Source organism: Allobosea sp. GW821-FHT09G06 (genome assembly GCF_059416005.1).
Genome location: NZ_JBWKOI010000001.1, coordinates 278,468 through 499,320, shown reverse-complemented (window position 1 = coordinate 499,320; position 220,853 = coordinate 278,468). Strand labels below are relative to the sequence as shown.

The window sequence follows — 220,853 nt, the reverse complement described above, 5'->3', positions numbered from 1 at the left end:
AAGCCCTGCGCAACGGCCCTGCCGGCGCCTGGCTGCGTTTCCATTGCGCTGCCGCCCTCGTCGACGATCCCACTGAGGCCGCCTTCGCGGTCATCGACGGCACAGCGGGCGAGCCTAACCTCTCGGCCTTCAATCTCGGCACGGACCAGTTCCCGGACCGTTCCACCACCGTGATCGTGCAGGTTTCAGGCCTCGAAGGCGGCCCTGCCCTAACGCTCTCCGGCCCCGGCATTTCCGGCTCGCGCAACATCGCCCCGCAGGGCCTGCGCCCCGGTTTCACCGAGGAACTGCGTGAGAACAATGCGCTCTACCCGCTCGGCGTCGATGTCGTTCTCGCTTGCGGCGACAGCATGATCGGCCTGCCGCGCTCGACGCAAATTCAGGAGGCCCGCTGATGTACGTTGCCGTCAAAGGCGGCGAGGCCGCCATCCTCGCCACGCATGATCTCGTCGCCGAGGCGCGCCGCGGCGACCCCGCCGTGCCGGAGATCAGCGTCGCCCAAATCCGCGAACAGCAGGCTTTGGCTTGCGCCCGCGTGATGAACGAGGGCTCGCTCTACGATCAGGACCTCGCCGCGCTCGCGCTGAAGCAGTCGCAGGGCGACGTCATCGAGGCCGCCTTCCTGATGCGCGCCTATCGCACCACGCTGCCGCGTTTCGGTTCCTCCGAACCGCTCGACACCGCCGCGATGGCGATCCGCCGCCGCGTCTCCGCGACCTACAAGGATCTGCCCGGCGGGCAGGTACTCGGCCCGACCTATGACTACACGCATCGGCTCTTCGATTTCGCTCTGATGGACTCTCCGGCCATCTCAGGACAAGAAGGCGAGCCCTCTTCGGCAGGAGATGCTCGGGTCAAGCCCGAGCATGACGGCCTGAAAGCCCCGCTCGACGCCCGCATGCCGCGCGTGCCCGATATCCTCGGCGCCGAAGGCCTGATGGAAGCGGAGGAACCGCCGGAAGGAGATCCGCGCCCCTTCGACCTGACCCGCGATCCCGTCTCCTTCCCGGCCGATCGCGATGTCCGCCTGCAATCGATGGCGCGTGGCGACGAGGGCTTCTTGCTCGGCCTCGGCTATTCCGTACAGCGCGGTTTCGGCGGCACGCACCCCTTCGTCGGCGAGGTCCGCGTCGGCGAGGTCTCGGTCGAATTCGTACCGGAGGAACTCGGCTTCGCCGTCGATCTCGGCGACGTCACCCTGACCGAATGCCAGATGGTCAACCAGTTCCAGGGCTCGAAAGAGGTGCCACCGCAGTTCACCCGCGGCTACGGCCTCGTCTTCGGCCATAGCGAGCGCAAGGCGATGTCGATGTCGCTGGTCGACCGGGCGCTGAAGGCGCGCGATTTCGGCGAGGCCACCAACTATCCCGCCCAGCAGGACGAATTCGTCCTCTACCACGCCGACAATGTCGAGGCGGCCGGCTTCGTCGAGCATCTCAAGCTGCCGCATTATGTCGATTTCCAGGGCGAGCTCGAACTGATCCGCCGCATCCGCAGGGAGCGCGAGGAGCGGCTGGCGCAAGAGCAGAACGCCCAAGGGGCTGATACGATGCCGGAGGCTGCGGAATGACCATCCATCAAATGCCGGCGGACGATACCAAGCCGGCTTACAACTATGCCTATCTCGACGAGCAGACCAAGCGGATGATCCGCCGCGCCTTGCTCAAGGCCGTCGCGGTGCCCGGTTATCAGGTGCCGTTCGGCTCGCGCGAAATGCCCTTGGCGCGTGGCTGGGGCACCGGCGGTATCCAGATCACCGCCGCGATCATCGGCCCGGCCGATACGCTGAAAGTGATCGACCAGGGCGCCGACGATACCACCAATGCCGTCTCGATCCGCAAATTCTTCGAGCGCACGGCCTATGCCCGCACCTGCGAGGCGACGGATGAGGCGACGATCATCCAGACCCGCCACCGCATTCCGGAGGCGCCGCTGCAAAGCGGGCAGATCATGGTCTATCAGGTGCCGACGCCCGAACCCCTGCGCCGTCTGGAGCCGCGCGAGGCCGAGACCCGCAAGATGCATGCCTGGGCCGAGTATGGGCTGATGCAGGTCAAGCTCTACGAGGACATCGCCCGCTATGGCGAGATCACCAAGACCTACGACTACCCGGTCATGGTCAACGATCGCTACGTGATGGCGCCCTCGCCCATCCCGAAATTCGACAATCCGAAGATGCACATGTCGCCCGCGCTCCAGCTCTTCGGCGCTGGACGCGAAAAGCGCATTTATGCGCTGCCGCCCTATACCAGCGTGCGCAGCCTAGATTTCGAGGATCACCCCTTCCGCATCCAGAGCTGGACGCAGCCCTGCGGCCTCTGCGGCGCGGACGACAGCTATCTCGACGAGGTCGTGATCGACGACCGGGGCGGGCGCATGTTCGTCTGCTCCGACAGCCATTATTGCGAGACCCGCCGGGCGGAAGGCCATCGCGGCACGATGCTGGGCGATGCCGCCGCGAGCGGCCTGGTCGAGGAGACCACCCCATGACGCTCCATGTCGCAGCGGCCGAGCTCGCGCTCGAACCCGCTCCCCTGCTCTCCGTCGAGGGCGTCAGCCGCTTCTATGGCGAGCGCATCGGCTGCGCCGATGTCTCCTTCGACCTTTGGCCGGGCGAAGTGCTCGGCATCGTCGGCGAATCCGGCTCCGGCAAGTCGACCTTGCTGCGCTGCCTTGCGGGCATCGACAAGCCCGACGAGGGCGAGGTGCTGTTCCGGGGCGGCACGGAGCCGCTCGACATCTACTCGGTCTCCGAGCAGGAGCGCCGCCGCCTGATGCGCACCGCCTGGGGCATCGTCCACCAGAACCCGCGCGACGGCCTGCGTATGGACGTCACCGCCGGCGGCAATGTCGGTGAGCGCCTGATGGATCGCGGCGACCGGCATTACGGCCAGATCCGCGAGCGCGCGCTCGATTGGCTGAGCAGGGTCGAGATCGCGGGCGCCCGCATCGACGACCGGCCCCGCCAGTTCTCCGGCGGCATGCAGCAGCGCCTCCAGATCGCCCGCGTGCTGGTCTCGGAACCCCGCCTCGTCTTCATGGACGAGCCGACCGGCGGCCTCGACGTCTCCGTGCAGGCCCGCCTGCTCGACCTCTTGCGCGTGCTGGTCCGCGATCTCGGCCTCGCCGCGATCATCGTCACCCACGACCTCGCCGTCGCCCGGCTCCTGACGGACCGCTTGATGGTGATGAAGGACGGCCGCGTCGTCGAGCAAGGCCTGACCGACCAGGTGCTCGACGATCCGCATCACGCCTATACGCAACTCCTGACCTCGGCGGTGCTGAGTGTGTGACCTACCCCCTTGTCATTCCGGGGCTTCGCGCAGCGAAGAACCCGGAACCCACGACCGGGTGAGGCCTTTGCCCATGGCGATCACGCTCGCTCGCCCAGTCGTGGGTTCCGGGTTCGCGCCTGCGGCACGCCCCGGAATGACAACGGAGAATGCGTCACACCCTCGTCACCTCGCCGGCACAAGGCACTGACCCCATGACCACGATGATTCAGGTCGAGAACGTCGCCAAGACCTTCACCCTGCACAACCAGGGCGGAGCGCGTCTGCCCGTCTTCGACAACGTCAATTTCCATGTCGATTCCGGCGAGGCGCTGGTGCTTGCCGGAGCCTCCGGCGCCGGCAAGTCGAGCTTGCTGCGCATCCTCTACGGCAATTACAGACCGACGGCCGGCGCGATCCGCATCACCCATGCCGGCCGGCCCGTCGATATCGTCGCAGCCGTGCCCCGTACCGTGCTCGACATCCGCCGCCGCACGCTCGGCTTCGTCTCGCAGTTCCTGCGCGTGATCCCGCGTGTCTCGACCCTCGACATCGTGCGCGACCCGTTGCTGGCCCGGGGTGCAACGCCGGAAACCGCGACCGAGCGCGCCAAGGCCATGCTGGCCCGGCTCAACTTGCCTGAGCGGCTCTGGAACCTCGCGCCCGCCACCTTCTCCGGCGGCGAGCAGCAGCGCGTCAACATCGCCCGCTCCTTCGTCGATCCCTCGGCGATCATGCTGATCGACGAGCCGACCGCTTCGCTCGACGCCGCCAACCGCGACGTCGTCGTCGAACTCATCGCCGAGGCGCGCGCCGCCGGCTCTGCCATCGTCGGAATTTTCCATGACGAGGCGGTTCGCGAACGCGTCGCGACGCGCTATCTCGACATCACCGCTTTCCGGAAGGCCTGACGATGCAGACCGTTCTCACCAATGCCAGGTTGATCCTCGAGAACGAGGTCGTCACCGGCACGATCGCCTTCGACGCGAATGGCATCGCTGCGGTCGACCAGGGCAAATCCTCGCTGCCTGGCGCGATCGATGTCGGCGGCGACTATGTCGCGCCCGGCCTGGTCGAGATGCACACCGACAACATGGAAAAGCATTTCATGCCGCGCCCGAAGGTCTTCTGGCCGAACGGACTGGCAGCGGCGCTCGTCCATGACGCGCAGATGGCCGCGGCCGGCGTCACCACCGTCTATGACGCGGTCTGCGCCGGCACGCCCTTCTCGGCCAAGGATTATCGCAAGGACATCTTCGCCGACGTGATGAAGTCGCTCGCCTATGGCCAGAGCGAGAACGTCTTCCGCATCGACCACCGCATCCACATGCGCTGCGAGCTGACGAGCCCGCAGCTGTTGGAGGACATCGCGCCCTATCAGGACGACGCGCTCGTCCAGCTCGTCTCGCTGATGGACCACACGCCCGGCCAGCGCCAGTGGCGCGATCTCCAGCATCTCAAGACCTATGCCGTCGGCAACGGCAAGACGGTGGCGGAGTTCGAGGAGGACGTCGAGGTCCGCCAGCGCGAAGGCGCCGCCAATGTGGCGAAGAACTGGCAGGCCGTGGTCGACATCTTCCGCGCGCGCGGCATCCCGCTCGCGACCCATGACGACACGATTCCCGAACATGTCGAGGAAGGCGTCGCCTCCGGCGCCGTGATCTCGGAATTTCCGACCACGGTCGAGGCCGCCGCCGCCGCCAAGCAGCACGGCCTCGCGACGGTCGCCGGTGCGCCGAACGTCGTGCGCGGCGGCTCGCATTCGGGCGGCGTCTCGGTCTCCGAGCTCGCCGAGAAGGGCCTGCTCGACGGGCTCTCCTCCGACTACGTGCCGGCGAGCCTGCTCCAGGCCGTGGTCAAGCTCAATGCCGACCATGGCATCGCGTTGCCGGAGGCGATGGGCATGGTCACCTGGAAGGTCGCCGACATCCTCGGCCTCGGCGACCGCGGCCATCTCAAGACGGGGCTACGCGCCGATCTCGTGCGCTTCAAGGTGCTGGGTGCGACACCCGTCATCGCCGCCGTCTGGTCGCAGGGCGAGCGCGCATTTTGAGCAAGCCGCGCTACGCCGTCTATTACGCCCCCGCTGCCGAGAGCGCGCTCTGGCGCTTCGGCAGCGCGACGCTCGGCTATGACGCGCTCACGGCTGAGGATTTGCCTTTCGCGGTTCCGCCGGGATGCGATCCGGCCCTTTGGCCTGCCTTCACCGAGGAGCCGCGCCGCTACGGCTTCCACGCCACGCTGAAGGCGCCCTTCGAGCTCGCCGACGGCCGCAGCGAGGAGCAGTTGCGCGCCTTCGCCCGCAATCATGCCGCCGGGCTCGACGCCGTGGAACTGGCGGGCTTGAGCGTCACGGCTCTCGGCTCCTTCGTGGCGTTGACCCCCTCCGAGCCGAGCGAGGCTCTGCAGCGCTTCGCCTTCGCGGCCGTGCAGGCTTTCGAACTCTTCCGCGCGCCGCTCTCGGACGCGGATAAGGCACGGCGCCTCAAGAGCCCGCTGACCCCGGCGCAGCACGCCTATCTCGAAGCCTATGGCTACCCCTATGTCGGCGACGCCTTCCGCTTCCACATGACGCTGACCGGTTCCCTGCCCGGCGAGCAGATGGGCCCCGTGAAGCAGGCACTCGACACGGCCTATACGGCGGCGCTTCCAGCCGGCCCGGTCAGGATCGACCGCTTCGCGCTGTTCAGGCAGGACGACCGCGCCGGCCGCTTCCGCCTGCTCGATTCCTATTCCTTCGGTTAGGAACCATGCCTGCCGAGCGCGCGCAGGACGGCCAGAAGCTCGCCGGCTGCCTCGGCAACACTGCGATCATTCAGGATCGTGACGATCTCGGCGCGCTCGGCCCTCAGGGGTGCCTCGCGCGCCAGTCGCGCGGCGATATCGACCTCGCTCTCGCGCCCGCGCGCTGCCAGCCGCTGCGCCAGGACCGCGACCGGCGCCGTGATGTTGAGCACCACGACACGCTCCGCCAGTCGCTCGGCCACAGCGATCGCAGCACGCGAGACATTGACGATCACCACGCCGCCCGCACCGATGCCGGCAAGCTCAGCCGCCGGGATGCCATAGCGCAGCCCATGCGCCTGCCAGCTCAGCGCCAACCCGCCATTCGCTTCGATCGCGCGAAAGCCCGCCTCGTCGCAGGAATCATGGTCCTCGGCCCCCGCCATGGCCGGCCGGGTGATCAGGCGGCGGGCGAAGCGATAGCGCGGAGCGGTCGCGAGCTCGGCCCGCGCCGCGTCCATCAGCGTGTCCTTCCCCGCTCCGGAGGGACCGACCACGAGAACGAGCACGCCCGTCTGCACGGCAGGGATCGCGATATCAGGAGAGGATGAGGACATGGCCGCGAAGAAACTGGGACTCGAACCGCTGATCGACCCGACCGCCCAGGTGAGGCAGGCGACGCTCGGCCGCTACACCGCGATCGGGGCGCGCACCAACTTCGCCGAGTCGACGATGGGTGACTACTCCTATGTCGTGAACGACGCGAATGTCATTTACACGACAATCGGCAAGTTCTGCTCGATCGCTGCGATGACCCGGATCAATCCCGGCAACCACCCGATGCATCGCGCCAGCCAGTCGCATTTCACCTATCGCGCCGCCGCCTATTTCGACGATGCCGATGATGACGAGGCTTTCTTCGACTGGCGCCGCGCTCATGCGGTGACGATCGGCCACGATGTCTGGATCGGCCATGGCGCGATCGTCCTCGCCGGCCGCTCGATCGGCACCGGTGCGGTGGTCGCGGGCGGCGCCGTCGTCACCAAGGATGTCGCGCCCTACACCATCGTCGCCGGCAATCCCGCCAGGCCAGTACGCCGCCGATTCGCCGAGAATATCGCGGAAAGATTGCAGGACCTCGCCTGGTGGGACTGGGACCATGCCCGGCTGCGGGCCGCCCTGGACGATTTCCGGCACCTCTCCGTGGAGGATTTCCTGGAGCGGCATGAAGCCAGCTAGAATCCGGCTTATTTCACTATAATCGCAGGGCTTTTCTTACCCCGCGACGGCATCGCCTCGACCTTACCATAGGATAGCACGCGCCGCTTATGTAGAAATTGACCCAGATCAAGACATGCGCTCATAGGTTGTTAACCTTGCTGGGCCATGGTCGGCCTCCGGCGGGAACGGTTCCGCCCGAGGCTGGGGACCTCCTGATGACGGCAATGGATCATCTCGGCAAGCGGCTTGCCTTCATGCAGCTCGGCCCGGAGGCGCAGGCGCGCATCCGCGACGTCGGCGACGCCCTGGGTTCGTCCATTCCGGGCGCACTCGACGCCTTCTACGCGCAATTGCGCGCCTTCCCGGAAACGAAGGCGTTCTTCAGCAACGAACAGCACATCGAAGGCGCCAAGCAGCGCCAGGCCAGACATTGGGGCGGTATCGCCACCGGCAAATTCGACGAGAACTACATCGGCGCCGTCACCCAGGTCGGCAAGGTCCATGCCCGCATCGGCCTGGAGCCGCGCTGGTATATCGGCGGCTATGCCCTGATCATTGAGAAGCTGCTCGCCGGCGTGCTGGAAGCCCGCTGGCCGAAGAACGCGCTCGGCAAGCGCATGCCCGGCTGCGCCGAGCGCTCGGCCGAGATCGCGGCCATCGTCAAGGCGGCGATGCTCGACATGGACTACGCCATCACCGTCTATCTCGAAGCCTCCGAGGAAGCCCGGCTGAAGGCCCAGGCCGAGGCCCGCGCCATCGAGCAGGCCAAGGCGGCCGAGCGCGACCAGGCCATCGCCTGCGTCAGCCAGAGCATGGCCGCGCTCGCCGACGGCGACCTGACCTATCGCATGAGCGCCGAGATCCCGGCCGAATATTCCGAGATCCGCGACCATTTCAACGGCGCGATGGCGCGTCTCCAGGAGATGGTCGGCACGATCAAGGCGACCTCGGCCGCGATCGCCTCCTCCTCGCAGGAGATCAGCACCGGTGCGCAGGACCTGTCGATGCGCACCGAGCAACAGGCCTCGGCCCTTGAGGAGAGCGCGGCGACGACCGAGCAGCTCGCGGCCTCGGTCAAGACCTCGACCCAGGCGTCTCGCGAATCCGTCACACTGGCCGACGAAGCCCGCAATGTCGCACGCACCGGCGGCGATATCGTCCGGGAGGCCGTCGAGGCGATGGCCCGCATCGAAGGCGCTTCGAAGCGCATCTCGGAGATCACCGACGTGATCGACGGCATCGCCTTCCAGACCAACCTGCTGGCGCTCAATGCCGCCGTCGAGGCGGCCCGTGCCGGCGACGCCGGCCGCGGCTTCGCCGTCGTCGCAGCCGAGGTCCGGGCGCTGGCCCAGCGCTCGGCCGGTGCCGCCAAGGACATCACCGGCTTGATCTCGTCCTCCGATATAGAGGTCGCCGAAGGCGTCAAGCTCGTCCGTCAGGCCGGCGAGACGCTGGACCAGATCGTTGCGGCCTCCGCAAAGGTCTCCAGCACGGTCGAGGAGATCGCCTCAGCCTCCAGCGAACAGGCCAATGGCATCGATGAGATGAGCCAGACCGTCAGCCATATGGACGAGATCACCCAGCAGAACGCGGCGCTGGCCGAGGAAAGCGCCGCTTCGGCGAAGGTCCTGCTCGACCAGATCGATCAGCTCAACCGGCTGGTCTCGGCCTTCCGGACCGAACAGGGCGGAGCGATCAGCAGCGTTGCCGCGGCCCGGCGGCGCGCGGCCTGAGGCCTTTCCTTCTCCCCTTGCGGGAGAAGGCGGCCCGAAGGGCCGGATGAGGGGTCGCGCAGGACTTGGGAAATTGGCGACCGACTTACGATCAGCGTCGCGCGACCCCTCACCCCAACCCTCTCCCGCAGGGGGAGAGGGGGCAGGTCCCGGTTCGCAAACCTACCCGGTGAGCCGCCAGACCGAGCTGCGCTTGATCTCGGCATCCTCCAGCGCGCGCGTCACCGGCACCTCGTAGGTCGCGAGCGCTTCCAGCCTTTCGCGCGGCAGATAGCTGCGGCCGGGGTCGCCGATCAGCACCGTCGCCCCGCGCGCCGACAAACCTGACAGCCAAGCGATCACGCGCTCCGCCATCTCGCGCTCGTAGCAGACATCCCCGGCGCAGATGACATCCCAGCCTTCGTCCCGGCCGATCAGGTCATCGCAGCGCGGCGTCACAGCGACACCATTGGCGGCCGCATTGATGGCGATTGCCGCGGCCGCGAAAGCATCGATATCGCAGGCCTCGACCGGCCCGGCTCCCACCTTGGCCGCCGCGATCGCGACGAGGCCCGAGCCCGAGGCGAAATCCAGCATCCGCCGCCCGGCGACGATCTGGGGATTGTCCAGCAGATAGCGCGCCAGGGCCTGCCCACCGGCCCAGGCAAAGGCCCAGAACGGCGGCGGCAGGCCGATCACGGCGAGTTCGTCCTCGGTCTTCTGCCAGAGCTCCGTCGCCTCCTCGGCGACATGCAGCGCGACCTCCGGCGCATGCGGCACCGGCAATAACCTCGTATGGGCGCGGATGAAGGCTTCGCGATCGAGCACGGCCTCGCCGCTCATGCCACGGTCTCCGGCGCAGCACGGCCGAGCAGGCCAAGATAGAGCGCCTTCACGCCATTCATCACGTCGCGTTCGGTATGTCCGTCGAGCAGGCGGGCGCGGGCGCTCTCGCCCATGCGCTCCGCGAGGCGCGGGGCGCCCGCCAAGGCAACCAGCGCCCTGGCCAGTGCCGCGGCATCGTCGGCCGGAACCACCATGCCGTCCTGTCCATCGCGGACGAAGCTGCGGCAACCCGGCACGTCGGTCGTCAGGATCGCCCGGCCGCAGGACGCCGCCTCCAGGATCGTCCGCGGCAGCCCCTCGCCGCCCCGCGAGGGCAGGATGCAGAGATGATGCGCCTTCCAGACACCCTCGATATCACGCGTCGGCCCGGCCCATTCAATCCCTGGCCGCGCCGCCCATTCCTTCAGTGTCGCCTCCGGTATCGCTTTCGGATTGGACGGATCGGGCGCGCCATGGATGGTGAGCGTGACCTTCGCCCCCTCGGCCCGCGCCAATCTTACCGCCTCGACCGCAAGATCGACGCCCTTCGACCAGAGCATGCGCGCGACCAGCGCGACCTTGAGCGGCGGGGCCGGCGGCGTCGGCGAGGGCATCAGGATCAGCGGGTCGATGCCCGCACCGCCGACGATCGCGACCTTGCTCGCATCCTGCGGATCGAGCCCGAGCGTCACCGGATCGTCCGGGTTCTCGAACAGGAAGCGCACCTGGGGCCCATCGATGGCGCCGCGCAGCCAAGTGATCGCCGCGAAGCGGGCCATCGCCGCGAGTGCGCCCTGCTTCGCACCGAGGAAGCCGAGCCCGGTCAGGGCATAGACCCGCCGGTCGACACCAGCGAGCTTGCCGGCAAGCCCGGCGAGCGCGATCGGCTTCAGCGCGATGCAATGCAGGATATCGGGCTTTTCCGCCGCGATCAGGCGCTTCAGCGCCGTAACCTGCTTGAACAGCGCGCGTGGATCGAGGCTGCGCCGCTCCGCCTCTAGCCCGATCAGCCGGGCGCCGGTCGCCTCGATCACGCGCCGATGGTTGCGTTCGCGCGCGATCACCGCGACGTCGAAACCGAGTTCGCGCGCAGCCCGCGCCATCGGCAGGAAATGCGAGGCGAAGAACCAGTCCTCGGTGGCGACGAAAAGGAGTTTCGGGCGCGGCATCGCGCCATCAGGCCGATGCGGCAAAGAAGGTCAAGCCCGCTTGCGCCTCAGGGCCGCGCGGTCGCGACCGGCAGCACGCGGGCGAGCGCCGTCGGCGGATCGATCCGGCCGGCGCCATAGACCGGGTCGCGCCCCCGCGAACCGAGATCGGTCGCACTCTCGGCAAGCACCCGGCGGGCGCTGTCCGTATCGAGTTCCGGCTGCTTCTCGAGCAGGAGCGCGACCAGCGCCGTGACATGGGCCGCGGCGATCGAGGTGCCGGAGGTGAAGGCGTAGCGTCCGCCCGGTTCCGCCGTCAGCACGTCGACGCCCGGCGCGGCGATCGCGACGTAAGCACCGCGATTGGCGTCGCCGAAGACCTTGTCATCGGCATCGGTCGCCGTCACCGCGATCACGCTCGGGTCGGCGCCGGGATAGAGCGGGGCCGACCGGGCGCCGCCATTGCCGGCGGCGGCGACGGTGATCACGCCGCGCTCCTTCGCGCCGGCCAGCGCTTTCGACAGCAGACGATCCTGCGGGCCGGCGAAGCTGAGATTGACCACCTTGGCGCGCTGCTGGACGATCCATTCGAGCGCGGTCAGGATCTGGAACGACTTGCCGTTGGCCGAGGCCGCCTGCGGGCCGCCGAAGGCACGGGCCACGATGAGGCGCGCCGCAGGCGCAACGCCTTGCAACTCGCCATGGGCGACGATGGCCGTCGCCATCGAGGTGCCATGGGCATGCGGCGTCGCCAGCCCGTCGATCGCGTCGAGATAGCCGAGCACGGAGCCCCGGATTTCCGGGTGCTCCATGTCGACGCCGGAATCGATCAGGCCGACCCGGACATTGCGTCCCTGCGCGAGCTTGCGCGCTTCGCTCAGGCGCAGCTTGTCGACCACATATTGCGGCGGCAGGATGCGCCGCACCGCCGCGTTGCCCCGCGCCGCGGTCGTGGGATCGGCCAAGCGCAGGCCTTGCGTTGGCGCAAGCGTGCTCGCGTCCGAGGAGGCAGTGGCCGCGCCCGGTGGCGTGCCGACTCCGGAGAGCGAATCCTGCTGCAATTCGAACAGGAAGTTCGGCTGCGCCCCGGCGATATTGGTGTCGTCGCCCATCTCGGTGAGCACGGCGCGCAGGTCGCGCCCTGCCTCGAGCTTGGCCCGGATGATGGTGACGCCGGCGAGATCGAAGCGCTGGCGCGCGATCAGCGTCGCGCCATAGCGGCGCAGCACGGCTTCAGCCTCGACATTGGGCGCGAGCTCGAACAGCACCTCGTCGGGCACGAAGCGGTTCTCGCTGGGCGCCGGAACGATGCTGCGCTGGGCCCGCGGCTGCAGCCAGGAGCCCGGCGGCACCTGCACCCCACGGGTCCCCGACTGGCCCATGCCCGGCTGCTGCGGGCTCGTCGTCGGCGCGATGCGCTTGCCGTCGCCCGTCCCGCCCGCAGGTTGGGCGAAGGCCGGCCCTGGCACGAGCGCCAGCACGCATGCGAGGAAGCCGGCGCCAGCGAGGCACCGAACCGATGAATTCCGGCGAGCGAACGGGGACGGCAGCATGGCCTGACCCTCCTGCGACGACGACATCATGCCATGGCGCCCTGCAACCGCGCCAGCCGGATCACGGCGCCGGCGCGACGAAGCTGACGATGGCGCTCTCGCCCTTCATCCGCGCCGCGATCGCATCGACCTGGGCGGAGGAGAGCGAGGCGTCGCCGACACGCACCTTGAAGAAGCCGTTGGCGCGCGGGCCGTCGACCACCGAAGCGTCGAAGCGCTTGAAGAAGGAGGCGATCTCGCCGGCCCGCGCCTCGGGCGAGAAGCTCAGCAGCACATAGCTTTCCGACGGCCGCGCGCCGGGAGCCGAAGCGGTCTGGAAGCCGGGGCCACCATCGCGCAGCGCAAGCCCGGTGATCGCGACGCCCTGCAATGCGATGAGCGCGATCGCCGCCGCGCTGGCATAGGCGAGACGGCGCGGCGACTGCGCGGCCAGCAGCCCGCCGAGCCAACCGAGAAAGCCACGGCTGCTCTCCTGGGCACGGGCTAGAAGAGGCACCGGGCGGGCCTCGGCCTCGATCCCGGCCATCAGCTTTTCGAGCGCGTTGTGGGAGGGAGCACCGAGGCTCTCGTTGAGCAGGACCGTCTCGGCCATGTCGTCGCGGATGAGGTCGAGCCGGGCCGCAAGCTCGGCATCGGCAGCGAGGGCGGTCTCGATGCGGCGCTTGTCGGCGTCGGAGATCCGGCCGTTGGCGTAGAAGGGCAGCAGCTCCTCGAGCTCGCGGCGCTTCGGATCGCTGGCGATGCTGTCGTTCATCACGCCACTCCCTGGGCGGCGGGGCCGCACTTCATGAAAACGGAAACCCTACGGCCAGCCGCGGTCGATGCCGGCTGCCTTGAGCATTTCGCCCAGCTTCTTGCGGGCGTGGAAAAGCCGGGTCTTGACGGTATTCTCGGGAATACCGACGATCCGCGCGACCTCCTCGACGGAGGTCTCGTGGTAATAGACGAGGTCGATGACCTCGCGATGCTCGGCCGAAAGGCGTTCGAGACAGGCGCGAATGGCGAGACCCTTGTCCTGCTTCTGCAGCACGATCTCGGGGCCGTCTGCATCGTCCTCGAGGCTTTCGGCATAATCCTCGTCCAGCTCGGCATCGCGGCGCTTGCGCAGCAGCGACCAGGCCTTGTTCCGGGCAATGGCGAGCAGCCAGGTCGAGACCGAGGCGCGCGCCTCGAACCGGTCCGCCTGTCGCCACAGATCCATGAACACGTCACTGATCACATCCTCGGCAAGCGTCTCGTCGCGGACGAGCCGCAGCACGAAACGGTAGACCCGCACCTGGTGCCGCGAAAACAGCACCTTCATCGCGAGCCGGTCACCAGAGGCGATCCGTTTGACGAGATCCTCGTCCGATTCCGTATGCATTGCCCCTCGAAGGCCAGGCATCCCGGCTCGCATTCGGTTGTCGCGGCGAGCGGGGAAAAGGTTCAACCCGGCGCGCACATTAATCTGCATGCGCGGATTTGCCGATAGGCCGGCGCGGATCGGATAGGAGTTTTTTGCCCGAAAAGCAGACATTGCGCGGGGCGGGCGTTGCCAACGCGGTTAAGCAGATATGAAAAGGGGCGCTCGCGGCGCCCCAAATCGCATTCATCGCTATGCGGGAATTCCCGGCGTCAGCGGCGCTTGCCGGCCGTGCGCATCTGCATGTACTGCACGGCTTCCAGCAGCACCTTGCGCGGACGCTCGGCATCGCGCTTGGCCTGCTCGGCCTTGCGGGCGGCTTCGCGGGCGATCTCTTCCTGGCGCTTCTCTTCCTCGATGCGCGCACGCTCGATCGCTTCCAGGCGCTCCTTCTCGGCCCGGATCTTCGCCTTCTCGGCTTCGCGCTCGGCGCGAGCCTGGGCGATGGCTTCCCGCTCCTCGCGTCGCTGCACCATTACCGGGTCGTCGGCCTTCGGCCGGGCCTGGAAACGCTCGAGCAGCGCCTTCTTGGCATTGGCGGAATTGGACTGGCGGTCGGTAAAGCTGCGGTCGTTCGGGTTCTTCAAGGGTGATCTTCTCTCGGGTTGTTACGGGCGTTCATCGGCCTGCGCGGGCGAGATAATCCAGATCCGGTCGGATTGGTATCGAAATCGACGCGCGGCAGCCCCGCTTCCAGCGCTTATCGGGCGGCAGGTCCTGCATACTGCACGCTAAAAATGCATGAGAACGGCAGGATCGGCACCCATCAGGCGGGCGGGCCGGGTCCTGCATATGGGCGGCCCACCCTCCCCTGTCAATGCAAACGGCCCATGGCGGACGGCTTTGGCGCCAGAAAAGCAGCTCTATGCTTTACAAGCGCGGCATTTTCCCCAACAGGCAGGGCGACTGCAGCAACAACGTCGTGCTCCCGTGAAGACGCCTCAGCTCTCCGATTTCCGCCGCATCGTCGTCAAGGTCGGCTCCAGCCTGCTGGTCGACCGCAGCCGCGGCCGCCTGCGCCATGCCTGGCTCGCGGCGCTGGCCGAGGATCTCGCTGACCTCCACCAGCGTGGTGCCGACGTGCTCGTCGTCTCCTCCGGCGCGATCGCGCTCGGGCGCACCGTGCTCGGCCTGCCCTCCGGCCCCTTGCGGCTGGAGGAGAGTCAGGCCGCCGCCGCCGTCGGCCAGATCGCGCTCGCCCGCAACTGGGCCGAGGCGCTCGGCGCCCATGGCCTCACTGCCGGGCAGGTGCTGCTGACCCTGGCCGATACCGAGCAGCGCCGCCGCTATCTCAACGCGCGCGCGACGCTCGGCCGCCTGCTCGACCTGCGCGCCATCCCCGTCATCAACGAGAACGACACCGTCGCCACCACCGAGATCCGCTATGGCGACAATGACAGGCTCGCGGCGCGGGTCGCGACCATGGCCGGCGCCGACCTCCTGGTGCTGTTCTCCGATATCGACGGGCTCTATACGGCACCGCCCGCAAAGGACCCGAGCGCGCGGCATATCCCCGTCGTCGAGCGCATCACGCCCGAGATCGACGCCATGGCCGGCGGCGCGGCTTCCGAGCTCTCGCGCGGCGGCATGCGCACCAAGATCGAGGCCGGCAAGATCGCGGCAGCCGGCGGCACCCATATGCTGATCGCCGACGGACGCGCCAAGAACCCGCTCGCCAGCGTCGCCGAGGGCGGACGCTGCACCTGGTTCCTCACCGCATCGACGCCCGCCACCGCCCGCAAGACCTGGATCGCCGGCTCGCTGGAGCCGCGCGGCACGCTGCATCTCGATGCCGGCGCGGCCCGCGCGCTACGTGGCGGCGCGAGCCTGCTGCCGGTCGGCGTCACCCGGATCGAGGGCGAGTTCGCGCGCGGCGATGCCGTGCTGATCCGCGATCCCGAGGGGCAATTGCTCGGCCGCGGCCTCGTCGCCTATGACGCCTCGGAGGCCGCGTTGGTGCTCGGCAAGGCCTCGCGCGATATCGAGACCGTGCTCGGCTATCCCGGCCGCGCCGAGATGATCCACCGGGACGACATGGCGCTCGGGCTGGGCTAAGCTTCCTCACGGGCCGGCCTTCGCCGGCAAACCTTGGGCTTGAACGAGATGACCGGCGACAGCGCATTGCGCATCATCGCGACGAACGAGGCCGCCGATATCGGTGGCGTCATGGAGGATGTCGGCAAGCGCGCCCGCGCCGCCGCGCGCAAGGTCGCGCTCAGCCCAACCGCGCAGCGCAACGCCGCCCTCCTCGCCATGGCCGAAGCGTTGCGCGCCCGCAGCACCAAAATCCTCGCCGCCAATGCGCAGGACCTCGCGGACGGCAAGGCAGCAGGCCTGAGCGGTTCCTTCATGGACCGCCTCGCGCTCGACGAGACGCGCCTTGCCGCCATCGCGGATGCCGTTGCCGAGGTCGCCGACCTGCCCGATCCGCTCGGCCGCGTGATCGCCGAATGGACGCGGCCGAACGGCCTGCGCTTCGAGCGCGTCGCGACGCCGCTCGGCGTCATCGCCGTGATCTTCGAGAGCCGGCCGAATGTCACCGCCGATGCCGGCGCGCTCTGCCTGAAGAGCGGCAACGCCGCGATCCTGCGGGCCGGCTCCGATTCCTTCCGCTCCTCGACCGAGATCGCCGCCGCGATGCGCGAGGGTCTGGAAGCCGCCGGCCTGCCCAGCGACGCGATTCAGCTCGTGCCGACGCGCGACCGCGCCGCGGTCGGTGAAATCCTCTCGGGGCTGAACGGCAATATCGACGTCGTCGTGCCGCGCGGCGGCAAGAGCCTCGTCGCCCGCGTCCAGAGCGAGGCGCGCGTGCCGGTCTTCGCCCATCTCGACGGCAACTGCCATGTCTATGTCGATGCGAAGGCCGATTTCGCCATGGCCCGCGACATCCTGCTCAACGCCAAGCTCCGCCGCACCGGCGTCTGCGGCGCCGCCGAGACGCTGCTCGTCGATGAGGCCTGTGCCGGCACGCATCTCGCCCTGCTCGTCACTGCCCTGCTCGAAGCCGGCTGCGCCGTGCGCGGCGATGAAGCGGCCCGCGCCGTCGATGCACGTGTGAGCACCGCCACCGAAGAGGACTGGGCGACCGAATATCTCGACCGGATCATCGCGGTGAGGACCGTGCCGGGCCTCGATGCCGCGATCGACCATATCGAGCGCTACGGCTCGCATCACACCGATGCGATCGTCACCGCCGACGAGGCCGCCGCCGCCCGCTTCCTGGCGGAAGTCGATTCCGCGATCGTCGTCCACAATGCCTCGACCCAGTTCGCCGATGGCGGCGAGTTCGGCTTCGGTGCCGAGATCGGCATCGCCACCGGCCGCATGCATGCGCGCGGGCCGGTCGGCGTCGAGCAGCTCTGCTCCTTCAAGTACCGCGTCCATGGCGCGGGCCAGACCCGGCCCTGAAGCGAAGCCCCGCCTATGACGAGCGAGCTTCCGCGCCTGCCGTCCCGGCTGCCCTCCTTCGCGCCGGGCCTGCGCGTCGGGCTGTTCGGCGGCAGCTTCAACCCGGCCCATGACGGCCATCGGCTGGCGAGCCTCACCGCACTGCGCCGTCTCCAGCTCGACCGTGTCTGGTGGCTGGTCACGCCCGGCAATCCGCTGAAGGACAATGCGAAGCTGCCCTCGCTCGCCGAGCGCATCCGGCAGGCGCGCGCCCTCGCCGGCCATGCCCGCATCGACGTCACCGGCGTCGAGGCGATGCTGCGGACCCGCTACACGGCCGACACGCTGCGCGCGCTCAAGCGGCGCTGCCCCGGCGTGAGTTTCGTCTGGATCATGGGCTCCGACAATCTCGCCAGCTTCCACCGCTGGAACGAGTGGCGCGCGATCGCCCGGATGATGCCGATCGCGATCATCGACCGACCGGGCTCGACCCATAGCGCCATGGCCTCGCCGGCCGCCAACTGGCTCTCGCGCTGGCGCCTGCCCGAAAGCCGGGCCGCGAGCCTGCCGCGCATGCAGCCTCCGGCCTGGGTCTTCCTGCATGGGAAGCGCTCGACGTTATCCTCCACGATGCTACGCAAACAGGCCGGGCGCGATTGAACTCCGGCGCCTTCCGGCTTATTTTGGATCCATCGCGCCAAACGCGCATCAGGATCGAGAGGATACGTCACTGACCCGTCAAACCCTTGGTGAAGCCGAGCCGAAGCCGCTTCCCCAGGCCGCTATCGCGGACAATCCCTCTGCCGATAGCATCGCCCTTGCCCAGCGTGTCCTGGAGGACATGAAGGCCGAGGACATCACGGTGATCGACCTCGTTGGCAAGACGTCGCTGGCCGACGCGATGATCATCGCCTCGGGCAACGTCAACCGCCATGTCGCGGCCATCTCGGATGCCCTGGTGGAAGCCCTGAAGGCGTCGGGACTTCCGACGCCCAACGTCGAAGGCGTGCCTGCCTGCGACTGGGTGTTGATCGATACCGGCGACATCATCATCCACGTCTTCCGGCCCGAAGTGCGCCAGTTCTACAATCTCGAGAAGATGTGGGGCACCGATCGGCCGAACGAACGCCTCGACAGCTGAAACTGTTTTCGGATGCGGCTCGCGGTCATCGCCGTAGGCCGGCTCAAGGACGGGCCGGAACGGGAGCTCTGCGAGCGCTATCGTGAGCGCGGCGTCGCGCTCGGGCGCGGCATCGGCCTCGGTGGTCCCGACATCGTCGAGATCGCCGAGGGCCGCGGCCGGCGCCCCGAGGAGCGCAAGCGCGAGGAGGCTCAAGCCATCCTCGCGAAGGCGCAGCCCGGCTTGATCATCGCGCTGGACGAGCGCGGCCGCCAGCTCGGCAGCGAAGCCTTCGCCAGCCGCCTCGCCACCGCCCGCGATTCCGGCACCGGCCATGCCAGCCTGATCATCGGGGGCGCCGACGGCCTGAGCGAGGAGATCCGCGACAGGGCCGATATCACGCTCGCCTTCGGCGCCCTCACCATCCCGCACCAGATCGTGCGCGCGCTCGTGCTCGAACAGCTCTATCGCGCGATGACGATCATCTCCGGCCACCCCTATCATCGCGTATGAACTCACTGATTCGCCCCGGACTGCGCGGCCTGTGCCTTGCCGCCCTGCTGGCGACATCAGCTGCCGCGCTCGCCCAGACGCCCCAGCCCGATCCGGAAGCCCTCCAGCGCGAGGCGATGCAGAAGCTCGTCGAGAAGCAGGCGCGCGAAAGTGAGCTCAAGGCGATCGAACAGCGGCTCGCCGGCAATACCGAGGCCCGGGCCGCGCTTGAGAAGGAAATGGCCGCGATCCGGGCCGACCGCGCCGCGCTGAACAAGGCCTTGCTCGACACCACCGCGCGGACCCAGGCCGCCGAGGAGCGGTTGGGCGCGCTGGAGACCCGGCTCGGTCTGCTGCAATCCAGCGAGACCGCGATCCGCCGCTCGCTCGACGGCCGGCGCAACCTGATCGCCGAGGTGCTGGCCGCGCTGCAGCGCATTGGCCGGCGCCCGCCGCCCGCCGTGCTGGTCCGCCCGGAGGATATCCTGGAAGCCGTGCGCGCCTCGATGCTGCTCGGCGCCGTCGTGCCGGACCTGCGGCAGGAGGTCGAGATCCTCGGCACCGACCTCGCCGAACTCGTCCGCCTGCGCAACGGCATCGCCACCGAAAAGAGCCGGATCGGCACCGAGATGGAGCAGATCGCAAGCGAGCGCCAGCGCTTGGCTTCCCTGATCGAGGCGCGGCGCGAGCGCGAGACCACCGCCGCCCGGGATGTCGAGCAGCAGGCCACGCTCGGCAAGGAGCTCGCCGGCCAGGCCCGCTCGATGCGCGATTTCGTCGAAAAGATCGAGAAGGAGATCTCGGTCGCAAACAAGGCGGCCGACGCCGCCCGCCAGGCGATCGAGCAGGAGACCCGCGAGCAGCGCGAACGCATGACGGCACTCGCCTTCAAGGACCCGGCGCGGCTCGCCCCCAAGATCGCTTTCGCCGAGGCGAAGGGCCTGTTGTCCCTGCCGGCGGCAGGATCACGATTACGTGGTTTCGGCGATCCTGACGGCGCCGGCGGCACGATCCGGGGGATTTCTCTGGAAACCCGCGCGAACGCCCTAGTTTCGGCGCCTTCCGACGCTTGGGTAGTGTATGCGGGACCGTTCCGCTCGTTCGGGCAACTCTTGATCCTGAACGCGGGCGGAGGGTACTACATCCTGCTGGCCGGCATGCAGCGCATCGACGTTGCGCTCAATCAGTTCGTGCTGGCGGGAGAGCCGGTTGCGACAATGGGCGAAACGTCGGAAGCTGCGGCGACGACAGTAGGGGTGGGAACCGGGCAGCCGGTTCTGTATATCGAATTCAGGAAAGACGGCGTCTCGATCGATCCGACGCCGTGGTGGACGAAATCGCAAGGCGAAAAGGTTCGCGGATGATGCGCAAGGTTTCCCTCGTTCTCGCCGGCGCCATCATGGGCGCGGGCCTGACCGGTCTCGCCACCCAGACCAGGCTGCTGAGCTCGACCAGCGCGGTCGCGGCCTCGGCCGAGGTCTACCGCAGCCTCAATCTCTTCGGTGACATCTTCGAGAAGATCCGCACCGACTATGTCGACAAGCCGGACGAGCAGAAGCTGATCGAGGCCGCCATCAACGGCATGGTCTCCTCGCTCGACCCGCATTCGTCCTATCTCGACTCCAAGTCCTTCCGCGACATGGACACCGACATGCGCGGCCAGTTCGGCGGCCTCGGCATCGAGGTGACGATGGAGGACGGCGTCCTGAAGGTCGCCAAGCCCATCAAGGACACGCCCGCCTCCAAGGCTGGTATCCTCGCCAACGACATCATCCGCCAGATCGACGGCGCCGAGGTGAAGGGCCTGTCCCTGACCCAGGCGGTCGAGAAGATGCGCGGGCTGATCAACACCCAGGTCACGCTCAAGATCGACCGCCCGGGCAAGACCGAGCCGCTCGAATTCACCCTGACCCGCTCGACCATCGTCGTCCCGGCCGTCGAGGAGCGGGTCGAGGGCGATGTCGGCTATATCCGCATCGGCACCTTCTCCGAGCAGACCTATGACGGCCTGCGCAAGGCGATCGAGAAGACCACGAACGAGATCGGCGCCGACAAGCTCAAGGGCTTCGTCATCGACCTCCGCAACAACCGCGGCGGGCGCCTCGACCAGTCCGTGCTGGTCTCCGATGCCTTCCTCGATCGCGGCAAGATCGTCTCGACCCGCGGCCGCAACGCCGAGGAGACCCAGGTCTTCAACGCCAAGTCGGGCGACCTGACCAAGGGCAAGCCGGTCGTGGTGCTGATCAACGGCTCGTCCGCCTCGGCCGCCGAGATCGTCGCCGGCGCCCTGCAGGACCACAAGCGCGCGACCGTGATGGGCACGCGCTCCTTCGGCAAGGGTTCGGTCCAGACCGTGATCCCGCTTGGCTCGAATGGCGGCCTGCGCCTAACCACGGCGCGCTATTACACGCCGTCGGGCAACTCGATCCAGGCCAAGGGCATCACGCCGGACATCGAGGTCCAGCAGGAGATCCCGCAGGAGATCAAGGACAAGCTCGTCGAGAACAAGGGCGAAGCCGCGCTCAAGGGCCATCTCAAGGCCGGCGAGGGCGAAGAGCAGTCCGGCTCCAGCTCCTATGTCCCCTCCGATGCCACCAAGGACACCCAGCTCATCGCGGCGCTGAACCAGCTGCGCGGCGTCAAGACGGGTGCCGCAGCTCCCGCCGAAAAGCCCGCCGCTCCGGCTGCGCCCGCGACGACCGAGGCGCCCAAGCAGCCGAACTGAGCCGCAGCGCGCTCCAGGCACCCTGGCGAGAGCCACCCCGGCTCTCGATCCCGAACCAGAATCGCGTGCCCGGTCAGATTGCGATGCGATCTGATCGGCGCGTACTCTGGCGCGCGGACTGCTGATTCGGGTCCGTATCACAATTTCGAGGACGGCCTCTCTCGGCCGGAACGCCGCTGACGGAGCTCAATCGACCGCTCGGCCAGGATCGCCCGGTGGCCTCTGGCAGGCCCTGGGGACGCTGGCTCGCGACGGCGGCGGCCGGTTGCATCGGCGCGGCCATCCTCGCTCTCGCGCTGACGGTCGCGCTGCGCCGTGATCCCGATGGCGGCGAGCCGATGGCCGTGGCCTCGATCGAGAAGCGGGCCGCCCCCGTCCCGGCCGTTCCCGTCAATCCCGGCCCGGTCGCGGCGACACCGCAGGGGCCGGCCAGTGCGGCCCAGCTCGAACATAGCGCCGGGGTGACCGTGACACGCGCCGGCGAGGATGCGCCGGAAGCCATCGTCATCACCATTCCCGACGAGGCCCGTACGCAGAAGCTCGCGGCCGCGCCCGACAATCGCCTGGTCGAGCGCTCGCGCTACGGCCTGCTCCCGAAGGTCGGCCCCGAGGGCGCGACCCCGGCCAAGATCTATGCCCGCCCGCTCGGTCCCGAGCCCGCGACCAAACCGGCCGGACGCATCGCTTTGCTCGTCGGCGGCCTCGGCATCAGCCAGAGCGGCACGGCCGACGCGATCGCGAAGTTGCCCCCGGCGGTGTCGCTCGCCTTCGCGCCCTATGGCACCGAACTCGAACGCACCGTCCAGCGCGCCCGCAGCGAAGGCCACGAGGTCTTCCTGCAGCTCCCGATGGAGCCTTTCGACTATCCCGACAACGATCCCGGCCCGCATACCCTGCTGACCGGCCCGAAGGCGCCGGACAATATCGACAAGCTGCATTGGGCGCTCGGCCGCTTCACCGGCTATGTCGGCATCGTCAATTTTCTCGGGGGCCGCTTCACCTCGGACGATGGCGCCCTCTCCCCGGTCCTGCGCGAACTCGCCGGACGCGGGCTGATGGTCGTCGATGACGGCTCCTCCGCGCGCAGCCTGCTCGCTGGCTCGGCCGATCGTGCCCGCGCCCCGGCGCTGAAGGTCGACCGCGTCATCGACAGCGTGACCCGCCCCGACGCGATCGACAAGGAACTGGCCGCCCTCGAAAACATCGCCCGCGAACAGGGCATCGCGGTCGCCGCCGCCAGCGCGCTGCCGGTCTCGATCGAGCGCATCAACCGCTGGGCGCAATCGCTGGAAGCCAAGAAGATCGTGATCGTGCCGGTCAGCGCCGCTCGCGGCTTCCGCTCGCCCAAGAGCACCGGATCGATCCCGACCGGGTCGATCAAATCCACCGGATCGCAACAATGACCGACAAGGCCCCCGAAGGCTATCGCCCCTGCGTGGGCCTGGCCCTGTTCAATGCCGAGGGGCTCGTCTTCGTTGGCCGGCGCGCCGACAAGACCAAGCGCGAGCATGTCGCGCCGGGCCATGCCTGGCAGATGCCGCAGGGCGGCATCGATGAGGGCGAGACGCCGCTGGAGGCCGCCCGCCGCGAGCTCGCGGAGGAGACCGGCGTCACCTCGGTCGAGCTTCTCGGTGAGGCACCGGGCTGGCTCGCCTATGACCTCCCGGTCGATATCGGCAAGGAAGCCTGGAAAGGCCGCTGGCGCGGCCAGGCGCAGAAATGGTTCGCCTTCCGCCTCACCGGCCCCGAGGACGAGATCAACATCCTGACCCCGGCCGGCGGGCATAAGCCCGAGTTCGACGCCTGGCGCTGGGCGCAGCTCGACGAGACCCCGGAGCTGATCATCCCCTTCAAGCGCGACGTCTACCGGCAGATCGCCCGGCATTTCGCACCCTTCACGGGCGGGAGCGGCAAGAGGGGCTGAGCCCCGCTTCAGCTCATCGTGTAGACGATGCGGCCGATCCAGTAGCTCTGGTAGAGGATATGCGTGCTGGCGAGCGCGATATGGACCCAGCGTCGCGCGGAAATATAGGCGACGAGGCAAAGCGCCAGCCCGATCGGGACCTGCACGAGATAGTCGCCGCTGAGCTGGTTCCAGTATTCCGTGCCCTTGATCAGGGTATCGACGGCATCGAGCACGAAGGCCGCCGCCAGCAGGCCGAAGAACCAGCGCCGGCGCCGGATGAAGAAATCCTCGTAGCCGGCATATTCGGCGATGTTGTCCGGGAAGAGCAGCGCCGAGATCAGGTAGAGCACGATGGCATAGCCGATCAGGAAGAGATAAACGCCGAAATTCCAGGCCGGGAGGCGCGACAGCCCGAACTCCCACCACCAGAACAGCACGAGTTCCAGCAGGATCGAGCCGACCCAGAGCATGTGGAGCAGTGAGACGCGATGATGGCCGGGGTGCTGGATGAAGCCCGCGATCCCCGCCAGCATCCGGGTGATGGCGAGGCCGATGACCATGCCCATGACGATACGGACATGGGGGAAGAGTTCATGCGGCGAGACGGTCTCCATGCCCTCTGCTTAGAGCAACAATCGCAGCGGTGGCCATCGATTTCGGGAGATTTGCGCAGCGACCGCGCTTCTCCTCTAACGACAGGAAGACCAGCGCATATGCCGTCAAACCACTGCCATCGCTTCGGGGCGCAAGCTTGCCAGTCCCGCTTGCGAAAGCTAAAGCGCTTGTCGCGAGGTAACGTCCTTGATCCCGTCACGGGATACAGAATGTCCGGGAACGGCCCGGCCCCTTCCTTTCGGGCCGGTTTATGACGACATCCTCGACCAGCACGATCAACGCAGCGCCACTGATCCGGTGGTTCATATCCTCTGCGACGATGACGGTTCCGCAGGCGGCGGGGCCGGTCGCCTTCGCGCTCGTCGCCCTGGCGCTCACCGGCGACACCAGCGCCGGCGCGGCCATGATCTTGTCGATGACGCTCGCCCAGGTGATCGGCGCCATCCCGATCACGCGCCTGGGCCTAGGTTTCGCGCCCACGACGTTCCTGCGGCTTCTGGTGGTGTTCAGGACGATCGCGCTCGGCACGCTCGCCCTGCTTGCGCACCATGCAATCCCCGTCGTCTGGCTGGTTGCGGCATCGGCATTGGCCGGGCTGGTGAATGGCGCGGCCGCCGGATATCTGCGAACGATCCTCAACGAGCTTGCGCCAGCGTCGAAGCTTCCGCGCGCGCTCGGGATCTCAGCCACGCTGAACGAGACCACATTCGTTCTGGCGCCGGTGGCGGCTTCCGGGCTGGGCACCATCTCGCCGGTCTTCGCGGTCGTGGCCATCGCCGTGCTCGGGGCAATCCCCGCGCTCTTGCTTCCGACCGTCAGGCCCGAGGCCTCTCCCGACGAGGTGCATGCCCCGGACGCGTCGATCATCAGCCCGTCGATCCTGATTTGGCTCATGTGTGCTGCGGCAGGCGGAGCGACGGTGGCCGCGCTGGAGATCGGCGCCGTCGCACTGGCGCTGCATTTCGGCTATGCGCCGTCGCTGGCGATCCTGTTCACCGTCCCGCTTTGCCTGGCTTCGGTCGCAGGCGGCATCTGGGTCAGCATCCGGAACCGCATGGCGAGCCGTCGGGCGGTCCTGATCCAGTTGGCGATCATGACGTCCGGGGCAATCCTGGCGGCGCTTCAGATTTCCATGCTCGTGACCGTCATCGGTGCCGTCCTGATCGGCGCCGTCCTCGCGCCGCTGGGCACCTATTACTCCCTCGTCCTCGATACGCTCGCGCCGCCGAAGAGACGTGCGGAGGTCTTCGCCTTGCTGCGGACGGCAAACGCGGTCGGCGTGATCGTGGTGAGCGCGGTGATGACCGCGGTTTCCCTTTCGACGTCGCTGATCACGGTCAGCTGCATGATGGCGTCCGTCGTGATCGTCGTCGGCATCGTGTCGCGCCGGTCTTGAGCGCAGCGATCGCGGGCAGCCCGAACATCGACTGCTATCCGCTGCCTTGGAAATGGCGTCCCGGAAGGGATTCGAACCCCTGACCTACGGTTTAGGAAACCGTTGCTCTATCCTGCTGAGCTACCGGGACAAACCTTAAATCTCAATGCGTCTCAGTTACTTAGGCGTATACGGCACAAATTAAACCGTTGGCCGTGTGCCGGAAATCGTGACACCCATCTTCCGGGCCGCTTTCAGGCCCAAGCTGCGAAGCCAGGTTGAAGCCGATTGGCTATCCTGCTTCGATGCCTGCTCAAGCGCAGACTTCTCAGCCTTCGAGACGAGCACCTGAATCCGTTCGGTACGTTCGCTTGACATACACATAACCTACACAACCGCCGCAGCATTTGCAAGCGCTGTTTCGGCCGGGCGCTTCACCTTTTCCTGCTCTTCCTTGGTCAGGAACTGCAGATAAATCTCGGTCGTGCTGACGCTCTTGTGGCCAAGATGCTGCTGCAAATCATAGATGGACCGCCCTGCCCTCAGCCAATCGACGGCGAACCAATGGCGCAGATCGTGGAAGCGGAACCCGGTGAAATCCCGCTTGATTTTCTGTGCCTTCTTTTGTGCCGCCTTGGTCGCCTTGCTAAAGATGAAGCTGGCGTTCTTCGCCTCCTCCCCATCGAAGTGGAACAGGTGCTTCGTCTTGATCGACGCGGGGAGCGACGAGAGCACCCGAACGGCCTCGGCATCGATGGCGACGGTGCGCCGCTTGTTGCCCTTGCCGATCACGGTCAGGGTCGAGGCCTTGACGTTCAGGTCCGTCCGGTTGATGCCAGTTATCTCGCTGATGCGGGCGCCGGTCGCCCTGCCCGCCACCATGAGAGCTCCCATGGTTGGCGAGAGCCTTGACCGCATGAACTCGTAATCGGCCTCGGTCGGGAGCAGGATCGGGTCGCGGCGCTCCTTCGTGCGCTTAAGCACCAGCGCTGCCGGGTTGCCCTGCCGCCATCCATTGAACTCCGCGAACTCCAGCAGGGACGAGAGCGCTTGTAAATCCCGACGAACGGTCGCATTGCTGACGGCCGTCTGCCTCTCCTTGCGCATGTCCATGATGTGGCTGCGCTCGATCTCGTCGACATAGAGATGCGCGAAAAACGTCTCGACCTGGCGGATTGAGCAGTCGTACCGGATTCCTGTCGCTGGACCGACATGCGTCGCGATATGCTTTTGCCATTCGAGCTTGGCCGCGAGCCATGATCTCCGGTCTTCCCCATAGCGGGCGGCGCCGGTCGCCTTCTCGATCATCTTCGCGACGCGCGTTCGCGCAGTCTTTGGGTCATCTGTTCGCAGGCTCTCGCGATGTTCTCGTCCTGCAACGGTAAACCGCGACCATAGCTTGTCGCCCCGCCAGTACGTGTGTTTAGGCGCCTTCGGTCTTGAGGGCATTGCGTGCGCTCCCTTATCCAGTTGCGAAGCGCGGCTTCGTCAAAGGTCCATGAGCCGCCAAGCTTGGCCGCCCCTGGTATCTCACCGCGCAGCGCTAAGGCTTGCACGGTGCGGAGGCTCAGGCCAGTGATGGCAACTGCGTCTTGTGGCCGGACGCGCTCAGCCTGTCTCGCCTCCCTACTCATGGTGAAGCCGGGGGATTGGGGGTGGCATCCGCGAGACCTGAAGAGCGGTTCTCCAGAGCCTTGCGCGCCCTGCGAAAGTCGCCTGTCGTGATCTCGACGCGGTTGACCCCGTAGACAGCGCGGTCGTCGGGGTCGTTCTCATGAGACTCGCGCCATTCGCCCGGCCTCGTCTCGTATCGGTAGAAGTACGCTTCCGCGAGCCGAGCAAATGGCTCTAGGGCCGCGTATGCCTCGTCGAGTTTCGGCTGAAGCTGGCGAGCGCTATAGAGCGGCCCAGCCAGAGCGAGCTTGATTTGCAGGTCGTCGATCATCGCTACAAGCGATTGGACCAGCGCTCCATCGTTCAGCACGTTATAGGGCCGGTAAGCGCGCGCCTTCTCAAGCAACGCAGCCGCCGTCAGGGCTTGAGGGTCAAGCGTCATGGCGGGCCTCCATCACGATAATGGTGCTGTCATCGACATTGTCTTGCTGGCGCGTCCATCCCCCTTGGCAAGCGTAGAACGACCCCTTGCGCAGCCAGAACTCGCGCGACCCGTCGTGCAGCTTCGCCAGAATGGCCTTCTCTGCGTCGGTCTGAGGCGTCAAGACGATCTGCTCGCGTCCGTCTTCAATGTAGAGCGCAATCTTCACGACCGCTTCTCCCAATCAGCCGTCAGCATCTCGTGCTGATCGGGCTCCACAGTCTTCCGAGGCCAGAAGATCCAGACCGCAAAGCGGAGGATGCAGGCGATGATCGTGATGGCGATCGAAGCCGCGATAATGAGGAGAGCCAGGGTCACGCTTCCACCTCCGTCTTGGAGGGGTTCAGCATCGCCTTGGCTACCAACGGTTCGCCCTTCGCTCGATAGCGCCGGTTCAGGATGTTTTTGATGGTGCTAGCCGAGACGCGGTAATAGCCGGCCAGATACTGTGTGTGCCACCCGCGCGCCTTATGAGCCCGGATCTCCTCGTGCTGCTCAGCCGTCAGCTTAGGTTCAACTCCGGTGATGAGCCCCAGCGCGACGCCGTGCAGCGTATTCTCACGAGGCGTGCACCATTCCAGATTGACGACCGAGTTATCGGTCTTGATGCCATTGATGTGATTGATCGAGTTCTTCTGCTCGGGGTTAGGGATGAAGGTGCGAGCAATAAGCCGGTGTACGGCGATCGTTTTTCCCCGGTCACCGCCCTTGTAGAGCGCGACGAGCAGATACCCAGCAGGGCTTGGGCTGCCCTTCAGAAGCTGCCCGCTGCGGTGGCTGAGAATTCGCCCGTCTAGGGTCGCGGCATAGAGGCCTTCGTACCCGGCGATATCGCGCTGCCCAACGTAGAACGCCATGGGTCACACCCCCCAAATCGAGATGAAGGCGCCGACAGAGCCCATGAAGAAGCTGAAGGCGGCGAGCTTGAGAGCTGACACTCCGAGCGGGTCTCGCTCCCACGCGGGCGGGATGTAGACGGTGTTCATGGGGTCATCCTTCGTGCAGGAAGGGGCTTGGCGAGGGCTGAGGATGCGCGGCGCTGCGGAGTTGCCTTCCGAAAGCCAGCGCTCTGAATTTTCGTGCGGATGCCGAGATGCCCGGCTTCCTGACGCTTGGCCTTGGCGATCGTCGCCACGTCCTGAGCGGTCTTGCCGCCCGGTGCTCGGTGGCAGCAGTCGCGTCCGAGAGCCTTCCCGTCCTCGATCGTCAGCGGCTTCGTCTTGTCGACGATCAGCGCTTCGGGAATGGTGTGATCGAACTCGACGACCTTGCCGGTAATGTTGAGGCCGCAGCCTTCGCACCAGATATTGCCCTGCGCATCGGAAGCGCGCTTGAGCATCTGGGCTTTCTGGGACCGGGAAAACTCACGCCGCATGGCTGGCCTCCCGGTCGTCAGCGAAGACGACGCCGTGCTGTGCCCCGAAGGCGAAGATTAGCTCGATGAGGTCCGTCATCTCCTGCTTCGTCAGATCCGAAGACGAGCGGCCGATGTTGACGAAGCCAGTGCCGTCCAAGTTCGGGACAGCGCGCAGCTCACGCTTGAGCGCGTCGAGGAAGATCAGCTTCCAGTCGTCGGGCTTGAGCGTCAGGCCGTGCCACGGCAGTTGACGGGCGATGTCCGTGAGCATGGCCCACATGCGATCGTTCTGAGGCAGGCTGCGCTTGCTGGCCTTGAACTCGCAGCGGGTGCCGTGTGGCGCCTTCATCACCCACGACGAGGCGCGCTGGCGAGCCATAGGGCTATCGAGGATGACGAGGGCGCGGCTCATTCTGCCGCCTCCGCAGGCCGCCCCTCGGGCAGCACGCGATATCGGGCCAGAGCCATCGTCCGAATGATGGACGCCTCTTCATCGCCAAGCTTTTCCTTCAGCTCAGCGGTGTTGTCGGTCATCCACTTGCCAAGATCGTCCTTGGTCTTGGCGACCATCATGACGGACTTGTACGTCTCGCCAAGCTTCGAAAGGGGCGCGACCGTTCCGCTGGAAGTGCGAGGAACAGCGGGGGTCGCGTTCCGGCCGGACGGCGCGGAATGTGTTTCGACGTTCTCCTGCGTCTTGTCGTAGAGAGCGAGGCCGAACGGGTTGCCGAAGGTCATCAGGGCGCGCTTCATCGCGTCCGTCTCGGCTTCCTTGATCGCGCTTTCGTGGGCAAGGCCGAGGTCGGCATCCACGCCATGGCCCGCGCCGATACCTTCACGCGCCACGCCATCGACGATCACGCGGACCTTCGCGATGTAGGACACGCCGAAGCCGTCGCGCTGGTTCGGGGGGCGACCGATCTTCCGAGCGCCTTCCGCGACCATGCGGATTTCGAGCGTCTCGCGCGTCCAGGCATCATAGCCGAAGATGCGGTTGGCTTCCGCGATGGCATGCCAGCCTTCGATGTACGAGAGCTTGCGGCCTGCCTGTTCTCGCGACTTGACGTGCGAGGAGTCGAGCTTCGCGGAGAGCTGTTCGATCTGTTCTGGGCTGAAGGTCATTTCACCCTCACGGTGAGGCGCGATCCGCCATTACTGACGACGACGCCGGGGATTTCCTCGCCAGCCTTCACGGCGGCGTTGATGGCGGTCTTGTCGATCTCGCGCTTGATGCGGATGAAGCGCTCGGGGATCGAAGCTTCGTCCTCGATGACGACAGACGGAGCCGCTTGGCTTACCGAGATGGTGGCGCTCGGCAGCGTGACCTTCGACAAGCCGGCTGCCGCCATGACGCGCTCAATCGCCTCGCCATAGCCATCGCCACGACGCTCAAGGCGGGCTTTGCGCTCCCTCAGGTCGTTGACGGGGACCTTGACGCCTTCGGCCATCGCATAGGCCGCCTCGCGCTCCTGAACGAGTTTGGCGAGGACGTTGTTGATGTCCGTCTCTCCTTCGAGAACGTCGGCACGAAGCGTCTCGTCCTCTTCCAGTTCGGGATAGACGGCGATGAGGTCGCTGATCTCTCGGACGACGCGGAACACAAGCTGCGGGTTCATCGCGCACCCCTCAGAGCCGAGGTGATGAACTCTCCCGCCAGTGCGGCAGCCTTGGCCGGTGACGTGATGCGGGCGTACTCCTCAAGAGCCTGACGGGCAGACCACTCGATGACCTCGGCGGACACGTCGTTGCCCTGATCGTCGATCAGGCCGGACAGGACAGCGCGAACGCCAGCTTCGTTGCCGCCATCGGCATCCCAGAAGCGTTCCATGGCGCTCGGCAGCAGGGCTTCGATTTGGGTGCTCATTGCTTGATCCCCATTTCCATGCGCAGTTGAGCGCAGCGTGCGTCACGAAGGCGGCGGAGGAGATGAGAGCGGGGCTTGTGGGCCTTGCGGGCTCTCTCGATTGCTTGGCGCAAAGCCTCGATCTGAGGACCGATTACCTTGCGAGCGCGCCATGCTCGCCAGAGGATGAGGGCGCGGCGGATGAGGGGGTTCATGCCGCCACCCCCTTCGCGTAGGTCTCTAAGTGGATCTCTTCGACGCGAACGGGCTCTGTCTGATAAGCCTCGACCGCCTCAAGCACAGCGAACGCGCGCCCTTGATGGGCGACTGCAAGCCGCTTCGCTTCGTCTCGCGCCTCTTCCACGTTGTCGTAGCGAGAATAGTGAAGGTGATCGAAATCACCTTTGGTCGGGATCGACTGGACGATCCAAAAACGGTAATCGCTAGCCATCACACCACCGCCTGCCAGATCGACCGATACTCTCGAGGCGCCGTGTAGGCGTAGCTCTTGCCATCGTCGGGGAGAGAGGCTTCGTAGGCCTTCCGAACGCGGGAGGTGGCCGAGGCCAGATCGCCGTCAACCCAGCGCTTGGCGAGGGAGGTTTCCCACTCGTCAGCGCGCTTGCCCTCAACCCAGACGTGGGTGATCTCGAACGAGCCGCCGTCGCCTTCGAGGGCGATGCACCAAGCCGCGCAGAGAGCGACCGGGCCGACGTTCAGCTCGCTATCCTCGATCTCGAATGCGGCGAAGGTCATCGTCAGGCCCTCGCTTCGGCGAGGGCGATGGCGGCTCGGATTTCAGCAAGCGTCACCCAGCACTGGTTGTCGGGGTGCTGGCCGGCGCAGAACTGCTCGACCACAACTTCCGCGGACTTCAGAGCTTCGAGCATCGTCTGATTGGTGGTGGCCATTGCCGCCGTCTCCTCTGTTCGTGAGGAGAAGATAGGATAAGTCCTATTCCTATGTCAATAGGATGCGAGAGGATTTTTCCTGCTCATTCCTATCGTGTCACATACGGGAGAATTTGGCGGCGATGCGGCCGATGATATGCGCGTTCTCGTCGAGAATCAGCTCGAACGGCTCATAGCGCGAGTTGAGAGACTTGCAGATGATGCGGAGTGGATCGGAGCCTCGGATCGGCTCTACCTGCTTCACAATGACGCCGCTGCCGTCCCAAACGGCAAAGATGGCACCCTGGCTTGGGTCGCGGTCCGCTCGGTCAACAATGACGCGGTCGCCTGAGCTGAGGCCGAACTTCGACCCGTCGTCCATGGAGTCGCCGCGAACCGAGATGATATCGGCGGTATCGAAGGAGAGGTTCAACTCATTGCGAACGTAGGACGGCGGGAGCGCCCATTGCGCAATGACTTCCTGTGCGGGCTCGCCGCCCTCTTGCCAATCTCCATCCGCGACCAGGCCGCCGCCGTAAGAGCCGCCGCCTTTAACCGCATACTCCTTGAGATAGGGCGGGTTGGCGACAACGAGCGTTTGCGACTGCGACTGCACCTGACGTAGCGGGGCGCCAAGCAGGCGGTCATCAATGCCGAGCATCTCGGCCAGTTTTGAGCGCACATCCTCCGGGAGCTTCTCCGGGATGCCGCGCTTAATGAACTGCTGCATGTAGGCGTGGTTCTTGCCCAAATCCTTGGACACGTCCGAGAGCTTTAGCCCTCGTTCGTCGAAAAGCCCCAGCAGAAGTTTGCGGACCGAATCCATGCGGTTCGGCATAGCGCGCGGCGCATAGGAATCGCCAATAGGAAATATCTTGCGCAAAGAGGAATAGTCCTATAGATAGGAGTGCATGGACGCACAGCACGCATTCCGCGCCGAGGTTGAGCGGTATCTCTCGATCACGGGCATGAAACCCACCCGGTTCGGCATGATGGCTGCGGGTGACCCCCGTTTTGTCTTCGACCTTCGCCGGACTCCTCGGGAACTCCGCAGCTCCACGATGAAGCGTGTGACGGCTTTCATGTCGCGGCCGGTCGATATGAAGAGGACAGGCTGATGACGATCCGCGACGAACAACACGCGATGATCGAGACTAGGCTCCGTGATCTGGCCCAGAGGGGCGCCACCAGCCATGAGGCAGCAGAGGCCACGGGCTGGGGATATCCGGCGATCCGCCGGTACGCAAAGCGCTACGGCATTGAATTCAAGCGCGTCTACCGCGTCTTCGACGAGGAGGCGGCACGGTCCAGAGAAGCCCGGGCTCAGGAATTCGCCGCGCGCTACGTTGCGGGCGAGACTTTGGAGGTAATCGGGCAGTCCCACGGGATTACGCGAGAGCGTGTTCGCCAAGTTTTGGCTCTTCAAGGGATCAGCGCCTCTGACGGCGGGCAAGCGGTGACGGCGGCTGCCCGAGCGGTCTCTAAGCGCGACCGAAAAGAGGCGATCTGTCTGGCTAAATGGGGGTGCACCCGCGCCGATTATGCGGAACTTCTCACCATCGGGCGCACCCTCACCGCGCTTGGTGTCAAGCGCGAACGTCAGCCGGTCGGTGCGTTTGTGCGCCAGAAGGTCAATGCTCGAATTCGGGGCATTGGATGGGACCTGACGCTTTGGCAGTGGTGGACGATCTGGAAGGAATCCGGCCGCTGGGATGAGCGTGGACGCGGCCATGGCTATGTGATGTGTCGCAAGGGCGACGTTGGGCCGTACTCGGTCGACAACGTCGTGATAGCGCCCCAGCATTTCAATTCGTCGTTTCAAATTCGCAAGAAATCGGGCTTGCCAACTGGTGTCTCCGAGTGGCGGAAGGGCCGGTTTGTCGCGAAGATCGGCGTCAATGGGAAGAATATTTATCTCGGAATTTTCCCGAACGCTGATCTCGCGCATGCTGCTTACCTCAAGGCGCTAGGTGAGGTCGCCGGCCCCTCGAAAGAGGTTGCCTGACATGCCCACGTTCCTCATCCCTCCGACCCTCATCACTGCGATCATCTTCGTAGGCTTCGCTCTGACGAGGCTGTCATGAAGGTGCGCCTCGACGCTCTTCTCTCGATTGTGGTCGGCTCGGCTTGCGTGTTGTTGAGCTTCGCTCCGCCATTCGACGCGAGGTCGATTTTCGCCCTCGGCGTAGGCATCGCCAATCTCTGCATGGCCGTTGTCATTATCCACGAGGCCCGGTCATGACGATGGCCGAGCGCATTTACGGCGCTGCCGTCTCTCTCTTCGCGCTCGTCATCGCGGCTCGTTTCGCCATGCTCCTGCTGGAGCTTCGCGGATGAGCATCAACCTTCCTCGCGCGGTCCTTACTCCCCAGCCGCTGCGCGAGTGGCGAGGCGGCGTCCTCCCCCGCCGCCTCGCCAGCCATTTCTCCATCCATCGTAGCGCGCACGTTCGCCAAAACCCGCGCAACGATGTCTCCAAGCCGCTCCATGGCTGTCTCCTTCTGACGTTCTCAGGATCGTCAGAACGGAACCCAAGGTCATGGAAACCTCAGCTCACATCGCGGAAATCTCACGCCCTCGCGTGGGTTTCGTACCCAAGGCTACCGATATGCGTGCAGTAGAATTCAAGGCGCGGGTTGGCGCCGTTCTCGCGTTCATCTCGCCAAACAGCACGATCAAGGACGCTTATCCGAAGGCTGCCCGGTTCCTTGGGCTCGGCCCTCGTCGCGTCCGCGCTCTTCATGCCGGCGAAGCCCGTTCGATCCAGGTCGATGACGAAGAAGCTCTCTTCGAGGCCGAGGTCAAAATCTCCGAACACATTCTCACGAAGGAAATGCAGCGTCATGCCGACAGGCTGGAATACGCGGCGCTCCGGTACGCCGCCAAGTGTCCCGATGCGTATGGCGATCGCATTGCTCGATGGCGCGATCTGGCTCGTCGAGTGCGTGCTGTCTTTGGTCGAGAGGTTGCGTAAATGAGCCTCGCATCCCCCATCGAATACACCGACGCAGCCCAGATGCTGGCAGACTATGCCGAGCGTCGGAAGGCCTTCTATCCCGTAACACCGCAGGTCAAGGCCGAGCCTCGCGCGCCCCTCATCATCGACAGCCCACCTGTCGCTGGCTCGCGGTGGACCGCCGAGGAAGTGGACACTCTGCGGTCGCTTGTAGGCGATGGCCTGTCGAAAAAGGCCATCGCACGGCGCATGGGCCGTAGCCCCGGCGGCGTCGGGGACTATGCAGGGAAGCTCGGCCTCAGATTCACCCGGTCCACGGCCCAGCGGGTTTACTCCATGGCGAAGGAGGCGAAGAACTGCCGCCTCGTCTTCGAACGCGTCCCTGATAGCGTCCGCCGTCATGAGCAGGGGCGATACATCCTTGGACAGGTGGCGGCTGATTGCGGGCTTCTGGCTTCGGATCTCGTTGGCGATTCCCGCACCGCTCCCATCGTCGCAGCTCGTCAGCAAGCCATGTGGCTTTGTGCCCGCGACACGCATCTTTCCCTCCCCGCGATCGGGAAGCTTTTCAAGCGGGACCACACGACGGTGCTTCACGCCGTTCGTCGAGAGAACGACCGACGCGGGGAGAATGTGCGTCGGATGGGGGGCTTCAAGCGATGAGCGTCGTAGTCCCGGCCATCCGCCTCAAAGCCGCCCGCGCCCGCAAGGCTCTCCGCGATGAGCAAGCCTTTATCGAGGCTTGTGAGCGAGCTTTGGAGGCACGACCGAAGGACATGGGCGAACTGATCCAGCGCGCCAAGGCGACGGTCCAGCAGGAGCGTCGCCCGTGAAGGTGCTCGTCCTCAACCTGCCGCTGCCCCCCAGCGTGAACGCTTTGTTCGCTAACGCCCCCGGTCGTGGTCGGGTGAGGACGAAGCTCTACCGCGCATGGTCCAAGACGGCCTTGGATTTCGCATGGCTGAGCAAGCCTCAGGGCGGCTTCCCCTATTTCGATGGCTGTTTCGACGTACAGATCACCGTGCCTCTGAAGATGCGCGGCGATGTCGATAATCGACTGAAGCCTATCCTGGATTGGCTGAAAGCCCCCGGCGAGATCATCGCGGACGATGTGCGAGCGCAGCGCGCGACCATCGCGCGCGGTCGTGATGTGGAGCCCGGCTTCTGCCGCGTGTTCGTCTACGAGACGAAGGAGGCAGCATGAGAAAACTCAGCGATTCCGTTCGGCAAGTTCTCGGCTTCTCCGGTGGCCTGTCCAATGTCGAGCCCGGCCTGAACGCTGAGCGCGACTATGCGGAGGAGGCTTTCGCCCGCCGCTGCAAGGCCACGGCCTGCGACAAGGCCTATCTCATGGCGCAAGCCAAGATCGGTCGCCAGACCATCGAGAGCGTTCGCGTCATATGCGACAGCCCGATTGAGAAGCTTATCGTCCCGTGGCTCGTCTATCAGGACTACGGTTTGCCGTGGCCAGAGAAGCCTCGTGCGGCGCTGTTCTGTTCTTCTTCCGAGGGCGTGAAGGAAAGCAATGAGGGCGATATCTACGTCTGCCCTCAAGCGGATTTTGAGGCGTATCGTCTCGATTTCCTTATCTGCGCGAACATCGGCGGCCTGCATCGGCTCGTTGCTGTTGAGTGTGATGGCAAGGAATTCCACAGCACCGATAGCGACTTTGTCCGCGACAGCATTTTCAAGAGTGTGGGCATCCCGACCGTTCGGTTGACGGGGTCGCAGATCCACCAGTCTCCACAGGCCGCCGCTCTTAAGGTTGCCCATGTCGTTTGCGACGGCCCCAATGGAAGGGGTTGGCTCTAATGGCCCGCATCCGCTCAATTCACCCCGGCCTGTTTACCGACGAGGCGTTCATGTCTGCGTCGGCTCATGCTCGCTTGCTCATCATCGGAATTTGGACTGAGGCATGGGACGACGGCGTGTTCGAGTGGAAGCCTCTCACGCTCAAGGCGAAGCTGTTCCCTGTCGATGCGGTCGATGTACCGGTCCTCTTGGAAGAGCTGGTCTCGTTGGACTTCATCCGGGCCTTTGAGGCGGGGAAGAAGTACGGAGCAATCCGGAACTTCCAGAAATACCAGAAGCCAAAAAAGCCCAACAGTTCCGAAGTCCTCCCGGCCTCTCTCTCCTCTTATGTCAAGCCAGTTACGAACCAGTCCGGAACTGGTGGGGAAAAAGACGATCTGATGGAGGATGGAGAGGGAGAAGGAGAGAAGACAGAAGGTGCTACCGCACCTTCTTTGGCTGGGGCCGCCGAAAATTCTAAGATCGATTACGACGCTATCGAAAATCGTTGTCGCGAAGCTGCTGGCTTGGAAGACAGCCCAGCGGCGGGTCTTCTGGTCATCGGCCCGATTATCCGCCTTGTCGAAGGCGGGGCTCTGTTGGAGCGGGATATCCTGCCTGTCCTCCGCGCCGCCAAGGCGAAGGGGCAGCGCGGGGCGACCTGGGATTATTACCTGCCTGCGATTGAGCGGTCCATGAAGCCGCCTGAGGCTCTGAAACACATCCCATCGCCAAGCCAAGGCCCCCCGAAGGTCTTCATCGTCAGGGACAGTCCCGAATGGGCTGAGCGCGTCGCTGCCGGTCACAGGCCCGGCATGGTCACCCAGGACCCGAAGACGAAGGCTGAAGGCTGGTACTTCACGGCCAAATCCCCCCACAACAAGGGAGAGCGCGCGGCATGAGTGGGCCACTGGACAGTCTGACGCTCAGAAACATTGTCGACGAGGCTGAAGCTCTCATTCGGCGGCTGTTCCCCGACAAGCGCAAAGAGCCCGCCGGCCTCAAGCTCGAACTAGTCCGGGCTCTCCGCAAAGCGGAGTCACGCGGCATGCAAGCAGTCGTCGAGCATTTCGGCATCTGTGACGACTGTTCGCCCGTCCCGAACTCTGGCCGGAACCTAGCGGATGCCACAAAGAAAGACACCCCATGAACGCTGAAACAAGGGCGAAGGAGATCGTGGTCGAGATCATCGGCGGCGTTCTCGCTGATGGCGCAGTCACGCAAGGCTCAGGCGAACGATGGACTAACCTGATCACCCAAGCCATCCGCCAGGCAGAGAACGACAAGCTGGAGGAGGCGGCGCAGAGGCTCATCCACCGCGCCTATAGGCTCCTGCCACCTGACACGCAGCTGGTAGCCAAGTGCGCGGCCGAAATCCGCTCCCTCAAATCCAAGGACTGAACCATGGGCCTCAAGACTGGACCTCGTCCTCGTGAGGGCGTGCAGCGGTACCCGAACACGGGCCGCATCGTGAACAGGGAACGAGGGGAGAAGCCGGAAGCTATCGTTGCTACGGCGAAAGCCCAGCGGGTCAAATTCTTCGGCGCGAAGGAGGCCGATTGGCATCTGCCGTTGATGGGCTACGCAGTTGGTCGCCTGTTCATGCAGGACAGGATCGATGCTCGCCAAATGGCAGCGGCGCGCGCGTTCACGATTCGAGCGGTCCGCTACTACCAGAAGGTAGGCGTTGGCCTGCCCACGTTCCCGAGCATCGCGGCAGAGTTTGTTGCTGGGGGCGGGGGAGCTTCCGCAGACCCAGACGAAGAGACTGTTGCCGGCATCAGGTCGGCGTTCGGAGAAATCCAGGACGCATTGGCTGAAGCGGGCATCCATTTTTCTGGGAACAGGGTGCTAATGTCTGTGTGTATCTCCGACAAAGAGCCGCGCAATGATGTAGAATTTGGAGAATTCCGGAGCGCTCTGAATGTCATCGCTCATCGACTGAGGGTCTAGAATGGCGAAGAACTTCAGGCTCGCGGGCCGCGCCAAGGCCCAAGATTTTGAATGGCTGAAGTGGGGCTACAAGAGGCCAGAACTCGAAGAGGGTCTTTGGCTGGTCGATTGGCGCTCAATCGGCAGCCCGAAGTATTGCGTCTACGTAATTGCGCCAGACGGTCAGTGGCCGGTCAAGATCGGCATCTCGCATAGCCCACGCTCCCGGCTTGGAAACTTGCAGGTTGGGAACTGGAAGAGGCTGGAAGTCGCGCATTGCTTCTGGACTGAGACGCAGGCTGATGCGCTCGCCATCGAGAAGGAGGTTCATCGAGACTATTCCGAGCAGAAGAAGTGGTTGCTTGGAGAGTGGGTGGACACCCGACCGAATGAGGCACGGGAGCGCATCGAATGGGCCGCTCTCATTCTTGGCGTGAACATCGGGAATGACGTTCCTTCAGAAGCAGCAGAATCGATCAAGGCCAAGATCGAGACGCTGTGGCCTTGGACGACATATTATCAGGCAATGGCTGAGCGCGGGGAAATGGCGCATCGCGGGACGATCAACGCAGACTATTGACGTCTGCCCGAACCGCATGGTATGCCGATTTGCAAGATCGGACCTTGCATCTCTGCAAGATTTCTTCCCGCCCGGAGCCCCAAAGGCTGCCGGGCTTTTTCATTTCAGGCCCGATGGCTCAAACCCACGGGGAGCAACCATGGCTGAGAAGCCTAAACTAGGGCTGGACAGGTCCAAAACCGGTCGCGCCAAGGGCACCCCGAACAAGACCACAGCCCTCCTCAAAGACGCGATCCTTCAGGCCGCTGAGAAGGCCGGCGATAAGGAAGGCCTCATTGGCTACCTGACCGTACAGGCCAAGGCCAACCCCGGCCCGTTCATGGCGCTGTTGGGCAAGGTGTTGCCCATGCAGGTGACGGGCGAAAGCGGCGGCCCTGTCAAACTGACGGTCGAATGGTCGAGCGGAGAATAACGCTCCCCTACGCGCCGCGTGGGGTGTTCCTGCCATTCCATGAGCGCAAGCAACGGTGGGCCGTTCTGGTAGCGCACAGGCGCGCGGGCAAAACCGTTTCGACCATCAACGACAAGATCCGGCGAGCGATCACGACGCCAAAGGCGAATTACCGGGCCGCCTATGTCGCGCCGTTCTTCGTCCAGGCTAAAGACATCGCGTGGGATTATCTGAAGCGTTACGCGGCCCCCATCATCGCGGACAAGAACGAAAGCGATTTGTGGGTTGAGCTTATCAACGGCGCGCGCATCAGGCTTTACGGCGCGGACAACGCCGACAGATTGCGCGGCGGCTACCTGGACGATGTGACGATTGATGAGCCGGCAGACATGCGGCTCTTAACAGTCTGGGGCGAGATCATCCGCCCCATGCTGGCGGATCGTCAGGGGACGGCAACGTTCATTGGCACGCCGAAGGGGAAGAACGAGTTCCACCGCATTTACGAGCGGGCCAAGGCTGACCCAGATGGGTGGTTCAGCGCTATTCTGAAGGCCAGCGAGACGGGGCTTCTGGCCGAGGGCGAATTGGTTGATGCCCGCGCGGAAATGACGCCAGAGCAATACGAGCAAGAGTTCGAGTGCTCGTTTGATGCAGCTATCGTCGGCGCTTACTACGCGCGGGAGATCGCGCAGGCCGAGGCACAGGGGCGCGTCGCGCTCCAGCCGGCTGACCCCGCCTTGCCTGTACATGCGGCCTGGGACCTTGGCATCGGAGACAGTACGGCGATCTGGCTATGGCAGGCAGCCCCCGGCGGCCTTGCCGTGGTGGACTTCATCGAGGACCACGGCAAGGCACTGCCTCACTACGTCGCCACGCTTAACGCGCTGCCCTATCGCTATGGCATCGACTTCCTGCCGCATGACGCCAGAGCCCGAGAGCTTGGCACGGGCAAGACGCGGGTAGAAACACTGACGGCGCTAGGGCGCAATGCCCAGATCGTCGCTAACGTTTCGATCGAGGACGGTATCAACGCGGTTCGGCAGGTTCTGCCCATCGCAAGGATCGACGCCACGCGCTGCGCCGCAGGGGTCGAGGCGCTTCGCCAATACCGCACGGAATACGACGAGAAGACCAAAGCCTTCCGCGACAAGCCGCGGCACGACTGGACCAGCCACGCGGCTGACGCCGCCCGCTACATGGCGTTGGCCTATCGCTCGCTGTCTCAGACGATCGCCAAGCCCAAGCCAAAGGCGAGCCTTGGCCAGGTCTATCTGCCCGGCCCGCCGCGCCCGCCTAGCGGCGTGAGAATCAGGATCTAGCCCGCCATGTCAGAGGCCGAAATGGAAAGCGAGGAGCCGAAAGGCCCCGCGCCTGCCGGCCCATGGCTGGACAGGATCAAGGACTACCAGACCGCTTTCCAGAAGTGGGCTGACCAGTGCAAGAACGTGGACAAGCTCTATTCACGCAAGGAACGCTCGGACGCGGCCGATCGTGAGTATGCGATCTTCTGGGCTAACATCGAGGTTCTGAAGCCTGCGGTTTATGCCCGGCCGTCCGTTCCCGTGGTAGCGCCGCGGTTCAAGGACAATAACGCCGTTGCTCTGGCCGCTTCCGAGATGCTGGAGCGGACATGCGTCGTCAACTCCGAGCAGCAGGACATGCACGGCGTCATGCAGGAGGTCCGCGACGACTTCCTGATGTATGCGCGCGGCACGGCATGGGCTCGCTTTGCCATGGAGGATGGCAAGCAGGTTGTCGCCTATGACCATGTGGCGGGCTGCGACTTCGCACACGACATGCAGCGCTCATGGCGCATTGCCGGGTGGGTTGCCCGCCGTGCTTGGCTGACGCGCGACGAGGGCGTGAGCCGCTTTGGTGAAGCGTTCAACAGCGTCCCATTGAAGAAGCAGGATGAGAATGCTGCCGTTCCGCAGAAGACCGACAAGGCTGCTGTTTGGGAAATTTGGAACAAGCCCAAGGGCGAAGTGATTTGGGTTGCCGAGGACCACGCCGACCAGCTCGACGCGCATCCTGCCTATCTTTCGCTCGCCGGCTTCTTCCCGTGCCCGCCGCCGGCCTATGGCACACGCATCCCCGGTGGGCTGACCCCCGTTCCTGAGATCCTGCAGTACAAGGACCAGATCGAGGAGATCAACGAATACACCGCCCGCATCGCTGCGCTATCGCAGTCGCTGCGGATGAAAGGCTTCTACGCCGCCGGTCAGGGCGACATCTCGGAAGCCATTGAGACGGCGATCAAGAGCATCGACGACCGCGCCACGATGATCCCGATCTCCTCGATGGCCGCGCTGGGGCCGGGAGGTTTCAAGGACAGCATCGTCTGGTTCCCGGTTGGCGAGGTCATCACGCTCATTCAGTCGCTGGTCGAGCTTCGCCGCGTCGTGATCGAAGATGTCTACCAGATCACCGGCATCAGCGACATCGTCCGCGGCTCCACGGACGCAGGCGAGACGGCCACGGCCCAGCAAATCAAGTCGCAGTGGGGATCGCTCCGCATTCGGGAGCGGCAGAATGAGCTAGTCCGCTTCGCCCGCGACCTTACGCGCATCACCGCCGAGATCATGGCTGAAAACTTCGCGCCTGAAACCCTGGTGCAGATGTCGCAGAGCGATTTGCCGACGCAAGCCCAGAAGCAACAGGCCCAGATCGCCGTGCAGCAGGCCCAGGCATTGGCTCAGCAGGCGCAAGCGATGCAGCAGCAGGGGCAGCAGGTTCCTACGCCGCCCGAGCCCCCGAAGGAGATGCTCGCTGCGCTCAAGAAGCCGTCGCTGGAAGAGGTCATTGCGTTTCTGCGAAATGACAAGGCGCGCGGCTTCACCATCGAGATTGAGACGGATTCGACAATCCAACCGGATGAGGATGCCGAGAAGCAGCGTCGGGTTGAGTTTGTCACCGCGGTTGGCGGGCTTTTCCAGCAGGCGGCACCTATCGTCATGCAGGCCCCGCAGCTCGGGCCGTTCATGGGCTCCGTGCTGAAGTTCGCCGCTGACGGATTCCGTGCCGGGCGCCCGCTTGGCGGCGCCATCGACAACCTGACAGAGATGCTTGAGGGGATGGCCGAAAAGGCTCAGCAGCCGCAGGAGCCAGATCCTGCCATGCAGATCGAGCTTGAAGGCAAGAAGGCAGACACCGCCGGCAAGGTCGCCAACGCGAAGAAGTCGGAGATTGAGCTTCAGCGGGCTCAGGTTGAGGCGCAGGCCGCCGTCAGTGGCGCGCCAGACCCGAAAGCGCAGACCGAGGCGATCAAACTCCAGAGCGCGCAGGTCAAGGGCGAGGCCGATATGATGAAGGCCCAAGCCACCATGCAGCAGACCGTCATGGATGGGCAGGTAGCAGCTGCCGAGCACCAGATGACCATGGAGCAGCTCGCGGCGAAAGCAGCCGCCGATGCCATGAATCCCAATCCTGCCAAGGATGCTGACTGATGGCATACTGGCAGAAGGGGACGATTGTCAGTGGTCAACCGGGCGGGCGGGTGAACGTCGATGCCGGCGGCTCGGATGACCTGAAGTTTCTGTCACCCAAGTTTGTGCTCAACGACGGCAGCGACTACGGCATCGTTGGGTATGGACTCGACCTTGGCACGGGTGGTGGGTCTGCGCCTGTCGGGCCGAGTGCGGTGGTTCTGCCGACGCCTTCGTTCGGGTCGTCCAACCTCCGCGCCTGGTTCGATGTCGGGAAGACCTTCAAGAACGCGGCCGGGGTCGATACGCCGTCGATCTATTACGACACCCTTGGCTACGACAGCGTCGCGGCTTGGGAGGATATCAGCGGCAACGGCTACCTGCTGAACACGCCGGACAAGACATTCCAGCCCACGAAAGGCCCGCTCGGTGGCCCGCTCTTCGACAGCGCGGCGGTCTATCTCGATTTCTACCGGAAGAACCTGTTCAACGGGCTCCCGGCGCTCAGCGTCTTCGCCTCGGTACGGCCGATCCTGAATGGTGGCGCGGCCAAACGCACGCTGATCTACGGTTCGGAGGGGAATACCTCAGCCGTCGCCCTGGGTGTCGCAATCGCAGCGGGCGGTTCTGGCTATGCGGTCGGTGACAAGGTCGTTCTGACGGGCGGCACGTTCTCGACGGCGGTAACGATCGTCGTCCAGGCAGTGAGCGGAGGGGCTATCACACAGGCGGCCATCGCCAACCCCGGTGCCTATACAGTCATCCCGTCCAATCCCGTCGCGCAGGGCAGCACGACGCTCTACGGCTCAAGCTCGGCCGGCGCCGGCACCGGCGCGACCTTCAACATGACGTTCTCGACGATCGGCAGCGGTTCGGCCGCCGAGCGGATGAGCTTCTACATGTCGCAGGGCTCGACAGGTCGGAAGCCGTACATCACGCTTTCGCCGCTGGATGGTACGAGCGCTTCGACTTCCACATCGGTCAGCCAGTCAGTTGGCCCTGCCAATGGCGGCGCGCTGTCAGACACGACCACACGGCGCCGCGTCGGCTATGTGATCGACACCACGGCCGGCACGCTTCAGCAGTATTACGAGGGGTCGGCAGACGGGGCGGCTCAGTCGATCGCAACCGGCGCATTCGGCACCGGGGACAGCATCCTTCTTCGTGTCGGCAACAACAATACGCCGAACAGCCCGCTCTATATGGAGCTTGTGCGCCTGGTCGTCCTTGCGGAGGTGCCTGACGCATCTCGCCTCGCGGCCATCGATAGCTACCTCGCGAGCGCGCTATGACCCAGTATTATCGCCCCGCGCAGGCTTATGGCGCCACCGCTTCGTACACCGTCAACAACGCTTCCAGCGAAGCGACGAACATCCGCAACTGGCACAAGCGCATCGCTGATTTTCGGGGCGTCGTCCCGCAGGGCACGCTGCAATACGGCACCATGCGCGCCCTGACCGGCACGCTGGCGCAGAAGACCTTGGCCATGCCGGATGCGGTCTATGCTGCGCTGTCCGGCATCAACGTCGCGGATGCGCAGTACAACAGTTCGACGCCGGACCCGGCCGGTTACAGCAACACCTCGGAAATCCCGACGCTGCCGAACCTTGGGCTGCACGCTCAGATCATCCTGTGCGTGGGGTCGAGCCTCACCAACTGCCAGATCGGCGCAGGCACCACGTTCCCGCAGTTCAGCTTCCCGGAGAACCGTTTCTGGGCCATGGGCCTGACGCGCGGCGGCACGATGCCGTGCCTGTTCTCGAACAACAGCCAGAACACGCAGCTTCCGGCATCCGCGCCGCAACCACCCGAGTGGGGCATGACGATGCGGACGGCCTACGAGAAGTCGCGCATCAAGTTCAACTTCGGTCGGGATAGCTGGCGCCTCGCGAACCAGGCGGGCATGAACTACCAGTCCCCGACGCCTTTGAATGGCTCGCCGCATATCGAGACGATCCAGCAGTTGGCGGGCATCACGGTTCATTCCAGTCAGCAGCTCGTGGTTCAGATCGAGAGCCTGACCAATGACTTCAACTACGCCGATCAGAACAGCAACGGCGGCCTGTCAGCTGTCCCGGCCGGAACGCCGGGCTACACCTATGCGGGATCGCCGAACGCGATCGACAACTGCCTGATCCCGTACATCGCGGCGATCAAGGCGCTTTACCCAAACGCCAAGATCAGGGTCGTCTGCCCTTGGGCTCGCGGCAACAGCACGGCGCTCAACGGCAAGTTCGTCGAGTTCGCCGCTTATGTCGTAGCGAACAAGGCGGCGCTGGGTATCGACCAGATCATTGACCCCACGCAGATCCCGCTCATCACGCCGACGAGCACGACGACGGCGGATAACCAGCAAATCTTCAACTCGGACAAGACGCACCTTGCTCCGGGCGGCGTTGCCTATCTCGACCCCTGGTACATGAACGCCGATGACGCGCTGCTCGGGTTCACGCCCGATCCTGCGTACGCGGCGGCGATCCTCTGAACCCGTCACCCGTTGCAGGGCAGATAACCACATGCCGCGCGAAACATACGTCTTCGACCCCGTCACCTGCGAGTTGGTTGACCGCGATACCTATTACGCCCGCAAGCCAGCCCCGAAGCGCTCAAGCCTCGCCGCTCCGATGATCATGTCGGACAATATCGAGGTCAAAAGCATGGTTGACGGCAATATCTACACCTCGAAAGCCGCACTGCGGGCGTCCTACCGGGCGCGCGGCTATGCCGAGGTCGGCAACGAAGAACTGAAGCCCCCGCCGAAGCCCAAACCTGACCGGAAAGCCATCAGCGAAAGCGTCGGCAAAGCCTTCGCCCGCGCCGGTATCTCGCTCTAACAGGAACCCCATCTCATGGAAGACGTGCAGACCGCCTCAAACGCGGTGAGCGATACCGCTATGCCTGAAGCTAGCGCCGTCCCGAGCATTTCGGACGCGCTTTCCAAGGCATTCGATACCGTCAACCAGACCAGCGACACGCAGACCGCAGCCCCGGCGCCCGAAGGTCCCGCCCGGTCCCCCGATGGCAAGTTCGCCCCGAAAGCCGCGGAGGCGCCCGCAGAAGGACAAGAACAGGTAGCCACACCCGAGGCGGCGCCCGTCACGGCAAGCCCGCCAGCGCGCTTCGTCAAGGCCGCGCAAGAGGCGTGGGCACAGGCGCCGGAGATCATCCGGACCGAAGTCGCCCGCATGGAGCAGGAGCTGACGCAGGGCCTCCAGAAATACAAGGAAAGCCACGAGGCCTTTGAGCCGCTGCGCCAGTTCGACGCGATGGCGCGGCAGGGTGGCACGACGCTCCCGCAGGCCCTGACGAACTACACCAACATGGAGAACATGCTGCGCCGCGACTTCACCCGTGGCGTGGTCGAGATCTGCAACAACATGGGCGTTGACCCCGCCGCTCTTGCGCAGGCCCTCTCCGGCCAGCAGGGCAACGGCGGCGCGGCGCCTGAGGTTGCCTCGCTGAAAGCCGAGATCGCCGCGCTCAAGCAAGAGATTTCCGGCGTCGCCGGCAAATACCAGGAGATCGAGCTTCGTCCCGTCCAACAGCAGGTTGAGGAGTTCGCCTCGCAAAACCCGCTGTTCAACTACGTCGCGGACGATATCGCGAAACACATTGCAGAGCAGAAGGCCGCGGGCCAGCAGCCCAACCTTCAGGAGGCCTACCAGGCCGCCATCGCTCTTCACCCCCATCTGGCGGCACTCGCTGCCCAGACAGCCGCTCCGGCGGCACCCACCACGCCCGCAGCGCCCGATCCGGCTCAAACCCGGAAAGCGTCGCTGTCTATCACCGGCAGCCCGTCCGTCTCAAACACGTCCACGCGGAAACCCGCCGGTTCCACTCGTGAAGCGCTCGACAGCGCCTTTGCGTCAGTCGGTCTTTCTTGACCCTCAAAGGAACCTAAGACATGGCAATCGTCTCCAACGACAAGCTCACTGAAGCTTTCTCGTTGGCGCTCGAAGACCGGTCCCGTGGATATGCGGACCTCGTCTCGAACGCCAACGCCATCCTCTCTGTGATGAAGCAGAAGGGTGGAATGAAGACCTTCTCGGGTCCCACGATCCGCGAACGTCTGCTCTACGCCGAGTCCGGCACCTACGTCCGGTATTCGGGCTACGACTTCCTGAACCCGGCTCCGTCCGAACTCTTCAACGATGCCGAGTTCACCCCCAAGCTGGCGGCTGTGTCCGTCACGCTGTCGGGTGAGGACATCCTGAAGAACTCCGGTCCGAACCAGCTCAAGGACGTGATGGAAGAGCACATCTCGGCCGCTGAGCGCGAGCTGACAGACCGTTTCGTGGAAGACCTCCACTCGGCCGGCACGCTCACCAACCAGATCGGTGGCCTTCAGCTCGCCGTTCCGACCGTCAAGAATTCCGGCATCTATGGCGGTATCGATCGCTCGCTGGTCACACTCTGGCAGACTGGGTCTTACGACGCCACCACCGACTTCTCGGCGGCGACCTCGGCGGCCAACATCCACGACCAGTATACCCGCGTGCTCATCAATCACTCGCGCGGCAAGAACGGACCGAACCTCATCGCGGCTGACGCGACGCATTTCCGTCTGTTCCAGGCGGGCCTCGTCGCGATCCAGCGCGTCACCAAGGAAGGCAAGATGGCGACCCTCGGGTTCCCGTCGCTGGCTTTCGCGGGTGCCGGCTATGAGCTGGATGTGGTTCTGGAAGGCGGCATCGGTTCGGCCATGCCGTCGAATACGACCTACTTCCTGAAGCTTGGCGAGGATGGTCTTCGCTTCCGCTATCACCCCGACCGCAACTTCGTCGCGTTCGGCGGAAAGCAGCGTCCGGTCAACCAGGATGCCGTTGTCCAGCACATCGGCTTCTACGGCAACCTGACGATGGCGAACCCGCTGTTCCAGGCGAAGCTCACCGACTGAGGAGGTCACATCATGGCTTATGTCATCACTCAGAACCGCCTCGGCCAGTCCCTGATCGGCGGCGTCGATTCCGCTGCGGCGGTGCCGGTCGGCACCATCGTGACGGCCACTGACCCCGTCTATGGGGCCGGTGAGTTCATCTACCTCAAGGGGCTCGATGCCACTGCTGTCGGCACCTGGGTCACCTACAACATGGACGACGGTTCCACCACGCTGCTGGCTGCCAACGCCATCGGCCAGGTGGCCGTCGCCATGGGTGCGACCGTCACCGGCAAGTGGGGATGGTATCAGATCAGCGGCAAGGCGGTCGGCAAGGCGCTCACTGCCTATGCCGACAACGGTCTGGTCTATGCGACCTCCACGGCAGGCAGCGTTGACGACGCTGTTGTGGCTGGCGATCGCGTGAAGCTCGCCATCGGCGCTTCGGCTGTGGGCACGCCCTCGGCCGGTCTTGCCGAGTTCGAAATCGCGCGTCCGTTCATGGATGACGCGACCGCCGCCTAATCGGCGTTCACCGACTGCATCACCAACGACCCCGTCGCGAGCAATTGCGGCGGGTTTTTTCATATCCCTCAAACGGAAAGTTACCCTCATGGCCTCAAACGCCACTGAACAGGACACCGCCCGCCCGCGCTTCTACATGCAGGCCGTCGAGAACAAGGCCAGGAGCCTCGCAGAGGGCCGCCCGGTCTTCGACGAGCGCGAGATGGTCGAAATCCGCATTCCCGGCGATCGCCTCGCCACCCATGTCAATTACGTGCTCGATGAGCACCGCCAGCGTTGGCCGGACCATTACGCCGCGTTCAAGCGTGGCGAGGCCCGCGCCGCCAGTGGCACCCCTTTGGAGCAGTGGCCGCCGATGACCACCGGCCGCGTTGCGTCGCTGAAGGCTCTCGGCATTCTTTCGGTCGAGGAGCTGTCCAACCTCCCTGACAACATGCTGCCGAGCCTCGGCATGGGCGCCCGCGAGCTTCGCGACCAAGCCCGTGCCTATCTGGAGGCCGCATCCGATGGCGCCGCCGCCGGCCGCGCTGCTGCGGAGAACGCCGAGCTGCGCGCGCAGATGGAGCGCATGCAGAAGCAGATGGAAGCCCTTTTGGCCGGGGCTCCGTCAACTGTCGCCGTCGATGTCTCTGACCGGGCGATCGAGGATCTGAGCGACGACGAGCTGAAAGCCTACATCAAGCGCGAGACGGGCGAGGCGCCGCGTGGCACTCCGTCCCGCCAGACGCTTCTCGACAAGGCTACGGCGCTCGCTACGCGCGAGAGTGAGGCGGCTTGACATGACCGTATTGTCAGCCTGTCAGTCAGCGGCAACCAAGCTCAACCAACCGCGCCCGGCTACCGTCTTCGGTAGCACGAGCCCGTTTGCGCAGGAGCTTGGCGACCTCGCCAACGAGGCGGCTACGGCCATCGCGAAGGCGCACGACTGGCGCAGACTGACGACGCTTCACACCATCACGGGCGACGGGAGCGACACCAGTTTCCCGTTGCCGTCCGACTATGACCGCATGCCACTCGACAGCAATATTTACGGCTCTCTGGCTCGCCTGCCGTTCCTGAAAGCGCGTGATCTGGACCAGTGGCTGGAGTTCGATATTACCCCGGTCGTCGGCGCACCCGGCTATTGGATCAACCTGGGTGGGGAGGTCCAGATCAAGCCGGCCATGGCTTCGACGCAGACGGCCCGCTACTACTACCAGTCGAACATCATCGTTTCCGGCAGCAAGACGGCCTTCACGGTCGATACGGATACGTTCTTGCTGCCTGAGCGGCTTTTGACGCTTGGCATCGTCTGGCGATGGAAGGCTCAAAAGGGCCTCGAATATGCCGAGCACCTGAAGAATTACGAGATTGCGTTTGGTGAAGAGGCGGGGCGCGATAAGGGCTCGCGCATCCTCTACATGGGGCAGCCGCGCATTCCTGACGGCGCTTCCATTGCCTATCCCGGATACATCTCCTGATGCGTACCCCTGCGCCCCAGACCAAGCGCAGAACGTCGCGTTCGAAGTCTTTCCCGGCGCCGCGCCGGGGCTGGATCGCAAACGAAAACCTTGCCAGTTCCACACCTGAGGGAGCGCGCGTGCTGCGCGACTGGTTTCCGACGCCGACAGGTTGCCGGATGCGGTCGGGCTCGCAGAAATACGGGACTGCGGAGGTTGATGAACCGGTCACCTCTGCCGCGACCTACAAGGCTGGCAACAACAGCCAGTTCTTCGCGACGACCGAGACGGACCTTTACTCCTTCACCACCGTTGCCGATCCCGATGTACCTCCTGCTCCAGCAGTGACCGGTCTGACGGGTGGAGCGTGGTCGTGGCTGCAATTCGAGACGGCGGGCGGGACCTTCCTGATCGGCGTGAACGGACAGGATGACGGCCTGCTTTTCGATGGCCAGACGTGGTATCCGGTCAACGACAAGGCGATCTATCGACTCGATTACGACGGGCAAACGGTCAATTTCACCACAGGCACGGTCACGGGCGGCACGTCCGGGGCGACGGGGACAATCCTGCGCGTGTTCGATAGTGGCGCGACCGGCTATCTCTGGCTGGTCGATGTCGTCGGCACTTTCCAGAACAACGAGGCGTTGACCGGAGTGCCGGGCGCCGCGGTGGTGAATGGCCTCGCCGTGCAACTTACCAGCGCCATCACCGGCGTCGATGTTTCGCGGCTTTCCTATCTCGCCTCGCACAACAGCCGGATCTGGGCTGTCGAGAAAGAGACGCTGAACGCCTGGTATCTCGATGTCGAGAGCATCGGCGGCGCGGCAACCAAGTTCCCGCTCGGAGGTGTTTTCAAGCGCGGCGGCTCGCTCATGTTCGTGGCCGAGTGGTCGCTTGACGAGGGCAACGGCCTATCCGCTTCGCTGGCGTTCTTCACGGACGAGGGCGAGGTAGCTGTCTACACCGGGACCGACCCTTCCACAGCGGCGACGTGGCAGCTCAAGGGCGTTTATCGCCTCGGAAAACCGCTGGGCAAGGATGCGTGGTTCAAGGCTGGCGGCGACGTGGCCGTCTGTACCGATATCGGGCTCATCGCTCTGTCTCAGGCCGTAAGCCGCGACTTCAAGGCTCTGACGGCTACGGCTATCTCCAACCCGATCGAGGAAGAGTGGTCACAGGCGGTTGCAGAGCGGACTTCCCGGCCTTGGGTCTGTGAGGCTTGGCCAACCAAACAGATGCTGCTGGTAGCCGTTCCGCCCGGCGATACGGCCCCACCAGGAATGTTTGTCGCCAATATCCTGACGGGGGCTTGGACCTTTTATTCGTCGTGGGACGGGACGACGCTTCAGCTTTTCGGGGACCGCATGTTCTGGGGGACAGATGTCGGCACCATCGTGGAGGCAGAAGTCTCCGGTTCCGACCAAGGCGCGCCTTACGTCCCGGTCTGCGTTCCGCTGTTCGATGACATGAAGAGCCCGGCTGCTCTGAAAACGCAGACTCTTGCTCGTATCGTGTATCGTGCGCCAGTTGAGGCAAGCCCGCAGCTCTCCGGGCAGTACGATTTTGAGGTGGCATTGCCGGCCTCCCCGGACGCGACTAGCGCAATGGCAGGGGCCGTCTGGGGCTCAGCGATCTGGGGAACTTCGGTCTGGGGGCAGCCTTCGGAGAAGAAGACGTTCCAGAGGTGGCAGTCGGTCAACGGCTCTGGCTACGCCTGCTCGATCGCGTCGCAATTCACGATCGGCGGTATCGCACCGCCTGAGATCGAGATGATCCGCACCGATGTCCAGTACGATATCGGGGATGCAGTCTCATGATCGTATCGGATGATCGGGTCGCGGCCTTCGTTGGTGAGCGGCTGGGGGCTGCGATCTATCCGCCATTCACTGCTCTTGGTGTCGAGCGCCGCGGCAAGATCGTCGCCGGCATCGTCTTCAACTGCTGGACCGGCCCGGATGCGCAACTGAGCATCGCGGCCGATCAGGGCTGCATCACGAAGCCCTTTCTGCGTCGCGTTGGAAAGTACCTCACTGACGAGCTTGGCTGCATCCGCGCCACCATCGAGACCGAACAGCCCCACGTCATCGACATGGCCATCCGCATGGGCGGCAAGATCGAAGGCGTCAAACGCGATCTCTACGGCGAAGGCCGTGACGGGGTGGTGATCGGCGTATTGAAGAAGGATTGGTTCCTTTAGGCATCGCGCCACGTCAGGCCGCGTTTGATATCGGATACTGATCCGAAATGGAGACCGTAGCGCGCAGCGATCGAGCGCCCTGTTTCGCCCGCTGCGAAAGCCGCTTTGATTTCGCGAGCTACCTCAGGCGTGATCTTGGCAGCGGGTCTTTCATTGCCCTTGACTGCGTCGAGTTCTGGAAGGGTAGGATTTCCGTCTACGCCTAGGCGGTGGCCCCAATGGGTGCCGCGAATGATGTCGAGTACAGTTGACGGGTCCAGGCCCATCTTTTTTGCGATTGTTGTGTTGCCCGCCCCAGCAAGCCGCATCCGGTAGATTTCGGCCACTCCCTCGTTGGTGAGCTTTGAGCTGGGGTTAGCTTCGCCCTTCGGCATGTTGCGATGCGGGGCGGGGCCATAATGGATGGGGGGCGGTGACGCCCTGCCACGGGTTTTGGCGTCGCCCATGTTCTCCTTCTGCGTGCCCCACCGAAGGTGACGGGGGTTGCAGCAACCGGGGTTGTCGCAGGAGTGAAGGGCGAACGCTTTCGGCATAAGGCCGGTGGCCAAGGCCAGTGAAAGACGATGGGCTAGAACGGCCTTCCTGCCTTTCCGCTGCTTCACGTACATGACCCCGTATCCCACTCCGTTATTGCCGGCCAACCAAGGCCAGCAATCGGATTCACCCCGCTTGTCGATGCGGGACCAGAATTTCTCGATGTCAACGTCAGAGATTTTTTCCATGTGGTTATTTACCACATAACCGCTTGGAAAGGAAGGTGAAACTTGAAGGCACCCAAGGCACCGCTTCCGCCCGATCCTGTCGCTACGGCTTCAGCTCAGGGCGGCGCGAACCGCGACACGGCGGCAACGCAGCAGGTTATGAACTTCACGGATCAGGTTGGACCTGATGGGAGCTTGACCTATGAGCGGCTGAACGATGTCCAGATGACCGACAGCCTGACCGGGAACCTCTATAACGTTCCTCGGTACAAGGCCATCACGACGCTCTCTCCCGAAGGCCAGCGCCTGAAGAGCGTCAGCGACGAAACCGAGTATAATCTCGCCACGATTGGCCGTGATCAGTCAGCGAAGATCGGCGGCATTCTCGGAACCAACATAGACTTGTCGAATGAGGCGACCGAAAAGCGCCTGATGGAGCTTGGGTCGAAGCGGCTTGATCCCCGGTTCGCGCAGGAGGAGAGCGCCCTTCGCGCTCGCCTCATCAATCAGGGCGTCCGCCCCGGCTCGGCGGCCTATGACGCCGAGATGAACAACTTCGCACAGGGCAAGAACGATGCATATAACTCGTTGTTGTTGAGCGGTCGCGGTCAGGCGGTGCAGGAAGCGCTGACAGAGCGCAACCAGCCTCTGAACGAGATTTCGGCCCTGATGAACGGCTCGCAGGTCAGCATGCCAAACTTCATCAACACGCCGCAGACGCAGGTTGCCGGTACGGATTATCAGGGCGCGGTCTATAGCTCGTATGCGGGTCAAATGGATGCGTACAAGCAGAAGGTCGCCAGCCAGAATGCGATGCTTGGAGGGCTATTCGGCATGGCGGGGGCCCTTGGTGGCGGCTACCTGGGGATGAAGCGATGACCGAAGGCTTTACTTGGGGTTCCGGCGGTCAGCGCCTTACGCCTTCTGAGCGCCGTCGTCGTGTAGCCGAGGCGATGCTGAAGGCCGGCAGCGACACGTCTCCCGTCCAGCACTGGACGCAAGGAGCGGCTCGCGTTGCGCAGGCCCTTATGGGTGGCTTGCAGATGCGGCGCGAGAACGAGGCTGAAGCTGCCGCTGAAGCCAGCCTTGCTGCGGATCGTAGCGCCATGGGCACGTCATTGGCGGCGGCTGCCTCACCCGTTGCCGTCGCCAGCAATGACGCGCAGCCCGGAACCGGTGATCCGCAGAACGCGCTCGATGCGATCATGAAGTACGAGTCTGCCGGGAGGAACGTGCATCAGAACGTCGTCCCGGCCGGCGGTGGATTTAACCCCTCGACCGGCACTGTCACAGGCCCTTCGTCGGCATCTGGCTACTTCCAGATGATCAACCCGACGTGGCGGTCTGCTGCCAAGCTCGCGGGCGTCGATACATCGCAGTATCCAACCGCGATGAGCGCGCCATATGAGGCGCAGCGCAAGGTCGCCGCTGCCCTGTTCGCGAAGGAGGGCTTCGCGCCATGGGCGCCATATAACGCCGCCCTGCGCTCTCACATCGCCAAGCGCGGCGGCGCGGGCGCGTTCATCAATGACGGCGCGCCGGCACAAGTCGCGGACCTGCCGGCCACTGGCGGGGCTCCTGCGTCCATGGAAACCGGCCAGCCTGGCTTTGCAGTTCCCGGTGAAGCGCCGATCATGGACGCGAACACCTTCAACGCCATCCATGAAGGTCAGCCCTTGCAGCCGGTCTTCCAAAGCGAGGGCGCGTCGCAACCGTGGATGGGCTCAGCGCTTGGGGCTCCCGCTACCCCACAGGTCGCGCAAGCACCTATGCCGCCGCCTCGACCAGCCGGTCTTGTGGCGCCTCAGGCCGATCTCCCGGCCCCCGGCGCCGTCCCTGCCATGGGGCAGATGCCCGCAGCTGCGCCGCCCCCGGTCATCGATCCTAATAGCCCCGATGCGGGCATGCGTGCACAGATCGCGGCCGATGCGCAGGCTCCGTCACAGTCTCCGCTGGCTCGCGTCGCCGCGGCGTTTACCGCGCAAGCTGCGCCTGCTCCCAGCCCTGCCGTCCAGACCGTCGCGCAGGCCGCAGCGGCTGCCCCCGCTGCCGCTGCACCATCAGCGGGCGTCGATCGAGTTTCAGCGGCTATGCGTGTCCTGAACTCGCCATATGCCCAGCCTGGGGACCGTGCGATTGCGCAGATAATCGTGCAGCAGGCTTATCGCGACCCGGCCAAGGCAGAAGCGGATAAGCTCGACCTCGATCTCAAGCGCAAGCAGCTTGGCCGCTCTGATGAGCCCGCCGCGATCCAAGAATACAACCTCGCGGTCAAACAGGGCGAAAAGCGCAGCTTCACCGACTGGAGCACGGCCAAGGCAAAGGCCGGGGCGACCAGCGTGAATGTCAACGGTGGCGGGTCCGACAAGCAGATCTTCGACACGTTCGCTGAGAATGCCAAGGAGGCGCGGTCTGCTGCCAACGGCCTCATTGCGTTGCGTGAAGCTCGTGGCGCGCTGGCCGGCGGGATTATCTCGGGAGCTGGCGCCGATGCGAAACTCGGCCTCCAGAAGATCGGCGCGGCCTTTGGCCTAGGCGATGTCAGCAAGATCGAGAACACGGAAACTTTCCGTGCAGCCATCGCCCCGCAGGTCGCCTCGATGCTGAAGGCAACTGTCGGCAGCGCCAATATCTCCAACTCGGACCGCGAGTTTGCCGAGAAGGCTGCCGGTGGCTCCATCCAGCTGGACGAACGCTCCATCAACCGCCTGCTGGACATCATGGAGAAGGCGGGCGTGGCCCGGCTTGAGCAGCACCAAAAGCAGCTTGACGCCGTCTATCCTGATCCTGATGGCAACAAGCGCGAGCGGGCTTTGTTCGGCGTGGCGATGCCTCCGGCCCCCGCGGCCAACCCCAATACCCCAGTCCGGGTGAAGACCCCGGAGGAAGCCCGCAAGTTGCCGAGCGGGACCAGGATCATTCTTCCTGATGGTTCGGAGGGCCGCGTCCCATGAGTGATCCGTGGGCTGAATTCCGAGCTGCCCCTGCTGCCCCCGCAGTTCCCTCGGTTGCGCCTTCGGCGGATGCGTGGAGCGATTTTAGACCCGCACCCGCTCCCGCGCCGACTTGGTCGGGGGGCGTCTTGCCCATCAGCCAAGGGCCGGACGGGAAGCCCCAGTTCGATAGCAACGCCGGCATTATTGGGTCGCTGAAGCGCGCCTTCACGCTTCCGGGCGATGTTTACGCGGGCAAGGTGGACCCGAATTCACGCGAAGCGGTAGAGCGCTCGTTCGATCTCGCCGGTATCGTGAACCCCGTGAACCCCGCGGTTAGGGCTGGTGGGTATGGGGTGCCGGGTGTTCGCCCCGGCGTTGTCCCTGGGAAGAAGCCCGTCCCGTCTTCCGAAGCCTTGAAGGAAGCAGCCTCGGCAGGTTATGATCGCGCCCGCGATATGGGCGTCGAGTACTCGTCAGATGCCGTCGCCAAGGTTGCGCAGGCCATACAGGCTAAGATGGAGCAGGACGGCATCATTGGCGAACTTGCCCCAAAAACCTTTGCCGTCCTCAACAAGCTCACCAACCCTCCGCCGGAATCCGTCATCACCCTTGGCGGCGTCGAAGCCGCCCGGCGAGCGGCCGGCCATGCCCGCAAAGACTTCAACAACCCGACAGACCAGTTGGGGGGTCGTCGATTGGTGGAAGGACTTGATCGGTGGGTTGAAGCTCCTCCTCAGTCCGACGTGGTGGCTGGACCCTTTCTTGAGGCCGGAAAAGTACTCAGAGAAGCCCGCGGAAACGCCGCCGCCGCCGCCCGATCCGAGCGCCTCGCTGGACTCGAAGATAGCGCCGAGCTTAGAGCGCTCGCCGTCAATTCCGGCCGTAACCTTGATAACACCCTCCGGTCTAGAGCTGCCGATATCCTCCTCCGCCCCAGAGAGGCTGCCGGTTTCGTCCCCACAGAACGAGAAGCCATCGAAGCTATCGTGAGGGGGACCCCTGTTCGCAATCGGCTTCGCGATGCTGGGAATGCTTTTGGGGGCGGTGGCGGCCTAGGCAGCATTGTTGCCGGCGGTGGCGCTGGAGCGATGGCAGGCACATTAGCGGACCCCCTAACCGGGACTGTTGTCGGCGTTGGGGTTCCGGCGGTGGGTATGATTGCCAAGACCCTTGCCAACCGGGGGACGAAGAAAGCTTGGGAAGGCGTCGATGAAATGACGCGCAAGCGCTCCCCTATGTATGAAGACGCTGTTCCTGAGATGGTCAGGCCGAAGGAGATGACGGCTTATGACGCGGTCGCGCGGGCTTTGCTCGAATCTCGCCCCACCGAAGCCACCAAGCCCGGCCCAATCAAGGACAAGGCGCTTCAGGACAGGCTGGTGAAGCTATTGATGGAGGGTGGAGCGTAAGATGGCGCAAACCTATCGCTACAACCGATCGACCGGGAAGCTTGACCCTGTGGAGGCTAGTGCGCGCTCCGGCCGTGTGGGAATCTTTCTTTCGTTGCCTCCATGGCTCGCAAGAATTCTGCCCAAGCGCTTTCTGGAAAATCGAGGACCAGCCTCTGCCCGTTCCCGGTAGTCACGTAGAGCGAAACAGCCGGCTCCGCGCTCGATACCTTTATCTCGAACTGGTCCAGGCTCTCGATCGCCACTGAATCGTAGTTTGAGCCGCTCATTTCTTGCTCCCGTTTCCGCGATCCTGACCGTAGCGCGAGAGGGAGTCGAGTCAGGGTTTCGGCTTCTTGTTGGCGCGGATGCGCTCAGCGGCGTTTCGCCAATGCTGGCGCACCTCGGCTGGGTCTTTGCCCTCCATAATCATGAAGGCTGTCAGGTCCGCCTGCATCTCCAGAATTTTCTCTCGCAGGTCGTCTTCCCTGTCCATCGTCCGCTCCAGGCGGTCGAAAAGGCTAAATGACGATTCGAGCCGGGTAACCAGCTCCGCTGTCAACGTTCGCTTATTTTCGGCGGCGGACTCCTCCAGCTTAGCCTTTAGCTCGGCTGGCATGCGGAAATTCACTTGGACATCATCTCGGGCCATCGGCGGTCCATATAGCAGCGTGCTATTGCGGTCCATAAAGCGCGGTGCTATAAAGCAGCGTGCTTTATGAAAGGAGCCGCAATGATTGTAGGGCGTAACGGGGAGCAGGTGCATTTCCGCCTCCCCGAAGGAATGCGAGCGGCTATCGTCGCGCGTGCGGCGAAGAATGGTCGCTCAATGAATTCCGAGGTGATCAAAATTTTGGAACGCGCTCTCGCGAGCGCCGCAGCGACGACGGAGGGCAGCTTGGACGCCCGTACCTCCGCCGTCGCTCTCGACGAAACCGCCCTGGCAGGCGGTTCCATCCACCAAAGGTCATGAAGGGACCCCTGATGGGACAGATCATAACAGTCAACTTCCGTGGCGACCAACTCTACGGGTTCGAGAACGACGATGGCACCTACATGGCCATTAAGCCGATGGTCGAGAGCATGGGTTTGAACTGGGAAGGCCAGCGGCAACGCCTCACCCGGGACCCCATTCTCTCCGAAGGAACCTGTGTCATGCAGGCTCCTTTGTCTGGAGCGAAGGGCCAGGAGGTGACTTGCCTTAAGCTCGAACTGGTCAATGGCTGGCTCTTCACCATCGACACGGCCCGCATCAAGGACGAGACGGTGCGCGAGCGCGTCGTCCTCTACCAGCGCGAATGCTACGGGGTTCTGCATCGCCATTTTTATGGGCGAGGCTCTGGAGAGAAGCGGGATTCGATTGAAGGCGCGCCCAACACGGACGAGCCTATGCAGTTGAAGAAGTCGCTGGTGACGGAAGCCCGGCACACGTTCAACTGCCAAGCGGCTCGCGAACTGTGGTTCAAGCTGGGCATGCCCACGACGCCTTCCATGTACGCCGACGACCGGCAGGGCGAGTTCTTCACCTACACCGCGATCAAGCGCGATCCCTCGGCCGAAGCGGCCTGATAAGCGGCCCGAGGTTGAGCTTGCACCTCTTCCTCGGGCCTAACCATCAACCCGATAGTGAGGATCGAGCCGATGACTGCTCTCCTAGATACCATCGACCATCAGCCAAGGTCTCAGACATTTCGTGCCGAGACCGCGGATTTTCCACCCAAGCCCGCGCTGGATGGCGACGCGTTTTACAAGGCGCTGAACTCTGCCGTGAACGACGCGGCCACCATGAAGCAGCTTCTGGACGTGACGGAATCTTTGGTCAGCGGGATGGATTTCGGCACGGGGGTGACACGGAACACCGCACTCGATCAGGTCGCGGCTCTCATCGATGTTTGCCGGGGGCTGGCTGAGAAAATCTGTGATGCGACTTGGCCTGAGAGGCCGCTGGCCCACTAGCCGACCACCACATCCAACCACCCAAAGCCGCTCCTCACCGGGCGGCTTTTTCTATTGGAGAAGCCTATGCCCCGTGACGGTTCAGGCGTTCACACGCTTCCGAGCGGCTACCTGGCCGTTACTGGCGAGACGGTCTTGCCCAGCAACCACAATCCTCCGCTGGAAGACCTGTCTGCTGCGATCACCGAGAGCATCGCCCGAACGGGCGTGACTGCGATCACGGCGAACATCCCCTTCAACGACAAAAAGATTACGGGGCTAGGGGATGCGACCGCAGATACCGATGCGCTGAACAGGCGGACGGGCGATGCCCGTTATCTAACCTATGCGGCGGAGTGCCGGTTGATCAAGGACGGCACCGACATCCGCCTGATCCGCATGAATGGGTCGCGGGTTGTCATCAACGGCGCGAGTCAGGTCATTCCGAGTGCGGGTGTTTCACTGGCGCCAACTGGCCTCACGCCATCGACGCTCTATTATATCTACGCCTACATGGTTTCGACGACGATGACGCTGGAGGCTTCTGCCACCGGTCATTCGACCGACACCAGCACGGGTGTTGAGATCAAGACGGGAGACGCCACCAGAACGCTCGTCGGCATGGTCTACCCGATCACCGGCCCGGCATTTGCGGAAACCTCGGCGCAGCGCTTGGTGATCTCGTGGTTCAACCGGCGCCCAATCTACGGGACGGGGCGATTCTCGACAATCCGCACCTCGACATCGACGAGCTATGCAGAGATCAATTCGGAGATCCGGGTCCAGTTCCTATGCTGGGCCGATCAGGCGCTCCAGTTCGCAGCGTCGGGCGGCGCCTACAACTCGGGCGTCAACCAGACCCTGACATCGATCGGTATCGACAGCGCGACAGTCCCGCAGGATGTGGCTGCTTTCGGTTCTGGCGTAAATGCCCAGCCGGTCGGGCTGGTCCATTCGGTGACTCTTGCCGAAGGTTACCACTACGCGACAGTGCTAGGCCGCGTCAGCGCGGGGACCGGCAACTGGTATACCAACACCGACAATGCAGGCGAGCGGTTCACGTTGAAAGTCGTCACCTACGGTTGAGCCGGGGTCTGCGTCAGTATAGGTTCATCTCGGGTGTCAGAACCCATCAGAGAAAGGCGATCGTCGGGCCGGCTGGCTTGGCGGTCGCTGCTGTGCATCGGCTCTTGGCCGGGGTCGGGCGTGCTGTCCAAGGCGAAAGCCTAAAAGCGCTCGACACGTCTCTGCGTGTTCTGACCCCCCGGCTGCCAGGTCCGATGCCTGGCGCGGCTGTCAGAAGCCGTTACCAGAGAAAACATCATGACATCACTGACCCGCAGGCGCTTGCTCGCTGGCGTTGGCGCAGTTGCGTCCGCTGGCTTGGCGAAGGCCCAGAGCTTGCCGTCGCCCGCTCTGATCTCTCAGGATATCGTCATAGGTCGTGGGCGCTATGCCAGCCCCTGCGATGGAATGACCAGCGACAGCGCTGCCTTCAATCTGGCCGTGCAGGATATCATTGATGCCGGCCCAAACCCCGGCAATGTCCGCATCCACCTCCCGACGCAAATATGCCTGACAGAGCCCGTCCCGCCGCTGGACGTGCATCAGATCGTTGGCCTCGGCTCGACCTCGACTAAGGTCTGGGTTCGAGGCCCGGTCACCAATCAGCTCTTTCGCTTCGATGGCCGAAACGGCTTCTATGGCGGCGGGTGCCGGGGCTTCGGGGTCGAACTGACCGAGCACACGGCCGGCATCTACTTCATCCGCATGGCGATCCCCCCGACAGGAACGGCGCCATCCAACAACCGCTTTGAGGACTTGCGCCTTGGCGGCGGCTCGAACCCGGCTTGGGCTCCATTCCGCTGTTTCGAGATGGCGGGAAGCCCTGACACAGTGCCTGCCGGCCTGCGCGAACTGACCTTCGACCGCATCACCTGCTTTGGCAGCTCGTCCGGCGTGTCAATCTACATGAGCCACCTGATCGCCTGCGACGTGAACAATATCGCTGCGTTTCCTACTGCCGCAGGGGCGGCATTCTATGCCGTGAACTGCTGGAAAACCCGGTTCCAGGGGCTCAACCTGCAAGGCGGCATTGTCCGCAGCGGCAACACGCAGTGCATCTTCATCGACAAGAGCGGCTCGGTCATCTGAAGGCCTCCGCATCGCCAAGCCTTTCAGCCCGCCTCTGGCGGGTTTTTCTTTGCCCGGAGCATTCATGTTCACCACTGACGACCTGACGCGGCTCGCCAAGGCGTGCGGCGCGAAGCCCAATGCCGCCGTCGTCCAAGGCATCGTCGATAATCAGGAGTGGCTTGAGGCGGGCGGCATCGACACGCCAGCGCGCGAGTCCGAGTTTCTGGCGCAGGCATGCCTTGAGACGGACTATTTCAAGACGCTGCGCGAGTACTGGGGACCGACGAAAGCTCAGGCGGGATACGAGGGCCGGAAGGATCTCGGGAACGTCGTTGCCGGCGACGGCAAGCGTTTCATGGGCCGGGGCATATTCCAGCTAACCGGCCGGGCGAACTACGCCTCCTATGGCAAGCGGCTAGGGATTGATCTCCTGAAGGAACCGCAGCTTGCCGAGCGGCCTGACATCAGCCTGCGCATCGCGGCCATGTACTGGAACGACAAGGGCCTGAACGCCTACGCGGACAAGGGCGACACGGCGGCCATTTCGCGGGCGATCAACCGGGGCAACGCGAAGGCCAAGAGTCCGGCGAACCACGAGGACGATCGCATCAGGATCGCCAAGCTGGCGCGGGAGATCATCGCTCCCGCTCCTCTCACGGACATCTTGCTTGAGCCGGCCAAGCCTCCCGCGCCCACCCTTGCCGAAGAGCTGCCGACCGTGCAGCCCGGCATTCTCTCACGCTTCTTCTCCGCATTCTTCCGTCGCCTGAAAGGTGCTGCATGAACGATCTCGTCCAAGCTCTCATCAAGGCGGGCGCGCCTTTGCTCGGCACTGTCATAGGCGGCCCTGTTGGGACGGTGGCGGGGGCCGCTATCGGTGCTCTGGCGGAAGCCCTTGGGACCGCGCCGACGCCGGAAGCGGTGAAGACCGCTATCGAGACGAAGCCGAACGCTGGCGCCATTGTTCAGAAGATCGAGGCCGATAAGGGCCTGGATCTGAAAGCCGATCTCGACGCCATCCTCCGCGACCGTCAGGCAGCTCGCGACCAGACCTTGGCTTTGGTGGAGAAGGGCTCGTCGCTCCAGTGGGGCGCGCCTCTCGTCAGCCTGGTCGTCATCGTCGGATTCGTGGGGCTCTCCTATCTGGCGATGAAGCCTGAGAGCGCTGGCATCCGCAGCGATGTGGCCCTGTACTTGCTGGGGGCTTGGCAGTCCCTGGCTACCGCTGTCGTAGGCTACTGGATCGGCTCCAGCGCCGGCAGCGCGACGAAGGATGCCGCCCTCAAGCAAATCGCAGCCTCGAAATAACCTCCTGTGAAGGAGCGTGAGATGCCTGGGACGAACCGCCTAATGTCAGACGAAGCTTCGGTGAACATTGGCGCGCTCCAGCAGCGCGTTTTCGGGCTTGAGCAAGCCGTCAACAATATCTCGCAGCAGCTCACCTCAATCTCTCAGCAGATCGCGTCAGGGGCGAAACCGAACTGGAGTGTCCTCGTCAGCACGGCGGGTTTCTGTCTGCTGTTCGCGGGCGCCATCGGCGGACTGGCCTATGCGCCGATCCGAGAGAACCAGTCTGATCTCAAGGCTGCGCTGATCGAAATGACCAAGGCCCAGAGCGGGCTAGGAGAGCGCTTCGTTTCAATCCGAGAGCTTGAGGGGCGGAGCGGTCGGACCCGCGAGGAGATGGCCCGGATCAATTCCGACCTCAACGCTCAAGAGATAGGGCAGCGCCGGGAGCTTGAGCAGGCCGCCGCCAATCTCCAGCGGCAGATCGACGATGTGAAGCGGTTCAATTCCGGCCTCGTCTCAGCCCCCGATTTTCTCAAGAACCTTGATGAACGGATGCGGAATCTGGAGCAGCGTCGCCCCTGATCGCCTAGCCGGCGTAACCAGCTACGAGAGGGCTCCTGCCTTCTCGGTTTGTTGCCTCCCTGTTGACTAGCCGGCCGGTCCTTCGGGGCTGGTCGGCGTCCTTTTTTCGTTTCAGCGCTCCCAACTCTTGCGGATCACGCGCATGCGGTTGCGGAACAGGATGCGGTCGTGAGGCATGGCGATGAGGGCCGCTTCATAGGCCGCCTCTGCCGCGAAGAAGAAGTTCGTGTAGGCGATCTTCTCCATGACCTCGTCGTTCTTGCCGATCTGCTCGACCTGCCAATGGCTATCGTAGATCGTCCAGCCCATGGGCGGCTGACGCTCAGGCAGCTGACCCGCGTTCGCCAGCTGCTCGGCTAGCGTGGGGATTTTCCGCTTTGGGTAGGGGTATTTCATCCCTCACGATTCACGATCCGTTCTTGTTTGTCGAGTCGGGATCGGGTAGGTTGTTGGGAGATGGCGTCGGATCATCGCCGGGTATCCCGAGAACGCCAGAACTGCCACCATCTAGGCTGCGTCCAGCCATCCACCGCGAGCAGATCGAAACTAGCTTGGCGAGACTTTTCCATCTGCTCGTAAGTCGGGAAGCCGTTGGCCCCGAGTTCCAGCGAACCCCAGCGGATGACGTAGCCCCAGCTCTCGGCTCCCATCTACTCCCCCTCCGCCCGTATGGCTGCGTCCACGCGGCTCTGAGCAATTCGGATATCATTCTCGCCTTCGTCCCGCATGCTCTCAAGAGCGACGAAGGCGGCCTTAGCGCACCGTTCCCTCTCCGCAGCGAGCGCGTCTCGGTGCTGGCTTTCATCGGCAAGCATCTGCTTCCTGAGTTCGCGGTTCTCGGCTTCTGCGGCTAGGGCGCGGGCTTCGGGGACAAGTGCGACGACCTTCAGTCCAAGGCCTCGCCACATCTCCGCGCGCCATTCTTCCTCAGAGACGGACACCGAACCATCCGCGTGCCTGGCGCACCAGACCGGCGGCATCTCGGCATGTGCGTCCTTCTCACCGGTCATGGGTGGCCTCGTCGAGGGCGCGGCGGGATGCCTTGAATGCCGATTTCAGTTCCCAGCAAGGGCACGTCCATTTTGTGCGTCGGTTCTTCGCATATGTGCAGTCGTCTTGGCCGCCATAGTCCAGAACGCAGCCGTCCGGTTCTTCATCAGGCGCTAAGTCTACCGTGCAGCCGTAGAGGTGTTCGCGCTCCTGCCGCTGAGCCTTCGTCATCTTCTCAGCCATGCTCTGCCTCCGGGGGATTTTTAGAGCGCGCATCCGCGAGGTTGGCGTCACTGTCCTCCAGAGCCTGGAGAGCGGAGCGCGCGGCTTCATACTTGTCGCGCAGCCGGCGCCGCGTGGCAGGGTCAAGTCGGTCGAGGCGGCGCGGATCAAGGTTGTCGCCGATGTCGAGTAGCTTAACGCAGCGGGCAACGGCGCCAGCCTGTCGGCAACGCGTGATGAACGCCGTATAGGGCTCGCCGTCTCGCCTTGTCAGGGCATCGACTGCCAACACGACCCGCTCTGAGAACCCGCATTCGCGCAGATCGTCCAGAGTGAGCACGCTGTCTTCGACGATGTCATGAAGCGCCGCCACGATCGGCACGTCAGGAGCACAGCCCCGCGTCAGCGCAGCCTCTACCATCCGCAGGATATGCGTGATGTAGGGCAGGCCGGACTTGTCGAACTGGTCCGCATGCGCGGTCGCAGCGAGGTGCAGAGCGTCCGCTAGATCGGCTCCGTCGATGATCGAGGTCTCGCGGATGCCACCTATCATTCCCCAACCCTCCCGGCAGAGGTGGACTGAGACAGCGCACGTCGGGCAGCTTCGAATTCTTTCGCGCCAACAAATTCAGTTGGTGGGCGACCGCTAATCACTGCGTTGTCATAAGCGATGGCAAACGGCTCTAACGCCTCACGCATCGCGTCCGCAGGTTCTGGGGTTATCAGCCAAATGCGCTCGGTCTTCCCGTTGACCCTCCGGCTTCCGACCATGGTGGCGCAATCGCACGTCTTGATCCTATCCTTTGCAATAGCGCCGCATTTGGCGCACCTGAACGGGGTGTCGCTCATCGAACCTCTCCATTCGTGACGAAGCCGTGGAAGTTGCAGGCTTGGCAGTCGATGGATGGCGTCAGCGTCGGGGCATCAGGTGAGCCCGAAAGCGTCCACGTCTTGGCGCCATGAACATCTGCGACCGCCACACGGCAGACACGGTCAGGATGCGCCTTACGCCCATCACTAGAGAGCGACTGGCACGGATACTCGCACCATTTGCCGCTCTCGCTGATTTTAGCGTGGTCGCTCATGGTTCCGCCCCGCCCGCATGTTCGTGTTCCACGCGAACGAATCCTTCCTTCGGGAAGTAGACTGCGTTGACCCATTCCAGCACCGCCCTGACGCCGCCTTGCGTGCCTCCGGGCGCGTTCCAGAATTCGTTCATCGCGATATCCAGATTGTCTTCGATCCGGATCGGGGTCGGAATGTCGTCATCCCCGCCCGCAGGCGAGGAGGCGGGCTTGGCGAGGGCGAGGGCCTGCTTGGTAACTTCGCGCCCTTTCGATTGCTTGATGTAGAAATCGGCATCCGCCTCGGTGTCGCAATAGCTCCACAGGTTTTGCGCGCCGATGCGATAGCGCCAAGCCACCGGTTCAGCCTCAGACACGGGCGTCGCGGCCGGGGAGAGGGCCGGGTGCGTGTAGAGCGGTTCTCCTGCCTCCACCGGGTTGTGGTAGAGTTCATAGCCGGCCGTCTCATTGTCCATCGCCTCGTACCGCCGCCAAGCGACAGGCACCGCATCCACCCCGCCGCTCGCAGGGGCTGGGGCGAGCCGATATTCGACTGCGCCGAATTGATCGCGATTGCACAGCATCATGCGGCCCCATTCGGGCTCATAGCGCGCGTATAGCACCGCCTCATCGCGCGTGGGGGTGGCGGATGAATCAAGACCTAGCGAATTCACCATGCAAATCCTCCATCACTCGGTTATAAGCTTCACTCGCGGCTTGCGCGGTATCGTATAGGCCGATTTCGTAACGACGCCTGTCTTTGTGTATTGTAGCTCTGTATTTGTTTTCGCGTCGAACAAAGCTGACGCCCTTGAACCCGGATGTATTATTCGATGGAGCGCGTCGGTTGCAGCCATTTTCGGACGCGTTGCAGAGTCGCAAATTGGATATACTGTTATTGCATTTATCCATATCGATGTGATCCACAAGGCGGTCAGGCCATGATCCATAGTGGATCGCCCAACAAACGCGGTGTGCGGGCATCTTATGGTTATCAACGCTGACGCAGCGGTAGCCTTCATGGTGCAGCCAACCAGCGATAGACCCTGGAAGGCGTCCCCCTTGCGGCTGATTGAGGGTTAGTGCGCCCGTCTCGGCATCATACGAGAACATCTCCCGAAGGCGGTCAGGCTTAGGCAGCGTCCTAGGGAGATGTTTTCGTTCCTTCGTTTGAGCGCGACGGAGAGCATTGAGCCTGTCGCGGTTACGCTCGTAATAGCGGCGCTGGCTCTCCCGCTGGGCGTCTTTCGTCCAAGTCACAGCTCCGCCCCTTTCCGCAGTGAGGAGAGGTCGGATAAGGGGGGATTTGTGTTGGCATCCGCGAGTAGTCCGAGCCCTTCGGCTTTGGCGATGGCGGCGTTGATGATGGCAAGCTGCGGTTCGGCGCTAACCCAACCCTCAAGCCAGTCGCGGGCCTGAAGCAGCGCCTCGAACATATCGGGGGCCGCGTCCCTCAATGCCTGCCGCTTGGCATCCCTCTCAAGCGCGGCGTCGATCTCAGCGGAAGACGTCGGCATGGGGCGGCCGGCATCATAGGCGTCCTTAGCCTCGCGCAGAGTGCAGCCCGCGATAGCGCGGTACTTCTTGATCCAATCGATCGGGAAAAGGTCATCCCGCCCCTTCGTGCTTGCCCGCTCACCCACGGCTGGACTCCTGCGAAGGAGAGGCCGTCAGCACAGACAAGCCGGAGATGAACCCAAGGTCGGGGGTCACCGACGCGACTACCGAGGCATCCCAGATGCAGCCGCTCGCGCAGTCCCATGTGTAGTACCACCGCGCCGGACCTTCGAGCCGCCGCGCCCACTGGTAGGGCGTGATGACGAGGCCGCCATATAGCTTCGCGACACGGTCCCAACGGATCGTTGAATACCGCCACGTCGGCGGCTCGGAGAACTCGCGATTGAACTCGTCGATAGCCGCGACTGAGCGAAGCCAAAGGAGCCGTTCCGGTGCAGCAAGCTTGATGACGTGGCGGTGTACCAGCCGGTCTAGCCCGAAGCTTTCAGCCTCACACCAGTGCGGCCAGCCCATCGCCTCCCCGTCGTAGGGGGCGTCATCGGACACCCAGAGCCCTCGCGGCTTGCTATCCGGCTCGCTCGTCTGCCGCGTCGAGTTGACCTTGCCGAGGGGCTTCCGCGAATAGTGCGTCAGTTCGATCTCGCGCTCACCCACGGCCAGCACTCCGGGGAGAGGGGTTAGAGCCGGAGGCGATAGCCAAAACTTCCATCGGCTGCGCACCCATCAGGATGGCGTAGTTGTCAGCCATCTCTTGGGTAATGTCGGGGTCCGCGACATGGCTGTTGATAAATGCCATCGCGGCGCTCAGCGCCTCATAGAGCTGGGGAGCGGCGGCGATTAGCCGAGCATTGGCTTCACGGTTCCGCCAATTGATGCTCGCGACCCAAGCCGTTTCGGTGCGGATAGTGCCTTTGCCTGCGACACGCCAAGGCCCAGGCGTGAACCCAGAACCATCCGAGAACAGCGCCTTATCGGGCTGTGCCGCCTCTTGTGACTTCGCGAAACCGTTGACGTTGCGTTCAGAGCGCATCTTGCGTCCTCCATTTCGGGAGAGACGCGTTGAGATTGTTGGGGTTTTGCTCGGGAAGCTCGCTCTAGGGCTGGGCAGACAACCGGTTTAGGAAACCGTTGCTCTATCCTGCTGAGCTACCGGGACGCACGAAACTCCGTGTAGCATAATCGCGATGCGGGTGAAGTCCCTTCTTGCCATCGTCCTGTTCGCCGCCCTTGCCGTCACGCCGGCATGGGCCGCGTCCGACTGCGTGCCCGGCGCCGATGCGACCATGAGCGTGCAATTGACTGGACTCGATCCCGCAGGAGACCTGCTTCTGGGCGATGGCAGGAAGCTCCGCCTCGTCGGCCTCGCACCGCGCCAGAGCCCCGAGGAGATGTCGCGCTTCGATGCCGGCCTGCGTGGCTTCCTGGGCCGTCCGTTCGGCCTTGCCGTTCTCGGCGAGCCCGATCGCTGGGGGCGACTGCCGGCGCGGCTGTCGGTGCCGCCAGCATCATCGGGCGAACCGGCACAGGACCTCGCGCAATCGCTGCTGCGGCAGGGCGCGGCGCTGCCCATGCCCGAGCCCGGCTTATCCCCGTGCGAAGCGCCGCAGAAGGCGCCTGTTCAGAAAACGGTAACATCTCGGACGCAAGTTTCGCCGCTGACGGCGGTCGATGGCCATGATCTCGCCGCGGTAAAGGCGCAGGAGGGGCGTTACGTCATGCTGGAAGGCCGGATCGCCTCGGTTGGCGAGCGCTCCCAGCGGACCTATCTGAACTTCTCCCGCCGCCCGAAGGAGGCTGCCTCGATCGTCCTGTCGCGCAGCCTTTGGCGCGAACTCAAGAGCGCCGGCTGGACCGCGAGCGATCTCGGCGGTAAACGGCTGCGCGCCTATGGTGTCCTGTCCGGGCGCGATGGCCTCCTGCTGGAGGTCGCATCCCGGACCGCGCTGGAACTGATCGACTGAGGACATGCAGCAGACCGGGCGAGCATCGCTTTCGCGACTTTCGAAGCGGCTGGCAGCCATCGTGCTGCCGGGCTTCCTGCTTGTCGGCTGCCTCGGCGACCAGAGTCCGCTGCTGCCGGCGAGCGCGACCTCCGATAGCGAGATCGCGCCGCGCATCAGCACGATCCAGCGCGCCTCCGACCAGGAGCACCAGCGCCTGCTCGCGGCCTTCGGCGGCGAATATCGCGCCCCACGCGCCCGCGCCGCCCTCGACGAGGTCGTCCAGCGCCTCGCCAAGGCCGGCGAGGGCCAGATCGGCCACTACGACATCACCATCCTGAATTCGCCGGTGGTCAACGCCTTCGCCCTGCCCAATGGCCGGCTCTATGTCACGCGCGGCCTGCTGGCGCTCGCCAACGATACCTCCGAGATCGCCTCCGTGCTGGCGCATGAGATCGCCCATGTCACGGCGCAGCACGCCGTCGAGCGGGCCGAGAAGGAAGCGGAATCGGCGCTGGTGAACCAGGTCGTCTCGCAGGTCCTGAAGGACCCCGCGCGCGGCGCAGCGGTCAGCGCCGGTTCGAAGCTCTCGCTCGCCAAGTTCTCGCGCCAGCAGGAACTCACCGCCGACCAGATCAGCGTCCGTAACATCTCGCGCGCCGGCTACGACCCCTATGGCGCCGGCCGCTTCCTCGCCACGCTCGGCCGCAACACCGCCTTCCGCAGCAGCGGCCAGAACCAGAGCCCCGACGACAAGCGGCTCGACATCCTCTCCAGCCACCCGCAGACGCCGGAGCGGATCGCCGCCGTCACCGCCGCCGCCCGCCAGATCGGTGCGCCCGGCATCGGCGAGCGCGACGCCAATCGCTGGCTGGGTGCGATCGAGGGCCTGGCCTATGGCGACGACCCGCGTGACGGCGTGGTCCGCGGACGGCGCTATCTCAACAGCGCGCTGCGCATCGGCTTCAGCGCGCCCGAGGGCTTCAGCCTGGAATCCGCGCAGGACATGGTGATCGGCGTCAGCGCCAACGGCGCGCAGGCCCTGCGCTTCGATTCCGTCACGCTGAAGAGCGGCCAGACGCTGGAATCCTATATCGCCGCAGGCTGGATCGAGGGCGTCGAGACCACTGGCATCGAGAAGATCGAGATCGCCGGCCAGCCCGCCATCCGCGCCCATGGTCGCGGCACCGACTGGACCTTCAGGCTCGCCGCCGTGCAGATCGGTGACCGGGTCTATCGCTTCATCCTGGCGGCACGCGGCGGCAGCGACCCGGAGCGGCAGATGCGCAGCATCGTCGACAGCTTCAAGCTGATGACGCCGGCGGAAGCGCAGGCCGTCCGCCCGATGCAGATCCGGCTGGTCGCAGCCGAAGCCGGCGACACCATCGCGAGCATGGCCGAGCGCATGCCCGAGCAGGACCGGCCGGGCGAGCTCTTCCAGCTCCTCAACGGGCTGGACCGCAATGCGGCGCTGACACCTGGCCAGCGCTACAAGGTCGTCGCCGAGTAGCGCGCCCCCTTCACAAGGCCGCGAGTCCGTCCAACGCCCTCCTGCATCGCGCCCGCCTGGCGCTATGATCGGCGCAAGGCCATGATCAAGGGAGGCAAAGATGGCGCTCGATCGCCGGATCGTCGAACTCTACGACGAATACACGCATAAGCCGCTCGACCGCCGCGTCTTCATGAACCGGCTGCTCGCCATCGCCGGCACCGCGGCGGCGGCTGAAGCCGCGCTTGCCCTGCTGGAGCCGAACTACGCGCATGCGCAGCAGGTCGCGCCGGACGATGCCCGCATCACCGCCAGCCGTTTCGACCAGACCGTCGATGGCGTGGCGTTGAAGGGCTATCTCGTCACGCCCAAGGCGGAGGCCAAGCGCGGCGGTGTGCTCGTCATCCATGAGAACCGCGGCCTCAACCCCCATATCGAGGACATCACCCGCCGCATGGCGCTGGAAGGCTTCACCGCGCTCGGACTCGATTTCCTTAACCCGCTCGGCGGCACGCCGAGCGACCCCGACGCGGCTCGCGCACTCTTCCCGCAGCTCCCCGCCGAGGCGGTCGTCGCCCAGGGCCGCGCCGCACTGAAATACCTGGCCTCGCGCCCGGATGCGACCGGACGAACCGGCGCCGTCGGCTTCTGCTGGGGTGGCGGCTCGGTCAACGACCTCGCCGTCTCTGTCCCGGAACTCTCGGCCGGCGTCGTCTTCTACGGCCGCTCGCCCGACCTCGCCAAGGTGCCGCAGATCAAGGCCCGGCTCCTGATCCAGCAAGCCTCGCGCGACACCCGTCTCGTCCAGATGCTGCCGGATTACGAGAAGGCGCTGAAGGCCGCCGACATCCAGTACGAGGCCATCGTCTATCCCGATGTCGACCACGCCTTCATGAACGACACCAGCGCCGAGCGTTACAATGCCGCGGCCGCCAAGCAGGCCTGGGCACGGACGGTAGCCTTCCTCAAGGCAGGAACGGGAACGGCCTGAGGAGAAAGCCGTCATTCTCGGGCTTGACCCGAGAATCTCAGGACGAGAGGGCTGCTGCGCCTCCTCCGACAGGAGATGCTCGGGTCAAGCCCGAGCATGACGGCCTGTTAGCCCATGATCGCGAATTGGCCTCAGGCATCCGACCAACAAAAAACCCGGCGGTCGCCCGCCGGGTTCTTCGAAACGATAGAGAATAGACCGCTCAGGCGGCTTCTTCCGCCATATCGTCGTTGTCGCCTTCCATATCCGCCTCGGCTTCAGCCTCGGCCTTGCCGGCGCGGCGCGGCGACTTGGCGAGCTGGCCTTCGATCTTCTTGAGGGCCTCGGTCTCGGTGACGTCGTCGACGACAGCGATCTCGCGGGTCATGCGGTCGAGAGCGGCCTCATAGAGCTGACGCTCGGAATAGGACTGCTCGGGCTGGGCCTCGGAACGATAGAGGTCGCGCACCACTTCGGCGATGGCGACGAGGTCGCCCGAATTGATCTTCGCTTCGTATTCCTGCGCGCGGCGCGACCACATGGTGCGCTTGACGCGGGCGCGGCCGGTGAGCGTGGTCAGCGCCTTGGCGACGGACTCGGCATCGGCGAGCTTGCGCAGGCCGACGCTGGCAGCCTTGGCGGTGGGGACGCGCAGCGTCATCTTGTCCTTGGCGAAGCTGACGACAAACAGTTCCAGCTTGAAACCCGCGACTTCCTGCTCTTCGATCGCCGTGATCTGACCGACACCATGGGACGGATAGACGACGTACTCGCCCGTCTTGAAACCCTGGCGCACAACAGCTTTCTTCGCAGTGGACATGCCGTTACGACTCCTGACCGGCCCGCTCGACGCGAGCACGTGATGATCTGGTCCCCGGCCGGGTGGCAGGAGACTTTCCGCCTGACGCGACGCTTGGAAAACGCACCGCTTCACGCTCCCTAGTCGATTCTTTCATTGGGCCCCTGACGAGAACGACGACCGAAGCCCCGGCGCCGTGGCCGGCTCTTCCATCGTCTGTGATCTCTTGGGGGCGCCCCGATTGCTGAATCTCGCAGGGGCATGCGGAACGACTTCGACTGGGACTAGCTTGTAACACAAAAAACACGCCGAATCAAAGGTAAACGCCGGACGGCGCTCCCCTGCAATGGCATGGCGAGGTCGTGGTTAATGCAGCGCGGGCGGCGAAAGGCCGCCGGATCAGTCGCCTTCGCCCGGTTCCGGCGAGAGCATCTCGAGCTTGCCGGGCACGCCGTCGAACGCCTTGGCGTCGGCCGGCGGGTCCTTCTTCTGGGTGACGTTCGGCCAGCTCGCCGCGAACTTGCCGTTGAGCTGCAGCCAGCTTTCGAGGCCCGGCTCCGTGTCGGGCTTGATCGCCTCGGCCGGGCATTCGGGCTCGCAGACGCCGCAATCGATGCATTCGTCGGGGTGGATGACGAGAAAATTCTCGCCCTCATAGAAGCAGTCGACCGGGCACACCTCGACGCAGTCCATGTACTTGCACTTGATGCAGTTCTCGGTGACCACATAGGTCATGGGTCGGCCCTTCCAACGCTTCTAAACAGCCTCATAAACCCTTGCCCGGCGCAGGTTTCAAGGTCGTTTTCGTGATCTTTTGCAGAACGATCTGTCATTGCAGAGGCGCTGCGGGGAAGATTTCCCTCCCTGGCCCGATTTCAGCGCTGCTGCAGGCAGGGCGCGGATTTAATCCTCGTCCCCGGCCTCCGCAAGCGACGCATCGCCGCTGCCGCCGTCGAGCCGTTCATAGAGCTGCTGGGCTACCGTGAAGGACCCGCGCCGCTCCGCGAAAGCCAGGACCCTGACCACCACCGTGGCATGAGGCAGGGCGAGCGTCAGCACCGCCCCGATCCGGATGCCCTGCGCCGGGTTGTCGCAGCGGCGCCCCTCGATGCGGACATGACCGTCCTCCACCAGGCGCACGGCCGCCGGGCGGTTGCGGGCGAAGCGCGCGAACCAGAGCCATTTGTCGAGACGCTGACGATCGTCCTGCAAACCGCCCGCGCCTCCCTGGAGCATTTTCGAGCGAAGTGGGCACCGGTTCGCGTGAAGAAAATGCGATGAGACAAAAAGCCGAAGCCATTCCGTGGTTTGGAGAAACGCGGAATGGCTCCGGCTCTAGTTCTTGCTGCCTTCGAGCTGGGCCTTGAGGGCCGCGAGCTTGGCGAAGGGCGAATCCGGATCCGGCTCGCGATTGGCCGGGCGCGGACGCGGCGTCTGCTGGAAGCGCTCGGCGCCGCCACCCCGCTCCTCGCGACGCGGGCCGCCGGGGCGGCCGTCGCGCTTGAAGTCCGGGCGCGGGCCACGATTGCCCTCGGGACGGTCCTGCCGCTGTGGCCTGTCGTCGCGGCGCGGACGCTCATCCTGACGCGGACGCTCCTGACGCTCTTGGCGCTGCGCCGGAGCGCTCTCGCCTGCGGCAGCTGCCGGCCGGTTGTCGGGGCGCCCGTCGCGGCGCGGACCACCGGGGCGGCCCTCGCGCTGCGGCCGGTCGCCGCCACGGCGCTCGCCACCCTCGCGGCGCTCACCGCCTTCGCGGCGACCGCGCGGATTGCCATGCTCCGGCCGGCGCCCGCCCTGATGGCGATGCGGCCGCCAGACCTCGATAAGCTCGGGCTCGGCCGGCGCGGCTTCAGTGGCGGGAGCTTCGTCAGCAACGGCTTCAGCCGAGGCGGTCTCCTCGGCCACGGCGGCCGGAAGCGCGACCATCGCGTCGGCCGGCACCGGCTCGCGCGCCGCGTCCAGCTCCGCCTCGGTCAGGATCGGCGTATCAGCCGTCTCGACGGCGGGCGCTTCGACGACAGGCGTCTCGTCCTCGGCCAGCCCGTCTTCGTTCAGCACGGTCGCCGGCTCGCTCGGGCCCTCGGTGTCGGCGGTCGCCTCGACGGCATCGCCCTCAGCGGAAGCCGCTTCCGTTTCAGCAGCGGCGACAGGCTGAGCCGGCGCGGTCGCGGCCGGGGGCACCGCCAGCGGCACGGTGATCGCCGGTCCCGGGCGCTTGACCGAGACATAGCCGAGCGAACGCAGGATCGAGGCGAAATCCTCGCCCGCACAGCCGACGAGCGAGGTCATCGCACCGGTGGCGACGAAGCCGTCCTGATCGGCGGCGCCGACGGGCGGCGTACCTTGCGTGACACCGGGACGATAGGCGATCGCCGGGCGGATGAGGTCCGCAAGGCGCTCGAGGATGTCGACGCGCACCGCCCGCTCGCCGCAGACGCGGTAGCCGGCAGCACGGTAGAGCCCCTTCGGCACGGCCTTGTCGACCGGGAAGGAGGTGCGGCCCGAGGCCGCGAGATGGGCGATATCGTCGAGCCCGGCCGTCTCCGGCCCGCCATGCTTCAGCGCCCAGAGCTGGGCGGCGAGCGCGCGTGGCGCAGGCTTCAGCAGCGCGGGCATATAGATGTGGAAAGCGCCGAAGCGGATGCCGAGCTGGCGCAAGGCCGCCCGGCCTTCCTGGTCGAGCGCCTTCATCTCCTCGCCAACCTTGGAACGCTCCAGCACGCCGAGCGCCTCGGCCGCCTGATAGGCGATGCCGCGCGCGATACCGGTGACGTTCTCGGCCGCCTCCAGAACCTGCACGGCGCCGAGCAGCTTGGTGACATGATTCTTCAGCCAGAGATTGAGCCGGCCCTCGACCTGCTCGCGCGCGGGACCGCCGAGATGCTCTTCCACCAGCAGGCGCAAGCGCGGCTCCAGAACCTTCTCACCGGCGGTGAGACGCGCGACAGGCTCACCGGTCCAGCGCACCAGACCGTCATGCGACAGCACGAAGGCATCGTCGCCCGCCAGCACGACGCGCGCCGCCCGGGCCTCGATCTCCGAACCGAGCGCCTTCATCGCCGCCAGGTTCAGGGCCTTGACCTCCGACCCACCGGCCTTCGGGTCCGCCGTGAAGCGGAAGCCCTGCAGCATTCCCACATGCTGGCCCTCGACGAGCACGTCGCCCGTCGCGGTGACCTCAGCCTCCAACATCGCATTCTCCCGCAAGCGGCGCATCAACACGCTGGTGCGCCGATCGACAAATCTATGGGTCAGCCGCTCGTGCAGAGCGTCCGACAGCTTGTCCTCTACAAGACGCGCCATGCCCTGCCAATGCTCTGGATCAGGCAACCAGTCAGGACGGTTCGCAACATAGGTCCAAGTCCGCACCTGTGCGATCCGCGCGGACAGCGTATCGATCTCGCCATCGGTGCGGTCGAGCGAGGCCAGTTGAGCGGCGTACCAGTCGGCATCGAGCCGGCCATGGCGCATCAGCCTGAGATAGAGCGTGGACGCGAGATCGGCATGCTGCATCGGGGATATCTTGCGATAATCCGGCAGCCCGCAGACCTCCCAGAGCCGTTCGACCGCGGCGCGGCCCTGCGCCAGCCTCGCGATCTCCGGGTCGCGCGCCAGCACCTCCAGCGTCGTCATGTCCTCGGCGATCAGCGCCCGCGTCAGCCCCTGCTCGGACGGCTGAAGATTCAGCGTGTTCAGCAGGCCACCGACCGAGCGCAGGTCGAGATCGGAATTGCGCCATTGCATCTGGCGGATCGGCTCGAAGCGGTGATTCTCGATCGCCTCGACCAGTTCGGCGTCGAAAGGCGGGCAGCGTCCGCTGGTGCCGAAGGTGCCGTCCCGCAGATGCCGTCCGGCGCGCCCGGCGATCTGGCCGAACTCGGCGGGATTGAGCTTGCGGTAATGATGCCCGTCGAATTTCTTGTCCGCCGCGAAGGCGATGTGGTTGACGTCGAGATTGAGCCCCATGCCGATCGCATCGGTGGCGACGAGATAATCGACATCGCCGGACTGATAGAGCTCGACCTGGGCATTGCGGGTCCGGGGCGAGAGCGCGCCCAGCACCACGGCCGCCCCGCCCTTCTGCCGGCGGATCAGCTCCGCGATCGCATAGACCTCCTCGACCGAGAAGGCGACGATGGCCGAGCGAGGCGCCAGCCGCGTGATCTTGCGGTCGCCGGCGAAGGTGAGCTGCGACAGGCGCGGACGCGTCACGACGTTCACGCCGGGCATGAGCTGCTCGATCAGCGGGCGCATCGTCGCGGCGCCGATCAGCATGGTTTCGGCCCGGCCGCGCCGGTTCAGCAGGCGGTCGGTGAAGACATGGCCGCGGTCGAGATCGGAGGCGAGCTGGATCTCGTCGATGGCGACGAAATCGACCGCGAGATCGCGCGGCATCGCCTCGACCGTGCAGATCCAGAAGCGCGGCCGCTCCGGCTTGATCTTCTCCTCGCCGGTGACGAGGGCGACGGCCTCGGGGCCGACTTTGTCGACCACGCGCTGATAGACCTCGCGCGCCAGCAGGCGCAGCGGCAGGCCGATCATCCCGGTGGGGTGGGCGACCATGCGCTCGATGGCGAGATGGGTCTTGCCGGTATTGGTCGGGCCCAGCACGGCCGTGACGCTATAGGCGCGGGCAGCGGGCGGCAGCGAACGGAAAGGAAGCAAGGCGAAGGAGCCGATCTTCTCGCCCGCCCATGCGGGCGGGAGCGTGGACGGGGTTGATGCAGATCCTAGAAGCGGACCCGACAAGAACGAGTCTGGAACGAAGCGGGGCCGAATCGCTGACTCCGGCAGAATCGGGTTTTGTTCCCTTTTCGGAATCCGTCCCCCGGCGGCATGGGCCATGTCGTCATCGCGCCCTCCCGGATTGGCGTGGCGAGGCGGCACTCAACGCCGCCCGGCAGGAACCTATTTAAGCCTTTTCGCCCCGGAGACGAGAGGCAAGGCAGATTTTGGGGGTGGGCGGGCGCCTCAATGATGGGCGTGGTCGCACTGGCCGTGATCGGCCAGCGCCTCGATGATCGCGCAGTCGCAGGCCGCGACGCCGCCCGAGCAGGTCGTCGCGATCCGCTCCAGTTCCTTTTCCAGCGAGCGCAGTTTCGCGATCTTGTCGCGAACCTCGTCGAGATGGGCGACCGAAATCGCATGGGCCTCGTCACAGGCCATGCCGGGCGTGTCGGAAAGCTTCAGCAGAGTGCGGATATTCTCGACCGCGAAGCCGAGATCGCGTGCGTGCTTGATGAAGGCGAGCCGCTCGGCGTGGCGCCGGCCATAGCGGCGCTGGTTGCCCTCGGAGCGTTCCGGCGGCGGCAGGAGCCCGACCTGCTCGTAATAGCGGATGGTCTCGACCTTGACCCCGGTGCGATCGGCGAGCGCTCCGATCGGCATCACGCGTTCGAGCTTGCCGGCAACGGTCATGGCATCCTCCAGATCTATAGTTTCTAGAGCTTTAGATAGATCCTGACAGCCACATGGCAAGAGCGGGCGCCCGTCCCGCCGTCATTCTCGGGCGAAGCGAAGCGCAGACCCGAGAATGACGGGCCGGACGCAGCTCCCTTGCCTGAACGTCATGAGATGCTCGGGTCAAGCCCGAGCATGACGCGCGAAATTACGCCACGCCCATCGCCAGCAGGTCGTGGACATGGACGAGCCCGGCTGGGCGGTCTTCACCGTCGACCACGATCAGCGCCGTGATCCGGCTGCGATTGACCAGTTCCAGCGCCTCGACCGCGAGCGTATCGAGCCCGATGCGGCGCGGGTTCGCGGTCATGATGTCACGCGCCCTGAGCGAGGCGCCACCGCCCATCGCCGCCTTGCGGCGCAGGTCGCCATCGGTGACGACGCCGGCGAGCTTGCCGTCCAGATCCATCACCACGGCACAGCCGAAACCCTTGTCGGAGATCATCGCGATGACGTCCGGCAGCAGCGTGTCGAGCCCGATCAGCGGCAGGTCGGCCCCGCGATGCATGATGCTCTCGACCGTCTTGAGCTGTGCGCCGAGCTTACCGCCGGGGTGATAGACAAAGAAATCCTGCCGCGAGAAGCCGCGCGCTTCCAGAAGCGCCACGGCCAGCGCATCGCCGAGCGCCATCTGCATCGTCGTCGAGGTCGTCGGCGCAAGCCCGTTCGGGCAGGCCTCCGTCGCCTTGGGCAGGACGAGCGCGATATCCGCTTCCTTGCCCAGCGTGCTCTCAGCATTGGCGGTCATCGCGATCAGCCCGACGCGGAAGCGGCGGGTGTAGCCGACCAGCGCGGCAAGCTCGACCGCCTCACCCGACCAGGACAATGCGATCACCACATCCTCAGGCTGGACCATGCCGAGATCGCCATGGCTCGCCTCGGCCGGATGGACGAAATGCGCGGGCGTACCGGTCGAGGCCAGCGTCGCCGTGAGCTTGCGCCCGACATGGCCGGACTTGCCCATGCCGGAGACGATAACGCGGCCGCTCGAGGCGCGGATCATCGCGATGGCCTCGGCGAAAGGCTGGCCCAATCCATTCGCCAGCGCATCGTGGAGGGCGTCGAGACCGGCGCGTTCGGTGGCGATGGTGCGAAGGGCGGAGTCGCGGATATCGGCTGTCATGGCCGGCGCTGTAGCACGGCGGCGCCAGCCATTTCCACCATCTGCCGATAGGCCCGGCCCGCGTTGACGGCTCCTTAACCCTGTTCGTTCTAACTCCGTTAACCATGCGCGCCATCCGCGCGCCCATCACCTGGAGCCCTGCGACGCCCGTGTCCGGCCGCGCGACGACCCTGCTTCTGTCCGGCACGGCCCTGGCCGCGCTGGCACTCGCCTGCGCAGCGGCGCAGGCGCAGCAGATGCCCCGCGCCAATCTGAGGACCGGCACGCCCACTTACGTCGCGCAACAGCCGGCAACACCCCAGCCTGCCCTCTCGCCGGCAACGGCCGAACCGGAAGCCATCCGCGATCCCGCTGGCCTGATCCAGCGACAGGGTTCGGCCGTTTCGGGGCGGCAGCCACCGCGCGCCAGCCAACCGATTCAGGCGCCGGCACTGCGCGGCGTCACCCAGCGCCAGTTCCGTCCGCCGCAGCCGGCGGTGACGACGATGCCGCCCCCGCCGCCCCCTCCGCCCCCGCCACGCCGGCGTGCCGCGAGCGAGGAGGACCCCTATGCAGCGCTCGGCATCCGCATGGGCTCGATCACGCTGCGGCCCTCGGTCACCAACTCGGTCGGCTACGACACCAATCCGCAGCGCAGCTCCGCGCCAGGCACCAAGGGCTCGGGCTACAGCCGCCACGAGGGCGAACTGGACATCCAGTCCGACTGGAATGTCCATGAGCTCAAGGGCAAGCTGCGCGGCGGCTATATGGAGTTCTTCCGCGCCAAGGACGCCTCGCGCCCCGATGCCGAGGGCAGTCTCGACCTGCGGCTCGATGCGACGCGCGACACCCGCATCCTCCTGGAAACGCGGCTCAAGCTCGACACGCAGCGGCCGGGCTCGCCGGACCTCACCGCCGCGGTCACCGGCCGCCCGCAGATCTACCAGTATGGCGGCTCGGCCGGCGTCACGCATGACTTCAACCGGCTGCAACTGACGCTGCGCGGCTCGGTCGATCGCAGCGACTATGAGGATGCCCGCCTATCGAACGGCGCGATGCTCTCGCAGAAGGATCGCAACCTCACGCAATACGGCCTGCGTCTGCGTGCGGCCTACGAGGTCACGCCCGGCTTCAAGCCCTTCGTCCAGGCCGAGATCGACCAGCGCGAGTTCGACGAGAAGAGCGATTCCAGCGGCTATATGCGCTCGTCGAACGGCATGACGGGGCGTGTCGGCTCGACCTTCGAGATCAGCCGGCAGCTGACCGGTGAGGTCTCGGGCGGCTATCAGGATCGCAAATACGACGACAGCCGCCTGAAGAACCTGCGTGGTTTCGTCGGCGACGCCGCGGTGCTGTGGTCGCCCACGCCACTGACCACGGTGACGCTGCGCGGCGGCGCCGAACTCGGCGACACCACCATCGCCGGCTCCTCGGGCACCACGGTGCGGCGCGCCACGCTGGAAGTCGCGCATGCATTGCGCCGCAACCTCACCGTCACCGGCTTCACCAATTTCAGCCGCACCGAATATGACGGACAGGGCTTGCGCGAGGACTACAGCAATGTCGGCGCGCGGCTCGAATACAAGCTGACGCGCACCTTCGCCGTGCGCGCAAGTTTCACCCATGAGCGCCTGAACTCGACCGCGCAGGGCTCGGATTACACCGCGAATGTCTCGCTGGTGGGTCTCAGGGTGCAGTTCTAGCTTCAACCGTCATGCTCGGGCTTGACCCGAGCATCTCATGACCGGAAGGCGCTGGTTTCCGAGATGGCCGGGTCAAGCCCGGCCATGACGAGAACCCTCACTCCATCCCTTCGAGCTCGATGATCATGCCCTCGATCATCCGAAGCCCGATCTGCCAGAAGCCCGGGTCCTTCGCGTCGAGCCCGAAGGGCGCCAGCAGTTCGGAATAAGGCTTGCTGCCGCCGGCCGAAAGCAGCGCGAAATAGCGCTCCTGGAAGCCCTCGGCGGCGTTCTGGTAGACGCCGTAGAGCGAGTTCACCAGGCAATCCCCGAAGGCATAGGCATAAACGTAGAAGGGCGAATGGATGAAGTGCGGGATGTAGCACCAGTAGGGCTCATATCCGCTCGACAGCCGGATCGCCGGGCCCAGGCTCTCTTCCTGCACGCTCATCCAGATCTCGCAGAGCGCTTCCGGTGTCAGCTCGCCCTCGCGGCGGGCCTCATGGACCTTGCGCTCGAAGGTGTAGAAGGCGATCTGGCGCACGACCGTGTTGATCATGTCCTCGACCTTGGCCGCCAGCATCGCCTTGCGCTGCTTCTTGTCGTTGGTCGAGTCGAGCAACTTGCGGAAGGTCAGCATTTCCCCGAAGACGCTCGCCGTCTCCGCCAGGGTCAGCGGCGTCGGCGCCATCAGGGCACCGTTGGGCGCCGCCAGCACCTGATGCACGCCATGGCCGAGCTCATGGGCCAGCGTCATCACGTCGCGCGGCTTGCCCTGGTAGTTCAGCAGCACATAGGGGTGAGCGGATGGCACCGTAGGGTGAGCAAACGCGCCGGGCGCCTTGCCGGGGCGCGGCGGCGCGTCGATCCAGCGCTCGTCGAAGAAGCGCCTGGCGATCGCCGCCATCTCCGGCGAGAAGGCGCCATAGGCCGAGAGCACGGTCTCGCGCGCCTCGGTCCAGGGTATCGTGCGCTGCTCGACCTGCGGCAGCGGCGCGTTGCGGTCCCAGAAATCGAGTTCCTCGCGGCCGAACCACTTCGCCTTCAGCCGGTAATAGCGATGTGACAGGCGCGGATAGGCCTCGCGCACGGCGGCGACGAGAGCATCCACGACCTCACGCTCGACCCGGTTGGCGAGATGGCGGGAATCCGCGACATCCTCGAACTTCCGCCAGCGGTCGGAGATTTCCTTGTCCTTGGCCAGCGTGTTGGCGATCAGCGCGAAGGTCCGCAGCTCCTTGCGGAACACCGTGCTCAGCGCCTCCGCCGCCTTGCGGCGCACCTCGCCGTCGCTGTCCTGCAGCTTGTTGAGCGTGAGCTCGAGCGTCAGCTCCTCGCCATCGACGATGAAGCGCAGCGAGGCGATGGTCTCGTCGAAGAGGCGGTTCCAGGCGGCTGCGCCCGTCATAGACTTCTCGTGGAACAGCGCCTCGATCCGGTCGTCGAGCTGGTGCGGCTTGTCCTTGGCCAAATCCTCCAGCCAGGGCTTCCAGTGCGAGAGCGGCGCCTGGCTCGCGACCTTCGCCAGCAGGTCCGGCTCGATCCGGTTCAGCTCCAGTTCGAAGAACAGCAATTCGGTGATCGCGGCGTTCAGCTTGTCCTGCGTGTCGCCGTAGAACTTGGCGCGCTGCGGATCGGTCGTGTCGCCGGAATAGACCAGACCGGCATAGGCGCCGATCCGGCCGAGCAGGTCGCTCAGGCCCTCATAGCTCTTCACTGCGGCTGCCAGCGTCGTGCTGCCGTCTGGCGCTGCGGCGAATTCCGCGAGCTTGCCGCGATAGCGGCCAGCCAGCGCCTGCGCATCGAGAAGACCCCGCTCCAGATCGCCCTTGAACTCCGGCGATTCGATCCCGGGATAAAGATGGGTCAGGTCCCATTCCGGGAGATCGCCGGTCGCATTCGCCGGCTTTGCCGCCCCCGACTTCGTGGCGGAACGCAGGACGGTCTCATGAAAAGCCATTCGCTCGATACCTTCGCGCACTGAAACGAGCCTCATCCTTAGGCCGGCACGGCCCCGGCGATCAACGCCCGGTCGCTTCGTCCCGCAGCCATCGGCCTTGGGCTTAAACCCCGCTTAACCCTTCTCGCCGACCATGCCCCAGAACGGAACAGGTGATTCCACCTGGAGCCAAGATTTCTTTCATGCTGCACGGGCTTTCGAGGTGCCATGGCCGACACCGTCCTCATCGTTGACGATGATCCCGTCCAGCGCCGCCTGCTGGACGCGATGCTGAAGCGCTTCGGCTACGATGTCGCCAGCGCCGACAACGGCGAGGCCGCGTTGACCTTGCTCGGCGCGCCCGAGGGCGAGCGCTTCAGCGCCATCGTCCTCGACCTCAACATGCCCGGCCTCGACGGCATGGGCGTGCTGGCGGCGCTACGCGAACGTGGCATCGAGATCCCCGTCATCGTCCAGACCGCCAATGGCTCGATCGAGACCGTCGTCTCGGCCATGCGGGCCGGTGCCGTCGATTTCGTGGTGAAGCCTGTCGGGGCCGAGCGCCTCCAGGTCTCGCTGCGCAACGCCCTCAAGCTCGGCGCGCTCGAACACGAGCTGCGCCATATCAAACGCCGCGCCTCGAACACGCTGGGCTTCCGCGATCTCGCGACCAAGAGCCCGGACATGGCCCGCGTCGTCCGGCTGGCCGAGCGCGCCGCGAAATCGAACATCCCGATCCTCATCGAGGGCGAGTCGGGCGTCGGCAAGGAGGTGCTGGCGCGCGCGATCCAGGGCTCCAGCGACCGCAAGGGCAAGCCCTTCGTCACCGTGAACTGCGGCGCAATCCCGCATAATCTCGTCGAATCCATCTTGTTTGGCCACGAAAAGGGCGCCTTCACCGGTGCGACCGAGCGCCATCTCGGCAAGTTCGTCGAGGCCAATGGCGGCACGCTCTTCCTCGACGAGGTCGGCGAATTGCCGCTCGACGCGCAGGTCAAGCTCCTGCGCGCCATCCAGGAGGGCGAGGTCGATCCCGTCGGCGGCAAGAAATCGGTGCGCGTCGATATCCGCCTGATCTCGGCCACCAACAAGAGCCTGCTCGACCAGGTGAAGCGGGCTGAGTTCCGCGAGGACCTGTATTACCGCCTCAACGTCTTCCCGATCACGCTGCCGCCCTTGCGCCAGCGCCGCGAGGACATTGCCGACCTCGCGCGCGGCTTCCTTGCCCGCTTCGCCGCCGAGGAGGGCCGCAAGCTCACCGGGCTCACGGCCGAGGCCGCCGCCCTGATCACCGGCTATGACTGGCCGGGCAATGTCCGCCAGCTCGAGAACGCCGTGTTCCGCGCCGTGGTCCTGGCCGACGGACCGGAGCTCGACACCACCGAGTTCCCGCAGATCGCCGCGCAGATGGACGGCTACGAAGTCCGCATTCCGCCGGCCCCCGCCTCCCTCGCCCGCTCCGAGACGCAAGGCGAGCCGCCGCCGCGCATCATCCAGATGCCGGTGCGCGATCCCAACGCGCTCGACCTCGTCACCGGCTCCGACATGCGCAAGCTCGACGACCTCGAACGCGAGATCATCACCTTCGCGCTCGCGCATTACCGCGGCCACATGTCCGAGGTCTCGCGCAAGCTCGGCATCGGCCGCTCGACGCTCTACCGCAAGCTCAAGGATTACGGGCTGATCGAGAGCGAATCGAACGGCGATGAAACCGACGCGGCCTGAGCCGCGACCAATCGAAATGGGGCGGTCTGTTGCACCGCCGCATCTTGTCTCAACCAGCCGAGTCACGCAGGAATGGCGGGGTTCGGCAGCAATCGGGATAGCGACCATGCGTCCTCGCCATTGGGCGAAACTGACCTCGGCATCCGCCCTGGCCATTATTCTGGGATGCCTCCCGCTCCGCGCCGAGACCCCTCTCAACACCGATGCGACGCTCGGCATCCCGCTGCCGGAGCAGCCGGAGCTCAGCCTCTCCGACATCGCGCCGCCGGCCCCCGCTGCGCAGGCTGCGACCGCACCCGACCATTCCGCCGATGCCGAGATCGTCACCGGCACGGTGATCCCCGGAAACCGCCTGCCGGACCCGGCGAAGCAGGATGCGGCCGCCCCCCTCGACATGACCGAGGAAGCGGTCACGCTCGACATTCCCGCGGTCGAGATGCCGGCGGCCGACCCGGCCCTGACGCCCGTCGTCAAATCGCCGGCTCCGGCTGAGGCTGCCCCGCAGACCGGGCCGCTGCGCACCGTCGAGCCGCTGGTGCCGATGCCGGATGTGCCGAAGGTCGTCGTCGAATTGCCGCCCGGCTCGGAATTTTCCGCCGCCATCACCGCTGCCCTGCCGGAGGCGCTGACGCTGCGCCGCCTCGGCGAGCGCGAGCGCAACGAGATCATCGCCGCCTATCAGGCCAACGAGAACCGCCCCTTCTGGGTTGGCGCCAAGGGCTGGAATGAAGCCGGCAAGCGCATCGCGACGCAGCTCGGCCGTGCCGGCGAGGATGGCCTGCGTCCGAACGACTATGCGCTGCCCGTTTTCGAGGCGAGCGACAAGGCCAGGCTTGCCGAGGCCGATATCCGCCTCTCGGCCATCGCCGTGCTCTATGCCCGCGACGCCCGCGGCGGCCGTCTCAATCCGCGCCAGCTCTCGAAGCTGATCACGCCGACGCTCTACCTGCCCTCCGCGACCGAAGTGCTCTCGGAGCTTGCCGGCGCGACGGATGCCGGCGCCGTGCTCGCCGCCTACAACCCGCCGCATGAGGGCTATCGCCGCCTCAAGGCCAAGCTCGACGAGATGCGCGAGCATCTCGACGACACGCCGCTGGTGCGCATCCCCGCCGGCCCGCCGCTCAAGCTCGGCATGCGCGACGAGCGCGTGCCGCTGGTGCGCGCCCGCCTCGGCCTTGGGCCGAGCGAGGAGCCGGTCTTCGACCGCTCGACCGCACTGGCCCTGACCGATTTCCAGAAGAAGGCCGGCCTCCCGGCCAACGGCATCCTGAGCGAGCGCACGCTGGCCGCGCTCGGCAAGCCGGCGAGCGCGCGGGGCGAGGAGGACATCGTCGCCCAGATGGAGCGCTGGCGCTGGCTGCCGCCCGATCTCGGCACCGACCACATCATGGCCAATGTCCCGGAGATGCGCGTGCGTGTCATCCGCTCCGGCAAGGTCGTGCACGAGACCCGCGCCATCATCGGCAAGCCGGAATCGGCGACGCCCATCTTCTCGCACAAGATGGACCACGTCATCGTCAACCCGTCCTGGTACGTGCCGCCCTCGATCCTGAAGAAGGAATTCCTGCCGGGCCTCGCTGCCGATCCGGAATATGCGGCCAAGCGTGGCTATGTCGTGACCCGCACCAAGGGCGGTGGCATCTCGGTGCGCCAGCCGCCGGGCGAGCGCAATGCGCTCGGCTGGATCAAGTTCATGTTCCCGAACGAGCATGCGGTCTACCTGCACGACACGCCGAATCGCCGCCTCTTCGCCGGCGAGCGGCGCGCGCTCAGCCATGGCTGCGTCCGGGTCGAGAACCCCTTCGCGCTGGCCGACCAGGTGCTCGGCCCGGAATGGTCGCATGAGCGGCTGAAGCGCCTGATCGGCTCGGGCGAGCGCCGCATCAACCTGCCGCAGCCCCTGCCGATCCACCTCGTCTACAACACCATCGTCGTCGGCGATGACGGCCAGATCACTCGCTTCGACGATGTCTACGGCTTCCACCGGCTGGTCCGGCAGGCGCTGGAGCAGCAGGGCGGCTGAGCCCCCTTGGCGAGGGTGCCCTGTCCTATGGGCACCTTTTCGCCATGATCCGACTTTAGCCACGTTCGGCAGGAATTTCTTGGCGTGGCGATTGCCGGCTCGCTAACGAGACGTTAACGCTTCTCCGCAACTGTTCGTTCACGTTTATCGCACCGCTTCGGCGGGGGCACCGAGACGGGTCAGACAGATTGGGCAGGACAACCGCCACGCTTGCAGGATGCGCGCCGTCCGGCACAAAGCCGACCGCGCGACAGGCGCTGGCGCTCGGCCTGGCCCTGATCGCCTCGCTGGTCGGCATCCGCGGCACGCAGGACGCCGCCGCCAACGGCGACACCCGCACCATCACCATCCGGCACATGCACACGAAGGAAGAGACGACCGTCACCTTCAAGCGTGACGGCCGCTATGATTCGTCCGGGCTCGAAAAACTGAACTGGGCCTTGCGCGACTGGCGCACCGACGAGCCGACCCGGATGGACCCGCGGCTCTTCGACGTCGTCTGGGAGGTCCAGCGCCAGCTCGGCTCCGACCAGCCCTTCCACGTCGTCTCCTCCTATCGCGCGCCCGGCACCAACGCGATGCTGCGCCGTCGCTCGCGGGCCGTCGCCAAGCACAGCCAGCATATGCTCGGCAAGGCCATGGATTTCTACCTGCCGGACGTGCCGACGGCCCGCATCCGCGAGATCGGCATGCGGCTCCAGCGCGGCGGCGTCGGCTTCTACCCGAACGCCCATACGCCCTTCGTGCATCTCGATGTCGGCTCGGTCCGCTCCTGGCCGCGCATGACGCGCGACCAGCTCGTGCGCCTTTTCCCCGACGAAAAGACCGTCCACCTGCCGGCCGATGGCCAGCCGATGGCCGGCTACGAGCTCGCCAAGGCGGAGATCCTGTCGGGCGGCGGCGCCGTCGCGGGTTATGCCACTGCCGAGCTCGATGAGGGCGCCGTCATGGCGTCGGGCCGCAAGAGCCTATGGGCCTCGCTGTTCGGCGGCGACGACGAGGAAGCCGATGCCCGACCGACCGCGCGCGGCCGCCGCGCCGCGCCGCGTCAGCAGCCCGCGGTCATGGCCTATGCCAATCCCGGCTACAACGACGCCAATTCGCCGGATGGCGGCCGCTTCGCCGTCGCCATGGCTCCCGCCGCCGAACCTGTGACGCGTTCGCTCACACGTGAGCGCTCGGAGCGCCTGGCACCGCAGGTCAACGCCGCCCCGCCGCAACCGGCCCCCACTCCGGAACCGACACCGCAGCCGGCAGTCGCCGCCGCTCCCCAGCGCGTGCAGGAAAACCGGCCGCAATTGATCGATGCGCCGCTGCCTCTGGCGCGGCCCCGCGGTCTTTCCGTGCCTGCCGACGACGGCGCGCCCGTCCAGATCGCCGCCCTGCCCGCAGCCGGCGGTGCGCTGGCCTTCGCGCCGCAGCCTGACCAGAAGCTGGTGCTGGCCTCCCTGCCGCCGCGCCGACCGGGCGAGATGGCGAGCGCGAGCGAGATCGTCGTGGCCGGCCAGCCCACCAACGCCCCGCTGCCGCCGATGCGGCCGACCGCACTCGCCGACGCCGCGATCGCCTCCCTGCGCGGCACCGGAGCGCCTGAAGCGCCGTTGGCCCAAGCCGCGGAAGGCCGGCTCGTGACCGCCTCGCTGCCACCGGTACGGCCGCGCGAGGGTGGTGTCAGCTTCGCGACCGCCACCCAACGTTCCGTCCCGGTTCCAGAAGAGCCCGAAGATACCGCCGAGATGGATCGCGGCGGCCTGAACTCCCTGTTCGCCGCGGTCTCCCGCACCGGCAGCACACCCGGCAAGCCGGTGAATGTCGCGACCGCCCGTGCCAAGACTGCCGGCCCGTCAGGCGCGCCGATCGCCGGCCCGAGCCCGGCCGCGGCCCTGGGCTTCAGCCACGCCGACCCCGTCGACGCCAAGCCCGGAAGCTTCTCCGGACCGGCCGTCCGCCCGCTGCCGACGAATTTCGTCCAGAACTGACGTCTATTCCCGGTCGATCGGCCAAGCCTTGAACACGTCGAGCGCCTCGCAGGCGCGCGCCTGCTCGGCCAAAGCCGGCCAGCGCTCTTCCGGCGCGAATTCTGGGATGACGAAGCGGCAGAAGCCCCAGGCGATGGCCGCCGCGATATCGCTCGGCAGCAATTCCGGCCCGGCGGTCAGCTCGCCCTCCTTCGCCGCCGCATCGAGCAGGTCGAGCGCAACATGCAGCTGGGTGACGATGCGCTCCTGCCAGGGCGCATAGCGCTGCGCCTCCGGGCGCTTGCGCTCGTATTCGATCGACACCGCCTTGTCGGCCGCGACGATGCCGATCCCGGTCAGCGCCAGATCACGGCGCCGCGCCACGCCTTCGAGCGGGCGCAGCGAGCGGCCCGCGACATCCTCGAAATGCTGGATGATCAACAGGGATTCGCTGATCGCGATGCCGTCATCGGTGACCAGCGTCGGCGCCTTGATCAGCGGATTGATCGCCCGGAATTCCTCCATGTGCCGGAAGACCGAGACCGAGCGATGCTCGAACGGCACCTCCAGCAGAGTTCCCGTGATCGCCGCACGGCGGACATAGGGGCTATCCAGCATTCCGACGAGCAGCATCGCGACCTCCGTTTCAACGTGGCGGGAGAGTGCCGAAACCCCATGTCAAAGCCACGCGAATTCGCGTGATGCGCGGGATCACGCCGCTTGATGCGCGGGGCTGGCGACGGGCGTGAGCTGCTCGCTCAGCGGTTCGTCCAGCCTCAGGCCGCGCTGATGCGCCTCCATCTGGCAGGGGTCCCAATAGGGCGTGCCGCCGAAGCGCTCGACCAGGAGGTCGATCAGCACGCGGACCTTGCCGGGCACATAGGCGCCGGGCGGGCGCACGACATAGAGCGCGCGCGTTGGCATCGGATAATCCAGCAGGATCGGCTCGACCGCGCCGGAACGGATCGCGTCCGAAGCGATGAAGGTCGGCAGGACGGTCAGTCCGAGCTCCGCCACGGCCCAGGAGAGCAGCGTGTCGCCGCTATCCGAATGCATCCGGCCGGGGGGCCTGACCGTGATCCAGCGCTTGCCGGTGCGGAACACCCAGTCCTGATCGTTGGTGCCGCTATAGAGCAGGCAGTCATGGTCGTTGAGATCGGCGGGGATGACCGGGCGCCCGCGCCGCGCGAGATAGGCGGGACTGCCGACGACCGTGGCGTGGACTGGCGCGATCTTGCGGGCGATCAGGCTTGAATCCTTGAGCGAGCCGATCCGGATCGCGGCATCGAAGCGCTCGCCGATCAGGTCGACATAGCGGTCGCTCGCCTGCACGTCGATTTCGAGCCGCGGATACATCTGCGCGAGTTCGCCGAGCAGCGGCGCGACATGCCGGTTGCCGAATGTCATCGGCATGGCCAGCCGCAAGCGCCCGGCAACGCCGCCCGCGCGCTGCGCCACCGCCTCGCGCGCCTCCTCCAGCTCGGCCAGGATGCGCTCGCTGCGCGCCTTGAACTCGAGCCCCGCCTCGGTCGCGGCGACGCCACGCGTCGTGCGGCTGAGCAGGCGCGTGCCGAGCTCCTCCTCCAGCCGGCTCACGCGCCGGCTGACGATCGACTTCGCCAGGCCCAGCGTCTGTGCCGCCCGGCCGAAACCGCCCGCCTCGACCACGGCGATGAAGCTTCGGATGTCGTCCAGCTCCGCCATCGGTGTTCCCTTAGCAGCAACAGTCTGGTTCCGATTATGGCGGTTCTAGTGCCATTCGTGAACCACTACCTTTCGGGTCATCGAAATCACTCCTGCCAGATAGGAAGTTTTCACCATGGCTACCGTCCTCGTCCTCAACAGCAGCGCTTCGGGTGCCGATTCGGTTTCCCGGCAGCTCGTCCAGGCCACCGTCGCCCGGCTGCGCGCCCAGAACCCCGGCGTGCATGTCGTCGAGCGCGACCTCGACGCCAACCCGATCCCGCATCTGAACGCGGAGACGACGGCGGCCGTCCGCGCCGGCATCAACGGAACCAAGGCGCAGCAGGACGCGCTCGCCCTCTCCAACGCCCTGGTCGAGGAACTGAAGGCGGCCGACACGATCGTGATCGGCGCGCCGATGTACAATTTCGGCATTCCTTCGACGCTGAAGAGCTGGTTCGACTATGTGCTGCGCGCCGGCATCACCTTCAGCTACAGCGAAGCCGGCCCGGAAGGCCTGCTCAAGAACAAGCGCGCCATCGTCGTCGAGAGCCGCGGCGGCCTCTACAGCAGCGGCCCGGCCCAGTCGCTGGATTCGCAGGAGCCGCATCTGCGCACGATGCTCGGCTTCTCCGGGATCACCGACGTGACCTTCATCCGCGCTGAGAAGCTGGGTTATGGCCCGGAGGCCCGCGAAGAGGCGATCCGCAACGCCAATGCCGAGCTCGCGCTCGTCGCCTGAGGTTCTTTCCAACGAAAAGCCCCGCATCGGGAGACCGATGCGGGGCTTTTTCATATCTGGCTCGGCAGTTGCTGAGATTGCTTGGCAGCTCGCTGCGGTGAGGTGAATGGCGGTGTTTTCGAGAACCGGAGCGGAGCGTACGTTGGTACGTGAGCACCGGAAGCGCAGAAAACGCCGTCAGTCGGCCGCCGCAGTAGAGGTGCGAAGCGGTCTCAGGCCGATTCGCCCACAGCCTGGAGATAGAGGTCGAGGATCGCTTCCTCTTCCTTGCGCTCGTCGAGATCGCGCTTGCGCAGCGCCACGACCTTGCGCAGCACCTTGACGTCGTAGCCGTTGCCCTTGGCCTCGGCATAGACCTCCTTGATGTCGTCGGCGATCGTCTTCTTCTCTTCCTCGAGCCGCTCGATGCGCTCGACGATGCTCTTGAGCTGGTCGCCCTGAACCGGATCGTCCATCTGATAACCTTCTCGGGTACGAAATTGGCCGGCAGCGTTCGCCCGGATGGGGGGCGCCCGTCAAGACCGAACTGGCGCAAGCCCGGCTGCCCATCAACAGTCCTGACGCCGCACGACCGGGCGCCGGCCCATCCCCGTCGCGCAATCCTCTCAAAAAGTATGACTAGATCGCCAGACGGCAGATGACGCCGCTTCGAAGCCACCCTACAACGATGACAAGGAGAGCGCCGCGAAGCGGCCAGGACCAAGGGAGCCGCGCGGCGTGCCGCAATCCACCACCGCAATCGCAGCGATGCGCGCGACCGCCCGCGCGATCTTCGACGCCGCCGTCGCCCGCGCCCATCCCGCAGGCTGCTTGCCGCAGCATCTGCCCCCACCGCCAACCAACGGGCGCCTGATCCTGCTCGCAGCCGGCAAGGCCGCCGGCAGCATGACAGCGCTCGCCGAAGCGCATTATCTGGACCAGGGCTTTCCGCGAGAAAGGCTCCTCGGCCATGCCGTGGCTCGGCACGGCTACACCGCACCCACTCGTCACATCCCGATGGTCGCGGCCGGCCACCCCGTGCCCGACCAGGGCAGCATCGACAGCGCCGAGCGGGCACTGGCGCTCGCAGCCTCTGCCACGGCGGACGATCTCGTGCTCATCCTGCTCTCGGGTGGCGGCTCGGCCAATTGGGTCGCGCCGGCCGGTGGGCTTGCGCTCGCCGAAAAGCAGGCGGTCAACAAGGCCTTGCTGCGATCCGGTGCGCCGATCGGCGAGATGAACATCGTCCGCAAGCGGCTCTCGCGGATCAAGGGCGGCCGGCTGGTGCTCGCCGCCGCCCCGGCGCGCCTGCTGACGCTCGCGATCTCCGACGTGCCCGGTGACGAGCCGACCGCCATTGCTTCCGGACCGACCGTCGCCGACCCCAGCACGACAGAGCAAGCCCGCGCTATCGTCGCCCGCTATGGGCTCAACCTGCCGCCCGCAGCCCGCAAGCTTCTCGACGATCCCGAAAACGAAACGCCGAAGCCTGGCCACCCGGCTTTCGCCAACAGCGAATTCCGCATCATCGCTCGCCCCGCCGACGCGCTGGCGGCGGCACGCGCGACAGCTGAAGCCGCCGGCTATGCCGTGCATGATCTCGGCGCCGATCTCGAAGGCGAGGCGCGCGACGTTGCAGCCGCCCATGCAGATCTTGCCCGACGCCTGAAGCAGGAGGGCAAACGCGCCGCGATCCTGTCCGGGGGCGAGCTCACGGTCACCCTGCGCGGCTCCGGGCGTGGCGGCCCCAATCAGGAATACGCGCTCGCACTCGCGATCGCGCTTCAGGCTGAGCCCGGCATCGTCGCGCTGTCCGGCGATACCGACGGCACCGATGGCGGCGGCGGCGAGGCGACCGACCCCGCGGGCGCCCTGGTCGATCCCCAGACTTTGACCCGCGCCGCCGAGATCGGCCTTGATCCCGCCCGATCCCTCGCCGACAACGATTCGACCGGCTTCTTCGAAGCGCTCGGCGATTTGCTGCAGCCGGGACCGACACTGACCAATGTCAACGATTGCCGCGTGATCCTGATCGAACCGTGAGAATGCCGGGCTTTCCTCGAACGGTCCTCCCCCTCGCCTTCTGCGCGGCCGCCTTCCTCGGAAGCGTGGCGCCAGCCAAGGCGGACTTACGCATGTGTAACACCACGTCTAGCCGCATCGGCGTGGCGATCGGCTATCGCGACGCGCAGGGCTGGATCACCGAGGGCTGGTGGAACATCAGCCCGCGCGGCTGCGAGACATTGCTGCGCGGCACGCTGGCGGCGCGGTTCTACTACGTTCACGCCGTCGATTACGACAAGGGCGGCGAATGGACCGGCAAATCGGTCATGTGCGTGCGCAACAAGGAATTCACGATCCGGGGCATCGAGGACTGTCTGGCGCGCGGCTATGACCGCGCCGGCTTCTTCGAAGTCGATACCGGCGAGCAGAAGAGCTGGACGATCCAGCTGACCGATACCAGCGGCGGCGCGGCTCCGCGGCCCTGACCGGCTTACGCCGGGCGAAAGTCTCGGCATAAGGTAGACGACCGACGCAGGGTCAGCCGGCCCTGCGGACAAGAAACGGAAGCGAGGCCCCGGCAACGGGCATACCTCGCTCCAGAACGAACGAAAGGGCGCGGCCGGAGCCATGTGGGCTCGCCGGTCGCAGGGGAAGAACAATGAAGCGCGAACGCCGGATCAAGATCATCGCCACCCTGGGCCCCGCCTCCGCGACCGAGGAGATGTGCGCAAAACTGTTCGCCGCCGGCGTCGACGTCTTCCGCATCAACATGAGCCATACCCAGCGTGAGACGCTGGCCGAGAAGGTCGCGATGCTGCGCGGGCTGGAGGGCAGGTTCCGCCGCCCCGTCGGCATCCTCGCCGACCTGCAGGGCCCGAAGCTGCGCGTCGGCCAGTTCGGCGGCGACGGTGGTGTGATGCTGGAAAAGGGCGCGCGATTTACGCTCGATTCCGATCCCGCCCCCGGCGATGCCAAGCGCGTCCACCTCCCCCACCCCGAAATCCTGAGCGCGCTCGAGCCCGGGCACCACCTTATCCTCGATGACGGCAAGCTGCGCCTCGTCGTCGAGAAGGCTTCGGCCGAGGAAGCTGTGACCAAGGTTCTGGTCGGCGGGCGCCTGTCCTCGCGCAAGGGCGTGAGCCTGCCCGACACCACGATCGCCGTCTCCGCCATGACCGACAAGGACCGCGCCGATGCCGAGGTCGCAGCCGAGGTCGGCGTCGACTGGATCGCGCTCTCCTTCGTGCAGCGGCCCGAAGACATGGCGGATTTGCGCAAGATCGTGCGCGGCAGAGCCCTCGCGCTCGCCAAGATCGAGAAGCCGCAGGCGGTGGCGCGCATGGAAGAGATCATCGACGCTTCCGACGCGATCATGGTCGCGCGCGGCGATCTCGGCGTCGAGATGCCGCTGGAGCAGGTGCCGGGCACGCAGAAGCGCCTGACCCGCATGGCCCGCCTCAAAGGCAAGCCGGTCGTCGTCGCCACCCAGATGCTGGAGAGCATGATCACGAGCCCGGTGCCCACCCGCGCCGAGGTCTCCGACGTCGCCACGGCCGTCTTCGAGGGCGCCGATGCCGTGATGCTCTCGGCCGAGAGCGCTGCCGGCCAGTACCCGGTCGAGGCAGTGTCGATGATGAACCGTATCGCCGAGGAGGTCGAAGGCGACGCGGTCTACCGCTCGATCCTCGACTCGCAGCGCAATGAGCCGGAAGCGACCGGCGCCGACGCGATCGCCAAGGCCTCCCACGAGATCGCCGAGACGCTGAACCTCAAGGCGATCTGCGCCTGGACCTCGTCCGGCTCGACCGCCTTCCGCATCGCCCGCGAGCGCCCGAACTCGACGGTGATCGCGCTGACCCCGAACCGCGCCACGGCGCGGCGCCTGACGCTGGTCTGGGGCGTGCACGCCATCGTCACCAAGGATGCCAGCGACGCCGACGACATGGCCTTCCGCGCCTGCAAGTTCGCGGTGCGCGAGCATTACGCCAAGCTTGGCGACCGCATCATCGTGGTCGCGGGCGTGCCCTTCGGAACGCCGGGCGCCACCAACATGGTGCGCATCGCCTTCGTCGCTCAGGAGCATGTCGAGAAGGCGTGAACCGGGACATCATTCTCGGGCAAAGCGCAGCGCGGACCCGAGAATCGCTTTCAAGTGAGGCCTCGTCGAGAAACGTCGTCTCCGGCATGAGATGCTCGGGTCAAGCCCGAGCATGACGGCCGAGATTGCCGGTGCTCACGCGTCGCGGCCGTCAACATCCGTCTTCAGCGAATCGACGGCTTTCTTCACCGCGTCGAACTGCGGATAGATCTCCAGCGCCTTGCGGAAGGCCTTCATCGCGGCCTTGTCGTCGCCCTGCTGGCGCAGGATCATGCCGAGCCCCATCATCGCGCCGTAATGGCGCGGCTCGCGCTTCAGCGTCTCGCCGATATCGAGCATGGAGCGGATCGAATCGCCCATGAGATAAAGCGCGTTGGCGCGCTGGTTCCAGGCCTCGGCCCAGTCCGGCTGCAGGCTGATGACGCGGTCGAGCAATTCGATCGCCAGCTCGTTCTGCTTGTCCTTCAGGGCCTGCTGGGCACGCGTCATCAGCAGATCTGCCGTATCGGAGCCCGAACGAGCCCAACGCCGCTGGATCAGGCGCGCGACGCCCTCTGCCTCTTCTTGCGTGGTCGCGTCGTGCAAGCGCTGGAACAGTCGCTCCAGCGTCGCCGCGGGGCTGCGCTGCGGCACATTGGGCGTGACCGGATTATCCGCCTTGTCGTCGGGCGCGGCAGTGCCGGGCCGCGGCGACGGCGCGGGTTGCGCGAGAGCTGCACCGACGGCCAGCGGACCAGCCGAAGCCAGCAGCAGCGCAATGGCGGCGGGCGCGATGCGAGAACGGATCATGCCGATGACTTTAGCCGCCACCGCCGCCCGGTCAAATCACAGCCGGGCGAGCGCGCAACGCAAAGAGCGGGCACGCCATCGGCGTCCCGCTCTTCAAAATCCCAACCGAGGCATGCGCGCGGCGAAAGCCGCGCGACGTCTCAGCCCTGACGCGCCTTGAAGCGCTTCTGGACCTTGTTGATGATGTAGACGCGGCCCTTGCGGCGCACGAGCTGGTTGTCGCGATGACGCGCGCGCAGCGACTTCAGCGAATTACGGATCTTCATCGTCTCAACTCCATCGGCCCGCCCTTGCGAGATGGGCCGGTCAAAAACCTTCAGTCTGCGACGCGAACCTCAACGGCCCTCACCGCCCATGCAATGGTGCGACTGATGCGATGCCGGCTGTATACGGATTTTTCCGTGGATCGCAAGTGCGATCGCGCCTTGGCTCGCAGGAAATCCGCTTTCGCTCCACGGGAACCTGAACCACAGAATGGCGTTTGGACACTCGCCCACACGGAGATATCCCATGCGCTTGCCCCTTCTCGTCTCGACCCTCGCCGTCACGCTGATGCTCGGCGCCTGCGGCAACACCGTCGAACAGCGCATCGGTGGCGCGGCTGTCGGCGCCGGCACCGGCGCCGTGGTCGCGGGTCCCGTCGGTGCCGTCGTGGGCGGAGCAGCCGGCGCCGTCACCGGCCCCTCGGTCGTGCGCGCGACCCGTCGCGCGACGCGCTGAGCCGAACAGCTTTTCAACCGCAGACGGGGCGATAAAGACTCCGCCTGCGGCCGCGTTCGCCCGGCCCGCCAGCGAGCGAGTCTCGTGGCCCTGCCAGCATAGTGCTTGGAAACCAACGGCGCAGACGCCTCGCCGCGCCCGCCCCGGACCCGATCACAACAATTCGATGACTTCCTGATTTTGAGGGTTGCCAAGACGAAATGGACCGGCTATCTCCCCCGTCATCAGGCCGGACGCAACGCGTCATGACGCTCTGAGACGCGCCCGTAGCTCAGCTGGATAGAGCATCAGACTACGAATCTGAGGGTCAGAGGTTCGAATCCTTTCGGGCGCGCCATTTTTTCCTATCATTCCAGATAGAAGCGTGAACGCCCGTAGCAGGCAGCTGCTGGAGCGTTCTGAAATCGTATCTCCTTCGTCGCAAATTCTCCGCGCAGGCTGAAAAGCCTGTCTGCATCGACCTGAGCCGCTGCGGCCTTTCGGGGGCCGTCGGGCCGAGGCAGGACACCATCCGGCTCTGGCCGGATGGCATGGCGGTACGTCGCACCGGTCGGCGCTGAAGCCTGCCGCCAGCCACCCCTGCCCGCTTACCGGCGCGTCGGAGCGCGGCTGACGACTTCCCGACACTCAGAAGCTGACGGCGAGCCTTGCCGTTCCGCCGAGGCTGCGGGTGCTGGCGGAGAGCTCGCTGTCGAGGCGCAGGCCGAGCGAGACGCGCGCAGAGAGCTTCGCGTCGAGGCCGGCCGCGAGCAGGGCCGCGTTCCGGTCAGGACGGGCGCCCGAGGCGTTGAAGCTCGCCCCCGGCAATGCGATCAGGCCGGCTGTCAGGCTGGCGTCACGCTCGAAATAATGCACCCAGGATACCCGCATGAAGCCGGTCACCGGCACGGCGCCAAGGCTCGCCTGTCCATCGAGCTGCACGCCGAGCTCGGAGCGGCTGGTCCGGTCGTTGCGGCCGGCAACGCTGAGGGCACCGGTATTGCCGCCGGGCCCAGCCCGCTCCACGAAAGCGGAGCTGCGCACCTGCGCCGCCTGCAGCGCCGCCAGCGGTGAGAGAGAAAACCCGTTCCAGCTCAGGAGCTGCGCGCTCGCCTGCAGCCGCCCGCTCCAGACCGTGCTGGCATAGGAAGCGGTGAGCGCATTGCCGAGCACCGGCACGGCGCGCTGCACATCGTTGTCGAGCCTGGCATAGCCGATCGCGGCGCCGAGGCTGAGCGGGCCGATCCGGGTCCGGCCATAGAGACCGGCCTGGAAGACGTCGCTCTCGACCTTGCCGAGCCCGCCGGACAGCGAGGCGCGTGCCCGTCCCCCCGCCACCGCGACACCCGCGACCGTGCCGGGCGCCAGCAGGATATCCGCGCCGACAGCCAGATGCGCACCGTCTTGCGTCCGGTTGGCCGAGCCGACGCTGCGATCGCCCTCATATCGCCCGCGCGAGCCGAAGCTCGCCCCCCACAGCGAGAACCGCGCCGGATCGAAGGAGGACGGCCCGGTGGCACTCCGCTTCGTGGGCAGATCGGCGGTGAAGCCCGCCACTCCGCCAGGTCCTCCCGAGGCGCCCGCAAGGCGGCCGCTGCCATTGGGATCGAGCATGGAGCCGAGAAACTGGTCCGCAACCTGGAAGCCGAGCGCCGACGCGCCGCTATGGACCTCTCCCGAGAGCTGGTTGACGGCAGCGGGGATAGCGTTCGCCGGCTGGTTATAGAGGTTGAACAGCGGCGAGGCATCGGCTCCGCCCGCCACCGCGCCGTCGATCGCGGAGGCGACCGCATGGGCATTGGCCGGATGGCGAACGCCGAGGATCGGCGTCAGCGGCCGCGACACCAGCGTCAGCAGCACCGTATTGCCGGTATAGTCGACGCTTGCGACGACGCCGGCGCCGAAGGAGCCGGTGGTATCGACCGGGCTGAAAGTCCCAGAGACGCCACCCGCGGCCGAGAGCAGCGTGTAGGGGCTGTTGAAGCTGTAGGCGCCGCCGAGCGGCACCAGTCGCAGCGTGCCGGCAAGCGATGCCGTCCCCGTGACGGTGATCCGGTCCGCTACGGCGCCCTGGACTTCCGCGCGATAGACCGAACCCGCGCCCATCAGCAGATTCCCGTTGACCGTCAGCGTGCCCGGCGAATTGCCCGGCGAGATCGTACCGCGCACGATTGTTCCGGGCAGCGTCCCCGAACCGCCGATAGTCGCCCCCGCCTCGACCGTCAGCCCCGACGACGTGGCGATCGAGCCGTTCACGATCAGCGAGCCGGCATCGACGAGGGTCGTGCCGCCATAGCTGCTGGTGCCGGTAAGCGTCAGCGTGCCGGCACCGAACTTGGTCAGATTGCCTGAGCCGGAGATCGCGCCGGCGAAGCTGATGTTGTCGCTGCGGTTGAAGGCGAGTGTGCCATTGTTGAGCACGTTTCCGGCGATTGCACCGGCCGTCCCGCCATTGCCGATCTGCAGGGTTCCAGCGGAGATCGTCGTGCCGCCGCTATAGCTGTTGGTGCCAGTCAGGGTCAGCGTCCCGGCGCCGCTCTTCGTGACCTGTCCCGCGCCGCTGATGGCATTGTCTACCGTGACATTGATCGGCTGAATGAAGGTCAGGCTGCCACCGGCGACGACGATGCCGCCGATCAGGCCGGAGGTCGCGTTGCCGAAGCTCAGGCTGTTGCTGCTGCCGGTGATGTGGATCGCCGCCGCGCGCGTCAGCCCGTCGCCGGACAGGCCGCCGGCGATCGTGCCGGTATTGGTGATCGAGAGATTCGAGCCACTGATGCCCACACCACCAGCGCCATAGACGCCGCGGACGGAAGCAGAAGCGCCGAAGCCCGCCGCGCCCCCTTCTCCGCCTTGGATTGTGCCACTGTTGTCAATCGAGAGCGTGGCCCCTGATATCCCGGCGCCGCCAGAGCCGCCATCGCTGGCCGCGGAAGCAGAGCCAGAGGAGCCACCGTCCCCGCCTTTCCCGCCGGTTATGTTGCCGCCATTGATGACTGACGAGGTTGCAGCGGCGATCCCGGCGCCGCCGGCACCGCCGCTACCTCTGGCGTAAATCGGATGCACACTCCCGGTCGAGCCGCCGTTACCGCCCACGCCGCCGGTGATCACGTTGGTATTGGTGATCGTTAGATCTGCGCCAGAGATGCCGATACCACCGCTACCACCACCTCCGCCTGCATTTGGAATCGGGCCAACGGAATGGCCGCCGTCACCACCACGGCCGCCGAGGATACTGCCGGCATTGATGATTGATAGATTCGTTGCACCTAGACCTGCGCCGCCGATGGCACCGATTCCGCCGTCATTGCCGCTTGTACCTCCATCACCGCCGCGCCCCCCTCGAAGCACGCCTGTTGCATCGATGGCCAGCAGGGCCGGCAAGCTGCCGTCCGCGTAGAATAGACCAAATCCGCCGGAACCGCCGCCACCTGAGGAAAACGCTGAGTCGTCGATTCCGCCTCCGGCACCGCCCGCTCCGCCAGTGATGCTCGCCGAGACCGTCCCGCTGGAGCCCGCTCCGGTCACAACCGCACCGTAACCACCCGCGCCGCCGCCGCCCCCCCAGAACACGCCCACCGTGCCGTTGCCACCCGCTGTTCCGGTCGCCATGCCAGCAGGAAGTGCAGCCCCGGAATAGCCATGGACGCCGCCATCGCCGCCGCGGCCACCATTGTACCCGTCGGCAGAAATGCCGCCGGCACCACCGGCGCCACCCACAGTTGCGCCTGCACCGCCGCCACCGCCGCCGCCGCCGCCTTCAAAAGAGCCTGGGCCGTCGCCGCCGTTGCTGCCGCCTCCGCCGGTGCCAGTCGGCTGATCTGCGCCCCCTGCGCCGCCAGCGCCCCCGAAATTTCCGGACTCGCCAGCGCCACCGTCGGCACGTGCCGGATGAGGCGGGACGATCAGTAGCGCAAACGTGCAGGCGGCCACGGGCGCCACGAGACAGGTCGTTCGCAACAAGCCGGCTGTGGTGGAGGGGCGGCCAAATAGCGGACGGACAGGCATGCGGGATCGCCCTCGCGGAGAATCTGTTAGTCACGCCAGAATCTCAGGAGCGGCGGGGGCTTTCCATGTCGCAGCGTCTCACGTCATGGTAGCAGCGTCTCCGAATCCCCTGCGTCGCCCGCATTGGTGAGTCGTCCGTTAGCGATGATCGAGCTCTCGACCGATATGGTTCCGGCCGGCGACAGCCTCGACTACTGGGGCGGCTCCGTGTTCCGCCGCATCGCGATCGCCGCCACCGAGCCGCGGCGCCCGTTCCGCGCCAGCCTGCGCCGGATGGCGTCGCTGCGCGGCGAGGTCTGGGATCACCGCTCCGAAGCCATCACGGTCGAGCGCGACGCCGGCCGCTGCGCCCGTGACGGCGGCGACGAGATCTATCTCGGCCTGCTTGCCGACGGCCCCTCGCAATTCGAGCAGAACGGGCGGGCGCATGCCGTCGCGGCCGGCGACCTCTATGTCATCGATTTCGCCCGGCCGGTGAAAGCCGCCTGGTCGGCGCATCGCGAAATAGCCGTCGTGCTGCCCCGCGCCGCGCTGGCGGAATGCCTCGGCCATCCGGTCGGCGAGATCGGCGGGCAGGTGCTGCCGCGCGGCGGCATGACGACACTGCTGACCTCGCATCTCCTCAGCCTGACCGCAGAAGCGGCGCGCCTGATGCCGCAGGAGCGCGACACAGGCCTTGCGGTTGCCTGCGAACTCGCCTGCGCCGCATTGCGTCCGCTCGCCCTGCCGGTGTCGCCGCCGCGTGGCGAGGCGTTGCTGGCGGCAGCGCGCCGTCTCATCGCCCGGGATTGCACCGATCCCAACCTGTCACCCGAGCGGCTGGCGATGGCGCTCGGCTGCTCGCGGGCACAGCTCTATCGCGCCTTTGCCGAACAGCAGGATTCGGTGGCGACCGCGATCTGGAACGCCCGGCTCGATTGCGCCAGGGCGCTGCTCACGGAACCGCGACGCTCATGGTCCGCCAGCGAGGTGGCGATGCGCTGCGGCTTCCTCGACGCGTCGAATTTCAGCCGGATGTTCAAACGCCGCTTCGGTGCGTCGCCCGGGCAGATGCGCGACGGCTGACGCAGGCGCAGCGGCGTCTCCACCGATCGTTGAGCGGAGCATCTCAGCCGAGGCCGATGACCCAATCGCGATCCGCCCGGCGCTTCTCGGCTTGCAGGCGCAGTCCGAACGCCGCTTCGAAGGCAGGCGCATCGAGCAGCCTCGATGGCGGCTCGTCGGCGACGACACGTCCCCCGTCGAGCAAGACGAGCCGGTCGCAGAAGCGCAGGGCGAGGTCGATATCGTGCATCACGACGATCGCCAGTGCCGAACGGGCATAGCTTTGCAAGCGCTCCAGCAACGCGAGCCGGTGCCGCATGTCGAGGCTGGCGCCGGGCTCGTCGGCGAGCACGAGAGGCGGCCTCGTCGCCAGGGTGGCGGCCAGCATCGTCCGGGCCCGCTCTCCGCCCGAGAGCTGGCTCCAGCGCCGTTGGGCCAACGCTTCGACGCCATGCGCCCGAAGCGTCTCGTCGACGGCGGGCGCCCCGAGCGGATTGCGGTCCCGCCCGAGCCCTACGATCTCCGCGACCGAATAATCCCATGCCGGCTCGAATTGCTGCGGACAATAGCCGCAGACCGAGCCGCGCTCCGTTGCCGCCCATGCTGCGATGGACCGGCCATTCCACAGCACTTCGCCCCGATTCGGGCGCCGATAGCCGGCCAGGCAACGCAGCAGGGTCGACTTGCCAGCCCCGTTGGGTCCGAGAATGCCGACGAGCGCGGGCGCCTCGAAAGCGACGCTCACGCCATCGAGCAATGCGGTATCACCAGCGTGAACCCGAAGGTCGCGACACGTGACTTGCATCATGCCTGCAGTCTCCGCGCCAGCAGCAGCAGGAAGAACGGGCCGCCGATCAGGGCGGTGACCAATCCGAGCGGGATTTCCGCAGGCGGCAGCACGGACCGCGCGATCCCGTCGCAGACGGCGACCAGCGCGGCGCCGATGAGCGCGCACGCCGGCATCAGGGCGCGATGCCGCGGCCCGATCCACCAGCGCGCGAGATGCGGCGCGATCAGGCCGACGAAGGCGACGAGCCCGCCGAAGGCCACGGCCGCCGCCACGATCGCGGCACCGACCAGAACGGCACGCCGTGCGAAACGGACGGGATCGAGCCCGAAGGCGAAGGCCTGCTCGTCGCCGAGCCCGAGAAGATCGAGGCCATGCGCGAGCCAGAGCGCCGCCGCCAACCCGGCCGCCACGAGCGCGCTCAGCAGCAGCAGACCCGTCAGGTCGGGGGTCTGGATGCCGCCCAGCGTCCAGCTGAGCACGACCTGCAGGTTCACCGTGTCGTCCGACAGCGCCAGCATGAGGAAGGAGCGCAGCGCGCCGAGGATCGCCGCGAGAGCGACCCCGGCGAGCAGCAGTCCGGCCGTATCTGGCCGGCCATGAAGCCCGGAGACGGCCAGCACCACCCAGGTCGCGCCCCAGGCGCCGGCGAAGGAAAGCGCCGCCAAAGCCGGGCCACCCGGAAGCCCGAGCGGAACGAGCAGGGCGATCGTCGCGCCGATCGCCGCGCCGCCAGACGCCCCGAGCAGATAAGGCTCGGCCAAAGGATTGCGGAACACACCCTGGAAGATCGCGCCGCCGAGCCCGAGCAGCGCACCGACCAGCGCGGCCGCGACAACACGCGGCAGCCGCCAGACCAGCAACAGGCGACTTTCCATGTCAGGCGCGCCCGAGAGGGCCAGCAAAAGCCTCCGGGGCGAGGCCCAATCATGCCCCGCCATCACGGCGAAGAGCAGGACGGCCATCAGTATCCCGGCCATGGCGAGAAAACGCGCCTTCATCGACCGGCCCTCCGCAGCAAGGCTGCAAGCTTCTCGATGCCGTCGACGGTGCGCGGCCCCGGGATGAGGAACTCGGCGCGGGCGACCGTATAGGCGCGCCCATCCCGCACAGCGCGTGAAAGGTGCCAGCCGGGCTGGGCCACAAGCGCGTCGAGATCAGCCTTCGTCCCCGCGAAAAGGAGCACATCGGGATCGGCCGCCACGATCGCCTCGGGCGAGACATGGGCGACGATGCTGCGCTCCAGCGCATGGCGGCCGCCCGCCTTCACGATGGCATCGCCCGTATAGGTATCGGCGCGCGCGATCAAAACGAGCCCATTGCCGAGCCTGCCCGTGATCATCGCGACGCGAGGGCGCGAAACGGGGGCAGTTTTCTCGATGCCAGCGAGGCGCGCTTCGAGCGCGGCCGCCACGGCCTCGCCGCGCTCGGGCACTCCGGCGGCCCGGCCGACGAGGCGCAGATTGTCCATCACCTCCGCGACACTGCGGGCGAGTAGCACCACGACCGGCACGCCGAGCCGCGTCATCGGGTCGATCAGCTGATGCATCGCCTGCCTTGCCGGCGTGACGATCAGCAGGTCCGGGCGTTGCGCGACGATGGCATCGACGGAAAAGCCGAGCCGGCCGCCGACCTGCGGCTTCTGCGTCAGCTCGGGGGGAAAGCGCGTATAGCTCTCGACGCCGAAGATGCGATCGGTGAGGCCCAGCGCCGCCACGAGCTCCGCGTTGGAAGCGAAGATCGGCACGATGCGCTGCGGCGGCTGCGCGATCTCGACCGCCCGGCCGACCGCGTCGGTCAGCCGGAGAGGCTCGGCGACGGCAGGAGCCGCGGCGCCGATGAGGCCCGCGAGGGTGAGGGCGACGCGCCGCACTCAGAACCGCGCCTGCAATCCGGCCTGGAACTCGAGGCCCGGCATGGACGTGCCGTAGCCGCCATTGGCGAAGCGGGAATCGAGCTTGTAGGGCCGCTTGTCGATGCCGATGAAGATCGGGTGCTCGTTCTTGTTGAAGAGGTTGTTGACCAGGGCGAAGAGCTTCACGCCCTTGCTCACCTCCACCTCGCCGCGCAGGTTCCAGACCCAGAACGGGTTCTTGCGGTGGATCCAGTCGCGGTTGGGCTCGGCGAAGGGGATGAGCAGGTTTTCCTCGGTGTTGTACCACATCGGTCCATAGAGCACGCCCGAGACCTGCACCGACCACGGATAGCGCACGCCGCTCTGGCCGAAGCGCGTGCCGATCGCCGCCTGATACTGGTACATGCGCTCCGGCTTGCGGCTGTTGGCCGTCGCCGCCGCGCCCTTGTCCTCCATGTCGAAATTCCAGGAGCCGTTGCCGAACACCGACCAGCGCCAGGCGGTGTTGTCGTATCCGGCCAGCTTGAGGAGGTCGGCATCGAGCTGCAATTCGACGCCGCGCACGACGACGTCTCCGGCATTGTTCGCATAGTCGGAGGTATTGGCGACATTGGTCCGGGCGCGGGTGACGATGCGGTCGGAAATGACGTTCTGGAAGATCGCGAAATCCGCGCGCCAGCCGTCGCCGGCATAGGCTGCGCCGGCCTCGACCTGCTCGCTTGTCTCCGGCTTGAGCGAGGGATTGCCGAAGATGCGCCCGCCGCCGAGCGTGTTGAAATCGGCGGCGAGCTCCGTCGCCGTCGGGGCGCGGAAGCCGGTCGCATAGCCGACGCGGAAGGTCAGCCGGTCGGTCGCCTTGAAGGTCGCGCCGGTGGAATATGTCGTCGCCTGATAGTCGACCTCGCGCGGGCGCTGGCCGGCGAGGTTCGGCGTGTATTCGAAGCTGGTCGTGCCGAAGGTCCGGCGCACGCCGGCGCGCAGGGTGACGCGATCGTCGAAGAGCTTCTGGGAATCCTCGACATAGAGCGCGTTGACCGTCTCGGACTGGTTGTTGTCCTGCGGCGAGACGGGGGTTAGCGGATTGCCGGGAACGCCGATGCGGTCGCGGATCGAGCGCAATGTGCTGCGCTCCCAGTCCCAGCCGGCGAGCAGGTCGTTGCCGGCCCAGAGCGTCATGCTCGGCTGGAAGCGGGTTCCGACGATGTTCAATTCGCGGCGGTTGTAATCGGCTGACGTGCCGGCTGCCGGCAGGCCGGTGCCGCCCCGGATGACCGGCGAAGCCCAGCGGAAATTGTCGACGTCCTGCACGGCATAGCCTTGCAGCATCCAGCGATACTGTCCGCCGGGGAGTTGGCCGCGATAGGTGATGTCGACGGAGTTGTTGTAGCGGTCTTCCTGGCTGACCGTGTTGGCGCCGGAACCACGGAAGCCGACATCGTAGATGCCGTCGGTCCGCAGCGTCGTCTCGATGCGGTGGTCGGGATTAATCTGCAAGCCCAGCGCGCCAGCGATGCCGAGGCGCTTCCAGCCGGTATTGGCCATGGTCGTGCCGCCGCGGCCGGACCGGTAGTCGTCGCGCGTGCCGCCCGAGATCCCGGCGTAATAGTCGATGCTGTCATAGAGACCGCCGGTCTGGGCCTTGCCCTGCAGCAGCCCCCAGGAGCCTCCTGCCCCTTCGATCATCGTGCCCGGAGCGGTGCGGCCGGTCTTGAGGATGATATTGATGACGCCGCCGATATTCTGGCTGCCATAGACGACCGAGGACGGTCCGCGGATGATCTCGATGCGCTCGACATCGGCGGCGGAGAGCTTGGACAGGTTGGCCGTGCCGGCGCGACGGCCGTTCATCAGCACCAGCACCTGGCTGCGGAAATCCTTGCCCTGACCGTCGCTGGCGCCGCCGCGGATGTTGATCGAGGTCTGCCCGGGCGTCCATTGGCTGAAGAAACCGACGGCGTTCTCCGCGAGCAGGTCGGTGATCGATTGCGCGCGGGCCCGCTCGATCTGCGCGGCATCGATGACCTGGACCGTTCCGGGAATGCTGCTGCGCGGCTCGGGGCGGCCCGTCGCCGTGACGACGAGCTCGTCGAGCTTGATTTCGGTCTGGGCGAAGGCGGGCACGGTCCCGATCGCCGTCAGGCAGGTCGCGGCAAGCAGGCAGGCTTTGCGGGAATTCAGGCGGATCATGACAGGTTCCAGACGAGGATGGCCGAGCGGCGATGGCAGGAGAGGCGAAAGCCGCCCGGCACGGGCACGGCCTGCTTGTGGAGATGGTCGAAAAGCTGCGGCCGGCGCGGATCGTTGGGCGACCAGCTCAACCGATCGGCCTGGAAGGCGGCGAAGGCCGGCAGGTCCGGCAGCACCAGTGAGAAGGTCCAGTCGACCGCATCCACGCGATCGGGCAGGTCGTTGCCGAGCTGCGCCAGCACCAGATCGATGCCGGGTGTCTCGTCCTCGCGGTGCCATTCGCGCGGCAGGCAAGCCGAAAGGATCAGCCCCTTGGGTGCCTTCTGTGCGGCGACGATCCAGACGATCTGACGGGTAGCCCACTGCCGGCAGCGTGCCAGGAAGCCGGGGGCATCCGTGAAATAGCCCGGCATGGTGGCGGCCAGGACGGTAGCGGCGGCTTCGCAATCGACCGCAACGTCGTCCCAGCCATGCGGGATGATGACCGGCGGCTGCGGCAGGGCGGCGAGCCGGGCCTGCATCGTCGGAGACGGTTCGATGGCCGTCCAGCGCGCGCCGGGCCGGCGCAGCGCCGCGCCCAGCTGCCCTCCCCCGGCACCGATGTCGATCAGATCGTCGATCCCGGGCGCGAGCTGGCGGATGAGCGGCGCGACACGCGCGACATAATCGGAAGAGTCGATAGCACTGGCGTAAAGCGCAAGCGGATCCAGGGGCGCCGCAGAGGACGCAGGCACAGAAGCGGAGACAGAGTTCATACCTGCCTCTTATCGCAACGTTATAACATTGCAATAACTCATACCTGGCGCAGGCGCTCCGGGCGTAGTCCACGCCCGACCGCTCGCGTGGCCGCCTCTCGACCCCGTCAATTCTATCATGGTCGTCCAGCCCCTCGCTGTCGCGGCCGGGGCAAAGGGAGGAAGCGCGGCAGACCGGCGGCGGGCGCCCGGTGCACTGCGATTCCGCCGGACACCCCGCCCGCGCGACATCATCACTGCGTCGGGGCAGGTCTCCTGGCTTGCGGGTCGTTGCTTTCAGGCTGTCTTCCCGGCGCGGACGCCAGTGACTTCAGGTAGCCGAAAACTCACCGCTCACAGTTGCGGGGGCAGCTCCGGGTTCCGTGCAAGCGCACGTCACCGGATTCCCTCTTAGCTTCGGATCGCTCCGAAGACCTCGACACGGATTAACGTAGATGGCGAGATTGTGGCGTCAAGCTACCGATGGCGCGGCAGGCGCGAAGGCTGTGGACGGCAGCGACGAGGACCATCATCGCACAACGCGCTACCTGAAACCCCTCGTCAGCTTACGTCGTTCGCAGCGAGCACCTTGGGCTCGATCGCGATGATCTCGCAATCCGCCTCGGTGCCATCCTGCCAGGACTGGACGAGGAAACGCGCATCGGAGCCGATGGCCATGATCGGATGATGCCAGAGCCCGCGGCGATAGATCACGCCCTGCGAAGCGGAGAACGAGAAGGCGGCGAGTGTCGAGAGATCGGGCCGGCCATCCGCGCCGTCCCGGGCGACGATGACGATATGGCCGGCGCCATCGAGCGGGACGATCCATTGGATCGAATTCACATGCCGCTCCAGCATGGCGATCGCGAGGCCCCGCTGCTGCTGCTTGGCCGAGAAGATCGACGTCACAAGTCTGGTGCCGGCCCGGACCTCGGCAGCCGGATGAGCATGGATATCGTGCCGGCGCGCGGTGCCGTTATTCGCGGTGCGGCCACTTTCCCCGGCTTCCACGATCTAGCCGAAAGGCTCGAAAGCGGCCTGCGTGACCGGCTGGATGCGAAGCGGGGTAAGGGGCTGAAGCTCGGTCCTGCCGTCATCCTGCATGTTGCGTTCTTTCTTCTCGCTTATCGCGCCAGCGCTGCGGCGAAGACCGACGCGATCGCGTCCAGCCTGCGCGCGTAATCCGCGGCACTGGGTGGCGTGCCGAGCTTCGCTCCCGCGGCGGCAAAGAGCAGGCTGGCGGTCCAGTCGTCGGCGCTGGCCGGCAGGCGCGATAGATTGATCTCGCCGCCTTGCTCGGCCTGCATCAGCAACGCGCGGGCAAAGGTCGAGAAGATCCGCTCGAAGGCCTGCAATTCACGCGTCGCGATCGTGTTCATCACGGCCTTCAGTTCGACGAGATGCTCGCCGGTGCCGAAGCTGGCATAGGCCAGCCCGTGATGCGCCTGAAGCAGCGCCGCGAGCCGCTCCGGAAACGGCCCCTGCCTTGCCACGACCTCACGGCAACGTGCTTCGACCCGTCGCCCGAGCAGGTCCAGCATGGCCCGGAAGACATCGTCCTTGCCCTTGAAGTGCAGGTAGAGCGTCGCCTTGGCGAGCCCCGCCTCCTTGGCGATGTCGTCCATCGAGCTGCGCTTGTAGCCGTAGCGGGCGAACAGACGCAGCGCCGCATCGGCGATCTGGTCGGTGCGGGCATTGGCATCCTCCGCAGGGAGAACGTTGGAACCTTCGTTTCCGTCCGGCATTGCAGCTTCTGCAGTCTTGACAAAATCCAAACTGCGCGCGACCATCCTAACTAGACTCAAAACGTCTAATTAGTCCAGTCGCGCGACCCAGGGCTACGGATCCATCGCCCGTTATCTGATATGTCAGATCGGGCCATCGAGGGCGAGCCCTCGATCCGCACCATGGTGCCGCGCTGCGTCATGCCAGCATCGGAGGCAACCATGGTCTCTCTCAAGGTCAACGGTACCGCGCATACCGTCGATGTCGATGACGACACGCCCCTGCTCTGGGCGATCCGCGACAATATCGGCCTCACCGGCACCAAGTTCGGCTGCGGCGTCGCCCAATGCGGCGCCTGCACCGTCTTCATCGACGGCCAGCCCCTGCGCGCCTGCGTGACACCCGTCTCGGCGGTCGGCACCAGCGAGATCACCACGATCGAAGGCCTCGCCGGCAAGGAGGCGGATGCCGTCCAGGCCGCCTGGATCGCCCGCGACGTGCCGCAATGCGGCTATTGCCAGTCCGGCCAGGTGATGAGCGCCATCGCTCTCCTGAAAGAGAACAAGAAGCCGAGCGACCGCGACATCGATCTCGCGATGAACGGCAATATCTGCCGCTGCGCCACTTATGTCCGCATCCGCGCCGCGATCCATGACGCGGCCCGCGCGCTGGAGATCTGAGCCATGACCGCGCATGATCCCAAGCTCTCCCGCCGCAGCCTGCTCGCAGGCGCCGGCGCGCTCGTCATCGGCTTCCATCTCCCCCGGAATGCAAAGGCGCAGTCCGGCGCCGGCGCGGCCTACCGCCCCGGCGGCAACGCCACCTTCGCGCCCAACGCCTTCATCCGGGTCGCGCCGGACTCCACCGTGACGGTGCTGATCAAGCATATCGAGTTCGGCCAGGGTCCGTTCACCGGGCTCGCGACGCTCGCGGCCGAGGAGATGGACGCCGCCTGGAGCCAGATGCGCGCCGAGCACGCTCCGGCCGACGTCAAGCTCTATGCCAATCTCGCCTTCGGCGTGCAGGGTACCGGCGGCTCGACCGCCATCGCCAATAGCTGGGAGCAGATGCGCAAGGCCGGCGCCGCCGCCCGCATGATGCTGGTGCAGGCTGCGGCCGAAAGCTGGAAGGTCCCAGCCTCCGAGATCAAGGTCGAGGAGGGCGTCATCAGCCACGCTTCCGGCCGCAAGGGCTCCTTCGGCGAATTCGCGCAAGCCGCCGCGAAACTGACGGTGCCGGAGAACCCGCCATTGAAGCCGGCCTCGGCCTACAGGCTGATCGGCAAGGAAGGTGCGGTGAAGCGCCTCGACAGCGCCGACAAGACGCGCGGCAAAGCCCAGTTCACCATCGATATCCACGCCCCGAACATGCTGACGGTGGTCGTGGCCCGCTCGCCGCGTTTCGGTGGCAAGGTCGCGAGCTTCGACGCGGCCGCGGCGCTCAAGGTCAAGGGCGTCGTCGATGTGAAGTCGATCGGCTATGGCGTCGCTGTTTATGCCAACGGCATGTGGCCGGCGCTCAAGGGGCGCGAGGCGCTGAAGGTGACCTGGGACGACAGCGCCGCCGAGAAGCGCGGTAGCCCCGAGCTCATCGCCGAGTACCGCAAGCTCACCCGCCAGCCCGGCACTGTCGCCGGCAGCCATGGCGATGCCGAGGCCGCGCTGGCCAAGGCCGAGCGCGTGATCGAGGCGGAGTTTGTCTTCCCCTATCTGGCGCATGCGCCGATGGAGCCGCTCGACGGCTACCTGGAATGGGATGGCGAGAGGGCTCATGCCCGCTTCGGCAGCCAGTTCCAGACCACAGAGCACCAGACCATCGCCGCCATCCTCGGCCTGCCGCCGGAGAAGGTGACGCTGGAGACGATGCTCGCCGGCGGCAGCTTCGGCCGGCGCGCGCAGGTCAGCCAGCATCTCGCCGCCGAGCTCGCCACCGTCGCCAAGACGATCGGCCCGAACCGCCCGGTCAAGGTGGTCTGGACCCGCGAGGACGATCTGACCGGCGGCTATTACCGCCCGCTCTTCGTGCATCGCTTCCGGGGCGCGGTGAAGGACGGCAGGATCGCGGCATGGTCGAGCACGCTCGTCGGCCAGTCCTTCTTCCTCGGCACGCCCTTCGAGGCAATGGTGGTGAAGAACGGCATCGACGCGACCTCGGTCGAGGGCGCCAACGAGATCTTCTACGAAGTGCCGGATTTCCGCTGCGAGGTGCACAACCCCAAGGTCGGCGTGCCAACGCTTTGGTGGCGCTCCGTCGGCCACACCCATACCGGCTATGCCGTCGAATGCTTCGTCGACGAATTGCTGCAGGCGGCGGGGCAGGACGCGGTACAGGGTCGGCTCGCGCTCATGGGTGACAAGCACCCACGCGCTGCCGGCGTGCTCAAGGCCGTCGCGGAACTCGCGAACTGGAAGGGCCCGGGGCCGGTCGATGGCCGGGCGCGGGGCGTCGCCGTGGTCGAAAGCTTCGGCTCGTTCGTCGCGCAGATCGCCGAGGTCTCGATGGGGCCGGAGGGCGAGCCCAAGGTGCACAAGGTCTGGTGCGCGGTGGATTGCGGCGTCGCCGTCAATCCCGACATCATCCGCGCGCAGGTCGAGGGCGGCATCGGCTTCGGCCTCGGCCACGCGCTCTACGGCCAAATCACGCTCGATGGCGGCCGGCCGGTCCAGACCAATTTCCACGAATACCGCTCGCTGCGCATCCACGAGATGCCCGCGGTCGAGGTGACCATCATCTCCTCGACGGAGAAGCCGAGCGGCATCGGCGAACCCGGCGTGCCGCCGATCGGGCCTGCCGTGGCCAATGCGCTCGCCGCGCTCGGCCATGGCCGGCCACGTCAATTGCCGATGCAGGGAGGCACCGTCTGATGAGCCGCAACCTGATCCTTGCCGCAGGCGCGGCACTCGCCGTCTGCCTTGGCGGCAGTGCATTGACGCTGGCGCAGAATGCCGGGCAGGCCCAGCCCGGCGGCGCGAGCCTGCGCCCGGCATCGAGCTTCTCCGGCATTGCCAACCAGCGCGACCGCTCGGTCGCTCTGTTCAACGAGATGGGCAAGGTGCTGACCCATCCGCGCTGCATGAACTGCCACCCGGCAACGGAGCGCCCGCGCCAGGGTGACCTGCGCAAGCTGCACGAGCCTGTCGTCGTCCGCGGCAAGGACGGGCATGGCGCGGCCGGCCTGCCTTGCGCAGCCTGTCACGGCAAGCAGAACTTCGACCCCGCAGGCGTTCCCGGCGACGGTCACTGGGCGCTGGCCCCGGCCTCGATGGCCTGGGAAGGCAAGACACTCGCCCAGATCTGCGAGCAGTTGAAGGACCAGAACCGCAATGGCAGCCGCGACCTCGCCGCGCTGGTCAAGCATGTCACGACGGACACGCTGGTGCTCTGGGGCTGGAACCCCGGCAAGGGGCGCCAGCCGGCGCCGGGCACGGCAGCCGAGTTCGGCGCGCTGATGCAGGCCTGGGCCGACACCGGCGCAGCCTGCCCGGCCTCGTAGCAGACAGACGGGAATCCGGCCTGAACTCGGACAGGCCGGATTCCCGCTTGTATTCAGGTGTTCACGCGGCGCCCGTCATCGCGGGAGCCTCGCACCGGCCAGTATCACACGCCTCCGCCTCGGCATTCGACGAGCCGGCGTGAAGTTCCGTCGCGGGCGCGGACAAGGCCATGGCGATGCGGGCGCCCAGAGCAAGGTCTTCCTCCACCCCGAAGGCATGATGCAGGATCGCCCCGTCGCGCCCGATCAGCACCGAGGACGGCGTTCCGCGCAGGCTAAAGCGCCGCATCGTGACGGGGACGTCCGATCCCTCTTCGGCCAGGTCCACCGCAACCGGCGATCTCAGCCGGTATTCGTGCAGGAAGGCGCGAAGCGTGACGGGGGACATCGCCGCATGGTGCTCGAACACCGTGTGGACGCCGATGATCTGCAGATCGCTCCCGGCGAAGACGCGCTCGATGCGCTGCACTTGCGGGATCGCCTGCGCGATGCAGCCGGGGCAGAGCAGCTGGAACGTATGCAGGAAGACGGGTCGCCCGCGCAAACCGGCGAGCGTCAGCGGCGCGGAGGTGTTGAACCATTCGCTCACGGCCAGTTCCGGAGCGAGCACGGCTTGATTGCCGGACATGATGGTGATCCTTCCGTCAGGCGGCTGCGTGGCTGGAGAAGCCGGCGAGCTTGCAGGGCGTGCCCGTTGCGCTCTCCCGGCCGGCAAGAGTAATCCTCGTCATGTTCTGTCCTTTCATTTGCCTGGAGGGGGAGAACAGGCCGGTTCGTCGATGGCAGTCGGCGAACCGGCACCAATGCCGTCAGCGCGCCGGCATGACCTTCCCGGGAAGGCTGAGATTACCCGACGCGACCTTGAACACGTCGCTGACGCAGAGCAGCGGCGCATGCAGGTTGCCGTTGACCTTGAGGCCCGCGGTCACGCCGTCGAAGGACGCGCCCTTGATCCCGCCGATCAGCGAGACCGGGATCGAGACGTCGATCGTGTCGCCCTTGAAGCTGGTCGGGTAATCCGGGCTGTCGATCAGCAGCGGGACATTCGGCCAGGTCGGCGGCACCTTCGGCTTGCTGCCTGCGGGGATATCGATGACCTTGAGCCCGGCGCCGCAGGCCTTGTCCTGCGCCAGCACGACCCAGTGCGGGTGCCAGACATGCCGGTTCTTGCCGCCATAGGCCGCATCGTCGAAATCGGGATGGAAGGTGACGGCGAGCGCGACGATGCCCTGGTCCTTCTCGAAGCCGATCTCGCCGCTGTTGAGCGTGGTCGGCCAGACATAGGCATAGACGCTGGAGCCTTCGAACTTGCCGGTGGCGTCTGGCTTGTCCTTGCCGGCCTCCCCGCGCACCCGCGTCGTGAACACGGCGGTATCACCCTTGGTCACGATCGTGGTCTCGATGATGTCGAAGGAGGCCTGGACCGCCTCGGCCGGAGACGACTTGACCGAATGAGCCCCGGCTGTCGCCAGCCATAGCGAAGCCGTCCCGGCGACGAGCACGCCGGCTATCTTTCTGGCAATCATGATCTTGTTCCCTTCTGTCTTTGCCTGGAGGGGTGGTTATCCCGCTTGGAATGCTTCCCAGGTGGCAGCCCGGGAAGTGGGATCGGCTGTCTGATGGTCGCGGCAATCGATGCGCAGCTCGCGCTGGCCGAAGGCTGCGTCCACGAAACGACAATGATGCGGTCGCGCCGCGCCCGGATGGGCGAAGGGCGCGAAATACCGGCAGCTCGTGCACATGCGCTGGATCGGGATCGCGCCGGCTTCCTGAAATTCGCGGATCATCCTGATGAGGCTGAGGAGCAGCCGTTCCTGCTCTTCCGCTCCGAGCGCATCGACCGCCTGGCCGGCGGCGCCATCGAGCGTCGCATCAGTGGCGAGCAGCGCCTTGCCCTCGTTGGTCAACACGATGGCCACGGCTCGCCCGTCGCCGGCCACCGCCCGCTTCTCGACGGCTCCCTTGCGCGCAAGGGCGTTGATCGAATCCGTCGCCGTGGGCTGCGAAACGCCCAGATGCGCCGCGATCTCCTTGACGCCCAATCCGCCGTCACGGCCTTCCAGCAATTCGAGGATCGCCAGTTGCGTCGGGTTGATGCCGGCGCGCTTCGCCCGCTCCCAGTCATCGATGCGCATCACCGTCGCGACGCGGGCAAAAGCCTCGCGCAGGCGGTGACTGATCAGCGTCGGGTTACCAGGCGTTTCCATGACACCTTATATATAGGATTCCTATGCATTCACAAGGGCCGCGCTCCGAGACTTGTTCAAGGGCCGGGCTGAAGCGCCGCCGGCGCCCTTCAGGAGAAGAGCGCCGGCGGCTGGAAATATGCCTTCAGGGCCCGATGAGCTGCCCGCCATCGACCACGATGCTCTGGCCGGTGACCCAGCTCGCCTTGGCCGAAGCGAGGAAAAGCACGACCTCGGCGACCTCCTCGGGCTTGCCCATCCGCCCGAAAGCGATGGACGCCAGCGTGGCGTTGTAGAGCTCGGGATTGGAGGTCTTGCGGTTCTCCCAGGAGCCGCCCGGAAATTCGATCGAGCCCGGCGCGACGCAGTTCACCCGGATGCCCTTGCGCGCCAGCATCTTCGCCTGGCTGCCGGTATAGTGCATCACGGCCGCCTTGATCGCGCCGTAAGGAGCGGAGCGCGACGAGGCCCGCAAAGCCGAGATCGACGAGATGTTCACGATCGAGGAGCCCGGCTGGAGATGCGGGATCGCGGCATGGCTGCCGCGCACCACCGCCATCATGTCGACGCTCAGCGAAGCGGCCCAGCCCTCCTCGTCATCGGTCTGGCCGAAGCCGGAAGCGTTGTTGACGAGGATGTCGAGCCCGCCGAGCGCCTTCACCGCCTCCGGTACATAGGCCGAAATCTGGCCTGCATCGGCGAGGTCGACGCTCGCTGCATGGGCGGTGACGCCGAGCGCCTCGATCTCCTTGCGCGTCGCTTCCAGCGGCCCGGCGCCGCGCGCGCAGATCGAGACCGACGCCCCGCCCGCGGCGAAGCCGAGCGCGATCGAGCGGCCGATGCCACGGCTGCCACCCATGACGATGACGCGCTTGCCGGTGAATTCCTTGGCCATGCAGGCCTCCCTTCCTGATTGATTCCCGGTCCTTATTGCCGGTGGGAAGGGGCGCGCTTCAAGGCAGGCGGCACGCATGCCGCCCCTGCGCTTTCAGGCGGGACCGGCAGTGCTAACGGTCGCGCGCGACGCGGAAACCATTGGTGTAGAAGCGCACATCGGCCTCGTATTTGAAGCGCGCGGCCGAGCGCAGATAGCGCGGATCATTGTTGAACGAGCCGCCGCGCAGCACGCGCTCGCGGCATCCCCCGACCGTATAGGCGCTGCCGTCGCGGGGTGCGCTGCGGTAATTCTCGCTCCAGCAATCGGCGACCCATTCGGCGGCGTTGCCGGCCATGTCGTAGAGCCCGAAGGCATTGGCGGGGAACTGGCCGGCCGGAACGGTGCTGCCGCGCTTCTGGTCGTTGCAGCCGAGGCAGTTGGCGCGCTCCTGCACCAGGGCCTGGCCCCAGGGATAAGTCGTCGCGGTGCCGGCGCGCACGGCATATTCCCATTCGCTTTCGGTCGGCAGGCGATAAGGCTTTCCGCTGCGGGCCGAGAGCCAGGCGAGATAGGCACTGGCGTCGTTCCAGTGGATGTCGGTGACCGGCCGCTTGCCGCGGCCGAGCCCGCGATCATCCGGCCGGTAAGCGCAGCCGCCCTGGTCGATGCAAAGGTCCCATTCCTCGAAGGTCACCTCGCGCGCGCCGAGATAGAAGCCACGGACGGTGACCGGATGCACCGGCTTCTCGAACTCGTAGAGATCGTTCGAGCCCATCTGGAAGCTGCCTGCGGGAATCGCGACCAGCTCCGGACAGCCCGTGCAGTCGCGCTGCGGCGCGCCATTGGCCTGAGGGGCGGCCGGCGGAGGCACGACAGCGGCAACGGCAGGCGCGGCCGGGCTGGCGCGGTATTCCTGCTCGCGCGTGCGGGCGAGCGAAGCGAAGCGCCCGTTCGGGTAGGCATCGAGATAGGCGCGATACTCCGCGGCATTGCGGCTGTTGCGGATCGATTCCCAGAAGGCGAGGTCATAGGCCGCGTCCTGGGTCGCGCCCGGCGTCTGGGGCGGCGGAATCACGGCACGGCTGCCTTGCGCCACGGCGACTGGCCGGGCGACGGGCGTGACGACGAGCCCTTTCGGTGGCTCTGCCGAGAGCCAGACCTGCTGGCTGCGCCGGGTTTCGCGCGCGACCGTGTCCCGCACCTGCTTCAGCGCCTGCGCCATCTCCAGCCCCGACGTCCGGATCGCCTTCAGCCAGGCCTCGGCGGCGTGGCCGGGGCCGTTGGGCACCGTCTTGCCGGGAGCCGCCGGGAACAGCACCGCGATCCCCTCCATCGGCTCGAGCGGCAGGAGCCCCCGCGCCGCGCCCTGCCAGGGATTGTCGCGGCCGGCATCGAGGAAGATCAGGGCGCTGGCCGGCCGCGCGATGATCAGCGGGTCGACGATCTCGTCGAGATCGACCGCGCCCTCGGTGCCGCCCTGCGGCGGCAGCAGGAAATTGCGGTTCCGTTGCTGGATGGCATGGCCGCTGTAGAACACCACGACCTGCGCCCCGCGCCTGAGCTTGCTGGCGAAGCCGGCGATCGCCTGCCGCAGCGCGTTGCGGTCGGCATTCTCGACCGCGACCACGTCGAAGCCACCGGCGCTCAAGGTCTCGGCAACCGCGCGTGCCTGCTGGACGGCACCAGCGACCGGCGCCTGCGGATAGGCCTCGTTGGCGATGACGAGGGCGACGCGCGCAGGCTCTCCCGGCTGCTGGGCGAGGCCGGGCAGAGCCAGCAGCGGCAGCAGGAGAGCGGCAACCAGGACGCGTAACCAGGCCATCGGCGGACGGAACCCTTCGCGGCTAGCGGACATTGACCGTGATCTTCTGAGACATCACCGGCGGATTATGCGGCGTATGAGCGTGGTCGCCGAGCAGCAATTGTAGCGTGTGCCGCCCCTTGGGCAGCGTCACCACCACCTCGGTCTGGCCGTTGCCGAGATGGATGTTGTTGTAGTCGGACGGGATCGGCTGGTCCGGCGGGCCGGGATCGGTGTCGATCAGCAGGTGATGATGCCCGGTCCGCGCATGGTTGATGCCGGCCGGTGCTACGCCCATGCCACGCAGGCCGATCCGCACCGTGAAGCGCTCGGGCACGCTCAAGCCATCGACGGGATAGTGGAAATAGACCTGCGCACCCGGCGGAGCCGCCTGGCGCGTCGATGATTGCGCCAAGGCCTCGGAGGCGGCGCCCGACAAGCCCATCAGCGCGATGAGGCCAGCTGCGATGCGGGCTTGCGGGATCACCGGCGCCTCCTCGTCCTCGGGCCGCCCGGCGCCACGATCACCGTGATGCGCTCCGATATCACCGGCGGATCATGCGGCACATGATTCTCGTCCGCGAGCAGGAGTTGCAGCGTGTGCCGTCCGTTCGGCAGCGTCAGCCGGTACTCGGTCTGGCCGCCGCCGAGATGGATATGGTTGAGGTCGGCCGGGATCGGCTCGCCGAAGGCTGGCGGCCCGGTATCGACCAGCAGATGGTGATGCCCGGTGTTCGGCTTGGCGACGCCGGCCGGCGCCACCCCCATGTTGCGCAGGCCGAAGCGGATCGTCGAGGTCGGATAGATCCGGTCGCCATCCCGCGGATAGACGAAGTAGACCACGGCATCGTTGGGCGAAGCCGTGCGGGCCTTGCCGGTACCATGCGCATGTGGCGCCGATGGCGCGGCGACAGCGGGTTGCCCATCGGCGACGACACGGACCCGGATGCGCTGGGAAACCACGGGCGGATCATGCGGCACATGCTCGTGGTCGCCCATCAGCAATTGCAGGGTGTGCTCGCCGGGCGGCAGCGAGAGTTCGACCTCGGTCTGGCCGCGCCCGAAATGCAGATGGTTGAAGTCGCTGGGAATCTCGCGGTCGAGCGCCGGCAGCTCGGTATCGACCAGAAGATGGTGGTGGCCGCCATTCGTGCTGGTGGTCCCGGCCGGCGTGACCGCGATGCCCTCCGTGCCGAAGCGGATCTTCGCCCGGCTCGGGATCGTGGCGCCGTCCTGCAGGTCGATGAAGAAGACGCGGGCCCCGGGCGCCGTGGCCGAGCGCGGCTTCTCCGCTGCCGTCGCCGGAACCTCGACCGTGATCCGCTCCGACACGATCGGCGGATCATGCGGCACATGGTTGTGGTCGGCGAAGAGCAATTGCAGCGTATGCTTGCCCGGCGTCAGCGCGATCTCGGCCTCGGTCTGGCCGCCGCCGAAATGGATATGGTTGAAGTCGCTGGGGATCGGCTGGTCGAGCGGCGGCAATTCGGTGTCGATCAGCAAGTGGTGATGCCCGCCATTGCGCGCGACCTGTCCGGCGGGCACGACCTCCATGCCGGAGATCGCGAAACGCACCGTGAGCTTGGCCGGAACCTGCGCCTTGTCGGCGAGGCCGACGAAGGAGAGACGCGCCGTCGGCGGAGCCGGACTGCGTTGGCGGGCACGCTCCTGCGCGGACGTATCGGCCAGCGGGACCGCCAAGGCCAGACCCAACAGCAGAAGCGCCGGCGCGAGGCGAAGCATCAGCGTCTTCCTTCCGCGAGAAGATGAGGCGAAGGCTACCAGCGCCGACTGGCGCCTTCAAGCAAAACGCCATCCCGTTTCGGTGAAGACTATGCTTTGTTCTGGAGGCGGCCGGGGTCATGCATTAGCATGACGCAGAGGCTGTCGGCAGCCTCTAGGAACGTGATCCATGCTCCTCGTCGCGCGACTCTGCGGCCTGCTTCTCGTGCTGCTGTCCGGCCTTGCCCTGGCCGAGGCGCAGCCCGAGCGCCGCGTCGCGCTGGTCATCGGCAATTCCAGCTACCGCAACGCCCCCGTCCTGCCGAACACCGTCAACGACGCCCGCGACATGGTGGTCGCCCTGCGCAAGGTCGGCTTCGAGGTGGTCGAAGGCATCGATCTCGACAAGCGCGGCATGGACGCGGCCCTGACGCGCTTCGCCCGGCTGGCACAGGATGCCGATGCCGCGATGTTCTATTTCGCCGGCCACGGCTTCCAGTTCAACGGCGAGAACTACCTCGTGCCGGTCGAGGCGAAGGTCGAGGACGAGGTCGGCGTCCAGTACGAGACGACGCGGCTCAACGATGTCGTCACCGCCCTGAACTATGCGAAGGGCGTCAAGATCATGGTGCTCGACGCCTGCCGCAACAATCCTTTCGTCGGCCTGCTCGCCAAGCGGCAGGCGACGCGCGGCTTCTCCGTCGGCTCCGGCCTTGCTCCGGTCCAGCGTGCACAGGGCATGGTCATCGCCTATGCCACGCAGGCCAACGACGTCGCCGCCGATGGCGCCGGCCGCAACAGCCCCTTCACCGCCGCGCTGGTACGCGAGATCGACCAGCCCGGGCTGGAGGTCGCAGCACTGTTCCGCCGCGTGCAGAAGAGCGTCTACGACACCACCGCCGGCCGGCAGACACCGGAACTCTCGCTCTCCCTGCTCGGCGACTTCTACCTCAACCGCGAGGAGACGGATGCCGATGTCTGGCGCCGCATCCGTGCCAGCGACGAGCCTGCCGCCCTGCAGGCCTTCATCCAGCGCTATCCGCAGAGCTTCTTCGTCATCGATGCCCGCACGCGGCTCGATCTGCTGGAGCGCCGCTCCTCGGTCTCGAGCGAGCGCGACAAGCTCGTGCGCGAATTCGCCGAACGCGAGCGCACCCTGCTCCAGCGCCTCGAGCGGGCGGAGCAAGGGCGGCGTCAGGCGGCCGACGATCTCGCCCGCAAGGATATCGGCGACGCCGTCGGCGTCCCGCCGCCCGTGCCGGCTCCGGGCTCCGCGCCAGTCGCGGCTGCCCCTGCTCAGCCCGCGCCACGCGTCCAGGACAAGGCGGAGCGCGCGCGCCTCGCCGACGAACTCGCCCGCCGGGAAACCGAGCTTGCGGCGATCGAAACGGAGAAGCAGCGCCTCGCCGAGGAGCGCCGGGCGGTCGAACAGGCGCTGGCGGCGCGGCTTGGCGCCCCCGCCGCGCCGAACCGCTCGACACAACCCATCGCCCTGCCGGGGATGCCGCCACGCGCCCCGGAAGCAGCTCCCGGAGCGGCACCGCGGGGAAGGTCCTCCGGCGATTGCGCCGAACTCCTGATGCGCGCGCAGCTCGGCGAGCTGACGCCGGGCGGGCGCGAACAATTGCGGCAATGCCGCTGATACAGGGCCTCCGCGGCGGAAAGCCCGCCCGAAGCTGGAGAGGTGAGCCATGACGGGGTTTGTCCGCTTCACGACCGTCGCGATCGGCCTCGCCCTGCTGGCGGGCATGACCACGGCCGGCGCCCAGCCTGCGCCGCCAACGCCGGTTCCCTTTGCCGACGCGCTCCGCAAGGCGGCCGACGACCTGTTCGGCAAGGCGGCAGTGACCGGCGAGAAGGTCAATCTCGTCATCGACCCGCTGATCGACGCGGCCTCGGGCGCGCAATCGGCCGCGACGCGTTCGATGCAGGCGACGCTGATGGAGATGGTCAAGGCGAACTACCCGCGCTTCACCGTCCTGCCCTTCGACAGCGAGGCCCTCGCCAGCAAGCCGGTGGTGCTGGTCGGCACCTTCACCGCCGTGAACAACCAGGGCGCCGCCGACGGGCCGCGCGACGCCTACCGGATCTGCCTGACACTGGCCGATCTCAAGTCCAACAGCGTCGTGTCCAAGGGCGTCTCGCGCGCCCGGCCGGAGGGCGTCGACGCGACGCCGACACAGTATTATCGGGACTCGCCGCTCTGGGCCAAGGACCAAGCGACCGATGCCTATATCAAGACCTGCCAGGGCACGAAGCTCGGTGACGCCATCGATCCCGGCTATGTCGAGCGGCTCACCGCCAATGCGCTGATCAATGACGGGATCCTCGCCTACGAGACGCAGCATTTCCGCGAGGCGCTTGCCTTCTACCGGGCGGCCCGCAAGCTGCCCGGCGGCGAGCAGCACCGCGTCAGGATCGGAACCTATCTCGCCGCCAGCAAGCTCGCGCGGCGCGAGGACATGGTCGACGCCTTCGGCGACCTGATCGATTACGGCCTCGGCTCGGACCGGTTGATGGTGAAGCTCCTGTTCAAGCCCGGCACCACCCAGTTCATCGACGACCGCCAAATCACCGAACCCTACCCGATGTGGCTGAGCCAGATCGCGACCCGCGCCCGCCAGAAGGGCGCCTGCCTGGAAATCGTCGGCCATACCTCGCAGACCGGTCTGCCGCAGGTGAACGACCGGCTCTCCGCCTTGCGGGCTCAGTTCGTCATGGACCTGCTGCTCACCGGCGCACCGGATAATCGCGGCCGCATGATCGCGACCGGTCGCGGCTTCCGCGAGAACCTCGTCGGCACCGGCAAGGACGATGCCAGCGACGCGCTCGACCGCCGGGTCGAGTTCAAGGTGATCGGCTGCTAGAGCGGTTTCGTGCGAAGCGGGCGCCGGTTCGCACGAAACGCATCGGGACAGGAGCCTTGCGCAAGGTGGGTTGACGCAGGACCAGGCCGGGTAAGCCCCACCCGGAAATCCGGCAAATTTGTCCCCTGCTGTTTTTGAACGGGCGGCATGTCGCCAATCGCCTCCTGCGGGCTGACATGCGCCTCTCAAGCCTCCGCGATCGCGCAGCTCCCGGTCTTTTTTGTCCTTCCGACGGAGCGTTTCCGTCGGTTGCCCGTGTGCTTGCGAGGGCACGGCCGGCTCGGCTCGGCAGCGGAACCGCAACACTCAGCCAACCAAAGGTTGGAATAACCTCGCGAATCACTTGTATTGGGGGCGGCCGCACGCGCGAAGCCTGCAGCGCAGCGCCCCTGGCGAGCGTAACCGCGCGTTAACCTGTATTAACCAATGGTCAACACATGACGATGCTGTACCGACATCGGCGCGCGTGCCTATGAGGACCTGGAACACCATCGCTTCGATGCCTCCCAGCGCGTTCCGTGGCGTCTCCAGACCTGTGGCAAGCGGGCTTGCGGCCTCATGCCTTGCCCTTTTACTCGCTGGTTGCGGCGAACAGCGCTTCTCCGGCGACCAGCTCGTCTCCGCCTCGCGCGCCGTTTCCGTCGATGTCGGCCGTGCGATGGCACTGCCTCCGCCGGGCAGCGTCCCGGTGATCGGCGTCACCCAGCGAACCTATGAGAACGGCGTCTCGCAGACCATTTCCCTGGCGACCCGCGGCCGGACGCCCGGCGAGAACGCCTTTCACGTCGCTTTCCTCACCGCGGCCGACCTTCCCGAAGAGGCCGGCGTCGAAGGCAACCTGCTGCGGGAACCCGGCGTCGACGACTTCGCCATCGCCAGGGAGATGGAAGAACGCCTCCCCGGCGTCGCCATGGCGCCTTCCGCCGTCTTCGTCCAGAACAGATACGGCCCCTTCGGCTATGCCTTCGGGCGCGGTGCTGGCGGCGAAGCCTGCCTTTACGCTTGGCAGCGGCTGGCACGGGGAGACAGCGTGTTCCGGCCGCGATCGGGCGTGATCTCGCTGCGCCTGCGCATCTGCGATCCCGCCGCGACCGAGGCCTCGCTCCTGCGCTTGGCTTATGATTATTCGCTCAATGCCCGGTTGCAGCGCGTCGGCTGGAACCCGATCGGCGATGCCCCGGCCCCCTCCCCGGAACTCGGCGAGGCCGGCGCGCCGATCTATCCGCAAGCGCCGCAGCCCTCCTTCGGCGAGCCCCCGCAGCGCCCGCAGGCCGCAAGGCCACGGTCGGAGCGCAGGCAACGGCCCGCGCCGGTGGAAGTCGAGGCCCCTGCCCCGATCTCCGCCAGGCCCCTCGAAGGATACCCCACCGTCCCGCCGCCACCCGCGCCCTGAGCCGAACCGGATAGCCGAACGCCCGATGCGAACCGCGAGCTACGTCATCTTCTGGGCCCTGACCGCGATCGTCGTCATCGCGCTGGTGACCCTGCCGATCAGCCTGCAGGCGCATCTGATCGCCGGCACGATCGTGGTCGGCGCGATGATCGTGCTCAAGTTCCTGCGGCCTTACGGCGTCTGGCGGCTGATCGCGCTCGGCCTGGGAACGGCGATCGTGCTGCGTTACGTCTATTGGCGCACGACCAGCACGCTGCCGCCGGTCAACCAGCTCGAGGATTTCATCCCGGGCCTGATCGTCTATCTCGCCGAGCTCTACAATATCGGAATGCTGGGCCTCAGCCTCTTCGTGGTGGCGATGCCGCTGCGCAAGCGCGAGACGCCGCCGATCGACCTGGCGAATGCGCCAACGGTCGACGTCTTCGTGCCCTCCTACAACGAGGAGCCGGAGCTGCTGGCGACGACGCTCTCAGCGGCGCTGGCGATGGACTACCCGCCGGACCGCCTGCAAATCTACCTGCTCGACGACGGCGCCACCGACGAAAAGTGCAATGCCGACGATTTCGCCGCGGCCAGCGCCGCCCGCGAGCGCCGCGCGACGCTGCAGAAGCTCTGCGAGGGTCTCGGGGTCAACTACCTCACCCGCGAGCGCAATATCAGCGCCAAGGCCGGCAATCTCAACAACGGCATCGCGCATTCCAAGGGCGATCTGATCGTCGTCTTCGACGCCGATCATGCCCCGGCGCGCAGCTTCCTGACCGAGACGATCGGCTATTTCGGGCAGGACCCGAAGCTCTTCCTGGTCCAGACCCCGCATTTCTTCATCAACCCGGACCCGCTGGAGCGCAATCTCCAGACCTTCCGCTCGATGCCCTCCGAGAACGAGATGTTCTATGGCATCATCCAGCGCGGCCTCGACAAATGGGACGCCTCCTTCTTCTGCGGCTCGGCCGCGGTGCTCAGGCGGGCCGCGCTCGAGACCACCAACGGCTTCTCCGGGCGCAGCATCACCGAGGACGCGGAAACCGCGATCACCCTGCACGCCACCGGCTGGCACAGCGTCTATGTCGACAAGCCGCTGATCGCCGGGCTCCAGCCTGCGACCTTCACCAGCTTCATCGGCCAGCGCTCGCGCTGGGCCCAGGGCATGATGCAAATCCTCATGTTCCACCGCCCGATGTTCAAGCGCGGCCTCTCGCTGCCGCAGCGGCTCTGCTACTCGTCATCGGCGCTGTTCTGGCTCTTCCCCTTCGCACGGCTGACCTTCCTCGTCGCGCCGCTGTTCTACCTGTTCTTCGGCCTGGAGATCTTCGTCGCCTCCGGGCCCGAGTTCATCGCCTATGTGCTGAGCTACATGGTGGTGAACCTGATGATGCAGAACTACCTCTATGGGCGCTATCGCTGGCCCTGGATCTCGGAGCTCTACGAGTTCATCCAGTCGGTCTACCTGCTGCCGGCGGTGATCTCGGTCTTGCTCAACCCGAGCAAGCCGACCTTCAAGGTCACCGCCAAGAACGAGTCGCTGGAGACAAGGCGCGTCTCCGAACTCGGCCGGCCGTTCTTCATCATCTTCGCCGTGCTCACGCTCGGCCTCGTCGCGACTTACTGGCGCATCATCACGGAGCCCTATAACGCCGATATCACCTTCGTCGTCGGCATGTGGAACATCCTCAACCTGCTGATGGCGGGCTGCGCGCTCGGCGTCGTTTCCGAGCGCCCGGAAGGGCGCGGCGCACGGCGCTTTGCGGTGAAGCGCCGCGGCGAGATCAGCATCGACGGACGCAAGGCCCGGGTCGTCACCGAAAACGTCTCCGTCGACGGCATCGCCGTCCGGGTGATGTCGAAGGAGTTCGACAAGCTGCCGATCGACACCGCCGGTGAGATTGCATTCGAGACCACGATCGACATGCCCGCAGGCGCGCTGCCCGTCCGTGTCCGGCGGCGCGAGCTGGACGACAAGGGCTTGCTGCTCGGCTGCAGCTATGAGCCGACCGAGCCCTTGCATAGCCGCATCATCGCGGACCTCGCCTTCTCGGACGCCGAGAACTGGAGCCGCTTCCAGAAGGCCCGGCGCCACAACCCCGGCGTGATCCTGGGGACGCTACGCTTCATGCGCCTCGCCATCTTTCAGGCAAGTCGCGGCCTTTCCTATTTCTTCGGCCTGTACCGCCTGTCCCGTTCGACCACCCGTCCGGGAGCTGCGGAATGACGCGCTTCCGATTTTCCACGCAGCTGGCCGCAATCGCCACCTCGGCCTTGCTGACCGCCGCACCGCTCCCGGCGCAGGAAGCCCCGCCCGCCCAGCCGGGGCCGGCGCCGTTCATGATCGCGCCGCCCGCGCAGGCTCCGGCGAGCCCTCCTCCGCCTGCGAGCTCCGCGCCTGCCGCAGCGCCGACGGAGAGCCCGGCAGCACCGCCCCCGGCCCTCCTGTTCAAGCCGCTCCTGCCGGCGGCGCGTGTCACGCTCGAAGGCGAGAGCGACATGCGCAACTGGGCGTTCTACCTGACGCAGGACGAGGCCGCCGCCGAGCTGAACCTCGATATCGCCTTCCAGAACGCGCTCGTGGTCATGCCGGAAGCCTCGCGCCTCACGGTCCGGATCAACGGCGAGCGCGTCAGCGAAATGCCGATCGCCTCGTCCGACCGGCTGAAGCGGACTTCGGTCGCCCTGCGCAAGGGCTTGCTCCGGGCAGGCCAGAACACGATCGGCTTCGAGGCCGTGCAGCGCCATCGCACCGATTGCACGGTCGGCTCGACCTATGAGCTCTGGACCCGCATCGACGGTGCCGGCACGCGCCTGAGCTTCAGGAATGCGAGCGCCCGGCCATCGGCCTTGCGCGGCATCGACGACCTCGCCGCCATCGGCGCCGATGAAGGCGGGCAGACGAATATCGTCATCGTCGCGCCCGGGGCCTCGCGAGGGGTTGCCGCCGGCAGCATCCTCGCCACCGCCCAGGCGCTCGCGCTGCGCGGCCGCTACGGACAAGTCGCGGTGACGGTGGCCGAGCAAATGCCCGCGCGCATCAGGCCGGGCACGCTCACCGTCGCGCTCGGCACGAACGAGGAGATGCGCACGCTGCTCGGCACGCTCCCCGCCGAAGCGAACGGCCGCAGCTTCCTCGGCTTCGTGCCCGCGCAGAAAAGCGCCGATCTCCTGCTCGTCACCGGCGAGGGCTGGCCCGATCTCGAAGCCCTGATCGCGAAGCTCCTGACCGCGCCGGTATCCCGGCCGGCCAATATCAACCGCAAGACCATGGACACCGCGAGCTGGCACCTGCCGGACGCGCCCTTCATTTCCGACCGGCAGGCGATCCGCTTCTCCGAGTTCGGCATCCCCACGCAGGAATCGACCGGCCGGCGCATGCGCCTGCGCGCGGTCGTCGCGATGCCCGGCGATTTCTATGCCAACGCTTATGGCGAGGCGACGCTCTATCTCGACGGCGCCTATTCGCAGGAGGTCCTGCCCGGCGACAGCCATATCGAGATCTTCGTCAACGGCAATGTCGCGGCGACCGTGCCGCTCAATGCGGCGACGGGCGGGCTCTTCCAGCAATTCCCGATCACCATCCCGCTGCGGCATTTCCAGCCTGGCATCAACGAAATCTGGTTCGAGGCGGTGACGCTGACGAAGTCGGACCTCGCCTGCGGCCCCGGCGCGACGCTGCCGGGCAAGAGCCGCTTCGCCCTGTTCGACACCTCCGTCCTCTCCATGCCCGACTTCGCCAAGATCGGCGTCAGCCCCAACCTCGCGGCGATCGCCGGCACCGGCTTCCCTTATTCGGTCGCGTCGCGCGTCGCCCTGATCATGGGCCGGCAGGACACCGCCAATCTCAGCGCCGCGGCGACGCTGCTCGCGCGCATCGCGCGCAACGCCAGCCGGCCGCTCGCCGTCGATGTCGTGAGCAACCCCGCGCTGGTCGGGGACAGGCCGGCCCTGATCGTCGGCACCGCCGGCCAGATGCCCGCGGGACTGCTGCCGCGCGTCGGCATCGCCGACAATGTCCGCGCCACCTGGCCGCAGCGTGCCGATGCCGTGGTGGTGACGCCGGATGCCGAAGGCGCCGCCGTCTTCGACGCCGTCATCAACCGCCTCCAGGGCCGGGAGGCGACGCCCGAGGCCTCCGGCGGCGCGGCACCGACCACCGAAGCCGTCCGCGACCGCTGGCGCGGTTCGCTCGGCGGCCCGCTGGCCCGTTATTTCGTCGGCTTCGACCAGTGGCTCCAGAGCACCTTCGACCTCTCCTTCGCGCAGTTGCGCGCGCCGTCCCGCGCACCCACGCTCTACGAGCCAGCGGAGGGCACCGAACTCATCGCGGCCCAGGCCGCCGACGCGGAGACGCGGCAGGTCTGGACCGCCTTCATCGCGCGTCGCGACGAGACCCTGCAGAGCGCCGTCAGCCGCATCGTCTCGCCCGGCAACTGGGCCGGCATGGCCGGGCGGATCACCGCATTCCGCGGCGCCCAGGACGCGCATGTCATCTCGGCCGACAAGACCTCCTTCGTCATGACCCGGCCGTTCAGCCTCACCAACATGCGGCTGGTCTTCGCCAACTGGATGTCGAGCAATATCGGCATTTACGCGCTGGCGCTGCTGCTTGCCTGCATCGGGCTGGGCATCGGAACCTCCCTGATGCTCGGGCGGTTGGGACGGCGATCATGAGACGGGTTTTCGCAGCGATGGTCGCCGCCCTCTTCTGCTTCGCCTCAGGCGCCCATGCAGCTGTGCCCGCCGATGCCTGGGCGCTCTACCGGGACAAGTTCATCACTACGGAAGGGCGCGTTGTCGACGATGTGAATGGCGGCATCAGCCATAGCGAGAGCCAGGGCTACGGCCTGCTGCTGGCCTGCCTCGCCGACGACCGCGCGACCTTTGCCAAGATCTTCGCCTTCACCCGCACGGAGCTTCTGATCCGCGACGACGGCCTCGCGGCCTGGCGCTGGGACCCGAAGGCGAGCCCCCATGTCACCGACATCAACAATGCCAGCGATGGCGATCTCCTGATCGCGCAGGCCCTGGCCTGCGCCGGTGCGCGCTGGAACATGCCGGCTCATACCGCAGCCGCCCGCCAGATCGCCAACGCGCTGACCAAGGTGGCGCTCAGGCAACATGCCGGGCAGGCCTGGCTGATGCCCGGCGCGGTGGGTTTCTCGGAGAAGGACCGGGCCGACGGGCCGGTGATCAACCCGTCCTACTGGGTGTTCGAAGCCTTTCCGGTGCTGGCCAAATTGACCGGCGACCAGCGCTGGATGCAGGTGCAGGCCAGCGGACTGAAACTGCTCGACGAGCTCGCCAAGCGGAAGATGCCGGCGCCGGAATGGCTCTCGATCAAGGCCGTCCCCAAGCCGGCCGAAGGTTTCCCGGCCCAGTTCGGCTATAACGCCATCCGTATTCCGCTTTACCTGTTGCGCGCGGGGCTAGGCGACAAGGCGCGCCTCGCGCCGTTCCGCCAGGCCTGGGCCGATGGCACGGCCGTCGTCGATGTGGTCAGCGGCAAGCCGGTCGAGCCGCTGCCGGATGCGGGCTACCGCATCCTCTCCGCCGCGATGGCCTGCGCGCTCGATGGCACGCCGGTTCCGGCCGAGCTCAGGACATTCCAGCCCACCGCCTATTACCCTTCGACGCTGCATCTCCTCGCCCTCTCGATGCTCAGCGAGAGGTATCCGCAATGCCTGTGAAACCCGTCCTCATCGCCGTCGCCGTCTCGGGCCTCGCCTTCTACGCGCTCGGCCGCTACGGCCATGACACCGCCTCGCGCGACCCGGCACAGTCGATGATCCAGCCCGCGCAGGCACAGGCTCCGCAGCAATCGCCGCAGAGCCCGCCCGCTCCGGCAGCGAACGAAATCGCGCAAGCCGCGGCGCCGGACCGCCCGGCAGCGCCCCCCTCGCCCGCGCCCAAGGTCGATGAGACCGCCTTGCGCTATTTTGCGGCGCAGGGCGATACCCGCCGCTACGAGGCCGAGCTCGCGCGGCTCAGGGCACTCTATCCGGAATGGAAGCCATCGACCGATCCCGCTTCCCAGGGGCAGGCCGGCGATCCCGAGCTCGAACGGATGTGGCGGCTCTTCGCCGAGGGCAAGCACGGTGAGGTCCGCGCTGCCATCGCCCAGCGTGGCAGTGCCGATCCGAACTGGCGCGCGCCCGCCGATCTCATCGCCCAGCTCGACGCGGCCGAGGCGCGCCAGCGCCTCGTCAACGCATCGAACGCCCGGCAATGGGAGCAGGTCATCCGCCTGGGCACCGAGACGCCGGCCTTGCTGACTTGCGCCAGCGTCGATGCGCTCTGGCGCGTCGCCGAGGCCTTCGTCCAGACCGGCAAGCCCGAGCGGGCCCGCGACGCCTATGCTTACGTCCTGACCAACTGCACCAACCCGGCCGAGCGCGCCGGCACGATGCAGAAGGCGCTCGCCACTTTGCCCGAGGCTCTCGTCGACGCGCTTCTTGCCCAGGAGCGGCAGAACGAGTTCGCGAGCATCCGAGACGAGATCGCCAGGCGCCATATCGGCAAGGCCGCCGACGACCCGACCCAGAAGGCGACCGCTGCCGAGATCCAGCGCATCGAGGCCCTCGCCAATGCCGCGACCACGCCCGACGACGCCATCCTGCTCGGCTTCTACGCCCTCCACCATGACGAGCCGGCCAAGGCCGCGACCTGGTTCCAGACGGCGTTGACGCGCAATGGCGGCGCCAAGGCGGCCGAGGGGGCCGTTCTCGCGCTGGGCGCGACCAAGAAATATCAGGAAGCCGAGACGCTCGGCGCCCAATGGCTGGAAGCCGGCGCAGCCAATCGCAAGGCCTATCTCGACGTCATCACCGCATTGCTGACCCAGGAGCCGCCGCCGCGTCTCGACCGCACGGTGGTCGAGCGCATCGCCCGAGCGGTCGGGCAGGACAAATACGCGCCCGGCGCCGGCGCGCTCGGCTGGTATGCCTATAATGCCGGGCAGACCGCTCCGGCCGGAACCTGGTTCGAGACCGCGCTCTCATGGGATCGCAATTATGAGCCGGCGGCCTATGGCCTGGCGCTGGTCCGCGAACGGCAGCGTGATCAGGCAGGACTTCGCGCGCTCGTCGCCGAATGGGGCAGCCGCTCGCAGCGGATCGCGGAGGTGCTCAATCCCCGCCGTGCGCGCCCGGCCGCGACCACCGAGCGCCCCGTGGAAATCCGTGAAGTCCCGCGTCCGGACACGGTCGCCGAGCCGATCGGACAGCGTCCAGTTCCCACGGCACGCACCCGCCGCGAAAGCCCGGTCGAGCGCGAGGAGGTGGCAACCGCCGGGCGCGCAGCGGCCCCCCGCACCGTCAGCGGCAATTGCGGCAACGGCAGCTCCGGCGCTGCCGCCTTGCAGCGCGGCTGGTGCCTGCTCAATCTCAAGCGTCCGGTCGCCGCGGCTCAGGCCTTCGAGGCGGCGCAGCGCAGCGGCAATGCCGAGGTTGCGGCCGATGCCGCCACCGGCCTGACCTATGCCAAGATCCAGCAGGGCCTGACCAGCGAAGCTGTGGCCGCGGCCGGCGCCACCAACCTGCCGCCCGCGCGCCGCCGGGAGCTTGCCACCTTGCTCCTGTCGGAACGGTTCTATGCCCAGTACGACGCGAAGGATTTCAACGGCGCGCTGCTCACCCTGTCGGAACGGCGCCGGCACGCGCCCGAGACGACCGACCTGATGCTGATGCGCGGCTGGGCCTATTACAATCTCGGGCGCTACGACGATGCCGGCCGCATCTTCGAGACCCTGTACAAGGTGAACAGGTCGTCCGAGGCCCTGTCGGGCATCACGGCGATCCGCGACGCCACCCGCCTCAACCGGTACTGAGGCGGGAACCGGCCACTTTCCGGGTGATGACGGCCGTTGCGACGGGGCGAAACGCCGGCACCAGATTGATCCGCGGCCGCGTCAACAGTATTCCTCTTGTCGACAAGAGGATTCCCCATGAAAGCCACCAAGACCAAGGCCGCGCCCGCCCCGGAGCGCAAGCGCGGCTCGGGCGTGAAATTCGTCTATGACCTGCTGCGCAATGAAATCCTCGATCTCGTCCTGCCGCCCGGCAGCCCGATCGACGAGGTGCAGCTTGCCGAGCGCTTCAGCATGTCGCGCACGCCGATCCGCGAGGCGCTGGTGCGTTTGGCCGGCGAAGGGCTGATCGACACGCTGCCGAACCGCTCGACCATGGTGGCGAATCTCGATTTCCTCAACATGTCGCCCTTCTTCGACGCGCTGACGCTGATGTACCGCGTGACGACGCAGCTTGCCGCGCAGAACCGCCGCCCGGCCGACCTCGAAGCGATCCAGGCCCGGCAGGCGGAATTCGCCGCCGCAGTGAAGGCGCAGGATGCCCTGGCGATGATCGCCACCAACGCCGCCTTCCATGCCGCCATCGCCGAAGCCGGCCGCAACCCCTATTTCAACAGCTTGTTCAGCCGCCTTCTCGACGAGGGCCGCCGCTTCCTGCGGCTCTACTACCAGTCCTATGACGACCGCTTGCCGCAGCAGTTCGTCGACGAGCACGAGGCCATGATCGCCGCGATAGTGGCGCGCGACATGGCGTTGGCCGATCGCCTGGGCAAGGCTCATGCCGAACAGATCGTTCAGCAGATTCAAAAGCTTATGATCGGAGAGGACAGGCTCGACGTTACGCTCTGAGCTTTTTGCGTAATTCTTGTCGACAAAGAATATGCAAATCGCTATAAAGCGCTCGGGAGGAGCGCGTCGCGTCGCGACGGGGTCTCCGCAGGAACGACAGCCAAAAGGAGACCGAGATGAAGGCCCAGATTTTCTCCGGCGTGATCCCCGCGCTGATGACCCCGTGCAAGGCGGACCGTACGCCCGATTTCGACGCGCTGGTGCGCAAGGGCAAGGAGCTGATCGCCGCCGGCATGTCCGCCGTCGTGTATTGCGGCTCGATGGGTGACTGGCCGCTCCTGACCGATGCCCAGCGGATGGAAGGCGTCGAGCGCCTGGTGAAGGCCGGCATCCCGGTCATCGTCGGCACCGGTGCGGTCAACACCGCTTCCGCCGTCGCCCATGCCGCCCACGCCCAGAAGGTCGGCGCCCAGGGCCTGATGGTGATCCCGCGCGTCCTCTCGCGCGGCTCGGTCATCGCCGCCCAGAAGGCTCATTTCAAGGCGATCCTGACCGCTGCGCCGGGCCTGCCGGCCGTGATCTACAACAGCCCCTATTACGGCTTCGCCACCCGCGCCGACCTGTTCTTCGCGCTGCGCGCCGACCATCCGAACCTCGTCGGCTTCAAGGAATTCGGCGGTGCCGACGACATGCGCTATGCGGCCGAGAACATCACCAGCCGCGACGACGACGTCTCGCTGATGATCGGCATCGACACCACCGTCGTCCATGGCTACGTCAATTGCGGCGCGACCGGCGCGATCACCGGCATCGGCAATGTCCTGCCGAAGGAAGTGCTCCATCTCTGCAAGCTCTCGGTCGCCGCCGCTGCCGGCGACGCCGAGGCCCGCCGCCGCGCACAGGAACTGGAGCAGGCGCTTGGCGTGCTCTCCTCCTTCGATGCGGGCCCGGACCTCGTCCTGTTCTTCAAGCACATGATGGTGATGAAGGGCGACGCGGAATACACGCTGCACTTCAACGAGACCGATGCGTTGAGCGACAGCCAGCGCGGCTATTGCGAAGCCCAGCTCAAGCTGTTCGACGCCTGGTATGCCGACTGGTCGAAGCAGGACGCCGTGCGGAAATACGCGGCCTGATCCTGCAACCCTGCGCGGCGGAAGACCTTCCGCCGCGCGTCGAAAAGCTCCATGCCGGGCGTGTCCGGGCGGCTCGCCGGCCGCGGACGACATTTCAGCCCGCATTCGTGAAACGCATCCGCAGATGGCCAAGCCCGATGTCATCGTCATAGGCGCCGGCGTGGTCGGCCTCTCCGCCGCGATCGCGGCGCAGGGGCGCGGCCTTGCGGTCACCGTACTGGACAAGACCGGGCCGGCCGCGGGCGCCTCCGCCGGCAATGCCGGTGCCTTCGCCTTTACCGACATCCTGCCGCTGGCCTCGCCCGGCATCTTGCGCAAGGCGCCGAAATGGCTGCTCGACCCGCTCGGGCCGCTTTCGGTGCCGCCGGCCTATGCGCTCCGGATCGCGCCCTGGATGTTCCGTTTCTGGCGCGCCTGCTCGCCTGCCCGCGTCGCGCATTCCACGGCGGCGCAGACCGCCCTGATGGACCTGTCCAAGGCAGAGCTCGAACCCTTCCTGCAGGAAACCGGCACCTTCGGGATGCTGCGCAAGGACGGCAATCTCCAGGTCTACGAGAGCAAGGCCGAGCTTGAGGCTTCCCTGCCCGGCTGGCAGGCACGCGAGGAACACGGCATCGCCTTCCGGCATCTCGACGCCGACGGCATGGCCGCGATCCAGCCCGGCCTCGCCCCGCGCTTCACCCACGGCACCTTCACCCCCGGCTGGTATTCGATCGCCGACCCGCAGGGCTATACGCTGGCGCTGGCCGAGCATTTCCGCGCCCGCGGCGGCATTATCGAGCGGCTTGAGGTCGAAAGCCTGCAGCCGCTCGGCGACGGCATAGCGGTCCATGTCCGAGGCGGCCGCTCGCGCCAGGCCGCGCAGGTCGTCCTTGCCGCCGGTGCCTTCTCCCATCGCATCGCCCACAGCCTCGGCGAGCGCATCCCGCTCGAGACCGAGCGCGGCTACAACACCACGCTGCCGCCCGATGCCTTCGACCTGCGCACGCAGGTCACCTTCGGCGGCCACGGCTTCGTCGTCAGCCGGCTCTCGATCGGCATCCGCGTCGGCGGCGCCGTCGAGCTCGGCGGGCTCGACCTGCCCCCGAATTTCCGCCGCTCGGAGGCGATGCTGGCCAAGGCCCGCGCCTTCCTGCCCGGCCTTAGGCCCGATGACGGCGTGCAATGGATGGGCTTCCGCCCCTCGCTGCCGGACAGCCTGCCGGCGATCGGCCGCGCTCGCGCCACGCCGCGCGTGGTCTACGCCTTCGGTCATGGCCATCTCGGCCTGACGCAATCGGCCGGCACCGCCCGGCTCGTCGCCGATCTCTTGACGGATCGGCCCCCAGTTATCGATATCGCTTCCTTCTCACCGCAGCGCTTCTGAGAGACGAAGGCCATGGCCAGCCACACCTTCTCCTGCATCGACGGTCACACTTGCGGCAATCCGGTGCGCCTCGTCTCCGGCGGCGGCCCGCGGCTCGAAGGCAACACCATGCTGGAGAAGCGCGCGCATTTCCTGCGCGAGTTCGACTGGATCCGCACCGGCCTGATGTTCGAGCCGCGCGGCCACGACATGATGTCGGGCTCGATCCTCTATCCGCCGACCCGCCCCGATTGCGATGTCGCCGTGCTGTTCATCGAGACCTCCGGCTGCCTGCCGATGTGCGGCCACGGCACCATCGGCACCATCACCATGGGCATCGAGAATGGGCTGATCACCCCGCGCGAACCGGGCAAGCTCTCGATCGACGCACCCGCCGGCAAGGTCGATATCAGCTACCGCCAGGAAGGCCGCTTCGTCGAGGAGGTCCGCCTGACCAATGTCCCGGGCTTCCTCTATGCCGAGGGCCTGACGGCCGAGGTCGAGGGCCTCGGCGAGATCGTCGTCGATGTCGCCTATGGCGGCAATTTCTACGCCATCGTCGAGCCGCAGAAGAACTTCCGCGACATGGCCGACCATACCGCCGGCGAGCTGATCGGCTGGTCGCCGAAGCTGCGCGCCGCGCTGAACAAGAAATACGAGTTCGTCCATCCCGAGCACCCCGAGATCCAGGGCCTCAGCCACATCCAGTGGACCGGCAAGGCGACAAAGCCCGAGGCCCATGCCCGCAATGCCGTGTTCTACGGCGACAAGGCGATCGACCGCTCGCCCTGTGGCACCGGCACCTCGGCCCGCATGGCCCAGCTCGCCGCCAAGGGGAAGCTCGCGGTCGGCGACGAGTTCGTGCATGAATCGATCATCGGCTCGCTGTTCAAGGGTCGCGTCGAGGCTGCCGTGACCGTCGCCAACCGGCCCGCGATCATCCCTTCCATCGCCGGCTGGGCCCGGATGACCGGCTACAACACGATCTTCATCGACGATCGCGACCCCTTCGCCCACGGCTTCGTCGTGACGTAAGGGGGCTCAGCAGCTCGCTTCACTTCACAGAGTGCTTTCTGTTCGATGCCTTAGGCCTCGGCGACGATGACGCGCCCGACGACGTTCGACAGCGCGGCCAGAGCCGGCAATCGCCTCGCCTTCCTGTCGGTCACGATGGCGGAAACCCGGTCGAGCTCGCAGAAGCGAACGCGGCTCGTGACGCCGATCTTGGAATGGTCGGCAATCAGGACGACGCTGGCCGAATTGGCGACCATGGCCCGGGCGATCTCGGCGGTGTGCTCGAAGAAATTGGTCGCTGCGCCATCCACATCGACGCCAAAGGGCGACAGCAGCGCCACATCGGCCTTGAAGCGGTAGATGTCGTTGATCGTGGACGCGCCGCCGGTCTCCGGCGGCTCATGCACGATGGCGCCACCGAGCAGGAAGACGCGGCTGCCCATCCTCTGCTGGGTCGAGGCCATGCTGGTTGCGACCTGCAGCGAGTTCGTCAGGATGTTGAGCTCGGGAACGCTCTTCAGCTCCTCCGCCAGTGCCGCCGTCGTGGTCCCACCGTCGAGGAACAGCGTCTGGCCGCTTTTGATCAGAGCCAGCGCAGCCAGTGCGATGGCACGCTTTTCCTGCAGCCGTACCGTGGAACGGGCGCCGTAGGACGCATCCTGCTCTGCGGGAAGGCTGACCGCACCACCGTGGATGCGCCGCAACCGGCCGTCCCGCTCCATGGCAACGAGATCGCGGCGGATCGACTCGTTCGAGACATCGAATTCCTGGGCCAGCCGCTCGACCGAAACGCTACCGAACGTCTCGAGAAGCGTGCCGATGCGCTGCTTTCGATCGCCTTGCCACATGTGCAATCGCCTCCTCCGCAACGCTCATGGCATCGCTCGCAGCGGCGCACAACCAGAGCCCTCATGAAATACACATAAATACACATTGCCACAGATATCCACAAATGCTAAGCCATCTCCAGAGCGATCGGGGATCACGAATGCGCGCCGGGAACAATCAGGACGAGTGGCTGGCTTTCGCCCTCCAACTCGCGACCGAAAGTGGCGCGATCCTGCGCGAGGCAGCGACCGTGCGCCCCGATGTCGAGGTCAAGCCCGATCGCAGCTTCGTCACCGCACTCGACGCCCGCATCGAACGGCGCATGCGCGAGATGCTGGCCGACCGTTTTCCGAGCCACGGCATCATCGGCGAGGAGGAGGCCCCCACCGATGGCGATGCCGACCTGGTCTGGGTGCTCGATCCGATCGACGGCACCGCCGCCTTCATCGCCGGCCTGCCGGTCTACGGCTCGCTGATCGCGCTGATGCGAGAGGGTGAACCGATCCTGGGGATCATCGACCATCCGATCACCGGCGATCGCTGGATCGGCGTCAAGGGCAGCCCCACCACGCATAACGGCCGCCCCTGCCGCACCCGCGCCTGCGGCGCGCTCGGCGAGGCCATCCTGTCCGCCAGCAATCCCGACTTCTTCGACGCGGAAGAGACCCCGGCCCTCAACGCCATGCGCGCGGCGACCGCCTGGCGCATCTGGGGCGGCGCCTGCATGAGCTTCGGCCTGCTGGCCTCGGGGCGCACAGATGCCGCCTTCGACACGCGGCTGAAGCTCTGGGATTTCGCGCCCTTCCGCCCGATCATCGAAGGTGCCGGCGGCGTCATCACCGATTGGGACGGACGGCCGATCGACCACCAGACGGGCAAGCGCATCATGGCGGCCGGCGATCCGGCCCGCCATCGCGAGATGCTGGGACTCGTCGAGACCGCGATGAAGCGCTAAGCCGACTACAGAACATTCGCTCCGAGACGGCGCCGATCCGCCGGAGCTTTCTTTTGGAGGGGAACGCCATGGGTATCGCGATCGAGGATCTGGCCGTCGCCTATGGCGGCCAGCGCGTCATCGACGGGCTCGCGCTGACGATCGAGCCGGGCACGTTCTTCACGCTGCTCGGCCCGTCCGGCTGCGGCAAGACCACGCTCCTGCGCACCATCGCCGGCTTCGTCCCGGCCGAGCGCGGCCATATGCGCTTCGGCGGCACGGAGGTGACGCATCTGCCGCCGCACAAGCGCGATATCGGCATGTGCTTCCAGGATTACGCGCTCTTCCCGGACAAGACCGTGTTCGACAACGTCGCCTACGGCCTGCGCGCCCGCAAGCTGGCGGAAAGCGCGATCAAACCCAAGGTCCAGGCGGCGCTGGAGCGTGTCGGCCTCGGCCATCTGGGTAGCCGCCATCCGGCCGCGCTCTCCGGCGGCCAGCGCCAGCGCGTCGCGCTCGCCCGCGCTCTCGTCATCCAGCCGAAGGTGCTGCTGATGGACGAGCCGCTTTCCAATCTCGACGCCAAGCTGCGCCTCCAGGTGCGCGAGACGATCGTCGAGCTCCAGCGCGAGGCGAAGATCACCACGGTCTTCGTCACCCATGACCGGGAGGAGGCACTCGCCATGTCCGACCGGATCGGCGTGATGAACCAGGGCCGGCTCGAGCAGGTCGGCACCCCCGCCCAGATCTACCGCGAGCCGCGCACCGGCTATGTCGCGGATTTCGTCGGCGGCGCCAATATCGTCGCGGTCGAGACCGCCGCGCGCCAGGCTGGCGAGACCGCGACCATCGCGCTCGACGGCGCCGCCATCACGGCCCGCGCCCCGGCCGCCCTCGTAGCCGGCAAGGCGACGCTGGTCGCCCGCCCCGAGGACATCCTGCTGGCCGAGCCCGGCACGGCCGGCACGCTGCCGGGCAAGATCGCGCATCGCCAGTATCTCGGCGGCAAGACCAGCTACAAGGTCGCGCTCGACAGCGGCCGCGTGCTCGCGGTCGACCTGCAGAGCGGCGCGCATGACCGCTTCGAGCCCGGCGCCAGCGTCGGCCTCGGCTTCGACCCCGCCCGCACGCTGGTGCTCGCGTCATGACCCGCCAGTTCAGCTCGATCTGGTTCTGGTTCTCCGCGCTGGCGCTGGCGATCCTGGCCGTCTTCCTGCTCTATCCCTTGCTCAACGTCCTGACCGGCTCGATCGGCAGCGGCGGCCGCAACGGCTGGGTGACCTTGGCCGGCGACCCCAAATATTTCGCCGCCATCCTTAACACCATCGTGCTCGGCATCGCGGTGACGTTGACCACGACGCTGATCGGCGTGCCGCTCGCCTATTTCACGGCGCGCTTCGACTTTCCCGGCAAGGGCATCGTCGCGGTGCTGCCGCTGGTCACGCTGGTCATCCCCGAGGTCATCGCCGCCCAGACCTGGCTGATGATGCTCGGCAATAACGGCTTCATCACGCGCTGGCTCGGCGGCCACGGCATCGACATGCCGAGCTTCTACGGCTGGCCCGGCCTGATCACGGTGATGACCTTCACCTATTACACCTACACCTATATCGGCACGCTCGCCGCCATCCGCGGCTTCGACGTGCAGCTTGAGGAAGCCGCCCAGAGCCTCGGCACCTCGCCCGCCCGCTCGCGCCTCAATGTCATGCTGCCGGTGGTGCTGCCCTCGGTTCTCGCAAGCGCGCTGCTGGTCTTCACGCTGGTCGTCGGCAATTTCGCGACCGCCACCATCCTCGGCAGCCGCGTGCCGCTGCTCTCGGTCCTGACCTATCAGGCCGCCGTCGCCGAGGGCGGCTCCGACCCGGTGATGCAGTCGACGCTCGCCACCGTCTCGATCGCGCTCGTGATGATCGTGCTCTTCGTCCAGCGCTGGATCGTCTCGCGCGGCCGCCACGAGGTCACGCAAGGCCGCGGCGCCCGCGCCGAGAAGCTGCGTGGCCTGCCGGGCCTCTTCATCGGGCTTGCCGCCGGGCTCCTCGTCATCGTCTCGCTGCTGCCGCTGGGCTCGATCGTCGTCGGCGCCTTCACCGTCTCGCGCGGCCCGGTCATGCGCTGGGGCGAGTGGACCACGGCCCATGTCGAGCGCCTCGTCAGGATCGCGCCCGATCCGGTGATCAACACCCTGCTCTATTCAGCCGCCGCGACCGCGATCGGCATCACATTCTCGGCAATCGTCAGCTACCTCATCGTCAAGAAGCGCAACATCCTGACGCCCGCGCTCGACTACCTGACGGCGCTGCCGCTGGCGCTGTCGGGCACGATCATCGGCATCGGCCTGATCATGTCCTTCAACACCGGCTTCCTGCCGCTCACCGGCACGGCCAGCATCATCGTGCTCGCCTATGTCGTGCGCCGCCTGCCCTTCGGCATCCGCAACTCCTCCTCGACGCTCTACAACATCCCGAACTCGATCGAGGAGGCCTCGATCAGCCTCGGCGTGCCGCCGGTCTCGACCTTCTTCAAGGTCGTGCTGCCATTGATGCTGCCGGCCGTCGCTGCTGCCGCGGTCCTGACCTGGACGACCACCGTCGCCGAGCTCTCGGCCTCGATCATCGTCTATTCCGGCGGGCGCGAGACCATGCCGATCCAGATCTACAAGCTGATCGACTCCAACCTGATGGCCCCGGCCTCGGCCTATGGCCTCGTGCTGGTCGCGGTGATCCTGATCCCGATCATCGTTGCGACCCGCGTCTTCAAGATCGACCTGTTCTCGTCGAAGAGCTGAACGAACCGAACCAGACAAGGCCGGGCCGGCGCCGCCTGCCGCCCGCGCTCAGAGGGGAAGGCGGAATGAAAGGAACGACCATGACCCACCTGATCGACCGCCGCACCGTGCTCGCCGGCCTCGCCGGCATGGCCGCCGCGCCTGCATTCGCCCAGAGCGCCTCGGGCACCGTCGTGCTCTACACCTCCAACAACGCGCAATCCGTCGACGCCGTGCTCGGCGTCGCCAAGGAGAAGCAGCCCAACCTGAAGATCAGCACGATCACCGGCGGCTCGGGCCAGCTGCTGCGCCGCATCGAGGCCGAGGCCGCCAAGCCCCAGGCCGACATCTTCTGGAGCTCCAGCGCCAATACGCTGGGCGCCTTCAAGCAACTCTTCGAATCCTATGCCTCCCCGGCCGCGTCCGCCATTCCGGCCGCGCTGCGCCACCCGGAGAACCTCTGGACCGCCTCGAACGTCCATCTCGTCGTGGCGATGATCAACAAGAACCAGCTCGGCGGGAAGCCGGCGCCGAAGACCTGGAAGGACCTGATCGACCCCGCCTTCAAGGGCAAGATCATCATCGCCGACCCCGCCAACAGCTCGACCGCCTTCACCATCCTCTGGGGCGTCGACAAGCTGATGGGCCCGGACGGCCTGAAGGCGCTCGCCGCGAACCTGACCGTCTCCAGCGCCGCCTCGACGGTGCTGCGCGCCGTCGGCCAGGGCGAATTCGCCATGGGCCTGACCTTCGAGTCGAACGCCTATGCCTATGTCGCCGGCGGCCAGCGCGAGATCTCGCTGCTCTACCCGGCCGAGGGCACCTTCTCGACGCCGGAGTTCCAGGTGCTGGTCAAGGGCGCGCCGGCCGGCGCCGCCGCCAAGGCGGCCTATGACCTGATGCTGTCGAAGGAAGCGCAGATCGCCCTGCTGGAGAACGCCTTCCGCCGCCCGAGCCGCAGCGACATCGACGTCTCCAAGCATGTCGAATTGCCCGCCATGGAAAGCGTCAAGATCTTCGCCATCGACGAGGACGAGGCCGCCGCCAAGCGCGACGAGTTCCTCAAGCGTTGGCAGTCCTACGGCACCGCCACGAAGTAAGCGGGCCGCCGCTTCGGCAGGTCCGGAACGGGGCGGTATCGCAACAGCTCTCAGGCGCCTCCGGGCGCCTGATTTCGTTTGAGGAAGCGGCCCGGTTGAAGCCGCTTCACGGCGCTTCGTCCCCTCCACGCCGGATCAGGAAGACCGCGGCGCCCGCGCTCATCAGCGCGAGGCAGAACCAGGTCAGCGCATAGATCAGGTGCGTGTTGCGGAAGCTGACCTGAGTCATGCCGCCCTGCGGCAGCGGGCCGGGTTCGGAAGCTGTATCGGCATCGACGAAAAAGGGCGCGACCACGCCTAGCCCGCGCGCAGAGGCGATCGCGGCGACATCGCGCGAATACCAACGTCCGGCAGAGGGATCGTTGCTGCGCAGGAAGCCGCCGCCGGGCTCGCTCAAGCGCAGCAGGCCGACCACCTTCGTGTCTGCCGCTCGCCGCTCGCTCGCATTGCGCCGGTCCTCCGGCACGAAGCCACGGTTGACCAGCACGGTGAAGCCGTCATCGCTGCGGAACGGCGCCAGAACCCAGAAGCCGGGCCCGCGCTCGGTCACCGCCATGGTCAGCGTCTCCGGTACATCGAGATAGCGGCCTTGCAGCAAGACGCGGCGGTATTCGTCGGTGGCTGCGCTGATCCTCGACCACTCCGCCGACCCCGGCGCCGCGACGGGGGCAGCATGAATCCGCGCCTCGACGCGGGCGATCAGGTCGAGCTTCCAGCTCCGGCGCTCAAGCTGCCAGATGCCGAGCCCGGCGAAAGCCAGCGTGAACAGGCCGAGCGCCGCCGCGAAGGCAAACCGGGCAAAGCCGCGACGCGTTCGCCCGCCCGCATCCATCGGCACCGATCCGGTCTCACATCTTGTGCATGTCCGGCATCATGTTGGTGTTGAGGTGGTACATCACCCATAGCGAACCGGCGAGCACGATCACCACGATGACGATGGTGAAGATCAGGCCCATCATGTTCCAGCCGCCCTCGGAGCGGCCGTTCATGTGCAGGAAATAGACCATGTGCACGACGATCTGCACGGCGGCGAAGGCCATGATCACGATCGCCGTCAGCGTCGCATTGCCCAGCACGTCGTTCATGACGAGCCAGAACGGGATCGCGGTCAGGACGACCGAGAGCAGGAAGCCGGTGACATAGCCGCGCAGGCTGCCATGCGGGGCATGGTCATCGCCATGGGCGCCATGCTGTTCGGCTTGGTCGTGGGAACCGCTCATTTCAGCACGCCCATCAGGTAGACGAAGGTGAAGACGCCGATCCAGATGACGTCGAGGAAGTGCCAGAACATCGAGAGGCAGAGCAGGCGCCGCCGGTTGGCCTCGATCAGCCCGCGCTTCGAGACCTGCACCATCAGCACCGTCAGCCAGATCAGGCCGAAGGTGACGTGCAGGCCATGCGTGCCCACCAGCGTGAAGAAGGAGGACAGGAAGGCGCTGCGCATCGGCGTCGCACCCTCGCGGATGAGATGCGCGAACTCGTAGAGCTCGATCGCCAGGAAGGCGAGGCCGAACAGCCCGGTGATGAGGAGCCAGCGCTGCATCAGCGCCTGCTTGCCCTTGTCCATGGCCAGCATGGCAAAGCCATAGGTGATCGAAGAGAACAGCAGCATCGCCGTGTTGACCGCGACCAGCCTGAGATCGAACAGGTCGGCGCCCGATGGCCCGGCCGCATAATTGCGCCCGAGCACGCCATAGGTCGCGAAGAGGACTGCGAAGATCAGGCAGTCGCTCATCAGGTAGAGCCAGAAGCCCAGCATGGTCGAGCCGCCTGAATGGGCGTGCTCGTCTTCGGTCACATAGAATGCCGGAACGCTCGCGGCCTGTGCCTGTGCTTTCGCCTTGGCCATCATCGCCCCTCAGGCCCGTCCGAGCTGCCGGCTGCGCGCTTCCTCTTCCCGCACGACCGCGTCAGCGGGAATGTGGAAGTCGCGGTCGTAGTTGAAGCTATGCGCGATCGCGGTCGCGACCACGCCAACGAAGGTCAGCGCCGCCAGCCACCAGATGTACCAGATCAGCGCGAAGCCGCAGATCGTGGCGAGCCCGGCGATGATCACGCCAGCGCCGGTGTTCCGCGGCATGTGGATCGGCCTGAAGCCGCCGAGCGGGCGCCGGTAGCCGCGCTTCTTCATGTCGGCCCAGGCATCGAGGTCATGCACGATCGGCGTGAACGCGAAATTATAGGCCGGCGGCGGCGAGGAGGTCGACCATTCCAGCGTGCGCCCGTCCCATGGGTCGCCGGTCGTGTCGCGCAATGGCTCGCGCCTGATGATGCTGACCGCGATCTGGATGATGAAGCAGAGGATGCCGAGCGCGATCAGCACGGCGCCGAAGGCCGCGATCACGAACCAGATCTGCAGCGAGGGGTCCTCGAAGCGGCTGAGGCGCCGCGTCACGCCCATCAGGCCGAGAATATAGAGCGGCATGAAGGCGACGTAGAAGCCGATCACCCAGAACCAGAACGACAGCAGCCCCCAGAACTTGTCGAGCTTGAAGCCGAAGGCCTTGGGGAACCAGTAGGCGATGCCGGCGAAGACGCCGAAGACCACGCCGCCGATGATGACGTTGTGGAAATGGGCGATCAGGAACAGGCTGTTATGCAGGATGAAATCGGCCGGCGGCACCGCCAGCATTACGCCGGTCATGCCGCCGATCACGAAGGTGATCATGAAGGCGAGCAGCCACAGCATCGGCAATTCGAAGCGGATGCGGCCGCGATACATCGTGAACAGCCAGTTGAAGATCTTCGCGCCCGTCGGGATCGAGATGATCATCGTCGTGATGCCGAAGAAGGAGTTCACGCTGGCGCCCGAGCCCATCGTGAAGAAATGGTGCAGCCAGACGAGATAGGACAGGATGGTGATGACCACCGTCGCATAGACCATCGAGGCATAGCCGAAGAGGCGCTTGCCGCAGAAGGTCGAGGCCACCTCGGAATAGACGCCGAAGATCGGCAGGATCAGGATGTAGACCTCCGGGTGGCCCCAGATCCAGATCAGGTTCACGTACATCATCGGGTTGCCGCCGAGATCGTTCGTGAAGAAATTCGTGCCGACATAGCGGTCGAGCGTGAGCAGCGCGAGCGTGGCCGCCAGGATCGGGAAGGTCGCGACGATCAGCACGTTGGTGCACAGCGACGTCCAGGTGAAGACCGGCATCTTCATCATGTCCATGCCGGGCGCGCGCATCTTCACGATGGTCGCGATCAGGTTGACGCCGGACAGGGTCGTGCCCACGCCCGCGATCTGCAGGGCCCATAGGTAGTAGTCCATGCCCACCCCGGGCGAGTAGGCGGCCCCCGAGAGCGGCGGATAGGCGAGCCAGCCGACCTTGGCGAATTCGCCGACGAAGAGCGACATCATCACCAGCACGGCGCCGCCGACCGTCATCCAGAACGAGAAATTGTTGAGGAACGGGAAGGCGACGTCGCGCGCGCCGATCTGCAGCGGCACGACATAGTTCATCAGGCCGGTGACGAAGGGCATCGCCACGAAGAAGATCATGATCACGCCATGCGCCGTGAAGATCTGGTCGTAATGGTGCGGCGGCAGGTAGCCCTCATTGCCGGCAAAGGCGATCGCCTGCTGGCCGCGCATCATCAGCGCGTCGGCGAAGCCGCGCAGCAGCATGATCACGCCGAGGATCATGTACATGATCCCGATCTTCTTGTGGTCCACGCTGGTGAACCACTCGTGCCAGAGATAGCCCCAGAGCTTGTAGCGGGTGACCAGCGCGACGAGGGCAAGCCCGCCGAGCGCCACCACGGCGAAGGTCCCGATCAGGATCGGCTCGTGATAGGGGATCGCTTCAAGGGTGAAGCGGCCGAAGATCAGCTTCCACCAGTCGGGGTAGGTCATCGCTCACTCGCCTAGTTGGCGGCGCGGGCGGTGACGCCCGCGGTGCCGTAGACATCGGTCGGCGTGCAGATCGCCGTCACGAACGGGCGCGGCGGCATCGGCTGCCCGCCCCGGCGCACGCTCTTGTCGTATTCGAGCTGCGCGACGATATGGATGCCCTCCTTGCCGCCGCCGCCCTTGGCGTCCAGCGCCATCATGTCGCGCGTGCACATCTTGGCCCGGTCGACGCACATGTTGAGGACGGCGCTGAACAGATCGGACGGGATGTCGCGGAAATAGCGCACAGCCTCGCGCTCGCTCGGGCGCTCCAGCACGAGATATTCCTCGCGCCCGAGCGTGCTGCCGTTGCGGATCGCGCCCTGCACCCAGTCGCCGAAGCCCTTGTCGTCGACGCCGCGGAAGCGGAAGCGCATGTCGGAGAAGCCGGCGCCGCTGTAATTGGCCGAGAAGCCCTCGAACTCGCCGGCATGGTTGATCACGGCGTTGAGCTTGGTCTGCATGCCCGGCATCGCGTAGATCTGGCCGGCAAGCGCGGGAATGAAGAGCGAGTTCATCACCGAGGACGAGGTGATGCGGAACTCGATCGGCTGGTCGACCGGCGCCACCACCTCGTTGAGCGAGGCGATGCCCTGCGCCGGGTAGAGGAACAGCCATTTCCAGTCGAGCGCGACGACCTGGATGACGAGTGGTTCCTTCTTGACCCCGTTGCCGCCGGCCTTGGCCTCGACCACCGGCTTGCTGGCGCTGATCCGGTTGAGCGGGCGATAGGGATCGAGCAGATGCGTGCCCATCCAGGTCATGGCGCCCAGGATGACGATGATCAGCAGCGGCACCGACCAGATCACCACCTCCAGCGGCAGCGAGTGGTTCCAGTCCGGGTCGTAGCTCGCCTTGGCCGAGGCGCGGTAGCGCCAGGCGAAAAAGATCGTCAGCGCCATCACCGGCACGATGACCAGCAGCATCAGCGCCGTCGAGGCGAGCAGGAGGTTTCGCTGCTGCAACGCAACATCGCCGGATGGGCCGAGCAGGACCATCTGGCAGCCGCCGAGCAGCGCGAACAACGGCAAAATCGATAGAGTTCGAAAGATTCTCAAGAGACTCGAGACCTCCCTGATCCGGGACCGCCGTTCTCTATTCCCATTCTCCCGCACTGCACATCGGACAATCTGTCCCATTGCGGCGGTTTGACGGGTGGCTTCTATCCACCGTATCCATTTGCAGGAGGTGCGGGCAAGTCCGGTTCTGACGGCCGGCCCGCCAAAGAGGAATTCGCGGTCATGAGCGCTGACGCGGCGAGCCGTTCATCGAGTCACAAGACAGGCGAGCACGGCCACGGCCATGTGGCACCGACCGATATCGCGCTCGGCGTCATCATCGGGCGAACCTCGGAATATTTCGACTTCTTCGTCTTCGGGCTGGGCTGCGTGCTGGTCTTCCCCGAACTGGTCTTCCCCTTCGCCGACCGACTGACCGGTACGCTCTACGCCTTCGGCATCTTCGCGCTGGCCTTCGTCACCCGTCCGATCGGCTCGGTGCTGTTCTTCGCGATCGACCGGCGCTACGGCCGCGGGACCAAGCTCACGGCCGCGCTCTTCCTGCTCGGCGGCTCGACGGCGGCAATCGCCTTCTTGCCGGGCTATGCGACGCTCGGCATCTGGTCGATCGTCATCCTCGCGGGCTTCCGCCTGCTGCAGGGCATCGCGCTCGGCGGTGCCTGGGATGGCCTGTCCTCCCTGCTCGCCCTCAACGCCCCGCCGAACCGCCGCGGCTGGTACGCGATGCTGCCCCAGCTCGGCGCGCCCTTCGGCTTCATCCTCGCCGCCGGTCTCTTCGCCTATTTCGAGGGCGCGCTCTCCAGGGAGGACTTCCTGAGCTGGGGCTGGCGCTATCCGTTCTTCGTCGCGCTGACGATCAATGTCGTCGCGCTCTTCGCCCGCCTGCGCATGGTCGCGACCCCTGAATTCGCCGAGCTGATGCAGACCCGCGAATTGATGCCGGTTCCGGTGGTCGAGCTCATCCGGGTCCACGGCAGCACGCTCATCCTCGGCGCCTTCGTGCCCCTGGCGAGCTTCGCGCTCTTCCACCTCGTCACCATCTTCCCGGTCAGCTGGATCAATCTCTTCACCAACCGTTCGGTCTCGGAGTTCCTGCTGGTGCAGAGCGCGGGCGCCGTGGTCGGCGCCGGCGCGGTCGTGACCTCCGGCCTGATCGCCGACCAGATCGGCCGCCGCAACACGCTCCTGCTCTCGGGCGGCATGATCGCGCTGTTCAGCCTGTCCAGCATCGTCGCGCCGCTGCTCTTCGGCGACAGCCTCGCCGGCCAGACGATCTATGTCATCGTCGGCTTCGGCCTGCTCGGCCTCGCCTATGGCCAGACCGCCGGCGCGGTCGCCTCCAGCTTCAAGCCGCAATACCGCTATACCGGCGCAGCCCTGACCTCCGACCTCGCCTGGCTGATCGGCGCCGGCTTCGCCCCGCTGGTGGCGCTGACGCTGTCCAGCGCCTTCGGTCTCGCCTGGGTCGGGCTCTACCTGCTCTCCGGCGCGCTCTGCACGCTGGCGGCTCTGTGGATCGATCGGCGGCTGGAAGCGCGCTACGAATAGCGCGCCACGTCCGTCTCAGCCCTGCCGATACAGGAAACGGTCCGGCTGGACCGGCTCCTCGCGCAGGCCCATGCGCTGCACCCGGTAGAGATGCTTGGTGAAGGCCAGCGCATCGGCGCGCGAGAGTTCGCGGCCTCGGTAATAGGCCTCCATCTCGACGCGCACGGCCTCCGGCGGATGGCGCGCGATCTTGCCGGCGACCTCGCGGGCCGTCGCCATCAACGCATCCGGCGCGACGACCCTGTTGACCAGCCGGTGCGACAGGGCCTCCTCGGCCTCCATCGGGTCGCCGGTCAGCAGCATCCACATCGCGACCGTATGCGGCAATTGCAGGCCGAGCCGCGAGGTGCCGCCCGCGCCGCCCATGCCATAGGCGACCTCGGGAAAGCCGAACTTGGCGTTGGTCGAGGCGATCCGGATATCGGTCAGCGAGAGCAGGTAGATCATGCCCTGCCCCAGGCACCAGCCATTGACCGCGCCGATGATCGGTTTGAAGCGCTCGAGCGCCAGCACGTCGCGCGACCAGGAGAAGTCATGCGGCGTCTCGCCCTCGCCATTATGCGGCCAGAGATGGTCGGCGAGCTCGTCGCGCGAGGTGGTGCCGCGCTTGTAAGGGGTCTTGATGTCGTCCCCGGCGCAGAAGCCGCGCTCGCCCGCCCCGGTCAGGATGCCGCAGCGGATCGAGGTATCCGCCAGAAAATCCTTCAGCGCGAGGAAGAGCTCCTTGTGGATCATCGGATTGGTCGGATTCACCGACCCGTTCTCGATGGTGAAGACGGCGATGTCGCCATCCTTCTCGTAGCGAAGCGGCAAGGCGGTTCTCCTTCGGCGCGGATGTCTCGAAACGGAAGCGGTTCAGCCGGCGAGCCAGCCGCGGGACAGGCGGTCATAGGCGCCAGCACGTAGGTCTTCGCGCTCAGCGACGATGACGTGCTTGGCGACCTTCTCGGACGGGGTTTTCGGCAGGCTCGCGCGGAATTCGAGGAAGCGCGGCACCTTGAACGGTGCGAGATGCGCGCTGCAATGCGCGAAGAATCCATCGACATCGAAGGCAGCGGCCGCAACGCCCGGCTTGAGCACGATGCAGGCCTTCACCTCCTGCCCCCGGTCCATATCGGGGACGGGGATCGCGGCGGCTTCGAGGATATCCTGCCAGCCGAGCATCACGGCCTCGACCTCGCGCGCCGCGATGTTCTCGCCCGAGCGGCGGATCATGTCCTTGATCCGCCCGACGATCGTGTGGAAGCCGCGCTCGTCGCGCCGGAACAGGTCGCCGGTGCGGAACCAGCCACCCTCGCGAAAGCTGTCGGCATTGGCTTCAGGCTTGTTCCAGTAGCCCTGAAGGATACCGGGCCCGCGAATCCACAATTCGCCGATCTCGCCGGGCGGGACTTCGTTGCCGTCCTCGTCGCGAACAGTCGCTTCGCGGAAGGGCGAGGCGATGCCGCAGGTGCCCGAGCCGACCATCGAGGTCGCGCCATAGGGCGTGAACAACGCCGAGCCGACCTCGGTCATGCCGAAGCTCTCGCGCGCCACCACGTTGAAGCGCGCTTCCAATTCGGCATGCATGTTCTTCCGCAGGCCGAAGACCGAGACCATCTTCAGCGGAATGTCGCGATCGTCAGGTCGCGGCGCCTGCTTCAGAACGATCTGCGGGAAGATGCAGTATTCGATACCGTAGCGTCGGACCCAGTCGAGGAAATTGGTGCCCGAGGCCTTGGCCGCGACGAAGAGCGTGCCCTTTAGGCGCATCGCCATCAGCAACAGCCATTGCGGGTCCATGTAGTAGAAGGGCTGCGCCGCGATGACATGCCTGACGATGCCGTTGGCGCGCATCGCCGCGACACGGCCCAGCGTCAGCCAGTAGCGGTGGCTGAGCATGCAGCCCTTGGGAAAGCCGGTCGTGCCCGAGGTGTATTGGATGTTGATGAGGTCATCGAGTTCAGGCTCGCGCGCCGGGGCGAAACCCGCCGCCGGCGTCGCGGCCAGCTTTTCCCAATCGCCCTCCCCGCCGACGACGATCGGCTTGGCGAAGGCCGCGAGGTCCCGGACCTCCGGCGCCTCCCCGATCTCGGCCAGCACGCCGGCCTCGATCACGATCGTCCCGGCGCCGCTATCGGTCAGCACATAGGCGACCTCACGCGGGGTATAGCGGACATTGACCGGCACCATGATCGCGCCGATCCGCGCCAGCGCCAGCCAGGTCAGCGGAAAGGCCGGAATGTTCGGCAGCATCACGCCGACGCGGTCGCCGAAGCCGATGCCGCGCGCCGCCAGCCCCGCCGCGAGCGAACGCGTCTTCTCAGCAAGCTCGCGATAACTCAGGACGATGCCCGCCTCGAAGAAATTCGCCGCCGGGGCATCGCCCATTTCGGCGGCACAAGCCTCGATGAAGGCCGCGAGATTGCGCGGGAACGGCTCGGCCTCGATCAGCGCGCGCAACTCCGCGGCTTCCTGCAATTCCCTATCCATCGGCCTGTTCCGTCCTGAGCCGGCGCAAGCCGGCGCTGCGCGCGATTTCCGCGATGCCGAGCCCGACCATCGACATCGCCACCATCACGCAGGCGGCGGCGGCGACGGTCGGGTCGAGCCTGAGATTGAGGTCGTTCCAGATCCGGAGCGGCAGGGTCTCGATCGCTCCGGAGACGAAAAGCGTGATGATCAGGTCGTCGAAGGAAGCGAAGAAGGCGAACATCGCTCCGGCCAGAATCGCGGGCCTGAGCGCCGGCAATGTGACCAGCAGGAAGCTCCGCCACGGCCCGGCGCCAAGCACGCGCGCCGCGCGCTCGATCGTCTCGTCGAGATTGCGCAGGGCCGCGCTGACCACGACAATGACATAGGGCACAGCGACAACCGTATGAGCGAGGACCAGCGTGGTCAGGCTCTCCAGCCATTTCAGCCGCGCGAACAGCATGAACATGCCGAGCGCGATGACGATGCCCGGCACGATCAAGGGCGCAATCGCGAGCCCGTAGAGCAATCCCGCGCCCGGCAGACGATGGCGCACGATCGCCAATGCGCTGGCCGTGCCGATCGCGACCGACAGGATCGTCACGAGCACACCGATCTTGACGCTAAGCCAGAGCGCCCCGCTCCAGGACGCATCGGTGAACAGCACACGGTACCAGCGCAGCGACCAGGCGCTCGGCGGAAAGCTCAGTATCTCCGACTCGTTGAAAGAGAGCGGGATCAGGAAGACCAGCGGAAACAGCAGGAAGAAGACGACCGCGCAGAACCAGAGGGCGAGCGCGATGCGGACGATACGGGGGCTCATCGCGCACCTCCGTAGAGATTGCGCTCCGGCACCAGCCAGCGCAGCAGCGCGACCGCGGCGATCGTCGTCGCCAGCAGCACGAGCGCCATGGCGGAGGCCGCCGTCCAGTCGTTCATCTGGTGAACCTGGAGATCGATCAGGTTGGCGATGGTGCGGTGGCGCGGCCCGCCGAGCAGCGCCGGCGTGATGTAGAAGCCGAGCGAGAGGATGAAGAGCAGCATCGCGGCGGCGACGATCCCGGGCTTCGTCATTGGCAGGTAGACATGCCAGAAAGCGCGCCAGGGCGAGGCCCCGAGCACGCGCGCGGCCCGGACCAGCCCTGCATCGAGCTCGGTCATCACGCCGACCAACGTCAGGATCGCGACCGGCAGCAGGATCTGCACCATGCCGAGATGCACGGCGAGCGGCGTGAACATGAAGCGCTGCGGCTCGGAGGTGATCCCGAGCCAGATCAGCGAGGCATTGAGCAGCCCCTCGCGCCCGAGCACCAGCGACCATGTGTAGGTGCGCACGAGCACGCTGGTCCAGAACGGCAGGAGCACCAGCGCGAGATAGATACCGCGCCGCGAGGCCGGCTGGCCGGCGATGAAGCAGGCGGCAGGATAGCCGAGGACGAGGCAGATCAATGTCACGCTGAGCGCGAGCTTCAGCGTGTTCAGGAAGACCAGCGCGAAGACGGGCGAGGACATCAGCCAGCTGACGCCGGCCCATGCCCCGCCCTTGCCCGCGAACGAAATCCGCATGATCTCGACGAACGGGACCACGAAGAAAATCGCGAAGAGCAGCAGGAGCGGCGCGGCCAGCAACGGCGCCACCATCGACTTCCTGAGCACGTTACCTGTCCCCGGCCCTTGACCCTCAGCTCAGCAGCCAGGCGGCCCAGCGCTCGGTCAGCTTCGGCCGGTGCTCGCTCCAGTATTCCGGGTTGAACGAATACTGGACCGCGACATTGTCGGGATGGATCGGCAGGATTTTCGCAAGCTCCGGGTCCACCTTCTCGATCAGGCCGGGCGCAAAGCCGGGATAAGGCGAATCCTGCAGGAGCTGGACGCCCTTGTCGGGATCGAGGCGCGTCTTCATGTAGCGCATCGCTTCCTTCGGGTGCTTGGCGCCCTTCGGCACTGCCCAGTACGAGAGCTGCAGCGCCCCGCCGTTCCAGATGATGTCGACCGGCTTGCCCTCTTTCTTCAGCGGCGGCACGCGCCCGTTCCAGACCGTGCCCATCACCGCCTCGCCATCGACGAGGAGCTGGACCTGCTGCGCGCCCGTCGTCCACCAGGCCGCGACATGGCGCTTGATCTGGTCGAGCTTCTTGAAGGCGCGCTCGACATCGAGCGGATAGAGTTTGTCGGCCGGCACGCCGTCGGCGAGCAGCGCGAATTCGAGGTTCTGCACCGGCGAATCCTGCAGCGCGCGCGGCCCCGGAAAGCTCTTCACGTCCCAGAAATCGGCCCAGGATTTCGGAGCCTTCCCGCCGAACTTGTCGGTGCGATAGGCGATCACGGTCGAGAAGGTCGAGGTGACCATGCCGTATTTCTGGCGGGCGATCGGCGGCAGCTTGTTGTCAGGATCGACGATCGACCAGTCGATTTCGGTCAGCCAGTTGTTCTTCACGGCCTCGATCATGTCGGCCCCGCCCATCTCGGTCAGGTCCCATTCCATGTTGCCGGTCTCGACCATCGCCTTGAGCTTGGCCAGCGAGACGGGCGCGGTGGCGCGCACGCCGATGCCGGTCTCGGCCGTAAAGGGCTTCTCGTAGATCCGCTCCAGCGACTTGGCGAGGCTGCCGCCCGAGCCGTTGACGGTGATCGTCACGGCCTGCGCGCGAGCGCTCGTGCCCAAGGCGGTAAGCGCCGCGCCGCCCAATGCCAGGCGCCCCATGTCACGTCTCGTCACTGCGGTCATCGTTCGTTCCCTCCCCTTGTTGTCGTTGTGGAATCGATCGTCAGCCGTCGAGGAACGCGGCCCTTTCCAGGCTGAATCCGAGCGTCACGGACGCGCCGACCACGGGGCCGTCGCCGCCATGCCGGCGCTGCTCCTGCACGATCACGCGCCCGGCCTTCTCGGTCTCGACGACATAGCGATAGCTGCCGCCATGGAAGGCGACATCACCGATCCGCCCAGCAAGTACCGGCGCAACCCCAGCCTCCGAGACCCGCGTGAAATGCTCCGGCCGTAGTGCCACCCGCCCGCGCCAACCTTCCGGCAGGCGGGCAGGCGCCGGCGCATCAGCCCCCGCAAAAGCCAGCCGCCCCCCGGTCAGCTCGGCGGGCAGAAAATTGGTCTCGCCGACGAATTGCGCGACGAAGGCGTTGCTGGGACTGTCATAGACCGCGGCCGGCGCGCCGATCTGCTCGATGCGCCCCTCGCTCATCACCACGATCCGGTCGGACATGGCGAGCGCTTCGCCCTGGTCATGCGTGACATAGATCACGGTGCAGCCGATGCGGCGCTGCACCTCCTTGATCTCGTCCTGCATCGCCTCGCGCAGCTTGAGGTCGAGCGCGCCGAGCGGCTCGTCCATCAGCAGCACGCGCGGCTCGAAGACGATGGCGCGGGCGCAGGCGACGCGCTGGCGCTGGCCGCCGGAGAGTTCATGCGGCTTGCGCCCGCCATAGCCGGCGAGCCGGACCATGGCCAAGGCCTGCTCGGCCCGCGCATGGCGTTCGGCCTTGGGCACGCCGCGCATCCGCAGCGGAAAGGCGACATTGTCGCGGACATCCATATGCGGGAACAGCGAATAGCTCTGGAAGACCATGCCGACATTGCGCTTCTCGGTCGGCAGGCGGGTGATCGAGACGCCGTCGATCAGCACGTCGCCGGCGCTGGGCTCGATGAAGCCGGCGAGGATGTTGAGCGCCGTCGTCTTGCCGGACCCCGACGGGCCGAGGAAGGTGACGAACTCCCCACCCGCGATATCCAGCGAGAATTCCCGGAGCGCCTCGACCGGGCCGTAGCGCTTCGTGATCCCCGCGAACGAGATCGGCGCCCCGCCCGCCGAGGCCTGCAACCCTTTCGCGCCGCGATGTGCTAGAGATGGGTGCATCACGATCCTGAAACTGATATCAATGTCAGTATGTGAATCGGAGACGAGACGTGTCAAGCGGTCATCCATCCGCAAAGCAGGCGAACGAAGCCCTCGACGCGGCCAGAATGGCCGTTAACGCAACCTCTGGCTCGAGCGAGCCGCGAGCCGCAACCTCCGGCTTCAGCCTGCCCGAAGCCATGCGGGCCGAGCTCGAAGTCGCGCCGAAACTGTCCCGCTCGGAGATGACCCGGCGAAAGCTGATGATCGCGGCGGCGGAATTGATCCAGGATTCAGGCTTCGGCGGGCTCAAGGTCGCCGATATCTGCAAGCGCGCCGATTTCGCCCACGGCACCTTCTACCTGCACTGGAAGGACAAGCGTGGCGTCGCACATGACGTGCTCACCGCCTTCATGGAAGCAATTCGCGCGCACCGGCCGCAGCGCCAGCCCGGCCAGAGCTTCTACCAGCGCCTCGTCGTCGGCCATCTCTACTATATCGACCTCTATCGCCGGAATATCGGCCTGATGCGCTGCCAGGGGCAGCTCGCCGACGAGCTCGACGAGTTTGCCGCGATCGGGCTCAAGGCCAATCTCGCTCTGGCCCATCGTGTCCTGCGCGCAGCGGAGCGCGAGGAGCCCTCGCTAGCGGCACAGCCACTCCCCCAGCGCCTCGCGACGGCGCTGGGCTGCATCGCCATGGTCGACAAGCTCCTGCACGAGGTCTTCGCCCGCGGCCTCGCCATCGGGCTCGCCGATGACGACTTCGCCGGTACGCTCTCGCTGAGCTGGCACCGTTCCCTGCTCGGCCGCGATCCCTGATCGCAGCGTCGAGCGCTAGGCCGCCTGCGGCTGCTCCTGCGGCGCCAGATAGGCGCTCTGGAAGGTCTCCATCACATGCCCGACCATGTCGCGTGCGACATGGAGCTGGTCGTCCTGGAAGGCGAGCGCGCGCGGCGAGTTCAGCACGATCTCGTAGCTCGGGAAGTAGTCGACGAAGTCGAAGCGGCGGAACAACTCCTCGGCGACCGCCCGCAGCACCGATTTCGAGGCGCTGTTGGCGACGATGACATCGGCATCCTTGAAGGTCGCGCCGAACGGCACCGGCGAGACCGTGACGACGAAGCGCATCTCCGGGTGGCAGTGCTCGCGGATCAGCCCGATGATGTCGAGCATGTCGGCCAGCGTCGCCTCATAGCCGTAATCGACGAAGCGGAAGCGCTCCGGCATGCGCTGCAGCCAGACCGGGCCGGGATGGGCGTTCATCGCGATACCAGTCTGCGCATCGAGCCAGGTCTCCGTCAGGCCGAGCGTGAAGAAGCAGACGCGCGCCTGCCTGATCTGCGCGGTGGCAGCGGTGAGGCGCTTGCGGTTGGCGAGAGCGGTCTCGCGATCGAGCAGCCTGAGGCCGCTGGCCTGCGGATCGAACCACTGCCCGGGGGCAAGCTCGATCAGCCCCTCGTCCGGATAGCTCTCGCCGAGCAGGACGCGCTTGATCTCGTGCGTCATGGAGCGCACCGAGTACTTGTTCAGCGCGCCCCGGCTAAGCTGGCCGCGATCGGCTCCGCCGCCGCGCCCGCTCTCCTCGTTCCAGCTCTCGAAATGCTCGGCCGGCACGCCATGGCCTTCGAGCAGCAGCGGCAGGCCGCGCGTCATCAGGATGTTCTCGACCTCGCGTGCGAAGCAGGAACCCATGGTGAAGATCGGCGCGGACGGATCGAGCCGGAACTTCGATTTATGCTCGACCGCGACATAGTCGCCCGTGGTCAGGCGTTCCTTGGCCATCTTCTCGGGTTTGCCCGAGGTCCAGCCGCGCACGGGATTGCCCCGCATGATCGAAAGGGCCGTGCCCGCATCGTATTCGATCTTCATGATCGTCTCCTGGTTCGTGGAAGCCGATAGCCGGAGGGCCTTCGCGCCTCTGCGAAGGCCGTTCATGAGCCCTGGCCAGCCCTCACATCCGGTGTGGAATGCCGTTCCGGTCGAGGAAGCCGCGCATCCGGTCGTAGGAGCCGGCATAGCTCTTCGCGAGGCCGTTCAGCGCCGCCTCCTGATAGACCGCGCGCCAGCCGCCCTCAGCCAGCGCCGCCTCCGGCACGACCGGAATCTTCAGCGTCTCGGCCAGTTCCTGGCTGCGCGTGTCATAGGCGACGAGCACGCCGGGCACGCCATGTGCGACGGCCGGCAGCACGCCATGGACGCGATAACCGACGGCCAAATCTTGCGAGCGGGCGAAGGCGTCGTAATGCTCGACATCGAAGAACGAGAAGAGCTGTTTCTCGTAGATCCGGCGCATCGCGGCATCGTCCGCTCCGTTCCACCAGCCGGTGCGGGTGAATTCGGCGACGGCCTTCTCCTTGGCCGCGGGATCGCGCAGGAAGAACGCCTTCTCCTCCTGCTCGCCATGCGAGGACATCACCATCTCGCTTTGGCTGTCGACCTTGAGCAGGGCGGCCTTCTGATTGCGCAGATAGGCCTCCGGATCGGCGGTGTAGCTCTTGTCGGCCTCGCGACGCAGGCTGAACGCGACCTTGCGGATCTCGCGCTGGTCGGGAACGCGGATCTGGAGGTCGCGATTGCGGGTACGAAAGATCGAGGGGCAGCCGACCACCTCGACATTGCGGATGCCGTTCTGCCGGAGCGTCTCGGCGCTGAAGGCCCCGCGCACGCCGATGGCGGCCGAACGCTCGGCCACGATCGACCAGAAGCGCTTCGAGCCCTCCGACAATTCGATCCGGCGGTTCTGGCTCGCCTGTGCGCCGACGCCGATGGCGTAGACCGGCAGCTTGACCTTCTCCAGCACCTCAACGGCGCGGAACCAATCCATGCTCTCATGGATGAAGTTCGAGCCGCGCACGAAGACGAAATCGAACTCGGTGGCATAGCGCGCGATGTCGGCCTCTGTCGGCGACATGATCTTCATCGGCTCCAGATGCGCGTAGTCGAGGAGCTTCAGCGTCGAATCGTAGACGATCATGTCGCCGATATTGAAGTAGTCGCTGAGCAGCTTCTCCATCGGCGCGCGATACCAGCGCACCTTGTCATGGTCGTAGACCTCACCCGCCGGATAGATCACCAGCGCACGCAAGGCTTTTGTCTTCGACACCGGGCGCAATTCCGAACCGGGCGCGAGCGCGCCGGTGCGGGCATCAGCAACCGCGATCGAACGCAATCGTGTCTCCGGCAGGGCCGGCAACGGAATCGCGACCTCCGCCACGGTCGCATCGCCGGTGACGAGCGCGCCTGGATTGATCGTGGCGTAATCCTGCCCGTCGAGCAGCAGGCGCAGCGACGGCCAGCTTCCTCCCGGCTCGCGGGCGACGAGGACGACGGCCTCCTGCGTGGTTGCGCGCAGAATCTTCATGCTCTGCACGGCCTGGCTGGCCGGGAGTGGATGGGCGGGCGCATTCATGGATTGTCCTTCACGATGCGAACCTTGATGCGGACGAGATCGCGCTGCGGGCCGATCTTGCAGTCGGCGACATGCATCTTGGTCATGAACAGAAAGGGCGTGTCGCCCGTGGTTTCGAAATTGCGCGAGGGCGAGGCAGGGTCCGCGATGGCGCCGTAGCCATAGCGATCGCGGTCGCCGCAATCCTTGCTCCACATCGTCGGATGCGTGACGAGCGTCTGCAGCGGCGACCAGCTCACGAGGTCATTCGACCAGCTATAGGCGACGCGCCCGCCGGCGATGCCCTGGCGCGGATCGGGGCCGAGATGAAACAGCGCAAGCCATTGCCCGCTCGCCTCATGCCGCGTGACCGAGCCGACCGTCGTCGGCAGGTGCCTCAACGGCTGGCATGGCCGGGCCTGGCTCAGGTCGTCGCGATAGGGATCGACGGCGGGAATCGTGAAGTCCTGCCCGTCGAAAGCGCGCCATGCCGTCGCGTCCTTGATATCCGTCGAACGGAACAGGCAGACGCCGTTCTTCTGGCCTTCGCCGCCGGTGGTCGCGATCAGAGCGTACCAGGCGCCGTCCTTCTCGACGATGTTGGAGGGATTGAAGAAGCCGCGATGCCGGCCCTGCCCGACATCCTGCTTGTAGGGCGGCGCCGCCACCAAGGGGCGCGGCTCGTCGGTCCTGAAGCTGCGCCCGCCATCATTCGAGCGGGCGGCGGTGACGACATTGTACCAGCAGCTCATCGCCTCCTTGAAGCGGCAGGCGCCGGGATGCTTGTCCGCATGATATTCGGCATGGATCAGCGCCTCGACATGGCGCCCGTCGCCGGTCCAGGTCGCGGCGATCCAGCTCTTGTCGCTGAACGCGCTCGGATCGGCGCTGTTCTTGGCCTCGAAGGAAACGGAGCAGCTCTTGCGGATCGAGGCGAGGTCGCGGCCGATCAGCGGGCGATTGCGATAATGGCTGGCGAAGGCCACGACCTCGCCCTTGTCGTCGCGGAAGGCACGCAAGGGCGCATCCGGCAGGTCCCATTGCTCGCAGCGCTCGCGCGCCCAGGACACCACCGTCTCCTCCTTCGCATCGGGTGCGAGTTCAAGCCGATAGCCCTGCGCCATCGCGGGCGCCGCCAGCAGCAGACAGGCCGCCGACAGCACCGCGCGCAGGGTGCGGGCGCTCCTCATGCCACCTTCCTTTCCGGCGCGGGCGCCGATTGGGCAGCCGCAGCCGGCTTGACCATCTTGTGGTCGACCTTGTTCTCGCTGAGGAAGGCGCTCATCGCGCGGTAGACCTGCCCGTAAGCCGCGTTGAAGCGGTCGAAGCGCGCCTGCTCCCAATAGTCTTCAAGCCTGAAATCCTGCCCACCGAAGACGTCGACGCTCGGGATCTTGAAGGTATCCGCGAATTCGACGGTGCGGCTGTCATAGGTGAAGTAGATCGAGGGCGTGCCGTTCGCGAGCGCCATCAGGTTGCCGTGCAGGCGGTAGCCGAGCACGAGGTCGAGCCCGCGCACCAGCCGCTCATATTCCGCCACCACGTCGGAATAGAACATCCGGGTTTGGTAGAGCCGCTCGACCTGCTCATCGAGATACCAGTTATTGGCCCATTCATTGGCGCGCAGCGCCGTCATCGCCTGCGCCTGCTGCTCGATCGTGCCGAGCGCGAGCTTCTTCTCCTCGACCTCGCCTTGCGACATCAGCGTGACCTCGAAACGATCCGCCATCGCCTTCACCAGCGAGCGATGGAAGGTGAGGTAGCGCTTGATGTCCTGCGCATAGGTCTTCGAGACCTCGCGCCGCAGCGTGACGCCGGCGGTCTTGATCTGCTCCAGCGGCGGCAGGCGGATGGCGAGGTTGGGATCGTTGTTCCGGAACGCCGTCGGGCAGCCGATGATACGGACATTCCTGATGCCGAGATCGTTCAGCACCTCGGCCGAATAGGTGCCGCGAACGCCGAGCGAGGCGGTGGAATCCGAAATGAGCTTGAGGACGGTCTTCGTGTCCTCGCTCAGCTCCAGCTTGCCGCTGACCGGCGCCTGCGCGCCGATGCCGAAGGCGATGACCGGAATCTTCAACCGGCGCAGCACCTCGGCCGCCTTCGACCAGTTCATCTGCGCGTGGACATAGTTGGAGCCGCGCAGGAAGACGTAGTCGTACTCGGCATTGAGCCGGTCGATCATCGTCGGGTCGACACGATCGATCGGCAACTCGTCGAGCTTCTCGAAATTGAGCAGCTTCAGCGAGGAATCGAAGACGAAGGCGTCGCCGATATTGTGGTAGTGCTCGATATGGCTCTGCAGATCGGCATGGCGATACCAGCGGACATTGTCGTGGTCATAGACCTCCCCGGAGGGGCTGATGACGAGGATGCGGGCCATGGTCGGGTCTCCCCTGTTGTTTCGTTATGGTTTCAGGCGATCATCGCAGCGTGGTCCTGCCGCGTGGCGGCAGGCTTGCTGCGTTCCGCCAGCAGGCGGCGGTAGAGGTCGAGATGCGTCCCGGCGCATTCGACATGGCTCATCGGCTGCTTGATGCCGCCGCGCAGCCGCTCCCACAGACCGGGCTCGGTCAGCGCGCGCGTCATGCAGTCGACGAGGTCTTCCGGGCTGCCGGGCCGGAAATGCAGGCCGTCGACCTCGTCGGTGATCTTCTCGGCCATGCCGCCAAGATTGCTCGCCAGGATCGGGCGTCCGTGGAAGAACGCCTCCTGGATCACGATCGGCGAGTTCTCCCACCAGACCGAGGGCATCACCATCCAGTCGACCGAGCGCATCAGGTTCGGCATCTCGCGGTTCTGGAAGGCGCCGCAGAAGCGCACGCGCCGGCCGGCCGCCTCGACGAGCTTGGCGAACTTGTCCTGATAGGCCTGCGGCTGCCGCTCCAGATTGCCGCCATAGACCAGCAGGATCGAATCCTCGCCCCAGATTTTTTCCGGGATGCGCGTGACCGCGTCGATCAGCACGTCAGCGCCCTTGTAGGGCGTGAGCTGGCCGAAATAGGCGAAGCGCGAGCGCCGCCCTTTGCCTTCCGGCAGCGGGCGCGGCGGTGCGGCGCCAGCGACATCGATACCGTTCTCGATCACCGAGAAGCGGTCTTCGGCAAGGCCCCAGTCGACATAGCGGTCGACGAGGAAGCGGCTCGGCGAGACGAAATGGTCGGCGAGCCCCAGCATGCCCTTGATGAAGGTCTCGCGCGCCAGAAAGCGGGCCGGCGAGATGTCCGGGAAGCAGGCGTTGCAGTCGGTCGGCGACGACCGGTAGCAGAGCTTGAAGGCGCCGGTCTTCACCATCTGGCCGTGGTGGTGGCAGATCGAGAGATATTCGTGGAAGGTCACCACGATCAGCGCGTCCGGCAGCGCGTCGCGCACCGCGAACAGGCATTCGAGGCCGAGCCCGATGAAATGGTGGAAATGCACCACATCGGGCTTCAGGTCGTTCAACACGCGGACAAAATCGCGGTCGATCTCCTCCGTCGCCCGGTTCGAGATCAGGAAGTGGTCGTAATCCTCGGCGTAGTAGAGCAATTCGCCGCCGCGCTGGCGCAGGCTCATCAGCGCCGTGCCGGCATGGCGCGGCGTCGGCGCGCCGACGCGGGCGAGGAAATGAGAATCGACGCCCTCGCCGGCCTGCAAGCCCTTGTGCAGGTTGTAGGACGCCACCTCCGCGCCACCCAGGGACAGCGAAGGGTGGCCGTGCGATATCACGAGAACCCGCATCCTCAGCCTTTCATGTTGGAGATGGCGAGCGCCCAGCGCCGATCGAAGCTGGTGCGGTCGGCGAGCTGCGCGAGTGCGCCGGCATGGGGCGTCGCGGTCTCCGCGTCGTCGACGGCATAGACCTCGACATCGGGCACCCAGAGCGAGGGCGAGCCCGCCATCCGGAGCTTGAGGCAGAGATCGAGCCCCTTCTCCGCCGTGGTGAAGTAGTTGCGGGCAAAGCCGCCGACCTCGATGAAGGCGGCTCGCGACAGCACGCAGCACTCGCTGGCGCCGGCGGCGACCTCCATCGGGCCGAGATTGCCGACCGCCTCAAGGGGGTAGCCGACGAAACGATTGGCGATGCGCCGGTTTGCCCCCTCGCCTTCCAGCCAGGCGCCGGCCCAGCGGATGGAATCATCCTCGAAAAGCAAGGTCGGGCTCGCGACGCATTGGCCGCCACGCGCCCGATAGGCTCGCTCCAGCCGGCCGAGCCAGCCGGGCATGCGAATCTGCGCGGCGCCGGAAAGCAAGGCGACCGTGTTGAATCGACAAGCCCGCACGCCCGCCTCCAGCGCATCGCAGGCATCCTCGACGCCCTCCACCGCGACGAGGCGCACCGACAAGCCATAGAAGCGCGCCAGCCGCCGCGCTTCGGCGCCGACGCGGTCGAAGCTCTCGGAGGGCGCGGCGAGCACGATGGGCAAGGGCCGCGCCTCCGGATCCATCGCCAGCAATGCGAACAGCGCCGACAATTCGCGGTGACGGTGATCGAGCCCGATGACGAGGCCGAGCGGGGCCTCGGGATCGAAGGTGCCGACATCGAGCGTTTCCGCGGCGCGCGGCGGCGCGATCTCGGCCGCCTGCAAGGCCGGCGCGATCTGGCGCTCGACCACGGCGTTCGCGGTCGAGGAGCGCGGGTCGAGCAGGCCGAGCACGCGCTCCAGCGCGCGGCGCGCCGGGGCGCGATTGGGTTCGAGCGGCAGGAAGGCCGGGCCCGTACCCTGCACCTCGAAGGCAAGATGCAGCGGCTGGCCGGCTTCCGGCAGGAGTTTTGGCGCAAAGACGATGAAGCCGTGATTGTTGCGACGCGATGCCAGAGCCGGGCCGAAGCGCGGGTCCTCCATGAAGGCCGCCGTCACGTCGGCGCGCTGCACCCGCGTCCAGAGGCGATCGACGGCGCAGGACTGGCTGCCGCTGCGCAGCGAGATGCCGCCGACCCGCCGCTCGGGATCGAACAGCCAGCCGATGATCAGCACGCCGGTGCCTTCGACCACCGTGACCGAGTCGATGCCGGCGCGCACCGGCTCCTCCAGCAGGCAGACCGTATCGCGCCCGTCGAAGCGCTGCGAGGCGCGCTTCAGCTTGTCGATCGTGGCCTGCGGGGCGGTGCCGCGCTGCAGGCCGTCGCGCAGATGGCCAGGCACGGTGATCGGCTCCAGCAGGACATGGCGCTCATAGACTTCGAGCGCGCGCCAGCCGTCATTACCGCGGAAATAGAGCCGCTCGATCTCGCCGGGGTGCTGGGCGTGGCAATCCTCCAGCAGGCCGAAGAAGCCGCGCGCGCCCTCGCCGAGATCGTCGCGCTCGAAGGTCCCGGTTTCGAGATGGGCCGGCGACAATCCACCATGCGAGATCAGCAGCTTCACCCGTCCGGCGGCGAAATGGGAGGTCCAGCCCTGCAGGAAGATGCCGCCGCCCGAGCCAGCGATATCGTCGAGCTTGCCCATCACCTCGACGAAGCCGCCCGGCCGCGCTACCGTCTGCAAGAGCATCGCCACGGCCCTGAGACGACGCGGGTTGGGCGCGCCAGTCAGCAGCACTTCGAGCAGGCCGTCGACCACGCTCGGAAAGGCCTGCCCGGCATCATCGGCGAGCTCGGAGAGGAAGGCCTGCAGGGGTTGAGGCTTCGGCGCCAGGATCAGCCGCAGCGGCCGGCCGGGACGACCGATCAACAGCGCGCCGGTGCCGCTGTCGTCGATGCTCGGTGCCGGCGCCAGGCACAGGAAGCCGGTGGCTGCCGAAGGCTCGGAGCCTGGCCGGCGCCAGCTCAGCACCATCGTCTGGGCACGGTTGCGCGGATTACCGTCGACCGCGACCGGCACCTTCGCGGGAATGGCGTCGCAATGGCTGCGGACGAGGATCGCGTTCTCGCCGAGCGGCGTCCAGGAGACGGTCGGCGCCTGCGCGATCGCTGTCCTCTCGGGAACGATGACCTCGCTCATCGCCTCACCCTCCCCACAAGGTGACGGCGAGCGTGACGAAGGACATCACCGCGGCGAGCGCCGAGAGGAAGCCGAGGATGACGGTGACCTGCCGGAGCGGGGCCCGCGCCTCCTTGCGGATCGCATCCAATCGCTCGTCGAAGCCGCGCAAGGTGCCGTCGAAGCGCAACTGGAAGACGTCGAGTTCGCCGAGCCGGCGCACGATCTCGCTCTGGCTCTCGGTCTCGGCCTTGGTCGCCTCGGCCAGCGCATGATTCTCCTCGAGCCGCGCCGCGATTCGATCGAGCTTCTCGTTGAGCTCCTTCTGGGCAAGCTGGGCGCGCCGGTTGAGCACGATCAGCATCTCGACCTTGTCGAAGAAGCGCGCCAGCGGCACGGCGATCGCCGCCTCCGCCGCCAATTCGTCCGCCGCCGGCAGGCGCAATTCGAACTCGGCGCCCGTCGCAGGAGAGACGCCGACGACCGTCAACCGGGCGCGCGCCGCAACCAGCGTCTCGTCGAGATCGATCGAGAAGGCGTGCTTGCCGTCGCCAATGCCGTTGCGGCGCAGGTCGATGCGGCTCTGGTCGGCCTTCGTTTCCGCGACGACCTTGCCGTCCAGGGAAATCCTGACCGTGATCGCTTCGTCGGGGCGGGCCTCGTCCCAGATCCAGCCATGCAGACGGCTGCCGTCGAGGGCATCGACCCGTCCGTTCAGGCGGGCGGGGTTGACGTTAGGCAGGCGGACTTCGTTGTCCTGATGTTGAGCCGTGGTCATGCGGCCTCCGCGAGCTTGAGGTCATCGAAGAGGGCGAGGTGGCGGCCGGCGCAGTCGGCCAGCGTTGGCTGCTCGGCGATGCCGTGGACGAGGCGCTGCCAGAGGCCAGCCTCCTCCGTCGCCCGGCGCAAGGTGCGGGCCAGCGCGACCGGATCACCCGGCCGGACATGCAGCCCGTCGATCTCGTCGCGCACCATCTCGGCCATGCCGCCGATGGCACTGACGATCGGCGGGCGGCGGTGCTGGAAGGCTTCCTGGATGACGAGGGGCGCGTTCTCCCACCAGATCGAGGGCATCACCACCCAGTCGATTTCGGCCATCAAGCCCGGGACCTCGTCACGGGAATAGGCTCCGTAATGCGTGACGACGCCCTCCGCGCCGCCGAGCGCTGTCTCGAACGCCGCGGTGAAGGCCTCGCTCTGGAACGGCGCGCCACCATGGATGCGCAGGGAGAATTCGGTCTCGCCGGAAGCCTGCAGCAACTGCGCCGCCTGCAACAGCGGCAGCACGCCCTTCCAGGGGTTGAGATTGCCGAAATAGCCGAAGCTGGCACGGCGACCCGTGGCTTGCCGGTGCGGCGCAGCCTCCTGCGCCGGACGGGCATTGGCGATGACTTCGATCCGCTCTCCGGGCAGGCCCCAGTCGACATAGCGCTGGCGCAGGAAGCGGCTCGGCGCGACGAAGCGGTCGACGACGGCCAGATGCGTCTTGATGAAGCGCTCGCGCAGCAGGAAACGGTCCGAGCCGATCTCGGGGAAACAGCCATGGCAGGCCGAGGGCGAGGAACCGTTACAGCGCTGGCGGTCGCCCGGCCGCACCATCAGCCCGTCATGATGGCAGATCGGGTAATAGTCGTGCAGCGTCATCACGATCGCCGCCTGCGGCAGGAGCCGGCGCGCCAGCGTCAGGAACTCCGCGCCGATCAGCACGAGATGATGGACGTGGATCACGTCCGGCCGGAACTCCTCCAGCAGCGTCGCCAGGTCCTGCAACGTGCCGTAATGGTCGATCTGGCTCATGTGGAAGCGGTCGTAATGCTGGCTCCACAGCACCACGTCCTCGCCGATCGCCTGCAGCGCCGTGCCCGGATGCGGCCCGCGATGCATCGCATTGGTCGCGCCAAGGAACAGCACCTCGCAGCCCTGCTCGCGATAGGCCTGCGTCAGGTCATGCGCGAAAATCTCGGTGCCGCCCGGATGCAGCGACGGATGGTTATGCGCGACGACGAGGATGCGCCGGCTCATGCCACGCCTCCCGGTCCCTTGCCCCCCGGTTTCGTCGCGATCAGCAGGTCCTGGTAATGCGCCGCGCTGATGCCGCGCCAATGGCCCGGGCGCAGTGCCTCGACGGTAAGCCCGGCCTGCGCCGTCTGTTCCAGCAGGAAGCGGCTGTCGATGCCGGCGGCCGCCAGCGGCGCCTCGTCGATCGCGTACCAGCCCGGCCCGTCCTGCCAGCGCTTGAACGACAGACGCTCCTGGCCGGTCGCCGCGCCGTCGATCGCGAAAGCGGTGAGGAAGAGCCGCCCGCCCGGTGAGAGCAGGCGCGCCGCCTCCTGCAGATAGACCACCAGTTCCTCAGGCGGCAGATGCGTCGCGACCGAGGTCATCGTCACGAAATCGAAGCTGCCATTGGCGAAGCCGAAACGGACCTCGACGCCCGGCAGGGAACCGGCCGGATTATACAGGGGATGGGCGATATCGAGCCGCTGGAAGCGGAAGCGCGGATAGGCCGGCGTGATCGTCTGGGCGCACCACAGGATGCCCTCCATCACCGGATCGACGCCGTCATAGCTGCCGCGCGCGGGGTCGAGATACTGCGTCAATGGCACCGCCATGCGGCCGATGCCGCAGCCGATGTCGAAAACGCGCTCATGCGGCTTCAGCCGGCCGATCCGGATGAAATGGCCGAGGAACTCGGCGCCGATGGCGCGATAATCGCCGTCGCCGACGAAGATCGAGTCCGGCGGAGGGTGCGGCATGAAGCGGTTGCTCTGCAGCGAGGCCAGGAGCCAGTCGAGCTCGGGCCCGGCGGAGGCTTCCGCGGGAACTGGCTCCGGTGCGATCTGTCTCAGGGCAGTCATGCGGCGGTCGCTCTCCTGAAGGTGAAGCGGGGGACAAGGTCGGGCTCGCTGGGAGCGGCAGGCGCCGGCAAAGCGAGCTCGGGCGCCGAGGTCTCGAAGGCCTGCATCAGTGCCTCGATCTGGGCGCCCCAGCGCTGCGACTGCAGCCAGGCATTGTGCTGGGAGGCGGCGCCGCGCGTGTAATCGGTGCTGCGCGCGATCGATTGCCGCTCAAGGTGGTAGAGCGCGACATCCGGGACATAGAGGATGCCGAAGCCGGCGCGGCGGATCTTGAGGCAGAGATCGCTGTCCTCGTAATCGCCGATCACATAGCTCTCGTCGAAGCCGCCAAGCTCCTCGTAGAGATCGCGCGCCATCACGATGCAGGCGCCTGTGACACCCGGCACCGGTCGCTCGATAGTGGCCGGCGCATAGCTTCCGGGCATGCCCTTGAAGTAATGATGGTTGAGCCAGGTGCCTTTACTGTCGCGCTTGAAGAGCAAACCGGCATGCTGCAGCGAGTTGTCGTCGTAGAGTAGTTTCGGACCGACAGCGCCGACCCGTGCGCGGCGGTCGAGCCGGGCCATCAAGCCCTCCAGCCAGCCATTACCGGTCGGGATCACGTCGGAATTGACGAGGGCGAGCACCTCGCCGCGCGCCACGGCAGCGCCGGCATTGCAGGCGGCCGAGAAGCCGCCATTGCGCCGCATCGCGACGAGCTGCATCGGCAGGCCATAGGCGAGATGCAGGCCGCCGAGGAGATGCGCGACCTCGGCCTCGTGCTCGGGCGAATCGAGCACATAGATCAGCTCGGCATTCTCCGTGAACCACGGGTCGCCGGCGAAGGCCGCGACCTGCACGCGCAGGAAATCATAGACACGGTAGAGCGGGATCACGACCGAGGCCTTCGGCCGCGCCAATGGCTGTCCATACGCCTTGACGACCGGCTCCGGCCGGCTGTCGCGCAAATCCTCCTGGCAGGCGGCGAGGATCGGCGCGAGCGTCGTCTCGATCATCTCCGCGGTCAGATATTGCGGCGGGATCGCCGCCAGCGCCCGCGCCCGGATCGTCACCGGATCGGCCGGCTGCACCGGCGGGCGCAATGTCAGCGTCGTCCCGGATTTCAGCTTGATCTCGCAACGCGGCTGCAACACCGGCGCACCGCCGGCATAGTCCGGAGCGAAGCCGGCGAAGCCCGTGGCGGCACGCGTCTCGCCATCCGCCCCGGTCGGCAGGCGCACGGGGAAGCGCTGCAAACGCGACAGCATCGCGATCGGCTCGCCATTGCCGCGATGGAGCAGCACTTCTTCCAGGAGATCGTCGGGATCGCGCAGCCAGCCGCCGATCAGCAATCCTGCCCGGTTGCAGACGGCGAGGTCGAGCTCGGCCGCAGGCAGGTCGTCGCTGCGCCGGACATGCTGGACGGCGAGCGGCACGCGCCGCTGCATTTCGATGGCGAGCAGGCGTCCCTGTTCGGACAGACCTGCGAGCTGCTCCACCACCCAGTTGCGCAACCCGTCGCGACTCGCGGCCTTGCCGGCCCACCAGCGGCCAAGCGAGGGCGCGGATTGCCGGCCGGGCAGCGCGCGCAGCACCAGCGAGCGCTCGCCCTGCAAGATCAGCAGCCCGCCGCCACGGCTCGGCGGCGCATCCAGCACGAGATGAACCTCGCGCTTGCCGCTGCGGTTGGCCGCGCCGAGGCGCGACTTGAGATCGAGGCGCGTCAGCCCGGCGCCGTCGAGGCGGGCGACACCCTGCAAGACACCGAACTCCGCGGGCACCGCCGTCTCGAACAGCCACTGCCCGTCGACCAGCACCGCGGTCGGCTGCATCGCGATGGGCTTCGGGAACAGCGTCAGCAGGAACTGGCGCAGGAAGGACAGGTAATTCGGGATCGCGGCGAGGCCGAACAGCGGTGGCCAGGCACGGACCAGCGCATTGGCGAGCGTCAGGCGCGCCTGCGGCGCCAAGTCCTTGAGAACTTCAGCCGGATCGGCAAGGCCGTGGACGAGCGTCGGATCGAAGCCGGCCGTCACCTCACCTTGCGGGCCGTGATCCGAGAGCGTTGCGACGACATGGTCATGGCCGGACGAACGGAAAGCGACGGCGAGCCGCTCGCGCCCGTCGCGCAAACCGAGCGAGATCGAGGCCGCGGGCAGACGCCGGCCGCCAGCCGTGAGCGCGATCGCGGGCTTGCCGAAGGGCGAGGCCTCGAGCGTCCAGCAGAGCAGGAAGACCGAGCCGCCGAGGCGGTGGAGTTCGAGCTGGGCAGGCGGTGTCGTCGCCATCGCGACGGGCGCGAGAGAAAGCATTGGGGCGTTCCTGCGGCACGGAGAATCCCGGAGCGCTTGCGGAAAGCGGGGGAGGCTTTCCGGGGGCGTCGCGCTCCGGGAGCTGCAAACCCCTCGTCCAGCCATCGGCCCGACGAGGGGTCGCATCAGGATCAGGCGACCGTGAAGTAGGAGTTCGGGTCGGCCTGAACGTCGTCGGCGGAGACACCGACCAGGGTCAGGGTGTCGCCATTGCCGAGATCGACGACGGTGTTGCCGCCGACGGTGGTGGCACGCGCGGCAACGTCTTCCGCCGAGCTGATGCCCGTGCCGTTGATATCGGACGCGATCTGCAGCAGGTCCGAGCCGGCCTCGAAATCGAGGACGACATCGTTGCCGCCGCCACCCTCGAAGACGAAGGTGTCGCTGCCCGCGCCGCCATGCAGGATGTCGTTGCCGGCACCGCCGAACAGCATGTCGTCGCCATTGCCACCCTGCAGGATGTCGTCGCCGGCGCCGCCATTGAGGATGTCGGCCCCGTCACCGCCCTGCAGGACGTCGTTGCCGGCGCCACCCTGGAGGATGTCGTCGCCCGGCCCGCCCTGCAGGATGTCGTTGCCTTCGCCGCCGATCAGGACATCGTCGCCGTTATTGCCGCGCAGGATGTCGTCGCCGGCGCCACCGGTGAGGATGTCGTTGCCCTCGCCGCCAAACAGGGCGTCGTTGCCCTCGTCGCCGGACAGGACATCGTCGCCAAGCCCGCCGAAGAGGGTGTCGTTACCCTCGCCGCCGAACAGGGCATCGTTGCCGCCGTCACCGAACAGCGTGTCGTCGCCTTCCTCGCCGAACAGGGAATCGACCTGATCCCCACCCTTGACGATGTCATCGCCGGCTCCGGCGAGAATCACGTCACTGAAACGACTCCCAATCAAAAAGTCGTCGAATGCACTTCCTTCGATCGTTGCCATACGGCACCTCCTGGGCGATCTGGTGAACCTGGAATGTTCGGCGGCCGCACCGCAGAACGAGAAGACCAGGACATTTCCGGCAGCGATCAACAGATCAGGCCGCCGCTCGACCACATGAGAATTGCTCAATAGATGCGCTGCAGCAAGAGATTTATTGTGGCGATTTTGCGATGCAGCATGATTTAGACTTTATTTTACAATCGATATTCTATCGATAATCGTCAAGAATTACTTTCAAAATCGAAACATGATCGAAATAACCAGCTGCGCCGCCCAAAAGCGCGCTCAATCCTCGCGGAAGGCCCGGTTGAAGCTGTCGGTGATCGGCGAGAGCAGGTAGTCGACCGCGCGGCGTGCGCCGTTGACGATCATCACCTCGGCGGTCATCCCGGCATGCAGCGAGACCTTGTAGTCGCGCAGGCTGTCGGGATCGATCTCCGCCCGCACCACGAAATAGGGCGCGCCGGTCTTCTCGTCGATCAATTGGTCCGGCGCGACATAGCTCACCTTGGCCTGCAAGGGCGGCAGCAGGCGCGAGTTGAACGCTGTCAGTCGCACGCGCGTTGTGGAACCGATCTTCACCGCGTCGATGTCGCGCGGATCGACCTTGGCCTCGACGATCAGCGGTTCGTGCTCCGGCACGATGTCGAGGATCGCCTCGCCCGCCGCGATCACGCTGCCGGCCGTGCGCATCCGGATATTGGCGACGACGCCTTCCTGCGGTGAGGTCACCACCAGCCGGCGCAGCACGTCCTCGGCCTGCACGATCCGCTCGGTCACCTCGGAGAGCAGGAGCTGGGCTTCCTGGATCTCGCCGCCGATATCGTTCTGCCGTTCGAGGCTGATCGAGAGGATTTCGAGATTGGCGCCCGCGACCGCCTGCTCGGCCTTGGCCTTGCGTGCAGTGAGTTCGCCGGCCTTGCCGGACAACTCGCTCTGCTTGGTCTGCAATTCGACGAGCTGGCTGCGCTTGGCGTAGCGCTTCTCGTAGAGCTCGGCCATGATCCTGGCCTCCTCGTCGATCAGCGAACGCTGCTGCGTCGTGGCGTCGATCTGGGCTTTCAGCGCATCGGATTCGGCTTGATGCTGTTCGATGACGCGCTGCTGGATATGGACCTTGCCGTCATGGACCTGCGCGCGAGACTTGAACAGGCCCTGTTCCGACCGCAACACCTCGCGCGCGATCGGCGAAACCATCTGCGCGATATCGGCGGGAAAGACGATCTCGGCCGCGCTCGTCTGCTCGGCCCGCAGGCGTGCGAGCTTGGCTTCAAGGCCGATGCGCTTGGCCTGCAATTGCTGCAGTTCGGCGCGCTGGCGCGCGTCCTCCAGCCGCAGCAGCGGTTCGTCCCGCGCGACGCGCTCGCCCTCCGCCTTGAGCAGGGTCTTGAGGATGCCGCCTTCGAGATGGCTGACCGTCTTGCGCTTGCTGTCGACAGCGACGAGGCCGGGCGCGACGGCAGCATTGTCGAGCCGCGCAGTCACCGCCCAGGCACCGAAGCCACCAAAGCCGACGCCGATCGCGGCAACGCCGGCCAGCACGAGATTGCGCAGGCTGGGCATGCGCTCCTCGGGGATTTCCGGCTCCAGCTGCACGGTCAGCGAATGTTCGGGGCGTTTGATCAGGGAACGTCCGGTCATGCCTTCACCTCGCGAACCGGGGCCGGAGCATTGGCAGCAGGTTCGAGCTCGACCCGTCCGCCGGGTGTGATCATGCCGGCGATGTCACCGCGCGGACCGAATTGCTGGACGCGGCCCTCGCGCAGCACGAGCAGCTTGTCGACGACCTGCATCACCGATGGGCGATGCGCGATCAGCACGACGATGGCGCCGCTGTCGCGCGCTGCCGCGATGGCGCGGATCAGGCTCTGTTCGCCCTCGGCATCGAGATTGGCATTGGGCTCGTCGAGCACGATCAGGCGCGGCATGCCGTAAAGCGCCCGTGCCAGGCCGATGCGCTGGCGCTGGCCGCCGGAGAGGTTGAAGTCGCTGTCGGCGACATTGGTGTCGTAACCGAGCGGCAGGCGGCCGATCAGCTCGTGCACGCCGGCGATGCGCGCCGCCTCCAGGATGGCATGCGGATCGGGATCGCGCATCCGGGCGATGTTCTCGGCGATCGTGCCGTTGAGCAGCGAGACCGATTGCGGGAGATAGCCGGCCATCGCGCCGAAGGAACCGCGCTCCCACAGATAGGTGCTGTGCCCGTCGAGATAGACGCCGCCGACATTGGGCCGGAGCACGCCGACGAGCAGGCGCGCCAGCGTCGACTTGCCGGCGCCGGACGGGCCGACCACGCCGAGCACCTCGCCGGGCTGCAACGAGAAGGAGACGCTCTTGATGACCGTCAGCTCCTGCCCCGCGGGCGCATAGATCACGCGATCGACCACGAGATCGCCCTGGCAGGGCGGCGTCGGTACCGTCTGGCGCTGCGAGCTGCGGCCGAGCACGAGTTCGCGCACGCGCTTCCAGGCGGCGGCGGCGAGAACCCATTGCCGCCAGTCCGTGATCATCGAATCGAACGGCGCCAGCAGGCGGCCGAGCAGGATGCTCGCGGCCATCAGCGTGCCCGCGGTGACTTCGTTGCGGATGATCAGGATGGCGCCGGTCGCATAGACCGCGAGCTGCATCGTCATGCGCGAGGAGCGCGTCACGGCGGCGATGAACTTGCCGCGCCGCGTGCCCATGTCGAGCTGCTCGATCATCGCCAGTTGCTGGCCGCGCCAGCGCCGGGCGAGCGCCGGCAGCATGCCCATGGCCTCGATCGTCTCGGCATGGCGCAGGCTTGCGCCGACCTCGTTGATGCTGGCGACGCCGGCCTCGTTCGCCTCCTTCATCACCCGGCGGGTCAGCATGTCCGAGAGCACGCCGAGCAGCAGCAGGATGATCAGCGAGGCGAGGCCGACCAGCCCATAGACCGGGTGCAGGGCGAAGAGCACGGCGAGGAAGATCGGCGACCACGCTGCCTCCAGCGGCGTCGCGATCGCCGAGCTCGCGATGAAGAAGCGGATGTCGTTGAGGTCGCGGATCGCCTGCGTCGCCTGGCCCGAGCCCTTCTCCAGCGAGGAGCTCACGGCCGCCTGCAAAGCCGGCAAATTGAGCTTGCGCGCGAAGATGCTCGCCATCGCCTGGAAGGTCAGCGAGCGGATGAACTCGATCGTGCCGTACAGCACGAGCGCCCCGACGGCGATCACGAGGAGCATCGTCAGCGTGTCATGGCTGCGGCTGACGATCACGCGGTCCTGCACCTGCATCATGAACAGCGGGACCGTCAGCAGCAGCAGGTTCACGCACAGGCTGAGGAACCCCGCATAGCTCAGGCCGCCGACGAACGAGCGCTGGAGATTCCGGATCAGGGCGTCGGGCGCCGGCGTCACCGCCTTCATGCAAGGCTCCAAGAATGAGGGTGCGTTGGGTCCGAGAGAGAGCTGCGGGGAAAACCCCGTCATCGGGCTTGCAACGAGACATGGAGGGAGTGTCAAGATTATGACAGATTAGAAGCGTAGCTCACCGACTCACATGGAAGCAAATAAGGCTGAACTATGAGAAATTTTGAATTTCGAACTAGTTTCTGCGCATCCAAAGAATACTACAATCTTATCTATTAGCTAACGTAGGTGGCATGTGCTTTGCCTATAGGCTTCCAACCACAACAAAGAGGCAAAAGAGATGGATTGTTTAATTTTCGATCAGGTGGGGTAAGGAATGCACTTTAAATTGCACGGCGGCGAGCAATTCACAGGCAGTTCCCTGAACGGCCACCATCCGGCGAATGGTTCCGGTGTCCTCGAAGAGGTCCCCGATCGCCGAATTTCCCCTTTTGACCTGGCGCGGGTGATCGAACGGGTCAGCCGGCGCTTCCTCGACTACCTCCGGCTTGAGTTGGCCAAGCTCGGCATCGACGACATCTCGCCATCGCAAGTGATGGTGCTGATGACGATCGGACAAGGCGAGATCGCCGTCCGCGATCTGCTTGACCGCGGCCATTACGGCGGCTCGAACGCCTCCTATAATCTCAAGCAGCTCGTCGAGAACGGCTATCTCGACCGCGGGGCCTCACCGCGCGATCGCCGGCAGGCCCGCATCTCGCTCTCGCTCAAGGGGCAGATGCTGTGCGAGCGGCTGCGCCTGCTCGACGAGGCCAGCCAGTTCGGCCAGCGGCTGGAGAGCAACCGCGAGACCGACCTGAACACGACCCACGAAACCCTGCGCCAACTCGAACAGTGGTGGAACGACGCGCTCCGCTACGGCGGAGTGCTGCTTGCATCATGCATGTCCTATTCGTTCATCGCGCAGGATCTGGTCAATTCGCTGCTCTGATCGGCAGCCTCGTCGCGGAGGGCGTCGAGGTCACGCTGATCACCGAACGTCCGGCGCAGGAGGCGCCGGGCGTTCGCCAACTCGTCTATTCCGTGGACGAGAGCACGACCCAGCACCCCGCGCTCGCGGCGACCGAGTATCACCTGCGCACGGGTGAGGCGGCGGCGCGCCTGATGGAGCACCTGAGACGCAGCGACCCACCCGATGTCGTCCTCGGCCATATCGGCTGGGGCGGCATGCTCTTCGCCCGCGACGCGCTGCCCGATGCGACGCTGATCGGCTATTGCGAATATTACTACCGCAGCACGGACTCCGACCTCGATTTCGGTATCGAGGCGCCCGTGCCGGCGGCCGATCGCCAGCGCGTGCGCATGCGCAATGCCGCCCAGCTTCTTGCACTCGATACGCTCGACGCGGCCTATGCGCCGACGCAATGGCAGCGCCGGCAATATCCGGCCGCCTATCGCCAGCGCATCGCGGTCTGCCATGACGGCATCGACACCCGCTTCTGCCAACCCGACACCGATGCCCGTTTCGTCCTGCCGGATGGCCGCGTGCTCACACCGGGCATGCCGGTCGTGACCTTCGTCGCCCGCGATCTCGATCCCTATCGCGGCTATCCCGAATTCATGCGCGCCGCGGCGGTCCTTGCAGCCCGCCGCCCCGATGCGCTCTTCGTCGTGGTCGGCGGCGACGGCTCCGGCTATGGCCGCCCCCGCTCCGACGGCAACAGCTGGCGTGAGGCGATGCTGGCCGAGACCGGGCTCGGCAACCGGATCGTCCATATCCCCTGGCTCGCCCATGATGAGCTGGTCCGCCTGTTTCAGGTCTCGGCGGCCCATGTCTATCTCACCGTCCCCTTCGTCCTGTCCTGGTCGCTGCTCGAAGCGATGGCCTGCGGCTGCCTTGTCGTCGGCTCCGACACCGAACCGGTGAAGGAGGTGATCCGCGACGGCAGCAACGGCCTGCTTGTCCCCTTCCACGACAGCGAAGCGCTGGCTGGACGCATCGCGGAAGCCCTGTCGAGCCCCACGATGATGAGGCCGCTGCGCCGCGCCGCGCGGGAAACCGTGATCGCCGGTTACGAGCGCGAGCGCTGCATCGCCCGCCAGACCGGCTGGATCCATCCGTTCGGCGACTAAGGTCCAGCGTTCACGCAGCAGCCGTTCCGGCGAAATCGAGAGCCGCCGTCCGAACCGTCTCGGCGAAATCCTGCGCGACCGCGGAGCGGAAGCGGCCGGCACCCCAGATGATCGCGATATCGTAGGTCACCGACGGCCTGAGCGGTCGCACCTCGACGCCCTTGCCGCGATATTCCTCGGCCGTGAACGGATCGACCACCGAAAGCCCCGCCCCCGCTGCGACGAGCCCGCAGGCGATCATCGACAACGGCGTCTCGACCCGGGTCTGGCGCGCGACGCGATGGGCCGAGAACAGGGCATCGATGCGGTAGCGCAATTGCGTCGACTGCTCGAGCGAGATGAACGGCTCGTCGACGAAATCCTCCGGCGCCAGCACGGCCTTGGCCGCGAGCCTGTGCCCGGTCGGCAGCACGGCGACGGGCGCCATCGCCGGCAGAATCTCGATATCGATCCCCGGAAAGTCGAGCGGCAGCTGCGCGAAGCCCAGTTCGCAGAAGCCCGAGGTGACCCAATCCACCACCTGCGAGGAGATGCTTCCGTAGATCGCGATCTCCAGGTCCGGCTTTTGCTTGAGATAGCGACCGACGACCCGCGGCAGGAACCCGACATTGAAGGCCGGCAGCGCCGCGACACGCAATGACCCCGCCCGCCCGTCGCGCAGGTTGCGGGCGGCGTTCTCGATGCGCTCCAGCCCGACGAACTGACGCTCAACTTCACGATAAAGCGAGAGCGCCTCATTCGTGGGTACGAGCCGCGCGCCACGCTTCACGAAAAGCGGCAGTCCGAGCGCATGTTGCAGATCCTGGATCAGTCGCGTCACCGCCGGCTGCGTGACGTTGAGCGCCTGCGCCGCCGCGGTGATGCCACCGGTCACGATCACCGTCCGGAAAGCTTCGATCTGGCGCGGGTTCAGCATGCTAGATCCTCTCTCGAATCACACATAACATTTCGGCATGGACTGCGCGAAACATTCGATTTGACCAGTTCCAAAATAGCCCCGAACCTAACGGCATCACTCGAAAACGAGGAGGGGATACCGTGAAGCTCGCCATCACATTCGCTCTGGTTACCGGAACCGCGCTCGCCGGCTCCGCCGCTTTTGCCCAGCAGAAGACACTTTATGTCGCCGGCTATGGCGGCTCCTACGAGCAGACCATGCGCAAGGAGGTCATCCCGGCCTTCGAGAAACTGGCCAACGTCAAGATCGAGTATGTCGCCGGCAACTCGACCGACACGCTCGCTAAACTGCAGGCGCAGAAGGGCAACCAGCAGATCGACGTCGCGATCGTCGATGACGGCCCAGCCTATCAGGCGGTGGCGCTCGGCTTTTGTGGCACGCTGACCGATGGCGCGGTCTACAAGGACGTCGCGCCGGTGATGAAGTTCAAGTCGAACAAGGGCGTCGGCTTAGGCCTCGTCGGCACCGGCCTGTTCTACAACAAGAAGGTCTTCGACGAGAACAAGTGGCCGGCCCCGACCTCGTGGAACGACCTGAAATCGAAGACCTATGGCAAGAAGATCGTCAGCCCGCCGATCAACAACACCTATGGCCTGCACGCGCTGATCGCCTTCGCGCAGATCGGCGGCGGCGGCGAGAACAACATCGAGCCGGGCTTCGATGCCTTCAAGAAGGACATCAACCCGAACATCGTCGCCTATGAGCCCTCGCCCGCGAAGATGACCGAGCTCTTCCAGAACGGCCAGGCCGTGCTCGGCGTCTGGGGCTCGGGCCGCGTCAAGGCCTTCGCCGATACCGGCTTCCCGGTCGAGTTCATCTATCCGAAGGAAGGGGGCTTCGCGCTCGGCGTCGCCGCCTGCCCGGTCGATGGCTCAAAAAATGCGGCCGAGGCCAATGCCTTCATCCAGTTCATGCTCTCGCCCGCGATCCAGAAGGTGATGGCGACCGGCGCCGGCTTCGGCCCCGCCAACATGACGGTGACGTTGACGCCCGACGAGCAGAAGGGCCTGCCCTATGGCGAGGACGTGAAGAAGCTCAAGGCCGTCGACTGGGACGTCGTCAACGCCAAGCGCGAGGAATGGACACGCCGCTGGAACCGCGAGGTCGAGCGGTAAGGCCGGCGTCTCCCGCAAGAACCTCCTCGTCATCCCGGCCGCAGCGAAGCGGAGCGCCGGGATGACGGCGGTGTGTCGGCGACCTCCTTCACGAAGCGCAGGATCCATGTCCCATCTCGTTCTCGAAGGCCTCGGCAAGTCCTACGGCACGGCGGTCGCCGTCGAGGGGCTCGACCTGACGGTCGCCCGCGGCGAGTTCATCTCGCTGCTCGGCCCCTCCGGCTGCGGCAAGACCACGACGCTGCAGATGATCGCCGGCTTCGTGCCGGTCGATCGCGGCCGCATCCTGCTCGACGGCAACGATCTCGGCGGCGTCGCCCCTAACAAGCGCGGCCTCGGCATCGTCTTCCAGAGCTACGCGCTCTTTCCGCATATGACCGTGGCGCAGAACATCGCCTTCGGGCTGGAAATGCGCGGCATCGAGAAGGCGGAGCGCGAGAAGCGCACGCTGGAAGCCATGGCGCTGGTTGGGCTGAAAGGTTTCGAGGACCGTTATCCCCGCCGCATGTCGGGTGGCCAGCAGCAGCGCGTCGCGCTCGCCCGTGCACTCGTCATCAGGCCCTCGCTGCTCCTGCTCGACGAACCCCTCTCCAATCTCGACGCCAAATTGCGCGAGGAGATGCAAGGGGAACTGCGCCAGATCCAGCGCTCGATCGGCACCACCACGATCCTCGTCACCCATGACCAGCACGAGGCGATGGCGCTGTCCGACCGCATCGTCGTGATGAATCGCGGACGCGTCGAGCAGATCGGCGCGCCGGATGCCGTCTATGGCGCGCCGGACACCGCCTTCGTCGCGAATTTCCTCGGCAAGACCAATGTCCTCGAAGCAACCGGCGACGGACGCGGCCGGGTTACGATCGAGGCCCTGTCCGTGCCGCTCGCCGATGCTCCTTCAGGCACACTGCGCATCGCGGTACGTCCCGAGCGCCTCGGCTTCGCAGCGGAAGGTGCACCCGGCTTCACCGCCCGCGTCACCTCCCGCGTCTTCCAGGGCGCGCATTGGCTGCTGACGGCCGAGACCACCGCCGGTCCGGTCACCCTGATCCGGCACAATGACGGCACGCCCGTCCCCGGCGAAGGCGAGAGCGTGAAGCTGAGCTTCGGCGCAGGCGACGCCGCTCTGCTGGCGGAGGGCGCGGGCTCATGAGCCCGGACGCCTCCGCCCGCGCCACACCCTATTGGCTGACGGGGCCTGCGCTCGCCGTCTTCCTCGGCCTCGTCATCATCCCGCTCGGCATGACCGTGCTGCTCGCCTTCTACGATTGGGGCCAGTACAAGGGCATCGTCGCCGAGTTCACGCTGAAGAATTTCCGCGAGATCTTCAGCGACAGTTATTTCCTCGAAGTCTTCCTGCGCACCCTCCGCATCTCCGTGCTGGTGACGCTGTTCGCCATCCTGATCGGCGTGCCCGAGGCCTATATCCTCAACCGCATGTCACCGGCCTGGCGCGGCCTCTGCCTGCTCGCGATCCTCGGCCCGCTGCTGGTCTCGGTCGTGGCCCGCACGCTCGGCTGGGCGCTGCTGCTCGGTTCGAACGGGCTGGTCAATCGTGGGCTGATGTCACTCGGGCTGATCGGCCAGCCGCTCGAATTCATGTTCACCGAGACCGGTGTGGTGATCGCGCTCGTCCATGTGCTCATCCCCTTCATAATCCTCGCGGTCTGGGCCTCGCTGCAGCGGCTCGATCCGCAGATCGAAAACGCCGCGCTCTCGCTCGGCGCCTCCCGCCTCACCATCTGGCGGCGCGTGATCCTGCCGCAGATCGTGCCGGGCATCCTTTCGGGCTCGATCATCGTCTTCGCGCTGGCGGCGAGCGCTTTTGCTTCGCCGGCGATCATCGGCGGCAGGCGGCTCAAGGTCGCGGCGACGCTCGCCTATGACGAGTTCCTGAACACGCTGAACTGGCCGCTCGGCGCCGCCGTCGCCGTGCTCCTGCTCGCAGCCCTGGTCATCCTCACCGTCGGCGCCAACCGGCTGGTCGAGCGCCGCTATTCACAGGTGTTCGAATGAGCCGCAACGGTCCCTTCGCCATCCTGTTCCATACGCTCTTCGTCGTCTTCATGCTGGCGCCGCTGGTCGTGGTCTGCCTCGTCGCCTTCACCCCGGAGGGTTATCTCTCGCTGCCCGGCCGGGTCTGGAGCCTGCGCTGGTTCAGGGCGATCCTCGACTATCCCGAGTTCCTGCGCGCCTTCCGCGACTCGCTCTGGCTGGCGGCGCTCTCCTCGACCGTCGCGATCGGGTTGGCCGTCCCCGCCGCGCTCGCCATCGCCCGGTATCGCTTCCCCGGCCGCGAGGCGATGACGGCCCTGTTCATGTCGCCATTGATGGTCCCCCATGTCGTCCTGGGCATCGCCTTCCTGCGCTTCTTCACGCAGATCGGCCTCTCCGGGACCTTCCTCGGGCTGGTGCTGAGCCATATCATCGTGATCATCCCCTTCGCGCTCAGGCTCGTGCTCGCCGCCTCCTACGGCATCGACCGGCGCATCGAGCATGCCGCGATCTCGCTCGGCGCGAGCCCCACCGTGGTCTTCCGGCGCGTGACGCTGCCGCTGATCCTGCCCGGCGTCGTCTCGGGCTGGTTGCTCGCCGCGATCAATTCCTTCGACGAGGTGACGATGACCGTCTTCATCGCCTCGCCCGCCACCACCACGCTCCCCGTCCGGATGTTCCTCTACATCCAGGACAATATCGACCCGCTCATCGCAGCCGTTTCCGCCTGCCTGATCGCCCTGACCGCCATCCTGCTGATGGCACTGGACAGGCTCTTCGGGCTCGACCGGCTGTTCGTCGGAACCGGAAAAGGCTGACGCCAGTGTCCACTCTCCCCAAAGAACCCGATGTCGCCGTGATCGGCGGCGGCGTGGTCGGCGGCGCCATCGCGCTCGGCCTTGCCCGCAGCGGTGCCAAGGTCGCGATCCTCGACGAAGGCGACACCGCGTTGCGGGCCTCGCGCGGCAATTTCGCGCTGGTCTGGGTGCAGTCCAAGGGTTTTGGCATGCCCGATTATGCGCTCTGGTCGCGCCGCTCCGCCGATAGCTGGCACGAACTCGCCGCGACGCTTGCCGGCGAGACCGGGATCGACGTTGCTCACAGCCAGCCCGGCGGCTTCATGCTCTGCCTGTCGGAGGAGGAACTCGACAAGCGCGTTGATGCCATGCGCCGCCTCCATAACAGCAGGCCGCTGACCGATTTCCCCTATGAGGTGCTCGACCATGCCGAGACGAAGCGGCGCCTGCCCGCCATCGGCAAGGACGTGGTCGGTTCGCTCTATTCCCCGCTCGACGGCCATGTGAATTCGCTGAAGCTGTTCCGGGCTTTGCGCGAGGCGACGGTCCGACGCGGCGTCGACTACCGGCCGAACAGCCCGGTCGAGAGCATCGTGCACCGGGATGGTGGCTTCGCCATCACCGGCCCCTGGGGTGAGATGCGCGCCGGCAAGGTCGTGCTCTGCGCCGGCCTCGGCAATGCGCGGCTGGCGCCCATGGTCGGGCTCGACGCGCCGGTGAAGCCGAGCAAGGGCCAGATCATCGTCACCGAGAAGACCGAACCCTTCCTGCACAACCCGATGGTCACGGTCCGCCAGACCGACGAGGGCGGCGTGATGATCGGCGACAGCCAGGAGGATCGCGGCTTCGACACCGTCGTCGGCCAGCCGATCCTCTCGACCATGGCGGAACGGGCCGTGAAGATGTTCCCGCGCCTCGCCGGCCTCAACGTGGTCCGCACCTGGTCGGCTTTGCGCGTGATGAGCCCCGACGGCTTCCCGATCTACGACCAGTCGCAAACCCATCCTGGCGCCTTCGTCGTCACCTGCCATTCCGGCGTGACGCTTGCCGCCAATCATGCCCTGACGCTTGCTCCCGCGATCCTCGCCGGCACCTTGCCCGAGAGCGTCGCGAGCTTCACCGCACGGAGGTTCCATGTTCCGGCCCATAGCTGACCTTGCCGCGGGCGGGGAGCTGAGCTTCACCTTCGATGGCCGGCCGATGACGGCGCGTGCCGGCGACACGGTCACCGCTGCCCTGCTCGTGAACGGCATCACCGCCTGCCGCGAGACGCCGGTTTCCGACACGCCGCGCGCGCCCTATTGCCTGATGGGCGTCTGCTTCGACTGCCTCGTCGTGATCGACGGCATCGGCAACCGGCAGGGCTGCCTCGTGCCGCTCGCGGAAGGCATGCGCATCGAGACCCAGCACGGCCGCCGCCATCTCACGGAGGCCGCGGAATGACACCGGTCGCCAGCATCGAACAGCTCTCCGAGAGCTACGACCTCCTCGTCGTCGGCGCCGGCCCGGCCGGCCTCTCGGCCGCTGCGCGCGCCGCCGAACTCGGCCTCTCCGTCCTGCTCGCCGACGAGAACCCGGCGCCCGGCGGCCAGATCTACCGCGCGGTGACCACGACGCCGGTCAAGAACCGCGCCATCCTCGGCGACGACTACTGGCGCGGCGGCGAGATCGTCGCCCGCTTCGAGCGCTCGCAGGCGGTCTACGCGCCGCGCTGCACCGTCTGGTCGATCGGCCCGGACGAGACGGCGCCCGGTACATTCGAGCTCGGCCTCTCGCTCGACGGCAAGGCCCGCATCATCGGCGCCAAGCAAGTGATCCTCGCCACCGGCGCGCAGGAGCGCCCCTTCCCGATACCGGGCTGGACCTTGCCCGGCGTGATGACGGCAGGCGCCGCCCAGATCGCGCTCAAATCCGCTGGCGCCATTCCGTCCGGGCGCACGGTCATCGCCGGCTGCGGCCCGCTGCTTTACCTGCTGGCCGGCCAGCTCGCCGCCGCCGGCTGCCAGATCGCCGCCGTGCTCGACACGACGCCATCTGCCAACTGGTCGAAGGCGCTCGGAGCCGTCCCGGACTTCCTGCGCTCGCCCTATCTCGCCAAGGGTCTCAAGCTGATGCTGTCGGCCAGACGCAAGCTGCGTTTCGTCTCCGGCGTGACCAGCCTGACGGCGACCGGCAGCGGAAAGCTGGCGACGGTACAGTTTGAGCAAGGCGGTCGCACCGGCACGATCGCTTGCGACACGCTGCTGCTGCATCAGGGCGTGATACCCAGCGTCAACTTCTCCAATGCCGCCGGCTGCGCTCATGATTTCGACGCCGAGCAGCACGCCTGGGTGCCGCGCGTCGATGCCTGGTTCGCCTCGACCATGCCCGGCATCGCCATCGCCGGTGACGGGGCTGGCATCGGCGGCGCGGAAAGCGCGGCCCTGCGCGGCGAGATCGCGGCCTTCGGCGTCGCATCGCGGCTCGGCAAGCTCGGCGAGGCCGAGCGCGACCGGCAGGCGGCCCCGATCCGTACCGAACTCGACAAGAAGCTGCGCGGGCGGCGCTTCCTCGATCTGCTCTACAAGCCGGCGCCGCAATTCCTGGCGCCGCCCAAGGACGAGACGATCGTCTGCCGCTGCGAGGAGGTCACCGCCGGCCAGATCCGCGACGCCGCCAAGCGCCTCGGCGTCACCGGCCCCAACCAGATGAAGGCCTTCCTGCGCTGCGGCATGGGCCCTTGCCAGGGCCGCCTCTGCGGGCCAACCGTCGTCGAATTGATCGCTGAGACGCGCGGCACCACCCCGGCCGAGACCGGCTATTACCGCCTGCGCCCGCCGATCAAGCCGGTGACGCTCGCCGAGCTGGCAGCCCTGCCGCAGACCGAAGCCTCGGTGAAGGCGGTCGTGCGGTGAGCACATCCGGCAATAGCGCCGATGTCATCGTCATCGGCGGCGGCATCCATGGCTGCTCCACCGCCATGCACTGTGCCATGCGCGGGCTCTCGGTCATCCTGATCGAGAAGGACCATGCCGGGCGCCACGCTTCCGGCGTCAATGCCGGCGGGGTGCGCCAGCTTGCCCGCCATGTCGCGGAAATCCCGCTCTCCAACACCTCGATGGCGCTCTGGCACAACATCGCCGATCTGGTCGATGACGATTGCGGCTTCACCAGCGACGGGCAGGTACTGGTCGCCGAAGACGAGGCCGATCTCGAAGGGTGCCGCGCCCGCGTCGCCGACCTGACGCTGCGCGGCTTCCACCATGAGGAGATGATCGACGCGAAAGAGCTGCGCGAAATCGTCCCCGCCGTTTCCGAGAGCTGCCCGGGCGGCGTGATCTCGCGCCGCGACGGCGCCGCGATCCCCTTGCGCGCGACGCAGGCCTTCAAGCGCAAGGCCGAAAGCCTTGGCGTCGCCATTCGTGAGGGCGTTCGCGTCACCAGGGTCGAGCAGGACGGGCCGAACTGGCGCGTCGTGACCGATGCCGGCGACTTCCTTAGCCCTCGCATCGTCAATGCCGCCGGCGCCTGGGCCGACCGCATCGCCAGCGATCTCGGCGAGCCCGTGCCCCTCGATGTGATCGCGCCGATGCTGATGATCACCGCGCCGCTGCCGGCTTTCATCAAGCCGGTGGTGATCCTGCGTGGGCGAAAACTCTCCTTCAAGCAGTTCGACAACGGCACGGTGCTGATCGGCGGCGGCCATCTCGGAACGCCCTTGCGCGACGAGAACGTCACCCTGCTCGACTGGAAGAAGCTCGCGATCAGCGCCGGCACGGTCTGGGACCTCTTCCCGATCATGCGCGGCGCGCCGGTCGTGCGCGCCTGGGCCGGCATCGAGGCGCGCATGCCGGACGACCTCCCGGTCTTCGGCAGGAGCGCCAAGCACGAAGGCGTCTACCACCAGTTCGGCTTCTCGGCTCATGGCTTCCAGCTCGGACCGGGAGCCGGCGCCGTGATGGCCGAGATCATCGCGACCGGCCGCTCGAACGTACCGATCGACGGCCTCGACATCGCCCGTTTCGCCTCCACCCACTGAGTTTCAACGCAGGAGAAGACCCATGGCCATCAAGCGTTCCATCCGCACGCCGATCCAGAACCGCATCGTCGAGACCGGCAATCTGGTTTTCGTCGGCGGCGTCATCGCCGACGACACCACGCAGTCGATGGGTCCGCAGACGCAGAACATTCTCGGCAAGATCGAGGGTTATCTCGGCGAGGTCGGCCTCGACCGCGAGGCGATCGTCGCCGCGCAGATCTTCGTCACCGACCTCTCCCAGAAGAAGGAAATGGACGCCGCCTGGACCGGCTTCTTCGGCGAGGACATGCCCACGCGTGCCACGGTCGGCGTCGCCGATCTCGGCGGCGGCGCGATCATCGAGATCGTGGTCACCGCCGCGCGCTGAGCGGCTTGGATGGGAGAGCTGCAGGCGCGGCGCGCCTGCAGCTGATCCGGGGAAAGCGGGAACAGGGGTGCCCAACCTCCCGACGCTGGCCTAGGGTCGCGGCCTGACGCCAGCTCCGAGACCAGCATGCAGCACGCTTCCGACCATTCCGAGATTCGCGACGCCGTCGCCAGGCTCTGCGCGGATTTCCCCGGCGAATACTGGCGCAAGCTCGACCGCGAGATGGCTTATCCGACGGAGTTCGTGACGGCGCTGACCGAAAGCGGCTTCCTCTCGGCGCTGATCCCCGAGGAGTATGGCGGCGCCGGCCTCACGCTCTCGGCGGCGGCCGTCATCATGGAGGAAATCCAGCGCCAGGGCTGCAACGGCGCCGCCTGCCATGCCCAGATGTATGTGATGGGCACCGTACTGCGCCACGGTACGGAAGACCAGAAGCAGCGCTACCTCCCCAAGATCGCCTCCGGCGAACTCAGGCTTCAGGCCTTCGGCGTCACCGAGCCGACCAGCGGCACCGACACCACGGCCTTGCGCACCACCGCCCGCCGCGAAGGCGACCACTACATCGTCAACGGCCAGAAGATCTGGACGAGCCGCGCGGCGCAGTCGGACCTGATGCTGTTGCTCGCCCGCACCACGCCCCGCGATCAGGTGCAGAAGCGCACCGACGGGCTCTCGGTCTTCATCCTCGACATGCGCGAGGCGCTGAAGGATGGCCTGACCATCCGGCCGATCCGCACGATGATGAACCATGCCACGACCGAGGTTTTCTTCGACAATGTGAAGGTGCCGGCCGAGAACCTTGTCGGCGAGGAAGGCAAGGGCTTCCGCTACATCCTCTCCGGCATGAATGCCGAGCGCATCCTGATTGCGGCCGAATGCGTCGGCGATGCCAAATGGTTCATCGACAAGGCCTCGACCTACGCCAGGGAGCGCCATGTCTTCGGCCGGCCGATCGGCCAGAACCAGGGCATCCAGTTCCCGATCGCCAAGGCCTACGCCAATATGCGCGCCGCCGAATTGATGGTGCGCGAGGCGATCAGGCTTTACGAGGCCGGCTCCAATCCGGGCGCCGAAGCCAACATGGCCAAGATGCTGGCGGCGGATGCCTCCTTCGAGGCCGCCAATGCCTGCGTGCAGACCCATGGCGGCTTCGGCTTCGCCGAGGAATACGATGTCGAGCGCAAGTTCAGGGAGACGCGGCTCTATCAGGTCGCGCCGATCTCCACGAACCTGATCCTGTCCTACCTCGCCGAGCATGTATTGGGCATGCCGCGCTCGTACTGACGCCGGCCACAGCCTCCTAGTCCGACGTAGGAGCGTCCGGTGTCAGGCTGACGCGGTCCAGCTTCGGCGTCATCGTGTCGAGCAGGGGCAGCGCCGCAGCGCCGAGAGCCGCCGTCAGGCGGCCGGTCCCGCCGCGCTGGACGCGCGGGATCGTCCGGCCGGGCCGGTTCGCCACCGAGATCGGCAAGGGTGACATCGCCGCGATCAGCGCATCGATGACCGTGTCCGGCATCTCGCCACCGAGGATGACGGTCTCCGGATCGAACAGGTTCTCCAGCATCGTCACGACAGGGGCCAGCAGCCCGGCCGCCTCGGCTATCCAACCGGTCAGAGCGGGATCCCCTTGCGCATGCAGGCGCGCGACGTCCTCCGGCCCAAGCTCGGCAATGCCGGCCTCGCGCAAGGTCTCCGCCAGCGCATGGAAGGAGGCGTAGCGTTCGAGGCAGCCATGCCCGCCGCAGGCGCAGGCGCGCCCGTCCCGGACGACCGGGATATGGCCGATCTCGCCGGCATTGCCGAAGGCGCCGCGATAGGGCTGGCCGGCGACGATGACGCCGAGGCCGAGGCCCGCGCCGAAATAGATTTGGCAGAAATGGCGCAGGTTGCGGCCGAGCCCATGGAGATGCTCTCCGACCGCCGCCGCATTGGCGTCGTTCTCGATCACCACTGGCGTGTTGAGCGCGTCCTGCAACAGCTGCGCCGCATCCTGCCCGGCCCAGCCAGGCAGCGGCGAGGTGCCGACCGAGTTCATGCCCTCGATCTCGAAGGGGCCGGGCATCACGACGCCGCAACCAAGCAGGCGCTCGGGCAGGCCGACCTCGCGCCTGATCGCGGCCAGCTCCGCCGCGGCCGTCCTCTGCACCCCAACGACTGTGGTGTCCGCGAGCGGCGCAATGCGCTGCGCCCTGATCCGCCCGGCAAGGTCGACGAGGACGGTCGTGACGTGGTCGGCCGCGATTTCCATCCCCGCCGTCATCCCGCCCTCGGGATTGACGGCGAATTCGACCGGCGGCTGGCCCCGCGCCGTCCGGCGCCGGCCAAGCTCGGTCAGGAAGCCCTCCTCGACCAGTTCGGCGACGATATTGGAGACCGCCTGTGCCGTGAGCTTTGTCAGCACCGCGATGTCGGACCGGCCGAGCTGGCCGTGCTGGCGCACGGTTTCCAGCACCACCCGGCGGTTATGGCTGCGCGTCCGCTCGGGATTGGTACCGACGGCGACGCTGCGGGAAGGAGGGACGGGACGGTTCGGCATAGGCTGTCGCGCTGGGTCGGGCGGACAGCCTGCTCCGGCAATTAATCCAACTCAAGTGAATTAATTGATTGACAGCCGCGGGCCGGCAAGACGACGATATCAGCGAGCCTCCCGAATGCCGTCCGCCGGCAGGGACGGAGGACGACGAAATCAGGGGAGAGGGTCATGCGCGGCTTACGCGGGATGCTGTTGGGTCTGATGGTCTCGGTCGGCGCGGTCGCCGGCGCCAAGGCGCAGACCGTCGAGATCGAGTACTGGCAGTACGTCTTCGACGCGCGCGTCAAGGCGATGACGGAGCTAATCAAGCGCTTCGAGGCCGCCAATCCGAACATCAAGGTCAAGCAGACGACCTTCCCCTATGCCGACTACCAGACCAAGATCGCCGCCGCGATGCCGGCCGGCCAGGGCCCGGATGTCGTGCAGCTCTTCTATGGCTGGCTCGACAACTTCGTCGGCGCCAAGTTCATCCAGCCGCTGCCGCGTGACGCCTTCCCGCCCGCGATGATCGAGAAGGAATTCTACCCGATCGTCTCGGCGATGAAGCGCGACGGCGAGTATTACGCGCTGCCGACGGCGGTGCGCTCGCTCGCGCTGTTCTACAACAAGAAGCTCTTCCAGGAGGCCGGGCTCGACCCGAACACGCCGCCGAAGACCGTCGAAGAGCTGCTCGACATGGCCAAGAAGACGACCAAGCGCGACGGCGCCGGCAACATGCTCTCGGCCGGCATCACGCTCGATTTCCCCGGCCAGGATTACCATTGGTGGCGCGAGACGCTGCTCCGCCAGAACGGCGGCGCGCCCTATAGCGACGACAACCGCAAGGTGACCTATGACAGCGAGGCCGGCGCCAGGTCGCTGAACTGGTATGCCGATCTCCAGCGCACCCACAAGGTCGGTCAGGTCGGCTTCATGGACGAGGGCCAGGCCGCCTTCCGCGCCGGCCGCGCCGCGATGACCATCGACGGCTCCTTCCGCCTCGGCGCCTTCGGCGGCATCAAGGCCTTCGAATGGGGCGTCGCCGAGCTCCCGGCCTCGGCCGACGGCAAGAAGGCGAATTTCGCCAGCTACTGGGTCAACGCCATAACCACCAAGCCGACCGGCCCGAAGCTGGAGGCGGCCAAGAAGTTCCTCGCCTTCGTCACCACGCCCGAGGCGATGCAGCTCTGGCTCGAAACCGTCGGCGAGTTGCCGGCGCGCAAGGAAGCGGCCGAGACCGAGAAGAACCTCAACCACCCGGTCTATGGCCCGTTCCTCAAGGCGCTCAACTACTCGCACGCCACGGTCTTCGTCGACGAGCTGGCCCAGCGCCAGGTCGCGCTCGACATGATCAATCGCGTGCTGCTGCAGAACCAGGATGCCAAGGCCGCGCTCGCGGAGGCCGCCAAGGCCGAGCAGGCCATCCTCGACCGCTTCTACAAGAAGTGAGAGCCCGCGCGTGAACCACGCCGTCATCCCGGCCGCAGCGAAGCAGAGCGCCGGGATCCATCGTAAGGCTGCGGCGCTCGACGATGGATCCCGGACCTGCGCTGCTGCGCAGCTTGTCCGGGATGACGCGGCGGTTCCCGCGCACGCTTCGGACCAATCGCGATGAGTTTGTCCCAGAAAGCCGACGATGCCGGCGCCCGTCTCTCATCGGGCCTCGGCATGCGCCAGAAACAGGTCCTCTGGGCCTGGTCCTTCCTGGCCGTGCCGGTGCTGTTCTATGCGGTGGTGCGCTTCTATCCGACGCTCGAAGCCTTCTGGATCGCCACCACCAACTGGAACCTGCTGACCAAGCCCTCCTTCATCGGGCTGGCCAATTTCAAGCGGCTGATGGCCGATCCGGTGTTCTGGCAGGTCTTCCGCAACACCGCGCTCTACCTGCTGCTGGGCACGCCGATCAGCCTGCTGCTCGCCTTCACCATCGCCTATCACCTCGACCGCGTGCGCTTCCTGCACGGCTTCATCCGGGCTTTGTATTTCCTACCCTTCCTGACGACCGCTGCAGCGATGGCCTGGGTCTGGCGCTGGTTCTACCAGCCGGTGCCGATCGGTCTGTTCAACAACCTGCTCGCCGGGCTCGGCATCGCCCAGCAGCCCTTCCTGCGCTCGACCACCCAATCGCTGCCGGCCGTGCTTGCCCCCGCCATCTGGGCCGGGCTCGGCTTCCAGGTCGTGATCTTCATGGCGGGCCTCCGCGCCATTCCGACCACCTACTACGAAGCCGCCCGCATCGACGGCGTCTCGAACGGAACGATCCTGCGGCGGATCACCCTGCCGCTGCTCAAGCCGACGATCGTCTTCCTCGTCGTCTTCTCCTCGATCGGGTTCCTGCGCATCTTCGATCAGGTCTACAACATGACCAGCCAGACGAGCAGCGATCCCGGCGGCCCCTTGAACGCCACCAAGCCGCTCGTGCTGATGATTTACCAGACGGCCTTCTCGTCCTTCGACATGGGCTATGCCGCGGCCCAGACCGTCGTGCTCTTCCTCGTGCTGCTCGTGGTCTCGCTGCTGCAGCTTCGGCTGCTGAAGGACCGCTGATGAGCGTCGTCGCCTCGCCCATGGCCCTGCGTATCGAGCCCGGCCGCGTCCTTACCTGGCTCCTGCTTTTCGGCGGCGGCCTGCTGATGGTGACGCCGCTCGCCTTCATGTTCGCGACCTCGCTGAAGGATTCCTCCGAGATCTACGATCTCGCCTTCTTCCCGGCTCATCCGACGCTCCAAAACTATGTCACCGTGCTCTCGGACGGCCGCTTCCTGCGCTGGTTCGCCAATTCCTTCGGTATCGCCGTCGCGGTGACGCTCTCGAACGTCTTCTTCGACAGCCTCGTCGGCTACACCCTGGCGAAATTCCAGTTCCGCGGCCGCTATCTCGTCTTCATCGCCATCCTCTCGACGCTGATGATCCCGACCGAGATGCTGGTCATCCCCTGGTACGTCATGGCCAAGAACTTCGGCTGGCTCGACAGCTACTGGGGCATCATGTTCCCGGGCATGATGACGGCCTTCGGCACCTTCCTGATGAAGCAGTTCTTCGAGACGGTGCCGAACGACTTCCTCGAAGCCGCCCGCATCGACGGGCTCAACGAATTCGCGATCTTCTGGCGCATCGCCATGCCGCTGGTGACGCCGGCCCTCTCGGCGCTGGCGATCTTCACCTTCCTCAGCAACTGGACCGCTTTCATCTGGCCGCTGATCGTGACGACGAGCAAGGAGCTTTACACCTTGCCGGTCGGCCTCACGAGCTTCGCGGTGGAATCGCAGGTCCAGTGGGAACTGATCATGACGGGCGCCGCGCTCGCCACCCTGCCGACGCTGACCGTCTTCCTGCTGCTCCAGCGCTATATCGTGCGCGGCGTGGTCCTCGCCGGTCTCAAGGGCTGATTGCCATGACGAAAACCGATCCACGGGCGAACGATACGTCCGTCTTCCCCGATCCGGTCTACAAGGAAACCGTGCTGCGCCCGCTCTTCGACGGAGCGAAGACGCATCACGTCCAGAGCTTCCGCGCCATCGATCGCGCCCATCTCGTCATGCTTGCCGAGACCGGCATCCTGCCGCGCACTACCGCCGGCCGCATCGCCCGCGCGCTCGCCGAAATCGATGCCGAGATCGACCCGGCCACGCTGAGCTATGACGGCTCGGTCGAGGATTACTTCTTCCTGATCGAGGCGGAGCTGAAGAAGCGCCTGCCGGCGGATGATGCCGGGCGCCTCCATACCGGCCGCTCGCGCAACGATATCGACCACACGCTGTTCAAGCTCGCGCTCAAGCCGCGGCTCGACCATATGGCCGGCCTGCTGCGCGCCCTGATCACCGCGACCCTCGACCTCGCCGAGCGCGAAAAGGCGACATTGATCGTCGCCTATACCCATGGCCAGCCGGCCCAGCCGAGCACCTTCGGCCATTACCTCTCGGCCGCGATCGAGGTGATGCTGCGCGACCATGAGCGATTGGTGCAGGCACGCGCTCTGCTCGATCTCTCGCCGATGGGCGCGGCCGCGATCACCACCTCGGGCTTCCCGCTTGACCGCGCCCGCGTCGCGCATCTGCTCGGTTTCGCCGCCCCGCTGCAGAACTCCTATGGCTGCATCGCCGCGATCGACTACCTGACCGCGACCTACAGCGCGGTCGAGCTGGTCTTCCTGCATCTCGGCCGGCTGATCCAGGACTTGCAGGTCTGGACCGCCTTCGAGGTCGGCCAGCTCTATGTGCCCAATGCCTTCGTGCAGATCTCCTCGATCATGCCGCAGAAGCGCAATCCCGTCCCGATCGAGCATCTGCGCCACCTGTCATCGCAGACCGTGGCGCGCGCCCGGATGGTCAGGGACATCGTCCACAATACGCCCTTCACCGACATGAACGACGCCGAGGGCGAAACCAACGAGGCCGGCTACCAGGCCTTCGCGACGGGCGAGCGTGTGCTCAGCCTCCTCACCGCGCTGCTGCCGGCATTGCAGGTCGACGGCCGGCGCGTCGCCGAGAACATCCGCCGCTCCTGCATCACCATCACGGAGCTGGCCGACACGCTGGTTCGGTCGGAAGGCCTGTCCTTCCGCGCGGCCCATGAGATCGCCGCCGATGTCGCTCGTGCCGTGGTCGCGGCCGATGGCGACCTGCCGCGCGACGGCTACGCACCCTTCCAGAAGGCCTTCCGCGAGCATGCCGGCCGCGAACCGGAACTGAACGAAGCCGCCTTCGCCGAGGCCGTTTCGCCAGAGCATTTCGTCGCTGTGCGCGAGCGCTTCGGCGGGCCGGGGCCGCAGGCGCTGGCCACCGCCTTCGCCGGTTATCGCGGCGTTCTGGTCGCTGCTGGCCTGGCCGCAACCGCGACCGCTGCGCGCGAAGCTTCCGCGCGCCATGAACTCGACGCCGCCTTCGCGGATCTGATGGGAGCAGCCTGATGGCGGGTATCGAGCTTCAGGGGCTGGTCAAGCGCTACGGCAAGACGCAGGTCGTCCACGGCATCGACCTCGCGATCGAGGATGGCGAATTCGTCGTCTTCGTCGGCCCCTCCGGCTGCGGAAAGTCGACGACCTTGCGCATGATCGCCGGTCTCGAGGAGATCGACGGCGGCACCATCACCATCGGCGACAGGCCCGTGAACCGGCTGGAGCCGAAGGAGCGGAACATCGCGATGGTGTTCCAGAACTACGCGATCTACCCGCATATGAGCGTCGCCGAGAATATCGGCTTCGGCCTCTATACGGCCAAGCTCGACAAGGCCGAGAAGCGCCGCCGCATCGAGGAGACCGCGCGCATCCTCGGCCTCGAACCGCTGCTCGAACGCAAGCCTTCGGCCTTGTCCGGCGGCCAGCGCCAGCGCGTCGCCATCGGCCGCGCCATGGTGCGCGACCCCTCGGCCTTCCTTTTCGACGAACCGCTCTCCAATCTCGACGCGCAATTGCGTGCCCAGATGCGCCTGGAGATCAAGCGCCTGCACCAGCGGCTCGGCCGGACCATCGTCTTCGTCACCCATGATCAGGTCGAGGCGATGACGCTGGCCGACCGGATCGTGGTGATGCGCGACGGCCGCATCCTCCAGGTCGGCGCGCCGATGGAGCTCTACGAGAAACCGGCCGACGTCTTCACCGCCCGCTTCATCGGCTCGCCGACGATGAACATCCTCCCGGCAAAGGCGACCATCAACGACGGCCAGCAGAAGCTGGAGCTGGCGGGCAATGCGATCGCCCTTCCGACACGCCCGGCCACGCTCCCCGCCGAGGTGCTGGTCGGCGTCCGCCCGCAGGAACTGCGCGTGCTGGCACCCGGCGACAATGCCGATCTCGTGCTCACCGGCAAGGTCGCGGTCGTCGAGCCGCTGGGCTCGGAGACCTTCGTCCATGTCGAACATGGCGATGGGCTGATCCTCGCCTCGGCCTCGGCCAAAGCGCCGCCCGTCGTCGGCCACGATGTCCGGCTCGGTGCCGGCATCGATGCCCTGCGCCTGTTCGACGCGGCGACCGAGCGCGCCCTATGAGCACCGGGCGCGACCTCGTCCTCAGCATCGGCCGGCTCTACTGCGACATCGTCTTTCGCGGGCTCAATGCGCTGCCGCGCCTCGGCGAGGAGCGTTTTGCCGAGACGGTGGCGATCGTGCCCGGCGGCGGCGGCTTCATCACGGCCGCCCATCTCGCCGCGCTCGGCACGCGGTCGGCCTTGCTCGCCCGCATCGGCACGGACCCGCTTTCCGGCACGCTTGCGCCGGCGCTGACGGAAAGCGGCGTCGATCTCCGCTGGCTCGAACGCACGCCCGAAGCCGGTCCGCAGCCGACCGTCGTCATGGTCCAGGACGGCGAGCGCGCCTTCCTGTCGCGGCGCGCCGGCAGCGCCCGCCCGGCGACGCTGGATGCGGCCCTCGCCGACCCGACCGCACGCCATCTTCACATCGCCGAATTCGCGACGCTCGCCGAAATCCCCGACCTGATCGAGAGGGCGAAGCGCGCGGGCCTGACGGTCTCGCTCGATCCGAGCTGGGACGATGACTGGATCCGCCGGCCAGACCTGATCGCGCGCGCCGCCGGCGCCGACATCTTCCTGCCCAACGCAGCCGAGGCGCGTGCGATCGCAGCTTGCGAGGATCTCGATCAGGCCGGCATCCGCCTCGCCCGGCATTTCCCGATCGTCGTCATCAAGGATGGCGGCAATGGCGCCCGCCTCTTTGAGCGCGACGCCGCCATAGCCCTGCCCGCTCCCGAAAGCGGGCCGGTTCTCGACACAACCGGCGCGGGCGATGCCTTCAATGCCGGCTTCCTCGCCACCTGGCTCACCGGGCGCGCGCCCGAACAGGCGCTGGCGGTGGGAATCGCCTGCGGTACCCTGTCCGTCCGTGCCGTCGGCGGGGCGGGCACCCGGCTCCGCCGCGCCGAAGTCGACGACATCAGCCAGAGCCTGCTGCACAATCATGAGCGGATCGATGCCTGAAGCCATTCTCACCCGTGAGGCCGCCGAGGCGGCCGACGTCGCCGCCCGCCAGATCTCGGCCAATGCCGGCGCGATGGCGCAGCTCGGCGAACAGCTCCGGCGGCGCAAGCCCGCCTTCATCGCGACCTGCGCGCGCGGCTCCTCCGACCATGCCATGACCTATGGCAAATACCTGCTGGAGCGCACGCTCGGGCTGCCGGTCGCCTCGCTCGGCCCGAGCCTCGCCTCGGTCTATCGCGAAGAGCTCGATCTTTCCGGCGCCGTCTTCATCGCGGCCTCGCAATCCGGCCGCAGCCCGGACGCGCTGCAATTGACCGAGACGGCCAAGCGCGGCGGCGCGCTGACGGTCGGCCTGATCAACGACATGGACTCGCCGCTGGCAGCTCTGGTCGATGTCGCCCTGCCGCTCGCCGCCGGCCCCGAGACCAGCGTCGCCGCCACCAAGAGCTTCCTCGCCACTGGCATCGCCCTCCTGCATCTCACGGCCGCCTGGAGCAGCGAGCGCGCCCTTTCGGACGCGCTCGTGCGTTCGCCGGAGCTGCTGCGGCAGGCTGGCCTCTGCGACTGGTCACCTTTTCTCCGCCGCCTCGAACAGGCGACGAGCCTCTATGTCATCGGGCGCGGGCTCGGCCTCGGCATCGCCCAGGAGATGGCGCTGAAGTTCAAGGAGACCTGCCGCATCCATGCCGAGGCCTTCAGTGCCGCCGAGGTGCTGCATGGGCCGCTGGCACTGGTCGGGCCGGGCTTCCCGGCGCTCGTCCTCGACCCCGCCGACGAAGGCAGCGAAAGCACGCTTTCGGTCGCCCGCAACTTCGCAGCGCTGGGAGCGGAGGTCGCCTATGCCGGCTCCGATGCGGCGCCGGGCATCGCCCTGCCCGTGCCGGCCGAGGCGCCGCCCGTGCTGATGCCGCTGCTGCAGGCGCGCGCCTTCTACGGTGGCATCGCATCGCTGGCGGCGGCACGCGGGCTCGACCCCGACCGCCCGCCGCATCTGCGCAAGGTCACGCAGACGATGTGAGTGGGGCGAGAGCCTTGGTTCCGTTGCGCCGCGCGATGTCCTAGACCTAGCGCGCCCGCTACGCCCACGGATCGTCAGCTCATGAAACAGCCTCTCACGCCCGCTTCGCTCGCCCCGCCTTTCGGGCAGTATTCCCATGGCATGAAGGCCGACGCGCAAGGCGTCCTCCTGACATCCGGCCAACTCGGCATCAACAGCGACGGCAGCGTCCCGGAGGATGCCGGCGAGCAGGCCCGCATCTGCTTCGAGAGCATCGCCGCGATCCTGCGCGAAGGCGGCCTGTCGATGGCAAATATCGTGCGCCTCAACGCCTTCGTCACCGACCGCAAGCATATGCCGGCCTATATGAAGGCCCGCGACGAGGCGCTGGCCGATTGCCCGGTGAAGCCGGCCTCGACGCTGGTCATCGTCTCCGGCTTCAGCCGCCCGGAATTCCTGGTCGAGGTCGAGGCGACCGCCGTCTACTGAGCGGGCTTGGCCTTTTTCCGCGGGTACCCGCAACCCTTGTCATTCCGGGGCGCGCCTCAGGCGCGAACCCGGAACCCACGACTGGGTGATGCATCCTGATTGCAGACCACTCGCCCGGTCGTGGGTTCCGGGTTCTTCGCTGCGCGAAGCCCCGGAATGACAATGGAGAGGTTCGAAGTCACTTCAATAGCGCTCAGTGAGCGCCCGCCTTGACGAAATTGGCGAGTTCCGGCGTTTGCGGATTGGCGAAGAGCTCCTTCGACGGCCCGCTCTCCCAGATCAGCCCCTGATGCATGAAGACGGTGGTGTCCGCCACGGTGCGCGCGAAATTCATCTCGTGCGTCACCAGCAGCATCGTCATGCCGCCCTTGGCGAGCTTCTCCATCACCAGGAGCACCTCGCCAGTCAATTCCGGATCGAGCGCCGAGGTCACCTCGTCGAACAGCATCACCTTCGGCTGCATGGCGAGCGAACGGGCGATCGCGACGCGCTGCTGCTGGCCGCCGGAGAGATTGTCAGGATAGCTGTCGAATTTCTCGGAGAGGCCGACCTGCGCCAGCACCTCCTTGGCCAGCGCCAAAGCCTGCGCCTGCGGCACGTTCTTGGTGATGCGCGGCGAGAGCATGATGTTCTGCCCCACCGTCAGATGCGGGAACAGGTTGTAGCTCTGGAAGACGATGCCGACATCCTTGCGCAATTCGCGCAGCTTCGTCGGGTCCTGCGTCATCGTATGGCCGGCGACCTCGATCTTGCCGGCATGGAAGCTCTCGAGCCCGTTGATGCAGCGCAGCAGCGTCGACTTGCCCGAACCCGAGCGGCCGATGATCGCGACGACCTGTCCGGTATCGACGCTGAGCGAGACGCCTTTCAGCACCTCCAGCGAACCGAAGCGCTTGTGGATGCCTTCAATGAGAACGGCTGGCATTCATCACCTTTTCGAGATGGCGGCTGAGCCGGGAGAGCGGGAAGCAGATCGCGAAATAGATCGCCCCGACCAGCGTGAAGATCTGGAAGGCCTGATAGGTCGCGTTGTTGACCAGCATGCCGGCGCGCATCAGGTCGACGAAGCCGACGACCTGCACGATCGAGGTGTTCTTCACGAGCTGGACGAGGAAGCCGACCGTCGGCGGCAGCGAGATGCGGATCGCCTGCGGCAGGATGACATGGCGGTAGGTCTGCGCGGTCGTATGCGCCAGCGAGGCCGAGGCCTCCCATTGCTGGCGCGGCACGGATTCGATCGAGCCGCGCCAGATCTCGGCGAGATAGGCCGAGACATAGATCGACAGCGAGGCGGAGGCCGCGAGGAAGGGCGGCAGTTCGATGCCGAGCGCCGAGAGCCCGTAATAGCTCATGAACAGCACCATCAGCACCGGGATCGACTGGATCACCAGGATGTAGCCGGCCGCGAAACGGCGCAGCCAGCGGATGCGCGACAGGCGCATGATCGCGAAGGCGCCGCCGATGATGCTGCCGATGAAGAAGGCGATCGCGGTCAGCGCCAGCGTCCAGCCGGCGGAGCGCAGGATGAAGAGGGCCTCTGGCCAACCGAAGGTCTGCATCAGGCGGCCTCTCCATGCGCTTCGGTGAGGCGGGCAAGGCCCGAGACCTGCGGGAAGAGCCTCCGGCCGAGCCAGTTGAGGAAGAGTTTGAAGGAGAGCGCCAGCACCAGATAAAGCACGGTGACGACGATATAGGTCTCGAACGAGCGGAACGTGTCCTGCTCGATGATCGCCGCCGTGCCCGACAATTCCTGCACCGAGACGAAGGAGCAGATGCTGGAGGCCAGCATCATCAGCACGAACTGGCTCGACAGCGCCGGCCAGACCCGGGCGAAAGCCGGCTGCAGCACGACATGCTTCAGCACCTGCCACCGGGTCATGGCGAGCGCGAGCCCGGCCTCGATCTGCGATTTATGGATGGAGTCGACGCCGGCGCGGATGATCTCGGTGGCGTAGGCCGCGAGATTGAGCGTCATCGCCAGCAGGGAAGCTTCGAGCCCGTTGAGGCGGATGCCGATCTGCGGCAGCCCGAAGAAGATCATGAAGAGCTGCACCAGAAACGGCGTGTTGCGCATCAGCTCGACATAGGCATCGACGATGTAACCGGCCCAGCTGCCTGCGAGGCTGCGCAATGCGGTCATCGCCGTCGCCAGCACGAGGCCGAGCGCGATCGCGACGAAGGACAGCACGATCGTGAGCCAGACCCCGTTCAGGATCATCGGCCATTTGGAAAAGACGTCTTGGAAGAGCAATGGCCCGCTCCTTCGGCCTCAGGGGTAGGTCGAGGGTCGCCGGCGCGCGCTGGGCGCGCCGGCTTTTCGGCAGATCCGGTGGAAAGGCGGATCAGAAGGTCGGCAGCGGCGGCAGCGGGCTGCCGACCCACTTCTGGGCGATCGCGTCGAGCTCGCCGTTCTGCTTGACGTAATAGATGAAATTGTTGAGCCACTGGCGCAGCTCATAGGCGTCCTTGCGCATCGTCATCGAGTTCGGCTGCATGCCGAAGACGAACTTGAGCTCGGTCTCGGTCTCGCCGCGCGCCTTCATGGCGGCGTTGGCCTGCGCGTCGGGGCCGGCAATGGCCTGGACCTGGCCGGAGAACAGCGCCTGCATCGTGGTCGCGTCGTCCTCGAAGCGCAGGATGGTGAGGTTCAGTTCCTTCTCGCGGTTGGTGAACTCGCGCTCGACGCTGGAGCCGCGGTTGACGCCAACCTTCATGCCCTTGAGATCGGCCCAGGTTTTGATCGCGACGTTCTTCTTGGCGTAGATGCCGGTCTGGAAGGCGCTGTAGGGGATCGAGAACATCACCGCCTTGGCGCGCTCGGGCGTCGGGGCCAGCGTGGCGACGAGGAAGTCGACCTTGTTGGCTTCGAGCGCCGGGATGCGGGCCGGCGGGGTCAGCTGCACCAGCTCGACCTTCACGCCGAGATATTTGCCTATCAGCGCGATGACATCGGCGTCATAGCCGATGGCGTTGCCCTGGGAATCGACCGAGCCATAGGGCGGCGCGCCGATCAGCACGCCGATCTTCACCGAGCCGCGCTTGATGATGTCGGTGACCGTCTGGGCCGAGGCCTGGCCGGCTGCGAGCATGCCGACGCCGAGCGCGAGCAAGGTGCCGGCAATCCGGAGATGCTTGAGCATATTCATCTGGTGTCTCCTCTGCTGCGGCCTTGCCGCTTGTCATGGCCCGGCTTCTGGCGGCCGGTTCGGGAAGAAACGGGTCAGCGCATCGGCGGTCAGGCGCTGGCGCGCACGACGTTGACGAGCGGCTCGCCGGCGAAGCGGCGCTTGATGTTCTCGGCAATGACCCCCTGCCGGCGGCTGATCGTGCCGCTGGTCCATCCGGACATGTGCGGCGTCATTAAAACGTTTGAAAGCTCATGAAAAGGCAGATTCGCCGGCAAGGGCGTGCTGTCCCCAGCGCTGGGATAGCGATACCAGGTGTCGATGATCGCCCCGCCGATGCGCCCGGCCTTGAGGGCGTCGAACAGCGCCTGCTCGTCGATGGTCGGGCCGCGCCCGACATTGATCACGACGGCGCCCGGCCGCATCGCGGCAAAAGCGGCGGCGCCAAGGATGCCCCTGGTCTCCTCGGTGAAAGGCACGGAGACGACGACGACATCGACCGAGCCGCAGAATTCCGTCAGCGCATCGAGCGTGAAGGCGCGGTCGACCAAGCCTGAGACCGGCACGGCGCTGCGATTGGCGACATGCACCTTCATCTCGAAGGCCTTGGCCCGCGCCGCGATCGCCTTGCCGATATGGCCGAAGCCGAGCAGGCCGATGGTCTGGCCGGCGATCTCGCCATGGACGCGCTCCGGCGCGCCGGCCCAATAGGCCCAGTCGCCCTGGCGCAGGCGCCGGTCGGCATCCGCGAGCGGGATGCTGCGGGCCAGCAGCGCCGCCATCACGTATTCGGCGATGGCCTGCTCATGGCCGAAGCAGTTGCAGACCGCGGCGGAAACCGGCAGCGCGCCGAGATCGACCATGTCGTAGCCGGCGCCCGGCACATGGAACAGCTTGAGCCCGGCAGGCTGCGGCAGTCCGGCGTCGAACTTCACGCCGACGATGACCTCGGCCTCGGCATAGGCCCTCTGGTCTGCTCCCGCCTCGAGATGGTCAGGCAGGAGCCGGATCTCGGCTTGGTCGCCGACGAGCCCGGCAAAGCCGTGGCTGAACGAGGCGGCGTTCTCGCCGTGGAAGACAATGCGCATGATCCGGTGGTCCCTTCCGTCAACTCTTCAGCAGCGGCTCGACCCTGCAATCCAGCAGGGATGGGTCGATGCCCGCCTCCATCTCGTCGAACATGCCGTCCACGAAGCCGATAAGCGCATCGGAGGCGGCCACGGCCTCATCCGCCCGCCGTGCCGCGATGGCGTTCAGCACCGCGATGTGGTGATCGATCGAGACCGAGAGTGCGACACGCTGCGGCATCGCGCTGTGATAGATGAAGCCGATGCGCCGGAAGATCGTGTGCAGCGGGCGCAGCGTATGCTGGAGGAAAGGCTCCGCCGCAGCCGAGAGCACCGTCTCGTCGATCCGCCGGTCGAGCGTGTTGAAATCGGCGAGGCTCAGGCTGTCGCGGCGCTCGCGCAGCAGCCGCTCGATATGCAGGAACTGGTTGCGGTGGGAGGCGCCGGCCCTCTCGGCCGCGAGCCCAATGACGAAGCGCTCGAGATCGCGCCGCAACCGCAGCAGCACGCGTTCGCGCGCCAGATCAATCGGCGCGACCTGCAAGCCATGCCGCGGGCGGACGACGATCAGCGTATCCGCCGCCAGCCGATTGACGGCGTGATGCACCGGCGTGCGGCCATAGCCGGTCATGTCCTGCAGGTCCTGCAACGACAGGAACCGGCCCGGCGGCAGCTCGCAGGTGATCAGCATCGCCTCGATGCGCTCATAGGCGAGCTCGAACAGGTTGACGCGGTTGCGCCGCTTCGGCGCAGACGCCTCCTCGACCTCGGCCTGTCTCGGCTGGACCGCGCTGCGCGCCATCCCGGTCTCCTCCATGAAGGCGCTCTTGAGCGGCACCCGTTGACCGGAAGCCTAGACATGTTGTGAAATTTTACAAGAAGCTATTTGTGACCCGGAATGGCTGCCGCAGTCGTAATGGTGTGGGAACGACTTGAGCTGACTGATACGTCCGCGCGCCTTAGCCGCCGCTTCTCCACAAGGCATGGACGGATTGCGCGATGGCGAAGCCGCTGACCGCGAGCAGGATCACGATCGCGACGATGCGGTAGTGACGCTGCAAGGCGGAACGGAACAGGCGTGTCCCGATCACCTGCCCGAGGAACAGTGCGGGAATGGTCACCGCCGCCAGCAGCGCCGTGGACGTAACGAGCAGCCCGGATGCGCCGGCAAAGCCGATCGCAACCGCATCCGAGAGTAGGAAATACAGGATGATCGAGGCCCGTCCGACATGCATCGCCGTCTGGGCGTTGAGATAGAACAGCACCACGGGCGGGCCGCTCATCGCGGCCGCCCCGTTGAGCAGTCCGGACAGGATGCCCACGCCGAAGGTCGCGGGCGCGCCCGGCTCGCGGCTCGCCTTCAGACCGGCGGCCAGCGCACAGGTCGTCGCGAGCACGACCAGCGCGATGACGAGGCGCATCACATCGGCTGGGAGCGCGGCGAGCCCATAGAGGCCGATCGGGGTTGCCAGCAGCGCGCCGGCGACGAGCAGCATCACCGAACGCAGATGCGCCGAGCGCCACAGGCCGGGCAGCAGTTGCAGGCTGCCGACCACTTCGAGCAGCAGCACCATCGGCACGGCGGTGACGGGGTCGGCGATCAGGGCGAGCAGCGGCACGGCCACGAGCGCGAAACCGAAGCCGGTATAGCCACGCATGATCGCCGTCAGGAAGACGACGAGGATGCAGGCCGAAACCTGCTGAACGGCTGCAGCAGCCCGGCGATCGTCATGAAAGCCCCCGCGAATGGACCAGCGCCGTATGGGCGCGACCGCACCGTCTGCCTAGAGTCATTCCGGCAAAACTGCTTGGCGGCTTTGCACGGGGTCAGAACGGTCCGGCAGCAGCTTCGACGCGCAAGCCATGAAGGCCGGCTTCAGCGAGGAGGTCCAGCTTCCAGCAGCGTGACCATGGCAGCGTATCCGCGCGAACGGGCGTGCTGCAGCGGCGTGACGCCCTGGTTGTCGGCGAGATTGCGATTGGCGCCGGCCGCGAGCAGGGCCCGCACCGTCTCGACATGGCGCTTGCCGCCATCGCCGAGGATCACCGCCTCGATCAGGGCGGTCCAGCCGAGATTGTTGACATGGTCGAGCGGCGCGCCAGCCTTGATCAGTTCGCGGACGATGCCGTCATGGCCGAGATGGGCAGCCGCGATCAGGGCCGTGCCGTCATAGCGGCTGGTCGTCAGCTTGGCCGAAGCGCCCGAGGCCAGCAGGGCCTTCAGGGCCGGAACGTCGTCGCTCACGGCGACAATCGTGACGGCGTCATAGCGCTGGTTGTCGAACAGGCCGGGATCGGCTCCGGCGGCGATCAGCGCGCGGATCGCCTCGACCTGACCGCGGAAGGCCGCGACATGCAGGGGCGTGCGGCCATTGCCGTCGCGTGCGTCAAGCCCCTCGCGGGCTCCCGCGAGGCGACGGATGGCAGCGACATCGCCGGAGGCCGCAGCAGCATGCAGACCACGATAAGCGGCGAGTTCGGCCGCATCGGGCGGCGTCTGCGCGACGGCCGGGCCGGTCAGGGCGACAACGGCCAGGGCGACAGTGATCAGCAACATCCTCGCCATCACGGCGCTCCTCCCTTGCGACGATATGACGAAACAGGCGGCCGCTTCCGCAACCGCCTGCCCCGTTTCAAACTGGATTCAGGCTCAGCGCAGCTTGGCCTTCACCTTCTCGATGCCGGCATTGGCGCATTCTTCGTCGAGATGGCCGCCAGGCGCGCCACCGACGCCGACCGCGCCGATCACCTCGTCGCCGACCTTGACCGGCACGCCGCCGCCGAGCAGCAGGAAGCCTTCGATCGCGGCCATGTTGCGCGCGGCCGGGTTCTTCTCGACGTTCTCGGCAATCGCGCCGGTGGCGTTGCGGGCGGAAGCGGCGGTGAAGGCCTTGTCACGGCTGGCGGCAACGGTGTGCGGGCCGGCGCGGTCGGCACGGAGCACGGCGCGGGTGACGCCGGCGCGGTCGACGACCGTCGCGGTGACGTTGAAGTTCTTGGCGGCGCAGGCCTCGACGGTCGCCTGAGCGATTTCCTGGGCGATCGCGAGCGGCATGTTGCGCTCCTGCAGGACTTGGGCGCCGGCAGCGGCCGGAACGAGCGCGAGCACAACGGCAGCGGCGGCGAAACGGATCTTGGACATGATCTCTCCGGGACTTGAGCGAGGACGAGCCGTAAGCTCGATGACCGCAAATTAGCCGGTCCCGTCAGGCGTTTTGATCGGTGCGGTGCCGGAGCCGCCTCCGTAATCCTACGGAGAGACCCGCGCCTATCCCTCCAGCGCGAAGCGCACCATCTCGGCGACTGAGCCCGCCCCGAGCTTCTCGGCGATATGGGCCCGGTGGGTTTCGACGGTGCGCGGCGAGACGTCGAGCGCCCGCGCGATCTCCTTGGTCGAGAGGCCCTCGGCGACGAGATCGAGGATCTCGCGTTCGCGCTGGGTGAGCTTTGCCAGACGGGCATCGCGACCGGCGCGGGCGGCCTCGCTCCGGTTGCGCTGATCGAGCGCCGCGAAAGCAGCCTCGATGGCTTCGAGCAGCACCTGTTCGTCGATCGGCTTGGTAAGAAAATCGACCGCGCCCGCCTTGAAGGCGCGCCGGCAGGCGGCGACATCGCCATGGCCAGTGATCATCACCGTCGGCATGCCACCGGCCTCCTTGGCCATGCGCTCCAGCAATTGCAGGCCGGAGGTGCCGGGCATGCGGATGTCGACGACAAGGCAGCCGTCTTGGCGCGGGTCGGGCCGGTCGAGGAAGGGCTGCACGCCGGCAAAGGCGCGCGGCGCGAAGCCCATCGTGCGCAGCAGCAGGACGAGCGCATCGCGCACATCGGCATCATCGTCGATCAGGTAGACTTTGCGCGGCGCCGGCTTCATTCGGCGGCCATGCCAAGTTCGGCCGCGAGCGCAGGGAAACGCACGCTGAAGATCGCCCCGCGCTCCGGCCCGTTACGCACGGCGATCCGCCCTCCCGCCGCTTCGACCAAGCGCTCGCACAGCGGCAGGCCGAGCCCCATCCCGCTGCTCTTGGTCGTGAAGAACGGCTCGAACAGGCGGGCCATGTCGGCTTCCGCAATGCCGGGACCGTCATCGGCCACGATGATCTCGGCCTCCCCGTCGACGAGGCGCGTGGTCAGCACGATCTCGCGCCGGCCGGCCGGCATGGCCTCGACCGCCTCGGCGGCATTGCGGACGAGATTGTGCACCACCTGCTCGATCGAGACCCGGTCGAGCAGCGCCTGCGGCCCGGGTTCGTTCAGCTCCAGCCGGAGCGCGACGCCGCGTTCCTGCAGGTCGCGCTGGCTGAGCTCCACCACATTGCTGACGACCCGATTGAGATCGTTCGGCTGACGCTGCGGCTCCCGCCGCGTCACATAGGCCCGCAACCGCTCCAGAATCTCGCCAGCCCGGCGCGCGTGCCGGACATTGGCCTCGAGCACGCCGGTGAGATCGCCGGGCGCCGCCTCCCCCGATTTGGCGAGCCTCAGGCCAGCCTGGCTCTGGCTCAGGATCGCGGTCAAGGGCTGCGTGATCTCATGCGCGATGCCGGAAGCCATCTCGCCGACCGTGTTGACCCGCATGGCATGGGCGAGCCGGGCGTCGTGCTCGTGCAGGCGCACGGCCTCGCGTGCCCGCCGGCTGGCGCTCCGCTCGCGCAGCACCGCCAGCAGCAGGAAAAGGCCGAGCCCCGCGACGATCGGCCAGCCGAACAGCAGGATCGGCGGCAGCAATTCGGCGAAGGCCGGCCGGCGCGCCAGCTCCAGCACAAGCGGCTGCGACCGGCTGCTCAGCGCCTTCGTAAAGGCGATCTCCGGGATCGACGCCCCGGCTTGCAGCGGCCAGCCATGCTGGAGGATCGCGGTCCCGGAGGCATCGCTCAGCTTCAGCGCGGCATCATCCGGCAACCCGCCCTCCGGCTCGGTCAGAAGCCGGCCGTCGATGACGAGGACCAGCGCCCGCGGTCCATGGCCGACATCCGGCACGCGCTTCACCAGCGCATAGAACGGCTTGCCCGAGCGGCTCGGGAGCGTGACGGCCTGGCCCGGCGCCAGCGCGCTCACGCGCGCCGACAAGGCGGCCGGATCGAAATCGGCAAGGCTGGCCGGCGTGGCACCGGCAGAGACGGTCTCGATCAGCTCGACGGCCGCAATGCGCGGATAGAAGCGCTGCATCGCCTCGACGACCGCCCGGAAGCTCGCCGATTCCGCGTTCGAGCTGGCCAGCACCGCAGCCAGGCTGGTCAGATGCGCATCATGCTGCTCGACACGCTGGGAGACGATGCGATGCAGCGTCGTTCCCTCGCGCTGGAGCGCCTCGCTCGCACGCATGAATTCGACGACGGCGCCGAGCCCCAGTCCGGCCAGTGCCAGCGGAACCCACAACAGCAGGAAAGGGGCGAGGCGCGGTGTCAAGGATTTCATCCGGTTTCAAGCCGAGCTTACAGCGCCGGGCGCCAGCCGTCACCGCCGTGCAAAGAGCAAATGCTGTGACGCAAAGGTCGAAAATCCATCGTGCCGGACGCCTGCAATACTCTTGCGGACGCCATCACGCCCCAATAGGCTCGCTTTCGACGCGCCGATCACAGGCGCGCGCAAGGGGAAACGCCTATGTCAAAGATGATCACCAAAATGGTCGCATTCGGCCTTGCCGCTGCGGCCTTTTCCGTATTTGCCGCGCCGGCTTCGGCGCAGGCGACGCTCGAAGCCGTCAGGAAGCGCGGCAAGGTGCTCTGCGGCGTCTCCCCGACGGCCCCGGGCTTCTCCTATGCCGACGACAAGGGCGTCCGCCAGGGCTTCGACGCCGATGTCTGCCGCGCTGTCTCCTCAGCCGTCTTCGGCGTGCCGGACAAGGTCGATTTCGTTCCGCTGAACACCAATGTCCGCTTCCAGGGCCTGCAATCGGGCGAGGTCGACCTGCTCTCGCGCCAGACCACGATGACCTTCTCGCGCGACACCTCGCTCGGCCTCGATTTCGCGCCGGTCGTCTTCTATGACGGCCAGGGCCTGATGGTCTCGACCAAGCTCGGCGTGAAGAGCGCTGCCGAACTCTCGCAATCGGCCGTCTGCATCCTGCCGGGCACGACGACGCTGCAGAACCTCGAGGACTATTTCAAGCCGCGCAACATCAAGTACGAGGCGGTCGTCTTCGAAAACCCCGACGAGTGGCGCAACGCCTTCTTCTCCGGCCGCTGCGACGTCATCACCACCGACCGCTCGGATCTCGCCTCGGTGCGCGCCATCGCCAACGACCCGAAGCAATACGTCATCCTGCCCGAGACGATCTCGAAGGAGCCGCTCGCCCCGGTCGTCCGCCAGAACGACAGCAACTGGCGCGACATCGTCTCCTGGACGGTCAACGCCCTGATCGCGGCCGAGGAATACGGCATCACCAAGGGCAATATCGACGAGCAACTCAAGAGCAAGGATCCCGAGGTCCAGCGCCTGCTCGGCGTCAACGGCGATCTCGGCAAGATGCTGAACATCGACAACAAATGGGCCTATAACGCGATTAAGCAGCTCGGCAATTACGGCGAGCTCTTCGAGCGCAATCTGGGCGAGAAGACCCCGCTCGGCCTGACTCGCGGCCCCAACCAGCTCTGGAACAAGGGCGGCCTGATCTACTCCCCGCCCTTCCGGTGATTCCGGCCCTCGCTTCGGGCGGGAAGGCGGCCTGCGCTTTTCCGTCCGAGGCGACAATAAATACATCGATCGCTGTTGCTGCGTCCGGCGGGACGCGGGAGCGATCTGCCATGCGTTCCCTCGATTGACCTGAGACAGCCGGCCGCCTTCGCGCGGCCGGTGCGTCCCCAGCCCGGAACAGCCCGATGGCCACCTCCGATTCCAGCCCGGTGCGGCTGCTCTATGACGTGCGCGTCCGCGCCGTGCTCTATCAGGTCGTCGCGGTCGCGCTCGTCGTCGGCATCGGCCTCTATCTCTTCGGCACCGTCTCGCGGAAGCTGGCGGCGCAGAACATCGCGACCGGCTTCGACTACCTCTCCCGGCCGGCCGGCTTCGTCATCAGCCAGTCCTTCATCTCCTACGATTCCGGCAACACCTATGGCCGCGCCATTCTGGTCGGCCTGCTCAACACGATCTGGGTCTCGGTCTTCGCCGTCATCCTCTCGAGCGTGCTCGGCCTCGTCGTCGGCATCGCCCGGCTGTCGCGCAACCCGCTGCTCTCCACGCTGGCGCTGCTCTATGTCGAGGCGCTGCGCAACGTGCCGCTGCTGCTCTATCTCTTCCTCTGGTACGCGCTCATCGTCGCGGTCTTCCCGCCGGTGCGCGAGGCCTGGCAGATCCTGCCGGACGTCTTCCTCAGCAATGGCGGCCTGATCGTACCATCGCTGCGCTGGTCGTCCGCCCATACCGGCGTGCTGGCCGCCGCCGTGATCGGCATCGTGCTGGCCTGTGTCATCGCCTCGTCCTTCCGCCGCAAGCGTGTCGCCACCGGCCAGAGCCGCATGGCCTGGCCCTTCGTCCTGCTCGCGCTCGTGATCCCGCCGCTTCTCGCCATGTTCGTCTTCCAGCCCGAGATGGCGGTGAACTGGCCGGAAAAGGGCCGTTTCCGCATCACCGGCGGCCTGCAGGTCACCCCGGAATTCACCGCGCTGCTGGTCGGACTCGCTCTCTCGGCTTCCGCCGGCATCGCCGAGATCGTGCGCGCCGGCATCCTCTCGGTCGGGCGCGGCCAATGGGAGGCGGCGCGCGCGGTCGGGCTGCATGACCGCCAGACGATGCGGCTCGTCGTGCTGCCGCAGGCGCTACGTGTGATCATCCCGCCGCTGACCAGTTCCTATCTCTCGACCTTCAAGAACTCGTCGCTGGCCATCGCCATCGGCTATCCCGATCTCGTCATGGTCTCCAACACCACGATGAACCAGACCGGGCAGGCGATCGAGGGCATCGCCATCTTCATGCTGGTCTATCTGGGCATGTCGATCACGATCTCCATGCTGATGAACTGGTACAACGCCCGCGTCGCGCTGGTGGAGCGTTGAGATGACCGACACCGCTCAGCTCAACACCCTCGCCTCCATCCCCGACGAACGACCGGTGCGGCCGGCGCGCAGTTGGTTCGCGTTGTTCAAGCCCTATATCGGCTCGCCCCTCAACGCCGTCGTCACCCTCGCCTGCCTCTGGCTGATCTACCGGCTCGTCACCGGCGCCTGGGGCTGGCTCGTCACCCGCGCCATCGTCGAGGGTGGGCCGCAGACCTGCAAGGCAGCGGCCGGAGCCGGCGCCTGCTGGCCGTTCCTGGCGGCGAAGCTGCGCTTCATGATCTTCGGCTTCTTCCCCTATGACGAGCACTGGCGGCCCGCTTTGGCGGTGCTGATCTTCCTGGGCGCGATGATCTATTCGATGATCCCGCGCTTCTGGTCGCGCCGGCTGCTCTGGCTCTGGCTCGCCGTCGTCGTCATCTGCGGCGTGCTGATGTATGGCGGCATCTTCGGCCTGAGCATCGTCAACACCACGAACTGGGGCGGCCTGCCGCTCTCCTTCATGCTCTCCTCGGTCGGGCTCGCCTTCGGCTTCGTGCTCGGCGTGCTGCTGGCTCTGGCGCGCTCGTCGAAGCTGCCGGCGATCCAGGTCATCGCCGTCGTCTTCATCGAGATGGTCCGCGGCGTGCCGCTGGTCTCGATCCTGTTCATGGCCTCGGTGATGCTGCCGCTGTTCATGCCGGATGGCGTGACCATCGACAAATTGCTGCGGGCCCAGGTCGCGATCATCATCTTCGCCGGCGCCTATATCGCCGAGACGGTGCGCGGCGGCCTGCAGGCCGTGCCGAAGGGCCAGCACGAGGCAGCCGCCTCACTCGGCCTCGGCTACTGGCTGTCGATGCGCAAGATCGTGCTGCCGCAGGCGCTGAAGATCGTGATCCCGCCGCTGGTCAACATCTTCATCGGCTTCTTCCAGGACACGACGCTGGTCACCATCATCGGCCTGCTCGATTTCCTCGACACGGTGCGCTCGGCCATGCGCGATCCGGCCTGGCAGGGTATCGCCGTGCTGGAAGGCTATATCTTCGCGGCACTGGTCTATGCCGTGTTCAGCTACGGCATGGGCTCCTATAGCCGCTTCATCGAAAGGCGCCTGAAGACCGATCACAGCCACGGCCGGCACTGATAGAGGCTTTTGGAAACACTTCGTGGGCGCTTTCGCGCCCGCGCAATGTTCCAGCAAGCCGCCGCGCCGACCACTCCCGATGATTCTCATCGTGGAGATCGGACGATGCTCTTCAACCCAGACCGGTCGGCGGCGCTCGCCGGCCGCGCCCTGCACGCCTATCTCGACCTGATCAGGCGGACGACGCGCTTCAAGCCGGTCATCCCAGGCGCGCGGCCCTGGGAGCGCAACCGCGAGCCCTTCATCGCTCTGACCTGGCACGGCCAGCAGATGCTGACCCTTGCTGCTCTGGAGGGCGCCTCGCGCGTCGCGGTCCTGACCTCGCTCCATTTCGACGGCTCGGTCGTAAGCTCCGCGGTCGAGCGCGCCGGATTTCGCAGCATCCGCGGCTCCGGCACGCAGACCCCGGCCAAGATCATGGCGAAGCGCTCCGTCCCGGCCTTCTTCGAGATGCGCGAAGCCCTGCGCCAGGGCACGAGCCTGATGCTGACCGCCGATGTCCCCAAGCTGTCGCGCATCGCCGGCAAGGGCGCCGTCCAGCTCGCCCGGGCGACCGGCAGGCCGATCTATCTCTTCGCGGCCGTCACCAGTGCGCGGGTCGATCTCGACAATTGGGACCGTGCCAGCATCGCCCTGCCCTTCGGGCGCGGCTGCGTCCTCTGGTCCGAACCCCTTTACGTACGCAAGGCCGCCGACGCCCGCGAGATCGGCCTGATCGCCATGGATATTTCGGAGCGCCTCGACGAGCTCCATGCCGTCGCTCAACGCAATATCGGCAGCGAACGCTGATCCTGCGCGCGGCCTCAGCGGCGGCCTGGCGGCGCGCAGCCACCTGGCGCTCCGCAGATATCCGCCGGCGGACGCAGCGTCTCCGGCTCGCCGCCGGGCTCGATCCGAATCCGGCTAAGGTCTCCCGAAAGCCTGAGGCCCAGTCCCGACGAGATCAGCACGATCCGCGCCCGGCTCGACGCGAGAATCGTCGCATTCGCTCCGGCGAGGAAATGGGCGCTGCCGCCGAGGCTGGCATAGGTGCCGAACACGTCCTCCTGCCGGTCGAGCCCGTAGACCAGCATGATCACCCGCCCGTAATCGGCACCGAGCCCGATGCCGACCGAAAGCGCGGTCCAGATCACCGGCATCGGGATGCCATCCGAGAAGCGCAATTCGCCGCTGCCATGCCGCCCGCCAACCACGAAGGAGCCGCTGAGTTCGCCGCCGACGATATAGGCGTTCGGCTCCCCGAACAGCGCGAGCGAACGCTCGATCGGCACGCTGACCGTCTTGGAGGCTGTGTCGAACACGCCCTCGACCAGCCGGGCGATGTCCTGCCGCGACGCGGTCGGCAACTGGCCGGGCCGGATGTCCTCCCGCCGCGGCACGCTCTGCGCGAAAACCGGCGCCTGCGCCTGCGCGATGGCGAGCAGAACCGCCAGCACCATGCGGCGCAGCCGGCCCCCTCCCGCCATGGCGCGCAGCGCTTGCATCAGGCGAGGGGATCCATGAGGGAGTTGAACGACAAGGGTGATACGGTCCATGCAGAGCCCGGCAGGGCGACGCCACCGGCCCAAGAAGCCATACCCGCACAGAGGCTCCGTGACGACCCGCAACGTTGAAACCGTTTCGATATCCCCTGCGTCGAAACGCTCGCGGCCGCTGACGGGTGCCCGGCGATGACCTCGCTCTCGCGCGCCCTGACCATCCGGCTGACGCTGCTCGGCATCGTGCTGTTCGTCGCCTTCATCGCGGCCGTGCTCGCCTTCACCTTCATCACCGAGGACCCGGGCGTCCTGCGCAACGATGTCACCTCCCAGATCATTCGGCAAAGCGTGCGCTCCTCCGGCAGCGCCGCGCTGCAGGTCGAGAAATCGCCGGGCCTGATCAAGGTCGAGCAGGCCAGCCCGCTGCTCTGGTATCTGGTCTCCGACGGACGTTCGGTCGTCGAGTATGCGCCAGAATTGCGGCCGGGCCTGCCGATCGACATCCGGCTGGACGGCCCGACCATCGCCGCGCAGATGCGGGTCGGCGGCGACGACGCGCTCTCGGTCGATGTCGCCGAGCAGGACGGCAGCCGCATCCTCGTCGCCACCGGCGGCGGGCGGCCGGGTTGGGCCGTGATCCTCGGCTATTTCCTGCGCGCCATCGCAGGTTCCGCAGCAGCGATCTCGGTCGTGTTCGGGATCATGATCGCCGCGGCGATCGCCATGTCGGTGTCCTACATCACCAGCCGCTTGCGTAGCGCCGCCGAGGCCGCCGCCCGGATCGATCCGCGTGCCCCACGCGGCCTGCTGCCGACGGAGGAGACCCCGGTCGAATTGATGCCACTGACGACCGCGCTGAACTCGGCGCTCGACCAGATCGCGGGCAATATGGAGGTGCAGCGGCGCTTCATGAACAATGTCGCGCATGAACTGCGCACCCCGCTCGCGGTGATGCGCACCAAGGTGGATTCGCTGTCCGACGAGGGCGAGCGCCTGGCGCTGACGACCGATGTCAGCCGCCTCACCACCATCGTCTCCTCGATGCTGCAGCTCGCCCGGCTGCACAACACCGAGCTGCCCTTCGAGCCATTGCGCCTCAATGTACTGGCGCGCGATGTGCTCGCCGATCTCGCCCCGCTCGTGCTCAGCAACGGCATCGGCATCGCGCTCGAAGAGGAAGGGACGCGCGATGTCCTGATCGCAGCCAACGAGGCCACCACCCGCGCGGCGCTCGCCAACCTCATCGACAATGCGCTGCGCCACGCGCAGGCGCGCTCCTCCATCCTGGTCAAGGTCATCGACGGCAGCGTGCTGGAGGTCAGCGACGACGGCATCGGGATCGCCGCCGCCAAGCGCGCGCAGGTCACCGAGCCGTTCAACCGCATGTCGCCGCATTCGACCGGGGCCGGGCTCGGCCTGACGATCGTGCGCGACATCATGGCCGCCCATGGCGGCACGCTCGATCTCAGCGACACCGAAGGCGGCGGCACGACGATCCGCCTGACCTTCCGGACTGTGTAGCTGGATTGAGCAACGTGATGGCAGCGACTTCGCACCACCTTTGTCATTCCGGGGCTTCGCGCAGCGAAGAACCCGGAACCCACGACTGGGTGGGCGCTTTCGAAATGGCGACAGACAGGCTCACCCGGTCGTGGGTTCCGGGTTCGCGCCTGCGGCGCGCCCCGGAATGACAAGGGTAGTGCCGACTATTCGCTAAAGCGCCGGCTCGGCCTTCTTCAGGATATAGCCGATGCCGCGCAGCGAGGTGATCTCGACATCCGCGCCGGCGTCACGGAGCTTGCGCCGGACCCGCGAGATCTGCGCTTCCAGCGTGTTGGACTCGATCAGGTCGTCGAAGCCGTAGACCGCCTCGATCAGCACGTCGCGCGTGACGACTCGGCCGGTGCGCTGGACCAGCGCTTCCAGGATCAGCGCCTCGCGCCGGCGCAGGTCGAGCGCCTCCGTCCCGACCGAGGCGTTGCGGCCTTCGAGGTCGAGCGAGAGATTGCCCGCATTGAGGACGAGAGAGCGCTTCGGATTGCGCCGGCGTGCGAGAACGCGGACGCGTGCGATCAGTTCGCCCGGCTCGAAAGGTTTGACCAGATAATCGTCCGCCCCGCCGTTCAAGCCCTCGATCACGTCGGGCTTGGCGTCACGCGCGGTCAGCATCAGGAAAGCCGGGCGGTTCTCCGCCGTGGCCATCGCCTTGACGATCGACAGCCCGTCGCCATCGGGCAGGCGCCGGTCGACCACGGCGATGTCGAACGGCGCCGTCCGCAGGGCCGCAAGCGCGGTCTCCACGCTATCCGTGCGGTCCACGACCAGCCCCGCATTGCCGAGCAACAGCGAGAGATAGGACATGAGATCCGGCTCGTCCTCGACAATCAAAGCGCGCATGTCACGTCCGTGGTGATGCATGGATGGAACGTCATGTCGGAGAAGGGGCGACAAATCCAGACATGACGCTCCACCCATGACCGGTTGCGGCCGGCGCGACAGCGACGCACGCGCGGTACCGCAACCCGAACCAGGCCGGCTGACGGGCCGGCCCGGAACCTTCGCGATCAGAACCGGTAGTTCAGGCCGGCCTTGACCAGATGCTCGGTGACGCCGACCCGCGTGCGGCTGTTGCCAAGCTGGAAGTTGTCCTTGCCGAGCGAGACGTAGTTGTACTCGACCTTGGCGGAGAGATTATCGGTGATGCCGTATTCGGCGCCGGCGCCGACGACATAGCCGGTCTTGCCGCGCGTCTTGGAGAGCAGGCCGTCGCTCGCCTTGATGCTGCCATAGGCGAGACCACCGGTTCCGTAGACCAGCAGGCGGTCGAAGGTGACACCGGCGCGCGCCTTCAGCGTTCCGACATAGCGCATGTCGGCACTGGTGCCGCCGCCACGCTTCGAGCCCTTGCCGAAGCCGTTCATCGACAGGTCGCTTTCGACGCCGAAGAGCATCGTGCCCATCTGGACGTTGTAGCCGACCTGTCCGCCGAACAGCACTTCGTTGCGGCTCTTCTTGCTGACGCCGTTGAAGCGGTCGAAGGCGCCGCCGGCATGCGCGCCGACATAGAGGCCATTCCAGTTATAGGCACGCGGCGCCGAATAGGCCGGCCATTCCTGGGGCCGCGGCCGTGCCCGGTCGGCCGCTTCGGCGGGCAACGCGAACAGGGCCATCAGGCCGAGGGCGGCCATCGGAAGGATACGAGACATCGATTACTCCTTGCGGGGCTCCTCGCCACCGACACATCTGCCAGCCGATTCGGCTCCGTGGGTCGGAGCGGGCCGGCATGCGCAGATTGCGGGCGAAGATTACGGCAAGGTTGCCCATTCCGAGGGCAAGGACGGCCGAAGCCGAGCGATGTCGAAAAAAGGCCCCGCCGATGGTGGGCGGGGCCGGATAGAGGCAGGTCAGAGAACCGGAGCCGCCTGCTTGCCGAGCTCCTCGGCCGGCGGAATCCGGCCGCCCTCGAACCAGTAGGACGCGGCCGCGCGGGACATCGCCGCCCCGTCATGGCCGATGCCGGCAACCGTGAGCAGTTGCCAGTTGCAGGGCACGCCGAGACGCGCGGCTTCGGCCTTGCCGAAATCGAGCATGAAATGGGCGCGGCCATAGCGATGCGGCCCCTGCGCCAGGGCTTCCGCCTGCGCCGGCAGGTTCGGGTCATCCGTCGCGATATCCCGGTCTCCGGCGAAGAGGATCATCGGATAGGCGAGCCAGCGCGTCAGCGCCGCCTTGTCGAGCCCAAGCCCGCCGAGCCCTTCCGGAAAATTCCGCTCCGGCGTCGGCAAGGTGTACCAGCCGGGATTGGAGGCCATCGCCGCCGCGAACAGCGCGCCGCCTTCCGTTGCCAGCATGCGGTGCACGAACTGGCCGCCGGCCGAGTGGCCGAAGATGCGGATCACCGGCTTGTCGATCACGCCGGCAGCGCGCAGCGCATCGAGCACGCGGCCGGGCACAGCATAGAGCCACTCAGTGCGCGGCGCGATCGTCCCCTCTCCGGACACGACAAGGCCGTTGTTATAGCCCTCGGCCTTCGGGAAAGGCTCGTTCGGGAAGGTCGGCGCGACGATCAGCAGGTTGTGCTTCTCGGCCGCGTCGATCCAGAAATCGCGGTAATCGTCGCCATTGCGTAGCATGCCGTGCTGAACGACGATCACGGGATCGTTCGGCTGGTGCCGCGCCGGGCGGTAGAAATTCACCTCCAGCGGCTTGTCCGGATGGCTGGCGTCGATGAAGGGCAGCGTGCTGCGCCCGGCCGGCGGGTTGAGGGTCGTGGTGGTCATGCGGCCTCCGGAGCCTTGTGCAGATGGCAGGCGGCGCTGCGGCCGGGCGCGACCTCGGTGAGGACCGGCCGAACCTCGCGGCAGACCGGCATCGCCTGCTCGCAGCGCGGATGGAACGGACAGCCGGGCGGCGGCGCCAATGGCGAGGGCAATTCGCCCTTGAGCGGCTGGAAGGCGCGCTTGCGCCGTGCCGCTGAGGGGATCGCCGCGATCAGCGCCGCGCTATAGGGATGCGCCGGCTTGGCGAAGATCTCCGCCGCCGTGCCGACCTCGACGATGCGGCCGAGATACATGATCGCGACGCGGTCGCTGATATGGCGCACGAGGCCGAGATCATGGCTGACGAAGAGATAGGTCAGGCCGTGGCGCTCGCGCACATCCATGAACAGGTTGATCACCTGCGCCTGGATCGAGACGTCGAGCGCCGAGACCGGCTCGTCGCAGACGAGGAAGTCCGGCTTCACGGCAAGCGCCCGCGCGATGCCGATGCGCTGGCGCTGGCCGCCCGAGAACTGGTGCGGATAGCGCTCGCGATAGGCGAGATCGAGCCCGACCTCGCTCAGCGCCTGGTCGACCGCCCCATCGATCTCCGCCTTGGGCAGGAGCTTGTGGACGCTGAGCGCCTCGCCGACGATGCGGCTGACCTTCATGCGTGGATCGAGCGAGGCATAAGGGTCTTGGAAGATCATCTGGACCTTCAGCAGGAAATCGAGCCGCTCCTTGCCCTTCAGGCCGGCAACAGGCTGCTGCTCGTAGACCACCTCGCCGGTCGTCGGCTTCAGGATGCCGGTGACGACGCGGGCGAGCGTGGACTTGCCGCAGCCGGATTCACCCACGAGGCCGAGGACCTCGCCGCGCTTGACGCTGAGGTCGATGCCGTCGACGGCGCGCAGCACAGGCGGCGCCTTGCCCCGCCCGGTCGCCATCAGGATGCGTTCCGCCAGCGTCGGCTTGCGGCGGAAATGCTTGGTGATGCCCTTGAGCTCGATGATCGGGGCGCCGGTCTGGGCGGTTGTCGAAGCACTCATGCCGCTTCTCCCACCGGCACCGGGTTATGGCAGCGGAAGCGGTGCACGCCCTCGCCTGTCGTTTCAGGATCGCGCTCGGCGCAGACCGGCTGGACGCGCGGGCAGCGCGGCCGGAACGGGCAGCCGCTCGGGCGGGCATCGATCCGCGGCGCGACGCCGTCGATCTGGTTCAGACGCTCGCCCGGCGCGACATTGGCGGCCGAGGAATGAAGCAGGCCGAGCGTATAGGGATGGCGCGGCGCATCGAGCACCGCGTCCACCGGTCCGATCTCGACGACGCGGCCGGCATACATCACCGCCACCCGGTCGGCGAGCTCGGCCACGACCGCGAGGTCGTGCGTGATCCAGAGCACGGCCGTGCCGGTCTCGCGGGCGAGCTTCTGCACCTCGAACAGGATCTGGCTCTGGATGGTGACGTCGAGCGCCGTCGTCGGTTCGTCGGCGATGATCAGGTCGGGCGCGTTGAGCAACGCGGTCGCGATCGCGACGCGCTGGCGCATGCCGCCGGAGAACTCGTGCGGAAACTGCTTCAACCGCGCTTCCGGCGAGGAGATGCCGACGCGGGCTAGCGCCTTCGCCGCTTCGCCGAGCGCTTCCTCGCGGCTGCAATCGCGATGCTCCAGGATCGCCTCGCTCATCTGCTCGCCGATGCTGAGCACCGGGTTCAGCGTCATCAGTGGGTCCTGGAAGATCATGGCGATGCGGTCGCCCCGGAGATCGCGCAGGCGCTCCTCGGTCGCGGCGCGCAGGTCTTCGCCGCCGAAGCTGATCGTGCCCGCCACGATCTCGCCGGGCGGATCGATCAGGCGCACCAGCGAGAAGCCGGTCACCGACTTGCCGGAACCGGATTCGCCGACGAGCCCCAAGACCTCGCCGCGCGAGACGCTGAGATCGACGCCGTCGACGGCGGGCCAGGCGCCGTCGAGCGCATGGAAGACGGTCCTGAGGCCACGAACCTCGAGCAAGGGGTTGGTTGTGAGATCGGTCATGAGCGCACGTTGAAGCTGCGGCGCAGCCGGTCGCCGACGAGGTTGAGCGAGCCGATCAGCAGCACCAGCGCGATGCCGGGGAAGACCGCGATCCAGTATTCGCCGGAGAGCAGGAACTCGAAGCCGTTGGCGATCAGCAGGCCGAGGGAGGGCTGCGTCACCGGCACGCCGACGCCGAGGAAGGACAGCGTCGCCTCCAGCGTGATCGCGCCGGCAATGCTGATCGAGGCAACGACCAGCACCGAGCCGACCGAGTTCGGCAGCAGATGCGCGATCATGATGTGCCGGGTCGGCAGGCCGAAATTCAGAGCAGCCTCGATATATTCCTTGCGCCGCTCGACCAGCGCGGAAGCGCGCATCAATCGGGCATATTGCGCCCATTGCACCAGCACGATGGCGAGGATGACCTTGTCGACCCCGCGCCCGATCGAAGCGAGCAGGACGAGCGCGATCAGGATCGAGGGGAAGCCGAGCATGAAATCGACGACGCGCATGATCACGGCATCGACCACGCCGCCGAACTGCGCTGCGACGAGCCCGGCCGAGATGCCGATGAAGAGCGCCCCCAGCGTCGCGGTAAGCCCGACCATCAGGCTGGTGCGCAGGCCGTAGAGGATCGCGCTCAGCATGTCGCGGCCCTGCGAATCCGTACCGAGCCAATAGGTCATGCCGTTCATACCGGCCTCGCCCGGCGGCAGCCGGTTGTCCATCACGCTGAGCGCGGCGAGGTCATGCGGGTTCTGCGGCGCGATGAAGGGCGCGAGCAGGGCGAGCGCGACCATGATGCCGAGCAGGATCGCGGCGCCACGCGTCGTCGGCCGGTTGCGGATGCGGCGCAGCACCGTATCGCGGAGCGGCGTGTCGGCATAGGCGGGGATGGCCGGGGCTTTCGCTGGGGCGTTCATGCCATATCTCCCGTCAGCTTCACCCGCGGGTCGAGCGCGGCATAGAGGATGTCGACGAGGAAGTTGACGGTGACGAAGAGCAGCGTCGCCAGCAGCACATAGGCGACGACCACCGGCCGATCGAGCTGGTAGACCGAGTCGATCAGCAGCTTGCCCATGCCTGGCCAGGCGAAGACCGTCTCGGTGATCGTCGAGAAGGCGACGAGGCTGCCGAACTCGATGCCGACCACGGTGACGACCGGGATCAGGATATTGCGCAGCACATGCCGGCCAACGACGCGGCGCGGCTTCACGCCCTTGGCGCGCGCGTATTTCACATAGTCCTGCGTCATCGCCTCGGTCGTGCCGGCGGCGACGAGCCGGATCATCAGCGCCATCTGGGGGATCGCGAGATTGATCGCCGGCAGGGCGAGATGGCTAAGCCCGTCCCGGGTCAGCAGGCTGGTCTGGATGCCCAGGACCGAGACCGTCTCGCCGCGTCCGGCCGTGGGCAGCCAGCCGAGCACGACCGCGAAGAGCAGGATCAGCATCATGCCCTTCCAGAAGCTCGGCAGCGAGAAGCCGAGGATGGTGCTGCCCATGATGATGCGCGAGGGGCGGCTGTCCGGGTCGAGCCCGGCATAGAGCCCGAGCGGCACGCCGGTGACGATGGCGAGCGTCATCGAGAGCAGGACAAGCTCGAAGGTCGCGGGTAGGCGACCGAGAATGAGCTCGATCGCCGGCACGCCATGCACGAAGGAGCGGCCGAGATCGCCCTTGAGGGCATTGCCCATGAAGACGAAATATTGCTGCCACACCGGCAGATCGAGGCCCAGCCTCCGGACCAGCGCCTCACGCTCGGCCGCGCTCGCCGATGGCGAGACGAGCAGCTCGATCGGATCGCCGATGCCGTAGACGGCGAAGAACACCACGACCGAGACCGCGAGCAGCACGAGCACGCTCTGGATCAATCGCTGCAGGACATAGGCGCTCATGACGCTCGACCGGCTCCGCTCAATGGTTCGCGGGCCGCCCTGCGAGAGGCGGCCCGGCTTGTCGATGGCCTGTCGGCCGGCGGCTTACTTGGCCTTCGGCTTCACCGACATCGCCAGCATGAACTGGTCGGCGCGGCCCTTGACGTCGAGCTCGGACTTGAAGGCCCAGATCCCGCTTTCGAAGTGCAGCGGGATGAAGGCGTAGTCGTCGATGACGATCTTGCCGGCTTCCTGCAGCAGCGACGCACGCTTGCTGTCGTCGAGCGTGGTGATGGCCTCGCGGATGATCTTGTCGAACTGGTCGTTCTTGTAGCCGCCATAGTTCGAGCCGCCGATCGTCTTCGCCTCGTTCGGGGTCGGCGGCCACTGGCGCAGGAACGACGCCGCCTCGCCGGTGCCGGAGCCCCAGCCGCCGATCGCGACCGAGAATTCCTTCTTGGCGCGGCGCGGGAAGTAGATCGCGCGGGTCATCGCGTCGACCTCGGCCTTGATGCCGACCTGGGTCAGGTATTGCGCGACGGCCTGGGTGATCTGGCTGTCGTTGATGTAGCGGTCGTTGGTGGTCGAGAGCGTGAGCTGGAAGCCCTTGGGATAGCCGGCTTCGGCCAGAAGCTTCTTCGCCTGCGCCGGATCATAGGCCAGCTTCGGCGGATTCGCCCGCGTGCCGAACATGCCGGTCGGCAGGTACTGGTAGGCCGGCTCCGCGGCACCGTCCATGATGCGCTTGACGATGGCATCGCGGTCGATGGCGAGCGACATCGCCTGACGGACGCGCACATCCTTCAGCGGGTTCTTGCCATCCTCCGCCTTGACGAAGGGACTCTGGTCGCGGCCGACGTCGAGCTGGAAATAGACCACGCGGGTCGAGGGCGTGATGACGTGGCCGAAGCGCTTGTCGTCCTTGATCCGGCCGAGATCGCGCGCCGCAGGGTTCTCGATCACGTCATAGTCGCCGGCAAGCAGGCCGGCGAGGCGCGGGCCGGCATTGGTCACCGGCAGCAGGCGCACGGTCGCCCAAGGCTCGGCCTTGCCCCAATGGGTCGGGTTGCGCTCGAGCTCGATCGCCGATCCCCGCACATAGGACTTGAGCTTGTAGGGGCCGGTGCCGACGGCGAGCGTGCCGTCATTGAAGCCGGTCACGGTCGGCCAAGGGCCGGTGACGCCGCAGTTCTTGGCGACGTCGTAGCTGATCGCGCCATGCTCGACGATCGAGGCCGAGAGGATGCTCAAGCCCGACAGCAGGTTCGGCAGCAGCGGCTCGGGCTCCTTCGTGTTGATCACCAGCGTCTGAGCGTCGGGCGTCTCGACCGAGGCGAAATTGCCGGTGATGTCGGCGAAGGAATCGGAGACCTTGGTCTCGTTCTTCAGCGTGCGGCAGAAGGTGAAGACCACGTCCTCGGCGGTGAACGGCTTGCCATTGGTGAACTTCACGCCGTCGCGCAGCTTGAAGGTCCAGCGGTTCTTGCCATCGTTCTCCCAGGCGGTGGCGAGGCCGGGATGCAGCTTCTGCTGCTCGTCCTGGCGCACCAGCGAGTCGAAGATATGCTGGGCCAGTGCATTGTTGGGGGTGAGGTCGTGGTAATGCGGATCGACGGCCGTCGGCTCCGAGGCCAAGGCGATGCGCAGCGTCTGCGCCGAGACAGCCGTGCCGGCAAGGCAAGCGGCCGCGAAGGCCGCAAGGAAAATGGGTTTACGCATGATCAGGTCCGCTCCCGGTTGAAACCGCTTTTGACAGTTTTATTTTCGTCTAGTAGCAAACATGAAAATTTTCGAACGTCAATCGGGTAGCCGCGCATGTCACAGGGCCTGAAGCCGACGACGGATCTTTCCAATCGGATCGCCCAGATTTACCCGTCGCTGAGCAACGGCCATCGCCGCGCTGCCGATTTCGTGCTGCAGCACCCGCTCGATGTCGCGACCATGACGATCGAGGGATTGGCCGAGGGCAGCGGCACCTCCAACGCGACGGTGACGCGCTTTGTCAGGGCGCTCGGCTACGCCAACTACAGCGAATTCCGCGGGGGGCTTTCGGCAGCCCTGAAATTCGCCCATGACCCGGTCGACAGCTTCGCCGGCGCCCGCTCCGCCGCCGGCTCGATCTTCGCGACCTTCACCGCCGCGCTCGCCGACCAGAACGCCAATCTCCAGGCCTCTCGCGACGGGCTCGACGAGGCTTCCGTGACGAAGGCTGTCGAATTACTCCTGAAGGCGCCGCGCGTCTTCATCGCGGCCTCCGGCGCCAGCCATCATGTCGCTTCCTTCCTGGAGGACGGGCTCGCGCTCTATCTCGATGCCGACGTGATCTTCGCGTCATCGCGCACCGGCCCGGAGCGCGCCATCCGGCACATGATGTCGGCCCGCCCCGACGACCTCGTCGTCGCGATCTCGGTGCCGCGTTATTCCCGCGCCACGCTGGATCTCGCGAGTTTCGCCAAGAAGCGCGGCGCCTCGCTGCTGGCGCTGACCGACAGCCCGACCTCGCCGCTCGCCCCCGTCGCCGATGTCACGCTGTTCGCCCCGGCCCGCAGCCGTTTGCTGCCGAACTCGCCGACCGCCGTCTTTGCCCTGGCCGATGCGCTCATCGCCGCCGTCGCGCGCGAGCGTCCGGATGCGGTCGAAGCCCTCAAGGAACTCAGCGAAAGCCTGCTCTGGACCTTCCACCAGTAGTCGGCGACCGGGATCAATCGGTCTCGGACATGCCGTCCGCCTGCTCCAGCATCTGCCGCCAGCCGGCATGCAGCACGGAGGGGTCCTCGCGATCGACGCCATAGGTGTTGAGCACGTGCTGGAGATCGTTCATCCGCGCGATCAGCCCCGGCCCCTGCCGCAGGCCGACGAGGATCATCAGCACCTCGATCGCGATCAGCTGCACGACATAAGCGTCGGTGCCGACCAGCATGGTCGCGTCGCGCGGCACGTCGATCGGCACCACGATATGGCCGAGTTCGGCGAGCGGCGTGCCGGTCTGCGTCAGCACGATCACGGTCGCGCCCCGCTCCCGGCCGACCTCGACAGCGCGCAAGAGCGCCGGCATGCGCCCGACGAAGGAGATCGCAACCAGCACGTCGGCCGAGGTCAGAGTCGCTGCCGCAACGAGCTGGAAATGCGCGTCCGAGAAGGCGTTCGCGGTAAGCCCCAGGCGGAAGAGCCGCGCCTGCAGGTCCTGCGCCAGGAAATGCGAGGTCGCGCCGGTGCCGAGGCAGTCGATCCGCCGCGCCCGCTTGATCGCCGCCGCCGCCCGGTCGAGCTCGGCCGGGTCGAGCCGGCGCTGCCATTCGGCGATGACCGTGGTCACGCTGCCGGTGACGTTGCGCACGACATCGTTGGCGGTCTCGCCGACATGCACCGAACGGTGCAGGAACGGCGCGCCCAGCGCCAGCGCGCCGGCGAGCTTCAGCTTGAGATCCTTGAGGCCCTCGCAGCCTGCCGCGCGCGCGAAGCGCACGATGGTCGGGGCACTGACACCGGCCCGGGCCGCGATATCCTCGACATTGGCCTTCACCGCCCAGTCGGGGTCGTCGAGGATCAGTCGCCCGACGCGGCGCTGGCTCTCGGACATCGTCTCGAGTCCGGCCCGGATGGCGCTGAGGATATCGGACGCGCCGACCGTATCCTCAGGCCCGGCAGGCCGGCCGTTGATATCGGAGGCTTGGGATCCGCGCGTCATGCCGCAAGCCCTCGGTTGGAGATGATCATGCAGGCCGGCCAGAGCCGGCCTGCGGGAACTGCATCGGCCGGGCGGCCATCACAGCGCCTTTCTGAGGCGCGGGTCCAGCATGTCGCGCAGGCCATCACCGACAATCTGCAAGGATAGGGCCACGAACACGATGGCCAGCCCCGGGAAGGCGACGAGCCAGAAGGCATCATCGGCGAATTGCTGGCCGGATGCGATCATCGCGCCCCAGGTCGGCACCTCCGGCGGCACGCCCGCGCCGAGGAAGGAGAGCCCCGCTTCGGCCAACACCGCATAGGCGAAGATGAAGGTCGCCTGCACCAGCACCGGCGAGGCGATGTTGGGCAGGAGATGGATCGACAGGATGCGCGCGGTCGAGGCGCCGATCGAGCGCGCCGATTCGACGAAGGGCATCTCGCGCACGACCAGCGTCGAGGCGCGGATGACCCGCACC

The 220,853-nt window shown here is 66.5% G+C and carries 227 protein-coding genes, 2 tRNA genes and 1 riboswitch (2 of these 230 running past the window's edge); of the genes, 116 read left to right on the top strand and 113 right to left on the bottom strand.

Translation table 11 applies throughout. The annotated features are described in order from the left end of the window. The 7 genes from phnH to AC07NY_RS02455 form a co-directional block, all read left to right on the top strand. Positions 1-395: the 3' portion of a phosphonate C-P lyase system protein PhnH gene (gene phnH, locus AC07NY_RS02485; RefSeq protein ID WP_494581563.1), read on the top strand. 208 nt of this gene lie to the left of the window's left edge; the window shows 395 of its 603 coding nt (coding positions 209-603); its start codon lies beyond the left edge, outside the window; the stop codon is at positions 393-395. Then, complete coding sequence (locus AC07NY_RS02480; RefSeq protein ID WP_494581561.1) at positions 395-1,570, top strand: carbon-phosphorus lyase complex subunit; 1,176 nt, start codon at positions 395-397, stop codon at positions 1,568-1,570. Before phnH ends, AC07NY_RS02480 begins: the two co-directional genes overlap by 1 nt. Beyond that, a complete protein-coding gene (locus AC07NY_RS02475; protein ID WP_494581559.1) occupies positions 1,567-2,490 on the top strand; it encodes an alpha-D-ribose 1-methylphosphonate 5-phosphate C-P-lyase PhnJ in 924 nt (307 codons plus the stop codon). The genes AC07NY_RS02480 and AC07NY_RS02475 overlap by 4 nt, the downstream gene beginning before the upstream one ends. Next, the gene (gene phnK / locus AC07NY_RS02470; protein WP_494581557.1) at positions 2,487-3,293 is read left to right on the top strand and encodes a phosphonate C-P lyase system protein PhnK; all 807 of its coding nucleotides are present in this window, start codon (positions 2,487-2,489) and stop codon (positions 3,291-3,293) included. The genes AC07NY_RS02475 and phnK overlap by 4 nt, the downstream gene beginning before the upstream one ends. Before the next feature lie 194 nt (positions 3,294-3,487). Then, entirely contained in the window at positions 3,488-4,183 is a 696-nt protein-coding gene (gene phnL, locus AC07NY_RS02465; protein ID WP_494581555.1) for a phosphonate C-P lyase system protein PhnL, read from the top strand. Between the two features lie 2 nt (positions 4,184-4,185). Next, entirely contained in the window at positions 4,186-5,325 is a 1,140-nt protein-coding gene (locus AC07NY_RS02460; protein ID WP_494581554.1) for an alpha-D-ribose 1-methylphosphonate 5-triphosphate diphosphatase, read from the top strand. Beyond that, positions 5,322-6,017: a DUF1045 domain-containing protein gene (locus AC07NY_RS02455; RefSeq protein ID WP_492285564.1), complete on the top strand. Its 696-nt coding sequence runs from the start codon at positions 5,322-5,324 to the stop codon at positions 6,015-6,017. The genes AC07NY_RS02460 and AC07NY_RS02455 overlap by 4 nt, the downstream gene beginning before the upstream one ends. Here the strand turns inward: AC07NY_RS02455 and phnN are convergent. After that, the gene (phnN, locus tag AC07NY_RS02450; protein ID WP_494581552.1) at positions 6,014-6,613 is read right to left on the bottom strand and encodes a phosphonate metabolism protein/1,5-bisphosphokinase (PRPP-forming) PhnN; all 600 of its coding nucleotides are present in this window, start codon (positions 6,611-6,613) and stop codon (positions 6,014-6,016) included. The two genes, AC07NY_RS02455 and phnN, sit on opposite strands and share 4 nt — an antisense overlap. Between phnN and AC07NY_RS02445 the strand changes: the two genes are divergently transcribed. Further along, the gene (locus AC07NY_RS02445) at positions 6,612-7,235 is read left to right on the top strand and encodes an LbetaH domain-containing protein (protein WP_494581550.1); all 624 of its coding nucleotides are present in this window, start codon (positions 6,612-6,614) and stop codon (positions 7,233-7,235) included. The two genes, phnN and AC07NY_RS02445, sit on opposite strands and share 2 nt — an antisense overlap. A 197-nt stretch (positions 7,236-7,432) precedes the next feature. Further along, entirely contained in the window at positions 7,433-8,950 is a 1,518-nt protein-coding gene (locus AC07NY_RS02440) for a methyl-accepting chemotaxis protein (RefSeq protein WP_494581549.1), read from the top strand. A gap of 162 nt (positions 8,951-9,112) precedes the next feature. Here AC07NY_RS02440 and AC07NY_RS02435 read toward each other — a convergent pair whose 3' ends face one another. From AC07NY_RS02435 to AC07NY_RS02410, 6 genes are all read right to left on the bottom strand, one after another. Beyond that, positions 9,113-9,772, bottom strand: coding sequence for a class I SAM-dependent methyltransferase (locus AC07NY_RS02435; RefSeq protein ID WP_494581547.1), 660 nt, complete (start codon positions 9,770-9,772; stop codon positions 9,113-9,115). After that, positions 9,769-10,923: a glycosyltransferase gene (locus AC07NY_RS02430; protein WP_494581546.1), complete on the bottom strand. Its 1,155-nt coding sequence runs from the start codon at positions 10,921-10,923 to the stop codon at positions 9,769-9,771. Before AC07NY_RS02430 ends, AC07NY_RS02435 begins: the two co-directional genes overlap by 4 nt. A 47-nt stretch (positions 10,924-10,970) precedes the next feature. Then, the gene (locus AC07NY_RS02425; protein WP_494581544.1) at positions 10,971-12,455 is read right to left on the bottom strand and encodes a S8 family serine peptidase; all 1,485 of its coding nucleotides are present in this window, start codon (positions 12,453-12,455) and stop codon (positions 10,971-10,973) included. Between the two features lie 61 nt (positions 12,456-12,516). Beyond that, positions 12,517-13,209 carry a hypothetical protein gene (locus AC07NY_RS02420; protein ID WP_494581542.1) on the bottom strand — a complete coding sequence of 231 codons (693 nt, stop codon included), beginning with the start codon at positions 13,207-13,209 and terminating at the stop codon, positions 12,517-12,519. A 48-nt stretch (positions 13,210-13,257) separates the two neighbouring features. Further along, positions 13,258-13,818: a sigma-70 family RNA polymerase sigma factor gene (locus AC07NY_RS02415; RefSeq protein ID WP_257734052.1), complete on the bottom strand. Its 561-nt coding sequence runs from the start codon at positions 13,816-13,818 to the stop codon at positions 13,258-13,260. A gap of 251 nt (positions 13,819-14,069) precedes the next feature. Beyond that, entirely contained in the window at positions 14,070-14,444 is a 375-nt protein-coding gene (locus AC07NY_RS02410) for a DUF6481 family protein (protein WP_199092391.1), read from the bottom strand. A 343-nt stretch (positions 14,445-14,787) separates the two neighbouring features. Here AC07NY_RS02410 and proB point away from each other — a divergent pair, with 343 nt between their 5' ends. From proB to AC07NY_RS02365, 9 genes are all read left to right on the top strand, one after another. Beyond that, positions 14,788-15,912: a glutamate 5-kinase gene (gene proB / locus AC07NY_RS02405; protein WP_492285572.1), complete on the top strand. Its 1,125-nt coding sequence runs from the start codon at positions 14,788-14,790 to the stop codon at positions 15,910-15,912. A gap of 111 nt (positions 15,913-16,023) precedes the next feature. Continuing rightward, positions 16,024-17,265 (top strand): glutamate-5-semialdehyde dehydrogenase, encoded by a 1,242-nt coding sequence (locus AC07NY_RS02400; protein WP_494583656.1) that lies wholly within the window; start codon positions 16,024-16,026, stop codon positions 17,263-17,265. A gap of 15 nt (positions 17,266-17,280) precedes the next feature. Further along, positions 17,281-17,904 (top strand): nicotinate-nucleotide adenylyltransferase, encoded by a 624-nt coding sequence (locus tag AC07NY_RS02395; protein ID WP_494581540.1) that lies wholly within the window; start codon positions 17,281-17,283, stop codon positions 17,902-17,904. A gap of 70 nt (positions 17,905-17,974) precedes the next feature. Next, positions 17,975-18,385, top strand: a complete 411-nt coding sequence (rsfS, locus tag AC07NY_RS02390) for a ribosome silencing factor (RefSeq protein WP_494583654.1) — start codon at positions 17,975-17,977, stop codon at positions 18,383-18,385. 12 nt (positions 18,386-18,397) lie between these two features. Continuing rightward, positions 18,398-18,877: a 23S rRNA (pseudouridine(1915)-N(3))-methyltransferase RlmH gene (gene rlmH, locus AC07NY_RS02385; RefSeq protein WP_492285575.1), complete on the top strand. Its 480-nt coding sequence runs from the start codon at positions 18,398-18,400 to the stop codon at positions 18,875-18,877. Continuing rightward, a complete protein-coding gene (locus tag AC07NY_RS02380; protein ID WP_494581538.1) occupies positions 18,874-20,220 on the top strand; it encodes a murein hydrolase activator EnvC family protein in 1,347 nt (448 codons plus the stop codon). The genes rlmH and AC07NY_RS02380 overlap by 4 nt, the downstream gene beginning before the upstream one ends. Further along, positions 20,220-21,581: a S41 family peptidase gene (locus AC07NY_RS02375; RefSeq protein WP_494581536.1), complete on the top strand. Its 1,362-nt coding sequence runs from the start codon at positions 20,220-20,222 to the stop codon at positions 21,579-21,581. Before AC07NY_RS02380 ends, AC07NY_RS02375 begins: the two co-directional genes overlap by 1 nt. Before the next feature lie 215 nt (positions 21,582-21,796). After that, positions 21,797-22,984: a divergent polysaccharide deacetylase family protein gene (locus AC07NY_RS02370; protein WP_494581534.1), complete on the top strand. Its 1,188-nt coding sequence runs from the start codon at positions 21,797-21,799 to the stop codon at positions 22,982-22,984. Further along, positions 22,981-23,505, top strand: coding sequence for an RNA pyrophosphohydrolase (locus AC07NY_RS02365; protein WP_494581533.1), 525 nt, complete (start codon positions 22,981-22,983; stop codon positions 23,503-23,505). Before AC07NY_RS02370 ends, AC07NY_RS02365 begins: the two co-directional genes overlap by 4 nt. Positions 23,506-23,513: 8 nt before the next feature. Here AC07NY_RS02365 and AC07NY_RS02360 read toward each other — a convergent pair whose 3' ends face one another. Continuing rightward, complete coding sequence (locus tag AC07NY_RS02360; protein WP_494581531.1) at positions 23,514-24,101, bottom strand: hypothetical protein; 588 nt, start codon at positions 24,099-24,101, stop codon at positions 23,514-23,516. Between the two features lie 320 nt (positions 24,102-24,421). Here AC07NY_RS02360 and AC07NY_RS02355 point away from each other — a divergent pair, with 320 nt between their 5' ends. After that, on the top strand, positions 24,422-25,498 hold the full coding sequence (locus AC07NY_RS02355; protein WP_494581529.1) for an MFS transporter: 1,077 nt from the start codon (positions 24,422-24,424) through the stop codon (positions 25,496-25,498). A gap of 53 nt (positions 25,499-25,551) precedes the next feature. Here the strand turns inward: AC07NY_RS02355 and AC07NY_RS02350 are convergent. From AC07NY_RS02350 to AC07NY_RS02270, 17 genes are all read right to left on the bottom strand, one after another. Continuing rightward, positions 25,552-25,628, bottom strand: a tRNA-Arg gene (locus AC07NY_RS02350). Between the two features lie 236 nt (positions 25,629-25,864). Beyond that, on the bottom strand, positions 25,865-26,785 hold the full coding sequence (locus tag AC07NY_RS02345) for a tyrosine-type recombinase/integrase (protein WP_494581527.1): 921 nt from the start codon (positions 26,783-26,785) through the stop codon (positions 25,865-25,867). Then, positions 26,782-27,111: a helix-turn-helix domain-containing protein gene (locus AC07NY_RS02340; RefSeq protein ID WP_494581525.1), complete on the bottom strand. Its 330-nt coding sequence runs from the start codon at positions 27,109-27,111 to the stop codon at positions 26,782-26,784. The genes AC07NY_RS02345 and AC07NY_RS02340 overlap by 4 nt, the downstream gene beginning before the upstream one ends. Beyond that, a complete protein-coding gene (locus AC07NY_RS02335) occupies positions 27,108-27,533 on the bottom strand; it encodes a hypothetical protein (RefSeq protein ID WP_494581523.1) in 426 nt (141 codons plus the stop codon). The genes AC07NY_RS02340 and AC07NY_RS02335 overlap by 4 nt, the downstream gene beginning before the upstream one ends. Next, entirely contained in the window at positions 27,523-27,741 is a 219-nt protein-coding gene (locus tag AC07NY_RS02330; RefSeq protein ID WP_494581522.1) for a hypothetical protein, read from the bottom strand. The genes AC07NY_RS02335 and AC07NY_RS02330 overlap by 11 nt, the downstream gene beginning before the upstream one ends. Beyond that, a complete protein-coding gene (locus AC07NY_RS02325; RefSeq protein ID WP_494581520.1) occupies positions 27,738-27,890 on the bottom strand; it encodes a hypothetical protein in 153 nt (50 codons plus the stop codon). The genes AC07NY_RS02330 and AC07NY_RS02325 overlap by 4 nt, the downstream gene beginning before the upstream one ends. Continuing rightward, positions 27,887-28,429 carry an HNH endonuclease gene (locus AC07NY_RS02320; RefSeq protein WP_494581518.1) on the bottom strand — a complete coding sequence of 181 codons (543 nt, stop codon included), beginning with the start codon at positions 28,427-28,429 and terminating at the stop codon, positions 27,887-27,889. Before AC07NY_RS02320 ends, AC07NY_RS02325 begins: the two co-directional genes overlap by 4 nt. Before the next feature lie 3 nt (positions 28,430-28,432). Continuing rightward, on the bottom strand, positions 28,433-28,558 hold the full coding sequence (locus AC07NY_RS02315; protein WP_494581516.1) for a hypothetical protein: 126 nt from the start codon (positions 28,556-28,558) through the stop codon (positions 28,433-28,435). Beyond that, positions 28,555-28,947, bottom strand: coding sequence for a hypothetical protein (locus tag AC07NY_RS02310; protein ID WP_494581515.1), 393 nt, complete (start codon positions 28,945-28,947; stop codon positions 28,555-28,557). The genes AC07NY_RS02315 and AC07NY_RS02310 overlap by 4 nt, the downstream gene beginning before the upstream one ends. After that, complete coding sequence (locus tag AC07NY_RS02305; protein ID WP_494581513.1) at positions 28,937-29,341, bottom strand: recombination protein NinB; 405 nt, start codon at positions 29,339-29,341, stop codon at positions 28,937-28,939. The genes AC07NY_RS02310 and AC07NY_RS02305 overlap by 11 nt, the downstream gene beginning before the upstream one ends. Beyond that, positions 29,338-30,051: an RAD52 family DNA repair protein gene (locus AC07NY_RS02300; protein ID WP_494581512.1), complete on the bottom strand. Its 714-nt coding sequence runs from the start codon at positions 30,049-30,051 to the stop codon at positions 29,338-29,340. The genes AC07NY_RS02305 and AC07NY_RS02300 overlap by 4 nt, the downstream gene beginning before the upstream one ends. Next, entirely contained in the window at positions 30,048-30,545 is a 498-nt protein-coding gene (locus AC07NY_RS02295) for a siphovirus Gp157 family protein (RefSeq protein WP_494581510.1), read from the bottom strand. Before AC07NY_RS02295 ends, AC07NY_RS02300 begins: the two co-directional genes overlap by 4 nt. Continuing rightward, on the bottom strand, positions 30,542-30,793 hold the full coding sequence (locus tag AC07NY_RS02290) for a hypothetical protein (RefSeq protein WP_492286750.1): 252 nt from the start codon (positions 30,791-30,793) through the stop codon (positions 30,542-30,544). The genes AC07NY_RS02295 and AC07NY_RS02290 overlap by 4 nt, the downstream gene beginning before the upstream one ends. Positions 30,794-30,983: 190 nt before the next feature. Then, the gene (locus AC07NY_RS02285) at positions 30,984-31,223 is read right to left on the bottom strand and encodes a hypothetical protein (protein ID WP_494581508.1); all 240 of its coding nucleotides are present in this window, start codon (positions 31,221-31,223) and stop codon (positions 30,984-30,986) included. Then, positions 31,223-31,528, bottom strand: coding sequence for a hypothetical protein (locus AC07NY_RS02280; RefSeq protein ID WP_494581506.1), 306 nt, complete (start codon positions 31,526-31,528; stop codon positions 31,223-31,225). Before AC07NY_RS02280 ends, AC07NY_RS02285 begins: the two co-directional genes overlap by 1 nt. 2 nt (positions 31,529-31,530) lie before the next feature. Continuing rightward, positions 31,531-31,683 carry a hypothetical protein gene (locus AC07NY_RS02275; protein ID WP_494581504.1) on the bottom strand — a complete coding sequence of 51 codons (153 nt, stop codon included), beginning with the start codon at positions 31,681-31,683 and terminating at the stop codon, positions 31,531-31,533. Positions 31,684-31,780: 97 nt separating this feature from the next. Then, on the bottom strand, positions 31,781-32,545 hold the full coding sequence (locus tag AC07NY_RS02270) for a S24 family peptidase (RefSeq protein ID WP_494581502.1): 765 nt from the start codon (positions 32,543-32,545) through the stop codon (positions 31,781-31,783). Positions 32,546-32,779: 234 nt separating this feature from the next. On the opposite strand from AC07NY_RS02270, the gene AC07NY_RS02265 reads away from it, so the two are divergent. The 24 genes from AC07NY_RS02265 to AC07NY_RS02150 all read left to right on the top strand — a co-directional run bounded on the left by AC07NY_RS02265 (position 32,780) and on the right by AC07NY_RS02150 (position 51,777). After that, positions 32,780-33,667, top strand: coding sequence for a hypothetical protein (locus AC07NY_RS02265; protein WP_494581500.1), 888 nt, complete (start codon positions 32,780-32,782; stop codon positions 33,665-33,667). A gap of 75 nt (positions 33,668-33,742) precedes the next feature. Beyond that, the gene (locus tag AC07NY_RS02260; protein WP_494581498.1) at positions 33,743-33,904 is read left to right on the top strand and encodes a hypothetical protein; all 162 of its coding nucleotides are present in this window, start codon (positions 33,743-33,745) and stop codon (positions 33,902-33,904) included. 297 nt (positions 33,905-34,201) lie between these two features. Next, entirely contained in the window at positions 34,202-34,636 is a 435-nt protein-coding gene (locus AC07NY_RS02255) for a hypothetical protein (protein ID WP_494581497.1), read from the top strand. Next, on the top strand, positions 34,637-35,281 hold the full coding sequence (locus AC07NY_RS02250) for a helix-turn-helix domain-containing protein (RefSeq protein ID WP_494581495.1): 645 nt from the start codon (positions 34,637-34,639) through the stop codon (positions 35,279-35,281). It abuts the gene before it with no gap. Further along, positions 35,278-35,451 carry a hypothetical protein gene (locus tag AC07NY_RS02245; RefSeq protein ID WP_494581493.1) on the top strand — a complete coding sequence of 58 codons (174 nt, stop codon included), beginning with the start codon at positions 35,278-35,280 and terminating at the stop codon, positions 35,449-35,451. Before AC07NY_RS02250 ends, AC07NY_RS02245 begins: the two co-directional genes overlap by 4 nt. Next, positions 35,448-35,822 (top strand): RusA family crossover junction endodeoxyribonuclease, encoded by a 375-nt coding sequence (locus AC07NY_RS02240; RefSeq protein WP_494581491.1) that lies wholly within the window; start codon positions 35,448-35,450, stop codon positions 35,820-35,822. Before AC07NY_RS02245 ends, AC07NY_RS02240 begins: the two co-directional genes overlap by 4 nt. After that, positions 35,819-36,430, top strand: coding sequence for a putative endonuclease domain-containing protein (locus tag AC07NY_RS02235; protein ID WP_494581489.1), 612 nt, complete (start codon positions 35,819-35,821; stop codon positions 36,428-36,430). The genes AC07NY_RS02240 and AC07NY_RS02235 overlap by 4 nt, the downstream gene beginning before the upstream one ends. Next, on the top strand, positions 36,430-37,311 hold the full coding sequence (locus tag AC07NY_RS02230; RefSeq protein WP_494581487.1) for a hypothetical protein: 882 nt from the start codon (positions 36,430-36,432) through the stop codon (positions 37,309-37,311). Before AC07NY_RS02235 ends, AC07NY_RS02230 begins: the two co-directional genes overlap by 1 nt. 244 nt (positions 37,312-37,555) lie before the next feature. After that, positions 37,556-37,810, top strand: a complete 255-nt coding sequence (locus AC07NY_RS02225) for a hypothetical protein (RefSeq protein ID WP_494581485.1) — start codon at positions 37,556-37,558, stop codon at positions 37,808-37,810. 3 nt (positions 37,811-37,813) lie between these two features. Further along, positions 37,814-38,362 (top strand): hypothetical protein, encoded by a 549-nt coding sequence (locus AC07NY_RS02220; protein WP_494581483.1) that lies wholly within the window; start codon positions 37,814-37,816, stop codon positions 38,360-38,362. 1 nt (position 38,363) lies between these two features. Further along, entirely contained in the window at positions 38,364-38,921 is a 558-nt protein-coding gene (locus AC07NY_RS02215) for a GIY-YIG nuclease family protein (RefSeq protein WP_494581481.1), read from the top strand. Positions 38,922-39,060: 139 nt separating this feature from the next. After that, complete coding sequence (locus AC07NY_RS02210; RefSeq protein WP_494581479.1) at positions 39,061-39,333, top strand: hypothetical protein; 273 nt, start codon at positions 39,061-39,063, stop codon at positions 39,331-39,333. Beyond that, the gene (locus AC07NY_RS02205) at positions 39,315-40,631 is read left to right on the top strand and encodes a terminase large subunit domain-containing protein (RefSeq protein WP_494581476.1); all 1,317 of its coding nucleotides are present in this window, start codon (positions 39,315-39,317) and stop codon (positions 40,629-40,631) included. The genes AC07NY_RS02210 and AC07NY_RS02205 overlap by 19 nt, the downstream gene beginning before the upstream one ends. A 6-nt stretch (positions 40,632-40,637) precedes the next feature. Continuing rightward, positions 40,638-42,758 carry a hypothetical protein gene (locus tag AC07NY_RS02200; protein ID WP_494581474.1) on the top strand — a complete coding sequence of 707 codons (2,121 nt, stop codon included), beginning with the start codon at positions 40,638-40,640 and terminating at the stop codon, positions 42,756-42,758. After that, positions 42,758-44,029, top strand: a complete 1,272-nt coding sequence (locus tag AC07NY_RS02195; RefSeq protein ID WP_494581472.1) for a hypothetical protein — start codon at positions 42,758-42,760, stop codon at positions 44,027-44,029. Before AC07NY_RS02200 ends, AC07NY_RS02195 begins: the two co-directional genes overlap by 1 nt. Next, complete coding sequence (locus AC07NY_RS02190; protein ID WP_494581471.1) at positions 44,026-45,222, top strand: hypothetical protein; 1,197 nt, start codon at positions 44,026-44,028, stop codon at positions 45,220-45,222. The genes AC07NY_RS02195 and AC07NY_RS02190 overlap by 4 nt, the downstream gene beginning before the upstream one ends. A gap of 31 nt (positions 45,223-45,253) precedes the next feature. Beyond that, complete coding sequence (locus tag AC07NY_RS02185) at positions 45,254-45,571, top strand: hypothetical protein (RefSeq protein ID WP_494581469.1); 318 nt, start codon at positions 45,254-45,256, stop codon at positions 45,569-45,571. A 15-nt stretch (positions 45,572-45,586) separates the two neighbouring features. Further along, the gene (locus AC07NY_RS02180) at positions 45,587-46,621 is read left to right on the top strand and encodes a hypothetical protein (RefSeq protein ID WP_494581467.1); all 1,035 of its coding nucleotides are present in this window, start codon (positions 45,587-45,589) and stop codon (positions 46,619-46,621) included. A gap of 20 nt (positions 46,622-46,641) precedes the next feature. After that, entirely contained in the window at positions 46,642-47,634 is a 993-nt protein-coding gene (locus tag AC07NY_RS02175) for a phage major capsid protein (protein WP_494581465.1), read from the top strand. Between the two features lie 12 nt (positions 47,635-47,646). Further along, on the top strand, positions 47,647-48,138 hold the full coding sequence (locus AC07NY_RS02170) for a hypothetical protein (RefSeq protein WP_494581463.1): 492 nt from the start codon (positions 47,647-47,649) through the stop codon (positions 48,136-48,138). 88 nt (positions 48,139-48,226) lie between these two features. Next, positions 48,227-48,916: a hypothetical protein gene (locus AC07NY_RS02165; protein WP_494581461.1), complete on the top strand. Its 690-nt coding sequence runs from the start codon at positions 48,227-48,229 to the stop codon at positions 48,914-48,916. Between the two features lies 1 nt (position 48,917). Continuing rightward, on the top strand, positions 48,918-49,598 hold the full coding sequence (locus AC07NY_RS02160) for a phage adaptor protein (protein WP_494581459.1): 681 nt from the start codon (positions 48,918-48,920) through the stop codon (positions 49,596-49,598). Beyond that, the gene (locus AC07NY_RS02155; RefSeq protein WP_494581457.1) at positions 49,598-51,397 is read left to right on the top strand and encodes a hypothetical protein; all 1,800 of its coding nucleotides are present in this window, start codon (positions 49,598-49,600) and stop codon (positions 51,395-51,397) included. The genes AC07NY_RS02160 and AC07NY_RS02155 overlap by 1 nt, the downstream gene beginning before the upstream one ends. Continuing rightward, positions 51,394-51,777: a GNAT family N-acetyltransferase gene (locus AC07NY_RS02150; protein ID WP_494581455.1), complete on the top strand. Its 384-nt coding sequence runs from the start codon at positions 51,394-51,396 to the stop codon at positions 51,775-51,777. The genes AC07NY_RS02155 and AC07NY_RS02150 overlap by 4 nt, the downstream gene beginning before the upstream one ends. On the opposite strand, the gene AC07NY_RS02145 is transcribed toward AC07NY_RS02150, so the two are convergent. Next, positions 51,774-52,499 (bottom strand): HNH endonuclease, encoded by a 726-nt coding sequence (locus AC07NY_RS02145; protein ID WP_494581453.1) that lies wholly within the window; start codon positions 52,497-52,499, stop codon positions 51,774-51,776. The two genes, AC07NY_RS02150 and AC07NY_RS02145, sit on opposite strands and share 4 nt — an antisense overlap. Before the next feature lie 42 nt (positions 52,500-52,541). On the opposite strand from AC07NY_RS02145, the gene AC07NY_RS02140 reads away from it, so the two are divergent. The 3 genes from AC07NY_RS02140 to AC07NY_RS02130 all read left to right on the top strand — a co-directional run bounded on the left by AC07NY_RS02140 (position 52,542) and on the right by AC07NY_RS02130 (position 56,823). Then, the gene (locus AC07NY_RS02140) at positions 52,542-53,357 is read left to right on the top strand and encodes a tail fiber domain-containing protein (protein WP_494581451.1); all 816 of its coding nucleotides are present in this window, start codon (positions 52,542-52,544) and stop codon (positions 53,355-53,357) included. Then, a complete protein-coding gene (locus AC07NY_RS02135) occupies positions 53,354-55,432 on the top strand; it encodes a hypothetical protein (protein WP_494581450.1) in 2,079 nt (692 codons plus the stop codon). The genes AC07NY_RS02140 and AC07NY_RS02135 overlap by 4 nt, the downstream gene beginning before the upstream one ends. Positions 55,433-55,560: 128 nt before the next feature. Then, positions 55,561-56,823 (top strand): hypothetical protein, encoded by a 1,263-nt coding sequence (locus AC07NY_RS02130; RefSeq protein WP_494581448.1) that lies wholly within the window; start codon positions 55,561-55,563, stop codon positions 56,821-56,823. A 319-nt stretch (positions 56,824-57,142) separates the two neighbouring features. Here AC07NY_RS02130 and AC07NY_RS02125 read toward each other — a convergent pair whose 3' ends face one another. Further along, positions 57,143-57,568 (bottom strand): Arc family DNA-binding protein, encoded by a 426-nt coding sequence (locus AC07NY_RS02125; protein ID WP_494581446.1) that lies wholly within the window; start codon positions 57,566-57,568, stop codon positions 57,143-57,145. Between AC07NY_RS02125 and AC07NY_RS02120 the strand changes: the two genes are divergently transcribed. The 8 genes from AC07NY_RS02120 (at position 57,521) to AC07NY_RS02085 (ending at position 62,745) form a co-directional block, all read left to right on the top strand. Next, a complete protein-coding gene (locus AC07NY_RS02120; protein ID WP_494581444.1) occupies positions 57,521-57,775 on the top strand; it encodes an Arc family DNA-binding protein in 255 nt (84 codons plus the stop codon). The two genes, AC07NY_RS02125 and AC07NY_RS02120, sit on opposite strands and share 48 nt — an antisense overlap. Positions 57,776-57,786: 11 nt before the next feature. Continuing rightward, entirely contained in the window at positions 57,787-58,371 is a 585-nt protein-coding gene (locus AC07NY_RS02115; protein WP_494581442.1) for a phage antirepressor N-terminal domain-containing protein, read from the top strand. Between the two features lie 72 nt (positions 58,372-58,443). Continuing rightward, positions 58,444-58,758, top strand: coding sequence for a hypothetical protein (locus tag AC07NY_RS02110; protein ID WP_494581440.1), 315 nt, complete (start codon positions 58,444-58,446; stop codon positions 58,756-58,758). A gap of 66 nt (positions 58,759-58,824) precedes the next feature. Next, positions 58,825-59,823, top strand: coding sequence for a hypothetical protein (locus AC07NY_RS02105; RefSeq protein WP_494581438.1), 999 nt, complete (start codon positions 58,825-58,827; stop codon positions 59,821-59,823). A 237-nt stretch (positions 59,824-60,060) separates the two neighbouring features. Further along, entirely contained in the window at positions 60,061-60,891 is an 831-nt protein-coding gene (locus AC07NY_RS02100; protein WP_494581436.1) for a hypothetical protein, read from the top strand. Between the two features lie 64 nt (positions 60,892-60,955). Continuing rightward, positions 60,956-61,657 carry a glycoside hydrolase family 19 protein gene (locus AC07NY_RS02095; RefSeq protein ID WP_494581434.1) on the top strand — a complete coding sequence of 234 codons (702 nt, stop codon included), beginning with the start codon at positions 60,956-60,958 and terminating at the stop codon, positions 61,655-61,657. Further along, entirely contained in the window at positions 61,654-62,181 is a 528-nt protein-coding gene (locus AC07NY_RS02090; protein WP_494581433.1) for a hypothetical protein, read from the top strand. The genes AC07NY_RS02095 and AC07NY_RS02090 overlap by 4 nt, the downstream gene beginning before the upstream one ends. 42 nt (positions 62,182-62,223) lie before the next feature. Next, entirely contained in the window at positions 62,224-62,745 is a 522-nt protein-coding gene (locus tag AC07NY_RS02085; protein WP_494581431.1) for a hypothetical protein, read from the top strand. Positions 62,746-62,856: 111 nt separating this feature from the next. Here AC07NY_RS02085 and AC07NY_RS02080 read toward each other — a convergent pair whose 3' ends face one another. The 10 genes from AC07NY_RS02080 to AC07NY_RS02035 form a co-directional block, all read right to left on the bottom strand. Next, complete coding sequence (locus AC07NY_RS02080) at positions 62,857-63,054, bottom strand: hypothetical protein (RefSeq protein ID WP_494581429.1); 198 nt, start codon at positions 63,052-63,054, stop codon at positions 62,857-62,859. Between the two features lie 341 nt (positions 63,055-63,395). Next, the gene (locus AC07NY_RS02075; protein ID WP_494581427.1) at positions 63,396-63,755 is read right to left on the bottom strand and encodes a hypothetical protein; all 360 of its coding nucleotides are present in this window, start codon (positions 63,753-63,755) and stop codon (positions 63,396-63,398) included. Then, positions 63,745-63,978, bottom strand: a complete 234-nt coding sequence (locus AC07NY_RS02070) for a hypothetical protein (protein ID WP_494581425.1) — start codon at positions 63,976-63,978, stop codon at positions 63,745-63,747. Before AC07NY_RS02070 ends, AC07NY_RS02075 begins: the two co-directional genes overlap by 11 nt. Further along, positions 63,971-64,510: an HD domain-containing protein gene (locus AC07NY_RS02065; protein ID WP_494581423.1), complete on the bottom strand. Its 540-nt coding sequence runs from the start codon at positions 64,508-64,510 to the stop codon at positions 63,971-63,973. The genes AC07NY_RS02070 and AC07NY_RS02065 overlap by 8 nt, the downstream gene beginning before the upstream one ends. A 292-nt stretch (positions 64,511-64,802) precedes the next feature. Next, on the bottom strand, positions 64,803-65,042 hold the full coding sequence (locus AC07NY_RS02060; RefSeq protein WP_494581421.1) for a ubiquitination-like system serine protease family protein: 240 nt from the start codon (positions 65,040-65,042) through the stop codon (positions 64,803-64,805). Beyond that, on the bottom strand, positions 65,039-65,698 hold the full coding sequence (locus AC07NY_RS02055) for a hypothetical protein (protein ID WP_494581419.1): 660 nt from the start codon (positions 65,696-65,698) through the stop codon (positions 65,039-65,041). The genes AC07NY_RS02060 and AC07NY_RS02055 overlap by 4 nt, the downstream gene beginning before the upstream one ends. Further along, positions 65,676-66,005, bottom strand: a complete 330-nt coding sequence (locus AC07NY_RS02050) for an HNH endonuclease (protein WP_494583653.1) — start codon at positions 66,003-66,005, stop codon at positions 65,676-65,678. Before AC07NY_RS02050 ends, AC07NY_RS02055 begins: the two co-directional genes overlap by 23 nt. Before the next feature lie 272 nt (positions 66,006-66,277). Further along, positions 66,278-66,664: a hypothetical protein gene (locus AC07NY_RS02045; protein ID WP_494581418.1), complete on the bottom strand. Its 387-nt coding sequence runs from the start codon at positions 66,662-66,664 to the stop codon at positions 66,278-66,280. After that, a complete protein-coding gene (locus tag AC07NY_RS02040; protein ID WP_494581416.1) occupies positions 66,657-67,193 on the bottom strand; it encodes a hypothetical protein in 537 nt (178 codons plus the stop codon). Before AC07NY_RS02040 ends, AC07NY_RS02045 begins: the two co-directional genes overlap by 8 nt. Next, positions 67,186-67,569, bottom strand: a complete 384-nt coding sequence (locus AC07NY_RS02035; RefSeq protein WP_494581414.1) for an XkdD/Y8K6 family phage-associated protein — start codon at positions 67,567-67,569, stop codon at positions 67,186-67,188. Before AC07NY_RS02035 ends, AC07NY_RS02040 begins: the two co-directional genes overlap by 8 nt. 358 nt (positions 67,570-67,927) lie before the next feature. On the opposite strand from AC07NY_RS02035, the gene AC07NY_RS02030 reads away from it, so the two are divergent. The 3 genes from AC07NY_RS02030 to AC07NY_RS02020 all read left to right on the top strand — a co-directional run bounded on the left by AC07NY_RS02030 (position 67,928) and on the right by AC07NY_RS02020 (position 70,959). Next, positions 67,928-68,500: a hypothetical protein gene (locus AC07NY_RS02030; RefSeq protein ID WP_494581413.1), complete on the top strand. Its 573-nt coding sequence runs from the start codon at positions 67,928-67,930 to the stop codon at positions 68,498-68,500. A 4-nt stretch (positions 68,501-68,504) separates the two neighbouring features. Beyond that, positions 68,505-69,989 (top strand): M48 family metalloprotease, encoded by a 1,485-nt coding sequence (locus AC07NY_RS02025; RefSeq protein WP_492285672.1) that lies wholly within the window; start codon positions 68,505-68,507, stop codon positions 69,987-69,989. Positions 69,990-70,089: 100 nt separating this feature from the next. After that, positions 70,090-70,959: a dienelactone hydrolase family protein gene (locus AC07NY_RS02020; protein WP_494581411.1), complete on the top strand. Its 870-nt coding sequence runs from the start codon at positions 70,090-70,092 to the stop codon at positions 70,957-70,959. A 202-nt stretch (positions 70,960-71,161) separates the two neighbouring features. Here AC07NY_RS02020 and AC07NY_RS02015 read toward each other — a convergent pair whose 3' ends face one another. The 6 genes from AC07NY_RS02015 to AC07NY_RS01990 form a co-directional block, all read right to left on the bottom strand. Next, on the bottom strand, positions 71,162-71,758 hold the full coding sequence (locus AC07NY_RS02015; protein ID WP_492285674.1) for a CarD family transcriptional regulator: 597 nt from the start codon (positions 71,756-71,758) through the stop codon (positions 71,162-71,164). Positions 71,759-72,136: 378 nt separating this feature from the next. Next, positions 72,137-72,472, bottom strand: a complete 336-nt coding sequence (gene fdxA, locus AC07NY_RS02010; protein WP_492285675.1) for a ferredoxin FdxA — start codon at positions 72,470-72,472, stop codon at positions 72,137-72,139. Positions 72,473-72,640: 168 nt separating this feature from the next. Continuing rightward, a complete protein-coding gene (locus tag AC07NY_RS02005) occupies positions 72,641-72,949 on the bottom strand; it encodes an RNA-binding S4 domain-containing protein (RefSeq protein ID WP_494581410.1) in 309 nt (102 codons plus the stop codon). Positions 72,950-73,072: 123 nt separating this feature from the next. Continuing rightward, the gene (locus tag AC07NY_RS02000) at positions 73,073-76,402 is read right to left on the bottom strand and encodes a helicase-related protein (RefSeq protein ID WP_494581409.1); all 3,330 of its coding nucleotides are present in this window, start codon (positions 76,400-76,402) and stop codon (positions 73,073-73,075) included. A 306-nt stretch (positions 76,403-76,708) separates the two neighbouring features. After that, positions 76,709-77,128: a MerR family transcriptional regulator gene (locus AC07NY_RS01995; protein WP_091860771.1), complete on the bottom strand. Its 420-nt coding sequence runs from the start codon at positions 77,126-77,128 to the stop codon at positions 76,709-76,711. A 217-nt stretch (positions 77,129-77,345) separates the two neighbouring features. Continuing rightward, positions 77,346-78,320 carry a KpsF/GutQ family sugar-phosphate isomerase gene (locus tag AC07NY_RS01990; protein ID WP_494581407.1) on the bottom strand — a complete coding sequence of 325 codons (975 nt, stop codon included), beginning with the start codon at positions 78,318-78,320 and terminating at the stop codon, positions 77,346-77,348. Positions 78,321-78,469: 149 nt separating this feature from the next. On the opposite strand from AC07NY_RS01990, the gene AC07NY_RS01985 reads away from it, so the two are divergent. Next, positions 78,470-80,002: an outer membrane beta-barrel protein gene (locus AC07NY_RS01985; protein ID WP_494581405.1), complete on the top strand. Its 1,533-nt coding sequence runs from the start codon at positions 78,470-78,472 to the stop codon at positions 80,000-80,002. A 97-nt stretch (positions 80,003-80,099) separates the two neighbouring features. On the opposite strand, the gene AC07NY_RS01980 is transcribed toward AC07NY_RS01985, so the two are convergent. Beyond that, entirely contained in the window at positions 80,100-81,941 is a 1,842-nt protein-coding gene (locus tag AC07NY_RS01980) for a M3 family oligoendopeptidase (RefSeq protein WP_494581404.1), read from the bottom strand. Positions 81,942-82,148: 207 nt separating this feature from the next. Here AC07NY_RS01980 and AC07NY_RS01975 point away from each other — a divergent pair, with 207 nt between their 5' ends. The 3 genes from AC07NY_RS01975 to AC07NY_RS01965 all read left to right on the top strand — a co-directional run bounded on the left by AC07NY_RS01975 (position 82,149) and on the right by AC07NY_RS01965 (position 87,647). Then, positions 82,149-83,645: a sigma-54-dependent transcriptional regulator gene (locus tag AC07NY_RS01975; RefSeq protein ID WP_494581402.1), complete on the top strand. Its 1,497-nt coding sequence runs from the start codon at positions 82,149-82,151 to the stop codon at positions 83,643-83,645. Positions 83,646-83,751: 106 nt separating this feature from the next. Then, complete coding sequence (locus tag AC07NY_RS01970; RefSeq protein WP_494581401.1) at positions 83,752-85,668, top strand: L,D-transpeptidase family protein; 1,917 nt, start codon at positions 83,752-83,754, stop codon at positions 85,666-85,668. Between the two features lie 188 nt (positions 85,669-85,856). Next, positions 85,857-87,647: a peptidoglycan L,D-endopeptidase MepK gene (locus tag AC07NY_RS01965; RefSeq protein WP_494581400.1), complete on the top strand. Its 1,791-nt coding sequence runs from the start codon at positions 85,857-85,859 to the stop codon at positions 87,645-87,647. A 3-nt stretch (positions 87,648-87,650) separates the two neighbouring features. On the opposite strand, the gene AC07NY_RS01960 is transcribed toward AC07NY_RS01965, so the two are convergent. Both AC07NY_RS01960 and AC07NY_RS01955 read right to left on the bottom strand, forming a co-directional pair. Next, positions 87,651-88,259 (bottom strand): glutathione S-transferase family protein, encoded by a 609-nt coding sequence (locus AC07NY_RS01960; protein WP_199092128.1) that lies wholly within the window; start codon positions 88,257-88,259, stop codon positions 87,651-87,653. 78 nt (positions 88,260-88,337) lie between these two features. Continuing rightward, complete coding sequence (locus AC07NY_RS01955; protein WP_494581398.1) at positions 88,338-89,330, bottom strand: LysR family transcriptional regulator; 993 nt, start codon at positions 89,328-89,330, stop codon at positions 88,338-88,340. Between the two features lie 115 nt (positions 89,331-89,445). Between AC07NY_RS01955 and AC07NY_RS01950 the strand changes: the two genes are divergently transcribed. Next, the gene (locus AC07NY_RS01950) at positions 89,446-90,051 is read left to right on the top strand and encodes an FMN-dependent NADH-azoreductase (protein ID WP_336810802.1); all 606 of its coding nucleotides are present in this window, start codon (positions 89,446-89,448) and stop codon (positions 90,049-90,051) included. 212 nt (positions 90,052-90,263) lie between these two features. On the opposite strand, the gene AC07NY_RS01945 is transcribed toward AC07NY_RS01950, so the two are convergent. Continuing rightward, on the bottom strand, positions 90,264-90,506 hold the full coding sequence (locus tag AC07NY_RS01945; protein ID WP_112580168.1) for a GapR family DNA-binding domain-containing protein: 243 nt from the start codon (positions 90,504-90,506) through the stop codon (positions 90,264-90,266). Between the two features lie 292 nt (positions 90,507-90,798). Between AC07NY_RS01945 and AC07NY_RS01940 the strand changes: the two genes are divergently transcribed. From AC07NY_RS01940 to pyk, 3 genes are all read left to right on the top strand, one after another. Further along, a complete protein-coding gene (locus AC07NY_RS01940) occupies positions 90,799-92,073 on the top strand; it encodes a glycerate kinase type-2 family protein (protein ID WP_494583651.1) in 1,275 nt (424 codons plus the stop codon). A gap of 2 nt (positions 92,074-92,075) precedes the next feature. Continuing rightward, on the top strand, positions 92,076-92,519 hold the full coding sequence (locus AC07NY_RS01935) for a DUF1036 domain-containing protein (protein WP_494581396.1): 444 nt from the start codon (positions 92,076-92,078) through the stop codon (positions 92,517-92,519). Positions 92,520-92,692: 173 nt separating this feature from the next. Further along, the gene (gene pyk / locus AC07NY_RS01930) at positions 92,693-94,132 is read left to right on the top strand and encodes a pyruvate kinase (RefSeq protein WP_494581394.1); all 1,440 of its coding nucleotides are present in this window, start codon (positions 92,693-92,695) and stop codon (positions 94,130-94,132) included. Positions 94,133-94,267: 135 nt separating this feature from the next. Here pyk and AC07NY_RS01925 read toward each other — a convergent pair whose 3' ends face one another. Both AC07NY_RS01925 and ykgO read right to left on the bottom strand, forming a co-directional pair. Further along, on the bottom strand, positions 94,268-94,921 hold the full coding sequence (locus AC07NY_RS01925) for a tetratricopeptide repeat protein (protein ID WP_494581392.1): 654 nt from the start codon (positions 94,919-94,921) through the stop codon (positions 94,268-94,270). 140 nt (positions 94,922-95,061) lie between these two features. After that, a complete protein-coding gene (gene ykgO / locus AC07NY_RS01920; protein WP_038363015.1) occupies positions 95,062-95,187 on the bottom strand; it encodes a type B 50S ribosomal protein L36 in 126 nt (41 codons plus the stop codon). Positions 95,188-95,431: 244 nt separating this feature from the next. On the opposite strand from ykgO, the gene AC07NY_RS01915 reads away from it, so the two are divergent. Continuing rightward, positions 95,432-95,641 carry a hypothetical protein gene (locus tag AC07NY_RS01915; RefSeq protein ID WP_377841946.1) on the top strand — a complete coding sequence of 70 codons (210 nt, stop codon included), beginning with the start codon at positions 95,432-95,434 and terminating at the stop codon, positions 95,639-95,641. A 260-nt stretch (positions 95,642-95,901) separates the two neighbouring features. Next, positions 95,902-95,978: transfer RNA gene (locus tag AC07NY_RS01910), tRNA-Arg, on the top strand. Between the two features lie 290 nt (positions 95,979-96,268). Here AC07NY_RS01910 and AC07NY_RS01905 read toward each other — a convergent pair. Next, the gene (locus tag AC07NY_RS01905; RefSeq protein ID WP_494581388.1) at positions 96,269-98,404 is read right to left on the bottom strand and encodes an autotransporter outer membrane beta-barrel domain-containing protein; all 2,136 of its coding nucleotides are present in this window, start codon (positions 98,402-98,404) and stop codon (positions 96,269-96,271) included. Between the two features lie 858 nt (positions 98,405-99,262). Here AC07NY_RS01905 and AC07NY_RS01900 point away from each other — a divergent pair. Both AC07NY_RS01900 and AC07NY_RS01895 read left to right on the top strand, forming a co-directional pair. Beyond that, positions 99,263-99,532, top strand: a complete 270-nt coding sequence (locus tag AC07NY_RS01900; protein ID WP_494581387.1) for a hypothetical protein — start codon at positions 99,263-99,265, stop codon at positions 99,530-99,532. 240 nt (positions 99,533-99,772) lie between these two features. Next, complete coding sequence (locus AC07NY_RS01895) at positions 99,773-100,693, top strand: helix-turn-helix domain-containing protein (RefSeq protein WP_494581385.1); 921 nt, start codon at positions 99,773-99,775, stop codon at positions 100,691-100,693. A gap of 43 nt (positions 100,694-100,736) precedes the next feature. On the opposite strand, the gene AC07NY_RS01890 is transcribed toward AC07NY_RS01895, so the two are convergent. The 6 genes from AC07NY_RS01890 to AC07NY_RS01865 all read right to left on the bottom strand — a co-directional run bounded on the left by AC07NY_RS01890 (position 100,737) and on the right by AC07NY_RS01865 (position 107,189). Then, positions 100,737-101,480, bottom strand: a complete 744-nt coding sequence (locus AC07NY_RS01890; RefSeq protein WP_494581384.1) for an ABC transporter ATP-binding protein — start codon at positions 101,478-101,480, stop codon at positions 100,737-100,739. Further along, complete coding sequence (locus tag AC07NY_RS01885) at positions 101,477-102,460, bottom strand: iron ABC transporter permease (protein ID WP_494581382.1); 984 nt, start codon at positions 102,458-102,460, stop codon at positions 101,477-101,479. The genes AC07NY_RS01890 and AC07NY_RS01885 overlap by 4 nt, the downstream gene beginning before the upstream one ends. Continuing rightward, positions 102,457-103,332: an ABC transporter substrate-binding protein gene (locus AC07NY_RS01880; protein ID WP_494581381.1), complete on the bottom strand. Its 876-nt coding sequence runs from the start codon at positions 103,330-103,332 to the stop codon at positions 102,457-102,459. Before AC07NY_RS01880 ends, AC07NY_RS01885 begins: the two co-directional genes overlap by 4 nt. Further along, complete coding sequence (locus AC07NY_RS01875) at positions 103,333-105,501, bottom strand: TonB-dependent receptor (protein ID WP_494581379.1); 2,169 nt, start codon at positions 105,499-105,501, stop codon at positions 103,333-103,335. It abuts the gene before it with no gap. Further along, on the bottom strand, positions 105,498-106,256 hold the full coding sequence (locus AC07NY_RS01870; RefSeq protein WP_494581377.1) for a hypothetical protein: 759 nt from the start codon (positions 106,254-106,256) through the stop codon (positions 105,498-105,500). The genes AC07NY_RS01875 and AC07NY_RS01870 overlap by 4 nt, the downstream gene beginning before the upstream one ends. Before the next feature lie 228 nt (positions 106,257-106,484). Beyond that, a riboswitch (cobalamin riboswitch) is annotated at positions 106,485-106,689 on the bottom strand. Positions 106,690-106,796: 107 nt separating this feature from the next. Further along, positions 106,797-107,189: an ureidoglycolate lyase gene (locus AC07NY_RS01865; protein ID WP_494583649.1), complete on the bottom strand. Its 393-nt coding sequence runs from the start codon at positions 107,187-107,189 to the stop codon at positions 106,797-106,799. On the opposite strand from AC07NY_RS01865, the gene AC07NY_RS01860 reads away from it, so the two are divergent. Then, positions 107,079-107,417: a hypothetical protein gene (locus AC07NY_RS01860; protein ID WP_494583721.1), complete on the top strand. Its 339-nt coding sequence runs from the start codon at positions 107,079-107,081 to the stop codon at positions 107,415-107,417. The two genes, AC07NY_RS01865 and AC07NY_RS01860, sit on opposite strands and share 111 nt — an antisense overlap. Here the strand turns inward: AC07NY_RS01860 and AC07NY_RS01855 are convergent. Beyond that, positions 107,360-107,980, bottom strand: coding sequence for a TetR/AcrR family transcriptional regulator (locus AC07NY_RS01855; RefSeq protein ID WP_494581375.1), 621 nt, complete (start codon positions 107,978-107,980; stop codon positions 107,360-107,362). The genes AC07NY_RS01860 and AC07NY_RS01855 overlap by 58 nt on opposite strands. Positions 107,981-108,181: 201 nt before the next feature. On the opposite strand from AC07NY_RS01855, the gene AC07NY_RS01850 reads away from it, so the two are divergent. Genes AC07NY_RS01850 through AC07NY_RS01840 form a run of 3 tightly spaced genes read left to right on the top strand, consistent with a single transcriptional unit; the run spans position 108,182 to position 111,453 of the window. After that, a complete protein-coding gene (locus AC07NY_RS01850; RefSeq protein ID WP_494581374.1) occupies positions 108,182-108,640 on the top strand; it encodes a (2Fe-2S)-binding protein in 459 nt (152 codons plus the stop codon). Between the two features lie 3 nt (positions 108,641-108,643). Continuing rightward, entirely contained in the window at positions 108,644-110,824 is a 2,181-nt protein-coding gene (locus AC07NY_RS01845) for a xanthine dehydrogenase family protein molybdopterin-binding subunit (RefSeq protein ID WP_494581372.1), read from the top strand. Further along, positions 110,824-111,453: an Isoquinoline 1-oxidoreductase subunit gene (locus AC07NY_RS01840; protein ID WP_494581371.1), complete on the top strand. Its 630-nt coding sequence runs from the start codon at positions 110,824-110,826 to the stop codon at positions 111,451-111,453. The genes AC07NY_RS01845 and AC07NY_RS01840 overlap by 1 nt, the downstream gene beginning before the upstream one ends. Positions 111,454-111,514: 61 nt before the next feature. Here AC07NY_RS01840 and AC07NY_RS01835 read toward each other — a convergent pair whose 3' ends face one another. The 7 genes from AC07NY_RS01835 to AC07NY_RS01805 form a co-directional block, all read right to left on the bottom strand. Next, entirely contained in the window at positions 111,515-112,081 is a 567-nt protein-coding gene (locus AC07NY_RS01835; RefSeq protein WP_494581369.1) for a thioredoxin domain-containing protein, read from the bottom strand. Positions 112,082-112,262: 181 nt separating this feature from the next. Continuing rightward, positions 112,263-112,979 carry a hypothetical protein gene (locus AC07NY_RS01830; protein WP_494581367.1) on the bottom strand — a complete coding sequence of 239 codons (717 nt, stop codon included), beginning with the start codon at positions 112,977-112,979 and terminating at the stop codon, positions 112,263-112,265. A 36-nt stretch (positions 112,980-113,015) separates the two neighbouring features. Next, entirely contained in the window at positions 113,016-113,660 is a 645-nt protein-coding gene (locus AC07NY_RS01825) for a MarR family winged helix-turn-helix transcriptional regulator (protein WP_494581365.1), read from the bottom strand. A gap of 124 nt (positions 113,661-113,784) precedes the next feature. Then, positions 113,785-114,534, bottom strand: a complete 750-nt coding sequence (locus AC07NY_RS01820) for an SDR family NAD(P)-dependent oxidoreductase (protein WP_494581363.1) — start codon at positions 114,532-114,534, stop codon at positions 113,785-113,787. Between the two features lie 112 nt (positions 114,535-114,646). Further along, positions 114,647-116,338, bottom strand: a complete 1,692-nt coding sequence (locus AC07NY_RS01815) for an SUMF1/EgtB/PvdO family nonheme iron enzyme (protein WP_494581361.1) — start codon at positions 116,336-116,338, stop codon at positions 114,647-114,649. A gap of 22 nt (positions 116,339-116,360) precedes the next feature. Next, entirely contained in the window at positions 116,361-116,804 is a 444-nt protein-coding gene (locus AC07NY_RS01810; protein ID WP_494581359.1) for a DUF4399 domain-containing protein, read from the bottom strand. Then, a complete protein-coding gene (locus tag AC07NY_RS01805) occupies positions 116,801-118,060 on the bottom strand; it encodes a DUF4399 domain-containing protein (RefSeq protein ID WP_494581357.1) in 1,260 nt (419 codons plus the stop codon). The genes AC07NY_RS01810 and AC07NY_RS01805 overlap by 4 nt, the downstream gene beginning before the upstream one ends. A 169-nt stretch (positions 118,061-118,229) precedes the next feature. Between AC07NY_RS01805 and AC07NY_RS01800 the strand changes: the two genes are divergently transcribed. The 11 genes from AC07NY_RS01800 to AC07NY_RS01750 all read left to right on the top strand — a co-directional run bounded on the left by AC07NY_RS01800 (position 118,230) and on the right by AC07NY_RS01750 (position 134,396). Beyond that, entirely contained in the window at positions 118,230-119,681 is a 1,452-nt protein-coding gene (locus AC07NY_RS01800; RefSeq protein WP_494581355.1) for a caspase family protein, read from the top strand. Positions 119,682-119,730: 49 nt separating this feature from the next. After that, positions 119,731-120,906 (top strand): OmpA family protein, encoded by a 1,176-nt coding sequence (locus AC07NY_RS01795; RefSeq protein ID WP_494581353.1) that lies wholly within the window; start codon positions 119,731-119,733, stop codon positions 120,904-120,906. Between the two features lie 658 nt (positions 120,907-121,564). Beyond that, positions 121,565-122,299: a cellulose biosynthesis protein BcsN gene (gene bcsN, locus AC07NY_RS01790; RefSeq protein WP_494581352.1), complete on the top strand. Its 735-nt coding sequence runs from the start codon at positions 121,565-121,567 to the stop codon at positions 122,297-122,299. Positions 122,300-122,324: 25 nt separating this feature from the next. Then, positions 122,325-124,508 (top strand): UDP-forming cellulose synthase catalytic subunit, encoded by a 2,184-nt coding sequence (bcsA, locus tag AC07NY_RS01785; RefSeq protein ID WP_494581350.1) that lies wholly within the window; start codon positions 122,325-122,327, stop codon positions 124,506-124,508. Next, positions 124,505-126,958 carry a cellulose biosynthesis cyclic di-GMP-binding regulatory protein BcsB gene (locus tag AC07NY_RS01780; RefSeq protein ID WP_494581349.1) on the top strand — a complete coding sequence of 818 codons (2,454 nt, stop codon included), beginning with the start codon at positions 124,505-124,507 and terminating at the stop codon, positions 126,956-126,958. The genes bcsA and AC07NY_RS01780 overlap by 4 nt, the downstream gene beginning before the upstream one ends. Next, the gene (locus AC07NY_RS01775) at positions 126,955-127,974 is read left to right on the top strand and encodes a family 8 glycosyl hydrolase (protein WP_494581347.1); all 1,020 of its coding nucleotides are present in this window, start codon (positions 126,955-126,957) and stop codon (positions 127,972-127,974) included. The genes AC07NY_RS01780 and AC07NY_RS01775 overlap by 4 nt, the downstream gene beginning before the upstream one ends. Continuing rightward, the gene (locus AC07NY_RS01770) at positions 127,965-130,112 is read left to right on the top strand and encodes a tetratricopeptide repeat protein (RefSeq protein ID WP_494581345.1); all 2,148 of its coding nucleotides are present in this window, start codon (positions 127,965-127,967) and stop codon (positions 130,110-130,112) included. The genes AC07NY_RS01775 and AC07NY_RS01770 overlap by 10 nt, the downstream gene beginning before the upstream one ends. A gap of 117 nt (positions 130,113-130,229) precedes the next feature. Continuing rightward, entirely contained in the window at positions 130,230-130,940 is a 711-nt protein-coding gene (locus tag AC07NY_RS01765) for a GntR family transcriptional regulator (RefSeq protein WP_494581344.1), read from the top strand. Between the two features lie 116 nt (positions 130,941-131,056). Next, the gene (locus AC07NY_RS01760; RefSeq protein WP_494581342.1) at positions 131,057-132,016 is read left to right on the top strand and encodes a dihydrodipicolinate synthase family protein; all 960 of its coding nucleotides are present in this window, start codon (positions 131,057-131,059) and stop codon (positions 132,014-132,016) included. Between the two features lie 124 nt (positions 132,017-132,140). Beyond that, positions 132,141-133,382 (top strand): NAD(P)/FAD-dependent oxidoreductase, encoded by a 1,242-nt coding sequence (locus AC07NY_RS01755; protein ID WP_494581340.1) that lies wholly within the window; start codon positions 132,141-132,143, stop codon positions 133,380-133,382. A 12-nt stretch (positions 133,383-133,394) separates the two neighbouring features. Further along, a complete protein-coding gene (locus AC07NY_RS01750) occupies positions 133,395-134,396 on the top strand; it encodes a 4-hydroxyproline epimerase (protein WP_494581338.1) in 1,002 nt (333 codons plus the stop codon). A gap of 50 nt (positions 134,397-134,446) precedes the next feature. Here AC07NY_RS01750 and AC07NY_RS01745 read toward each other — a convergent pair whose 3' ends face one another. Next, positions 134,447-135,223 carry a DeoR/GlpR family DNA-binding transcription regulator gene (locus AC07NY_RS01745; protein WP_494581337.1) on the bottom strand — a complete coding sequence of 259 codons (777 nt, stop codon included), beginning with the start codon at positions 135,221-135,223 and terminating at the stop codon, positions 134,447-134,449. Between the two features lie 140 nt (positions 135,224-135,363). Between AC07NY_RS01745 and AC07NY_RS01740 the strand changes: the two genes are divergently transcribed. From AC07NY_RS01740 to AC07NY_RS01725, 4 genes are all read left to right on the top strand, one after another. Next, a complete protein-coding gene (locus AC07NY_RS01740) occupies positions 135,364-136,158 on the top strand; it encodes an inositol monophosphatase family protein (protein ID WP_494581336.1) in 795 nt (264 codons plus the stop codon). Positions 136,159-136,226: 68 nt separating this feature from the next. Beyond that, positions 136,227-137,285, top strand: a complete 1,059-nt coding sequence (locus AC07NY_RS01735; RefSeq protein ID WP_494581334.1) for an ABC transporter ATP-binding protein — start codon at positions 136,227-136,229, stop codon at positions 137,283-137,285. Continuing rightward, positions 137,282-138,922 (top strand): ABC transporter permease, encoded by a 1,641-nt coding sequence (locus tag AC07NY_RS01730; RefSeq protein ID WP_494581333.1) that lies wholly within the window; start codon positions 137,282-137,284, stop codon positions 138,920-138,922. The genes AC07NY_RS01735 and AC07NY_RS01730 overlap by 4 nt, the downstream gene beginning before the upstream one ends. Before the next feature lie 80 nt (positions 138,923-139,002). Then, a complete protein-coding gene (locus tag AC07NY_RS01725) occupies positions 139,003-140,001 on the top strand; it encodes an extracellular solute-binding protein (protein ID WP_494581331.1) in 999 nt (332 codons plus the stop codon). 106 nt (positions 140,002-140,107) lie between these two features. On the opposite strand, the gene AC07NY_RS01720 is transcribed toward AC07NY_RS01725, so the two are convergent. The 5 genes from AC07NY_RS01720 to cyoA are packed head-to-tail and all read right to left on the bottom strand — an operon-like array spanning position 140,108 to position 144,951. Continuing rightward, entirely contained in the window at positions 140,108-140,833 is a 726-nt protein-coding gene (locus AC07NY_RS01720) for an SURF1 family protein (protein WP_494583648.1), read from the bottom strand. Positions 140,834-140,849: 16 nt separating this feature from the next. After that, positions 140,850-141,221 (bottom strand): cytochrome o ubiquinol oxidase subunit IV, encoded by a 372-nt coding sequence (gene cyoD / locus AC07NY_RS01715; RefSeq protein ID WP_494581330.1) that lies wholly within the window; start codon positions 141,219-141,221, stop codon positions 140,850-140,852. Beyond that, positions 141,218-141,850, bottom strand: a complete 633-nt coding sequence (cyoC, locus tag AC07NY_RS01710) for a cytochrome o ubiquinol oxidase subunit III (RefSeq protein WP_494581328.1) — start codon at positions 141,848-141,850, stop codon at positions 141,218-141,220. The genes cyoD and cyoC overlap by 4 nt, the downstream gene beginning before the upstream one ends. Positions 141,851-141,859: 9 nt before the next feature. After that, positions 141,860-143,857 carry a cytochrome o ubiquinol oxidase subunit I gene (gene cyoB, locus AC07NY_RS01705; protein WP_494581327.1) on the bottom strand — a complete coding sequence of 666 codons (1,998 nt, stop codon included), beginning with the start codon at positions 143,855-143,857 and terminating at the stop codon, positions 141,860-141,862. A gap of 11 nt (positions 143,858-143,868) precedes the next feature. Next, positions 143,869-144,951, bottom strand: coding sequence for a ubiquinol oxidase subunit II (gene cyoA, locus AC07NY_RS01700; RefSeq protein ID WP_492285726.1), 1,083 nt, complete (start codon positions 144,949-144,951; stop codon positions 143,869-143,871). 183 nt (positions 144,952-145,134) lie between these two features. On the opposite strand from cyoA, the gene AC07NY_RS01695 reads away from it, so the two are divergent. Beyond that, a complete protein-coding gene (locus AC07NY_RS01695) occupies positions 145,135-146,460 on the top strand; it encodes an MFS transporter (protein WP_492285727.1) in 1,326 nt (441 codons plus the stop codon). A gap of 15 nt (positions 146,461-146,475) precedes the next feature. Here AC07NY_RS01695 and AC07NY_RS01690 read toward each other — a convergent pair whose 3' ends face one another. From AC07NY_RS01690 to AC07NY_RS01665, 6 genes are read right to left on the bottom strand one after another with little or no spacing between them, the layout of a single operon-like run. Then, positions 146,476-147,273 (bottom strand): enoyl-CoA hydratase/isomerase family protein, encoded by a 798-nt coding sequence (locus AC07NY_RS01690; protein ID WP_494581326.1) that lies wholly within the window; start codon positions 147,271-147,273, stop codon positions 146,476-146,478. Positions 147,274-147,315: 42 nt separating this feature from the next. Further along, positions 147,316-148,932 carry a class I adenylate-forming enzyme family protein gene (locus tag AC07NY_RS01685; protein WP_494581324.1) on the bottom strand — a complete coding sequence of 539 codons (1,617 nt, stop codon included), beginning with the start codon at positions 148,930-148,932 and terminating at the stop codon, positions 147,316-147,318. Continuing rightward, positions 148,925-149,734: an ABC transporter permease gene (locus AC07NY_RS01680; protein ID WP_494581322.1), complete on the bottom strand. Its 810-nt coding sequence runs from the start codon at positions 149,732-149,734 to the stop codon at positions 148,925-148,927. Before AC07NY_RS01680 ends, AC07NY_RS01685 begins: the two co-directional genes overlap by 8 nt. Further along, positions 149,731-150,567 (bottom strand): ABC transporter permease, encoded by an 837-nt coding sequence (locus tag AC07NY_RS01675; RefSeq protein ID WP_494581320.1) that lies wholly within the window; start codon positions 150,565-150,567, stop codon positions 149,731-149,733. The genes AC07NY_RS01680 and AC07NY_RS01675 overlap by 4 nt, the downstream gene beginning before the upstream one ends. 25 nt (positions 150,568-150,592) lie before the next feature. Then, the gene (locus tag AC07NY_RS01670; RefSeq protein ID WP_494581318.1) at positions 150,593-151,639 is read right to left on the bottom strand and encodes an ABC transporter substrate-binding protein; all 1,047 of its coding nucleotides are present in this window, start codon (positions 151,637-151,639) and stop codon (positions 150,593-150,595) included. 40 nt (positions 151,640-151,679) lie between these two features. After that, positions 151,680-152,780, bottom strand: coding sequence for an ABC transporter ATP-binding protein (locus tag AC07NY_RS01665; protein WP_494581316.1), 1,101 nt, complete (start codon positions 152,778-152,780; stop codon positions 151,680-151,682). A gap of 107 nt (positions 152,781-152,887) precedes the next feature. Between AC07NY_RS01665 and AC07NY_RS01660 the strand changes: the two genes are divergently transcribed. Continuing rightward, entirely contained in the window at positions 152,888-153,580 is a 693-nt protein-coding gene (locus tag AC07NY_RS01660; protein WP_494581314.1) for a TetR/AcrR family transcriptional regulator, read from the top strand. Between the two features lie 15 nt (positions 153,581-153,595). On the opposite strand, the gene AC07NY_RS01655 is transcribed toward AC07NY_RS01660, so the two are convergent. From AC07NY_RS01655 to AC07NY_RS01595, 13 genes are all read right to left on the bottom strand, one after another. Further along, positions 153,596-154,630, bottom strand: a complete 1,035-nt coding sequence (locus AC07NY_RS01655; protein WP_494581312.1) for a GSCFA domain-containing protein — start codon at positions 154,628-154,630, stop codon at positions 153,596-153,598. Between the two features lie 82 nt (positions 154,631-154,712). After that, the gene (locus AC07NY_RS01650; RefSeq protein WP_494581310.1) at positions 154,713-156,170 is read right to left on the bottom strand and encodes a polysaccharide pyruvyl transferase family protein; all 1,458 of its coding nucleotides are present in this window, start codon (positions 156,168-156,170) and stop codon (positions 154,713-154,715) included. Next, positions 156,167-157,339, bottom strand: a complete 1,173-nt coding sequence (locus AC07NY_RS01645) for a hypothetical protein (protein ID WP_494581309.1) — start codon at positions 157,337-157,339, stop codon at positions 156,167-156,169. The genes AC07NY_RS01650 and AC07NY_RS01645 overlap by 4 nt, the downstream gene beginning before the upstream one ends. Further along, the gene (locus AC07NY_RS01640; RefSeq protein ID WP_494581307.1) at positions 157,336-158,532 is read right to left on the bottom strand and encodes a polysaccharide pyruvyl transferase family protein; all 1,197 of its coding nucleotides are present in this window, start codon (positions 158,530-158,532) and stop codon (positions 157,336-157,338) included. The genes AC07NY_RS01645 and AC07NY_RS01640 overlap by 4 nt, the downstream gene beginning before the upstream one ends. A 32-nt stretch (positions 158,533-158,564) precedes the next feature. Continuing rightward, on the bottom strand, positions 158,565-159,869 hold the full coding sequence (locus tag AC07NY_RS01635; protein WP_494581305.1) for a glycosyltransferase family 4 protein: 1,305 nt from the start codon (positions 159,867-159,869) through the stop codon (positions 158,565-158,567). A gap of 2 nt (positions 159,870-159,871) precedes the next feature. Then, positions 159,872-162,073, bottom strand: coding sequence for a glycosyltransferase family 2 protein (locus AC07NY_RS01630; RefSeq protein WP_494581303.1), 2,202 nt, complete (start codon positions 162,071-162,073; stop codon positions 159,872-159,874). A 4-nt stretch (positions 162,074-162,077) separates the two neighbouring features. Then, positions 162,078-162,830: a hypothetical protein gene (locus AC07NY_RS01625; protein ID WP_494581301.1), complete on the bottom strand. Its 753-nt coding sequence runs from the start codon at positions 162,828-162,830 to the stop codon at positions 162,078-162,080. Next, entirely contained in the window at positions 162,827-164,074 is a 1,248-nt protein-coding gene (locus AC07NY_RS01620; RefSeq protein ID WP_494581300.1) for a glycosyltransferase family 4 protein, read from the bottom strand. Before AC07NY_RS01620 ends, AC07NY_RS01625 begins: the two co-directional genes overlap by 4 nt. Then, positions 164,071-164,910: a class I SAM-dependent methyltransferase gene (locus AC07NY_RS01615; RefSeq protein WP_494581298.1), complete on the bottom strand. Its 840-nt coding sequence runs from the start codon at positions 164,908-164,910 to the stop codon at positions 164,071-164,073. The genes AC07NY_RS01620 and AC07NY_RS01615 overlap by 4 nt, the downstream gene beginning before the upstream one ends. Further along, positions 164,907-167,201 carry a glycosyltransferase gene (locus tag AC07NY_RS01610; protein WP_494581296.1) on the bottom strand — a complete coding sequence of 765 codons (2,295 nt, stop codon included), beginning with the start codon at positions 167,199-167,201 and terminating at the stop codon, positions 164,907-164,909. Before AC07NY_RS01610 ends, AC07NY_RS01615 begins: the two co-directional genes overlap by 4 nt. A 131-nt stretch (positions 167,202-167,332) precedes the next feature. Then, positions 167,333-168,127, bottom strand: coding sequence for a calcium-binding protein (locus AC07NY_RS01605; protein WP_494583646.1), 795 nt, complete (start codon positions 168,125-168,127; stop codon positions 167,333-167,335). 285 nt (positions 168,128-168,412) lie between these two features. Then, positions 168,413-169,768, bottom strand: a complete 1,356-nt coding sequence (locus AC07NY_RS01600; protein WP_494581294.1) for an HlyD family type I secretion periplasmic adaptor subunit — start codon at positions 169,766-169,768, stop codon at positions 168,413-168,415. Further along, a complete protein-coding gene (locus AC07NY_RS01595) occupies positions 169,765-171,510 on the bottom strand; it encodes a type I secretion system permease/ATPase (protein ID WP_494581293.1) in 1,746 nt (581 codons plus the stop codon). Before AC07NY_RS01595 ends, AC07NY_RS01600 begins: the two co-directional genes overlap by 4 nt. A 331-nt stretch (positions 171,511-171,841) precedes the next feature. Here AC07NY_RS01595 and AC07NY_RS01590 point away from each other — a divergent pair, with 331 nt between their 5' ends. Then, positions 171,842-172,444, top strand: a complete 603-nt coding sequence (locus tag AC07NY_RS01590; protein ID WP_494581291.1) for a MarR family winged helix-turn-helix transcriptional regulator — start codon at positions 171,842-171,844, stop codon at positions 172,442-172,444. After that, entirely contained in the window at positions 172,393-173,586 is a 1,194-nt protein-coding gene (locus tag AC07NY_RS01585; protein ID WP_494581289.1) for a glycosyltransferase, read from the top strand. The genes AC07NY_RS01590 and AC07NY_RS01585 overlap by 52 nt, the downstream gene beginning before the upstream one ends. A 10-nt stretch (positions 173,587-173,596) precedes the next feature. Here the strand turns inward: AC07NY_RS01585 and AC07NY_RS01580 are convergent, their stop codons facing one another. Then, on the bottom strand, positions 173,597-174,502 hold the full coding sequence (locus AC07NY_RS01580) for a LysR substrate-binding domain-containing protein (protein WP_494581287.1): 906 nt from the start codon (positions 174,500-174,502) through the stop codon (positions 173,597-173,599). A gap of 122 nt (positions 174,503-174,624) precedes the next feature. Here AC07NY_RS01580 and AC07NY_RS01575 point away from each other — a divergent pair, with 122 nt between their 5' ends. The 10 genes from AC07NY_RS01575 to AC07NY_RS01530 all read left to right on the top strand — a co-directional run bounded on the left by AC07NY_RS01575 (position 174,625) and on the right by AC07NY_RS01530 (position 184,117). Continuing rightward, the gene (locus tag AC07NY_RS01575; protein ID WP_494581285.1) at positions 174,625-175,659 is read left to right on the top strand and encodes an ABC transporter substrate-binding protein; all 1,035 of its coding nucleotides are present in this window, start codon (positions 174,625-174,627) and stop codon (positions 175,657-175,659) included. A gap of 106 nt (positions 175,660-175,765) precedes the next feature. After that, positions 175,766-176,809, top strand: coding sequence for an ABC transporter ATP-binding protein (locus AC07NY_RS01570; protein WP_494581284.1), 1,044 nt, complete (start codon positions 175,766-175,768; stop codon positions 176,807-176,809). Further along, entirely contained in the window at positions 176,806-177,672 is an 867-nt protein-coding gene (locus tag AC07NY_RS01565; RefSeq protein WP_494581282.1) for an ABC transporter permease, read from the top strand. Before AC07NY_RS01570 ends, AC07NY_RS01565 begins: the two co-directional genes overlap by 4 nt. Next, on the top strand, positions 177,669-178,469 hold the full coding sequence (locus AC07NY_RS01560; protein WP_494581281.1) for an ABC transporter permease: 801 nt from the start codon (positions 177,669-177,671) through the stop codon (positions 178,467-178,469). Before AC07NY_RS01565 ends, AC07NY_RS01560 begins: the two co-directional genes overlap by 4 nt. A gap of 5 nt (positions 178,470-178,474) precedes the next feature. Beyond that, positions 178,475-179,602 (top strand): NAD(P)/FAD-dependent oxidoreductase, encoded by a 1,128-nt coding sequence (locus AC07NY_RS01555; RefSeq protein ID WP_494581280.1) that lies wholly within the window; start codon positions 178,475-178,477, stop codon positions 179,600-179,602. Beyond that, positions 179,583-179,891, top strand: coding sequence for a (2Fe-2S)-binding protein (locus AC07NY_RS01550; protein WP_494581278.1), 309 nt, complete (start codon positions 179,583-179,585; stop codon positions 179,889-179,891). Before AC07NY_RS01555 ends, AC07NY_RS01550 begins: the two co-directional genes overlap by 20 nt. After that, positions 179,888-181,342, top strand: a complete 1,455-nt coding sequence (locus AC07NY_RS01545; RefSeq protein WP_494581276.1) for an FAD-dependent oxidoreductase — start codon at positions 179,888-179,890, stop codon at positions 181,340-181,342. The genes AC07NY_RS01550 and AC07NY_RS01545 overlap by 4 nt, the downstream gene beginning before the upstream one ends. A gap of 65 nt (positions 181,343-181,407) precedes the next feature. Next, the gene (locus AC07NY_RS01540; protein WP_494583644.1) at positions 181,408-182,466 is read left to right on the top strand and encodes an NAD(P)/FAD-dependent oxidoreductase; all 1,059 of its coding nucleotides are present in this window, start codon (positions 181,408-181,410) and stop codon (positions 182,464-182,466) included. Between the two features lie 22 nt (positions 182,467-182,488). Next, positions 182,489-182,833 carry a RidA family protein gene (locus AC07NY_RS01535; protein ID WP_494581274.1) on the top strand — a complete coding sequence of 115 codons (345 nt, stop codon included), beginning with the start codon at positions 182,489-182,491 and terminating at the stop codon, positions 182,831-182,833. A 126-nt stretch (positions 182,834-182,959) separates the two neighbouring features. Further along, positions 182,960-184,117, top strand: coding sequence for an acyl-CoA dehydrogenase family protein (locus AC07NY_RS01530; protein ID WP_494581272.1), 1,158 nt, complete (start codon positions 182,960-182,962; stop codon positions 184,115-184,117). 16 nt (positions 184,118-184,133) lie between these two features. Here the strand turns inward: AC07NY_RS01530 and AC07NY_RS01525 are convergent, their stop codons facing one another. Next, positions 184,134-185,369, bottom strand: coding sequence for an ROK family protein (locus AC07NY_RS01525; RefSeq protein ID WP_494581270.1), 1,236 nt, complete (start codon positions 185,367-185,369; stop codon positions 184,134-184,136). A 165-nt stretch (positions 185,370-185,534) separates the two neighbouring features. On the opposite strand from AC07NY_RS01525, the gene AC07NY_RS01520 reads away from it, so the two are divergent. The 8 genes from AC07NY_RS01520 (at position 185,535) to AC07NY_RS01485 (ending at position 193,760) form a co-directional block, all read left to right on the top strand. Next, a complete protein-coding gene (locus AC07NY_RS01520) occupies positions 185,535-186,794 on the top strand; it encodes a sugar ABC transporter substrate-binding protein (protein WP_494581268.1) in 1,260 nt (419 codons plus the stop codon). 162 nt (positions 186,795-186,956) lie between these two features. Continuing rightward, positions 186,957-187,892, top strand: coding sequence for a carbohydrate ABC transporter permease (locus AC07NY_RS01515; RefSeq protein ID WP_494581266.1), 936 nt, complete (start codon positions 186,957-186,959; stop codon positions 187,890-187,892). Next, on the top strand, positions 187,892-188,734 hold the full coding sequence (locus AC07NY_RS01510; RefSeq protein WP_494581264.1) for a carbohydrate ABC transporter permease: 843 nt from the start codon (positions 187,892-187,894) through the stop codon (positions 188,732-188,734). Before AC07NY_RS01515 ends, AC07NY_RS01510 begins: the two co-directional genes overlap by 1 nt. Positions 188,735-188,739: 5 nt before the next feature. Next, a complete protein-coding gene (argH, locus tag AC07NY_RS01505) occupies positions 188,740-190,254 on the top strand; it encodes an argininosuccinate lyase (protein WP_494581262.1) in 1,515 nt (504 codons plus the stop codon). Then, the gene (locus AC07NY_RS01500; RefSeq protein ID WP_494581260.1) at positions 190,254-191,330 is read left to right on the top strand and encodes an ABC transporter ATP-binding protein; all 1,077 of its coding nucleotides are present in this window, start codon (positions 190,254-190,256) and stop codon (positions 191,328-191,330) included. Before argH ends, AC07NY_RS01500 begins: the two co-directional genes overlap by 1 nt. Then, a complete protein-coding gene (locus AC07NY_RS01495; RefSeq protein ID WP_494581258.1) occupies positions 191,327-192,274 on the top strand; it encodes a carbohydrate kinase family protein in 948 nt (315 codons plus the stop codon). The genes AC07NY_RS01500 and AC07NY_RS01495 overlap by 4 nt, the downstream gene beginning before the upstream one ends. Continuing rightward, complete coding sequence (locus tag AC07NY_RS01490; RefSeq protein ID WP_494581256.1) at positions 192,267-193,292, top strand: SIS domain-containing protein; 1,026 nt, start codon at positions 192,267-192,269, stop codon at positions 193,290-193,292. The genes AC07NY_RS01495 and AC07NY_RS01490 overlap by 8 nt, the downstream gene beginning before the upstream one ends. A gap of 81 nt (positions 193,293-193,373) precedes the next feature. Further along, positions 193,374-193,760: a RidA family protein gene (locus AC07NY_RS01485; RefSeq protein WP_336810403.1), complete on the top strand. Its 387-nt coding sequence runs from the start codon at positions 193,374-193,376 to the stop codon at positions 193,758-193,760. A 193-nt stretch (positions 193,761-193,953) separates the two neighbouring features. On the opposite strand, the gene AC07NY_RS01480 is transcribed toward AC07NY_RS01485, so the two are convergent. The 11 genes from AC07NY_RS01480 to AC07NY_RS01430 form a co-directional block, all read right to left on the bottom strand. After that, positions 193,954-194,685, bottom strand: coding sequence for an amino acid ABC transporter ATP-binding protein (locus AC07NY_RS01480; protein ID WP_492285768.1), 732 nt, complete (start codon positions 194,683-194,685; stop codon positions 193,954-193,956). After that, complete coding sequence (locus AC07NY_RS01475) at positions 194,666-195,319, bottom strand: amino acid ABC transporter permease (protein ID WP_494581253.1); 654 nt, start codon at positions 195,317-195,319, stop codon at positions 194,666-194,668. The genes AC07NY_RS01480 and AC07NY_RS01475 overlap by 20 nt, the downstream gene beginning before the upstream one ends. Beyond that, on the bottom strand, positions 195,319-195,978 hold the full coding sequence (locus tag AC07NY_RS01470) for an amino acid ABC transporter permease (protein ID WP_494583643.1): 660 nt from the start codon (positions 195,976-195,978) through the stop codon (positions 195,319-195,321). Before AC07NY_RS01470 ends, AC07NY_RS01475 begins: the two co-directional genes overlap by 1 nt. A gap of 124 nt (positions 195,979-196,102) precedes the next feature. Then, positions 196,103-196,906, bottom strand: coding sequence for a transporter substrate-binding domain-containing protein (locus AC07NY_RS01465; protein WP_494581251.1), 804 nt, complete (start codon positions 196,904-196,906; stop codon positions 196,103-196,105). A gap of 89 nt (positions 196,907-196,995) precedes the next feature. Continuing rightward, positions 196,996-197,973 (bottom strand): 2-hydroxyacid dehydrogenase, encoded by a 978-nt coding sequence (locus tag AC07NY_RS01460; protein ID WP_494581249.1) that lies wholly within the window; start codon positions 197,971-197,973, stop codon positions 196,996-196,998. 19 nt (positions 197,974-197,992) lie between these two features. Then, positions 197,993-198,754 carry a GntR family transcriptional regulator gene (locus tag AC07NY_RS01455; protein WP_492285772.1) on the bottom strand — a complete coding sequence of 254 codons (762 nt, stop codon included), beginning with the start codon at positions 198,752-198,754 and terminating at the stop codon, positions 197,993-197,995. 157 nt (positions 198,755-198,911) lie between these two features. Then, entirely contained in the window at positions 198,912-199,637 is a 726-nt protein-coding gene (locus AC07NY_RS01450) for a sulfite exporter TauE/SafE family protein (RefSeq protein WP_494583642.1), read from the bottom strand. A gap of 191 nt (positions 199,638-199,828) precedes the next feature. Next, positions 199,829-200,518: an ankyrin repeat domain-containing protein gene (locus AC07NY_RS01445; RefSeq protein ID WP_494581247.1), complete on the bottom strand. Its 690-nt coding sequence runs from the start codon at positions 200,516-200,518 to the stop codon at positions 199,829-199,831. Positions 200,519-200,602: 84 nt separating this feature from the next. After that, positions 200,603-201,094 (bottom strand): GlcG/HbpS family heme-binding protein, encoded by a 492-nt coding sequence (locus AC07NY_RS01440; protein WP_494581245.1) that lies wholly within the window; start codon positions 201,092-201,094, stop codon positions 200,603-200,605. Between the two features lie 126 nt (positions 201,095-201,220). After that, on the bottom strand, positions 201,221-201,826 hold the full coding sequence (locus AC07NY_RS01435) for a response regulator transcription factor (protein WP_494581243.1): 606 nt from the start codon (positions 201,824-201,826) through the stop codon (positions 201,221-201,223). Continuing rightward, positions 201,823-203,370 (bottom strand): sensor histidine kinase, encoded by a 1,548-nt coding sequence (locus tag AC07NY_RS01430; protein ID WP_494581241.1) that lies wholly within the window; start codon positions 203,368-203,370, stop codon positions 201,823-201,825. The genes AC07NY_RS01435 and AC07NY_RS01430 overlap by 4 nt, the downstream gene beginning before the upstream one ends. Before the next feature lie 195 nt (positions 203,371-203,565). On the opposite strand from AC07NY_RS01430, the gene AC07NY_RS01425 reads away from it, so the two are divergent. The 4 genes from AC07NY_RS01425 (at position 203,566) to AC07NY_RS01410 (ending at position 207,861) form a co-directional block, all read left to right on the top strand. Then, a complete protein-coding gene (locus AC07NY_RS01425; protein WP_492286103.1) occupies positions 203,566-204,588 on the top strand; it encodes an amino acid ABC transporter substrate-binding protein in 1,023 nt (340 codons plus the stop codon). Between the two features lie 185 nt (positions 204,589-204,773). Continuing rightward, positions 204,774-205,946: an amino acid ABC transporter permease gene (locus tag AC07NY_RS01420; protein WP_494581239.1), complete on the top strand. Its 1,173-nt coding sequence runs from the start codon at positions 204,774-204,776 to the stop codon at positions 205,944-205,946. 1 nt (position 205,947) lies between these two features. Continuing rightward, positions 205,948-207,072, top strand: a complete 1,125-nt coding sequence (locus tag AC07NY_RS01415) for an amino acid ABC transporter permease (protein ID WP_494581237.1) — start codon at positions 205,948-205,950, stop codon at positions 207,070-207,072. A 105-nt stretch (positions 207,073-207,177) separates the two neighbouring features. Further along, the gene (locus tag AC07NY_RS01410; protein WP_494581235.1) at positions 207,178-207,861 is read left to right on the top strand and encodes a lysophospholipid acyltransferase family protein; all 684 of its coding nucleotides are present in this window, start codon (positions 207,178-207,180) and stop codon (positions 207,859-207,861) included. 14 nt (positions 207,862-207,875) lie between these two features. On the opposite strand, the gene AC07NY_RS01405 is transcribed toward AC07NY_RS01410, so the two are convergent. Beyond that, positions 207,876-208,556 carry an EipA family protein gene (locus tag AC07NY_RS01405; RefSeq protein ID WP_494581233.1) on the bottom strand — a complete coding sequence of 227 codons (681 nt, stop codon included), beginning with the start codon at positions 208,554-208,556 and terminating at the stop codon, positions 207,876-207,878. Positions 208,557-208,742: 186 nt separating this feature from the next. On the opposite strand from AC07NY_RS01405, the gene AC07NY_RS01400 reads away from it, so the two are divergent. Continuing rightward, positions 208,743-210,071, top strand: coding sequence for an ATP-binding protein (locus AC07NY_RS01400; protein ID WP_494581231.1), 1,329 nt, complete (start codon positions 208,743-208,745; stop codon positions 210,069-210,071). Positions 210,072-210,263: 192 nt separating this feature from the next. On the opposite strand, the gene AC07NY_RS01395 is transcribed toward AC07NY_RS01400, so the two are convergent. The 8 genes from AC07NY_RS01395 to AC07NY_RS01360 all read right to left on the bottom strand — a co-directional run bounded on the left by AC07NY_RS01395 (position 210,264) and on the right by AC07NY_RS01360 (position 218,424). After that, entirely contained in the window at positions 210,264-210,947 is a 684-nt protein-coding gene (locus tag AC07NY_RS01395) for a response regulator transcription factor (RefSeq protein WP_494581230.1), read from the bottom strand. 167 nt (positions 210,948-211,114) lie between these two features. Further along, positions 211,115-211,756, bottom strand: a complete 642-nt coding sequence (locus tag AC07NY_RS01390) for an outer membrane protein (RefSeq protein ID WP_494581228.1) — start codon at positions 211,754-211,756, stop codon at positions 211,115-211,117. Between the two features lie 198 nt (positions 211,757-211,954). Further along, positions 211,955-212,830 (bottom strand): alpha/beta hydrolase family protein, encoded by an 876-nt coding sequence (locus AC07NY_RS01385; protein ID WP_494581226.1) that lies wholly within the window; start codon positions 212,828-212,830, stop codon positions 211,955-211,957. Then, on the bottom strand, positions 212,827-213,858 hold the full coding sequence (locus AC07NY_RS01380; protein WP_494581224.1) for an ABC transporter ATP-binding protein: 1,032 nt from the start codon (positions 213,856-213,858) through the stop codon (positions 212,827-212,829). Before AC07NY_RS01380 ends, AC07NY_RS01385 begins: the two co-directional genes overlap by 4 nt. Further along, on the bottom strand, positions 213,855-214,847 hold the full coding sequence (locus AC07NY_RS01375; RefSeq protein ID WP_492285787.1) for an ABC transporter ATP-binding protein: 993 nt from the start codon (positions 214,845-214,847) through the stop codon (positions 213,855-213,857). The genes AC07NY_RS01380 and AC07NY_RS01375 overlap by 4 nt, the downstream gene beginning before the upstream one ends. Then, on the bottom strand, positions 214,844-215,752 hold the full coding sequence (locus tag AC07NY_RS01370; RefSeq protein WP_494581222.1) for an ABC transporter permease: 909 nt from the start codon (positions 215,750-215,752) through the stop codon (positions 214,844-214,846). The genes AC07NY_RS01375 and AC07NY_RS01370 overlap by 4 nt, the downstream gene beginning before the upstream one ends. After that, complete coding sequence (locus AC07NY_RS01365) at positions 215,749-216,726, bottom strand: ABC transporter permease (protein ID WP_492285789.1); 978 nt, start codon at positions 216,724-216,726, stop codon at positions 215,749-215,751. Before AC07NY_RS01365 ends, AC07NY_RS01370 begins: the two co-directional genes overlap by 4 nt. Before the next feature lie 84 nt (positions 216,727-216,810). Next, positions 216,811-218,424, bottom strand: coding sequence for an ABC transporter substrate-binding protein (locus AC07NY_RS01360; protein ID WP_494581220.1), 1,614 nt, complete (start codon positions 218,422-218,424; stop codon positions 216,811-216,813). Positions 218,425-218,520: 96 nt separating this feature from the next. Between AC07NY_RS01360 and AC07NY_RS01355 the strand changes: the two genes are divergently transcribed. Next, positions 218,521-219,393: a MurR/RpiR family transcriptional regulator gene (locus tag AC07NY_RS01355; RefSeq protein WP_494581218.1), complete on the top strand. Its 873-nt coding sequence runs from the start codon at positions 218,521-218,523 to the stop codon at positions 219,391-219,393. A gap of 13 nt (positions 219,394-219,406) precedes the next feature. Here AC07NY_RS01355 and AC07NY_RS01350 read toward each other — a convergent pair whose 3' ends face one another. Together AC07NY_RS01350 and AC07NY_RS01345 are read right to left on the bottom strand one after the other, a co-directional pair. Further along, entirely contained in the window at positions 219,407-220,393 is a 987-nt protein-coding gene (locus AC07NY_RS01350) for a MurR/RpiR family transcriptional regulator (protein WP_494581216.1), read from the bottom strand. Positions 220,394-220,471: 78 nt separating this feature from the next. Further along, positions 220,472-220,853: the 3' portion of an ABC transporter permease gene (locus AC07NY_RS01345; RefSeq protein WP_494581214.1), read on the bottom strand. 464 nt of this gene lie beyond the right edge of the window; the window shows 382 of its 846 coding nt (coding positions 465-846); the start codon falls outside the window, past its right edge; the stop codon is at positions 220,472-220,474.

What these genes read in the sequence shown, in the direction of transcription:
- AC07NY_RS02480 (WP_494581561.1), top strand. Translation starts at nt 395, where the DNA reads ATGTACGTTGCCGTCAAAGGCGGCGAGGCCGCCATCCTCGCCACGCAT.
- AC07NY_RS02475 (WP_494581559.1), top strand. Translation starts at nt 1,567, where the DNA reads ATGACCATCCATCAAATGCCGGCGGACGATACCAAGCCGGCTTACAAC.
- phnK (WP_494581557.1), top strand. Translation starts at nt 2,487, where the DNA reads ATGACGCTCCATGTCGCAGCGGCCGAGCTCGCGCTCGAACCCGCTCCC.
- phnL (WP_494581555.1), top strand. Translation starts at nt 3,488, where the DNA reads ATGACCACGATGATTCAGGTCGAGAACGTCGCCAAGACCTTCACCCTG.
- AC07NY_RS02460 (WP_494581554.1), top strand. Translation starts at nt 4,186, where the DNA reads ATGCAGACCGTTCTCACCAATGCCAGGTTGATCCTCGAGAACGAGGTC.
- AC07NY_RS02445 (WP_494581550.1), top strand. Translation starts at nt 6,612, where the DNA reads ATGGCCGCGAAGAAACTGGGACTCGAACCGCTGATCGACCCGACCGCC.
- phnN (WP_494581552.1), bottom strand. Translation starts at nt 6,613, where the DNA reads ATGTCCTCATCCTCTCCTGATATCGCGATCCCTGCCGTGCAGACGGGC.
- AC07NY_RS02440 (WP_494581549.1), top strand. Translation starts at nt 7,433, where the DNA reads ATGACGGCAATGGATCATCTCGGCAAGCGGCTTGCCTTCATGCAGCTC.
- AC07NY_RS02435 (WP_494581547.1), bottom strand. Translation starts at nt 9,772, where the DNA reads ATGAGCGGCGAGGCCGTGCTCGATCGCGAAGCCTTCATCCGCGCCCAT.
- AC07NY_RS02430 (WP_494581546.1), bottom strand. Translation starts at nt 10,923, where the DNA reads ATGCCGCGCCCGAAACTCCTTTTCGTCGCCACCGAGGACTGGTTCTTC.
- AC07NY_RS02425 (WP_494581544.1), bottom strand. Translation starts at nt 12,455, where the DNA reads ATGCTGCCGTCCCCGTTCGCTCGCCGGAATTCATCGGTTCGGTGCCTC.
- AC07NY_RS02420 (WP_494581542.1), bottom strand. Translation starts at nt 13,209, where the DNA reads ATGAACGACAGCATCGCCAGCGATCCGAAGCGCCGCGAGCTCGAGGAG.
- AC07NY_RS02415 (WP_257734052.1), bottom strand. Translation starts at nt 13,818, where the DNA reads ATGCATACGGAATCGGACGAGGATCTCGTCAAACGGATCGCCTCTGGT.
- AC07NY_RS02400 (WP_494583656.1), top strand. Translation starts at nt 16,024, where the DNA reads ATGGAGGATGTCGGCAAGCGCGCCCGCGCCGCCGCGCGCAAGGTCGCG.
- AC07NY_RS02395 (WP_494581540.1), top strand. Translation starts at nt 17,281, where the DNA reads ATGACGAGCGAGCTTCCGCGCCTGCCGTCCCGGCTGCCCTCCTTCGCG.
- rlmH (WP_492285575.1), top strand. Translation starts at nt 18,398, where the DNA reads ATGCGGCTCGCGGTCATCGCCGTAGGCCGGCTCAAGGACGGGCCGGAA.
- AC07NY_RS02380 (WP_494581538.1), top strand. Translation starts at nt 18,874, where the DNA reads ATGAACTCACTGATTCGCCCCGGACTGCGCGGCCTGTGCCTTGCCGCC.
- AC07NY_RS02375 (WP_494581536.1), top strand. Translation starts at nt 20,220, where the DNA reads ATGCGCAAGGTTTCCCTCGTTCTCGCCGGCGCCATCATGGGCGCGGGC.
- AC07NY_RS02365 (WP_494581533.1), top strand. Translation starts at nt 22,981, where the DNA reads ATGACCGACAAGGCCCCCGAAGGCTATCGCCCCTGCGTGGGCCTGGCC.
- AC07NY_RS02360 (WP_494581531.1), bottom strand. Translation starts at nt 24,101, where the DNA reads ATGGAGACCGTCTCGCCGCATGAACTCTTCCCCCATGTCCGTATCGTC.
- AC07NY_RS02355 (WP_494581529.1), top strand. Translation starts at nt 24,422, where the DNA reads ATGACGGTTCCGCAGGCGGCGGGGCCGGTCGCCTTCGCGCTCGTCGCC.
- AC07NY_RS02345 (WP_494581527.1), bottom strand. Translation starts at nt 26,785, where the DNA reads ATGATCGAGAAGGCGACCGGCGCCGCCCGCTATGGGGAAGACCGGAGA.
- AC07NY_RS02340 (WP_494581525.1), bottom strand. Translation starts at nt 27,111, where the DNA reads ATGAGTAGGGAGGCGAGACAGGCTGAGCGCGTCCGGCCACAAGACGCA.
- AC07NY_RS02335 (WP_494581523.1), bottom strand. Translation starts at nt 27,533, where the DNA reads ATGACGCTTGACCCTCAAGCCCTGACGGCGGCTGCGTTGCTTGAGAAG.
- AC07NY_RS02320 (WP_494581518.1), bottom strand. Translation starts at nt 28,429, where the DNA reads ATGGCGTTCTACGTTGGGCAGCGCGATATCGCCGGGTACGAAGGCCTC.
- AC07NY_RS02315 (WP_494581516.1), bottom strand. Translation starts at nt 28,558, where the DNA reads ATGAACACCGTCTACATCCCGCCCGCGTGGGAGCGAGACCCGCTCGGA.
- AC07NY_RS02310 (WP_494581515.1), bottom strand. Translation starts at nt 28,947, where the DNA reads ATGCGGCGTGAGTTTTCCCGGTCCCAGAAAGCCCAGATGCTCAAGCGC.
- AC07NY_RS02305 (WP_494581513.1), bottom strand. Translation starts at nt 29,341, where the DNA reads ATGAGCCGCGCCCTCGTCATCCTCGATAGCCCTATGGCTCGCCAGCGC.
- AC07NY_RS02300 (WP_494581512.1), bottom strand. Translation starts at nt 30,051, where the DNA reads ATGACCTTCAGCCCAGAACAGATCGAACAGCTCTCCGCGAAGCTCGAC.
- AC07NY_RS02295 (WP_494581510.1), bottom strand. Translation starts at nt 30,545, where the DNA reads ATGAACCCGCAGCTTGTGTTCCGCGTCGTCCGAGAGATCAGCGACCTC.
- AC07NY_RS02290 (WP_492286750.1), bottom strand. Translation starts at nt 30,793, where the DNA reads ATGAGCACCCAAATCGAAGCCCTGCTGCCGAGCGCCATGGAACGCTTC.
- AC07NY_RS02285 (WP_494581508.1), bottom strand. Translation starts at nt 31,223, where the DNA reads ATGGCTAGCGATTACCGTTTTTGGATCGTCCAGTCGATCCCGACCAAA.
- AC07NY_RS02280 (WP_494581506.1), bottom strand. Translation starts at nt 31,528, where the DNA reads ATGACCTTCGCCGCATTCGAGATCGAGGATAGCGAGCTGAACGTCGGC.
- AC07NY_RS02275 (WP_494581504.1), bottom strand. Translation starts at nt 31,683, where the DNA reads ATGGCCACCACCAATCAGACGATGCTCGAAGCTCTGAAGTCCGCGGAA.
- AC07NY_RS02265 (WP_494581500.1), top strand. Translation starts at nt 32,780, where the DNA reads ATGACGATCCGCGACGAACAACACGCGATGATCGAGACTAGGCTCCGT.
- AC07NY_RS02260 (WP_494581498.1), top strand. Translation starts at nt 33,743, where the DNA reads ATGAAGGTGCGCCTCGACGCTCTTCTCTCGATTGTGGTCGGCTCGGCT.
- AC07NY_RS02255 (WP_494581497.1), top strand. Translation starts at nt 34,202, where the DNA reads ATGGAAACCTCAGCTCACATCGCGGAAATCTCACGCCCTCGCGTGGGT.
- AC07NY_RS02250 (WP_494581495.1), top strand. Translation starts at nt 34,637, where the DNA reads ATGAGCCTCGCATCCCCCATCGAATACACCGACGCAGCCCAGATGCTG.
- AC07NY_RS02245 (WP_494581493.1), top strand. Translation starts at nt 35,278, where the DNA reads ATGAGCGTCGTAGTCCCGGCCATCCGCCTCAAAGCCGCCCGCGCCCGC.
- AC07NY_RS02235 (WP_494581489.1), top strand. Translation starts at nt 35,819, where the DNA reads ATGAGAAAACTCAGCGATTCCGTTCGGCAAGTTCTCGGCTTCTCCGGT.
- AC07NY_RS02230 (WP_494581487.1), top strand. Translation starts at nt 36,430, where the DNA reads ATGGCCCGCATCCGCTCAATTCACCCCGGCCTGTTTACCGACGAGGCG.
- AC07NY_RS02225 (WP_494581485.1), top strand. Translation starts at nt 37,556, where the DNA reads ATGAACGCTGAAACAAGGGCGAAGGAGATCGTGGTCGAGATCATCGGC.
- AC07NY_RS02220 (WP_494581483.1), top strand. Translation starts at nt 37,814, where the DNA reads ATGGGCCTCAAGACTGGACCTCGTCCTCGTGAGGGCGTGCAGCGGTAC.
- AC07NY_RS02215 (WP_494581481.1), top strand. Translation starts at nt 38,364, where the DNA reads ATGGCGAAGAACTTCAGGCTCGCGGGCCGCGCCAAGGCCCAAGATTTT.
- AC07NY_RS02210 (WP_494581479.1), top strand. Translation starts at nt 39,061, where the DNA reads ATGGCTGAGAAGCCTAAACTAGGGCTGGACAGGTCCAAAACCGGTCGC.
- AC07NY_RS02205 (WP_494581476.1), top strand. Translation starts at nt 39,315, where the DNA reads ATGGTCGAGCGGAGAATAACGCTCCCCTACGCGCCGCGTGGGGTGTTC.
- AC07NY_RS02200 (WP_494581474.1), top strand. Translation starts at nt 40,638, where the DNA reads ATGTCAGAGGCCGAAATGGAAAGCGAGGAGCCGAAAGGCCCCGCGCCT.
- AC07NY_RS02195 (WP_494581472.1), top strand. Translation starts at nt 42,758, where the DNA reads ATGGCATACTGGCAGAAGGGGACGATTGTCAGTGGTCAACCGGGCGGG.
- AC07NY_RS02190 (WP_494581471.1), top strand. Translation starts at nt 44,026, where the DNA reads ATGACCCAGTATTATCGCCCCGCGCAGGCTTATGGCGCCACCGCTTCG.
- AC07NY_RS02185 (WP_494581469.1), top strand. Translation starts at nt 45,254, where the DNA reads ATGCCGCGCGAAACATACGTCTTCGACCCCGTCACCTGCGAGTTGGTT.
- AC07NY_RS02180 (WP_494581467.1), top strand. Translation starts at nt 45,587, where the DNA reads ATGGAAGACGTGCAGACCGCCTCAAACGCGGTGAGCGATACCGCTATG.
- AC07NY_RS02175 (WP_494581465.1), top strand. Translation starts at nt 46,642, where the DNA reads ATGGCAATCGTCTCCAACGACAAGCTCACTGAAGCTTTCTCGTTGGCG.
- AC07NY_RS02170 (WP_494581463.1), top strand. Translation starts at nt 47,647, where the DNA reads ATGGCTTATGTCATCACTCAGAACCGCCTCGGCCAGTCCCTGATCGGC.
- AC07NY_RS02165 (WP_494581461.1), top strand. Translation starts at nt 48,227, where the DNA reads ATGGCCTCAAACGCCACTGAACAGGACACCGCCCGCCCGCGCTTCTAC.
- AC07NY_RS02160 (WP_494581459.1), top strand. Translation starts at nt 48,918, where the DNA reads ATGACCGTATTGTCAGCCTGTCAGTCAGCGGCAACCAAGCTCAACCAA.
- AC07NY_RS02155 (WP_494581457.1), top strand. Translation starts at nt 49,598, where the DNA reads ATGCGTACCCCTGCGCCCCAGACCAAGCGCAGAACGTCGCGTTCGAAG.
- AC07NY_RS02150 (WP_494581455.1), top strand. Translation starts at nt 51,394, where the DNA reads ATGATCGTATCGGATGATCGGGTCGCGGCCTTCGTTGGTGAGCGGCTG.
- AC07NY_RS02145 (WP_494581453.1), bottom strand. Translation starts at nt 52,499, where the DNA reads ATGGAAAAAATCTCTGACGTTGACATCGAGAAATTCTGGTCCCGCATC.
- AC07NY_RS02135 (WP_494581450.1), top strand. Translation starts at nt 53,354, where the DNA reads ATGACCGAAGGCTTTACTTGGGGTTCCGGCGGTCAGCGCCTTACGCCT.
- AC07NY_RS02120 (WP_494581444.1), top strand. Translation starts at nt 57,521, where the DNA reads ATGAAAGGAGCCGCAATGATTGTAGGGCGTAACGGGGAGCAGGTGCAT.
- AC07NY_RS02125 (WP_494581446.1), bottom strand. Translation starts at nt 57,568, where the DNA reads ATGCACCTGCTCCCCGTTACGCCCTACAATCATTGCGGCTCCTTTCAT.
- AC07NY_RS02115 (WP_494581442.1), top strand. Translation starts at nt 57,787, where the DNA reads ATGGGACAGATCATAACAGTCAACTTCCGTGGCGACCAACTCTACGGG.
- AC07NY_RS02110 (WP_494581440.1), top strand. Translation starts at nt 58,444, where the DNA reads ATGACTGCTCTCCTAGATACCATCGACCATCAGCCAAGGTCTCAGACA.
- AC07NY_RS02105 (WP_494581438.1), top strand. Translation starts at nt 58,825, where the DNA reads ATGCCCCGTGACGGTTCAGGCGTTCACACGCTTCCGAGCGGCTACCTG.
- AC07NY_RS02100 (WP_494581436.1), top strand. Translation starts at nt 60,061, where the DNA reads ATGACATCACTGACCCGCAGGCGCTTGCTCGCTGGCGTTGGCGCAGTT.
- AC07NY_RS02095 (WP_494581434.1), top strand. Translation starts at nt 60,956, where the DNA reads ATGTTCACCACTGACGACCTGACGCGGCTCGCCAAGGCGTGCGGCGCG.
- AC07NY_RS02090 (WP_494581433.1), top strand. Translation starts at nt 61,654, where the DNA reads ATGAACGATCTCGTCCAAGCTCTCATCAAGGCGGGCGCGCCTTTGCTC.
- AC07NY_RS02085 (WP_494581431.1), top strand. Translation starts at nt 62,224, where the DNA reads ATGTCAGACGAAGCTTCGGTGAACATTGGCGCGCTCCAGCAGCGCGTT.
- AC07NY_RS02080 (WP_494581429.1), bottom strand. Translation starts at nt 63,054, where the DNA reads ATGGGCTGGACGATCTACGATAGCCATTGGCAGGTCGAGCAGATCGGC.
- AC07NY_RS02075 (WP_494581427.1), bottom strand. Translation starts at nt 63,755, where the DNA reads ATGACCGGTGAGAAGGACGCACATGCCGAGATGCCGCCGGTCTGGTGC.
- AC07NY_RS02070 (WP_494581425.1), bottom strand. Translation starts at nt 63,978, where the DNA reads ATGGCTGAGAAGATGACGAAGGCTCAGCGGCAGGAGCGCGAACACCTC.
- AC07NY_RS02065 (WP_494581423.1), bottom strand. Translation starts at nt 64,510, where the DNA reads ATGATAGGTGGCATCCGCGAGACCTCGATCATCGACGGAGCCGATCTA.
- AC07NY_RS02060 (WP_494581421.1), bottom strand. Translation starts at nt 65,042, where the DNA reads ATGAGCGACCACGCTAAAATCAGCGAGAGCGGCAAATGGTGCGAGTAT.
- AC07NY_RS02055 (WP_494581419.1), bottom strand. Translation starts at nt 65,698, where the DNA reads ATGGTGAATTCGCTAGGTCTTGATTCATCCGCCACCCCCACGCGCGAT.
- AC07NY_RS02050 (WP_494583653.1), bottom strand. Translation starts at nt 66,005, where the DNA reads ATGCCCGCACACCGCGTTTGTTGGGCGATCCACTATGGATCATGGCCT.
- AC07NY_RS02035 (WP_494581414.1), bottom strand. Translation starts at nt 67,569, where the DNA reads ATGCGCTCTGAACGCAACGTCAACGGTTTCGCGAAGTCACAAGAGGCG.
- AC07NY_RS02030 (WP_494581413.1), top strand. Translation starts at nt 67,928, where the DNA reads ATGTCGCGCTTCGATGCCGGCCTGCGTGGCTTCCTGGGCCGTCCGTTC.
- AC07NY_RS02025 (WP_492285672.1), top strand. Translation starts at nt 68,505, where the DNA reads ATGCAGCAGACCGGGCGAGCATCGCTTTCGCGACTTTCGAAGCGGCTG.
- AC07NY_RS02020 (WP_494581411.1), top strand. Translation starts at nt 70,090, where the DNA reads ATGGCGCTCGATCGCCGGATCGTCGAACTCTACGACGAATACACGCAT.
- AC07NY_RS02015 (WP_492285674.1), bottom strand. Translation starts at nt 71,758, where the DNA reads ATGTCCACTGCGAAGAAAGCTGTTGTGCGCCAGGGTTTCAAGACGGGC.
- fdxA (WP_492285675.1), bottom strand. Translation starts at nt 72,472, where the DNA reads ATGACCTATGTGGTCACCGAGAACTGCATCAAGTGCAAGTACATGGAC.
- AC07NY_RS01990 (WP_494581407.1), bottom strand. Translation starts at nt 78,320, where the DNA reads ATGACAGCCGATATCCGCGACTCCGCCCTTCGCACCATCGCCACCGAA.
- AC07NY_RS01980 (WP_494581404.1), bottom strand. Translation starts at nt 81,941, where the DNA reads ATGGCTTTTCATGAGACCGTCCTGCGTTCCGCCACGAAGTCGGGGGCG.
- AC07NY_RS01975 (WP_494581402.1), top strand. Translation starts at nt 82,149, where the DNA reads ATGGCCGACACCGTCCTCATCGTTGACGATGATCCCGTCCAGCGCCGC.
- AC07NY_RS01970 (WP_494581401.1), top strand. Translation starts at nt 83,752, where the DNA reads ATGCGTCCTCGCCATTGGGCGAAACTGACCTCGGCATCCGCCCTGGCC.
- AC07NY_RS01960 (WP_199092128.1), bottom strand. Translation starts at nt 88,259, where the DNA reads ATGCTGCTCGTCGGAATGCTGGATAGCCCCTATGTCCGCCGTGCGGCG.
- AC07NY_RS01955 (WP_494581398.1), bottom strand. Translation starts at nt 89,330, where the DNA reads ATGGCGGAGCTGGACGACATCCGAAGCTTCATCGCCGTGGTCGAGGCG.
- AC07NY_RS01950 (WP_336810802.1), top strand. Translation starts at nt 89,446, where the DNA reads ATGGCTACCGTCCTCGTCCTCAACAGCAGCGCTTCGGGTGCCGATTCG.
- AC07NY_RS01945 (WP_112580168.1), bottom strand. Translation starts at nt 90,506, where the DNA reads ATGGACGATCCGGTTCAGGGCGACCAGCTCAAGAGCATCGTCGAGCGC.
- AC07NY_RS01940 (WP_494583651.1), top strand. Translation starts at nt 90,799, where the DNA reads ATGCGCGCGACCGCCCGCGCGATCTTCGACGCCGCCGTCGCCCGCGCC.
- AC07NY_RS01935 (WP_494581396.1), top strand. Translation starts at nt 92,076, where the DNA reads ATGCCGGGCTTTCCTCGAACGGTCCTCCCCCTCGCCTTCTGCGCGGCC.
- pyk (WP_494581394.1), top strand. Translation starts at nt 92,693, where the DNA reads ATGAAGCGCGAACGCCGGATCAAGATCATCGCCACCCTGGGCCCCGCC.
- AC07NY_RS01925 (WP_494581392.1), bottom strand. Translation starts at nt 94,921, where the DNA reads ATGATCCGTTCTCGCATCGCGCCCGCCGCCATTGCGCTGCTGCTGGCT.
- ykgO (WP_038363015.1), bottom strand. Translation starts at nt 95,187, where the DNA reads ATGAAGATCCGTAATTCGCTGAAGTCGCTGCGCGCGCGTCATCGCGAC.
- AC07NY_RS01915 (WP_377841946.1), top strand. Translation starts at nt 95,432, where the DNA reads ATGCGCTTGCCCCTTCTCGTCTCGACCCTCGCCGTCACGCTGATGCTC.
- AC07NY_RS01900 (WP_494581387.1), top strand. Translation starts at nt 99,263, where the DNA reads ATGGACGCCGCCATCGCCGCCGCGGCCACCATTGTACCCGTCGGCAGA.
- AC07NY_RS01895 (WP_494581385.1), top strand. Translation starts at nt 99,773, where the DNA reads ATGATCGAGCTCTCGACCGATATGGTTCCGGCCGGCGACAGCCTCGAC.
- AC07NY_RS01890 (WP_494581384.1), bottom strand. Translation starts at nt 101,480, where the DNA reads ATGATGCAAGTCACGTGTCGCGACCTTCGGGTTCACGCTGGTGATACC.
- AC07NY_RS01885 (WP_494581382.1), bottom strand. Translation starts at nt 102,460, where the DNA reads ATGAAGGCGCGTTTTCTCGCCATGGCCGGGATACTGATGGCCGTCCTG.
- AC07NY_RS01875 (WP_494581379.1), bottom strand. Translation starts at nt 105,501, where the DNA reads ATGATCCGCCTGAATTCCCGCAAAGCCTGCCTGCTTGCCGCGACCTGC.
- AC07NY_RS01870 (WP_494581377.1), bottom strand. Translation starts at nt 106,256, where the DNA reads ATGAACTCTGTCTCCGCTTCTGTGCCTGCGTCCTCTGCGGCGCCCCTG.
- AC07NY_RS01860 (WP_494583721.1), top strand. Translation starts at nt 107,079, where the DNA reads ATGCCGCTCCAGCATGGCGATCGCGAGGCCCCGCTGCTGCTGCTTGGC.
- AC07NY_RS01855 (WP_494581375.1), bottom strand. Translation starts at nt 107,980, where the DNA reads ATGCCGGACGGAAACGAAGGTTCCAACGTTCTCCCTGCGGAGGATGCC.
- AC07NY_RS01850 (WP_494581374.1), top strand. Translation starts at nt 108,182, where the DNA reads ATGGTCTCTCTCAAGGTCAACGGTACCGCGCATACCGTCGATGTCGAT.
- AC07NY_RS01845 (WP_494581372.1), top strand. Translation starts at nt 108,644, where the DNA reads ATGACCGCGCATGATCCCAAGCTCTCCCGCCGCAGCCTGCTCGCAGGC.
- AC07NY_RS01840 (WP_494581371.1), top strand. Translation starts at nt 110,824, where the DNA reads ATGAGCCGCAACCTGATCCTTGCCGCAGGCGCGGCACTCGCCGTCTGC.
- AC07NY_RS01835 (WP_494581369.1), bottom strand. Translation starts at nt 112,081, where the DNA reads ATGTCCGGCAATCAAGCCGTGCTCGCTCCGGAACTGGCCGTGAGCGAA.
- AC07NY_RS01830 (WP_494581367.1), bottom strand. Translation starts at nt 112,979, where the DNA reads ATGATTGCCAGAAAGATAGCCGGCGTGCTCGTCGCCGGGACGGCTTCG.
- AC07NY_RS01825 (WP_494581365.1), bottom strand. Translation starts at nt 113,660, where the DNA reads ATGGAAACGCCTGGTAACCCGACGCTGATCAGTCACCGCCTGCGCGAG.
- AC07NY_RS01820 (WP_494581363.1), bottom strand. Translation starts at nt 114,534, where the DNA reads ATGGCCAAGGAATTCACCGGCAAGCGCGTCATCGTCATGGGTGGCAGC.
- AC07NY_RS01815 (WP_494581361.1), bottom strand. Translation starts at nt 116,338, where the DNA reads ATGGCCTGGTTACGCGTCCTGGTTGCCGCTCTCCTGCTGCCGCTGCTG.
- AC07NY_RS01805 (WP_494581357.1), bottom strand. Translation starts at nt 118,060, where the DNA reads ATGCTTCGCCTCGCGCCGGCGCTTCTGCTGTTGGGTCTGGCCTTGGCG.
- AC07NY_RS01800 (WP_494581355.1), top strand. Translation starts at nt 118,230, where the DNA reads ATGCTCCTCGTCGCGCGACTCTGCGGCCTGCTTCTCGTGCTGCTGTCC.
- AC07NY_RS01795 (WP_494581353.1), top strand. Translation starts at nt 119,731, where the DNA reads ATGACGGGGTTTGTCCGCTTCACGACCGTCGCGATCGGCCTCGCCCTG.
- bcsN (WP_494581352.1), top strand. Translation starts at nt 121,565, where the DNA reads ATGGCACTGCCTCCGCCGGGCAGCGTCCCGGTGATCGGCGTCACCCAG.
- bcsA (WP_494581350.1), top strand. Translation starts at nt 122,325, where the DNA reads ATGCGAACCGCGAGCTACGTCATCTTCTGGGCCCTGACCGCGATCGTC.
- AC07NY_RS01780 (WP_494581349.1), top strand. Translation starts at nt 124,505, where the DNA reads ATGACGCGCTTCCGATTTTCCACGCAGCTGGCCGCAATCGCCACCTCG.
- AC07NY_RS01775 (WP_494581347.1), top strand. Translation starts at nt 126,955, where the DNA reads ATGAGACGGGTTTTCGCAGCGATGGTCGCCGCCCTCTTCTGCTTCGCC.
- AC07NY_RS01770 (WP_494581345.1), top strand. Translation starts at nt 127,965, where the DNA reads ATGCCTGTGAAACCCGTCCTCATCGCCGTCGCCGTCTCGGGCCTCGCC.
- AC07NY_RS01765 (WP_494581344.1), top strand. Translation starts at nt 130,230, where the DNA reads ATGAAAGCCACCAAGACCAAGGCCGCGCCCGCCCCGGAGCGCAAGCGC.
- AC07NY_RS01760 (WP_494581342.1), top strand. Translation starts at nt 131,057, where the DNA reads ATGAAGGCCCAGATTTTCTCCGGCGTGATCCCCGCGCTGATGACCCCG.
- AC07NY_RS01755 (WP_494581340.1), top strand. Translation starts at nt 132,141, where the DNA reads ATGGCCAAGCCCGATGTCATCGTCATAGGCGCCGGCGTGGTCGGCCTC.
- AC07NY_RS01750 (WP_494581338.1), top strand. Translation starts at nt 133,395, where the DNA reads ATGGCCAGCCACACCTTCTCCTGCATCGACGGTCACACTTGCGGCAAT.
- AC07NY_RS01745 (WP_494581337.1), bottom strand. Translation starts at nt 135,223, where the DNA reads ATGTGGCAAGGCGATCGAAAGCAGCGCATCGGCACGCTTCTCGAGACG.
- AC07NY_RS01740 (WP_494581336.1), top strand. Translation starts at nt 135,364, where the DNA reads ATGCGCGCCGGGAACAATCAGGACGAGTGGCTGGCTTTCGCCCTCCAA.
- AC07NY_RS01735 (WP_494581334.1), top strand. Translation starts at nt 136,227, where the DNA reads ATGGGTATCGCGATCGAGGATCTGGCCGTCGCCTATGGCGGCCAGCGC.
- AC07NY_RS01730 (WP_494581333.1), top strand. Translation starts at nt 137,282, where the DNA reads ATGACCCGCCAGTTCAGCTCGATCTGGTTCTGGTTCTCCGCGCTGGCG.
- AC07NY_RS01725 (WP_494581331.1), top strand. Translation starts at nt 139,003, where the DNA reads ATGACCCACCTGATCGACCGCCGCACCGTGCTCGCCGGCCTCGCCGGC.
- AC07NY_RS01720 (WP_494583648.1), bottom strand. Translation starts at nt 140,833, where the DNA reads ATGGATGCGGGCGGGCGAACGCGTCGCGGCTTTGCCCGGTTTGCCTTC.
- cyoD (WP_494581330.1), bottom strand. Translation starts at nt 141,221, where the DNA reads ATGAGCGGTTCCCACGACCAAGCCGAACAGCATGGCGCCCATGGCGAT.
- cyoC (WP_494581328.1), bottom strand. Translation starts at nt 141,850, where the DNA reads ATGGCCAAGGCGAAAGCACAGGCACAGGCCGCGAGCGTTCCGGCATTC.
- cyoB (WP_494581327.1), bottom strand. Translation starts at nt 143,857, where the DNA reads ATGACCTACCCCGACTGGTGGAAGCTGATCTTCGGCCGCTTCACCCTT.
- AC07NY_RS01695 (WP_492285727.1), top strand. Translation starts at nt 145,135, where the DNA reads ATGAGCGCTGACGCGGCGAGCCGTTCATCGAGTCACAAGACAGGCGAG.
- AC07NY_RS01685 (WP_494581324.1), bottom strand. Translation starts at nt 148,932, where the DNA reads ATGGATAGGGAATTGCAGGAAGCCGCGGAGTTGCGCGCGCTGATCGAG.
- AC07NY_RS01680 (WP_494581322.1), bottom strand. Translation starts at nt 149,734, where the DNA reads ATGAGCCCCCGTATCGTCCGCATCGCGCTCGCCCTCTGGTTCTGCGCG.
- AC07NY_RS01670 (WP_494581318.1), bottom strand. Translation starts at nt 151,639, where the DNA reads ATGACCGCAGTGACGAGACGTGACATGGGGCGCCTGGCATTGGGCGGC.
- AC07NY_RS01665 (WP_494581316.1), bottom strand. Translation starts at nt 152,780, where the DNA reads ATGCACCCATCTCTAGCACATCGCGGCGCGAAAGGGTTGCAGGCCTCG.
- AC07NY_RS01660 (WP_494581314.1), top strand. Translation starts at nt 152,888, where the DNA reads ATGGCCGTTAACGCAACCTCTGGCTCGAGCGAGCCGCGAGCCGCAACC.
- AC07NY_RS01655 (WP_494581312.1), bottom strand. Translation starts at nt 154,630, where the DNA reads ATGAAGATCGAATACGATGCGGGCACGGCCCTTTCGATCATGCGGGGC.
- AC07NY_RS01650 (WP_494581310.1), bottom strand. Translation starts at nt 156,170, where the DNA reads ATGAATGCGCCCGCCCATCCACTCCCGGCCAGCCAGGCCGTGCAGAGC.
- AC07NY_RS01645 (WP_494581309.1), bottom strand. Translation starts at nt 157,339, where the DNA reads ATGAGGAGCGCCCGCACCCTGCGCGCGGTGCTGTCGGCGGCCTGTCTG.
- AC07NY_RS01640 (WP_494581307.1), bottom strand. Translation starts at nt 158,532, where the DNA reads ATGGCCCGCATCCTCGTCATCAGCCCCTCCGGGGAGGTCTATGACCAC.
- AC07NY_RS01635 (WP_494581305.1), bottom strand. Translation starts at nt 159,869, where the DNA reads ATGCGGGTTCTCGTGATATCGCACGGCCACCCTTCGCTGTCCCTGGGT.
- AC07NY_RS01630 (WP_494581303.1), bottom strand. Translation starts at nt 162,073, where the DNA reads ATGAGCGAGGTCATCGTTCCCGAGAGGACAGCGATCGCGCAGGCGCCG.
- AC07NY_RS01625 (WP_494581301.1), bottom strand. Translation starts at nt 162,830, where the DNA reads ATGACCACGGCTCAACATCAGGACAACGAAGTCCGCCTGCCTAACGTC.
- AC07NY_RS01620 (WP_494581300.1), bottom strand. Translation starts at nt 164,074, where the DNA reads ATGAGCCGGCGCATCCTCGTCGTCGCGCATAACCATCCGTCGCTGCAT.
- AC07NY_RS01615 (WP_494581298.1), bottom strand. Translation starts at nt 164,910, where the DNA reads ATGACTGCCCTGAGACAGATCGCACCGGAGCCAGTTCCCGCGGAAGCC.
- AC07NY_RS01610 (WP_494581296.1), bottom strand. Translation starts at nt 167,201, where the DNA reads ATGCTTTCTCTCGCGCCCGTCGCGATGGCGACGACACCGCCTGCCCAG.
- AC07NY_RS01605 (WP_494583646.1), bottom strand. Translation starts at nt 168,127, where the DNA reads ATGGCAACGATCGAAGGAAGTGCATTCGACGACTTTTTGATTGGGAGT.
- AC07NY_RS01600 (WP_494581294.1), bottom strand. Translation starts at nt 169,768, where the DNA reads ATGACCGGACGTTCCCTGATCAAACGCCCCGAACATTCGCTGACCGTG.
- AC07NY_RS01595 (WP_494581293.1), bottom strand. Translation starts at nt 171,510, where the DNA reads ATGAAGGCGGTGACGCCGGCGCCCGACGCCCTGATCCGGAATCTCCAG.
- AC07NY_RS01585 (WP_494581289.1), top strand. Translation starts at nt 172,393, where the DNA reads ATGCATGTCCTATTCGTTCATCGCGCAGGATCTGGTCAATTCGCTGCT.
- AC07NY_RS01580 (WP_494581287.1), bottom strand. Translation starts at nt 174,502, where the DNA reads ATGCTGAACCCGCGCCAGATCGAAGCTTTCCGGACGGTGATCGTGACC.
- AC07NY_RS01570 (WP_494581284.1), top strand. Translation starts at nt 175,766, where the DNA reads ATGTCCCATCTCGTTCTCGAAGGCCTCGGCAAGTCCTACGGCACGGCG.
- AC07NY_RS01565 (WP_494581282.1), top strand. Translation starts at nt 176,806, where the DNA reads ATGAGCCCGGACGCCTCCGCCCGCGCCACACCCTATTGGCTGACGGGG.
- AC07NY_RS01560 (WP_494581281.1), top strand. Translation starts at nt 177,669, where the DNA reads ATGAGCCGCAACGGTCCCTTCGCCATCCTGTTCCATACGCTCTTCGTC.
- AC07NY_RS01550 (WP_494581278.1), top strand. Translation starts at nt 179,583, where the DNA reads ATGTTCCGGCCCATAGCTGACCTTGCCGCGGGCGGGGAGCTGAGCTTC.
- AC07NY_RS01545 (WP_494581276.1), top strand. Translation starts at nt 179,888, where the DNA reads ATGACACCGGTCGCCAGCATCGAACAGCTCTCCGAGAGCTACGACCTC.
- AC07NY_RS01540 (WP_494583644.1), top strand. Translation starts at nt 181,408, where the DNA reads ATGCACTGTGCCATGCGCGGGCTCTCGGTCATCCTGATCGAGAAGGAC.
- AC07NY_RS01535 (WP_494581274.1), top strand. Translation starts at nt 182,489, where the DNA reads ATGGCCATCAAGCGTTCCATCCGCACGCCGATCCAGAACCGCATCGTC.
- AC07NY_RS01530 (WP_494581272.1), top strand. Translation starts at nt 182,960, where the DNA reads ATGCAGCACGCTTCCGACCATTCCGAGATTCGCGACGCCGTCGCCAGG.
- AC07NY_RS01525 (WP_494581270.1), bottom strand. Translation starts at nt 185,369, where the DNA reads ATGCCGAACCGTCCCGTCCCTCCTTCCCGCAGCGTCGCCGTCGGTACC.
- AC07NY_RS01520 (WP_494581268.1), top strand. Translation starts at nt 185,535, where the DNA reads ATGCGCGGCTTACGCGGGATGCTGTTGGGTCTGATGGTCTCGGTCGGC.
- AC07NY_RS01515 (WP_494581266.1), top strand. Translation starts at nt 186,957, where the DNA reads ATGAGTTTGTCCCAGAAAGCCGACGATGCCGGCGCCCGTCTCTCATCG.
- AC07NY_RS01510 (WP_494581264.1), top strand. Translation starts at nt 187,892, where the DNA reads ATGAGCGTCGTCGCCTCGCCCATGGCCCTGCGTATCGAGCCCGGCCGC.
- argH (WP_494581262.1), top strand. Translation starts at nt 188,740, where the DNA reads ATGACGAAAACCGATCCACGGGCGAACGATACGTCCGTCTTCCCCGAT.
- AC07NY_RS01500 (WP_494581260.1), top strand. Translation starts at nt 190,254, where the DNA reads ATGGCGGGTATCGAGCTTCAGGGGCTGGTCAAGCGCTACGGCAAGACG.
- AC07NY_RS01495 (WP_494581258.1), top strand. Translation starts at nt 191,327, where the DNA reads ATGAGCACCGGGCGCGACCTCGTCCTCAGCATCGGCCGGCTCTACTGC.
- AC07NY_RS01490 (WP_494581256.1), top strand. Translation starts at nt 192,267, where the DNA reads ATGCCTGAAGCCATTCTCACCCGTGAGGCCGCCGAGGCGGCCGACGTC.
- AC07NY_RS01485 (WP_336810403.1), top strand. Translation starts at nt 193,374, where the DNA reads ATGAAACAGCCTCTCACGCCCGCTTCGCTCGCCCCGCCTTTCGGGCAG.
- AC07NY_RS01480 (WP_492285768.1), bottom strand. Translation starts at nt 194,685, where the DNA reads ATGCCAGCCGTTCTCATTGAAGGCATCCACAAGCGCTTCGGTTCGCTG.
- AC07NY_RS01475 (WP_494581253.1), bottom strand. Translation starts at nt 195,319, where the DNA reads ATGCAGACCTTCGGTTGGCCAGAGGCCCTCTTCATCCTGCGCTCCGCC.
- AC07NY_RS01470 (WP_494583643.1), bottom strand. Translation starts at nt 195,978, where the DNA reads ATGATCCTGAACGGGGTCTGGCTCACGATCGTGCTGTCCTTCGTCGCG.
- AC07NY_RS01465 (WP_494581251.1), bottom strand. Translation starts at nt 196,906, where the DNA reads ATGAATATGCTCAAGCATCTCCGGATTGCCGGCACCTTGCTCGCGCTC.
- AC07NY_RS01460 (WP_494581249.1), bottom strand. Translation starts at nt 197,973, where the DNA reads ATGCGCATTGTCTTCCACGGCGAGAACGCCGCCTCGTTCAGCCACGGC.
- AC07NY_RS01455 (WP_492285772.1), bottom strand. Translation starts at nt 198,754, where the DNA reads ATGGCGCGCAGCGCGGTCCAGCCGAGACAGGCCGAGGTCGAGGAGGCG.
- AC07NY_RS01445 (WP_494581247.1), bottom strand. Translation starts at nt 200,518, where the DNA reads ATGGCGAGGATGTTGCTGATCACTGTCGCCCTGGCCGTTGTCGCCCTG.
- AC07NY_RS01440 (WP_494581245.1), bottom strand. Translation starts at nt 201,094, where the DNA reads ATGTCCAAGATCCGTTTCGCCGCCGCTGCCGTTGTGCTCGCGCTCGTT.
- AC07NY_RS01435 (WP_494581243.1), bottom strand. Translation starts at nt 201,826, where the DNA reads ATGAAGCCGGCGCCGCGCAAAGTCTACCTGATCGACGATGATGCCGAT.
- AC07NY_RS01430 (WP_494581241.1), bottom strand. Translation starts at nt 203,370, where the DNA reads ATGAAATCCTTGACACCGCGCCTCGCCCCTTTCCTGCTGTTGTGGGTT.
- AC07NY_RS01425 (WP_492286103.1), top strand. Translation starts at nt 203,566, where the DNA reads ATGATCACCAAAATGGTCGCATTCGGCCTTGCCGCTGCGGCCTTTTCC.
- AC07NY_RS01420 (WP_494581239.1), top strand. Translation starts at nt 204,774, where the DNA reads ATGGCCACCTCCGATTCCAGCCCGGTGCGGCTGCTCTATGACGTGCGC.
- AC07NY_RS01415 (WP_494581237.1), top strand. Translation starts at nt 205,948, where the DNA reads ATGACCGACACCGCTCAGCTCAACACCCTCGCCTCCATCCCCGACGAA.
- AC07NY_RS01410 (WP_494581235.1), top strand. Translation starts at nt 207,178, where the DNA reads ATGCTCTTCAACCCAGACCGGTCGGCGGCGCTCGCCGGCCGCGCCCTG.
- AC07NY_RS01405 (WP_494581233.1), bottom strand. Translation starts at nt 208,556, where the DNA reads ATGCAAGCGCTGCGCGCCATGGCGGGAGGGGGCCGGCTGCGCCGCATG.
- AC07NY_RS01400 (WP_494581231.1), top strand. Translation starts at nt 208,743, where the DNA reads ATGACCTCGCTCTCGCGCGCCCTGACCATCCGGCTGACGCTGCTCGGC.
- AC07NY_RS01395 (WP_494581230.1), bottom strand. Translation starts at nt 210,947, where the DNA reads ATGCGCGCTTTGATTGTCGAGGACGAGCCGGATCTCATGTCCTATCTC.
- AC07NY_RS01390 (WP_494581228.1), bottom strand. Translation starts at nt 211,756, where the DNA reads ATGTCTCGTATCCTTCCGATGGCCGCCCTCGGCCTGATGGCCCTGTTC.
- AC07NY_RS01385 (WP_494581226.1), bottom strand. Translation starts at nt 212,830, where the DNA reads ATGACCACCACGACCCTCAACCCGCCGGCCGGGCGCAGCACGCTGCCC.
- AC07NY_RS01380 (WP_494581224.1), bottom strand. Translation starts at nt 213,858, where the DNA reads ATGAGTGCTTCGACAACCGCCCAGACCGGCGCCCCGATCATCGAGCTC.
- AC07NY_RS01375 (WP_492285787.1), bottom strand. Translation starts at nt 214,847, where the DNA reads ATGACCGATCTCACAACCAACCCCTTGCTCGAGGTTCGTGGCCTCAGG.
- AC07NY_RS01370 (WP_494581222.1), bottom strand. Translation starts at nt 215,752, where the DNA reads ATGAACGCCCCAGCGAAAGCCCCGGCCATCCCCGCCTATGCCGACACG.
- AC07NY_RS01365 (WP_492285789.1), bottom strand. Translation starts at nt 216,726, where the DNA reads ATGAGCGCCTATGTCCTGCAGCGATTGATCCAGAGCGTGCTCGTGCTG.
- AC07NY_RS01360 (WP_494581220.1), bottom strand. Translation starts at nt 218,424, where the DNA reads ATGCGTAAACCCATTTTCCTTGCGGCCTTCGCGGCCGCTTGCCTTGCC.
- AC07NY_RS01355 (WP_494581218.1), top strand. Translation starts at nt 218,521, where the DNA reads ATGTCACAGGGCCTGAAGCCGACGACGGATCTTTCCAATCGGATCGCC.
- AC07NY_RS01350 (WP_494581216.1), bottom strand. Translation starts at nt 220,393, where the DNA reads ATGACGCGCGGATCCCAAGCCTCCGATATCAACGGCCGGCCTGCCGGG.